The sequence below is a fragment of the Rhizobium sp. CFBP 13644 genome, from assembly GCF_014842165.1.
Classification (GTDB): domain Bacteria; phylum Pseudomonadota; class Alphaproteobacteria; order Rhizobiales; family Rhizobiaceae; genus Agrobacterium; species Agrobacterium tumefaciens_C.
Map to the genome: position 1 here is coordinate 1 of NZ_JACYVF010000004.1, position 230686 is coordinate 230686.

The following is a 230686-nucleotide window of genomic DNA, read 5'->3' on the forward strand; positions in this document are numbered from 1 at the left end:
CCGCCGCCCTCGTCAGTGAGCGGACTTATAGAGGACACACCCGAAACAAGTCAACAGCAGGTCAGACAGAAAATACAGAAAAGTGGTAGGTTATTGTTTCAAAAGGGGTATTTTCGGTTTTCGCCGGCGTGGATAGTTTTGGCCCCACAATTCCCTCTGATTTGCAGGCCATTGCGCTTGCTTCGCTTCACCCGGTCTCGTGAGATTGCTAAGGTTCCCTCTGTTCATCAGACCGGAGCTGTCCCATGCTTGTTCTCAACACCGAAGAAACCCGCAACGCCCTGCAATGGCCAGCTCTTATAGATGCCATCGAAACGATGTTTCGCGGTGGCTGCGTCATGCCGGTGCGGCATCACCATGAGGTTGAGGTTCCCGGTGAGAGCGACGCGACACTTTTGATGATGCCTGCCTGGGTGCCGGGCTCTTATATGGGCGTGAAGATCCTCTCGGTCTTTCCAGACAACAGCCAGCGTTCACTGCCCGCCATATTCGGCACCTATCTCCTCTCCTCCGGTAAGACCGGGGAAATGCTGGCGGCTATAGAAGGGGGGGAGCTGACGGCACGGCGAACGGCTGCCACCTCCGCACTGGCTGCGAAGTATCTGGCACGCAAAGATGCGACGTCGATGCTGATGGTCGGGACCGGTCGTCTGTCGCTTAATCTGATTGAGGCGCATGCGACCATCCGCCCGCTCGATACCATCCATATATGGGGGCGCAATATCGCGTCTGCTGAGAAGGCCGCAGAAGAAGCGCGTCAGCTGGGCTTCAATGCCAAGGCCTGTAGCAATCTTGAGGAAGCGGCGCGCTCGGCCGATATCATCTCCTGCGCCACATTGTCGAATGAACCGCTTATCAAGGGTGAATGGCTGAAGCCCGGTGCGCATCTCGATCTGGTTGGGGCGTTCAAACCGACCATGCGAGAGAGTGATGATGCGGCGGTGCAGCGGGCGTCTGTCTTTGTCGATACATTTGCCGGTGCGCTGAAGGAAGGTGGCGATATTGTCCAGCCTCTTGAGGCCGGCATCATCCAGCGCAGCGATATCCGCGCCGAGTTAGCGGATCTGGTGTCCGGACACCATGCGGGACGCAGCAACGCGGACGAGATCACCCTGTTCAAATCAGTGGGTGCCGCGCTGGAGGACCTTGCAGGCGCGATTCTGGCCTATGAGAGCGTGAAGTCAATTCGTGAGTAGCATGACCAATATGAGAGAACAAAACCTGCCAACCCTGCCGGTAACCGAAGTGCTGGGAGAGATAGGCGCGGCTTTGACCGCTGGCGTACAGGCCGTGCTTTGCGCGCCTCCGGGCGCTGGCAAGACGACGCTGGTGCCACTTTACCTGCTTGATCAGCCGTGGCGCGGCGATGGCAAGATCATTCTGCTGGAGCCGCGTAGGCTGGCAGCACGGGCAGCCGCCAGCCGCATGGCATCTTTGCTTGGCGAAAGCGTCGGTGAAACCGTGGGCTACCGGATGCGGCTGGATAACCGCATTTCCGGCAAGACCCGGATCGAGGTGGTGACCGAGGGTGTGTTTGCGCGGATGGTTCTGGATGACCCCGAGCTTGCAGGCATCTCTGCGGTTATTTTCGATGAGTTCCACGAACGCTCCCTCGATGGCGATTTCGGCCTTGCGCTGGCTCTCGATGTGCAGGCCGGGCTTCGCAATGATCTGCGCATCCTCGTCATGTCTGCGACGTTGGATGTCGAGCGGATCAGCGCCATGCTGAAAGATGCGCCTGTGATCAAGAGCCTTGGGCGCAGCTTTCCCATCGACATCCGCCATGATGACAGGCCGGGACAGGAGCGGATTGAAGACAAGGTGGCGCGGGCCATCATCGACGCCCATAACAGCGAAACAGGGTCCATTCTCGCCTTTCTGCCGGGACAGGGCGAAATTCTGCGCACTGTCGAGCGGCTGGAAGGCCGGTTTGGGCCGGACACGAGTGTCACGCCGCTTTTCGGCAATCTCTCCCAGAAGGAACAGGATGCGGCGATCAAGCCGACAGAGCCCGGCAAGCGCAAGATTGTGCTGGCAACATCGATTGCCGAGACCTCCATCACCATCGACGGCGTGCGGGTGGTGATCGATAGCGGATTGCAGCGTTTGCCGGTGTTTGAACCCTCCACCGGCATGACAAGGCTTGAAACCGTGAAAGTCTCCCGTGCCTCTGCCGATCAGCGGGCGGGGCGTGCAGGGCGAACCGAGCCGGGCATCGCCATCCGGCTGTGGCATGCGGGCCAGACAGCTGCCCTGCCTGCCTTTACCCCGCCACAGATATTGGCGAGCGATCTCTCAGGCCTTGCCCTCGATCTGGCCCATTGGGGCGTCAGCGACCCCGCATCCCTCGCCTTTCTGGATCAGCCGCCGCAGACGGCGCTTGGCGAAGCCCGCGCCCTTCTGACCAGCCTTGGCGCGCTGGATGCCGTTGGTGCCATCACGCCGCGTGGCCGGAAGATGCGTGAGCTGGCCATGCCCCCTCGCCTGTCCGCCATGGTCATTGCTGCCGGAGATATTGGACATGGCACAGAGGCGGCCATACTGGCGGTGCTGTTGACTGAACAGGGGCTGGGCGGCAATGATATCGATCTTGAGGAAAGACTGCGGCGTTTCAAACATGAGAAAGGCGAACGCGCCGTGGCTGCGAAGGGTCTGGCCAAACGCATAGCGACATCTCTTGGTAATGCTGCCCGATCTGACGAGCCTATCACATCAGGGGAGCTGTTGCTGCATGCCTATCCCGATCGCATCGCCTTCCAGCGCGGCGGGCGGGGACGTTATGTGATGGCGAATGGCCGGGGTGCCGAGCTGGCCGAGACAGAACGGCTGGCGACAGAGAAAATGCTTGTGGTGGCTGACGTGACCGGGCGTGCCGCACAGCCGCGCATTCTGGCCGCAGCCTCCATCCGCCGCATGGATGTGGAAGAGCATCTGCCTGACGCAATCACCAAAGAGGATCAGCTGTTTTTCGACAAGGCGAGCGGCCAGGTCCGCGCCCGCCGCGTGACCCGCATCGGTGCCATCATTTTAGAAGAAACCCCGCTTGGAAAACCGACGGGTGAAAAAGCCGCGTCTGCTCTGGCAAACGGCATTCGGGAGCATGGGCTGGCCATTTTGGCCTTTTCCAAAGAGGCGCAACAGTTGCGGCAGCGGCTCGGCTTTCTGCACCGCACGATTGGCGACCCATGGCCGGATACATCCGCAGAGGCGCTTGTTGCGCGTCTGGACGAGTGGTTCGTGCCGTTTCAGCATGATGCAAAGAGCATTCAGGACGTAAAGTCGGGCGGTATCATGGATGGACTTCTGTCGCTTGTGCCCCATGCGGCGCAGCGCGAAATGGGCAAATTGCTGCCGACGCATTTCGAGGCACCCACCGGGCAGAAGCACCCGATCAGCTATGACGGCGAAGAACCGACGCTGACCATTCGCGTGCAGGAGCTTTTCGGCCTGAAGCAGCACCCAGCGGTCGCGGGCGGCAAATTGCCACTGCTTCTGGAATTGACGTCACCCGCGCACAGGCCGATACAGACCACACGGGATCTGCCCGGTTTCTGGGCGGGATCGTGGAAGGATGTGCGCGCGGACATGCGCGGACGTTACCCGCGCCACCCGTGGCCGGAAGATCCCGCTTCGGCGCAACCGACCAACCGCGTGAAGCCGCGCGGCACATAGAGATATCATTTTCGCATGTCCCACTCGCAAACGTGCTGAACGCTTTGCGAGACATGCCTGAGAGGAGACGGGTTGATGGCAGCCCAGGCAGAAGAAAACACGCGGCTTGGCCGGGCCAGCCGCCACATTCGCCTGCAAACGATTGTCTGGCTGCGCTGGGTGGCCGTTGTGGGACAAAGTGCGACGATCCTGATCGTGGCCTTCGGGTTGAATTTTCCGTTGCCTCTGCTGACCTGTGCCGTGTTGATCGGCGCGCTTGCAATGGCCAATATCTTCCTGTCCGCACGCTTTCCCTCGACCTACCGGCTTGAGCCGTGGGAAGCGACGATGCTTCTGGCGTTCGACCTGCTGCAACTGACGGCGCTCATCTATATTACCGGCGGGCTTTCCAACCCCTTTGCGCCGCTGATCTGCGTGCAGGTCATCATCGCCTTTGCCTCGCAGCCCATGAAGCATTCGCTGATGCTGCTGGTATTCGCAATTGTCTGCGTTACCGCCATCGCCTTCTCGCCCTTTCCGGTTCCCTGGTACCCGGATGAAACATTGCCGATCCAGATCATCATCCATATCGGCATCTGGTGCTCCATTGTGGCCATGATGCTGTTTGCCGCTTTCTATGCCTATCGCGTGTCGCATGAGGCAAACCAGCTGGCGGATGCGCTGGCGGCAACGGAGCTGGTGCTGGAACGGGAAAAGCATCTTTCGCAGCTGGATGGCCTTGCAGCCGCTGCTGCCCACGAACTGGGCACACCACTTGCCACCATCAGCGTCGTGGCCAAGGAGATGGAACGGGAACTGGGCGAGGATGATCGTTTTCGCGAAGACGTGGCCTTGCTGCGCAGCCAGAGCCAAAGATGCCGCGATATTCTGCGCAGGTTGACCTCGCTTTCGGCTGAGGGTGAGGAGCATCTGCGCAAGCTGCCGCTGTCTTCATTGATCGAGGAGGTGATGGCACCGCACAGAGAATTCGGCATCAAGCTTCGGCTGGTTGAGAAAAGCGGGCGAAGCGGCGAGCCGGTGGGCGCGCGCAATGCCGGGATCATCTACGGCCTTGGCAATCTGCTGGAAAATGCGGTCGATTACGCAAAGGAGGCGGTGACTGTAACCGTCGAGCACGATTCACAGCAGGTCAAGGTGACGGTCGAGGATGATGGACAGGGCTATGCGCCTGACATTCTGGCGCGGATCGGCGAGCCTTATGTGACGAGACGGCAGGATATGACGCGCGCGGGAGGCTTGGGCCTCGGGCTTTTCATCGCCAAGACGCTGCTGGAGCGTTCAGGCGCCACACTGACCTTTGCAAACCGCGGACCGGAAGCCGCGGGTGCGCGGGTGACCGTTGTCTGGCCCCGCGACATTATGGACGATAGCAGGGCTAAGTAACTTTGTGAGGTGTGGCTGGCGGCAAGACGGCCACAGCCCTATATAAGACGAAATGGCCGCGAGATCAGGCCGGGAGATCAGGCATGAGTGACGAGCAGCAGAACAATCAGGCAGCTGAAGCAACCGTGGACACGGCAAACCCGATAGGGCCAGACGCATCCCTTTTGATCGTGGATGATGACGGTCCGTTCCTGCGCCGCCTGGCACGCGCCATGGAAACACGTGGCTTTACCGTCGACACTGCCGAATCAGTCAGCGAGGGCATTGCCAAATCAAGGCTTGCGCCACCGAAATATGCTGTCGTGGATTTGCGGTTGGGCGATGGCAACGGTCTTGAGGTGATCGAGGCCATTCGCCAGCACCGGGACGACACGCAGATCGTGGTTCTGACCGGTTACGGCAACATCGCCACAGCCGTGACGGCGGTGAAGCTCGGCGCACTCGATTATCTGGCCAAACCTGCGGACGCAGATGATGTGTTCAACGCGCTGACCCAGCGCGAAGGCGACAAGGTGGACCTGCCGGAAAACCCGATGTCTGCAGACCGGGTGCGGTGGGAGCATATTCAGCGCGTCTATGAAATGTGCGAGCGGAATGTGTCTGAAACGGCGCGGCGGCTCAACATGCACCGGCGCACCTTGCAGCGCATTCTGGCCAAGCGCGCACCGAAGTAAGGTTTAGTCGGCGTAATCCTTGCCGGTAGACCACTCAGCCATCATCAGGCGGCGGGCAGCGGTGCGGGCAAAGTCCAGCATCAGCGACTTGCGGGCGGCGGGCGGCATCTTGTGTTCCGGCGCTTCACGAACCATATGCGCGCCATAGCCATCGGACACGAACAGACCGCAGTCTTCCGGAAAGATATCCAGCGGCACGCCGCTATGGGTGGCGAAGAAGAGCCGGTCGCAATGCTGGCGATAATCAGGCCATTTGCGATCCACCTTAAAGTCCTCGATGGAGGATTTGATCTCGATGATCCATATCTCCCCCTTTACCGACAGGCTGATGAGATCTGCCCGACGCCCGCTGGAAAGCGACAATTCCGGTAGCACCGAGTGCCTCATCTCGTTCAGCAACACCTGCACGCCGCGCCGAACCAGCATCGCATTGGGCGATTGCCGTCCGTCGATTAACGGGTTGGTATTGATGATGGAAAGAATAGTCATGGATTAATCCGGGCCAGAAGCCCCTCTGATGTTGCAAAAAGGCCATCCGGCCAGAATTTCGAGCGTCATATTCTTCTGCTGCGAGGCCACGGCTTGCCAACACAAGATTAATCGAAAATAACCCCTTTATTCAATAGAGCTTCCTCCATCGCCTGATGATGGCGATATTTTCCCGCGAGATCACAATGCGCCTCCGCAATTTTTTGACTGCCCTCGGCCTGTCGTCGGCTTTTGCTCTGGGCGGTTGCGCCTCGACATCGACGTCGACGCAGACCGCAACTGCAAGCGCCCCGGCACCGGCCTATGTTGAAACGACACAGATTTTCGGCGACGAAGTCTATGGCGCAACGACCGATGCCGGTTATGCCCTGCCAGCCATTCCTATCAACCGCGTGGACAAGCGTTTCCACCGTCAGATCGTGGAATATTCGACGCAGGAAAAAGCAGGCACCGTGATCGTCAACACCCGCGAGCGTTTCCTCTATTACATCCTGCCAGGCGGCAAGGCTGTGCGCTACGGTATCGGCGTTGGCAAGCAGGGCTTTGCATGGGCTGGCGAAGCCTATGTTGCGTGGAAGCAGGAATGGCCAATGTGGCATCCGCCTAAGGAAATGGCAGAGCGGAAGCCTGAAGTTGCCCGCTACGTCGAAGGTGGCATGGGCCCAGGCCTGACCAACCCGCTCGGCGCACGCGCCATGTATCTCTTCAACGAAAAGGGCCAGGATACGCTGTTCCGCATCCACGGTTCGCCGGAATGGGCATCCATCGGCACCGCTGCTTCCTCCGGCTGCATCCGCATGATCAACCAGGACGTGATAGACCTTTACAGCCGTGTCCGTCCGGGCCGCAGCTCCAAGGTTGTCGTGATCCAGTAAGATCATCCGCAATCGAACACGAAAAAGCCGCCGGAAACATCATTTCCGGCGGCTTTTTTGTTGCTTCAGTTATTACGCTGTCTGCTTGGCCTTCAGCTCCAGACGGCGGCGGTGCAGGACCGGTTCGGTGTAACCGTTGGGCTGTTCCCGACCTTTAAGAACCAGTTCGAGCGCCGCCTGAAAGGCAATCGAGCTTTCGTAATTCTCGGCCATCGGACGATAGGCGGCATCACCTGCGTTTTGTCCATCGACCACCTTGGCCATGCGCTTCATGGTCTCGACGATCTGCTCTTGCGAGACCACGCCGTGGCGCAGCCAGTTGGCCATGTGCTGGGCGGAGATGCGCAAGGTGGCGCGGTCTTCCATCAGGCCGATATTGTTGATGTCTGGCACCTTCGAGCAACCGACGCCCTGATCGACCCAGCGCACGACATAGCCCAAGATCCCTTGCGCATTGTTGTCCAGCTCCAGCTGGATTTCCTGCGCACTCCAGTTGGGACGAACCGCGACCGGGACGGAGAGGATATCGGCGAGCTTGGCGCGGTCGCGATCCTTCAAGGTCTCCTGAACTTCAGCCACATCCACACTGTGGTAATGGGTGGCGTGAAGCGTGGCGGCAGTTGGCGAAGGCACCCAGGCCGTGTTGGCACCGGCTTTGGGATGGGCGATCTTTTGCTCCAGCATGGCGGCCATCAGATCAGGCATGGCCCACATGCCCTTGCCGATCTGGGCATGGCCGGAAAGACCGCAGGCGAGGCCAATATCGACATTCCAGTTTTCATAAGCCGCGATCCATGCCGCCTGCTTCATGTCGCCCTTGCGGATCATCGGGCCAGCTTCCATAGAGGTGTGGATTTCATCGCCGGTGCGATCCAGGAAGCCCGTATTGATGAACACGACGCGATCCTTGGCGGCGCGAATGCACTCCTTGAGGTTGACGGTGGTGCGGCGCTCCTCATCCATAATGCCCATTTTGATGGTATTGGGTGCCATGCCGATCAGCGCCTCAACGCGACCGAAAATCTCAGACGCAAAGGCCACCTCTTCCGGGCCGTGCATCTTCGGCTTGACCACATACATGGAGCCTGCACGGGAATTCTGATGGCGACCACCGGGGCCGACATCGTAAAGCGCGATAAGGCCGGTCACGATGGCATCCATGATGCCTTCGGGAATTTCTCTTCCATCACGATCCAGCACGGCGGGGTTGGTCATGAGGTGGCCGACATTGCGCACCAGCATCAGCGAGCGGCCCGGCACCGTCAGCGCCGAACCGTTGGGTGCGGTATAGTGGCGGTCCGGGTCGAGGCGGCGGGTGAATGTCTTGTCGCCCTTGGCCACTTCCTCGGTCAGATCGCCGCGCATCAGGCCAAGCCAGTTGCGATAGGCGACAACCTTGTCCTCTGCATCCACAGCGGCAACCGAATCCTCGCAATCCATGATCGTCGTCAGCGCCGATTCGAGGATGACATCGGACATGCCGGCGGCATCGCTTTTGCCGATATCGGTCGATGGGTCGATGACGATTTCGACGTGAAGACCGTTCTTGGTCAGAAGGATGGATGACAGCGCGGATGCTTCACCATTGTAGCCTGCAAATTGTGCGGGATCGCCAAGGCCGACCCATTCCGCGCCAAGGCCGATTTCCAGAACGCCGTCAGCAATCCTGAAACCGGTAATGTCGCTCCAGCTGCCGCTTGCCAGCGGGGCGGAGCGATCCAGAAAATTCCGTGCCCAGGCGATGACCTTTGCGCCACGCTTGGGGTTATAGCCCCTGCCCTTTTCGGCACCATCGTCATCGGAAATTGCATCCGTGCCGTAGAGCGCATCGTAAAGCGAACCCCAACGAGCATTGGCAGCATTCAGTGCATAGCGCGCATTCATAACCGGCACGACGAGCTGCGGACCGGCAAGGCCGGCGATCTCGGGATCGACATTTCGCGTGTTCACCTGGAAGGCAGCGCCTTCCGGCAGCAGATAGCCGATATCGCGCAGAAAGGTCTCATAGGCGGCAAGATCAACCGGCGCGCCATTTTCGCGGTACCACGCATCCAGCTTTTCCTGAAAACCATCGCGCTTTTGCAGCAGCTCACGGTTTTTCGGCGAGAGATCATCAACGATCTGCGCAAAGCCCGCAAAGAATGCTTGTCGCTCCAGACCGGTTTCCGGAAGCACCTCGTCTGTCAGAAAACGATAGAGTGTTTCGTCAAAGGAAAGACCATGCTGTTCAATGCGGCTCACCGTTATATCTCCCATGTCCGTTGTCTTTAGGCTGAGAGTGGACGCTGAACGCCCGTCTCGTCAATCGCAGCCGCGTGCCGAATGATTTTTTCTTTCGGCAAATCGTTCTGATCCACCCTGAAACTAGAGAAGACCTTCAAGTTCCGGCAGTTTCTCGTTTACCAGCCAGCCGTAATAATTTTCCTCGGGCATCAGGGGCCCCTGTCCGCTGCCGGCGCGCTCGCGGTTCTTTCGGGCGAGCACGGCTGCGCGCTGCTGACTGCCACCGAGATTATAGAGTGTGGACGTGACGCCGGGGTTCTTTGAAATATCCAGATCGGCAATCGATTTATAGTCATCGATGGATTTGCGGATGGCGGCGGCCATATAGGCCAGCGAGCGATCCGGGTCCATGATGGCGGTGTAGACGGCTGCCGCATCGTTCTCGTCCAGTTTTTCATAGCCTGATATGCGCGCCACCATATCCGACAGCATCAGCGCCGTCAGCGGGTTGATCTGGCCAAGGCCGAATGTCTGGCCGGCATAGAAGGGCTGGAAGAAAACCGCGCTGAAGCGGTTGTCGGGATAGCTGACGCCATCCACCGTCTTGCCGCGAAAACTGTCATCCCAGACGTCTTCCCGGCAGGTCCAGAGGCTGACGGAATCACGCTTGGCGTCGCATTTTGCAAATTGCGAATGCGCCAGAAACTGCGCGATGCTCTCATCCTTGTACCCGAAGCGGAAGCTGTTGCCTGCATAGGCCGCAGCCTTGACGTAATAGGATTGCAGCCGGTCATAGGCATCGACATTATAGGTATGCTCGCCAACGATGGCGCCGACCATGTGGATGGGATCGATGCCATAACGGCTGGCTGTGGATTTGATCTTGGAGATGAGTTGCTTGTCGGTGGACAAAAGCTCGACAACCTTTTGATACTTGCGATCAAAGGTCGAGTTGGAGCCCTTGGTGCGCCGCGCCGAGGCGCCGGGGACGCCGGGTTGTTCGGCATTGCGGTTGCCGGGCGGGACCGTTGTTGCCGCCTGCGCATAGGACTGCGAGAGCGAACCGAAAGCCACGACAGCAGCCAATGCCAGAAGAGTTTTACGCACGAGCAGACGCCTTTTTCTCGACCGGTGCGATGACCGGACCATTTCATTCCAGAGCCGTTAACGCTTTCATTAGCGAAATCCGTGGCCTGATGTCGAGAGAAGTCCAGTAAAATAAGAGTGCGGCAGGGTCTGCCGCACTCTTATGGTTTAAAGGATATAGCGCGAAAGGTCGGTATCCGCAGCGATATCGCCCACATGTTCCTTCACATAGGCCTGATCGATCTTCACCGCAGAGCCGCCTCTGTCAGGTGCGTTGAAGGAAATTTCATCCAGCACCCGCTCCATGACCGTCTGCAAACGACGCGCACCGATATTTTCGACCGAGGCATTGAGGTGAACTGCAACATCGGCCAAAGCGTCGATAGCGTCATCGGTAAATTCGAGGCTCAACTCTTCCGTCGCCATCAGCGCGATATATTGGCGGATGAGGCTTGCCTCCGTTTCCGTCAGGATGCGGCGGAAATCTTCCTTGGTCAGCGGCTTCAGTTCCACGCGAATGGGCAAACGGCCCTGAAGTTCCGGCAGAAGATCCGATGGTTTCGACACATGGAATGCGCCGGATGCGATGAAGAGAATATGGTCTGTCTTCACAGGTCCATATTTCGTGGAGACCGTCGTGCCTTCCACCAGCGGCAGCAGATCGCGCTGCACGCCTTCGCGTGACACACCGGCACCCATGCCGCCATCGCGGGCAGCAATCTTGTCGATTTCATCGAGGAAGACGATGCCGTCATTTTCCACGGACTTCACCGCTTCGCGCTGGATGAGGTCATTATCCAGCAATTTGTCGGATTCATCCTGAATGAGATCGGCGTAGGATTTTTCCACCGATGTGCGCACCTTCTTGGTGCGTCCACCCATGGCCTTGCCGAACATGTCGGAAAGATTGAGAACGCCGATATTGGCACCCGGCATGCCGGGAATATCGAAGCCGGGCATGCCAGAGCTTGTATCGGCAATCTCGATATCGATCTCCTTCTTGTCCAGCTCGCCATCGCGCAGCTTCTTGCGGAAACTGTCGCGGGTGGCTGGCGATGCGGTCGAACCGACCAGCGCGTCCAGCACGCGCTCCTCAGCACTTGCATGGGCCTTCGCCTGTACTTCGACCCGCTTCTTTTCGCGGATTAGCCCGATGCCGATTTCCACCAGATCACGGATGATCTGTTCGACATCACGACCGACATAGCCGACCTCGGTGAATTTGGTGGCCTCGACCTTGATGAAGGGCGCACCGGCGAGCTTTGCCAGACGGCGGGAAATCTCGGTCTTGCCGACACCGGTCGGTCCGATCATCAGAATGTTCTTCGGCATCACCTCATCGCGCAGATCGTCAGCCAGTTGCTGGCGGCGCCAGCGGTTGCGCAGCGCAATGGCCACGGCGCGCTTGGCATCATTCTGGCCGATAATGTGGCGGTCGAGTTCAGAGACAATCTCGCGGGGAGAAAAAGTCGTCATCTTGTTCCTTTCGGCGTCCCATTGCGGCCAGCCGTTGCGGCCCGGCCCACAAGACCCATGAGTTCTAGAAGGCGCAGTCTACTCTGCGTCGAGCGTTTCAATCACGAGATTATGGTTGGTATAGACGCAGATATCGGCAGCGATATCGAGCGACTGACGCGCAACCTCTTCCGCCGACTTGTCCGAATCCATCAAGGCGCGGGCAGCGGCATAGGCGTAGTTTCCGCCAGACCCGATGGCGATTGTGCCATGTTCCGGCTCCAGCACATCGCCATTACCGGTAATGGCCAGCGTGATCGACTTGTCGGCCACCAGCATCATGGCTTCAAGGTTGCGCAGATACTTGTCCGTCCGCCAGTCCTTGGCGAGCTCCACGGCTGCCCGCATCAACTGCCCCTGATATTGCTCCAGCTTCTTTTCGAGACGGTCGAGCAGCGTAAACGCATCGGCTGTTGCACCGGCGAAACCTGCAATCACATCACCGTCCTTGCCGATGCGGCGCACCTTGCGGGCATTGCCCTTCATCACCGTCTGGCCGAGGCTGACCTGGCCGTCACCGGCCATCACAACCTTGCCGGCTTTTCTCACCGTAATAATTGTTGTCATCAAACACCTGTTTGCCCTTGAGCGGGCGTTACACGGGATCCGTCGTCGATCCGTTTCAAAACCTATGTAAGTCCCGTTTTTGCGATTGCAAATGACGTGACCGCAGCTGACCTGTTTGCGATGCGGCAAGACAATGTAATGGCTGGATATTTACTGCCTGTGCTGATAAGGAACGCCGATATTGATACGGAGAAGCCCAATGGCAGAGCGTAGAGCCGAGATTTCCCGCAAGACGAACGAAACAAGTGTTTCCGTGCGCGTGAATATTGACGGGACAGGCACATCGAAAATTTCCACCGGCGTGGGCTTTTTCGATCATATGCTCGACCAGCTCAGCCGCCATTCCCTCATCGACATGGAAATCAATGTTGCAGGCGACCTGCACATCGATGACCATCACACCGTTGAAGACACCGGCATTGCAATCGGTCAGGCCATCTCCAAGGCGCTCGGCGACCGTCGCGGCATTGCCCGCTATGCCTCGCTTGATCTGGCCATGGATGAAACCATGACCAAGGCCGCCGTCGATATTTCAGGTCGTCCGTTTCTGGTCTGGAATGTTGCGTTTTCTGCGCCGAAGATCGGCACATTCGACACGGAACTGGTGCGCGAATTCTTCCAGGCACTGGCCCAGAATGCAGGCATCACCCTGCATATTCTCAACCATTACGGTGCCAACAACCACCATATTGCCGAGACATGCTTCAAGGCGGTTGCCCGTGTTCTGCGTGTGGCAACCGAGATCGACCCACGCCAGGCAGACCGCGTTCCCTCGACAAAGGGCATGCTGGCCTGAACCGGATGAAACAGCCAGTGCGGCTCAAGGGCATTCGCGCTTTTAGCCGTTGCTGTGAACGTTGTCAGGAAAGCCGATGACATCTTATTTCGTTCTGGAAGCACCTGGTGGCGCAGACCGCGATCACCGTTCCACGCGGTTCATAGCCGATCGCTTTTCCTGGCTGGCACTGCTGTTTCCCTGGGCGTGGTTTGCCATCCACCGTCTCTGGTGGTTGTCCATCGCCATCATCGTGCTTCAGGTGGCAGCCAGCCAGATGTCAGGGCTTGGAGGTTTTGGCATCATCGGTTCGCTGTTTGCCCTATCGGTAGGTTTGATAGCCGGCTTGGAAGGACGCAACATCGTGGCACGACATCTGGTTCTGAAGGGCTGGACGCTAAAGGCCGTCATTCCCGCCCGTGATCTCTCGACCGCCGAAGAAACCTATTTTTCCAACCTGGCGGAAGATGACGCAGCTGAGGTCTCCGCCATTCCGCAGCCAGAGTGGAAACGGGACCGCACCAACGGCAATGGATTCATGAACGATCCGGCAGGCTCGTTTCAGTTCGATTTGAATGGAAGGCGCTGACATGCGTGTGGCAATTATTGATTATGGCTCCGGCAATCTGCGCTCGGCAACGAAAGCCTTCGAGCGTGCGGCCCGTGAAGCCGGTATCGATGCGACCATCGATCTCACCGACAGCCCCGAGGCTGTTGCCTCCGCAGACCGCATCGTGCTGCCGGGCGTGGGTGCCTATGCCGATTGCCGCGCAGGTCTGGATGCCGTCACCGGCATGCATGAGGCGCTGGTTGAAGCCGTCGAGACGAAGGGCCGCCCCTTCATCGGTGTCTGCGTTGGCATGCAGCTCATGTCCTCGCGCGGTCTGGAAAAGACTATAAGCCAGGGATTGGGCTGGATCGAAGGCGATGTGGTGGAGATGACGCCGTCCGATCCCGCCTTGAAAATCCCGCAGATCGGCTGGAACACGCTGGACCTGCACCGCCCTCACCCGCTGTTTGATGGCATCAAAACCGGCCCCGACGGGTTGCACGCCTATTTCGTGCATTCCTACCACCTTGCCGCCAAGCACGCAGACGATGTCATTGCCACCACCAATTACGGTGGCGCGATGACGGCCTTCGTCGGTCGTGACAACAAGGTCGGGGCGCAATTCCACCCGGAAAAGAGCCAGACGCTCGGCCTCGCCCTCATTTCGAATTTCCTGCGCTGGAAGCCGTAATCCACTTTCATGCAATCTAGGTTAGACTATATATCGGTATTGAACCGGCTTCAGATGGAGAGTGACATGAAAAAGGGTACAAACGGCAGGGTGTCTTACACGATAAAGCCGTCCAAGCCAGGTAAGGCAACCTTCTCCAATGTTGTCCTGCCAAACGGGCAGATCATACGTCATGTCGATGAGCAGGTTCACAAACGAGCCCTTTCCAATGCTTCCAGAATTTATAAGGAAAAGGCATGAGTCCTTCTGATGGGGTTGCAGAAGAAGTGACTTTTGAGGAAGCCAAGAAGAGCGACTATAACAAAGTTCTTGAATACTACGTGGAAGACTTGGGTTCTGACGAACTCGATCTTGTAGGTATCCTCGCCTATGGTCTCTACAAAAGACAGAAGCGCGACTGGATTGTCCAATATAAAACCCGAAACACGGGTCACAAGCCTTCGTCTCAAGAGGTCGCCGCCGTAACAAGTAGCTATCTGACCGAAGACTTGAAAAATACGCTTCGTAATCGAGCTTCGGACATATTGAGTGGTTATGCGGACACATATGTTCAGGCGATAGATCCCCAGATTAGAATCGATGCCCTAAACTCTGAATCGCTTAGGCAAGCGAGAGACATAGAAGCTTCCATCAAGAACCAATCCACATTCTGGTCACAGGTTTGGGTTGGTATCGTGTCTACAGCGATATGGACGCTCTTCATTACTGCCATTGCCCTAACGGTTGCGTTCTTAGGTTCGGACATTCTGGATGCCATTAAATCCATTCGCGATACCGCAAGTTCAAGCCCATAAAGCAGTACTGACATGATCCTATTTCCTGCAATCGACCTTAAAGACGGCCAGTGCGTTCGCCTCAAGCTTGGCGATATGGACCAGGCGACCGTTTACAACGAAGACCCCGGCGCACAGGCCAAGGCGTTTGAAGACCAGGGTTTCGAGTGGCTGCATGTGGTGGATCTGAACGGCGCATTTGCCGGACAAAGCGTCAATGGCGATGCCGTCGACGCCATCCTGAAAGCGACCAAGAACCCGGTGCAACTGGGTGGCGGCATCAGAACGCTTGATCATATCGAGGCATGGCTTTCCCGCGGTCTTGCCCGCGTCATTCTCGGCACCGTTGCCGTGCGCGATCCGGTTCTGGTCATTGAAGCCTGCAAGCGTTTTCCCGGACAAATCGCCGTCGGCATTGATGCCAAGGGTGGCAAGGTGGCGGTGGAAGGCTGGGCGGAGGCCTCCGAGCTTGGCGTGATCGAACTTGCCCAGCGTTTCGAGGGTGCGGGCGTTGCCGCCATCATCTACACCGATATTGATCGCGACGGCATTCTGGCTGGTATCAACTGGGCGTCCACGCTGGAACTGGCCAATGCCGTTTCCATTCCCGTGATCGCCTCTGGCGGCCTTGCCTCCATCGAAGACATAAAGCGGATGCTGGAGCCGGATGCTGCCAAGCTGGAAGGTGCGATCTCCGGTCGCGCGCTCTATGATGGCCGCATCGACCCGGCAAACGCTCTGGCGTTGATCAAGGAGGCACGCGCATGACGCTGAAAGCCCGCATTATTCCCTGCCTTGACGTCAAAGACGGTCGCGTCGTCAAAGGCGTCAACTTCGTTGACCTCATCGATGCGGGTGATCCGGTGGAAGCGGCGAAAGCCTATGACGCTGCCGGTGCCGATGAGCTTTGCTTTCTCGATATCACCGCCTCTTCCGACAATCGTGATACGATTTTCGACGTCGTGTCCCGCACGGCAGACCATTGCTTCATGCCGGTCACGGTCGGCGGTGGCGTTCGTGCCGTTTCAGATATTCGCAAGCTTTTGCTGTGTGGTGCCGACAAGGTCTCGATCAATTCCGCTGCCGTGAAAGACCCTGACTTCGTGGCGCAGGCGGCAGATAAATTCGGCAATCAGTGCATCGTCGTTTCCATCGATGCCAAGAAGGTTTCTGGCATTGGCGAAATGGACCGCTGGGAAATCTTCACCCATGGCGGCCGCCAGCCAACCGGTATCGACGCCGTTGAATTCGCTATCAAGATGGTGGAGCGCGGTGCGGGCGAATTGCTCATCACCTCCATGGACCGCGATGGCACCAAAAGCGGTTACGACATTGCGCTGACCCGCACCATTGCCGATCAGGTCCGCGTGCCCGTTGTCGCATCCGGCGGTGTCGGCACGCTGGACGATCTCGTTGCAGGCGTGAGAGATGGCCACGCAACGGCTGTTCTTGCCGCATCCATCTTCCATTTCGGCACCTATTCCATCGGTGAAGCCAAGGCCTATATGGCCGAGCACGGCATCGCCATGCGTCTCGATTAAGCCAAGGTAGCGAGAGATGACCAGCTTTTCCCTTTCCGATCTGGAGCGCATCGTCGCTGAACGCGCCAGCGCCTCGCCCGAGCAATCCTGGACGGCCAAGCTTGTGGCGGCGGGCCAGCCCCGCGCTGCCAAGAAGCTGGGCGAAGAGGCGGTGGAAGCCGTCATCGCCGCCATATCCAATGATCGCAAGAACCTGACAGATGAGGCAGCCGATCTGCTCTACCACCTGCTGGTGGTGCTGAAGATCGCAGATATTCCGTTGTCCGATGTGCTGACTGAGCTGGAGCGCCGCACGGGCCAATCCGGCTTGCAGGAAAAGGAATCGAGACCAAACACATGACGACCGTGGCACGCATGGGAGGACAAGGCATGCCAAACACGCTCGATCATTTCCGCCCCGACGAATATTCACCCTATAATTTCTTCAGCTCGGAAGAGTGGTCGAAATTTCGCGCCGATACCCCGATGACGCTTTCAGCCGACGAGCTGAAGCGGCTGCGCTCGCTGAACGACCCTATCGACATGGATGAGGTCAAGCGCATCTATCTGTCGCTGTCGCGCCTTCTCTCCACCCATGTCGAGGCTTCGCAGGTGCTGTTTGATCAGCGCAACCGGTTTCTCAATATGGAAGGTGTCAACAAGACGCCTTTCGTCATCGGCATTGCCGGATCGGTCGCGGTCGGCAAATCGACGACGGCGCGTATTCTGAAAGAACTTCTGGCGCGCTGGCCTTCCAGCCCGAAAGTCGATCTGATCACGACGGACGGTTTTCTTTACCCCAACGAGGTGTTGCGGCGGGAAAAGCTAATGGAGCGCAAGGGCTTTCCCGAAAGCTACGATATCGGCTCGCTCCTGCGGTTCCTCTCTGCCATCAAGGCCGGGCAGCCGGATGTGCAGGCACCAAGCTATTCTCACCTGATCTATGATGTCCTGCCCAACGAGTTCACCACCATCGACCGGCCCGATATTCTCATTTTCGAGGGAATCAACGTCCTGCAATCGCGGGACTTGCCTGAGGGCGGGCGGATCGTGCCGATCGTTTCGGATTTCTTCGACTTCTCGATCTATATCGATGCGGACGAGGACCTGATCCACCAGTGGTATGTGAACCGCTTCATGAACCTGCGCCAGACGGCGTTTCGTGATCCATCATCCTATTTCAACCGCTATGCTTCGATCTCGGAAGAAGCCGCGCTGGCGATTGCCGAAGGTCTTTGGGAAAACATCAACCTGAAAAACCTGCGCCGCAACATCGTTCCGACGCGCCCGCGCGCCGACCTGATCCTGCGCAAAGGAAAGAATCACCTGATCGACACGGTGGCGCTGCGCAAGCTCTAGCCCTAGCTGGAGGTGCTCTGTCCGCTAATCATTGTCGGGTCTGCCGCGCATCTTCTTGACGTCCGATCGCCCGGACTTGGCCTTCAGGCGGCGTTCCACCGAACCCTTGGTGGGCTTTGTGGCCCGCCGTACCGGCGGCGGTGGCTCTGCGGCTTTCAGAACCAGTTCCTTCAACCGCTCGCGTGCATCTTCGCGGTTGCGCTCCTGCGTGCGAAACCGGTTGGCCTCGATCATCAGGACGCCATCCTTGGAGACCCGCCTGCCGCCTAGATGAAGTAGGTTGGTCTTGACGCGATCCGAGAGGGACGGCGAATTAGCGACATCGAAGAAGAGTTGGACGGCGGTAGAGACCTTGTTGACGTTCTGCCCGCCCGGCCCGCCAGCCAGCACGAATTGCTCCGTCAGTTCCCATCCGGCAATCGTTATTCTGTTGCTGATAAATAATGCGGCGCTGGCCATATTCGTTCTCCGGCGGCGGTGATGCCACAGATCGATGCGAATGAAAACTATTCACAAGCGCCGACCCCGCATTTGACGTCATCCTAGGGCTTGTCCCTAGGATCTAACGAACCCCAACGTCAAACGTGGTTAGATCCTAGGGACAAGCCCTAGGATGACGTTTGGCGAGTGTGGAAACGCGTCCCCACCACGAAAAAACCCGGCGCGAGGCCGGGTTTCACGTGAATCCTTTGCGGATATTTACTCGGCAGCGGCGCGAAGGCCGGGGGCTGCGTCGCGAACCTTGCCGTCGACATGGTCTTCGAACTTGGTGAAGTTCGTGACGAACATGGAAACCAGCTTCTTGGCCTGCGCATCGTAAGCTGCGCCGTCTGCCCATGTGGAGCGCGGGTCGAGAATGCCGCTATCGATGCCTTCAAGGGCCGTCGGTACCGCAAAGCCGAAATTCGCATCGGTGCGGAACTGCGCGTTTTTCAGCTCGCCGGTCAGGGCTGCGCTGAGAAGGGCGCGGGTTGCCTTGATGGGCATACGCTTGCCGATGCCATAGGCACCACCGGTCCAGCCGGTGTTGACCAGCCAGCAATCCACGCCGTGCTTGCCAATCAGATCGCGCAGCAGGTTGCCGTATTCTGCCGGGTGGCGCGGCATGAAGGGTGCGCCAAAGCAGGTGGAGAAGGTGGCTTCCGGCTCCGTCACGCCCTTTTCCGTGCCGGCAACCTTTGCGGTGTAGCCGGAGAGGAAGTGGTACATGGCCTGTTCCGGCGTCAACCGGGCAATAGGCGGCAGAACGCCGAAGGCATCTGCCGTCAGCATGATGATGGTCTTGGGGTGACCGGCTAGGCCCGTTTCCGACGCATTCGGAATGAAGTGCAGCGGATAGGCACTGCGGGTGTTTTCCGTCAGCGACGTATCGTTGAAGTCAGGCACGCGGTTCTCATCGAGAACAACGTTTTCCAGCACGGTGCCAAAGCGGCGGGTCGCGGCGTAGATTTCAGGCTCGGCTTCTGCCGAAAGCTTGATGGCCTTGGCATAGCAACCACCTTCGAAGTTGAAGATGCCGTCTTCGCCCCAGCCATGCTCGTCATCGCCGATGAGTGTGCGGGATGGATCGGCAGAAAGCGTGGTCTTGCCCGTGCCGGACAGACCGAAGAACACAGCCGCATCTCCATCAGGACCGACATTGGCCGAGCAGTGCATGGGCATGACACCCTTGGCAGGCAGCAGATAGTTGAGAACCGTGAAGACGGATTTCTTGTTTTCACCGGCGTAGGATGTGCCGCCAATCAGAACGATGCCCTTCGTCAGGTCGCAGGCGATAACGGTTTCGGTGCGTACACCGTGGCGCTCAGGATCAGCCTTGAAGCTTGGCAGGTTGATGATCGTCAGCGTCTGCTTGAAAGACGACAGCGTCTCACGCGCCGGGCGGATCAACAGGTTGCGAATGAACAGGCCGTGCCAGGCGAACTCGGTCACGACGCGGGTCGCAAGCGCGTTGTCCTCGTCTGCGCCACCGATCAGGTCCTGCACATAAAGCGTCTTGCCAGCGGCATGGGCCAGCATGTCCTTATGGAGGATTTCGAAATGCTCAGGCGAAAGAGGCTTGTTGTTATCCCACCAGATATTGTCTTCCGTGGAGGCATCGCGAACGACGAATTTGTCCTTGGGCGAACGGCCCGTGTGCTGGCCGGTAACCGCGCGCAACGCGCCGTCAGCGGTTATATCTGCTTCGCCATTGCGCATGGCATGCTCATACAATTCGCTCTCGATGAGGTTGTAATGCACGGTTGCGGCAGCTGACAGGCCAAGCGCCGACACGCCATTCTCAGGATTATATACTCCAAGTTCCTTCACGGGCGCATTCCTTTTTCAAAAGACGAGAGCGTTAAAACGTGCTTGGAAATTAATCCGCTCAATTTAAAAAGACAAGGCGTGAATTTAAATAATTGAATAAATTCAATATATTAATCGATTTAAAAGATTTTATTTCAGTTTAAATCGGTTTAGCTCGAAGGCCGAACCGTCAAATTTCCGATTGACGAAAATTACTGCTCACAATTCGGTAAAAGAAACGGCCGATTTTCTTTGCCACAATTTGTTCCACCTTTATACTCATGAGAAATGCTCGCGGCGCACAACCTTGGCTGGGATGGGATGTCGGGAGTTAAAAATATTATGACGATGGAGACCAATTTTATGCAGACAATTGCGCTTGTGGACGATGACCGGAATATTCTGACATCCGTTTCGATTGCACTCGAAGCAGAAGGGTACAAGGTCGAAACCTACACCGATGGCGCGTCCGCTCTGGATGGATTGATTGCTCGCCCACCGCAGCTCGCGATCTTCGACATCAAGATGCCGCGCATGGATGGCATGGAGCTTCTTCGACGCCTGCGTCAGAAATCGGATCTTCCGGTCATCTTCCTCACCTCCAAGGATGAGGAAATCGATGAGTTGTTCGGCCTGAAAATGGGTGCGGATGATTTCATCACCAAGCCCTTCTCCCAGCGTCTTCTGGTCGAGCGCGTCAAGGCGATCCTTCGCCGTGCCAGCAGCCGCGATGCAGCCGTTCCCGGTGCCAGCCCGCTGAAGCCCACGGCAGACCAGCAGGCCCGCACATTGGAGCGCGGCCAGTTGGCCATGGACCAGGAGCGCCACACCTGCACATGGAAGGGCGAGCCTGTAACGCTAACGGTCACCGAATTCCTCATCCTGCATTCGCTGGCCCAGCGCCCCGGCGTCGTCAAAAGCCGCGATGCGCTGATGGATGCTGCCTATGACGAGCAGGTCTATGTGGATGACCGCACCATAGACAGCCACATCAAGCGCCTGCGCAAGAAGTTCAAACTCGTCGATAACGACTTCGACATGATTGAAACGCTCTACGGCGTAGGATATCGCTTCCGCGAAGCAGCCTGAGACAGGCAAAGACGATATAACGCCGCAACATCCGGCGCTGAGGGACGACGTTGCTGAACAAGATGCAGGACAACGTATCGGATCAAGCCGATGCCGAAGACCGTGAGAGCGGTCGGCGGCATCGTATTCATCCGCTGACGATTGTCCGGCGCATTTTCGGCAATGCAGTCTTTTCCAGCCTCACGCGGCGCATCCTGTTTTTCAACGTGGCCGCCACCGTGGTGCTTGTGGGCGGCATCCTCTACCTCAACCAGTTCCGCGAGGGGCTGATCGATGCGCGCGTGGAAAGCCTGCTGACGCAGGGTGAAATCATCGCAGGCGCGATTTCGGCATCCGCCTCGGTCGATACCAATTCCATCACCATCAATCCCGAAAAGCTTCTGGAATTGCAGGCGGGCCAGAGCATTACGCCGGTGCCGAATGATGAAGACCTGTCCTTTCCGATCAATCCCGAGCGCGTTGCGCCGGTGCTGCGCCGCCTGATTTCGCCCACCAGAACGCGCGCGCGCCTGTTCGATGCGGATGCGAATATTTTGCTGGATTCGCGCCACCTTTATTCGCGTGGTCAGGTGCTGCGCTATGATCTGCCGCAGATCACGCCTGAAACGCAGACCTGGGGCGATTGGGTGGCGAGCGTCTTCAACCGGATGCTGCAGCCCAGCAGCCTGCCGCTTTACAAGGAAACGCCTGGTGGTGACGGCTCGATTTACCCTGAAGTGATGAATGCCTTGACCGGCGTTCGCGGCGCTGTCGTGCGTGTGACGGAAAAGGGTGAGCTGATCGTTTCCGTCGCCGTCCCGGTACAGCGTTTCCGTGCGGTGCTGGGCGTTCTGCTCCTGTCCACTCAGGCGGGTGATATCGACAAGATCGTCCATGCTGAACGGCTTGCCATCATGCGCGTCTTCGGCATCGCGACGCTGGTCAACATCGTCCTGTCGCTGCTCTTGTCTTCCACCATCGCCACGCCGCTGCGCCGTCTCTCGGCTGCCGCCATTCGCGTGCGGCGCGGCGCCAAGGCGCGTGAGGAAATTCCGGATTTCTCGGCGCGTCAGGACGAAATCGGTAACCTTTCCATAGCGCTGCGTGAAATGACCAATGCGCTTTACGACCGCATCGACGCGATCGAAAGTTTCGCAGCCGATGTAAGCCATGAGCTGAAGAACCCACTGACATCGCTACGTAGCGCGGTGGAGACCCTTCCCCGTGCCAAGACGGAAGAATCCAAGCAGCGTCTGACGGAGATCATCTTCCACGATGTGCGCCGCCTGGACCGGCTGATCAGCGATATTTCCGATGCCTCGCGGCTGGATGCGGAGCTTGCCCGCGTTGATGCCTCGCCTGTCGATCTGGAAGTGGTGCTGGGCAATCTGGTCGAGATTTCGCGCCAGATCAGCGCGAAGAAGAAGAGCGTCACTATCGATTTCGTGGTGGATCGGAAGCCGGGTGCCAAGGTCAGCTATGTCGTTAACGGCCATGATCTGCGCATCGGTCAGATCATCACGAACCTCATCGAGAACGCACGCTCCTTCGTGTCTCAGGATGGCGGGCGGATCGTCGTGCATCTCGTGCGTCAGAAAGACCGCTGCATCGTGCGCGTCGAGGACAATGGTCCCGGGATTCAGGCCGAAGATATCGACCGCATCTTCGAACGTTTCTACACCGATCGCCCGGCCAGTGAAGGCTTTGGCCAGAATTCCGGTCTTGGGCTTTCCATCAGCCGGCAGATTGCCGAGGCACATGGCGGCACACTGAAAGCGGACAATATTCTCGATAAATACGGCGTCATATCAGGCGCGCGTTTCAGCCTGTCGCTTCCCGCCGCCCATCATGAGCGCTGAGCGTTTCAATCTCCACGCAACGGCCATCGTCATCGGCAAGACCGGCCTGCTGTTTGTCGGACCATCCGGCAGCGGAAAAAGCGAAATGGCTTTCAGCTTCATGACAGAAGCCGAGCGTTGCGGGCTGGACGCCTTTCTCGTGGGCGATGATCAGGTCTTCATCACAGGCCATGACGGGGGGGTTATGGCCGAGCGGCCGGAGGCCATCGCCGGACTTCTGGAGCTGCGCGGCAGCGGCATCATATCGGTCAAAAGCGTGGCATCAGCCCCGATGCACTACGCCATCACCTCGGTTACATCGCCGGTCAGCCCCCGGCTCCCGCCTGAGGATGAGCGGCTTGATCTTGGGGGCAACCTGTCTCTGCCGCTTCTGCGGATCCCGCGTGACAGCATCATGCCCTATGGAAAATTTGCTGCACTTGCTCAGAATCTTTTCGTTACCAAGGGAATGTGAACACAAAACCAGCAATTTGGGGCTTGCGCTTCGTCTTTTCCTCATCAAGATGTGGCCCCACCGATAGACATGATTGCGGCATTGCGATAGTGCGCAATCAGAATACGTGTGCAAGGGAGCGTTTCATGATCGGACTGGTGCTTGTCACTCATGGCAAGCTGGCTGAGGAGTTTCGCCACGCTGTAGAGCATGTGGTCGGCCCTCAGAAATTGATCGAGACAGTGTGTATCGGTCCCGAAGATGACATGGACCAGCGCCGTCAGGATATTATCGACGCCGTAACGCGTGCCAATGACGGCAATGGCGTCATCATACTCACCGATATGTTTGGCGGAACGCCATCCAATCTTGCGATCTCCGTGATGAACAGCGGCAATGTCGAGGTTATCGCCGGCGTCAATCTTCCCATGCTCATCAAACTGGCGAGTATTCGCGTCGAAGATAACATGGAGAAGGCCTTGCAGGAGGCCTCCGATGCTGGCAGAAAATACATCAACGTTGCCAGCCGCGTCCTCAGCGGCAAATAAGAAGAAGATTACCGGATGTCGTCTCTCTCGCGGGAATTGCTGATCGTCAACAAACGTGGCCTTCACGCCCGCGCCTCCGCCAAGTTCGTTCAGATGGTCGATAGCTTCGATGCGGATATCAAAGTATCCAAGGACGGCATGACCGTTGGCGGCACATCCATCATGGGCCTGATGATGCTGGCCGCAAGCCCCGGCTGCACCGTTCTGGTTGAAGCCAGTGGTAACCAGGCGCAGGAAGCGCTCACCGCACTCGAAAATCTAGTCGCGGATCGCTTCGGCGAAGAAGTTTGATAACCACGTCATATAAAGACATAAAGACTTCTTTATATCGTTATTGCCAGAAACGTCTCAGCCTGTTAAACCGCAATCTGGATTTTCAGGCAGCGGCTGGCCCCTGCCATCTTTGAAGCAGGAGACACATATGAGTGCCGACCAAGATTATATCGTCGCCGACATTACCCTTGCCGATTACGGTCGCAAGGAACTGGATATTGCCGAAACCGAAATGCCGGGCCTCATGTCCTGCCGCGAAGAGTTTGGTACATCCAAGCCGCTGAAGGGCGCGCGGATTTCCGGCTCGCTGCACATGACCATTCAGACCGCTGTTCTCATCGAGACGCTGAAGGAACTGGGCGCAGACATTCGCTGGGCATCCTGCAACATTTTCTCCACACAGGACCACGCTGCAGCAGCCATCGCTGCCAGCGGTATTCCGGTTTTCGCCGTCAAGGGTGAAAGCCTGACGCAGTACTGGGAATACACGGACAAGATCTTCCAGTGGGCCGATGGCGGCGTTTCCAACATGATTTTGGATGATGGCGGCGATGCCACCATGTACATCCTGCTCGGCGCACGCGCAGAAGCTGGTGAAGACGTTCTTTCCAAGCCAGAATCCGAGGAAGAAGAAATCCTCATCGCCCAGATCAAGAAGCGCCTTGCTGCTTCTCCGGGCTGGTTCACCAAGCAGCGCGATGCCATCAAGGGCGTGACCGAAGAAACCACCACAGGCGTTCACCGCCTTTATGAACTGGCCAAGAAGGGCCTTCTCCCCTTCCCTGCTATCAACGTCAATGACAGCGTGACCAAGTCGAAGTTCGACAACAAGTACGGCTGCAAGGAATCGCTGGTTGACGGTATTCGCCGTGCAACGGACGTGATGATGGCCGGCAAGGTTGCCGTCGTCTGCGGTTACGGCGATGTGGGCAAGGGTTCTGCCGCTTCGCTGCAGGGCGCTGGCGCACGCGTCAAGGTCACCGAAGTTGACCCGATCTGCGCGCTTCAGGCAGCCATGGACGGTTTTGAAGTTGTTCTGCTCGAAGACGTTGTTTCCTCGGCTGATATCTTCATCACCACAACAGGCAACAAGGACGTTATCCGCATCGAGCACATGCGCGAGATGAAGGATATGGCCATCGTCGGCAATATCGGCCATTTCGACAACGAAATTCAGGTTGTTGCGCTCAAGAACCTCAAGTGGACCAATATTAAGCCACAGGTCGACATGATCGAGTTCGCCAAGGGCAACCGCATGATCCTTCTCTCGGAAGGTCGTCTGCTCAACCTCGGCAATGCCACTGGTCACCCATCCTTCGTGATGTCTGCCTCGTTCACCAACCAGGTTCTTGGCCAGATCGAGCTGTTCACGAAGCAGGGCGAGTACAAGAACGACGTCTACGTACTGCCAAAGCACCTCGACGAGAAGGTTGCGCGCCTGCATCTCGCCAAGCTCGGCGTAAAGCTGACAGAACTTTCTGACGTTCAGGCAGATTATATCGGCGTGTCCAAGACCGGCCCGTTCAAGGCTGAACACTACAGATATTGATTTTATAGTTAATATCCACAATTAACGCACTAGATATGGATATGGCGAGCTTGACAAAGCCCGCCATATCTTTTTGGCGCCACCCTTCACGGAGGTTTCCGAAGACGGTAATGTCTTATCTCTTGATTCGTGCGCGGGCATAGCGCGCGGAAATGGGATGTCTTGTCGAGAATGCGGCACATAGGACGGAGACAGACCGGGGATGACGGTAAAAATTTCAGTCTCGCGAAAGCGGGAACACAATGATGTTGAGCCAGACAATGGCGATGCACCTGCGCCCAGACGCTGGCTGGCTTCTCTGAGCGGAGCGGCAACGCGCGTCCGCGGCAAGGTCGTGGCGCTGATGTCCGGCACGGCTTTGAGCAGTTTTGCGCTGGCAGCACAGGCCCAGCAGAACGAGGTTCTGGAGCGCGGCGAGCGCCTATTCTCCTCGTCGGAAACGATCACCTATTCGCTGTTCATCGGCGTGGTCTCGGCCACCCTGTTTTCCATTGTCTGGCTCGTCCGGCAGCGGGGAAACATCGAGGCGGAAACCAGCGAGTACCGCACGGCTCTGGCTGAGGCCAATGCCAAGATTTCCAAATATGAGGCCCTGATTTCCGACAAGTCCAGACGCATCGTCATCTGGGAAAATGCCGGTGAGCGCCCCGAATTTATCGGCCAGTTGCCTGCCGATACCGGCGTTCCCTTTGCGGATCAGGACTTTCTGGCCTTCGGCCGTTGGCTTCGCCCGGCCTCTGCGGGTCCGCTTGAAAACGCGCTTGAGAAACTGCGCAGCCATGCCCAGAGCTTTGATCTGACCATCGAGACGCACCGCGGCGAGGTGATCGAAGTTCAGGGTCGCGTTTCCGGCGGCAAGGCATTCGCTCAGTTCGTCGCATTGAACAATCTGCGCGCCGAACTTGCCGAGCTGAAAATCGAGCGTGAGCGTCTGGTGTCGTCGATTTCGACATTCCAGGACCTGTTCGACAGCATCGACCAGCCGGTCTGGCGCCGAAATTCCGAGGGCGCGCTAACATGGGTCAACCACAGCTATGCGCTAAGTGTGGATGCGCGCACGCCGGAACAGGCCGTGACCGAGCAGCGCGAGTTGCTGAACACCGTGACCCGCCAGAAAATTCGCGCCAGCTCCACACCCGAATCGCCGTTCCATGACCGTATTTCGACCGTCGTTTCCGGCAACAGAACCTTCTTTGACGTGGTTGACCTGAAGACGACAGGTGGATCCGTTGGCATGGCGGTCGATACGACCGAGGCCGAGACCGTTCGTGAAGAGTTGAAGCGCACGCTGAAAAGCCACGCCGAGACGCTGGATCATCTGGGAACGCCGGTTGCGATCTTCGACGGCCAGCAGCGCCTGCAATTTTACAATCAGGCCTTTGTCAGCCTCTGGGGTCTGGATCTGGTTCTGCTGGAATCCAAGCCTGACAACTCCGAAGTGTTTGACCGACTGCGCTCCGATGGCAAGCTGCCGGAGCAGCTGAGCTGGAAGAGTTGGAAGGAAACAGCGCTTTCGGTCTACCGCTCGCTGGATACCAAGACTGACCTCTGGCACCTGCCCAATGGACAGACGCTGCGCGTTATCGCGACCGCGCATCCGCAGGGCGGCGCGACATGGGTGTTTGAAAACCTGACCGAACAGGTCGATCTACAAATGCGTTACAACACGCTCGTCAAGGTTCAGGGCGAGACCATCGACCACCTTGCCGAAGGTGTGGCTGTGTTCGGTGCCGATGGACGCATGCGCCTGTCCAACCCCGCTTTCCGCGCATTGTGGGCGATCACCGCTGATGAGGCGGAAGCTGGCAAGCATATTCGCTCGATTGAAGAGGTTTGCGCGCAGTCCTACGACAAGCCGGATGGATGGCGCGCATTCAGCCAGTTCATCACCAGTTTCGATGATGAGCGCCTGTCCAAACAGGGAACGCTTGAGCTTCTGTCCGGCCTGGTGCTGGACTATGCCATCATTCCTTTGCCGGATTCGCAGACCATGCTGACCTTCGTCAACATGACCGATAGCGTGCGTGCAGAACGGGCCTTGAAGGAAAAGAACGAGGCGCTGCGCAAGGCAGACGAGCTGAAAAACGACTTCGTCCAGCACGTGTCCTATGAATTGCGTTCGCCGCTGACCAACATCATCGGCTTTACCGATCTTCTGAAAACGCCAGGTATTGGCGAACTGAGCGAGCGGCAGGCCGAATATCTCGACCACATCTCCACATCCTCCTCGGTGCTCCTGACCATCGTCAACGACATTCTCGATCTGGCAACTGTCGATGCTGGCATCATGCATCTGAACTACACCGAAAACGACCTGTCGGAGCTTCTGGATGATGTTTCGGTGCTGATCACCGACCGTCTGCAGGAAAGCGGCGTGTCTCTTGAGATTGTCGCGCCTGCGCATCTCGGCGCCATCGTGGCCGATCATCAGCGTCTGAAGCAGATCCTAATCAAGCTGTTGACCAATGCGGCCAATTTCGCGCCCGAGGGATCGGCGATCACGCTCACCTGCCAGCGCAGCGAAGGCGATTTTGTCTTCTCGGTGGCCGATCAGGGACCAGGTATTCCCCAGGACATGTTGAAATCCGTGTTCGACCGCTTCTCGACGCGTGGCAATGGTGGCCGTCGCACGGGCGCCGGACTGGGCCTTTCGATTGTCGAAAGCTTCGTCAGCCTCCACCACGGCAATGTCACCATCGACAGCCGTCCGGGTGAAGGCACCGTCGTCAGCTGCCGCATTCCATCCGGCGCGCATCCGCATTCCATCGCTGCCGAATGAACGGGACGGTCTTGCCTCTTTCCATCGTCCTTGCCGATGAAGCCGAAATGATCCGGCTCGGCGAGGAACTGGCACTCACCGTAAAACCCGGCGATTGTATCGCCCTAATCGGTGATCTCGGTGCCGGTAAATCCACACTGGCGCGCGCCTTGATCCGCGCGATCGCGGGCGACCCTGACCACGAGGTTCCAAGCCCGACCTTCACCATCGTGCAATCCTATGGCTTGCGTTTTCCTGTCCACCATCTGGATCTCTACCGACTGTCGGATGTGTCTGAGATGGATGAGCTCGGCATCGACGAGATGCTGTGTGACGGTGTGTGCCTCATCGAGTGGCCGGAACTGGCCGCAAGCGAAATGCCTGCCGACAGCACCATCACGCTGCGCCTCACCCATCAGGGCGAAGGCCGTGTGGCGACCATCGATGCACCGCCTCGGCAGCGGGCGCGGCTGGAGCGGGTGCTGGCCATCCGCGATTTTCTTGAGGCAAACGGCAGGACAAACGCATCTCGCCAATATTTCAGCGGCGACGCGGCCTACCGCACCTATGAGCAGGTGAACGACACCGCTGGGCCATGCCTGCTGATGGACTGGCAGCCCCCGCCCAGAGGCCCTGTTATCAAGGATGGCAAGACCTACGCCGAGATCGTGCATCTTGCACAGGATGTGGCACCCTTTGTCGCCATCGATCATTACCTTCTCGAGAACGGCTTTTCCGCGCCTCAAATCCTCGCGCAGGATCTGCAAGGCGGATTGCTGCTTCTGGAAGACATGGGACGAGAAGGCGTGCTGGATAACGATGGTGCGCCCATCGAGGAGCGATATCTGGAAAGCGTCGCCTGCCTTGCCACGCTTCACAGAGCCCCTGCCATCAAAGACATCGCACTTGGGAATGGCATGACCTATCGTGTGCCGCCCTTCGACGCGGATGCGATGAAGATCGAAACATCGCTGCTGTTGGACTGGTATCTACCGCATGTGAGAGGCAAGGAAACCGACGAGAGCGACAGGCAGAGCTTCTTTGATGTCTGGGATCAGCTAATCGCAAAGCTTGATGATGCTGAGAAAGGCCTCTTGCTGCGCGATTTTCACTCGCCCAACATCATCTGGCAGGCTGAGAAATCCGGCATTCAGCGCGTCGGCATCATTGATTTTCAGGATGCGATGATCGGCCCCACGGCTTACGATCTGGCCTCCATCATTCAGGATGCACGGGTTACGATGTCTCCTGAGCTGCAAACGCGGTTGATGTCGCATTATCTCGATATCAGGCGCACGGACGCCGTTTTCGATGAAGCGTCATTCCTGAAAGCCTTCGCCATCATGGCGGCCCAGCGAAATTGCAAGCTGGTGGGCATATGGGTGCGGCTGATGAAGCGCGATGGCAAGCCGCATTACATGAACCACATGCCGCGCACCTTCTCCTATCTGCGCTCAGCGCTGAGCCATCCTGATCTTGAGCCCTTGCGCGACTGGCTGATAGATGCGGGCGTTCCCATCCACGAAGAGTGAAGTGTTCCATGACGATCAGACAGGCGATGGTGCTGGCGGCGGGTCTTGGCACCCGAATGCGACCGATAACGGACACGATCCCCAAGCCTTTGGTGCGGATCGCCGGACGGCCGATGATCGATTATATCATCGATATGCTCGTGGCTGCCGGTGTCGAGACGATTGCCGTCAATGTTCACCACCATGCCGACCAGATGGTTGCCCATCTCAACGCCCGCAAAGACGTGCGGATTTTGATTTCGGACGAGCGCGAGCAATTGATGAATTCCGGCGGCGGTCTTGCCAAGGGTTTGAAACTGCTGGAAGCCGGGCCGGTTCTGGTGATGAATGCCGACCTGTTCTGGGTTGGTGAAACGCCCGGTGAGCCCACCAACCTGCAAAAGCTGGCGCAGTTCTTCGACCCTGAGACCATGGATATGGCGTTGCTGTGCGTGGATATGGACCGCACGACCGGCCATAATGGCAAGAAGGATTTCAGCCTCGCAACCGATGGCGCTTTGACGCGCTACAGCGAAGGCGAGCCGCGCCCTGTCGTCTATGCTGGTGCGATTGCCATGAACAAGGCGCTTCTGGACGACGCCCCTGACGATGCCTTCAATCTCAATATCTATTTCGACCGCGCCATTGCCCAAAACCGGCTTTTTGGTCTGTCACTTGATGGACAATGGATTACCGTCGGCACACCGGATGCTATAGAAGATGCGGAACGTACCATCGCAGCAACCGACAAGTGAGATGAGCCATTGGCGCATGCCAAGCGTATTCTAACCATCGCCCCCGGCACGCCCTTTCTGAAGACGCTGGCGGAAAGTCTTTGCGATGGCAGGCTGGCACCCGGCTTCCGTTACGATCCCGCCGACCCGCTATCACTGGCCAAGGTCACCATCTATGTCCCGACCCGCCGTTCCGCCCGCGTCCTGCGCTCGGAATTCGTGGATTTGCTCGGCGGACAATCGGCTATTCTGCCCATCATCAGGCCCCTTGGCGAAACCGATGACGATAGCGGTTTTTTCGACGTTGAAACGCCCGCGACCATCGATCTCGCACCACCCATTTCCAGCACGGCCCGGCTGGTGGAGCTTGCCCGCCTCATTCTGGCTTGGCGCAACAGTCTGCCGGATGCCATCCGCGCCGTGCATTCGGACTCGCCCCTCGTCGCCCCCGCAAGTCCTGCCGATGCCATCTGGCTTGCGCGCTCGCTGGCCGAGGTTATCGATGCCATGGACACGGAAGACCGGGAATGGGACGCGCTTTCCAAGCTCGACACCGCCGACCATGCGCAATGGTGGCAGCTGACCGCCGATTTCTTGAAGATCGCCAGTGTGTTCTGGCCAGCCCGGCTGGATGAACTGAACAAATCCTCGTCCGGGCGGCATCGCAATGCGATTCTGCGGGCCGAGGCCGAACGCATTGCCCGGATCGGGTCCGATGACCCCATCATCGTGGCGGGTTCCACCGGCTCCATTCCGGCAGCGGCAGACCTGATCGCAGCGGTCGCCTCCCTGCGCCAAGGCACCATCGTCCTTCCGGGCCTCGATATGGATATGCCGGAAGAGCAATGGCAATCCATCAATGAGAACCCTGACGACCCCTCAAGCCGCACCCATTCGCAATATGGTCTCTATATCCTGCTGCAAAAGCTCGGCGTTTCCCGAAACGATGCAGAGCAGATCGGGGTTCTGGATGGCGACCTCAAAGACCGTGCAGCCATCTTTTCCACAGCCCTTGCGCCAGCCAAGGCCACCAGCGAATGGAACGAGTGGCGCGAAGACAAGAGCGAAGCGTTTTTTGAACAGGCCTTTGCATCCGCTGCCATCATCGAAGCCGCCAATGAGCGCGAAGAGGCAACGGCCATCGCCATTGCCCTGCGCTTAGCACTGGAAAACGGGGCCACCGGTGGCCAATCCCAAGCGGCGCTGATCACGCCCGACCGTGGGCTCGCGCGCCGGGTGGCAACCGAGCTTGCCCGCTTCGGCATTGAGGCGGACGATTCCGCCGGTACGCCGCTATCGGCCACGCCGCAGGCGGGTCTGTTGATGCTGGCGCTCGAAGCCATCTTGAGGCCCGGCGATCCCGTGGCCGTCATGTCGCTTCTCAAGCACCCGCTATCGCGCTTCGGTCTTGGGCGGGCAGAGGTCGGTCATGCCGTGGCGGGGCTGGAGCTGCTGGCGCTTCGGGGTGGGCGAACCGAAACCACACTTGATACGCTAGAGGCGCTGCTGCACCGCCAGCTTGCACTCCATGCACTTGATCGCCATTCGCCACAGTGGCGCAAGTCTCTGGCTGAGGGCACCGACCTTGCCGCTGCCGATCTGGCACGGCGCATCAGCGCTGCCATTGAACCGCTGGATGCGGCCTTCATCCGCAAGGACGCTGTTACCGGGCGATTGACGGCGCGGCTGACGCTTGCCGACTGGGCGGAGCGCACAGGCCGGGTCATCGAAGCCATGTGTATCGATGAGAAGGTTGATCTGGCCAATCTCTGGTCGCATGAGGCGGGCGAAAAACTCTCCGGCCTTCTGTCTGAACTGATGGATTGCGGCAGCGTGCTGGAAGCCGATGGACCGCAATGGATCGATATCATGACGGCGCTGATTGCGGGCGAATCGATCAAGCCCCGGGCCATGCGCCATCCGCGCGTGTTTATTTTCGGTGCGCTGGAAGCCCGCCTGCAAAGTGTCGATACTGTCATCATTGGCGGGTTGAACGAGGGCATATGGCCGGGCCAGACGGCCAACAACCCGTTCCTGTCCCGCAACATGAAGACCGGCATCGGCCTTGAGCCGCCGGAACGGCGCATCGGCCAGCTTGCCCATGATTTCGAGATGGCGAATGGCACACGGCAGATTTTCTATACGCGCTCGCTTCGTCAGGGATCGACTCCTGCCGTCGCCTCCCGCTGGCTGCAAAGGCTTCTGGCGCTGGGGGGCGAAGGCTTTACCGAAACATTGAAAGCGCGCGGCACCGCCTATCGCCACTGGGCCAACATGCTGGATGACGGCGAAAACCAGCAGCCCGCCAAGCGCCCGGCACCGACACCGCCTGCGGAGTTGCAGCCGAAATCCTATTCCTTCAGCGAAGTGGGGCGGCTTCGACGCGACCCCTATTCCATCTATGCGCGGCGCATTCTCAAACTGGATCCGCTGGATGAGTTCAACCGCGATCCGGGCGCGGCCGATCGAGGCACGCTCTATCACCGCATCATGGAAACCTATTCCCGCGAGGGCCATGTGGCAGGCACGCCTGCCGCCGAAGAAGCGATGTTTCGGGTGCTGCATGCCTGTTTCGATGCTGAAAACCTGCCGCCGCATATCGATGTGGTCTGGCGCCCTCGTTTCGAGGCAGTTGCCCGCGAATTTCTCAAATGGGAAAAAGAGCGCCGGGCGCTGGTCAAGCGCAGCCATATCGAGGTGCGGGCCGGACAGGAAATACCCGAAGCAGGCATTCGCCTGACCGGCGTTGCCGACCGCATCGACATCAAGACGACAGGCATGGCCGATATTATCGACTATAAAACCGGCCTGTCGCCCTCAGTCAAACAGGCCCGCTCGCTGCTTGATCCGCAATTGGCACTGGAGGCAGCCGCCCTCATGCGCGGTGCCTTCAAGGATGCGGGATCTCCGACACCGGAAGATCTCATCTATGTGCGCCTGCGGCCCGGCCAACGATTCGGTACCGATACGATCAACAATGAACATGCCAAGGCAAGCGCCAAGACCGTGCCGAAATCATCAGCTGAACTCGCCACCGATTCCATCGATCAGCTGGCAAAATTCGTGATTTCGCTGCGGCAAGGCCAGAACGGCTTCGTTTCGCGGCTGATTCCCGAGGAACAGCAAGCCTATGGTGGCGAATATGACCACCTTGCCCGCGTATCCGAATGGTCCACGGCAGAACCGGGAGATGGCGATGCTGAATGACATGATAGACCACGGCCCCGTACAGGACGATCCGAAAAGCTGGATTGACTGGACAAGCGCGCAGCAGACCCGCGCCTCCGACCCCGCCAGTTCCGCATGGGTTTCGGCCAATGCCGGGTCCGGAAAGACCCATGTCTTGACGCAGCGCGTGATCCGCCTGCTTCTGGCCGGTTGCCGCCCATCCGCCATTCTGTGCCTGACCTATACCAAGGCTGCGGCGTCTGAAATGTCGAGCCGCGTATTCGACCGACTGGCCGGCTGGGCGACACTTTCCAATGCCGATCTCAGCCATCGCATCACGGCCATTGAGGGCCGGGTGCCGGATCTCATCAAGCTGAAGGAAGCGCGACGTCTCTTCGCAAAGGCGCTGGAAACGCCGGGTGGCCTGAAAATCCAGACCATTCACGCATTTTGCGAGGCTTTGCTGCATCAGTTTCCGCTGGAAGCCAATGTCGCCGGGCACTTCTCGGTTCTGGATGACCGGGCAGCAGCCACGCTTCTGGCCGAAGCGCGCCGCACACTTTTAACCGCCGTCTCCATGGAGGCGGATCAACCGTTGGCCCACGCGCTGGCCTATGTCCTCGATATATCAGATGAGACAGGGCTTGAGTCCCTTCTCAGCGCCATCGTTTCCAACCGCAACGCCATCAGCGCGTTTCTGGACAGGGCGCGCCAGTCCGGCGGCATCGATGCCACCCTTCGCGCCCATGCGGGCATTGATGCGCAGGAGACGGAAGAAACGGCGGCGGCAGCCTATTGGCCCCTGCCCGGCCTTTCCGGCCTGTCGATGGATACCTATCTGACGCTGGCCGACGAAATTGGCGGCTCGCGGGTCATCGACGTTGCCTATGCGCTGCGCGAAGCTGCCCGCACCACGGATGTTTTCAAGCGTGTCGAGTTCATCGAGGCCGCTCTGCTCACTTCGCAAGGTGCGCCGAAATCCGACGCCTATGTCATCAACAAGGCGATGCAGAAATCGGCACCGTCCCTGCTGGATGACCTCATATTGGCCCGCGCCCATGTGGTGGCCTGCCGGGATCGCTACCGCACCATCCGCATGCTGGAAGCCACCAGACATGCGCTGACGCTGGCGCAGCGGCTGATCGGTGATTTCGAGGATCTGAAAAAGCAGCGCAGCCAGCTGGATTTCGAGGATCTGATCGAACGCGCCGCAACCCTTCTCAACCGCGATACGGCGGGTGCATGGGTTCACTACAAGCTGGATCAGGGCATCGATCACATTCTGGTGGATGAGGCGCAGGATACCAGCCCGGTGCAATGGACCATCATCCAGTCGCTGGCCGCCGATTTCTTCCATGGAGAAACCGCGCGCGAAGGACGGCGCACCGTCTTTGCCGTGGGTGACGAGAAGCAGTCGATCTATTCCTTTCAGGGCGCAAGGCCGGAGCGGTTTTCGCAGGAAAGCCGCGAAACGCAAAAGCGCGTGACCGCTGTTGAGCAGACATTTCATTCCGTTCGCCTGCCGCTGTCATTCCGCTCCACGGCAGATGTTCTTGCCGCCGTCGATCAGGTTTTTTCGCTTCCCGAACATGCCGAGGGTCTGAGCGCCGAGAAAGAACCCGTCGAGCATCGCTCCAACCGCCACGGACAGGCGGGCACCGTCGAGCTATGGGACATGGTTGCCGCCGAGCCCGTTGAAAATGAAGAGGACTGGACAGCACCCTTCGATGCGCTGCGCGAAAGCGCGCCACCCGCCATCGTCGCACGCCGCATTGCCGCCCGCATCGCCGAGATGATCGGCAAGGAAACCGTGGTCGAAAAGGGCGTGGAGCGCACGATCGAGGCGGGCGATATCCTGGTTCTCGTGCGAAAACGCCACGCCTTCGTCAACGCGCTGACCCGTGAGCTGAAGCAGCGGAAAAACATTCCCGTTGCTGGTGCCGACCGCCTGCGCCTCACAGACCATATCGCCATTCAGGACCTGCTGGCGCTGGGCCGTTTCGTGCTCTTGCCGCAAGATGATCTGTCGCTTTCGGCCCTTCTCAAGAGCCCGCTGTTCAATCATTCAGAAGACGATATTTTCGATATCGCTGCAAATCGCCCCGAAAATACTAGCGTCTGGCACCATCTGCAGGCGCTCTCGAAAGCGAATGAGGGTCGGGCGTTCGCGGCATCGGTCGAAAAGCTCACCCATTTCATCGAATTGTCGAAGACGCAGACCATCCACGATTTCTTCGCCGCCGTGCTGACGCTGCATGAAGGACGTGCGAAGTTTCTGGGGCGGCTCGGCAACGAAGCCAGCGACGTGCTGGACGAATTCCTCTCCTTTGCGCTGGACCACGAAAAAACCGGCCTTCCCGGCCTGCAATCCTTCATTTCCGTGATGGAAACCGATGCGCCTGAAATCAAGCGCGAGCAGGACAAGGAGCGCGGCGAAGTCCGCATCATGACCGTCCACGCCTCAAAGGGTCTCGAAGCACCGGTTGTGTTTCTGGTCGATGGCGGCTCCAAGGCCTTCATTCACAGCCACCTGCCAAAACTGCGCTTCATCGAAAATGGCCCCGCCAAGCTGCCGATCTGGTTGCCCGGCAAGGGCTTTGATAACGCGATTGTGTCAAGGGATGAGGACCGTCTCAAGCTATCCGCCGAGCAGGAATATCGCCGCCTCCTCTATGTGGCGATGACACGCGCTGCCGATCATCTGATCGTCTGCGGCTATCGCGGCCCACGGGAAAATCCCGATTGCTGGCATGCCATGATTGCCCGTTCGCTGGGCGCGGATGAGGTGAGGTGCAAGCGGCAGGCATTTTCCGCTGGTGGCGAAGAGTGGGATGGTCTTTTGTGGCAGTCAACCAGCCGCGATGCCAAGGCCGTTGCCGCGACTGAGCCGCCGCCTGCCCCGGTTCTGGATGCCTTGCCTGCATCTCTGATGCAACCCTTGCCGCCACCGCCAGCTCTGCCACGTCCGCTCAGCCCGTCCGGTGCCGGAACCATCATCGATGATGGCTCGGAGGATTTGCTGGTCACCTCGCCGCTATTTTCCAGCAACGAGGTATCATCCGGTCTAGCGCTGCAACGCGGCAGGCTTGTCCACCGCATGTTGCAGACCCTGCCGGAATATCCGAGCGAGGAGCAGCCGGATGCTGCCCGCCGTTATGCGGAGCGCGCCGCGCGGTTCTGGCCTGAAAAGGAGCGGGAAAAACTGATCCATTCCACGCTATCGGTGTTGCGAGAACCGGCCCTTCAATCGGCATTCTCAGCCAACAGCCGTGCGGAAATCTCGATTATGGGCACCTTGCGGCTCGGCAAAAGGGATTATGCCGTCTCCGGCCGCATCGACCGGCTGGCCGTAGATGGCGACCGCGTCATTCTGGTGGACTACAAGACCAACCGCGTGCCGCCCGTCCGTGATGCCGAGATACCGCTGGCGCATAAAGCACAGCTTGCGATTTATAAAAGTATTCTCGCCCCGCTTTATCCCGGCAAGACCTTCACCTGCGCGCTGGTCTATACCGAAAACGCTTCATTTGTGACGCTGAGCGACCAGTCGCTGGCTGATGCGCTTGCTGCAATCGAGACAAAGTGAGATATGGGACATTGAAATAACCTGCCAGCAGCATCACATGCTCATCAACCAACACCACTGACAATCTTGTCATTGAAAGGAGAGCCACCCATGGCTACCGTGAAAGTCGATACATCCAATTTCCAGGCCGAAGTGCTTGATTCCGCTGAACCCGTCGTCGTCGATTTCTGGGCTGAATGGTGCGGCCCTTGCAAGATGATCGCCCCGAGCCTCGAAGAAATCTCCAACGAGCTGGCCGGCAAGGTCAAGGTCGTGAAGCTCAACATTGATGAAAACCCGGAGCTTGCAGCGCAGTTCGGCGTTCGCTCCATCCCCACCCTTGCCATGTTCAAGGGCGGCAAAGTGGCAGACATCAAGGTTGGTGCAGCACCAAAGACAGCTCTTTCGGCCTGGATTTCCAGCGCTGCCTGATTAGGTGTTTGGATAGAATGAGAAAAGCCCGGTCATCGCCGGGCTTTTTTTGTTGAGGCATTTTAAACAAACCGCCGTCATCCTCGGGCTTGACCCGAGGATCTGACGAACCCCTACATCGAACGTGGTTAGATCCTCGGGACAAGCCCTGATATGACGGTGGGGATGGAATGGCTTAACCTTCAAAGCCGATGCAGCGAATTTTACTGCGGAACGGTCCCGTTCAAAGCCAGCGCATTGCCAGCGAGATAAAGCGAACCGCCGATCAATATGCGTGGTGCAGGCTGACCCGGCAAAATCCGCTTTTTCAACTCTTCCAAGGCTTCTTCAATGGAAGATGTCGGTGCTGCGACGAGGCCCGCGTCAAACACGGCATGCGCCAGAACAACCGGATCGATGGCCGCATCCGTGCCATTGATCGGAACGGTGAAGACATATTGGGCGATATCGGCGAAGGCCTTGAAATACCCCACCTGATCCTTGGTGTTGATCATGCCGGCAATTAGAAACAGTGGGCGGGCATTGGCTTCCTCGAAACCGGCCATGGCTTCGGCAATCACCTCACCTGCGCCGGGATTATGGCCACCATCGATCCAGATTTCCGAACCCGGCGGTGCCAGATCGACAATACGGCCTGATGTGATGCGTTGCAGGCGGCCCGGCCATTCCACCGATGTCATCGCCGTCTCAACCATCTTGTCCGTCACTTCGAAACCGGCAGCCTTGACGGCGCGGATGGCGGCCGCGGCATTGGCCAGTTGGTGGCGGCCGGGAAGACGTGGCAGGGGTGCATCAATGAGACTGGTTTCATCCTGATAGACCAGACGCCCGAATTCCTCATGCGCCGAAAAATCCTGCGCATAGACAGCCGTCGGGCATCTCAGGCGTTCAGCGGTCTGGACCAGAACATCCAGTGCCGCATCGTATTGCTGATGACCAATGACGACGGGCGATCCGGCTTTCATGATCCCGGCCTTCTCAGCCGCGATCAGTTCAACGCTATCTCCGAGATAGGCCTGATGATCCAGGGAAATCGGCATGATGATCGACACGGCAGGGTCGGTGATGACATTGGTCGCATCAAAACGCCCGCCAAGGCCCACCTCGAGGATCACCGCATCGGCTGGATGTTCGGCAAAGAGAACGAAGGTGACGGCCGTCAGAATTTCAAAAACGGTGATCATCTGCCCGTCATTGGCAGCAGCCACACGTTCCAGCGCATCGGCCAGAACGGCATCCTCGACATAACGCCCCTTCTCGCCACGCAGGCCCAAGCGATAGCGTTCGTACCAGTTGACGAGATGGGGAGATGTGTGGACGTGAACAGCAAGGCCGCCAGCTTCCAGCAGCGCGCGGCTGAAGGCCGTGACAGAGCCTTTGCCATTGGTGCCAGCCACGTGCAAAACTGGCGGCAGACGCTTGTGCGGATTGCCGAGCTTTTCGAGAAGAGCGGTTATTCTATCCAGCGAAAGATCAAAGCCTTTGGGGTGAAGCCCCAAAAGCTTTTCGATGATCCGTTCCGCTGCGCTCTGGGCAGGTGTCGTCATATCCGTCATTGGCGTCTCCGCTGCCCAGTGGCGATAGACGTCAGGCGGATACTGCCATTGGCAGGTCTTCCGAAGACGGATCGGCTGGGGCCTTTGTCATGATCTTCAGCAGGCTTGCCAGCGTCTTTGGAATTTCACGCCGATCCACGACCATGTCGACCATGCCGTGTTCCAGCAGATATTCCGAAGTCTGGAAGCCTTCAGGCAGCTTTTCGCGGATCGTCTGTTCAATCACGCGCTTGCCCGCAAAGCAGATTTCCGCACCCGGCTCTGCGATGTGCACATCACCCAACATGGCGTAAGAGGCCGTGACACCGCCCGTCGTCGGGTTGGTCAGCACTACGATGTAGGGCATGCCCGCTTCCTTGAGCATGTTCACGACCACGGTTGTGCGCGGCAGCTGCATCAGCGAGAGGATGCCCTCCTGCATGCGTGCGCCACCCGAGGCCGGGAACATCACGACAGGGCAACGCTCTGAAATGGCGCGCTCGAATGCCTTGACGATGGCTTCACCGGCAGCAATGCCGAGCGAGCCACCCATGAACTGGAATTCGTGAACGATAGCGACGATCTTCAAGCCCTTGAGCTTGCCGACGCCAGCCAGGATCGTGTCTTCCTGCTCCGTCTTCACGCGGCTGTCGCGCAGACGGTCCGAATATTTCTTCGAATCGCGAAACTTCAGTGGGTCCTGCGCCACCTTTGGCTGGACCAGGGCTTCGTAAACGCCGCCATCGAACAGGTCTTCAAGGCGCGCCTTCGCAGGCATCTTCATGTGGAAACCAGAAGCGGGAATGACCCACTTGTTTTCCTCAAGATCCTTGTGAAAAACCATCTCGCCCGTTTCGGGGCACTTGATCCAGAGGTTTTCCGGCGTCTCGCGGCGGCCAAGCATGGAGTTGATCCGAGGCCGTACGTAGTTGGTGATCCAGTTCACGTCTAATACTCCTGACTATCTCGCTGACCTGACTTTACTCGGCAGCGGCAAGGCGCGATGCACGCACGCCCGTTGAAAGTCCCTTTACCAGTGTTGTCACTGATGGAACAGTGTCGTTGGTGGCCTTACCGTCCTTGGTCAGGCTTCCGGCGATCTGGTTGACGATGGCCGAACCCACCACAACTCCATCGGCAACAGCGCCGATTGCGCGGGCATGATCCGCCGTCTTGACGCCGAAGCCGACACAGATGGGAAGGTCGGTATGCGCTTTGATCCGCTGGACAGCGCCAGAGATCGTGGATGGATCCGGCAGAGCTGACCCGGTAATGCCATTCATCGAAACGTAATAGACAAAGCCAGACGTGTTCTTGAGAACGGTCGGCAGACGCTTCTCATCCGTCGTTGGCGTTGCAAGACGAATAAAGTTGATACCGCGCGCCAACGCTGGAACGCAAAGCTCATCATCCATTTCAGGTGGAAGGTCGACAACGATCAAGCCATCGATACCCGCTGCCAATGCATCATCCAGAAACGTTGCGACGCCATAGATATAGATGGGGTTATAATAGCCCATCAGCACGATCGGCGTGTTGTCATCCTGCTTGCGAAACTCGCGGGCGAGTTCAAGCGTCGTCCTCAATGTCTGCCCGCCCTTCAGCGCGCGCTGGGCGGCAAGCTGAATGGCTGGACCATCGGCCATGGGATCGGAAAAGGGCATGCCGAGTTCGATGACATCGGCACCGGCTTCAGGCAGCGATTTCATGATGCCGAGCGAGGTATCGAAATCCGGATCGCCACCCATGAAATAGGTGATGAGGGCCGGGCGGTTTTCAGCGCGCAGATCAGCAAAGCGCTTGTCCATACGAGCAGTCATGATTACGCACCCATTTCCAGAAGTTTCGCCACGGTAAAGATGTCCTTGTCGCCACGACCGCACAGGTTCATGACGATGATCTGATCCTTGTCCATCTTGGGCGCACGCTTGATGACTTCCGCCAGCGCATGGGCAGGTTCAAGCGCTGGAATGATGCCCTCGGTGCGCGTCAGCAACTGGAATGCATCCAGCGCTTCGGTGTCCTTGATCGGCACATATTCAACGCGGCCAGTATCTTTCAGCCATGAATGCTCTGGGCCAATGCCGGGGTAATCCAGACCAGCGGAGATCGAGTGTCCCTCTTTGATCTGGCCGTCACCGTCCTGCAGCAAATAGGTGCGGTTGCCATGCAGCACGCCCGGCGAACCGGCTGTGAGCGATGCGCAATGTTCTTCGCCCTCAAGACCCTTGCCGCCCGCTTCGACGCCAACGATCCTGACGCTGGAATCATCGAGGAACGGGTGGAACAGACCGATGGCATTGGAGCCGCCGCCAACCGCTGCGATCAGCATATCCGGCAAACGTCCCTCGGCCTTCAGCATCTGCTCGCGCGTTTCACGACCGATGACCGACTGGAAGTCACGAACCATTTCCGGGTATGGATGCGGACCGGCGGCTGTACCGATCATGTAATAGGTGTCGTCGACATTGGTGACCCAATCCCGCAGCGCTTCGTTCATAGCGTCTTTCAGCGTGCCGTGACCAGCCGTGACCGGAACGACTTCTGCGCCGAGAAGCTTCATGCGGAAAACGTTCGGCGCCTGGCGCTCCACGTCGGTTGCGCCCATATAAACGACGCAAGGGATGCCGAAACGGGCAGCGACAGTTGCCGAGGCAACACCGTGCTGGCCAGCGCCGGTTTCCGCGATGATGCGGGTCTTGCCCATGCGCTTGGCGAGCAGGATCTGGCCCAGGCAATTGTTGATCTTGTGCGAACCGGTGTGGTTCAGCTCATCGCGCTTGAAATAGATCTTCGCGCCGCCAAGCTCCTGTGTCAGGCGCTCGGCAAAATAGAGCGGGCTTGGACGACCGGTATAGTGGGTGTTCAGATGCGCAAGTTCCGCCTGAAACTCGGAGTCTGTCTTTGCCTTGTTCCACTCGGCCTGAAGGTCAAGGATCAACGGCATCAACGTTTCAGCCACAAAGCGGCCTCCGTAAATACCAAAACGGCCGTCCTCATCGGGACCGGCGCGGAAAGAGTTGGGTTTCGGCGTCTCGTTCACTCTCAAACTCCCTGCGGTCTTGCCGATCGTATCGCATCGAAAAATGCGTCGATCATGGCCAGATCCTTGACACCCGGTGCGCTCTCGACACCGGAAGATGCATCTATTCCCTTAGCTCCGGTTTCCGCCAGAGCATGCGCTATGTTGTCTTTGTTCAACCCCCCGGAAAGCATGTAATCCACGCCTTCGTCAAGAGAGTGCAGCAAGGTCCAGTCAAAGGAAACGCCGTTGCCGCCGGGAAGATCGGAACCCGCAGGCGGTTTGGCATCGAACAGGAACTTGTCGGCTATTCCTATATAGGGATCAATCTTGGCAAGATCATCGACATCGCGGATGGAAAAAGCCTTGATGATGGGCAAACCGTAGAGAGCCTTGACGTTCAGCACACGCTCCGGGCTTTCATGCCCATGCAGCTGCAGCATATCCGGCTTCAACAGATGGATGATCTCATCCAGCTCGTCATTGTCGGCATCAACAGTCACGGCTACGATCTTGACGCTGCCGCGCACGGCATCGGCCAGCTTGCCAGCAATATCAGGCTCGATGTTGCGCGGGCTTTTTTCAAAGAAAATAAAGCCGAGATGGCTCGCACCGCGACGAACGGCGCGCTCGATGGCATCGGCGGACTTCAATCCGCAAATCTTGATTTCCGGTGTCATGGCTTGGGAGGTGCCATGAAATAGGCTGTGAGTCGAGCCAAATCTAATCGTCCTCTCAGAAGCGTAAATGTTTCACGTGAATCCAAAACGGTTTGGACAGGATTTATTCGAAATCGATGGCGTGCAACTGCGAGCCGTTGCGCTTCAACCAGGATTTCGAGGCCTCCATGGTGGGGGAAAGCTTTTCGCAGAGCGCCCAGAATTTCGGTCCATGGTTCATCTCTTTGAGATGCGCGACCTCATGGGCGGCCAGATAATCGATGACACTTTCTGGCGCCATAACGATGCGCCAGGAAAAGCTCAAGTTCCCATCATGCGAACATGAGCCCCAGCGGCTGCGCGTATCCTTCATGGAAATGGAATTGGCGGGCCTGCCGACTTTTGCCGTGTGATGCGCCACCAGCCGCTCCAGGTCAGCCCGCGCTTCCTTTTTCAGAAAGGTCGCAATGCGTCGGCCCAGATGTTCCGGCAATCCGCTGACGCGCAGAACCGCCTCACCATCTGCATTTTTTGCAATATGCGTCACACCACGCAACGTGCCAGTATGTTCGATGCGATGGGCCACCCCACGAATGGAGATACTGCCGCCATCGACCACACTTCCCTCGGTGGAGAACTTCGAAAGCCTGCTTTTCAGCCAGCCATTGTGGCGATCCAGAAAGTCATCCACTTCCCGGTGATGGAGACCGTAGGGGATCGTCATTTTCAGCGCTTTGCCGCCGGGCTCGATGCGAAGCGTAATGCGCGTCGCGCGCTGATTTTCCTTGATGGTAATGGGCAGGTTGCGACCGCCCACATCCACCATGCGCTGCGATGGCGCAGGCTTGGACGGCGAAACGGATCTCAGGGTCTTTCGGAGAAGCGGAAACATCGCCTTTCATAGCGATTCGCTCCGTAAAAAGCTATCTGCTTGGTGTCACACCGCCGGGTCATGCTTGCGCATGAAATCCAGCATGCGCGGCACGATATCTCGCCGGAAGCGGGAGCCGTTGAACACGCCGTAATGCCCGACATCCGGCTGCGTGTAATGCTCGCGCTTATCAGCTGGAATATTCAGACACAGATCATGCGCCGCCTTCGTCTGCCCTGCCCCGGAAATATCGTCATTCTCGCCCTCGACCGTGAACAGCGCCGTGCGTTTCACGTGTGTAGGGTCAACCGCCCTGCCCCGGTGCAGCATCCTGCCCTTGGGGAGCGCGTGATCGATGAACACGGTTTCAACGGTCTGGAGGTAGAATTCGGCTGTGAGGTCCATCACCGCTAGATACTCGTCGTAAAACTCGCGGTGCTTTTCGGTGGAATCGCCGTCGTTCTTCACAAGGTTCATGTAGAAATCCTTGTGCGCCGTCATGTGCTTGTCGAGGTTCATGGACATGAAGCCGGTCAGCTGCAGAAAGCCCGGATAGACGGAACGACCAAAACCCGGCTGCGGCCATGGCACAGGCATAACGACATTATCTCTGAACCACTCGATCGGCTTGCCCATGGCCATCTCGTTGACAGCCGTCGGGTTGATCCGCGTGTCGATTGGCCCACCCATCAGCGTCATCGAAGCCGGGGCGCGTGGATCATTGTCCGCTTCCATCAGCGAGACTGCCGCAAGCACGGGCACCGAGGGCTGACAGACCGCCACGACATGCACGCCCTCACCCAGTTGATGAATGATTTCGATCAGGTAATCGATATAGTCATCAAGATCAAAGCGCCCTTCCGTGAGCGAAACCGTGCGCGCATCGATCCAGTCGGTGATGTAAAGATCGGCGGATGGCAGCAGCGCCTCGACCGTGCCGCGCAGCAAGGTTGCGTAATGGCCCGACATGGGGGCGACGAGCAGCACTTTTGGGCCGGTCGTTTCGCCTGATGCCATATCACGCTTGAAATGGAGCAGATTGCAGAAGGGCTTTGCCCAGACAATCTCTTCTGCGACAGCAACGGATTTCCCGCCGACCAAGGTCTCGGACAGCCCGAACCCTGGTTTGCCGTAGCGCCGGGTCAGCCGCTCGAAAACCTCAAAGCCCGCATCGAGGCTTCTGCCGAATGCCGTGTTGGACAGCGGGTTCAGGGGATTGTTGCAAGCCTGACGCATCAGTTCAGCGCTTGCCCGCAGCGGCATCATGGCAGCGTGGTTCATTTCGTAGAACTGATAGAACATGGATGAACGCCTCCCGTCGTTTATCGTCGTCTTTTCGTTAATATAGCATCATTTCGCACATGCACAAAATGTGAAAAGCGCCAGCGGTTGCCCGCCAGCGCTTCTGATATGTATTGATCGAAAGTTCTTCTCAGATGTCAGCGACGAATGTCTGCTTCTGAGTGCCGAGACCCTCAATGCCAAGCTCAACCACATCGCCAGCCTTCAGGAAGCGTGGCGGCTTCATGCCGAGGCCAACGCCCGGAGGTGTGCCGGTGGAAATGATGTCCCCGGGATGCAGGGACATGAACTGGCTGAGGTACGAAACGACATGGGCAACGCCATAAACCATGGTCTTGCTGGAGCCGTTCTGCATCGTCTCGCCATTGACCTTCAGCCACATGCCGAGGTTTTGCGGATCGGTGACTTCGTCCTTGGTTACCAGCCATGGGCCGACGGGGCCGAATGTGTCGCAGGATTTGCCCTTCGTCCACTGGCCCTGACGCTCGGTCTGGAACGCGCGCTCGGATACGTCATGCGAAACGCAATAGCCGGCAACATAATCCATCGCATCGGCTTCAGACACGTATTTGGCGGTCTTGCCGATGACGACGCCCAACTCGACTTCCCAGTCTGTCTTCTCAGAGCCGCGTGGGATGATGACATCATCATGGGGGCCAACTATGGCCGATGTTGCCTTCATGAAAATGACAGGCTCGGATGGCACTTGCGCACCGGTTTCCGCCGCGTGGTCGGAAAAGTTCAGGCCGATGCAGATGAATTTGCCCGTGCCGGAAACGCAGGCGCCAATGCGATCATCTGCAAGAAGCGGGAGCGTGGAAAGATCGAGAGCGGCAATCGCCTTCAGACCCTCAGGGGAAATGGCCTCGCCGCCGATATCTTTCACATGCGCCGAAAGATCACGAGCTTTTCCATCCTGATCCAGAATGGCTGGCTTTTCCTGGCCCGGCTGGCCGACGCGCAATAATTTCATGGTCAATCTCCCGTTGTCAGACAAGTGCCTGCATATATGAACGAACTATTTATCCGTGTCACCCCTCATGCGGTGGCAAATCGATCTGCCTCGCATTGAAGGAAGCATTTTTCGAAACACGGGTGTATGACACTATTAGGGCGCTCTAAAACGGCGCCGATGGCACCATGATGTCGAACCGTGTCGAGGAGATGATATGACCTATAGCAATTCGCGCCAATCCGAGTTTCCGATTGATCCCATATTCCTGGATCGCTGGTCGCCGCGCGCCTTTGGTGACGCTGGAATGCCGAGAGAACATCTGCTGACAATTCTCGACGCCGCCCACTGGGCTCCATCCTCCTCCAACCAGCAACCCACCCGGTTCATCTATGCCCATAAGGGCAGCCCGCAGTGGGACACATTTGTCAGCCTGCTGATGGAAGGCAATCAAAGCTGGGCTAAAAATGCCGCGGTCCTGCTGATCGTGCTGTCCCGCACATATAATGTTTCACGCGAGGGCGACAAGAAGCCTGCGACAACGAACTCTTTTGATGCGGGTGCTGCCTGGTTGTCTATGGCCATGCAGGCGCAGTATCTCGGCTACCATGCTCATGCCATGGCTGGCATTTTCAAAGACAAGATCATTGAAACGCTGGAAGTGCCGGAAGGTTATGCCGTGGAAGCAGCTGTCGCCATCGGCTCCATCGCCGACAAGAGCACCCTGCCCGAGGAACTGGCGAAACGCGAAGTGCCGAGTGACCGGCTGCCTCTGTCGGAGGTCGCGTTCGAAGGACGCTTCACCGGTAAGGCTGACTGAAGGTTTACGCTTCACGACTGAAATAAAAATGGCCCGGTGGAGCATCTCCCCCGGGCCATTTGTTAAGATTGTGTTTCACGTGAATCGTCACATAAGACGATTCACTGAAAAACATCAGATATCGAGATTGGCGACGTTCAGCGCATTTTCCTGGATGAAGTCGCGGCGCGGTTCCACCTCATCACCCATAAGGCGGGCGAACAGGCTGTCGGCATCGGTCGCGTCAGGAATTTTGACCTGAAGCAATGAGCGCACATTGGCGTCCAGCGTGGTTTCCCAAAGCTGCTCGGCATTCATTTCGCCAAGGCCCTTATAGCGCTGCATCGACAGGCCCTTGCGACCGGCGGCAAAGATGGCATCGAGAAGCGGGCGTGGGCCAGCGATGACCTGCGTGCCATCCTTGCGCTGCAGCACAGGTGGCGTCTTGTAGATGTCACCCATACGGGTTGCGAGCTGGTCAATGTGGCGCGCATCTGCGGAACCCATCAGGCCCATATCCAGCGTGGAAACTTCCTTGACGCCGCGAACCATGCGCCAGAAACGAAGACCGCCATCATCAAGAACTTCACCGGTCCAGCCGCGCTCGGTTTCCTCAGCAATCATGTCAAGACGACGCGCGACCTCGGCAACCGTCGCTTCGGCCTTGCTTGGATCTGCTGACAGTTCCGGGTTCATCGCACCAGCAATCGCTGCCTGCTCAACAATCGAGCGGCTGTAGCGCGAATGCAGGTTGTCAATCAGCGTGCGCATGCGCACTGCATCGAGAATGACTTCGCGCAGATCCTGGCCAACACGGACTTCGCCGGAACCCATCGTCAGCGATGCTTCCTCGATACCCATGGTGATCAGGTATTCTTCGAGCGCCTTCTCGTCCTTCAGATATTGCACGGACTTGCCGCGCGTCACCTTATAAAGCGGTGGCTGCGCGATATAGAGATGACCGCGCTCGATCAATTCCGGCATCTGACGGAAGAAGAAGGTCAGAAGCAACGTGCGAATATGCGCGCCGTCCACGTCAGCATCGGTCATGATGATGATCTTGTGGTAGCGCAGCTTGTCGGCGTTGAACTCGTCCTTGCCGATCGAGGTGCCGAGCGCCGTAATCAGCGTACCGATTTCCTGGCTGGACAGCATCTTGTCGAAGCGGGCGCGCTCCACGTTCAGAATTTTACCGCGCAATGGCAAAATCGCCTGCGTTTCACGCGAACGACCCTGCTTTGCAGAACCGCCAGCCGAGTCACCCTCGACGAGGAAGACTTCGGATTTGGCCGGATCACGCTCGGAGCAATCTGCCAGCTTGCCGGGCAGAGACGCGATATCGAGCGCGCCCTTACGGCGGGTCAGTTCACGCGCCTTGCGGGCAGCTTCGCGAGCAATAGCCGCTTCCACGACCTTGCCGACGAGGATCTTGGCTTCGGTCGGATGTTCCTCAAACCAGGTGCTCAGCGCTTCATTGACGAGGTTTTCGACAACGGGGCGAACCTCCGAGGAAACCAGCTTGTCCTTGGTCTGCGACGAGAACTTCGGATCGGGGACCTTGACCGAGAGAACGGCCGTCAGGCCTTCGCGGCAGTCTTCACCCTGAAGAGAAACCTTCTCACGCTTGGTGATGCCGGAGCTATCGGCATAGGACGTGACCTGGCGGGTCAGCGCACCACGGAAACCGGCCATATGCGTGCCGCCATCGCGCTGGGGAATGTTGTTGGTGAAGCACAGCATGTTTTCGTGATAAGTGTCGTTCCACCACATCGCGACTTCAACGGTGATGCCGTCCTTCTCGCCGATGATGTAAACCGGCTTGTCCACCAGCGGCTTCTTGGCCCTGTCGAGATACTTCACGAAGGCGGCAAGACCGCCATCATAAAGCATTTCTTCCTGCTTGATGTCGGAGTGGCGCTTGTCCGTCAAAAGAATGCGCACGCCGGAGTTCAGGAAGGCCAGTTCGCGCAGCCGGTGTTCCAGCGTTGCGTAGGTATATTCCGTCATGGTGAAGGTTTCGCTGCTGGCGAGGAAGGTCACTTCCGTGCCGGAGCGACCTTCATAATCGCCAACGATCTTCAATGGGCCATCGGCCACACCATGGGTAAACGAAATCTCGTGGATTTTTCCGTTGCGGCGAATGCGCAGTTTCAGCCAGACCGACAGCGCGTTGACAACCGAGACGCCCACGCCGTGCAGACCGCCGGACACCTTGTAGGAGTTCTGGTCGAACTTACCGCCCGCGTGAAGCTGCGTCATGATGACTTCAGCTGCGGAGACGCCTTCACCGGTGTGAATATCGGTCGGGATACCACGACCATTGTCCGTCACCGATACCGAACCATCGGCATTCAGCGTGACGGTGACGAGATCGGCGTGACCGGCCAGCGCTTCATCGATGGCGTTATCGACGACTTCGTAGACCATGTGGTGCAGACCGGAACCATCGTCGGTATCGCCGATATACATGCCGGGACGTTTGCGAACCGCATCAAGCCCCTTGAGGACTTTGATCGAATCGGCTCCATAGGCTGCACTGGCGGCGTTTTCGCTCGACATAGGTTCAGTCATAAGCACTCTTTCCGAATGTATCTGTCGCAGCGCCACCTCATATCGAGACAGCGCGGCAGCGAATCACTTTAAATCTGACGTGTGACTATAGAAATTCCGTCCCGATATCCAAAGTCCACAAGCGCCAAAACCCTGCACAAAGCAGGGGATAGCGCGGGTTTCACTCGCAAGGACGGCTTTTTTGTAGCACCTCTGACAATTCGTCTATCACACTTGGCGGCAGCTTGCGAATATTCCGCGCCAATCCGTTCGCCAGCATCGTGTATTGCGGTGGCAAACCTGCGGTATCGATGACAACCCGAGGGTCTGACGTGCCAGCCAGCGAGAAAAGCTCTTCTGCCTCGTCCCAGATGATGTTGAAATATCCGGCAATGCGCTGGAGCAGATCAAAGCTCGGCTTGCCGCGTTTTCCATGTTCCAGCGCCGAGAGATAGGCGGGCGACACACCAATCGCTGCAGCCATCTGCTTCTGCGTCACGCCCTTTTTCTCGCGCAGAACCCGAACCGCCTCTGCAAACGGCGTCATGACGTGTCTCCGCGCCGACGTGCCAGCCGCACGTAGAGAGCGCCATCGCCACCGTGGTTCATGGAAGCGTCTTCGTACGATGAGATGAGATGGCGGTATTCCGGTTTGGAAAACCACATCGGCACGGCACGCTTCAACGCGCCCTCACTGCCCATGGAGCGCCCCTTGCCGGTGATGACGAGAACGTGCCGCAGTCCGCGCTCATGGGCGCGAACGAGAAAATCGAGCAGCACCGCATGGGCCTCGCTCTGAAACATGCCGTGCAGATCGATCCGCGCTTCGAGCGGCAGGCGACCACGGGTCAGCTTGCGTTTGACCGGTCTTTCGAGAGGGCTGTGAATGCGCTTGCGATCCGGGTCCGCCACGACGGATTGCGGTTGCGGCTCGATAATCATCTTGGGGAAAGGCGGGATGGGTTTCTTCGCAGTTTTTGACTGCGGTTGCGGCTCTGGATCGATCTCGGCTTCCAGCGCTTCAAATTCCATCAGGGCTTCCACGCGCCCGGAAATCAGCCGCGTCGTCTTGGCAACTTTGCCCCACAGAATGCGCTCATCCCTGCCCAGTTTGCGGCCACCCTTCATGACCGATACCTCTCAGCCGCCCCACGGGGAATGAGGATATAAAAATCTGCCGGGTTGCGCACCGTGCCGGCCAGCTCTCCCGCCTCATCGCCAGAGCCGGTGAAAATATCGCCACGCGCCGGCCCAACGATGGCCGAGCCGGTATCCAGCGCCAGCATGAGACGGCCGAAGGGCTTTCCCTCATCCAGATGCGTCAGGCTTGGTGAACTGATGAAAAAGGGAAAGCCGAATGTGTGGATCAGGCGATCCACCGCAAGCGCCCTGCCCGCGACAAGCGGAACTTTGGCAGCCGCAATAGGCCCAAGCTCCAGCCCTTCCACATCGGCCTCACGGAAGAAGATGTAAGAGCGATTGTGCCAGAGAACCTCGTCCACCTTGTCAGGATTGTGCGCCAGCCACTGCCGGATGGTCTGCATCGAAATGGTCTGAGGATCAAGTTCACCCCTGTCCAGCAGCAGACGGCCAATGGCGGAGAATGGATGGCCAGCCTTCGCGGAATAGGTAATGCGCCGGATGGTGCCATCGCTGTAGCGAAGCCTTGCCGCACCCTGCACATGCACGAAAAACAGATCGACCCGCGATTTTGCCCAAGCGATTTCCAGCCCTCGACCATCCAGATAGCCGCGGTCGATTTCGCCCCTGTCTGGATAGGGAGAGATCACGCCATCCCGCTGCAAACCAAAAGCGTAATAGGGATCCATCTCCGCTGGCCGGTTGGTCTCATCTAGGTCGATCAGATCAGGCGGGCGGCGATAGATCGGATATTTGAATGTCTCGTCAGGCGTGGCCGAAACCATAAGCTCCGGTTCGTAAAAGGCAGTGACGAAACCGCTTTTTGCCGATGACGGCGTTATTTTAAAGGGAACGCAATGGGTCTCGAAAAATAGCCGGGCGGCGCGGGCGTCTTTGAAGCCGCTCACATCCACGGCCTCCAGCAACCCCACAAGCTCCTCAGCGCTCAATCCCAGTGAGCCGGTGCGGTAAGGTTTTGCCTGGCGCAGGTGGGCCAGAATGGATTGCATGGCCGGGAATAGCGGCGAAGGGTCGTCTGCCTGCCAAGCTGGCAGTTCAGCAAACGATACCTCTTCGAGGGCAAAATCCCGGCCAGCGCTGCTCATTGTTCAGATTCGGTCGCAATCAGCTTCCAGTTCGGATCGCGTGAGCGAATGTCGCGCGCAAACGTCCAGATGTCATCGACCTCGGAAACAGCTTCCGGGTCGCCATCGATCAGCGCACCGTCCTTGTCGTAGGTTGCCGAAATCAGCTGGCTAATGATGCGAAGGGTGATCTGCTCTTCGGAATCGCGAATGCTGGCGTGGGTGATGTCGATCTTTTCAGTGCCAACAAAGGTCGATTTCACCACCTCGCCGCGCTTTTCGCGCTCGGCGATCGCAGCAACAAAACCGTCATAGACTTCCTTGGAGAGGAGGTTCTTGAGCGACTTTCTGTCACCATCAGCAAAGGCGGTCACGATCATCTCGTAAGCCATCCGCGCACCGTTGAGGAACTCCTTCGGACGGAATGTCGGATCGGTCTTGTTCAACTCACGCAGCGAATCATTCAGCGCAGATCCAACTGGGGCGATGGCATCGATTTCCGCGAAGCGATTTTCCTCTTCGCCTTCGCCGCGTTTCGGCAAGGTCACGACCTTGTTATCGTCTGCAGGCGATTTTGCCATGTCACGCGGGCTGTAAGGGTCGACAGGTGGCTTTTCGTTGCCAGTTCGACGACCAAGGACGCTGCGCAACTGAAGGAAAATCAGCACCGCAGCCACGAGGAAAAACAATGTAATAAAGTCGCTTGAGCCCATCTTTTACCGAAACCGCCATTTAAATCTAATTTTCTACACATCATATAGTCTGCATCTGCCCATCATTCAAACGGACAGATGCAATCGCCGGTTTCCAGAGGTGGTCGAATGGGCGATATGGTTTGTTTTTACACGTCGGATCTGCCTGAAAGAGCATTGATGTTTGCGGCCGATCCCTGAACTCCGTCAGTGAATGCGTTCTGATAAAGGTCAAGAGAACGCGTCGCGCTCTCATCGTTTGCAAGGCTTCAATATGCGTTTCTCATTTCTGCCCGTCATCGTTCTTGCGATGCCCATTCTGGAAATTGCCGGTTTCATCGTGGTTGGAAAGGCGCTCGGTCTGTGGTTGACGCTCGGCCTTGTGCTATTCACCTCATTCCTCGGTTTGATGATCCTGCGCTCCGGCGGGCTTGGCATGGTTCGCGATCTGCAGAATGCGGGCAAGACGGGTGAACAACCGGCACAGGCCATGATCAGCGGCGGCCTGCGGGTCATCGCCGGTATTCTGCTTTTCCTGCCCGGCTTCATCACAGATATCATCGGTCTTCTCCTGCTCGTGCCAGCCGTTCGCGCTCTCATGTGGAAGGCGCTGGGATCGCGTATTGTCGTGGCGGGCGCATTCAGAGGTGCAGGCGCTCGCACATCCAGCGGTCCATCTGGCCATCCCGGCTTTCGCCCCGGTCAGCAGCCGGATGGTGCTTCCAAGGTGGTCGATCTGGATGAGGATGACTTCCACCGTGATGGCCCGAACCAGTCTCCCTGGTCGCCTGACCGGGACAACCGGGACCTGCCAAAACCCTGATCCCCTAAAGTCGGAGGGTTGTAAGGCATTTGTCGAGATGATAGACGGGCTTGCAAGAATTCCATGCTCGAGGACATGATATGACCACTGAAAACGGTGCGCAGGACGGTGCAAACCCTTCCCTCAACATTTTGACCCAGTACACCAAGGATTTGTCGTTCGAAAATCCCGGTGCACCGCGTTCGCTTCAGGCTCGTGATGGCGCACCTGCCATCAACATCAATGTCAACGTCAATGCCAACCCCATTTCCGGGTCGGATTTCGACGTTGTGTTGACGCTGAATGCCGAAGCCAAGGATGGTGACAAGGTTCTTTTCGTTGCTGAGCTGACCTATGGCGGCGTTTTCCGCATCACCGGTTTCCCGCAGGAACACATGCTGCCGGTCCTCTTTATCGAGTGCCCGCGCCTTTTGTTCCCGTTCGCACGCCAGATCATTGCCGACGTAACCCGCAACGGTGGCTTCCCGCCGCTGATGATCGACCCGATCGATTTCTCGCAGATGTTTGCGCAGCGTGTTGCCGAAGAACAGGCCCGCGCCAAGGTTCAGGCCGTACCAAACTAATCCTTCGTCATTGACGAGAGACGACAGAAACCCGGGTCAACGCCCGGGTTTTTTAATGCCTGTATTTGTTCCAGATGGCCTTATCACCCATGGCGAGAACCAGCTTGCCATGGGCGGCAGCTGTTTCCGGGTCCAGTCTCGATGGCAAGGCCCGTGGCCGGACGGGAATATCGATGGGGCCATCATCGACGACATCATTGGTCCGGGCTTTGGTCGCACCGCCGAAACCAAGCGCAGTCTGGCGACCGCCAATCATCTCGATATAGACTTCCGCCAGAAGTTCGGAGTCGAGCAAAGCTCCGTGTCTGGTGCGGTGCGCATTGTCGATACCATACCGGCGGCAGAGCGCATCCAGCGAGTTCGGGCCCATCGGGTGCTTGCGCCGCGCCATGGACAGGGTGTCTGTCACAAGTTCCGGCGACACCGGCTCTATGCCGAGCCTCGCAAACTCCGCATTGATGAAGCCCATATCGAAGGTCGCATTGTGCGCTACCCATCGCGCACCTTCGAAAAAGTCGCGGATCTCCTGCACGACATCTGCGAATTTCGGCTTGTCGCGCAGAAACTCATCGGTAATTCCGTGAACCGCCAGCGCATCGGGGTGCACCTTGCGATCTTCCGGGTTGATATAAAGATGCAGCGTTTTACCCGTCGGGAAATGATTGAAAAGCTCAATCCCGCCGATTTCGATGATGCGGTCAGCCTTGGATTCCAGACCGGTGGTTTCCGTATCGAAAATGATCTCACGCATCGTTGTCTCTTTCCTCTCGCCCTGACCGTAGCGTCTCAAGCACTGAACGCACTTGGTCGCGGGCGTCATCGACGCTGGTGTTGCTGTCGATCACAAAATCAGCGCGTGATCTCTTTTCCTCATCCGGCATCTGCCGTGCAAGGATCAATTCAAATTTCTCTTCCGTCATGCCGGGTCGGGCAAGAACACGCTGGCGCTGTTTCTCCGGCGAACAACTGACCACGACGACTGTATCGACGCGGCTTTCGGCACCGGTCTCGAAGAGCAGCGGTATATCAAGAAGCGCAAATTCGGCATTGGCATGGCGTGCCTGCTCCAGAAATTCATCCTGCTTCTGGCGAACAAGAGGATGGACGATTTTTTCTAGGATTTTAAAATTAGCCGGATTCTGTCGCAGGAAATCTCCGAGTTTCTGCCGGTCAACCTTTCCGTCCTGCGTGGTACCGGGAAAGGCGTTTTCCACCAGTGATACGGCCTCACCCTCATAGAGTTGGTGCACAACGGCATCGGAATCACAGACCGCGACACCCTCTTGTGCAAACAGCTTGGCGGTTGTTGATTTGCCAGTGCCAATCGATCCTGTGAGCCCGATGGTGATCATCAATGACTCGCAATATCGGCGATAATCATTTCTCGCAATTCTTCATCCACCTCAGGCATTGGCCCGAACCATTTCTGAAAGCCGGGTTTTGCCTGATGAAGCAGCATGCCCAATCCGTCCACCGTCGCAAAACCCTGACGCTCAGCCATCGCAAGAATGGGTGTTTGCAGCGGCACATAGACAATATCAGTCACGACGGCACCAGCAGACAATGTCGAGAAATCAATCTCTGGCGCACCATGACCATCCATGCCGAGAGAGGTCGTGTTGACGAAGAGACCGCACCCCGACATCACCTCCTGCAATGCATCGAAGGCATGGGCGTGGACAGTCTTTCCAAACCGATCTTTCAATTCCCTGGCACGATCCACGGTCCGGTTGACCACATGGATGTCTTGATAGCCGCGGTTGCGCAGCGCCTGAATGACCGCACGGCTTGCCCCGCCAGCGCCGAGCACGACAGCCTTGCCGACCTTATCCCAACCCGCATGGCATGCATCGAGATTGGAAACAAAGCCGTAGCCATCTGTGTTGGTGGCATGAATGAGCCCATCTTCCAGCCAAACCGTGTTGGCTGCACCCATTTCCTGCGCAATCTCATCTGGACGATCAGCCAATCGGTAGGCGGATTCCTTATGGGGTATCGTCACGTTGCCGCCGACAAATCCACCATTCGCGCCAGTCTTCAAATCGGACATGAAGGTCGCGAAATTGTCTGGTGCAATCTCAACCGCCTCATAGGTTCCCGCAATGCCGAACCGCTTCAACCAATGCCCATGAATGAGCGGCGAGCGAGAATGCTTCACTGGGTAGCCGGTGACGAAGGCCTTGATGGTTAATGTTTCACGTGAATCAACCATCGATCAAGCCCAATGTGTGAAGTTTCGTTAATAATGGCAGCAGTGGCAGACCTAGGATCGTAAAATAGTCCCCCTCGATAGCGCTGAACAACTGAATGCCCTCGCCTTCAAGCTGATAGGCGCCGACGCTGGACAGCACTTTTTCCCCGACCCGCTCCAGGTGGCGGTGAACAAATGCTGGGTCGAGATCGCGCATCGTCATATCGGCAAATGTCACGATCTCCCAAAGGATCTCGCCATTGCGGGCGATGGCCGCGCCGCAGTTCAAACGATGGGTCTTTCCTGACAATGACATGAGATTGGCATGCGCTTGCGCCATATCTTTAGGCTTGTGATAAATCCTGCTCCCAAGCGACATCGTCTGATCGCAACCCACCACGATGGCGTCCGGCTTCACCGCGCTGACCGCAAGCGCTTTCGCCTTGGCAAGCTCTACGGCAATCCTGTCCGGCGTCGCTCCATCCTTTTCTAACGCCGCATCGATGGCGCGCTCATCAATATCGGCAGGCTCGGCGGAAAATGTCAGTCCAGCATTGCGCATCAACATTTGTCGTGATGCGCTGGAGGAGGCGAGTATCAGCTCTGGTTTCATCAACCGGGGTCTCCAAACAAGGGTGCGAAGGGGATTACCGTGTCCGTGGGCGCAGGGCAAGAATGGCGGCCGCCGTCTCTTCAATCGAGCGCCTCGTCACATCGATCAAGGGCCAGTTGTTGCGGGCGCACAGGGCACGGGCATATTTCAGTTCCTCCATGATGGTGGCGCGGTCAATATATTGTCCCCGATCAAACCCACCCGTCGTGCCAAGCTCACGGTTTTCACGCACCTGCGATATGCGGTCCGACGTTGCGACGAGACCGACGATCAGCGGCTTGGTTGCCTTGTAAAGACTGTCAGGCAAAGGCACGTCCGGCACCACAGGAATATTAGCAGTCTTGATGCCACGATTGGCCAGATAGATGCTGGTTGGCGTTTTCGACGTTCGGCTGATGCCGATGATGACGACATCCGCCTCGTCATAATGTTCCGGCATCTGACCATCATCGTGGTCCATGGCGTAGTTCAGCGCTTCGATGCGGGCAAAATAATCCGCGTTGAGGGCATGCTGCGCACCGACCCTTCGCCGCGAGACCGCACCCAGATAGGTCTGGAAGATGCCGATGACCGGTTCCAGAACATTGACGCAGGGCACGCCGATCACATGACATTGAAGGTCGAGGAACTCGGCCAGCTGCTCATCCACAATGGTATAGAGCACGATGCCCGGTTCTTTATCGATGCTGTCTATGACCTTTTGCAGCTGCTTCTGGTTTCGGATCATCGGATAAACATGCTCAAGCGGCATGGCCGAGTGAAACTGCGCAGAAACCGCCCTGCCCGCGGACATCAGAGTCTCGCCGGTTGAGTCAGAAATCAGGTGCAGATGGAAGAAACTTTTTGGGTTCTCCACGTTGTTTTTCTCTCCCTGTTGATAGAGGTGCACAACATGAGGGCTGGAAGCCATCGCCGGGTCACCGAGCGTATAACTTCCGTTTTATCCACAATTGGCTTTCCGGTGTAGCCAGCAAATCGGTGATTGTGGATTATGGGGAGAGATAATGACGATTAAATTTCATCCAGAGCTTATCCACAGGTCTGGCTATCACGCGCTCTCTCCCAAATCATTGAATCTGCGAATAAATTTCCATTGATCCGCACAGTTTTACCATTTGCCCAGTCCGCTATCCGATTGGATCAGCCTTTCCCACAGATGCGGCATTTAGACTGGATGAATTTTAATCCTTGCTACTCACAGACTCTAAGAAATAGAAAATCATTTAGATCTATTAGATTTTATTTTTAGAGAAGATGTGTGCATGGCTGAGCGAAGCGTAATCCGGGTTCTCAACGGTGAGACACTCACTCCACCTCCGATCTGGCTTATGAGACAGGCAGGACGATATCTGCCGGAGTACCGCGAGACGCGGAAGACGGCAGGGAGTTTTCTCGATCTCTGTTATAATCCAGAGCTTGCGACAGAAGTGACGCTGCAGCCCATCCGTCGTTTCGATCTCGACGCTGCAATTCTGTTTTCAGATATACTCGTGATCCCGGATGCACTGAACCGGAATGTCACCTTCACGGAAGGCCGGGGTCCGGCCATGGACCCGATCAATCCGGAAGAGATCTCTGCCCTGAAGGGTGATGGCGTTCTGTCGCATCTGGCTCCAGTCTTCGAGACGGTCAAGCGCCTGAGACATGAGCTCCCGGAAAAGACCACCCTTCTCGGTTTTTGCGGTGCACCTTGGACTGTCGCGACCTACATGATTGCGGGCCACGGAACACCGGATCAGGCGCCAGCGCGCCTCTTTGGCTATCAGCACCCCGAAGCGATGGAAAAGCTGCTGGCGTTTCTGGCTGAGATGTCTGCCGATTATCTCGTTTCACAGATTGATGCCGGTGCTGATGCCGTTCAGATTTTCGATTCCTGGGCAGGCGTGCTTGGTGAGAAGGAATTTGAAGAATACGCTGTGAAGCCTGTTGCGCGCATCATCGCATCCGTTCGGGCCCGCCGTCCCGGTGCCAAGATCATCGCATTCGCCAAGGGTGCGGGTATTCTCTTGAAGGATTATCGCCAGAAGACGGGAGCGGATGCCATTGGTCTGGATTGGAGCGTTCCCCTGTCCTTCGCTCTGGAGCTTCAGAAAGATGGACCGGTTCAGGGCAACCTCGATCCGATGCGGATGGTTTCCGGCGGCAAGTCTCTCGATGAGGGTATCGACGCCATCCTTCAGGTCCTAGGTAACGGCCCGCTGATCTTCAATCTCGGTCATGGAATCACGCCGCAAGCGGATCCTGAGAATGTCGCCAGACTTGTATCGCATGTTCGCTCCTATGGAGCCAGATGATGAGCGACAACGCACAGACATCGGCCACAGCTGGGCGAAAGACCCGGTTGCGGGCAGGAGCAGCACTGGCTGTCTTCGTTGGCATGGTGGCCGTGGTGCTGCATGTCGATCCGGCTGATGCCTATCTGTGGATCAAGGCGCTTCACATCATCGCTGTCATCTCATGGATGGCGGGTCTGTTCTATTTGCCCCGGCTTTTCATCTATCACACGGATGCAGCCCCGGGCTCCGATAAGTCCGAGACCTTCAAGATCATGGAACAGAGGTTGATGAAGGTCATCATGAACCCTGCCATGATGATTTCCTGGGTGCTCGGGCTCTATCTCGCCTGGTCGGTATATGGCTTTTCGGGTGGGTGGCTTCATGCCAAAATCGCGCTCGTCATTGCCATGACGGTGACGCATGTGTATTTCAGCCGCAGTGTTCGCCGCTTTGCAAGGGATGAAAACACCCGCAATGCCCGTCACTGGCGGTTGATGAATGAAGTTCCAACCCTTCTAATGATCGCAATCGTCATACTTGTGGTTGTGAAACCCTTCGCATAATGGCTCATCACGATAATTTTCTCGGAATTGGTGCTTTCCTCTTGCGGGTTTCGGGTTGAGCCGCTATTTTCCGCACACTCATCTCAATGGCATGTGAATTATTCAGCCGTCTGCGGGACACCCTCAGTACCTGATTCGCGATCAAGCCTTCCCCCACACACATATTTAAAACGGTCTTTCTCTTCATGGCTGAAATGAAGCTTCAGGAACTTAAGAGCAAATCTCCGACTGATTTGCTGACTTTTGCCGAATCCCTGGAAGTCGAAAACGCGAGCACGATGCGCAAGCAGGAGCTCATGTTTGCTATCCTCAAGGTACTGGCGAGCCAGGACGTCGAGATCATTGGTGAAGGTGTCGTTGAAGTTCTTCAGGACGGTTTCGGCTTCTTGCGTTCCGCGAATGCCAACTACCTCCCCGGCCCCGACGATATCTATATTTCGCCATCGCAGATCCGCCGTTTCTCGCTGAAAACAGGCGATACGGTGGAAGGCCCGATCCGTGGACCCAAGGAAGGTGAGCGTTATTTCGCCCTCCTGAAAGTCAACACGATCAATTTCGATGACCCGGAGAAGATCCGTCACAAGGTCCACTTCGACAATTTGACGCCTCTTTACCCGAATGAGCGGTTCAAGCTGGAACTTGAAATTCCGACATCCAAGGACCTCTCTGCCCGCGTGATGGATCTCGTTACGCCGCTCGGCAAGGGCCAGCGTGGATTGATCGTCGCGCCACCGCGCACCGGTAAGACCGTTCTGTTGCAGAATATCGCGCATTCGATCACCGCAAATCATCCAGAATGCTATCTGATCGTGCTTCTCATCGATGAGCGGCCGGAAGAAGTGACGGACATGCAGCGCTCCGTTAAGGGCGAAGTCGTTTCCTCCACCTTCGATGAGCCAGCCGTGCGCCACGTTCAGGTCGCGGAAATGGTCATTGAAAAGGCCAAGCGCCTTGTCGAACATGGCCGTGACGTCGTTATCCTCCTGGATTCGATCACACGTCTCGGACGCGCTTACAACACCGTTGTTCCCTCTTCCGGCAAGGTCTTGACCGGTGGTGTGGATGCGAACGCCCTTCAGAGGCCTAAGCGTTTCTTCGGTGCGGCTCGTAACATCGAAGAAGGCGGCTCGCTGACCATCATCGCGACGGCCCTGATCGATACTGGCAGCCGTATGGATGAAGTCATCTTTGAAGAGTTCAAGGGTACTGGTAACTCGGAAATCGTTCTGGATCGCAAGGTGGCCGACAAGCGCATCTTCCCGTCCATGGATATTCTCAAATCCGGTACGCGTAAGGAAGACCTGCTTGTGCCGCGCCAGGATCTCCAGAAGATCTTTGTCCTTCGCCGGATTCTTGCGCCAATGGGAACGACAGATGCCATCGAGTTCCTGATCGACAAGCTGAAGCAGACAAAGACAAATGGCGATTTCTTCGAATCGATGAACACCTGATTCATCGGCCTGTCTTGTAGCAATGAGTGATAAGGCCGCGTCTGGAAAACGGACGCGGCCAATTCTTTGAGAGGTAGGGAGAACCAGATGGCGCATCGGGAAAGTACAATATATGCGCTTTCAAGTGGGCGGCTGCCAGCGGGTGTCGCCGTGCTGCGCATTAGCGGGTCGGAAGCGTTTAATGCGCTGGCAGCGCTGATCGGCCCTCGACTACCCTCTCCTCGGAATGCGTCCCTTAAAACGATTCGAAACCGAAACAATGAAGTCCTGGATCAGGCTCTTGTCCTTGTGTTTCCCGGTCCTAATTCTTTTACCGGCGAAGATTGCGTGGAAATCCAGCTTCACGGAAGCCTTGCGGTTGTTGACGCGGTGTTTGCCGAGTTGGACGCCATTCCCGGGCTTCGACCTGCCGAAGCCGGAGAGTTTTCTAAGCGCGCCTTTGATAATGGCAAGATGGACCTGCTGGAAGTCGAGGGTCTGGCAGATCTTCTGAAAGCGGAAACGGAAATGCAAAGGCGGCTCGCCGTCGAGCAGACTTCTGGGAGACTGTCAGCGGTTTATGATGGCTGGGCAAACAAGCTCACCCGCTGCCGTGCGTTGATCGAGGCGGAGCTCGATTTCTCGGATGAGGAAGACGTGCCTGACTCCGTAGCGGCGCAGGTTTGGGATGAAGTCGGCAAACTGCACCTGGAGATTTCGCAGCATCTGAGCGGAAGCGCATCGTCGGAAATCATCAGAGACGGCTTTAAGGTGGCTCTCGTAGGCGCGCCCAATGTCGGTAAATCAAGCCTTTTGAATGCACTCAGCGGGCGTGACGTCGCTATCGTAACGGATATCGCTGGGACCACACGCGATGTGATCGACGTCGACCTCAATATCGACGGCTATCTTGTGCGGATCTATGATACTGCTGGTCTGCGGGATACGATCGATCCGGTCGAGGTGGAAGGAATTGCCAGAGCGCGCAGGACTGCTGCCCAGGCTGATCTCGTTCTGCTTCTGACAGATATCGATTCGGTACCGCAACAAATCGAAACGACTGAGGACACGGCTGTCTTGCGACTGGCAACCAAGGCTGATCTGCGCGGTGGAGATGATCTGGCTCACTGCGATCTCGCCATCTCCGCCAAGACAGGCACTGGTCTCGATGTATTGAGATCGGTGATTACCGCTGAAATTCAGAAGCGTGTTGGCTCGAGCCACGCACTGGCGCCCGTTCGCGCTCGCCACAAGAAACGCCTTGAAGAGACGGTGAACTATGTTAGTGATGCGCTGAATTCCGAGGGAATGGACCTTGCGATCAGGTCGGAGTATCTCAGATTGGCGGCGATGTCGCTGGGGCGTATAACCGGACGCGTCGATGTTGAGGATTTGCTCGGTGTGATTTTCTCCGAGTTCTGTATCGGAAAATGATTCACGTGAAACATTGAGCCGGACGCGGCTTCAAGAAACAAGGATTTATTATAATGACATATGATGTCGTTGTAATTGGCGGAGGTCATGCCGGTAGCGAAGCGGCAGCAGCTGCAGCACGTCACGGTGCAAAGACAGCGCTGCTCACCCATAATGCGCAAACAATTGGTATCATGTCCTGCAACCCTGCCATTGGTGGTTTGGGTAAGGGTCATTTGGTCCGCGAAATCGATGCGCTTGATGGATTGATGGGTCGCGTTGCCGATGCGGCTGGCATTCAGTTTCGTATGCTCAACAGAAAAAAGGGTCCTGCCGTCCGGGGACCCCGCACCCAGGCAGATCGCAAGCTCTATAAGCAAGCAATGCAGCGCGAGATCGCTGAGATCGGCAATCTGAGCGTTGTCGAAGGCGATGCCTATGATATCGAGTTCAAGGACGGAGTCATTTCTGCGGTCGTTCTGGCCAGTGGAGAGAAGATCGCTTGCCGTGCAGTTGTCCTAACAAGCGGCACATTCCTTCGAGGCTTGATCCATATCGGTTCCGAAAAGATTCCGGCTGGACGAGTGGGCGAGAAACCTTCCGTTGGTCTGTCGGACACACTGGCGCGTGCTGGCCTTAAAATGGGCCGGCTGAAAACCGGAACGCCGGCGAGGCTTGACGGGAAGACGATCGATTGGGACGCAGTTGAGCGCCAAGGCGCGGACGAGGATCCAATTCCTTTCTCCTTCATGACGGATACGATCTCAAACCGGCAGATCGAATGCGGTGTTACCCGCACCACGCCTGCGGGTCATAAAATTATTCAGGATAATATCCACCTTTCAGCCATGTATTCTGGTCAGATCGAAGGCGTCGGCCCGCGCTATTGCCCGTCGATCGAAGACAAAATCGTTCGCTTCGGCGAGCGTGATGGCCACCAGATATTCCTCGAGCCAGAAGGGCTTGATGACGACACGATATATCCCAACGGTATTTCGACGTCTCTTCCTCTGTCCGTGCAAGAGATGTTCATTCATACGATCCCGGGTCTGGAGAAGGTCAAAATTCTTCAGGCGGGCTATGCGATCGAATATGATTACGTCGATCCCAGAGAATTGCGCCCGTCGCTCGAATGCCGGAAAATTCCCGGTCTGTTTCTGGCTGGGCAAATCAACGGTACAACCGGCTATGAAGAGGCGGCGGCGCAGGGGCTTGTGGCTGGGCTTAACGCTTCGCTACTGGCTAGCAATAGTGCTCCCCTGCATTTCAGCCGGACCGAATCCTATATCGGCGTCATGATTGATGATCTGACGTCCAAAGGTGTATCCGAGCCATACCGCATGTTTACGTCTCGTGCCGAGTACCGCTTATCGCTTCGCGTCGATAATGCAGACCTTCGGTTGACGCCGGTTGGTCTGGCGGCTGGCATTGTCGACGCATCGCGTGCGAAGCGATACGGTGAATTTGTAGATGACCTTGACCAGGCGCGTACCCGTCTGCAGGATTTTTCCATTACGCCATCGCAAGCTGGCGTCCACGGGTTGAAGCTCAACCGCGATGGGCAGAGGCGAACAGCTTATGAACTCCTTGCCTATCCTGATACAACCGTTGACAGCCTTAAGCAGGTCTGGCCTGAGCTTTCCGCTTTGTCTCCGAAAATCGCTGAGGTTCTGGAAATCGAAGCGAGCTACGCGGTCTATATGAAGCGTCAGCATGCTGACATCGTCGATATCAAGCGTGATGAAGACCGAGCCATACCGGATGACTTCGATTTTACACAGCTGTCCGGCCTTTCGAGCGAGTTGAAGCAGAAGCTTCAGGCCGCCCGCCCTACCAGCATTGCGCAGGCAGCGAGAGTGGATGGAATGACACCCGCTGCGATTTCGCTTATCCTTGCCTTGGTGAGAAAAGGCTCGGCTTCCACCAATGAAAAGCGCACAGCACAGCTATAACGAGTCCTAGCATGATGATAAACGGCCAGAGTGTTTCACGTGAAACACAAGAACGACTCGAGCATTTTGTCGAGCTTTTCAAGAAATGGAATGCCACGACAAATCTGGTGGCTCCCTCCACTCTTCCAGAGCTATGGTCGCGCCACATTGCCGATAGTGCCCAGATATTCCATCTGTCCCCCCAGTCCCGAACTTGGGTAGACCTGGGTAGTGGTGGGGGTTTTCCGGGCATTATCACGGCCATTCTGCTGGCCGAGCAGCAGGATGGATGGGTTCATCTCGTTGAAAGCAATAATAAGAAAGCCGGATTCCTGCGAGTTGCGCTGAAAGAAACCGGCGCACGCGGCTCGGTCCATCCGGTTCGAATCGAAACTGCGCCTTCGCTTGTAGGTCCCTGTGATGCTGTCTCTGCACGCGCACTGGCAGAGCTTGATGCATTGTTTGATTACATCCATCCGTGGGTCGTTTTGAACGGTGAATTGCGTTCCTATCTCAACAAAGGCAGGGATTACGAAGCCGAGGTGCAGAAAGCCCGTATTCGTTGGGATTTCGATCTGATAAGACATCAAAGCAGTATAGAAGCGAGCTCTGTAGTGCTCGAAATCAGTGATCTACGTCGAAAAGCTGATTGACCAGGTCAGGTACGGCATCATGTTTGAAAAAAATCGCATCATTACGATCGCCAATCAAAAGGGTGGTGTGGGAAAGACGACCACGGCCATCAATCTGGCAACCGCTTTGGCGGCAATTGGTGAGCGTGTTTTGCTGGTTGATCTGGATCCACAGGGCAATGCGAGCACGGGACTTGGCATAGACCGTCGCGAACGCAAGCTGTCATCCTACGATCTGTTGATCGGGGCCAATTCGATCAGCGAAGTGGTCGTGCCCACAGCCGTTCCCAATCTCGACATTGTCGCATCGACAATGGATTTGCTGGGCTTCGAGATGGAAGTGGCGAACGCGTCCAACCGCGTCTTTCTGTTGCGGAGCGCTTTGCATTCGGCGGAGGCGCTGGCCTATTCCTACATCCTGGTTGACTGCCCGCCTTCGTTCAATTTGCTGACGATGAATGCCATGGCAGCAGCGCATTCCGTTCTGGTCCCTCTTCAGTGCGAATTCTTTGCACTGGAAGGTCTCAGCCAGTTGCTGGATACGGTCAATCAGATACGCGGCACGGTCAATCCGGCCCTCGATATCCAAGGCATCGTTCTGACGATGTTCGATTCTCGCAACAATCTCGCGCAACAGGTTGTGAACGATGTTCGCACGCATCTTGGGGAAAAGGTCTACCACACTCTCATCCCTCGGAATGTCCGGGTTTCTGAAGCGCCTTCCTATGGTAAGCCAGCGATCCTGTATGATCTGAAATGTGCGGGCAGCCAGGCCTATTTGCAGCTTGCGTCCGAAGTCATTCAGCGTGAACGCTTGCGGAAGGCGGCGTAGCAAGGCTTGCTGTCTGGATTGTTGACGGCTAACGCCTCTGATATCCTGACGTAAGCGGTTAAGCCAGTTTGGGCTGGCAGGTTATTTTGGAGTATTTTTCATGAGCGACGATCTATCCAAACGCCGGTTGGGGCGCGGCCTTGCCGCATTGATTGGCGAGATGGACCAGCCTCTGCCTGTTGGCGGAGAGCAGCGTCCCGTGAGCCCGGACCGGATGATCCCAATTGAGTTCATCGCTCGTAGTCCGCGCAATCCACGTCGTCATTTTGACGAGAATGAGCTTCAGGATCTGGCGTCATCAATCCGGCAGCATGGCATTGTTCAACCTGTCGTTGTGAGGACGGTTGAACCAAACCGCTACGAGATTATCGCTGGCGAGCGCCGCTGGCGCGCCGCGCAGCTGGCAGGGTTCACCGAAGTGCCTGTTATCGTGCGTGACGTGGATGATCGCACGGCGCTGGAGCTTGCGATCGTTGAAAACGTTCAGCGCTCGGACCTGAACCCGCTTGAAGAAGCGCTTGGTTATGACCAGCTGATTGCCGAGCATGGTTATACGCAGAATGATCTCGGTGAAATCATTGGCAAGAGCCGCAGCCATGTTGCCAACAGTCTGCGCCTTTTGAAGCTGCCGGATGCTGTTCGTGACATGCTGGCTGAAGGTACGCTTTCGGCAGGCCATGCGCGTGCGCTCGTGCCAACATCTGATCCGACCTATCTGGCGCGCAATATCGTTTCGCGCGGCCTATCGGTTCGAGATGCTGAGCGCCTGGCCCAGGCGGACATCAGAGCGCAGCTTGATCCCATGCATTCCCGCAAGCCGGAACATGAAAAGGATTCCGACACGATTGCGTTGGAGCGTACGCTGGCCGACGCTCTAGGCCTGGATGTGAAGATCAATCACAAGGGCACGGGCGGGCATATCCGCATCAACTACCGCACGTTGGAGCAGTTGGAAGCCGTTTGCCGCCTGCTCGAACAGAATTAAGCTCTATTGCGCTTAGCTAGTGATCAGGATCGTCGGGGGCGGTGCCCTCGTCGATCAAAAATCTATTGCGCGCCCTTTGATTTCCCAATCCCCGAAGCGCACCGGCTCGGCGCCACCACGTCCACCCGTTTCCGGGGGCAGTTCCATCTCTTTCGCCTGCCTGCGGCGTTGCTCTGCTTCCGCCAGCGCGCGCTCGGCGGCGGGTGACAGAACTTTTACGACATCATTGTTATTGTCGTGTTCGGGCGTATCCATATCTCAGACCTCATGACGCGATATTGAAAAGCGTTTCTTCGTCACCCAGATTATAGAAGTCGTGGGCTTGATAAGCAATTTCACTTTTTGCGGAGATTTTTGATGAACATGATGCGTACTGCCATGTTGTTGGCGTTCATGACAGCCTTGTTCATGGGTCTCGGTTTCCTCATCGGTGGGCGGGGCGGCATGATGATCGCGCTGCTGTTTGCGGCGGGCATGAACCTGTTTTCCTACTGGAATTCAGACAAGATGGTGCTGAAGGCCTATCACGCGCAGGAGATTGACGAGCATAATGCGCCCGAATTCTTCTCGATGATCCGTGATCTCTCTCACAATGCCAATCTGCCGATGCCGAAAGTCTATGTCTATGACAGCCCGCAGCCGAACGCCTTCGCAACCGGCCGCAATCCTGAGAACGCGGCGGTCGCAGCATCCACAGGCCTGATGGAGCAATTGACGCCGAATGAGGTGGCGGCAGTTATGGCGCATGAGCTTGCGCATATTCAGAACCGTGACACATTGATCATGACCATAACCGCGACGCTCGCGGGTGCTATTTCGATGCTTGGCAATCTCGCCTTCTTCATGGGCGGCAATCGCGAGAACAACAATCCGCTCGGCTTTATCGGTGTGATCGTCGGTATGATCGTTGCGCCCTTTGCTGCCATGCTGGTGCAAATGGCCATCAGCCGCACACGGGAATATTCTGCCGACCGTCGCGGTGCGGAAATATGCGGTAACCCATTGTGGCTGGCTTCGGCGCTGCAGAAGATTTCAGGCGCTGCGCAACGCATTCACAATGAGGATGCCGAGCGCAATCCCGCCACAGCGCATATGTTTATCATCAATCCGCTCTCCGGCCAGAAGATGGACAACCTGTTTTCGACCCATCCGAATGCCGAAAACCGGATTGCGGCTTTGCAAGCCATGTCACAGGAATTTTCTCGACCATCGACCTATCAGCCTACAAGTGCTAAGCCGGTCCGCAAATCACGCTCCGTCCCGAATATTGGTGGCGGAAAAGAAGACAATAATGAGCGTAAAGGTCCCTGGTCTTGACATCCGATTCCTCTGCCAAACCGGCAAAACAGTTTAAACGTCGCCCGTCTGGTAGAAATGTCGACTCATCCGAATTCGAGGGTGAGTGGAAGCCCGGCCTTGGGTCGCGCGTTGCTGCGGTTAAAATCCTGTCGGCGGTTCTCGACAAGCAGACCTCCCTTGACGGGATGATGGATGCTGAAAACGGCAATCCGGTCTATCGGGCGCTGAGTGTGGCGGACCGTGCTCTGGTGCGCGCTATCGTCAACACTGCACTTCGCCATCTGCCGCGCATCGAGCATGCGCTTGGCATGCTGCTGGACGGCCCCCTGCCCCAGGGTGCGCGCTCCTTGCACCATGTTCTCGTGGTTGGTGCGGCGCAGATGCTTTATCTCGATGTGCCTGACCATTCGGCGGTCGATCTCGCCGTTGAGCAGGCCCATCGCGACCCGCGCAACAAACGTTTCGTGAAACTCGTCAATGCTGTCTTGCGCCGTCTGGGCCGTGAAAAAGACGCGGTGCTCGAGGCCGTCAGCACCATTCCGGTTTTGCCGAAGTGGTTCTATAGCAGGCTTGCCAAGGTTTACGGAGAGGACGCTGCGGCGCGCATGGCGCAAGCCCAGCTCATTCCGTCGGTCATCGATATTACCGTCAAATCTGAGCCTGAACTCTGGGCCGAAAAGCTGAACGGCCAGGTGATGCCGAATGGCACTGTCCGCCTAGGTTCTTTCGAGGGCTCTGTCTCGGCGCTTGAAGGTTTCGATCAGGGCGAATGGTGGGTGCAGGACTTTTCAGCCAGCATGCCGGTGCGCCTGATGGGCGATCTCAAGGGTAAGCGCGTGGCTGACCTGTGTGCTGCCCCCGGAGGCAAGACCGCGCAGCTTATTCTGAGCGGTGCAGCGGTCACGGCGCTGGACCAATCTGGCAACCGGCTGAAGCGGCTTCGTGAAAACCTGGGCCGCCTCCAAATGCAGGCGGAACTGGTTGAAACCAACATGCTCAAGTTTCAGCCGACGGAGCTTTTCGATGCCGTTCTGCTAGATGCACCCTGCTCTTCCACGGGAACTCTGCGCAAGCATCCTGATGTTTGCTGGACCAAGGATGAGAAGGATATCGCCAAGCTTGCCGGTTTGCAGGAGCAGATGTTGCGCCACGCCATAACGCTGGTCAAGCCGGGCGGCATCGTCGTCTTTTCCAATTGCTCCCTCGACCCATCCGAGGGTGAAGAGATGGTCGCCAAGGTTCTGGCCAGTGAAACATCGCTTGAACGGGTGCCTGTGACGGTCGACGCTTTCCCCGGAATGGAGATTGCGGTCAACCCCGATGGCGACCTTCGCACGACACCTGACATGTTCGGTGGTGTCGATGGCTTCTACGCCACGGTCCTGCGCCAGGTTTGAAAGCCTAATTCTCCCGACAGCCCACACAAGACGCTCCCTTTGAGGCCCTTGCCATATCGCCCTTAGCGATCTGGCCGGGGTTGGAGCCTTGTCGTGACTGCGTATATTTTGTTAACGGAATATGAAGTTTTCCGTGAAAGATTAAATGATTGTTTCAATGCTGGACAGAACCCCTTGGTCTTCGTGCCAACATAAATCTTTGCGCGGAGGGGAAACACACGTTTGGTAAAATCCCTGAACAGTCGCTTCGGTACCGCAGGCTTGTTTCTACGCACCCTCAGAACTCATGTGATGACCGAGGTTGCGGTTCTGCGTCTGAAGGTCCTGAAGCTCGCAGATCGCGCGCCTCGCGGCCTTGTCGCAGCGCCCACAGATTTGCGTGCTGCCGATCCCTACGTCGCGCAGGAACTTGTCCATGGGCGCATCGCTCTGGGCGGGCGTATTCTCGACACTGGCGGGGCATCGCCCTTTTCCATGGAAATGCCGTCTCTGGCATTTGAAGAAAGGCTGCATGCTTTCAGCTGGTTGAGGCATGTTCGGGTGGCGAAGTCCGAGGAAGCCTGCATTCGTGCCCGCATGTTGGTTTCCGACTGGATGTCCCAGCACGGGCGCAAGATCAAGGGCGTTGCGTGGGCACCTGAAACAACGGCGCAGCGGTTGATTGCGTGGCTGTCGCACTCCCCTGTCATTCTTCAGAATGCCGATGCGGGCTTCTATCGCCGCTTCCTTCGAAATCTCGGCTATCATGTCGCCTATCTCAACTTCATCGCAAAATATGCGCCGGATGGTGAAATCAGGCTGAAGATCCGCATTGCGCTTGCTATTGCGTCTATCGCGCTGCCCAACCGGCCAGCGCGGATGGCGCATATTGGCATGAAGCTTGATCGCGAGCTGGAGCGACAGGTGCGGCCAGACGGTGGGCATGTCTCTCGTAACCCTCGTATCATGCTGGAATTGCTGCTCGATCTGCTGCCGCTTCGGCAAAGCTACATCAATCTGGGCCATGACGTGCCGCCTGGGCTTGTGCCGGCCATAGACCGCATGTTTCCTGCACTTCGCTTCTTCCGCCATCAGGATGGCGATCTGGCTCTTTTCAACGGGTCTACGGCGACGCTTGCGAATGAGCTTGCCTCTGTTCTGCGCTATGATGAAACCTCGGGGCGTCCCTCCCGGGCCTTGCCTGATATTGCCTATCAACGTCTCTCGGCGGAAGACACCGTCATCATCGTTGATACGGGTACGCCGCTGTCCATGGCGCTGTCGCGGGGAGCCCATTGTGGCTGCCTGTCTTTCGAGATGTCTTCGGTCCGCAACCGGTTCATCATCAATTCCGGCTTTCCTTCCTATGCCACAATGGATTTCCGGCGGGCCAGCCGTTCGACTGCTGCCCATTCTACATTGACGATTGAGGATACGTCCTCGTCGCGTCTGTCCCGCTCTCGGCTTCTTGGGCCTATCATGGTGGCAGGCATCAGCGGGGTTAAGGTTCAGCGTGAGACGGACCCGAACGGAGCGGATACGCTGACAGCGTCTCATGATGGGTATCTGAGGGAGTTCGGCTACATTCATGAGCGTGAGCTTTCCCTGGCGGCTCTTGGCAACAAGATCAAAGGCCGCGATCTGGTTCGGTTGGCAGATGAGGACCAGAAACAAGTGCCTGCTTTGGTCGAGGCTGTTTCACGTTTCCATATTCATCCGGCCATCGAGCTTGAGCGGCTGGATGATGACACGGTGATGATGCGTGCTGCAGACGGAACAAGCTGGGTGTTTTCAGCACCCGGCCAACCTGTGACCATCTCTGACGATGTCTTTATGGCAGATGCCTCCGGCATACGCCCCTCGCAACAGTTGGAAATCCGGTTTGAGGTTTCGGGCACGCGAGACATCCGTTGGCTTATTGAAAGAAAGCTCTAGGCATCCAAGCATCGCTTATCGGTGAAAAATCTGCGTTGATGTTCCGCTTATGCCTGCGTTCTGTTTATTAATGGGCGAAGCTGTGCTAACGCGGGGCAACCGCCGGAACGAGAGATTTCCGGCCTTTCCTCCACCATGTACGGAGTTGCCCGATGGCCGTCGTTTCCAAGAAGATTCCCGCACCCGATAAGGTCAAGATCCGCACCGCCTTGCTGTCGGTCTCTGACAAGACAGATATTGTCGAACTTGCTGGTGCTCTCGTCAAACTTGGCGTCAAGCTTCTGTCGACGGGCGGAACATCCAAGGCGATTGCCGATGCGGGACTGCCGGTGACGGATGTGTCCGATATCACGAAATTTCCGGAAATCATGGATGGTCGCGTCAAGACGCTGCACCCCAACGTCCATGGCGGCCTTTTGGCGATCCGGGATGATGCGGACCATGTCGACGCGATGAAGCTGCATGGTATCGAAGCCATCGATCTCTCGATCATCAATCTCTATCCGTTTGAAGAGGTCCGCGCCAAGGGCGGCGATTATCCGACGACGGTTGAGAATATCGACATTGGTGGCCCGGCCATGATCCGTGCATCGGCCAAGAACCATGCCTATGTGACTGTCATTACCGACCCAAGCGATTATCCAGAGCTGCTAGAAGCATTGCAGGCCGATGATGGCCAGACGAGCTACGCGCTTCGCCAGCGCTTTGCCGCCAAGGCCTATGCCCGCACCGCTGCCTATGATGCCGTAATTTCCAACTGGTTTGCCGAAGCGCTGTCTATCGAAGCGCCGCATTACCGCGCAATTGGCGGCGTGCTGAAAGAAAAGATGCGTTATGGTGAAAACCCGCACCAGAGCGCCGGTTTCTACCTGACAGGCGACAAGCGTCCGGGCGTTGCCACGGCGAAGCTTTTGCAGGGCAAGCAGCTTTCCTACAACAACATCAATGACACCGACGCAGCTTATGAGCTTGTGGCGGAATTCCTTCCCGAATCTGCTCCTGCCGTTGCCATCATCAAGCATGCCAACCCTTGCGGCGTGGCAACGGGTGCGACCCTGCTGGATGCCTATAAGCGGGCGCTGGCTTGTGATCCTGTCTCGGCCTTTGGCGGTGTCATCGCGCTCAACCGCACGCTCGATGCGGAAACGGCTGAGGAGATCATTCAGCTTTTCACCGAAGTCATCATCGCGCCTGACGTGACCGAAGAGGCCCGCCTGATTGTTGCCCGCAAGCCGAATTTGCGGCTTCTGTCTGCCGGTGGTCTGCCGGATGCCCGCGCGCCGGGCATCACCGCAAAGACGGTTTCCGGCGGTCTTCTGGTTCAGAGCCGTGACAACGGCATGGTTGAAGATCTCGACCTCAAGGTCGTGACCAACCGCGCACCGACACCGCAGGAGCTTGAGGACATGAAGTTTGCCTTCAAGATTGCCAAGCACGTGAAATCCAATGCGGTCATTTATGCCAAGGACGGGCAGACTGCAGGTATTGGTGCTGGCCAGATGAGCCGTATCGATTCAGCCCGTATTGCGGCGCAGAAGGCCGAAGATGCGGCCAAGGCCATGGGCCTTGCCGAGCCGCTGACCAAGGGTTCAGCAGTTGCATCCGAAGCGTTCTATCCCTTTGCGGATGGTCTTCTGGCAGCGATTGCGGCTGGTGCGACGGCGGTTATCCAGCCGGGTGGATCGATGCGCGATCAGGACGTGATCGATGCCGCCAATGCCCATGGCGTGACCATGGTGTTTACGGGAATGCGTCACTTCAAGCATTGATGAGAATGGTTTTGGCGGGTGCTTTAAGAGGACCCGCCAACCTTCACGTAGACGAATGTTTCACGTGAGACACTGTTTTAGGTGACGGACCCGACCTGCCAAGGCACGAATTCATTGTCGCCATAGTCGTAGATCTCGCTAACCGTCTTATCGCCTGATGCCACCGCAATGATGTGCTCGAAGATTCGTTTGCCGGATTCTTCGATGGTCTCTGCGCCGGTGACGATCTCTCCGCAGTTGATATCCATATCCTCTTTCATGTGCTCATACATTTCGGAGTTTGTGGCGATCTTGATGCAGGGAGACGGCTTGAAGCCGGACACGGACCCGCGGCCCGTGGTGAAACAGATGACATTGCAGCCGCCAGCCACCTGACCCGTCACGGCCACGGGATCATAGCCGGGTGTGTCCATGAAGACGAAGCCCTGTTCGGTCACGGTTTCCGCAAATTCATAGACGGCCTTCAGCGGCATCGAGCCGCCTTTTGCCACGGCGCCTAAGGATTTCTCAAGGATCGTTGTCAGCCCGCCCAGCTTGTTGCCGTGGGAGGGGTTGTTGTTTAGTTCGTCGCCGTTGCGGGCGGTATATTCGCGCCACCATTCGATGCGCTGCATCAGCTTTTCGGCCACGGCAGGCGTCACGGCGCGGCGGGTGAGCAGGTGTTCGGCGCCGTAGATCTCAGGCGTTTCGGCAAGAACGGTCGTGCCACCATTGCGCACGATGAGGTCTGAGGCATAGCCCAGCGCCGGATTGGCCGAAATGCCGGAATAGCCATCCGAGCCACCGCATTCCAGCGCCACTTTCAAGGCAGAGAGAGGCTGTTCTGTGCGCTTTGCAGCATTGACCATCGGCAACATGTCCTTGATCTGCGCTATGGCTGCTTCGATGGTTTTGCGTGTGCCGCCATGTTGCTGGATGGTCATGGTGCGAAGGCGCTCGCCCTCTTCCATCTTGTAATGTTCGAGGATGGGCGCGATCTGGTTGGTCTCACAGCCAAGGCCAATCAAAAGGATGCCGCCGAAATTGGGATGGCGGGCATAGCCTTGGATCGTACGGATCAGCAGCCGGTAACCTTCAGACTTGGTGTTGATGGCGCAGCCGGTGCTGTGGGTGAGTGCCACGACACCATCGATATTGTCGAAGCCGTCAAGCCCGCCATCGCGGTTGAAATAGTCGGCTATGTAGCGGGACACGGTGGCGGAACAGTTTACTGACGCGATGACACCGATGTAGTTGCGTGTGCCGACGCCGCCTGCCCCACGGTCAAAACCCATGAAAGTGCGACGCTCATCCAGCGGCAACATACCCTTTTCCTCGATATCGACGCTGAACTGGTGGGTGTGTTCAGAGACGACGACAGCGAGATTGTGCAGATGGACGAGACGGCCTGGCTCGATGTCCTGCGTGGCGACGCCAATGACCTGCCCATATTTGAGAACCTCTTCCCCGGCCTTGATTGTCCTTAGCGCCACCTTGTGGCCGCGCCCGATCAGTTCAAGCGCGGTGAGATCGCCGCGACCTGTGACGCCTCCCGGCTGGATGGAGCGACGGGCGACCGCGACATTGTCACGGGCGTTGAGCAAAATGGTGGCTTCTGACGTGTCTGTCACGGGTTCTCCTCCTCGAGAATACCTGCTTTAGTTTTTAATTCTCAACCCATCGGCGTCTGGAGCTATCCAGATGGCTGTGCATGGCCGATTGCGCCAAGAGTGGATCTTTTGCTTCAAGGGCTGCCAGAATGGCCTCGTGCTCCTGCAACGCGAAGGTCCAGGTGTCCTTGTCTTCAAACTTGACCCGGAATTGCGCCGACATGGGGCTGTGGCGCTCATCAAACAGGTCTGCGATGAGGCGGGCGAGGACACTGTTACCCGACTGCTCGGCAATCAGCACATGAAACTGACGGTCCTGATCCAGCGGCTTGCGGCCTGCCTCTATTTCGGCGCGCATGGCCTGAAGGGTGGAGCGCAGGGTTTCCAGAGACGCATCATCCACCCGGCTGGCTGCCAGAACGATGGTCGTTCCTTCGATGGCGGCGCGGGCCTGCATCAGCTCGGTCGGGCTCTCGCCTAGGGATTTGGTTCTGGTCACCGGTTGCGCGGGTTCGGCCGACACATAGACACCGGAGCCCATGCGGATCTCGACGCTGCCATCGATTTCAAGCGCAATCAGCCCCTCACGCAATGATGGGCGGGAAACACCAAGGCGCTGCGCCAGTTCGCGCTCCGGCGGCAGGCGTGAGCCCGGCTGGAACTCGCCGCTGTCGATCAATTCGCGGATCTGATCTGCTATCTGCTGATAAAGCCTGCGCGGCTCCATGATTTTGGCCTGACCAATATAATGTTTCTGAGCAATTGGCACATTTCTGCCGATTTGGCCTTACCGTAATGCCTCCGCCTCCTGGTGGCAAGGAAATGTTTATTGTGCTGAAAAATATGAATTAATTCTGATTTTTCAGCGGCGATACATGATCGATGTACGTCTTCTAACAAGCAATCTCCATAATTGGCTTGACCAAAAATAAAATGCGGCCTAACCATTTCGCCAGATTGCAGCGCCCTGGGTGGAGTTAGGGTGCTAAGGGAGGACCATGATGGCGCAGGGCGCATCGCCTGTTCAGGGAGACGATCTGGCTGGTCACGCTGCGCGTGGACAGGGCCAGATATTGCTTCGTCTGGACAATATCAGCAAGGAATTTCCCGGCGTCAAAGCGCTGAGCGATGTGCGTTTCGACCTGCGCTCTGGCGAAGTGCATGCCGTGTGCGGCGAAAACGGCGCGGGAAAATCAACGCTGATGAAAATCGTCAGCGGCGTCTATCAGCCCACCAGCGGCACGATTTTGCATCGCGGTCAAAAGGTTCAGTATTCCTCGCCTCTGGAATCCGAAGCGGCGGGCATTGCCATCATTCACCAGGAGCTGAACCTCGTTCCGCATCTGAGCATCGCTGAAAACATCTATCTGGCCCGCGAGCCGAAAAAAGCATTTCTGGTCGACCGCAAGAAGTTGCGCGCCGATGCAAAACGTTGCCTCGACCGGCTGGGTGTGGATCTGAACCCGGATCAGCTGGTGCGCGGGCTTTCCGTTGCGCAGTGTCAGATGGTGGAAATTGCCAAGGCGCTGTCGCTGGATGCTGAAGTCCTGATCATGGACGAGCCGACATCGTCGCTGACCGAGCAGGAAACGCGGTTGCTGTTCAAGGTTATCCGCGACCTGAAAGCGTCTGGCGTGGGGATCGTCTATATTTCCCACCGTCTGGATGAGATGGCTGAAATCGTTGATCGCGTGACGGTGCTGCGCGACGGACGGCATATTTCGACGGATGATTTCAACGCCGTGACCGTTGATGACATCGTCACGCGCATGGTGGGCCGTTCGCTGGAAGAGAAGTTTCCGGAGAGAACGTCCAAGCCTACGGATGAGGTGATTTTCTCCGTCAAAGGCCTGACGCGAACCGGCGTGTTTCACGATATCAGTTTCGACCTTCGGCGCGGCGAAATCCTTGGCTTTGCGGGCCTGATGGGAGCCGGCCGCACCGAAGTTGCCCGCGCCATTTTTGGTGCCGACGCCTATGACGCAGGCACGATCAGTTTTGAAGGAAAGACGCTGTCGATCAAGTCTCCGCAGGATGCGATTGCCAACGGCATCGCCTATCTCTCGGAAGACCGCAAGACCGATGGTCTGGCGATCAAGATGTCGGTGGCGGCCAATACGTCGCTGGCGAATATGGAGGCGGTGTCCAACCGGCTTGGCCTCATCGATTTCAAAGCCCATGACGATGTCGCCAGGCGCTATGTCGATCTCCTCAACATTCGCACGCCCTCCATCAAGCAGACGGTGCGGCTTTTGTCTGGTGGCAACCAGCAGAAAATCATTATCGGCAAATGGCTGTTTCGTGAATCACGGGTTCTGTTCTTCGACGAGCCGACACGCGGGATCGATGTCGGTGCCAAATTCGCGATCTACACCATCATGGATGAGCTGGCGGCACGCGGTATCGGCGTCATTCTCATCAGTTCGGAATTGCCGGAAGTTTTGGGGCTGACGGACCGGATTGCCGTGTTCCACGAAGGCAGGATTACCGGGATTCTGGACACTGCCAAGACCAATCAGGAAGAAATCATGCGCTATGCCTCTGGCTATCGCAGCGGAGACAAACATGTCGGTTAGTCCAGAAACACCCAAGCGTTTTTCCTTCAGCGACCGGCAGAAGGACATCATCCAGAAGTTTGCCGCTCTGGGAAGTCTGGTGCTGCTGACTATCGTGTTTTCCGCGACCAGCAATGCGTTCTTCACCGTCAACAATGCCATGACGATTGCCTTGCAGGTCACGTCCATCGCGCTTCTCGGCATCGGGGCCACCTGCGTCATCATCACTGGTGGTATCGACCTTTCCGTGGGTTCGGTGCTGGCGCTGGCGGGGGTTGTGGCGGCTCTTGCCGTTAAGGAACTGGGCATGCCGGTGCCGATTGGCATGCTGATCGGCATTCTGACGGGTTCGCTCTGTGGGTTCATCAACGGGATTCTGGTCACCCGCTTCAAGCTTCCGCCCTTTATCGCGACACTCGGCACCATGCTGATTGCGCGTGGTGTGGCGTTGCAGATCACCGGTGCGCGCGCCGTCTCCGGCCTTGGCGAATCCTTCGGCGAGCTGGGCAATGGCGCACTGTTTCGTATCGTCACCATTGGCGATGATGGTTTTCCGAATGTCGTCTTTCCGGGCATCCCCTACCCCGTCATCCTGATGATCGTTATCGCCATCGCCGTTTCTTTCATGCTCAACCGCTCGGTTCTCGGGCGTCATATCTATGCGGTTGGATCCAATGCCGAGGCGGCGCGCCTGTCTGGCGTCAATGTTTCACGTGTGACCAACTTCACCTACGTTCTATCTGGCACATTGGCTGGCCTGACGGGCTGCGTGCTAATGTCTCGCCTTGTGACGGCGCAGCCGAATGAGGGCGTGATGTATGAGCTGGATGCCATCGCCAGTGCGGTCATCGGCGGCACATCGCTGATTGGCGGCGTAGGCACCATTTCCGGCACGGCCATCGGTGCCTTCGTCATCGGCATCTTGCGAAACGGCCTCAACATGAACGGCGTTTCGGCCTTCACACAGCAGATTATCATCGGCCTTGTTATTCTGGGTACGGTCTGGATCGACCAGCTTCGCAACCGCCGATGATCGATAAGGGTGCGGACCTTTTTCCGCGGGAAAGCCTGACGGTGGCGAGGAGATATCACCTGTCTGGCATATGGAGGAATACATGAAGAAGCTGACACTTACGCTTTTGACATCCGCGATTGCTCTGTGGAGCGTTTCCACGGTTCAGGCCGGCGAAATCGCCGTCATCGTCAAGACCGTGAACTCGACCTTCTGGCAGAATGTTCAGAAGGGTGCCGATGCGGCGATCAAGCAATCCACCGGCAACACGATGACCTTCCAGGGCCCTGCCTCTGAGTCCGCCATCGCGGATCAGGTCAACATGGTGGAAAACGCCGTCAACCGTAAGGTTTCCGGCATTGTTCTGGCCCCTTCCGATCCGGACGCGCTGGTTCCAGCGGTCAAGAAAGCATGGGAAGCCCGTATTCCCGTCGTGATCGTTGACTCGCAGCTGGCAAAGGGTGCCGAGCAATATTACCAGTCGTTCCTCGCAACAGATAACAAGAAGGCCGGCGAGTTGGCCGCACAGGCGCTGATCGAGAAGGTTGGCAAGGAAGGCAAGGTTGCTGTCATGTCCTACGTGGCCGGTGCCGGTTCTGAAATTGGTCGCGTGGGTGGCTTTACCGAATATCTGAAGGCCAATTCCAAGCTGGAGATCGTTGGTCCCTATTATTCGCAGTCGCAGATGGCGACCGCGCTGAACCAGACGACCGACGTTCTGGCCGCCAATTCCGACCTTAAGGGCATTTTTGGCGCCAATGAGCCAACCGCCATTGGTGTTGGCCGTGCGCTTGCGCAATCCGGCAAAGCTGGCAAAGTTGTAGCCATCGGCTTCGACGGCAATCAGGACCTTCAGGGCTTTGTGAAGGATGGCACGCTGGCTGGCATCGTCGTTCAGGGCTCCTACCAGATGGGTGAACTGGGTGTTCAGACCGTGTCCAAGCTGATTGCCAAGGAAAAGGTCGAGAAGTTCGTCGATACTGGCGTCGTTGTGGTGACGAAGGACAATATCGACAAGCCAGAAGCCAAGAACGTTCTCTATTGATCCTGCCAGAGACAATCGGATGGTCGCGGCGTGCTGCGACCATTCACACCCAAGCTGACGATCGAAAGTGTCCGAGATGAAAGTTTCCGATAAACGCAAGTTGCCGCAGCGCCCGGTGGAGGTCACTCTGATGGGGCTTGGATGCGCCCAGATGGGTAATCTTTATCGCGTCACGCCCTATGAGGAATCCAAGGGTGCTTTCGATACGGCCTGGGAACACGGTATCCGCTATTTCGATACGGCACCGTTTTACGGCTACACCCGATCCGAGCGTCGGCTGGGCACGATGGTGACCGAGCATGAGCGCGCCGAGTACACGCTGAGCACCAAGGTTGGCCGTGTGATGGTGCCGGATGAGACCGTGGGAGCGGAAGAAGACGCCTATATCGCGCCTTTGCCCTTCCGCCCGGTCTATGATTATTCCCATGACGGCATCCTGCGCTCGTTTGAGGCCAGCCAGCAGCGGTTGGGTATTCTGAAGCCGGATATTCTCTATATTCACGATATCGGACCCTTCACCCATGGTGAGAAGCACCAGCATTATTGGGACCAACTGACGACGGGCGGCGGCTTCAAGGCGCTGGCCAAGCTGCGTGACGAGGGATCGACCGGTGCTGTTGGCCTTGGCGTCAATGAATGGGAAGTTGTGAAAAGCGCGATGGAGGTGTTCGACATCGATGTTGCCATGTTGGCCGGGCGCTACACCCTGCTGGAGCAAAGCAGTCTCGATTTCATGAACCTGTGCGCGTCTCGCGGCGTGGGCATTGTTGTGGCTGGCGCTTTCAATTCCGGCATTCTCGCGGGTAACCGCAAATTCAACTATGCGGACGCCCCTGCCGATATCCTGGCCAAGGTGGATGCCCTGCACGACGTGTGTGAAGAGCTTGGCGTGTCCTTGCAGGCTGCGGCACTGCAATTTCCGTTGGCGCATGCCGCTTCTGTGACGGTGGTTTCCGGTGCGCGTAATGCGCAGCAATTGGCGTCCAATATCGAGTGGTTCGAGCAGGATATTCCCGCCGAATTCTGGGCTGAACTGCACAGGCGCGGCTTGCTTGCGGAAGGCGCACCAGTTCCAGGAATTGCGAGCTGACCATGTTGATCGACGCCCACCAGCATTTCTGGCTGTTGAAGGATCGCGAAGGTCAGTGGCCGCCTGCGTCACTTAAAGCGATCTACCGGGATTTCATGCCCGACGACCTCATTCCCCTCATGCAGCAAGCGGGCGTTGATGGCACCGTTCTGGTGCAGACCATGGAAACGGTAGATGAGACCGATTTCATGCTGGCATTGGCGGATGCGCATTCCTTTATCAAGGGTGTGGTCGGTTGGGTGGATATGAAGGCAGCGGATGTTTCGGGTGAGATTGCCCTCCGTGCCGCCCATCCTGCTTTCAAGGGTGTGCGGCCCATGTTGCAGGATATCGAAGACGTAAGCTGGATCGATGATCCCGCACTTAGGCCCGCCGTCCAAGCCTTGATCGACAATGGTCTCGTTTTCGATGCCCTGGTGCTACCCAGACATCTGCCGCATCTTTTGAGTTTTGCAACGCGCTATCCCGCACTTCCGATTGTCATCGACCATGGTGCAAAGCCGCTGATTGCCAGTGGGCATTATGTGGATTGGCGCAGGGATATGGCGGCGCTGGCTGCTTTGTCCAACGTGCATTGCAAGCTTTCCGGCCTTCTGACCGAACGTGGTGAGCAGAGCCGTGAGGCCGTGCGCCCCTATGCTGAAACCATTCTTGAGCTGTTTGGCGCTGCGCGGGTGATGTTTGGCAGCGACTGGCCGGTTGTGCGGCTGGCGGGTGATTATCAGGGCTGGCTGGATTTCAGCCGCGATATCGTGCCCGCTGCCGACCATGAGGCGGTGTTTGGTTTTAATGCAATGCGTTTTTATTCTCTTTCCGACAGGTGACCCATGCTGGCGATATTTTGCGATAAACCTGGACTTCTCTCGCCGAAGGAAATGCCGAAGCCCCACCGTGGCGAGGGTGAGGTGCTGATCCGTATCCGTCGCATCGGCGTGTGTGGAACGGACCTGCATATCTTCACCGGCAACCAGCCCTATCTTTCCTATCCCCGCATCATGGGCCACGAACTCTCCGGTACAGTCGAGGAAGCGCCTGAAGGCAGCAACCTTCAGGCTGGCGATGTGGTGACTGTCATTCCCTATATCTCTTGTGGGCATTGCAGCGCTTGCCTGAAGGGCAAGAGCAATTGCTGCCGCAACATCGGCGTGCTGGGCGTGCACCGCGATGGCGGAATGGTGGAATATCTCTCAGTGCCCTCGCAATTCGTGCTGAAAGCCGAGGGGCTGACGCTTGATCAGGCTGCGATGACGGAATTTCTGGCCATCGGTGCCCATGCGGTGCGCCGTGGTGCCGTTGCGCAGGGCCAGCAGGTGTTGATCGTTGGGGCCGGACCCATCGGCATGGCCGTTGCGGTTTTCGCTGTCTCCAATGGCGGTGTGGTGACGATGATCGACAGCCGGGAAGACCGGTTGAATTTCTGCAAGGACCAGCTCGGCATTGCCCATCGTGTCACGCTCGGAGACGGCGACAAGGATCAGTTGTCACAGATCACGGGCGGCGATTTCTTCGATGTGGTGTTTGATGCGACGGGCAACCCCAAAGCCATGGAGCGCGGCTTTTCCTTTGTCGGGCATGGTGGCACCTATGTGCTGGTTTCCATCGTAGCCAGCGACATCAGCTTCAACGATCCCGAATTTCACAAGCGTGAAACAACGCTGCTCGGCAGCCGAAACGCGACGCGTGAGGATTTCGATGTCGTTCTGGAAGCCCAGCGTGCGGGCAAGGTGCCTGATGCATTGATTACCCACCGAATGACCTTGAGCGAGGTGCCCGCCCGCTTTGCGGACCTGACCAACCCCAAGGCGGGCGTCATCAAAGGCATGGTGGAGGTGGCGTGAGCCACCATCTGCAAACAAACGAATTTCATCAAACCCGACCGCGAGTGTGGCCATGACCAAGATTACTGATCTGCGCGTTTTCGATCTGCGCTTTCCGACCTCACAGAGCCTCGATGGTTCGGATGCGATGAACCCGGACCCGGATTATTCGGCTGCCTATGTTATCCTCGACACCGATGACGAGAGCCTCAAGGGGCACGGCCTGACCTTTACCATCGGGCGCGGCAACGACATTTGCTGCATGGCCATCAACGCAATGCGGCATCTGGTAGTGGGAACGGATCTTTCCACCGTTCTCGACAATCCCGGCCAATACTGGCGGCATCTGACCAGCGACAGCCAGCTTCGCTGGATCGGGCCGGATAAGGGTGCCATGCACTTAGCGACCGGTGCCGTGGTCAATGCTATCTGGGATTTGCTGGCCAAGCAGGCAGGCAAGCCGGTGTGGCAGCTGGTGGCGGATATGAGCCCGGAGCAGATTGCCGATATTGTCGACTACCGTTACCTGACGGATGTGCTGAGCCGCGAGGATGCGCTTGCGATCCTGCGGAAAGCTGAGACGGGTAAGGCCGAGCGGGCTGCCATTCTCAAAGCGGACGGATATGCCTGCTATACCACCTCGGCAGGCTGGTTGGGCTATGGCGATGAAAAACTGCGCCGCCTTTGCCAGGAGGCCATCGATGCCGGATTCAACCATGTGAAGATGAAGGTTGGCCGCGATCTCGAAGACGATATCCGCCGCCTCACTATCGCCCGTGAGGTGATCGGCCCCGATCGTTATTTGATGATCGATGCCAATCAGGTCTGGGAGGTGGATCAGGCGATTGAGTGGGTTAACAGATTGGCCTTTGCCAAGCCCTTCTTCATCGAAGAGCCGACCAGCCCCGACGACATTGCGGGCCACCGCAAGATCCGTCAGGCCATTGGCTCGGTGAAGGTTGCGACCGGCGAAATGTGCCAGAACCGCATCATGTTCAAGCAATTCATTGCCGAAGGTGCGATCGACGTTGTCCAGATCGACAGTTGCCGCATGGGTGGCGTGAACGAAGTGCTGGCCGTGCTGCTGATTGCCGCGAAATATGATCTGCCCGTGTGGCCGCATGCCGGTGGCGTCGGGCTGTGCGAATATGTGCAGCATCTGTCGATGATCGACTATCTCGTGATATCAGGCACCAAAGAGGGCCGGGTGATCGAATATGTCGACCATCTGCACGAGCATTTCATCGAGCCCTGCAATATCCAGGACGCAGCCTATATGCCGCCAACAATGCCGGGCTTCTCGATTGAAATGAAGCCGGATTCCATCGCAGCCTATACGTTCAAGGCTTGAAGGCGACCAGGGCCGCTTCCAGTCTTGCCCAATCCGCATCATTGGCGGGAAGGCCGAGCCGCAGATCGGCAGGCCTTTCCTCGAAGATGCGCGTGAGGATGCCGTGTTGCATGAGGTGATTGTGCAAGGCGGGAACGGTCTCGTCACGGATGAGCGTGAACAGGGACGTTCCGCCTGCAATGGTCAGGCCCTTGTGTGTCACAAGATCGTTGAGACGTTCCGACTCGGTTTTTAGCCTCGTTCGCATTGCCTCTGCCCATGGCCTGTCGCCCATGGCTTGCGTTGCGATATGAAGGGCTGGACCTGAAACGGCCCATGGGCCGAGACGCGCTTCCAGCTCTGCTGCCATATCGGGATGGCTGATGGCGAAGCCGAGGCGGACACCGGCCATGCCGTAAAACTTGCCGAAGGACCTCAAGACAATGAGGCTGTCCGATGTGGCGGCATCGACGATGCTTTCGCCAGATCCTGTTTCGATGAAGGCTTCATCGACAACCAGCAGCCCACCCTTTTTCTGCATAGTCTCAGCAAGCGCGAGAAGTGCGCTGCGCTCGATCACCCTTCCATCCGGGTTGTTCGGATTGACCACGACAGCGTAATCGCACGCCGAGAGATCGGCAAAATCCGCGACTTCGGTGACCGGTAGACCAGCCATGCGGGCGGTTCTGGCGTGTTCGGCATAGGCGGGTGCCAGCACAGCAGCGCGTCTTGCGCCGCGATCCAGCGCGAGTCCGGCCAGAAGCGGCATCAGCATCTGCGTGCCCGGTGCGGCCACCAGATGCGCTGGCGAGGGTGCGCTGAAGGCTGTTGCAGCAACCTGTTTCAGTGTCTCCAAGGCATGGGGTTCCGGCAGCCGCGCAAAGGCGCTGGCGGGAATGGGGGAATGGGGGTAGGAGTGCGGATTGATCCCGGTGGAAAGATCGATCCACGGTTCGGGCGCCTGCGGAAAAAGCTGGCGCGCCCGTCCCAGATTGCCACCGTGGCGGATCGCCGGTTGCACTTTTTCTGGTAGCTTGTCGCCCATGTTTTTCGCTCTCGCTTTCCTGTCCCTGCTGATCGAACGCCTTGTCGGTTATCCCGACTGGCTGTTCAAACGCATCGGCCACCCCGTGACGTGGATTGGTTCGCTTATCGCGCTCCTCGACCTAAAATGGAACCGGGAGGGTGACACATTTTCGCGCCGCAAGCTGATGGGCGTTGCGGCGCTTATCGTGTTTCTCGGGCTGACGGTGCTGCTATCAGGGGCAATGCAGTCGCTTTTCCTCCAATTGCCGCTCGGGCTTCTGGTCGTGGCGATCCTCGGTGCATCGCTTCCGGCGCAAAAAAGTCTGGAGCAGCATGTCGAGGCGGTGGCTGTGGCGCTGGAGCGGGATGGGCTTGCGGGCGGTCGCAAGGCGGTGTCGATGATTGTCGGGCGCGATCCTGAAACGCTGGATGAGGCGGCGGTTTGCCGTGCTGCCATTGAGAGCCTTGCCGAGAATTTTTCCGATGGCGTCGTTGCGCCCTCGCTGTGGCTTGGGCTTCTGGGGCTTGGCGGCGGTGCGGGTTACAAGGCCATCAATACGGCTGACAGTATGATCGGCCATCGCTCGCCGCGCCATGAGGCATTCGGCTGGGCGTCTGCGCGGCTGGATGATCTGGTCAACCTGCCCGCCTCGCGGCTGACAGGGTTCCTGTTCGTCGGTGCTGCTTTTTTTGTGAAGGGGGCTTCGCCGCAACAGGCTTTCCGCGCAATTATCAGGGATGCGCATCACCACCGCTCGCCCAATGCCGGATGGCCTGAAGCCGCGATGGCGGGCGCGCTGGGCTTTGCGCTGGCCGGACCGCGCTCCTATGGCGGACAGATGATCGAGGCGCGGTTCATGGGCGAAGGCGGGCGGCGGGATCTGACCTCTGCCGATATTCGCAAAGCGTTGAAACTGGCGCGCATCGCGGATGCCATGCTGCTTGGCCTCTTCGGGGTTTTGGCCTTGGTTATCGCGCTATAGCGATCAGCGCATCGAGATCCAGATGGCGTTCCAGATGTTCCGCCAGCCGGTCGAGAACGGCATCCACCTGTTCCTCATAATCAAGCGTTGAGCTTTGCCCGCCGAGGCGCTCCAGCCATGCGCTGCGCTGGTCATCATCGGCAAACAGGCCATGGACATAGGTGCCCATGACACGGCCACTGGCAGAAATCGCGCCATCGGTATGGTTGCCGATGGTGGCGAAGGCGCGGGCGGTGTCTTTGCCTTCGCTGACGCCGACATGCATTTCATAGCCGGAGAAGGAAATGCCATCAAAGCTTTGGCCAGTGACGGAGACGAGGCGCTTGTCGTCGGTCAGGACGGTCTCGATATCCAGCAGGCCAAGTCCCTCAGCGGTATGAGGCGCGCCTTCGATGCCGTGCGGGTCGGCGACCGTCTTTCCCAGCATCTGGTAGCCGCCGCACAGGCCCAGAACATATCCGCCACGGCGCAGATGCGCCTTGATATCGATATCCAGGCCAGATTTTTTCAGCGTGGCCAGATCGGCAATGGTGGATTTGGAGCCGCAGAGCAGCACCAGCGCGCAATCGCCGGGAATGGCATCGCCCGGTCTGATGCGCAGAAGTTCAACGTCTGGCTCGGCCTCCAGCGGATCAAGGTCATCGAAGTTTGAAATATGCGGCAGGACCGGAACGGCAATGCGGATCTTTGCGCCGGGCTTGCGCTGTCCGGGTCCTGTCAGGCCTAGCGCATCTTCGGCGGGCAAGCGGCTGGCATCGGCAAAATGCGGCAGCAGGCCAATGGGCCGCCAACCGGTCTGATCTTCGATGATGCGCATGCCCTCATCAAACAGCGAGGGATCGCCGCGAAAACGGTTGACGATGAAACCCTCGATCATGGCCGCGTCTTGCGTATCCAGAACGGTCTGGGTGCCGACGATGCTGGCGATGACGCCACCGCGATCAATATCTCCGATGAGAATGACTGGCGCATTGGCGGCGCGTGCAAAGCCCATATTGGCGATGTCGTTGGCGCGCAGATTGACCTCGGACGCGCTGCCCGCACCCTCCACCAGCACAAGGTCGCATTTCGCCTTCAGGTGATCGAAACTATCCAGCACTCGGGCCATCAGGCCAGCCTTCATGTGCTGGTAATCGGCGGCCTTGGCGTTGCCGATGACTTTGCCCTGCACCACGACCTGAGCGCCGGTTTCGCTTTGCGGCTTCAACAGCACCGGGTTCATATGAACGGACAGGGCAACCCCTGCGGCGCGCGCCTGCAAAGCCTGCGCCCGGCCAATCTCGCCGCCATCATCGGTAACAGCGGCGTTGTTGGACATGTTCTGCGGCTTGAACGGCATGACTGAAAGACCGCGCTTTGTGAGGGCACGCGCCAGCCCCGCCACCATCAAGGATTTGCCAACATCCGAGCCTGTGCCCTGAAACATCAAAACGCGTGCCGCCATGTCTTAAAACTCGATGCCTGACTGGGCTTTCACGCCTGCCTTGAAGTGGTGCTTTACCAGCGTCATTTCCGTCACCATATCGGCAGCATCGATCAAGGGCTGCTTGGCGTTGCGGCCGGTGACCATGACGTGAAGGCCCGGGCGGCGATTGCTAAGTGTTTCCACCACCTCGTCCAGCGGCAGATAATCATAGCGCAGCGCGATGTTGAGCTCATCCAGCACCACGAGAGCGATGGTTTCATCGGCCATCATGACTTTCGCTTCTTCCCAGGCTTTTGTCGCGGCTGCGACGTCGCGCTTCAGATCCTGCGTGTCCCACGTGAAACCTTCGCCCATGGTGCGCCATTCCACGCGGTCACCAAACAGGGCAAGCGCCTGCTGCTCGCCGGTGGACCAAGCGCCCTTGATGAATTGCACGATGCCGACACGCCCGCCGGTGCCGAGCATGCGCAGCGCCAGACCGAAGGCTGCGGTGGATTTGCCCTTAGCAGGGCCGGTATTGACCATCAGCAGGCCTTTTTCGACCGTCTTCTCAGACACTTCGGCATCCTGCACGGCTTTGCGGTTGACCATCTTGGCGCGGTGACGCTCGGCTTCGCTTTCGCTGATATCGCGGTTCATGGCGTCTCATTCCTCTTGGCGCATGCGTGTCAAAGCGGCGACTATAGCCAAAACGGTTTCCACGGCAATGATGCCGCGGCATTGACACAAAAGCCGTGCAGGGCATAAGGGTTAACCACTGACGGTCTTTTTCCGGCAACGGGAAAAGCTAAGAGGGAACACGGTTCCGTTCGCAATGCGGACCAATCCGTGGCTGCCCCCGCAACTGTATGCGGTGAGCCTGCGCCATAAGCCACTGGACATTATGTTCGGGAAGGCGGTGTCGGGCGTCTCACGCCGCAAGCCAGGAGACCTGCCGTTTCAGAAAAATGCGTCTGCCGGGCGGGGTGCTCCGGTTAGCCGGTCATATCAAGCGAAACGTGCTTTGGCGCGTGGCGTCGATATCCGCACCCCTAGAGAATTTGCAGGCGCGGAAAGTTGACACCTTGGATCTGACATCGACCCCACCAGATAAGACCGCGAAAGCAGACGGAGCCGCAGGCGTCGTTGTTTTCGTCTGCCGCAGCTGCCGCGATGAGGTTGACCCGAATGCCGAGCCGCGCCCGGGTGCCACCCTTTCGCATGCTGCTGTTGAGCTGGGCCGTGCCGAGGGCGTCGATGTGCGCAGCGTCAATTGCCTTGCCAATTGCAAGCGCGGCCTGAGTGCGGCCATGCGCAGCGCCAATGGCTGGTCTTATATGTTCGGTTCCCTAACCCAAGACGACGCTGGCGACCTTCTGGTCGGTGCACGTCTTCTGGCCTCTGCGCCGGATGGCCTGATGCCGTGGCGCGGACGGCCTGACAGTTTGAAACGCGGCCTTGTGGCTCGCATTCCCCCTTTGCATTTTACCGAGGAGACACCATGACCACGCTAGACCGCGTTCCCTGCACCATCATCACCGGCTTTCTGGGCGCTGGCAAAACCACCTTGCTGCGTGGATTGCTGGAAAAACTGGATGGAAAGCGGCTGGCCATCATCGTCAACGAGTTCGGCGATGTCGGTATCGATGGCGAGATCCTCAAGGGTTGCGGCATTGAAAGCTGCCCGGAAGAAAACATCGTGGAGCTGGCCAATGGCTGCATTTGCTGCACGGTGGCGGATGATTTCCAGCCGGCTATCGAGCAGATTTTGAGCCGCGAGCCCCGCGTCGAGCATATTCTGATCGAAACATCGGGCCTTGCGCTGCCAAAGCCTCTGGTGCAGGCTTTCCAGTGGCCAGCCATCAAAAGCCGCGTGACGGTGGATGCCGTTGTGGCTGTTGCCGATGGTGCAGCCCTTGCCGAAGGCATGGTTTCGCATGATCTGGAAGCGCTAGCCGCCCAGCGCCAGAATGACGAGGCGCTTGATCATGACGACCCGGTCGAAGAAGTCTTCGAAGACCAGATTGCCTGCGCCGATCTCATCGTGCTGACCAAGGGTGACCTGCTGGATGCCGAGGGTCTGGAGCGCGCCAAGGCGCATATCAATGCCCATCTGCCGAAGGCCTCGAAGATCATCGTCGCATCCAATGGCGTGATCGACCCGGCTGTGCTGATTGGCCTGGGACTGGCCGTTGAAGAGGATATCGACAACCGCCACACGCACCACGATGACGAGGAAGACCACGACCACGACGAGTTCGACAGCTTTGTCGTAGAACTGGATGCCGTGACGGATGCGGACGCGCTGGCCGCAAGGATTGCTGAAACGGCTGCCTCTGAAAACGTGCTGCGGATCAAGGGCTTTGTCGAGGTTTCGTCAAAGCCGATGCGTTTGCAGGTTCAGGCCGTGGGTTCGCGGGTCAACCACTATTTCGACCGTCCCTGGGGTGCGGGTGAAGAGCGTCGCAGCCGTCTGGTCGTGATCGGTGAGAAGGGTCTCGACCGCGCGAAGATCGAGCGGATGCTGGCAGCCTGATCCATGCACATTCTCGCCACCACATCCTCGTCTCTGGACGACCTGATCGAGCCGGTTGATCTCAACCAGCCGAGGGCGGATGTGGTGGTGATGTCCTTTTCGGCGAGCGATCTGGCCGGGCTGGAGCGTGGATGGGCTGTTGATGGCGACAGCGTCTCGATGGTCAGCGCCAACCTGTCCGAGCTTCGCCACCCCATGTCCGTCGACCTGTGGATGGAGAAGACGGCAGAACACGCCAAGCTGATCCTTATCCGGATTCTCGGCGGTGCGGATCGCTGGCGCTATGGCGTGGATCAGCTTTCCAGAATGGCACGGCAACGGGGCATAAAGCTGGTGCTTCTGCCCGGTGAATGCAGCGAGCGTGACGAGAAGCTTGAGGCTGCTTCCACTGTTGATCTTGAGACGCTGAAAGCCATCCTCGCCTTTTTCCGCGCAGGCGGGGCTGACAACATGGCGCGTGTTGCGGCGGGGCTTTCAGCCTTTGCAAAGGGAGATGCCTGGCCTGATATGGTGGCGGAACCGCTGCCCAAATCCGGTTTTTATCGCCCGGGCGAAGGCCTTGTGACGCTTGAAGAGGCGCTTTCCGGCTTCCCTGATAATGCCCCTCTGCTGCCCATCCTGTTTTATCGTTCCATGCTGCTGGCCGCCGATGTCGCGCCTATTGATGCGCTGTTTGAGGCGTTGCGCGAACGCGGCTTTGCGCCGCTACCGATCTTCGTCAGCGGGTTGAAGGATCACGATGCCATTCATTTTCTGGAACAGACGCTTCGGGATTTGAAACCTGATGCCATCATTGCCGCCACGGCCTTTGCCAGCCAGACGGATGAAAACGGCACGGCCTTGTTCGCGCGGCTGGGTGTTGCTGCATTTCAGGTCATCATGGCCACCACGCGGCGTGATGGCTGGGTGGACAATCTGCGTGGGCTCAACCCATCCGACCTTGCCATGCATGTGGTGCTGCCGGAACTGGACGGGCGGATGCTAGCCGGGGTCATCTCGTTCAAGCAACCTGACCCGAATGGCGGGCAGGGCCTCATCAACACGCCGGAGCCTGATCGAATCGAGCAGGTTGCCAACCGCGTATCGGCCTTTCTGCGACTGAAACATGCAGCACCCTCAAAAAGGCGTATCGTTATTTTGATGCCGGATTATCCCGGCGCGGCACCGGGGCGCACCGGCTATGCCGTGGGTCTTGATGTGCCGCAGAGCGTGCTGGAAATGCTGCGGGATTTGCGGGATGCCGGATATTCGGTGGATGATATTCCGCAGACCGCGCGTGAACTGCTGGACCGCATCGAAGCTGGCACCGCGTCGTTTGGAGCCGACCGTTACGGCGCGTTTCGCGCATCCATGCCCGCAGATGCCAGTCAGGCGCTTGATGACACATGGGGTGATGTGGCGGAAGATGACGCTTTCGAAGGTGGAGCATTCCATTTCCGCGCTGCGCAGTTTGGAGCCGTGACCGTGGCGCTTGCGCCGGATCGTGGCCGCAATGAAGACCGGCGTGTTGATTATCACGACCCAACCTTGCCGCCACGCCATGCCCTTGTGGCCTTTGGCGCGTGGATGCAGCAGGGGCTTGGAGCCCATGCCATCATCCATGTCGGTGCCCATGGCACGCTGGAATGGTTGCCGGGAAAGACCGTCGCGCTATCGCAGGCCTGTTTCCCCGAAATCGTCACCGGGCCGCTGCCGGTCATCTATCCCTTCATCGTCTCCAATCCCGGTGAGGCAGCGGTGGCCAAGCGGCGCATTGCGGCTGTTACCATCGGTCATATCCCGCCTGTTCTCATCGAGGCGGGACTATCGCCGGATCAGATGGCGCTGGAGCAGCTTGTCGATGAATATGCGCAGGCAGACGGGCTGGACCGTCGCCGCCGTGATCGGCTGGCCAAGCTTATTGTCGAGAAGGCGCAGGAGACCGGGCTGGCGGCAGATGCGGGCATCGATATGGGCGATGATGCCGATACGGCGCTTTCCCGAATCGATGCGTTTCTCTGTGATCTCAAGGACTTCGCCATCAAGGACGGCCAGCATGTGTTTGGCCGATGCGCGGATGATGAGCCGGATTCTCTCAGACGTCAGAGTGCGCTGGCGGAAAAGGCGGCGCTTTTGTCGGCGCTAGATGGGCTGCATATTGTGCCGGGACCATCGGGTGCGCCTGCACGCAGGCGGCTGGATGTGTTGCCCACAGGGCGAAATCTCTACGCTGCCGATCCGCGCACCATGCCGACCCGGACCGCCTTCGAGCTTGGCCGCATGGCGGGCGAGGAAGTGCTGCGGCACCATCTGCAAAGCCATGGCGACTGGCCGAAACATATCGTCTTCGATCTCTGGGGCTCTGCCTCGTTGCGCAATGGTGGCGAGGATGTGGGGCAGGCGCTGCATCTCATGGGTGCGAGACCCATCCACGATATGGCGACGGGCCGCGTGACCGGCATCGAGGTGCTGCCGCCCGCCGTGCTGGGGCGGCCGCGTGTGGATGTGACTTTCCGCATTTCCGGCCTGTTTCGGGATATGTTCCCGGCATTGATTGCGCTGCTGGACGCTGCCGCCAAGGCGATTGCGCGCCGCGAGGAAGCGTCTGGCGATAACCCGCTGGGCGAAGAAGCCGCACAGCTTGGCCATATACCGGCACGGATTTTCGGCTCGGCTCCGGGTACCTATGGTGCGGGCATTGAGGAAAAGCTGTCGCGTGGTCGCTGGGATGAGCGTGAAGATTTGGGTCAAGCCTATCTCGACGCGGCAAGCCATGCCTATGGCGGTGCAGATGGTCTCAGCGTTGCTGCCGATGGCAGTTTTGCAGGTCAGGTGGAAAAAGCCGAATTGCTGGTTCATACCGGCGATGATCCCGGGCGGGATATTCTGGATGGGTCTTCCGATGTGGCCTTTATCGGCGGGTTTGCGGCAGCGAAAGCGACACTTGGCCAATCGGCAGATGTGGTGGCTCTGGATACGACTGATCCGGCCCGGCCCCGTGCGCGCTCCATTGCGCAGGCGATTACTCGTGTGGTGCGCGCCCGTGCCATCAATCCACGTTTCATCGCCGGGCAGATGCGCCACGGACCACGCGGTGCGTCGGAATTTGCCGAGACGGTGGATCGCTTGATAGGATTTGCCGAAACGACCCACGCGGTGCCATCGTCCCTGATCGACGCGCTTTACGACGCCTATTTCGGCGATGACGAGGTGCGTGAGTTCATTCTGCGAGAAAACCCACAGGCAGCAGAAGCCATGGCGCGGCGTTTTCTGTCTGCCCGCTATCGCAGCCTCTGGCACAGCCGCCGCAATGCGGTGGATGCGGAGCTGGAAATGCTGATTGCGCCTGATGCGGCAATGGCCAGCGCATGAACGACGCGCAGCTTGATATCAAGCCTTTTTCGCGCAGGGGCGTCTGCCCCGCATTATCTGCACCCATGCAGACCGGTGACGGGCTTCTGTCTCGCGTGGCTTTTACAGACGCGATTTCACCAAAGGATCTGGAAAGGCTGTGCGCGCTTGCAAGGCGACACGGCAACGGGTTGCTGGATGTGACCGCACGTGGCGGCGTGCAGTTTCGCGGATTGACGGCTGACAGTGCCGCTGTGCTGGAGCGCGATGTTTCAGAGCTTGGCTTGCCTGTGCGGCAGGGTCTTGCCGTGGAAACCTCGCCTTTGGCCGGGCTTGACGAAACGGCGATTGCCGATCCGCGTGGGATTATGGACCGGGTATGTCAGCATGCCGCCGCGCAGGACTTGCACAAGCGGCTGGCGGCTAAAATGTCTGTGATCATCGATGGGGGCGGGCATGTGCGGATGGGTGGCCTGTTGGCCGATATTCGTTTGAAGGCCGTCAACTCTGGAAGCGATGTGCGCTGGCTGTTGATGCTGGGTGGCACGCAAGACAAGGCGCTGCGGGCCGGTGCTTTGGGCGAAAAAGATGCAGCCGATGTCGTGATCGATCTCCTCTCCTGTCTGGCTGACCGGGGACCGGATGCACGCGGGCGCGATCTGGATATTGGAACGGTGCAGGCGATTTGCGCAGGTAGGATGATCGAGGATGTGAGCTTTCCTGACGCTTTCGAGGCGTTGGACAACCAGCACTATGGCATGTTGCGTCTGTCAGACGGCGTCTTTGCGCTTTCTGCTGCTCCAGCCTTCGGGCAGATTTCGGCTGTTGCACTGACCAGTCTCTGCGCCCACGCCACCATGCTGGGGATCAGGACGGTTCGGCCCGGCCCGGCCCATGCCCTGTTTTTTGTGGGGGATGAAGCCGCATGTTCCGGGCTTCTCGACCATGCGCGTCAGGCGGGTTTCGTGACGGATGCGAAGGACCCGCGTTCTTCGATTGCTGTGTGCTCTGGAAAACCCGCTTGCGCATCGGCTTACATCGCAACCCACGAGCTCGGCGACTATGCGGCGCGGCACATGCCCGATCTGCTGGATGGGTCTCTGTCGCTTCATCTGTCCGGTTGCGGCAAGGGCTGCGCGCATCCGGCATCCGCGCCGCTCACCTTTTCAGGCTCTGCCGATGGGCTTGCCTTTCGCTATAGCGGGCGTGCCGGAGACCCTGCGGATGTGATTTTGCCCTTTCCTGAGCAGCGTGCAGCACTTTCGCGGCTTGCCGGATTATACGAAAAAGAACATAAGCCCGGAGAAAATGCCCGCGCCCTGCTTGCCCGTCTTGGCAAGGACCGGATTGTCGCGGCGCTCCGACAGGAAGATCGATGATAGAATACGACTATATCCGTGATGGTAACGCGATCTATGAACGCTCTTTTGCGATGGTGCGCGAAGAGGCGGACTTATCTGCGTTCACGCCGGATCAGGCTGAAATTGCCATCCGCATGATCCATGCCTGCGGGCTGGTGGAATCGGTGCAGCATTTTCGGTTCTCCCCTGATTTCGTCGATGCGGCACGCGGTGCCCTGATCGCTGGAAAGCCTGTTTTGTGTGACGCCGAAATGGTGGCGCATGGCGTGACCCGCGCGCGTTTGCCAGCCAGCAATGAAGTGATCTGCACCTTGCGCGATCCGCGCACGCCTGGACTTGCAAAGACCATCGGCAATACCCGCTCAGCGGCTGCAATCGACCTGTGGGGCGACAAGCTCGACGGCGCTGTCGTTGCCATCGGTAATGCGCCAACTGCGCTGTTTTATCTGCTGGAATTGCTGGAGCGCGGTGGCCCCCGCCCCGCCGCCATTATCGGCATGCCGGTTGGTTTCGTCGGCGCGATGGAATCCAAGGATGCGCTGGAGGAAAGCCCGCTTGGCATTCCCTATGCCATCGTCAAGGGACGGTTGGGCGGTTCTGCCATGACGGCGGCGGCGGTCAATGCCGTGGCGAGGCCTGGCCTATGAGTGCTGCGATGTTTGAGCCAGAGCCCGTCAAGACCTTGAAAGGCAAGCTGATTGGTGTCGGTACCGGCCCGGGAGATCCTGAGCTTTTGACGTTGAAGGCCGTGCGGGCCATCGAGACTGCCGATGTTCTGGCCTTTTTCTGCAAAAGGGGCAGTACGGGCAACGGGCGCGGCATTGTCGAGGCCTTCATCCGCCCCGGCACGGTGGAAATGCCGCTGGTCTATCCTGTAACCGTGGAAAGCGACAAGAACGGCGATGATTATCGTGGTGCTATCGCGGGGTTCTTCGATCAGTCCGCGAAGGATATCGCGGTCCATCTGGATGCCGGGCGCAGTGTGGCTGTGCTTTCGGAAGGCGATCCGCTGTTTTACGGCTCCTACATGCACCTGCATTTGCGGCTTGCACCGACCTATCCGGCCGAAGTGGTGGCCGGTATCACGGCCATGTCCGGCTGCTGGTCCATGGCGGGGCTGCCACTGGTGCAGGGCGACGACATCTTGAGCGTTCTTCCCGGCACGCTGGGTGAGGAAGTGCTGACAGAGCGGCTGTCGGGTACGGACGGCGCTGTGATCATGAAGGTTGGTCGCAATCTGCCAAAAATTCGCCGGGCTTTAGAGCGCGCGGGTAAGCTGCAGGGCGCGCTTTATGTGGAGCGCGGCACGATGGCCAATGGCCACGCCATGCGGCTTGCCGAGCATGATGGCTCCCCTGCTCCCTATTTCTCGCTGGTGCTGGTACCGGGCTGGAAAGACCGGCCTGTTCATGGAGACACGCCGTGAGCGGGCAACTGACCGTTGTTGGCCTTGGCCCCGGCAATCTGGGGCAGATCACGCCGGAAGCGCTGGATGCGGTGCGCGAGGCGGATGATTTTTTCGGCTATATTCCCTATCTCGACCGCCTGTCATTACAACCGCACCAGCGTCGCCATGCCTCTGACAATCGTGAGGAATTGAGCCGTGCGCAAGCGGCGCTGACGATGGCTGCTGCGGGCGGAAAGGTTTGTGTTGTCTCAGGCGGAGATCCCGGTGTGTTTGCCATGGCGGCTGCCGTCTGCGAGGCCATCGAAAACGGTCCTGCCGATTGGCGAAGCATTGATTTTCGCGTTGTGCCGGGTGTCACGGCGATGCTGGCCGTGGCAGCGAAGGCCGGTGCGCCGCTGGGGCATGATTTCTGTGCCATTTCCCTGTCGGATAATCTGAAACCCTGGTCGCTGATTGAGAAGCGTCTGGTTCTGGCGGCTGAGGCCGGTTTCGTGATGGCCTTCTACAATCCGGTCAGCAAGGCGCGCCCGCACCAGCTGGCAACGGCGTTCGATGTTTTGCGGGCGAACCTGCCGGGAACGGTGCCGGTCATTTTCGGTCGGGCTGCCGGGCGGGCGGATGAGCGTATGCGGGTTGTGCCCTTGGCCGATGCGCGCAGCGACATGGCGGATATGGCAACCTGCATCATCGTCGGTTCGGTGGAAACGCGGCTGATCGACAGACCCGGCGCAGAGCCGCTGGTCTATTCGCCGCGCTCATCCAAAAGGGAGAGCTGATGGCGGATTGCGGCCAGCGCAGCGTTGATCGTGGGAACCGTCATTCCGGTCGGGCGCGGCGGGCGCGCAATCATCAGCACGGAAATGCCGAGCTTTCGCGCCGCTTCGATCTTGGCATAGGCAGCCGTGCCGCCCGAGTTTTTGGACACGATGAAGCGGATGCGGTTTTCCCGCAGGAGCTCAATTTCGTCTTCCACCGCAAACGGCCCTCGCGCTGTGATGTAGCTGGCATGGGGCACGCGCAAAGGCGGCTCGACGGGATCGACACTGCGAATGAGGTAATGGTGGTGGGGCGCGGCTTCAAAGGGCAGCAGTTCCTGACGGCCAAGGGCCAGGAAGGCGTGTTCGCTGTCCGTGCCCAGAGCGTTCACCGCTGCCTGGACATCGGCCACGTCCTGCCAGTCATCGCCGTCGCGTCTTCCCCAGGCGGGTCTTTCCAGAGCAATCAGCGGCACGTTTGCGATTTCAGCGGCTTTCGCGGCATTGGCGGATATGCGCGCCGCATAGGGATGGGTGGCATCGACAAGAAGATCAAAGCCGTTCTCGGTGATGAAGGTGGCAAGGCCATTCGCTCCACCAAAGCCGCCGCTGCGCATCGGAACCGGTTGCGGCACGGGATCGCGGGTGCGGCCCGCCATGGACAGCAACAACCGGTAGCCGGATTCGTCCGCCAGCTTGCCAGCCATGATGCGGGCATCCGCTGTGCCACCGAGAATGAGTATGGAGCGTATCATGGTCTCTGAATATGCCGGAATGGATGCCGCATCCACTGAAAAGAAGGCGGTGCGCTGGCTTTCCATCGTCGGGATTGGCGAGGATGGTGTTGCCGGGCTGAGTGCCCATGCGCGGCTTGCCATTGAGAGTGCTGAATTCGTTTTCGGTGGCGTCAGGCATCTGGCGCTGGCGGCAGAGGCCATCAAAGGTCAGGCGCGGCCATGGCCGGTGCCGTTTGATGTGGAGATGGCGGATATTGTGGCGCTGCGTGGCCGAAAGGTCTGCGTTCTGGCATCCGGTGACCCGTTTCTCTATGGCGTCGCCGTGACCCTGCTCAAGCATGTGGCTGTGGCAGAAACCATCGCCTACCCTGCCCCATCAGCCTTTTCGCTGGCGGCATCACGGCTGGGCTGGGCGTTGCAGGCCACCGACTGCGTTTCCCTACATGGTCGCCCGATTGATTTGATCCGCCCGCATCTGCATGCAGGAGCGAAGCTCCTCGTGCTGACATCGGATGAAAAGACCCCTGCCCTTTTGGCCACTCTTTTGACGCAAGCCGGTTTCGGGCGCTCAAAGCTCATCCTGCTGGAAGCCTTGGGTGGTCCGAGGGAGAGGAGCAGGCAGGCCACAGCGGCTGATTTTTCTTTTGCTGATATAGACCCGCTGAACCTCGTCGCCATCGAGGTGGTTGCGGATGAAAAGCCTCGCATTTTGCCATTTGCGCAGGGGCTGGATGATGCGCTGTTTGAGCATAATGGGCAGATGACCAAGCGGGAAATCCGTGCGGTGACACTGTCATCGCTTGCTCCGCGCTTCGGGGAATTATTGTGGGATATTGGAGCGGGTTCCGGTTCCATCGGTATTGAATGGATGTTGGCGCATCCGTCCCTGCGGGCCATTGGCATCGAGCAGCATGCGGAGCGGGCCGAGCGCGCCGAACGCAATGCGCAGGCCTTCGGAGTGCCGGGACTTCAGATTATCAGGGGTGCTGCGCCTTCTGCATTGGCGGGCTTGCCCACGCCGGATGCGATTTTTATCGGCGGCGGTGGCAGTGAAGACGGTGTTCTGGAGGCGGCGATTTCGGGATTGCGGCCCGGCGGGCGGCTGGTTGCCAATGCGGTGACGCTGGAAATGGATGCGGTTTTGCTGGCAGCACAGGCCCGTCTGGGCGGTTCGCTGATCCGGCTTGAGGTGACACGCGCCTCGCCTGTCGGGTCCATGCAGGGCTGGCGTCCTTCTATGCCGGTCACGCAATGGGCGTGGGTCAAGCCGTGATTGTCGCGGGCGTCGGGTGCCGGCAGGGTGTCACCGTTGATGCGGTTATGGCTGCATTGGAAGAGGCGGCGCGAACGCACCACGTTAAAATCGATTTCATGGCGACAGCACCGATGAAATCGGACGAACCGGCTCTGCTGGAGGCCGCAACACGGCTCGGCATGGCATTTGTCGTGGTGGCGCAGGCGGATTTCGAACTTGCAGGTGCCAGAACGATGACGCAATCGGCAACAAGCCTTAAACATTCGGGCTCCCCCAGCCTCAGCGAAGCGGCGGCGCTTGCGGCACTGGGGCCGGGATCACGGTTGATGGCACCGCGCATGGTAACAGGCGATATGACGGTGGCGCTTGCCACTTTAGGAGAGAACGAATGACGGTTCATTTTATCGGTGCCGGTCCGGGTGCCGCTGATCTTATCACAGTGCGCGGGCGCGATCTGATCGCCAAGTCCCCCGTTTGCCTCTATGCGGGATCGCTGGTTCCCAAGGCGTTGCTGGAACATTGCCCTGAAGGTGCGCATATCGTGGATACGGCGGCACTTTCGCTTGACGAGATCGAAGCGGAATTCGTCGCGGCTGCCCGTGATGGCAAGGATGTGGCGCGGCTGCATTCAGGGGATCTGTCCATCTGGAGCGCCATGGGCGAGCAGATCCGCCGTCTGGAGCGTCTGGGGCTGGATTATACCGTCACACCCGGCGTTCCCTCCTTTGCTGCCGCTGCCGCGACGTTGCAGCGCGAGCTGACGGTGCCGGAAGTGGCGCAGAGCCTTGTGCTGACGCGGGTGTCGGGTCGTGCGTCGAAGATGCCGGAAACGGAGACGTTGAAGGCCTTTGGTGCGACGGGGGCAACACTGGCCATTCATCTTGCCATTCACGCCATTGCCAAGGTGGTCGAGGATTTGACGCCGCTTTATGGTGCTGATTGCCCTGTGGCCATCATTGTCAGGGCATCGTGGCCGGAAGAGCGGATTATTGCCGGTACACTTGGCGATATCGAATCAAAGCTGGCGCAGGAGCCGGTGGAACGCACGGCGCTGATCTTCGTCGGCAAGGGTTTAGGCTCTCAGGATTTTCGTGAAAGCGCGCTTTACAGCACTGACTATGTGCGCCGGTTCCGCAACCCTCAAGGCAATGCGGATGGTTGATCTGACGGTGTGAAGGGAGCGCGTCCCTTCAGCGTTCCACTGCGGTCGAAGACGAGGATTTCGAGTTCCGTCTCCGGTCTTTTCAGCGCGCCAGCTGCCGTTTTCCAGGCATTGCGCGCGACTGCCTGACCAAGATCGATACCGACGGCCCCTGCCAGCGTGAAGGCGTGAGCCACCATATTTGCCTGCCGGATGGCTTCCGCCAAAGCGTCGTCGCCACCCGCCTCGGTCGCAAGGTTGGCCAGCGCTTCGAGGTCGGCAAGGCCGCGCTTAGAATGCACATCCAGCATGCCTTGCGCGAGTTTGGTCATCTTGGCGACGCCGCCCGCGATGGTGATTTTTTCTACCGGGTGGGTGCGTAGATATTTTAGCATGCCGCCGATGAAATCGCCCATGTCGATCAGGGCCGTATCTGGCAATCCATGCAGCGCCTGACCGGCTTTTTCCGAGGTGTCGCCGGTGGCGCCGAGAATATGGGGAAGTTTTTCGGCACGCGCCACATCGATGCCGCGCCAGATGGAATGTATCCAAGCGGAGCAGGAGAAGGGAATGACGATGCCGGTGGTGCCGAGAATGGAGAGGCCGCCGACAATGCCCAGTCGTCCATTCAGCGTCTTCTCAGCGAGTATCTCGCCGTTTTCCACGGCGATCTCGACTTCAAAATCGGCATCGTCGCCTGCAACTTCGTGGATGGCAGCGGCAATCATCTTGCGGGGTACGGGGTTGATAGCGGGTTCGCCGATGGCGAGCGGCAGACCGGGACGGGTGACTGTGCCCACACCCCTGCCCGCCTTGAAGGTGATGCCGGTGCCGGACTGCCCGCGCCGTATCGTGGTTTCGATCAGTGCGCCATGGGTCACGTCAGGGTCGTCGCCTGCATCCTTGATGACGCCAGCACGGGCAAATCCCTCGCCAATTGTTGAGCTTGCGATGGAAAAGCCGACATGCTTGCCGCTTGGAAGTTCGATCTCGACAAGGTATGGAACATCACCGGTCAGCAACGCGGTGCATGCGGCTTTTGCCGCCGCCGTGGCGCAGGCGCCGGTCGTCCAGCCGCGACGCAGGTTTTTTCCATCCGTTTCCATGCTGTTTCTATAGCGGTTACGGCTATGGCCGTCATCGGTAAACAACAGGCAGTGTGAATGTCGAGACCACTTATCGTGAAAAAGGGCAGGCCATGACGGCGCGGGCGATCATTATCGGCGCGCCACGGTCCGGTTCGGGCAAGACCAGCGTCACCATCGGCCTTTTGCGCGCCTTTGCCAGACGCGGTGTGAAGGTGCGGGGCATCAAGACAGGGCCTGACTATATCGATCCCGGTTTCCATGCCTTTGCCGCGGGCACGCCGGGCCTTAATCTCGACAGCTGGGCCATGCAGCCGGATTTGCTGCGGCATCTGTTCGCCCAGCAGGCTGAGGATGCGGAACTGGTGCTGATTGAAAGCGCGATGGGCCTGTTTGACGGCATCGTGGTGCCGGAAAACCGGACCGGATCGGCTGCCGATCTGGCGCGGCTGTTCGGCATACCGGTTTTGTTGGTGCTGGATATATCGGGCCAATCCCAGACGGCTGCGGCGGTTGCCCACGGATTTGCCCATTATGATCCTGAGGTCAAAATGTCTGCTGTTGTGCTCAACCGTGCTGGCAGCGAGAGACACCGGACCTTGTGTTCGCAAGCCATTGAAAAAATCGGTTTGGCCGTAGCGGGCTGTGTGATGCGTGATCCATCGCTGGTGTTGCCGGAGCGACATCTGGGGCTGGTGCAGGCCAGCGAGCATCCTGAGATCGACGCCCATATCGAACGGCTTGCCGATGCGATGGAGCAGGCGATTGATCTTGATGCGCTTCTATCGCTGGCGCGCCCCGTGGAGATGCCGCAGGGCTCGGTGGAAGCCGCAATCACGCCACCCGGTCAGCGCATCGCGCTGGCGCAGGATGCCGCCTTTACGTTTCTCTACCCGCATCTTCAGCGCCATTGGCGTCAGGCCGGCGCTGAGATCATCCCGTTTTCGCCGCTTGCCGACGAAGCGCCTGATGCTTCCTGCGATGTGTGCTGGCTGCCGGGTGGATATCCTGAGCTTCACGCGGGAACGCTTGCGGCGGCAAGCAATTTCAAGGCGGGTCTCTCGCGATTTTCGCAGGCAAAGCCCGTTCATGGGGAATGCGGTGGCTATATGGTGCTGGGTGAGGGGCTGGAAGATGCAGATGGCGTGAGCCATGCCATGACGGGGCTTTTGTCCCATGCCACCAGCTTTGCCAAGCGCAAGATGAACCTTGGCTACCGACAGGCGACCATTGCTGTCGATGGACTGCTGGGGCGGGCAGGCGAGGTGTTGCGCGGCCATGAGTTTCATTATGCCCGTGTGATCGATGCCGGGCATGATGATGCCTTCGCGCAGATTGCCGACGGGCAGGGAAAGCCACTTGGGCCTTCCGGCGGCAGGCGTGGGCTGGTGACGGGCACGTTTTTTCACGCCATCGCCAAAGGTTAAGTTTTTCTCATCGATCGTGTGGTGGAGGAATGTCGCCGCCTCCCTATATTGTGGTGATGCGCTGCGTACTGGCGCTTGATCCATTCAACAAGGATAGATTTTCATGACCGAGAAATCCCCCGAAAACAACTTTCCTGCCGGTTACGAACCCGCTGACGTGTGGGAATGGGAAAAGGGCAATGGTGGTCAGTTCGCCAATATCAACCGCCCCATCGCCGGTCCGACCCATGACAAGGAACTGCCTGTCGGCAAACATCCGCTGCAGCTCTATTCGCTTGCGACGCCCAATGGCCAGAAAGTCGGCATCATGCTGGAAGAGCTTTTGGCCGCTGGACATTCCGGTGCGGAACATGATGCGTGGCTGATCAAAATCGGTGAAGGCGATCAGTTCGGCTCGGATTTCGTCAAGGCAAACCCCAATTCGAAAATTCCGGCATTGGTGGACCATTCCACGCCAGAGCCGACGCGCGTTTTCGAAAGCGGCTCCATCCTGCTCTATCTGGCTGAAAAATTCGGCGCGTTTCTGCCTGAAGATCACAAGGGACGCACGGAAGCGATCAACTGGCTGTTCTGGCAGATGGCGTCCGGCCCCTATCTGGGCGGCGGTTTCGGCCATTTTTATGCCTATGCGCCTATCCACATCAAATATGCCATCGACCGTTTTGCCATGGAAGCGAAGCGACAGCTTGACGTGCTGGACCGCCATCTGGCAGAAAACCGCTATCTCGCGGGTTCGCAGTATTCGATTGCTGATATTGCGGTTTGGCCGTGGTATGGCAATCTGGTGCGCGGGCAGTCCTATCCAAAGGCCGATGTGTTTCTGGATGTGAGAAGCTACAAGCACCTGACGCGCTGGGCAGACGAGATTGCGGAACGTCCAGCCGTCAAGCGTGGTCGTATGGTCAACAAGATGAACGGCGACCCTTCGGAACAATTGCACGAACGCCATGATGCGTCCGACTTCGATACGAAGACCCAGGACAAAATCGGCAAAGCATAAGGAAAAAACGATGGCAAAGCTGCCTGAAATGACGAAACACCGCGGCTTTCCATCCGGCATGCCGAGCACGGGCATTCAATTCACCATACGCCGCGCAAACCCGCGCGGCGTGACGCCCATCAAGCATATTCCGCGCCGCGCCCGTAATGATTCGCCCGAACATAAGGTCGATGCGGCGTTCCTGCATGCGCTCTGGCATCAGTTCGGCAACGAACCGTTTGAGCGCGGCAATCTGGATGCGGCTCGGCTCAGCCTGTTGTTCGGGCGCGAAGTGCTGCCTGCTGACAAGAATTTCGATCCCTTGTCCTACGAAGCCATGCTCATCATCGACGAGCGCGTGGCACGGCAGAATTTCCCGGAATCCTTCGAGAATTATTTCCAGATCGACTGAAAAAATCTGCTGCGGCAAAGTGGAGCGGGCACGGAAAGTTTCTGTGCTTCGCTTTATTGAGGTGCTATAGAGCACGCAGTTCCACGACAACCGGCCTCAGCCATGATGAAGTATAAGAATTCCATTGTTGCTGTGTGCATTCTGGCCCTCGGTATGGGGACCATTGGGCACGCCTATGCCGAAGACACGGCAGCGCTGCAAAAGCTGGGCGCGGCGCTGTTTGTTGATCCCAACCTGTCCAAGAACCGCACCATGTCCTGCTCCACCTGTCACATGGAGGCGTTGGGCTTTACCGATGGGCGCGAGACCGACAAGGTCGGGCACGATGTTTCGCTGGGTGATGACGGGACGTCCTTGGGCGACCGCAACGTGCCAACGGCAGCCTACGCGAAATTCTCGCCACCCTTCGGCAAGAATGACGCCGGTGAATACGTGGGCGGGCAGTTCTGGGATGGGCGTGCCTCCACGCTGGAAGACCAGGCCGGTGGCCCGCCATTGAACCCGGTTGAAATGGGCATGCCGGACAAGGGCACGCTTATAAAGCGGCTGAAGGAAAATCCCGATTACGTGACGGCTTTCGGCACCCAGTTCGGTAGCGATGTGTTCCAAAGCGATGATGCTGCCTTTGCGGCCATGGGCAGGGCGCTGGCCGCCTTTGAGCGTTCCGATACGTTCTCAACCTTCGATTCCAAATATGACCGCTTTCTGCGCGGTGAGGAAAAGCTGACCGATCAGGAAGAGCTTGGCCGGGTGTTGATGTCTTCCTCGCAATTTACCAATTGTAACACTTGCCACGAAATCCGGGGCAGCAACGGGCTTTCCGACGGTGTTTTCACCAACCACAAATATTTCAATATCGGCGTTCCCGCCAACAAGGCTGTGCGGGCGGCCAATGGCTCAAAGCCTGATGCGGTGGATCTTGGTCTCGCGCAGAACCCTGCTGTTGCGGGTGATCCGGCACAGCGCGGCAAGTTCAAGGTGCCAACGCTCCGCAATGTCGCGGTGACGGGCCCTTATATGCACAATGGCGTCTTCAAGGATCTGCGCACGGTCGTGCTGTTTTACGTGAAATACAAAAGCAAGAAGCCCAGCCGTCAGATCAACCCGGAAACGGGTGAGACGTGGGACGTGCCTGAAGTGCCTGAGAATATTGCCATGACCGAGCTGACACAGGCTCCGGCGCTTGATGACAAGCGGGTGGACGCGATTGTCGCGTTTCTGAAAACGCTGACAGACAAGAGATATGAGCCTCTCTTGTCTAAAGATAATGCCGGGCAGGGCGCGACGCCCCCTGCCCATGCAGCATCATTTACGCCGACAGCGCCTTGAACTCTTCAAGAACAGCATCGCCCATTTCAGATGTCGAGACCTGACGGCTGCCGTCGGATACGATATCTGCGGTGCGAATGCCCTTGTCCAGAACGTTGGCAATGGCTGTTTCAAGCTTCGTTGCCTCATCCACCATGTTGAAGGAATAACGCAGGCACATTGCAAAGGAAGCGATCATGGCGATCGGGTTGGCGATGCCCTTGCCGGCGATGTCAGGGGCCGAGCCGTGGACGGGCTCATACATGGCCTTGCGCTTGCCGGTCTTGGCATCTGGCGCACCGAGCGACGCGGATGGCAGCATGCCGAGCGAGCCTGTGAGCATCGCCGCAACATCCGAGAGCATATCGCCGAACAGGTTGTCGGTGACGATGACGTCGAACTGCTTGGGCTTGCGCACCAGCTGCATGCCGCCAGCATCCGCCAGCATATGTTCCAGTTCCACATCCTTGAACTTGGCCGCGTGGGTTTCCGTCACGACCTGGTTCCACAGCACGCCTGATTTCATGACGTTGCGCTTTTCCATGGAGCAAACGCGGTTACCACGGGTGCGGGCCAGCTCAAACGCCACGCTGGCAATGCGCTCGATTTCGAATGTGTCGTAAATCTGGGTATCGATGCCGCGCTTCTGGCCGTTGCCCAGATCGATGATCTGCTTCGGCTCACCGAAATAGACGCCGCCCGTCAATTCGCGGACGATGAGGATATCGAGGCCTTCGACCAGTTCCTGCTTCAGCGATGATGCTGCGGCGAGGGCAGGGTAGCAGATGGCGGGACGCAGATTGGCGAACAGCTCCAGATCCTTGCGCAGACGCAGCAGACCCGCCTCAGGGCGCACATCATAGGGCACGCCGTCCCATTTCGGGCCGCCGACCGCGCCGAACAGAATGGCGTCTGCAGCAAGCGCCTTTTCCATATCTGCGTCAGAAATGGCGACACCATGCGCATCGTAAGCGCAGCCGCCGACCAGGCCTTCCTGCGTCGTAAAGCCCGCTGCCTTCTCGGCATTCAGATAATCGATCAGCTTGCGGACTTCCGCCATGGCTTCGGGGCCGATGCCGTCACCGGGCAGCAGGAAAAGCGTGCGCATAGTCATGAAAACCCTCCTTGGCCACGACGCAAAACCATGGGGTGGTTTCAAAACGGCGGGCGCATTCAAAAATCCTACGTCACACAACAGACGTTGCATGACGAGGCTTCTTAGCCTTGCAGATGGCCTATTTCAAGGAAGGTCCAAGGTGATTTGGTACGGGTGGCAGATCAAATTGGGCGCGAAATCTCACGCCCAGGGACGGGCAGTGGCGTTGGACTTTTCAAATCCTTCGATGGCACCAGCATGTTCCAGCGTCAGGCCGATGTCATCAAGACCGTTCAGCATGCAGTGGCGCTTGAACTCATCGAGTTCGAAGGTGATCGTGCCGCCATCCGGGCCGCTGATTTCCAGCTTCTCCAGATCGACAGTCACGACGGCGTTGGAGCCGCGCGAGGCATCGTCCATCAGCTTTTCCAGATTTTCCGGGCTGACGACGATGGGCAGAATGCCGTTCTTGAAACAGTTGCTGTAGAAAATATCCGCAAAGCTGGTGGAGATGACGCAGCGAATGCCGAAATCCAGCAGCGCCCAAGGCGCATGTTCACGCGAAGAGCCGCAGCCGAAATTATCGCCAGCAACGAGGATCTGCGCGTTCTGGTAGGCAGGCTTGTTCAACACAAAATCAGGATTGGGCGTGCCATCTTCCAGATAGCGGGATTCGGCAAACAGGCCGGTGCCGAGGCCGGTGCGCTTGATCGTCTTTAGATAATCCTTCGGAATGATCATGTCCGTATCGATGTTGACGACCGGCATGGGGGCGGCAACACCCGTCAGCTTGGTAAACTTTTCCATCTCTCACTCCGAAAATAGGACGAATGGCCGAGCCAATCGTTATCGCTTTTGCTGCAATAGCGCAAAAGTGGTTCTATTTGAAGGCCAAACCGTGCAAAGGCGGTACGCCGCTTGCGTTCATGATGGGCGCATTCAGCGCCACGCAAAGCCCAGCTTGCGCAACTGCGTGCCGGCGAAGTCTTCCATGCCCTCAGCCACGTCTCTGCCGCCATGGGAGCGGAAGAAGCGGTTGGCGACATCGCTGTCTTCCAAGCACCAGACCACAACGCCGTTGCAGCCGAGAGACTTCAGGAGGCGACGGGCTTCGAGGAAAAGCGATGAGCCAAGCCCCATGCCCTGATATTCCGGGCGCAGGTAAAGCTCATAGACCTCGCCATCATAGGGCAGGCCCCGGGCGCGGCTGAGGCCGAGTGTGGTGTAGCCAGCGACGACGCCAGCAACTTCTATGACCAGCATTGTTGCGGAGCCGCGCGCGGCCTTGCGCCACCACGTCTCGTTGCGCCGATCCACCATCTGCCGGAGCGGCTTATGGGGAATCAGTCCCTCATAGGCCTGCTGCCAGGCCGATCGGTGCGCATCGGAAATGGCGCGCGCATCGTCCGGCTCTGCTCGGCGAATCTCTATGGATAACGTTTTCATAACGCGATTCTGACCCCGCCACAGGAAACTTTCCAGCCATAAAGGTTAACGGCTTCAAGCTTACCCACAGCCTATTCATGTGGATGAGGCTTAAAAATTAACGCTATATTTACCATTGACGCAAGTGTCGTGCGACTCAATCCCGCAAATTAAGTGCGGCCGTCTGACGGGACAAATTCCAGACAATAAAAAACCCGGCGCGAGGGCCGGGTTCTTCAAACTTTATTGTAACGCTCTCAATCAGACAGCAAGCTTTGCCTTGTCGAAACGCTTGCGGTCGTTGGCGTCCAGGAACATCTTGCGCAGACGGATGGACTTTGGCGTCACTTCCATCAGCTCATCGTCCTGGATCCAGGAGAGCGCACGGTCGAGTGTCATGCGGATCGGCGGTGTCAGCTTCACCGCTTCATCCTTGCCGGCGGCGCGGATGTTGGTGAGCTGCTTGCCCTTGAGAACGTTGACTTCAAGGTCGTTGTCACGGGTGTGAATGCCGATGATCATGCCAGCGTAAACCTTTTCGCCGGGCTCGATCATCATCGGGCCGCGATCTTCCAGGTTGAACATGGCGTATGCAACAGCTTCACCGGAACCATTCGACAGCAGAACGCCCTGAACGCGACCAGCGATAGCGCCCTTGAACGGCTGGTAGGAGTGGAACAGGCGGTTCATGATGGCCGTGCCGCGTGTGTCCGTCAGCAGTTCAGACTGGTAGCCGATGAGGCCACGGGTCGGTGCCAGGAACTTCAGGCGAACGCGGTTGCCGCCGGATGGGCGAAGCTCGGTCATCTCTGCCTTGCGCTCGGACATCTTCTGAACAACGATACCGGAATGCTCTTCATCAACGTCGACGACGACTTCTTCGATCGGCTCGATGGTCTGGCCGTTCTCGTCCTTCTGCATGACAACGCGAGGACGCGAAACGGCAAGTTCGAAGCCTTCGCGACGCATGGTTTCGATAAGAACTGCAAGCTGCAATTCGCCACGGCCGGATACGAAGAACGAATCCTTGCCTTCGGCTTCTTCGATCTTCAGCGCAACGTTGCCTTCGGCTTCCTTGTACAGACGATCGCGGATAACGCGCGATGTGACCTTGTCGCCTTCGGTGCCAGCCAGAGGGCTGTCGTTAACGATGAAGGACATGGTAACCGTTGGCGGATCGATTGGCTGCGCTGTCATCGCTTCGGTAACCGAAGGATCGCAGAACGTGTCAGCAACAGTACCCTTGGAAAGACCAGCGATAGCGACGATGTCGCCTGCATGGGCTTCTTCAATGGCTGTGCGCTCGATGCCGCGGAATGCAAGGATCTTGGAAATACGACCGGTTTCGATGGTCTTGCCATCCTGGCCCAGAACCTTGACGGCCTGGTTCGGCTTGATCGAGCCGGAAGCGATGCGTCCGGTGATGATGCGGCCGAGGAAAGGGTTGGCTTCAAGGATCGTACCGATCAAACGGAACGGGCCTTCTTCAACCGTTGGCTCAGGAACGTGCTTCAGAACGAGATCGAGCAGCGGTGCAAGACCTTCATCCTTCGGACCTTCAGGGTTGACGTTCATCCAGCCATCGCGACCGGAACCGTACAGGATCGGGAAGTCGAGCTGCTCGTCTGTGGCATCAAGGTTCGCGAAAAGGTCGAACACTTCGTTGATGACTTCTTCATGACGGCCATCGGGACGGTCGATCTTGTTGATGGCGACGATTGGGCGAAGACCAACCTTGAGCGCCTTGGACACGACGAACTTGGTCTGTGGCATTGGGCCTTCAGACGAGTCGACGAGAACGATAGCGCCGTCCACCATCGACAGAATACGTTCGACTTCACCACCGAAGTCGGCGTGGCCGGGGGTGTCGACGATGTTGATGCGAACGCCCTTCCACTCCACAGACGTCGCCTTGGCGAGAATGGTAATGCCGCGTTCTTTTTCGAGGTCATTGCTGTCCATGACGCGCTCTGCAACGCGCTGGTTTTCGCGGAACGAACCGGACTGCTTCAGAAGCTCGTCAACGAGCGTCGTTTTGCCATGGTCAACGTGCGCGATAATCGCGATGTTGCGAATTGCCATTGTTCAATATCTCTGAGGTTGGGGCGTCAAATCTTGAAATGCGCCAATTTAGTCTGGCGGGCCTATAACCTTTTTTTTGCAAAAATGAAAGGGGGGCTGCCACATAAGCCCCTTGCAGAAACGCCATAGCAGAGAAATATGACAGTTTTCATGTGTCAGGCCCCGACTCTCAAGGAGACTCAGGCCGAAACCAGCCCCCGCTTTTTCAGCATGGCATCGGGGCTTGGCATCTTGCCGCGAAACAGCTTGTAGGTTTCTTCTGCGTCCACAGAGCCGCCAACGGAATAAATATTGTCCTTCAGCTTGCGCGCCATGTCCGCGTCGAAGGGGTTTCCCGTTTCCTCAAAGGCTGCGAAGGCATCCGCATCCAGAACTTCCGACCACATGTAGGAATAGTAGCCGGCCGAATAGCCATCGCCTGAAAACACGTGCTGGAAATGCGGGGTCGCGTGGCGCATGACGATGGATTTCGGCATATTGAGCGACGCCAGAACCTCTGCCTGCACAGCCATCGGGTCTGTGACGGTGCCGCGTGTGTGGAAAGCCATATCAACGAGTGCCGATGAGGTGAATTCGATGGTGTTGAAACCGGCATTGAAGGTTTGGGCTGAGAGCACCTTGTCCAGCAAAGGCTTCGGCATCGGTTCTCCTGTCTCGTAATGCAGTGCATAGGTTTCGAGGATCTCAGGCACGGTCAGCCAGTGTTCGTAGAGCTGCGACGGCAATTCCACAAAATCGCGCGAGACGCCTGTTCCAGAGACGGAAGGGTAGGTGACGTTGGACAGCATGCCGTGCAGCCCATGGCCAAATTCATGGAACAGGGTGCGGGCATCATCCAGCGACAGCAGCGCTGGCTTGCCCTGCGAAGGCTTTGCGAAATTGCAGACATTGTAGATGATCGGCAATTCGCCGGTTGCGCCGTTCTTCAGGGGCAGTTTGTGCTGCGACTGGAAGGAACTCATCCAGGCACCGGAGCGCTTCGATGACCGGGCGAAGAAGTCCCCTAAGAACATAGCGACGAGATCGCCTTTTTCGTTGCGGATTTCGAAGGTGCGGACATCTGGATGATAGGCGGTCACGTCCTTCAGCTCGACAGCGCGAATGCCGAACAGGCGGTGCGCCACATCGAAACAGGCCTCGAGAATTTTTTCCAGTTGCAGGTAGGGCTTGAGTTCGGCTTCCGAAAAGTTGAATTTTTGAGCCCGCAGTTTTTCAGCGTAATGGCGCCAGTCCCACGGCATCACATCGTGGTTCTTGCCTTCCTCGCGGATGACGGCGGCGAGTTCTGCCTCTTCCTCTCCAGCGCGGGCGACGGCTTTTTCCCAGACCTGCATCAACAGGCTGTTCACCGCATCCGGTGTTTTTGCCATGGTGTTATCCAGCTTGTAGGCCGCGAAATTGGCATAGCCCAGAAGCGTCGCTTTCTCATTGCGCAGGGAAAGCGTGCGCTTCACCGTCTCGCGATTGTCGGTTTCACCGTCATTTTCGCCGCGTGCGACCCAAGCCTTGAAGGCCTGCTCGCGCAGGTCACGGCGCTCGGAGAAGGTGAGGAAGGGTTCGATGATGGAGCGGGACAGGGTCACGGCGAACTTGCCGTCTTCGCCATGTTCGCGGGCCGCACTTTCCATGGAATCACGCAGGAAGCCGGGAAGGCCCGCAAGCTCTTCTTCCGAGGAGAGAAACAGCTTCCAGCCTTTCTCATCGGCCAGAACGTTCTGGCCAAATTTAGCGCCAAGGCCAGCCAGTTCTTCATTGATGGCGGCAAGCCGCTCCTGCTCGGGCCGCTCAAGCTTGGCACCGGAGCGGACGAAACCCTTCCAGTGGCGTTCCAGCACGCGCAGCTCTTCGCCCGTCAGTCCCAGCGTATCGCGTTTTTCCCAGAGCGCATCGACGCGGGCAAAGAGCGCCGCATTCATGCTGATCTTGGAATAGTGGCGCGACATTTTCGGCGCGATTTCCCGCTCCAGTGCCTGGATATCAGGGTTGGTGTGGGCACCCGCCTTGTTCCAGAACAGGGCCGAAACACGTGACAGTGAGTCGCCTGCTGTTTCCAGTGCGATGATGGTGTTGGCAAAGCTTGGCTCGTCTGCGTTGCCGGCAATCTCATCGATTTCAGCATCATGGGAGGCGAGTGCTGCATCGAAAGCACCTGCGAAATCCTCATCTTTCACAGCCTCGAACCGTGGCAGTCCGTTTGGTCCGTTCCATTCGGTCAGGGCGGGATAGTGCGCGGCTGTGGAAGTCATCGGTTCGTCCTCATGCAGATGCTGTTTGTGTGCATATGGGCATGGCTGCGGCGGTGTTTCAATATGCCTGATGGGGATCAGATGGCTTGCGGGCGAAACTATTTTCATGCCGCCTTGCCAGCGGGTGGCGAAGTTTTTTATAAGGGAGGCTTATGAAACAGGCGCGCCATGAACACCTCCCTTGAAAAAGAAACACTGGCATTTCTGCTTAATAGCAGCGCACGTTTTCTCAACACCGCTTTTGAGAAACTGATCAGCAATGCTGGCCTTGGCCTCACACCGGGCGAGGCGAGGGCGCTTTTGACAGTTTCCGCCATCGAAGGCAGCAAGCAGGCCGATATTGCCAGCCGCATCGGTCTCGAACCCATGACGGTCTGCACTTATCTCGACAGGCTCGAATCGCTCGGGCTGGTGGAGCGTCGGCCCAACCCGGATGACCGGCGGTCCAAGTGCATCTATCTGACGCAGAGTTCGGCGGACATGCTGGTCGCGGTTCGCCATGAGGTCGATAGCGTCATCGGCCAGGCGACGGAAGGGTTCAGCGAGAGCGATCTATCGACGTTTCATGCATTGCTGGCACTGGTGCAGAAGAACCTGCAGGCTGCGGTGAGCGACAAGAGCAGTCGGGAACCCGAATGAGCGCATCCACAACGCCCATGACGGTGCGGCGCACTGCGATGCTCGGTGCCATGCTGACCTCGATCGGGCCGGTGTCAATGGCGATCTACACGCCTGCCATGCCGGAGCTTGTGAGGGCCTTTGCCACGACGGACTCCGCCATCAAGATGAGCCTGACGCTCTATTTCGGCGGCTTTGCCATTGCCCAGCTGATTGCCGGTGCCATGTCGGATGCGTTTGGGCGGCGCAAGGCGACGATCCTGTTTTTGCTGATCTATCTTGCGGGCGGAGCCCTTGCGGCCTTTGCACCCAATGTCGAGATGCTGCTGGCTGCCCGTCTCATTCAGGGCATCGGCGCTTCTGTCGGTGTCACCGTTGCCCGCGCAGTCGTTCGAGACCAGTTCAGCGGACATCAGGCCACCGGCATTCTCAACCTCATCGGCATCATGCTGGCCGTGGGGCCTGCGGCGGGGCCAACCATTGGCGGCCTGTCTCTGCTGGCATTCGGCTGGCAATCGGTGTTTGCTCTGATGCTCGCCTTCGGCGTGATCTCACTCACGGCGGTCATCTGGTTGCTGCGCGAAACGACGGTGCCGGATCGGAGCCGACTGCGCCCGTCCCGCTTGCTGAGTGCCTATGGCGAGCTTCTGGCGTCGCCACGCTTCCTGCTGTCGGCCTTAGTGCTGGGCGGCACTGTCGGGGCGCTCTATGCCCAGGCGACGATGTTGCCCTTCGTGCTGATCAACGATGTCGGCTTGTCGCCGACGGCCTTTGGCGTGGGAATGCTGATGCAGTCAGGCGCGTATTTTCTGGGTTCGATTGCCCTGCGGTTCATGTCACGCAGAATGGGCGACCGGCGCTGTGCGGTGGCGGGTCTTTGCCTGTCGGCAACGGGTGGCGTGCTGATATTTCTGTCGGTGCAGTTCATCCAGCCTTCGTTCATTTCCATCATGGGGCCTGTCGCCGTGGCGACATTTGGGCTTGCGTTGCTGACGCCTTACGTCATCACCATGGGCATGGCGCCTTTTCCGCATATTGCCGGGTCCGCCTCGGCCATGATGGGGTTCATTCAGATGAGTGCCGGTTTTGCAGCAGGTGTCGCCGCAGCTCTGCTTGGCTCGCCGCTGACGAGTTTCGGTATCATCATTCCGTTGATGGAATTGAGCGCAGTCGCCAGTTACCTGGCCTTTGCCTTGCTGTCGCGCAGGCAGGCATGAAAAAGCCCCGGCGATGACCGGGGCTTTCAAAATCATTCGCTTAAATCTTACTTGCCGAGATTGCGCTTGGCGAGCGTGCGCAGGCGAAGGGCGTTGAGCTTGATGAAGCCTGCTGCATCCTTCTGATCGTAAGCGCCCTGGTCGTCTTCAAATGTGACGAGCGTGTCTGAGTAGAGCGACTTGTCGCTCTCACGGCCTGTGACCATGACATTGCCCTTGTAGAGCTTCAGCGTCACTTCACCGTCGACATGTTCCTGGCTCTTGTCGATCAGGGCCTGCAACATTTCGCGCTCTGGCGAGAACCAGAAGCCGTAATAGATCAGCTCCGCGTAACGCGGCATGATCTCATCCTTTAGGTGGGCAGCGCCGCGATCGAGCGTGATGGATTCGATGGCGCGGTGGGCCGTCAGCAGAATGGTGCCGCCGGGTGTTTCGTAAACGCCGCGGGACTTCATGCCGACATAGCGGTTTTCGACCAGATCGAGACGACCGATGCCGTTATCGCGACCGTAATCATTGAGGGCTGCCAGAAGCGTTGCTGGCGACATTTCAACGCCATTGATGGAGACGGCGTCACCCTTGCGGAAACCGACCTTGATGATGGTGGCCTTGTCGGGTGCGGCTTCCGGGGAAATGGTGCGCATGTGCACGTATTCCGGAGCTTCGACAGCCGGATCTTCCAGAACCTTGCCTTCGGAAGAGGAGTGCAGAAGGTTGGCATCGACGGAGAACGGAGCCTCGCCCTTCTTGTCCTTGGCAACAGGGATCTGGTGCTGTTCGGCAAAGTTCAAAAGGTCCGTACGGCTTTTGAACGTCCAGTCCCGCCATGGGGCAATGATCTTGATGTCGGGGTTCAGCGCATAGGCAGACAGTTCGAAACGAACCTGGTCGTTGCCCTTGCCGGTCGCGCCATGGGCGATGGCGTCAGCGCCGGTCTTCTTGGCGATATCGATCAGATGCTTTGAAATCAGCGGGCGGGCAATCGAGGTGCCGAGCAGGTAGACGCCTTCATAAACGGCATTGGCGCGGAACATCGGGAACACGAAATCGCGCACGAATTCTTCGCGCACGTCTTCCACGAAGATTTCCTTGATGCCCATCATCTCGGCTTTTTTGCGTGCCGGTGCCAGCTCTTCGCCCTGGCCGAGGTCAGCGGTGAAAGTGACCACCTCTGCGCCAAGTTCGGTCTGGAGCCATTTGAGAATGATTGAGGTGTCAAGTCCGCCGGAATAGGCGAGAACGACTTTCTTTACGTCTTTTGGAAGGGCCATCAATGAATCCATTTGCGTACCGGCGACACAGGATATCGCCATTTTCCTTGGGATTTCGGCACTTTTAGCGAGTTTATCGGCGCGTGCAACAAAAATGCAAAAGGCGGCGCGGATGGAACAGTTTCATCTTCATGTGACTTACAGGCCCGGCACGTCTAGACTGCACATCGCGTCAGTAGAACGCATGGTTCCATGGGACGTCGCTGCCGGATGTTTGAAACGGCAGCGAAAAGGAGAAACCAATGACGATCCTTCATAACGCATTTCACAAAAACAATGTTGCCGTCGTGACCGGTGCCGCCTCCGGCATCGGCCTTGCTGCCGCGCGAAAATTTGCGAGTTTCGGCATGAGCGTGGTGCTTGTTGACCTCGATGGCGAAAAGCTGGCCGCTGCACAAAGCGAAACCGCGCTCCTTGCGGAAAATGGCAATGAGCAGGTTGTCGCCATTCTAACCGATGTGTCGAAACTCGATGAGTTGCAGGCATTGGAGCGTGCCGTTATCCAGCGTTTCGGGCGCGTGCATGTGCTGATGAACAATGCGGGCATTCAGCCCGGCAGCGCCATCTTCGGGCCGCAGGCAAGCTGGGAGACTGTGCTGGGCGTCAATCTGATGGGCGTCGTCAATGGCAGCCGGGTGTTTGGCCCTGCCATGCTGTCCCATGGCGAGGCGGGCCTCATCATCAATACGGGCTCGAAGCAGGGCATCACCACACCGCCGGGCGATCCCGCCTATAATGTCTCAAAGGCAGGCGTGAAAGCCTTTACCGAGGCTTTGCAGCACGAATTGCGCAACACACCGGATGGAAATCTGTCGGCGCATCTTCTGATACCCGGTTTTGTGTTTACCGGACTGACCGCCAACGGGCGCACCGAAAAGCCATCGGGTGCGTGGACGCCGGAACAGACGGTCGATTTCATGATAGATGCCATCGGCAACGGCGATTTCTACATTCTGTGCCCCGATGGTGAGGTGAACCGCAAGACCGATGAGAAACGCATTCTCTGGGCAGCGGGTGACATTGTGGAAAACCGGCCGCCCTTGTCGCGCTGGCATGAGGCCCATGGCGACGCCTTCAAGTCGTTTCTGAACAGCTGATCCGCATGCCGCGCTCTAGGGCGCGGCATTCTTGTTCGTGGCTGTTGGCAGGCTGGGGAAACGGCGATATGCATTTGCATCAGACCCTTCAAGAGCATGGTGACGCCCGTGGAATTCCTACCCAGCCTGCCAACCCTCATTGCCTTTACCCTCGCCATTCTGTTGCTCGCCGTGACGCCCGGGCCGGATATGACGCTGTGGATCAGCCGCTCTTTGCGTGAGGGGCGCGCCGCCGGGTTCATGACGCTGGTGGGAACCAATCTTGGCATTACAGTGCATACGATGCTGGTTGCCTTTGGCGTCGCCGCACTCATCGTTGCTTCGCCAACGGCCTTCCTTATTCTAAAAACCGGCGGTGCCGCCTATCTCGTATGGCTTGCCATTCAGGCCATACGCAAAGGCTCCAATTTCGTGATGGAGCGCCCGAAAGAGCAGGTTGCGAAGGCGTCGAAGAGTGCTGCTCTTTTCAATGGTTTGTGGGTCAATCTGCTGAACCCGAAGATCATCATTTTCTTCATGACCTTCCTGCCGCAATTTGTCAGCGCATCCGACCCGCATGTTACGGGCAAGCTGATCTTCCTTGGCCTCTGGTCGATTATCGTGGCCCTGCCGATTGGTATCGGCATTGTCGTGGCGGCAGACAGTCTGTCTGGCTGGCTGCAAAGCAATCGCAAGGTGCTGCGCGGTCTGGATTATACGATCGCCGGTGTCTTCTCGGCCTTTGCCGTGAAGATTTTCTTCGCTCAGGCCAAATAGGGCGGGGCGCTGCAACGGCAGCGTTGCCGATCTTCATATTATCTGCACATAGCAAAAAGGCCGCATCGTTTCCAATGCGGCCTTTCTCAATCTGTAACCTAACCCTAAGGGGATAAGCTTATTCAGCTGCGCCTTCTGCAGGCTTTGCAGCTTCTTCAGCTGCCTTAGCTGCTGCGGCTTCTTCTGCTGCCTTGGCTTCAGCAGCTTCTGCTGCGGCCTTTTCAGCGGCCAGAGCCTGTGCAGCTGCAACCTTTTCAGCTTCGATGCGTGCCTTTTCTTCAGCAGCAGCCTGACGCTCAGCGTCGTTGAGCTTGCGAGCGCGAACGCCCGTGTCTTCAACGATACGAGCAGACTTGCCGCGACGGTCGCGCAGGTAGTAGAGCTTGGCGCGACGGACCTTACCGCGGCGAACGATTTCTACGCCTTCAACCAGCGGAGAGTAAACCGGGAATACGCGCTCGACGCCTTCGCCGTAGGAGATCTTGCGAACGGTGAAGCTCTCGTTGATGCCGCCGCCGGAACGGGCGATAACGACGCCTTCGTAAGCCTGTACACGTGTACGTGTACCTTCCGTTACGCGCACGTTAACGCGAACGGTGTCACCTGGGGAAAATTCTGGAAGCGTACGCTTTGCTTCAATCTTGGCAGCCTGTTCGGCTTCCAACTGTTCGATAATGTTGACCATATTAACCTCTGAGTTCTTCTGAAACAGCCAGAGCGCTCAACGATCATCCCTTGAAACCAAGTCTCGGGACCATGCCTTACGGCAGGAGCGAATTCACCATTCTTTGCTTGCGGTTAAAGGAGTAAACCCCAGTACCACGCGGGCCATTACAGCAAGACGGTGCATTTGTCATCCCTTTTACACAATTATTTTGTCGGCGGCTGCAAGATTGCGATGAATCTTTTGAGCGGATATGGGTGAAAAGCTTCGGGAGGGCACCATGTCGATTTTCATCATCACGCTGCTATTTGCCAGTGGTTTTTTGTCTGGTGCGGTCAACGCCATCGCGGGCGGCGGCACATTTCTGACCTTCGGGGCCATGACGATTGCGGGCATTGCCCCGATTTCCGCGAATGCGACCTCCTCCATCGTTCAGTTTCCCGGTTATGTGACGTCTGTCATCGCCTATTGGCCGGAAATTCGCACCCATTGGAAAAGCGCCGTCTTTCTGGCCCTGCTCTCCATTGCCGGGTCGGTCGCTGGTGCGCTGATGCTGCTATCCCTTGATAATCCGGAATTTCGCCAGCTTGTGCCCTGGCTTCTTCTGGCCGCGACGCTTTTGTTTGCGGCAGGCCCATGGCTGCGCCCACGCACGGAGCGTGAACGCTCTGCTGGCAATCCGCTAAGTCTTGCCGGACAGTTCTTCACCTCGATCTATGGCGGGTTTTTCGGCGCTGGCATGGGCATCATGATGCTGGCGGTGCTGGGACTGACGGTTGGTGGAGCCTATCACCATCTGAACGCGCTCAAAAACCTGCTCGCGGTCGTTATTGCAGCCGTTGCCATCGTTGTTTTCGTCAGTGGTGGCGTGGTGACATGGCCTGCGGCGCTGATCATGATCCCGGCGTCAGCGCTCGGCGGTTATAGCGGTGTCTATATTGCGCGCCGGGTGCCGCAATGGATCATCCGCATGCTGGTCATCGCGGTTGGGCTGGTCTTGTCGATCTATTACTTCGTTCAGACCTGAGGCGGCTTTGCCAGAAGATCGGGGCGGCGCTGTTTCGTCAGCGCCAGCGCCTGCTCATGGCGCCATTTTTCGATGGCCTTGTGGTTGCCGGAGGTGAGGACGGCGGGAATATCACGCTCTTCCCACACTTGCGGGCGCGTATAATGCGGATGCTCCAGCAACCCGCCCTCAAAGCTCTCATGCACGCCCGAGAGGTCGTTGCCCATCACGCCGGGCAGAATGCGCACCACGGCATCCAGCAGCGTCAGTGCGGCCGGTTCGCCGCCGGACAGAATATAGTCGCCTATGCAAACTTCTTCCAACGCACGGGCATCGATCACCCGCTGGTCGACACCTTCGAAACGGCCGCAAATGATGATGACGCCATCACCGGCGGCGATTTCGCGCACCCTTTGTTGCGTTAACGGTTTGCCGCGGGGGCTCATCAACAGGCGAGGGCGGTTGTCGTCAGTCGAAACAGCATCGATCGCGGCTGCAAGCACGTCCGGTTTCAGCACCATTCCAGCGCCACCGCCCGCTGGAGTGTCGTCCACGCTGCGGTGCTTATCGGTCGCAAAATCGCGGATCTGCACCGGCTCGATCTGCCATTGGCCGCGTTCCAGCGCCTTGCCTGCCAGCGAATGGCCCAGATGTCCCGGAAACATGTCCGGGTAGAGCGTCAGCACCGTTGCCTTGAAGGTCATGGATTTATTTCTTGCCGAAAATCGGATGGTCAGGATCGTCCTTGCCATCTTCGGGATTGTCGATCAGGCCTGCAGCAAGCGGATCGATCAGGATCTTTCCGCCTTCAAGGTCAATCTCCAGAACGGCGGCCTCGGTAAAGGGGATGAGCGTGGGACGGCGGCCAGCGCCTTTGAGCTCCAGCAGATCGCCGGCACCGAAATCATGGACGGCGGCGATGGAGCCGTAGCTCTTGCCTTCAGCGTCGACGGCTTCCAGCCCTTCCAGATCGGTATAATAAAATTCGTCTTCATCCAGATCGTCGTCTGGAAGATTATCGCGCTCGATAAACAGCTCCAGCCCATTCAGGCTTTCCGCCGCGTTGCGATCATTGATGCCGCGAAAGCGCACGATGACAACCGTCTTGGCTTGGCGAATCTCGAGGATTTCGAACACACGTCCATCGTTAGCGATCAAATTGCCGTAGTCACCGAGTGCGGTGGGGTCATCGGTAAACGAATTGACGCGCACTTCGCCGCGCAGCCCCTGCGCCGCGCCGATCTTGGCCATGAGAATAGGATTTTCCAGCTTTGCCATCGGTGGTCCGTTTCGGTGTTCGTCTTAGAGCGTTTGTTTTACGCAATTCCGGACGCAAAACCGGTTCCCACTTTTGCTGGAATTGCTCTAGAAATCTACTACGGCATGTTGCCGCCAAAATAAACAGCAACGGGTGGCGCGGAAAACCACACCACCCGTTGCTGTCTTAAAAACCGGACTTATTCAGCAGCAGAAGCTTCTGCGGCTGCTGCAGCGGCGTCATCAGCCTTCTGCTTCTTCTCGGCCATGCGTTCAACAGCCTTCTTGCCTGGCTTTGCCTTTTCAGGGTTGCTGCGTGTGTCGCGGGTCGCGATGCCAGCTTCTGCGAGGAAGCGCAGAACGCGGTCTGTTGGCTGCGCGCCCTTGGCAATCCATTCCTTGACGAGGTCAGCATCGATCTGGATGCGATCAGCGTTGTCCTTGGCAAGCATTGGGTTCCAGGAACCTACCTTTTCCAGAAAGCGGCCGTCGCGTGGCGAACGGGCGTCAGCAACAACGATCTGGTAGTACGGGCGCTTCTTGGAACCACCGCGTGCGAGACGAATTTTCAGTGCCATGTTATTTCTCCTTAAGAATGGCTAGTCCGCCGATCAGGCGGTCTTTTCGATGCCGTTATGTTCAGCGGCAATGGCTTCATGGTGCCGGATGACTTCCTTGATGATGAAGTTCAGGAACTTCTCGGCGAAATCCGGGTCCAGATCTGCATCCTTTGCCAGGCGGCGCAGGCGTTCGATCTGGTATTCTTCGCGCGCCGGGTCTGCCGGCGGCAATTCGTAGGTTGCTTTCAAAACGCCAACCGCCTTGGTGCGTTGGAACCGTTCTGCCAGCATATGCACCAGCGCTGCATCGATGTTGTCGATGGACTGGCGGTATTGCGAAAGTTGAGCTTTTACGTCTGTGTCGATCATCGCTGCTCTCACTTCTTCTTGCCGAAACCGGGAAGACCCGGAAGACCGCCGAGGCCCGGCAGCTTGGGTCCACCCAGACCGGGAAGACCAGGCATTCCGCCCATGCCGCCAAGACCCGGTGGCATGCCACCCGGCTTGCCGAGACCTGCGGCCTCTGCCTGTTTCTGAAGCGCTTCGAGCTGCTTGGGATCCATATTGGCCAGATCAGGCATGCCGCCCATTCCGCCGCCCAGACCCATCTTGCCCGCAAGGCCGCCCATCATCTGCTTCATGATGCCGTCCTTGCCCTTGCCGCCCATGGCTTTCATCATGTCGGCCATGCCGCGATGCATCTTGAGCAGCTTGTTGATTTCAGCAGCGTCGGTGCCGGAACCGGCAGCAATGCGCTTCTTGCGGCTGTGCTTGAGCAGATCAGGGTTGGCGCGCTCGGCCTTGGTCATGGATGAGATGATGGCGATCTGGCGGTCGAACATCTTGTCGTTGAGACCCGACGCCGCCATCTTGTCCTTCATGCCGGCCATGCCGGGCATCAGACCCATGATGCCGCCCATGCCGCCCATTTTCTTCATCTGGCCAAGCTGGTCTGCCAGATCGTTCAGATCGAACTTGCCCGACTGCATCTTCTTGGCCATCGCTGCGGCTTTTTCCGCATCGATGTTTTCGGCAGCCTTTTCAACCAGCGAAACGATGTCGCCCATGCCGAGAATACGGTCGGCGATACGGCGTGGATGAAACTCTTCCAGCTCGCCCATGCGCTCGCCGGTACCGATTAGCTTGATCGGCTTGCCGGTAACGGCACGCATCGAGAGGGCCGCACCACCGCGACCATCGCCATCCATACGGGTCAGCACGAGGCCGGTGATGCCGACGCGCTCATCGAAATTACGCGCAAGATTGACAGCGTCCTGACCGGTCAAGCTATCGGCCACCAGCAGGATTTCGTGCGGCTTGGCCTTCTTCTTGATGTCGGCCATTTCCATCATCAACGGCTCGTCGATGTGGGTACGACCGGCAGTATCGAGGATCACGACATCATGGCCGCCGAGCTTGGCAGCCTGTACGGCGCGCGAAGCAATATCGGTCGGCGATTGTCCAGCAATGATCGGCAGTGTATCGACGCCGGTCTGAACGCCGAGCTGGCGCAACTGTTCCTGAGCTGCCGGACGACGCGTGTCGAGAGATGCCATCAGCACCTTCTTCTTGTCACGGTCCGTCAGGCGCTTTGCAATCTTGCCTGTCGTGGTCGTCTTACCAGAGCCCTGAAGACCCACCATCATGATGACGACAGGGGCGGCTGCATGGAGATCGATCGCCACGCCTTCGGAGCCCAGCATTTCGACAAGCTCGTCATGGACGATCTTGACGACCATCTGGCCCGGCTTAATGGCTTTGAGAACCGAGGCGCCGACGGCCTTTTCGCGTACCTTGTCGGTGAAGGAGCGTACGACTTCGAGCGCGACGTCCGCTTCCAGAAGCGCACGGCGAACCTCGCGCAGGGCAGCCGTTACATCGGCTTCCGAAAGCGCGCCACGGCCGGTCAGTCCATTCAGAATGGAGCCAAGGCGGTCCTGGAGGTTTTCAAACATCGCGTCATCCTTCTTCGTTTCGGAGTAACCGAAACGTCGGTGCTTTTGCTGTCAAAAACAAGATGCATAGCCAAAAAGCACCCGAGGGCGCATCGCGCTGTCGGATGTTTGCCTCCGGGATCTTCTATACCTTGCGGGTCCCGGTCGGCGGCTGCGGTCATGAAACTGCCAGCTGATTGGCGCGGGTTAACAGGAAAAGGCTTACAGAGTCAAGGCGGCCTGGGATTTTTGGCGCAGAGGTGGGCGTCGCGCCATCTCAAATTACCGTAACCGGGCATCTGCCTGCTTGAAGAGGTCTCGGGCTGCACCTATAGATTTATCATGAACAGACGCAAATTTTTCAAACTCTCTTTGCTCGGAGCGCTTCTGGCGGGTGGTGGCCTTTATGCGCGCCAATCCAGCGCAAGCGCCTATTATAAAGGCCCGCTTTCGGACCATTTCGATGGCGCACGGTTTTTCAATCCCGGTGGGGAGACGCCGAACGGATTTGTCGATCTGATGAAATGGCGCTTCGACGGGCAAAAGGCGACGTGGCCAGAGGCCTATCCGAGCCCGTTTCCCTTCGTGAAGCCCGATGAGCGGGTGAATGGCAAAGACATACGCGTCACCTTCATCGGCCACGCATCCTTTCTCATCCAGACAGCGGGGCTCAATATTCTGATCGATCCGGTCTGGTCGGAGCGGACCAGCCCCTTCAGCTTTGTCGGGCCGAAGCGCGTCAATCCGCCCGGCGTGCAATTTGCCGATCTGCCGCCGATCGATCTCGTGCTGATCACCCATAATCACTATGATCATCTGGATCTGGAAACGCTGCAGCAGCTTCACATTCACCACAAACCCCACTTCATCACGCCGCTCGGCAATGACATTGTCATCCGCACCCGCGTTGAGGCCGCGAAGATTTCGACGGGCGATTGGGGCGATGTGCTGGCGGTTGCCCCCGACGTCAAAATCCATTTCGAGCCGTGCCACCACTGGTCGGCGCGTGGGTTAAATGATCGGCGCATGGCGCTGTGGGCGGCTTTCGTTCTGGAAACGCCCGGTGGCAAGATCTACCATATTGGCGATACCGGATTTCACCGGGGCCTCAACTACCATGCCGCCGCCAAGAAACACGGCAGCTTCCGTCTGGCCAATCTGCCTTTCGGCGCCTATGAGCCGCGCTGGTTCATGAAGGGCCAGCACCAGAACCCGGCAGAAGCCGTGGAGGGCATGAAGATCTGTGGTGCCGCTTACGCCTGCGGCCACCATTGGGGCACGGTTCAACTGACCGATGAAGCCATCGATGCGCCGCTGATTGCCTTGAAGGCGGCGCTTGCCCAGCAGAATGTTCCCGAGGCGCGCTTCCGCCCCATGCGCCCCAGCGAAGTCTTCGACGTTCCCACGGTCTGATGGCGCGGCGTTAGGCGACCTGACACTGGTAATGCGCAGGCATTTCCGCCATATAGAGAAAAACGGGGCGATAGCCCCCCGCGCTTATCTCAAACGGGTCAGGAACATGTCGAACAGGGTCGAATTTGCGAAAATGAATGGGCTTGGCAACAAGATCCTCGTCATTGATATGCGCGGCCGTAAGGATATGGTCACGCCCGATGCCGCGATTGCGCTGAATGGCGATGCCGACACGGCCTTCGATCAGATCATGGCGATCCACGATCCGCGGCTCAGTGGAACCGATGCCTATATCGATATTCTCAATTGCGATGGCACCAAGGCGCAGGCCTGCGGCAATGGCACGCGCTGCGTCGTGCAGGCGCTGGCGTCCGAGACGGGCAAGAAAAGCTTCACCTTCCAGACTGTTGCGGGAATTCTGAACGCGTCCGAACATGATGACGGCATGATCTCCGTCGATATGGGGCTGCCTCGCTTTGGCTGGAACGAAATCCCGCTTTCTGAAGAGTTCCACGATACCAGCCGCATCGAGCTTCAGATCGGGCCCATTGATAATCCCATGCTGCATTCGCCTGCGGTTATGTCCATGGGCAATCCCCATGCGATCTTCTGGGTGGACCGCGATCCGATGGAGTTCGATCTGGAACGCTTCGGGCCGCTTCTGGAAAGCCACCCCATGTTCCCGGAGAAGGCCAATATCACGCTGGCGCAGGTCATTTCCGACAGTGCCCTGCGCACGCGCACTTTCGAGCGTGGTGCGGGTCTGACGCTGGCCTGCGGCTCTGCCGCCTGCGCCGCTGCCGTGTCTGCTGCCCGCACGGGCCGCACCGGTCGCCTTGTCGAGATCGATGTTGCCTCAAGCCCGGTTCGTATTCCCTTGAAAATCGAGTGGCGGGCCGACAACCATGTCATCATGACTGGCCCTGCCGAATGGGAGTGGGCGGGACAGGTCGATCCCGTGACCGGTGTCTGGCAGCGTGAGGTAGCGCAGGAAACTGCTGTTATATGAGTGGCGTCGAGGTCATAACCTTTGGCTGTCGCCTCAATACCTACGAGTCCGAGGTCATGCGGGCTGAGGCGGAAAAGGCGGGGCTGAACAATGCCGTGCTGGTCAACACCTGCGCCGTTACGGGCGAAGCGGTGCGTCAGGCCAGATCGGCCATCCGCCGCGCGCGCCGGGAAAATCCCCATGCACGCATCATCGTTACTGGCTGTGCGGCGCAGACGGAAAAGCAGACCTTTGCCGACATGCCGGAAGTGGACGCGGTTCTCGGCAACGAGGAGAAGCTGAAAAGCGCGTCCTACCGCGCTTTGCCGGATTTCGGCGTTTCGGCGGAAGAAAAGCTGCGTGTCAACGATATCATGAGCATCAAGGCCACCGCGCCTCAGATGATCAAGCATATTGACGGGCATGTGCGCGCCTTCATTCAGGTCCAAAATGGCTGCGACCACCGCTGCACCTTCTGCATCATTCCCTATGGTCGCGGCAATTCCCGCTCTGTGCCGATGGGTGCCGTGGTGGAGCAGGCCCGCAAGCTGACCGAAAACGGCTATTGCGAAATCGTGCTGACCGGCGTGGATGCCACCAGCTACGGTGCCGATCTACCGGGAGAACCAACGCTCGGTTATCTGGCAAAGACGCTGCTGAAGCAGGTGCCGGAGATTTTGCGCCTGCGGCTCTCCTCCATCGACAGTATCGAGGCGGACAGGCATCTGCTGGATCTGATTGCGGATGAACCGCGCTTCATGCCGCATCTGCATCTTTCGCTTCAGCATGGCGACGACATGATTTTGAAGCGCATGAAGCGTCGGCATATGCGCGCCGATGCCATTCGCTTCTGTGAGGATGTCCGGGCGCTCAGGCCCGACATCGCGTTTGGCGCAGACATGATTGCGGGTTTTCCGACCGAAACCGAAGAGATGTTTGAGAACGCGGCGACCCTTGCGGAAGAATGCGGAATTTCCAACCTGCATGTTTTTCCCTATAGCCCGCGTCCCGGCACACCTGCCGCGCGCATGCCGCAACTGGACCGTGGCTTGATCAAGCAGCGGGCCGCAAGGCTTCGCGAACGCGGCGAGCAGTTGCGCCATGCGCATCTGGAGCGCATGGTGGGAACGCAGCAAACCATTCTTGTTGAAAACAACGGCTTTGCCCATACGGACAATTTCACGCTCGTTGCCGCACCCGGACTTGAGCCCCGCACACTTGCGCAGGTGCTGATTACCGGTCACAACGGAAAACACCTGGATATGCAATGTCTGGCCGCACAGGCCGCCTGACGTAAAGATACGGAACACATATGGCCCTAGGCTTCATCAAAAAAGTCTTCTCCTTTGGCAAGGACAAGGCCGACACGGACAGGCAGGACGCCGATGTCGCGGTTGAAAAGGCCAATGAGAATGCGTCGTTCGAAGATGTCCTGATCGAAGCAGAGGCGCATGCGCCCGTGGCCGACGATCCGGTTTCCTCCCTTGAGATGGAGACAGCTGGCGGGCCTGCCTCTGATGATGTGAGCGCCGACGGGAAAGCCGAACAAGACGAAGAAGAAGATGCACCGCTTTTGCCGGGCCCTGAACAGGTTGGCGATATGGGCATGGTGCCCCTGTCTCTCCTGCAGGCCGAAGCCGAGGCTGAAGCGCTGCCCGTAACGGAAATGCAGGAGCTGGCTGATCCTGACGCGCCACTCGACACTTTGGCCATGGATGCCCTGCTGGACGAAGCAGAAGCGGTAACGGCCACAGAGACTACTGAAACCGCCGCTTCGCCTGTTCTGCCCAAAGGCTTCGCCTTGCCGAGCGCGCGCGTTGAGCCTGTTGAAGCTGAGCCGGAGCAGAAGCTGTCCTGGTTCCAGCGCCTGCGCGCTGGCCTGTCGCGCACGTCCATGCAACTCACCAGCCAGATTTCGGCTCTTTTCACCAAGCGCAAGCTGGATGAAGACACGCTGGATGAGCTGGAAGACCTGTTGATCCAGTCCGATCTTGGTCTGGAAACGGCCATGCGCATCACCGGTGCCTTGTCATCTGAACGTTATGGCAAGGATGTCAGCGGCGAAGATGTGGCCCGTATCATGGCGGGCGAAATTACCAAGGTTCTGACACCGGTCGCCAAGCCGCTGGAGCTTGATCTTTCGCACAAGCCGCATGTCATCCTCGTGGTTGGCGTGAATGGTACTGGCAAGACAACAACCATCGGCAAGCTGGCGGCCAAGCTGTCGGGCTCCGGCCTGAAGGTCATGCTGGCGGCGGGTGACACGTTCCGCGCAGCGGCCATCGAGCAGCTGAAGATCTGGGCGGATCGGACAGGTTCGGAGTTCATCGGCACCAAGCTGGGCGCGGATGCGGCCGGTCTTGCCTATGACGCTTTTGAGCAGGCGCGGGCAAAGAAATGCGATGTGCTGATCATCGATACGGCTGGGCGCTTGCAGAACAAGACCGAGCTGATGGATGAGCTGGAAAAGATCGTGCGCGTTCTGGGCAAGCTCGATCCCGACGCGCCGCACACGGTTTTGCAGACGCTGGACGCGACGACCGGACAGAATGCGTTGAACCAGGTCGAGATTTTCCGCAATGTCGCGGGTGTGTCCGGCCTGATTATGACAAAATTGGATGGCACGGCGCGCGGCGGTATCCTCGTCGCCATCGCAGCCAAGCACAAATTGCCGGTCTATTTCATCGGCGTTGGCGAAGGCGTTGATGATCTGGAGCCATTCGAGGCAGAAGATTTCGCCAAGGCGATTGCGGGAGTGTGACGATGGACGTGGAAAGCAATCAGCGCGAAAGCGAAAAAATGGTCCGTGAGATCAGCCCGCTTTTGAAGTTCGTTCTGGAGCTTGGGCCACTGGTCGTGTTCTTCTTTGCCAATTCCCGTGGCGAATGGCTGGCAAAGACATTTCCCGTGCTGACGGAATTCGGTGGCCCTATTTTCATCGCAACCGGTCTTTTCATGATCGCCACGGCGGTTGCGCTGACCGCTTCATGGATATTGACCCGCACCTTGCCGATGATGCCGCTGATCTCTGGCATTGTCGTGCTCGTTTTCGGTGCGCTGACGCTCTATCTGCAAAACGACACGTTCATCAAGATGAAGCCGACCATCGTCAACGCGCTGTTTGGGATTATCCTGCTTGGCGGTCTGCTGTTTGGCCAGTCGTTGCTGGGCTATGTCTTTAATTCGGCCTTCAAGCTGAATGACGAGGGCTGGCGCAAGCTGACATTCCGCTGGGGCTTCTTCTTTCTCTTCCTCGCGGTTCTGAATGAAGTCGTGTGGCGCGGATTTTCTACCGATACATGGGTGGCTTTCAAAGTGTGGGGCACGATGCCGATCACCATTCTCTTCACCATGGCACAGATGCCGCTCATCATGCGTCACTCGCTTGAGCCTTTGATGAAAGACAAGAAATGACATCTGCGCCGATGCATGGGGGCCGATCCTCCTCCCAAATCTGGTTTGGGGTTGCTGCCGCTATTCTGGTTCTGCAGATCGTCATTCTCTACGCGATGGGGCGTTTGCCCATCTGCGAATGCGGCTATGTGAAGCTGTTTGAGCCGGGTGTGAACACGCCCGGCAATTCCCAGCATCTGGCAGACTGGTACACGCCGTCACACATCATCCACGGCTTCCTGTTTTATGGTCTGGCGTGGCTTTTGTTTCGCAAGCAGGCGATATCCATGCGGCTTTCCTTCGCGGTGCTGATCGAGGCTGCCTGGGAGCTTCTGGAAAATTCACCCATCATCATTGATCGCTACCGCACGGCGACGATGGCGCTGGGTTATAGCGGCGACAGCATCTTGAACTCGGCCATGGATACCGTCTTCATGGTGCTCGGCTTCTTCTTTGCGATGCGCGTTCCGGTGTGGCTGACCATCCTCGTTGCCATCGTCTTTGAGATTTTCACCGGCTGGCTCATCCGCGATAATCTGACCTTGAATGTGCTGATGCTGGTCACGCCCATCGATGCCATCAAGGAATGGCAGAACGCCCTGCCAGCTGGCTGATCGCTCAGTTTCCAGCGGCAGCCTTTTCGATGGCTGGAATGATCTCGCGCTCATAGGTCGCGACATCGATGGGGCCGACTTTCTTGTAGACGATGGTGCCTGCCTGATCGACCAGATAGGTCTCGGGAATGCCGTAGACACCCCAGTCTATGGCTGCCTTCCCGTTCGGATCGATGCCGATGGCGGCATAGGGGTTTCCGAGTTCGCCCAGAAACCGGATGGCATTGTCTGATTTGTCCTTGTAGTTGATGCCAACCACGTTGAGGCGCTCGTCCTTGGCCAGTTCTTTCAGCATCGGGTGTTCCTGCCTGCAGGGCACGCACCAGGAGGCAAAGACGTTGACGAGGGTGAGCTTGCCCTTGATGGCAGCATCGGTGAGCGCCGGGACATTGGCACCTTCCAGCGGCGGCAAGGACAAGGACGGCGCTTTCGTGTTGATCAGTGCCGAGGGAATGGCACTAACATCGAGACCGTTCACATCCTGCTCATAGAGCATCTTGGCGGCAATGGCCGCAAAGCCTGCAAAGGCTAAGAGGGGCAGCAGCGCCAGAATATAGCGCGCCTTCTTGCCCGAAGATGCTGGAGCGGCTGGCGTTTCCTTCGTCATGGTGCTGGTTGCTCCACCTTGGCCGGGCGCGCCCGGCGGCGGATGCCGGAGGCTTCAAGCTGCGCCATTTCGCGTTTGCGGGCGCGGCCATCCAGGAAAATCCAGCCGATCAGGACGGTGACGATGAGCCCGGTCAAACCATAGGACATGCCGATATAAAATGCGTGGCTCATGGCTTGGCTTTCTCTCGGCTGGCGAGACGCGCCGCTATTCGCCGCTGTGCGGAGACGCGCCTGCGCCAGATTTCATTGCGCATGGCGGCAAGATGCAGCGTGAAAAAGAGCAGGGTGAAACCAATGGCCATGGTCAACAGCGGCCACAGAAATTCCGGTGCGATGGCCGGGCCGTTGAGGCGCAGGACACTCGCTGGCTGGTGCAGCGTGTTCCACCATTCCACCGAAAACTTGATGATGGGGATGTTGACGAAGCCAACGAGGATGAGAATCGCACTGACGCGCGCAGCTTTGGATGGATCATCCATGGCCTTGTTGAAGGCGATGAGGCCGAGATACATCAGAAACAGGATGAAAACCGAGGTCAGCCGCGCATCCCACACCCACCACGTCCCCCACATGGGTTTTCCCCACAGCGAGCCGGTGATGAGCGCAATCAGCGTGAAGGCAGCACCTATCGGGGTTGCCGATTTATGGGCGACATCTGCCAACGGGTGCCGCCAGACCAGCGTGCCGATGGCAGACAAGGCCATGACGGTATAGCACATCATGGAAAGCCAGGCGGCTGGCACGTGGACATACATGATGCGCACGGTGTTGCCCTGCTGGTAATCGCTGTCGGTTGTGAAGGCCATATAGAGGCCAGCGGCCAGACAGAGGGCGGAAAGCCCTGCCAGCCATGGTAAAATGCGGGCGGCCAATGCCAGAAACCGCGTCGGGTTGGCAAGGTCGCTAAACTTGGTAATGGCAAGGCTCGTATCGCTCATGGCGTCTTTCTACAATGAGACCGGGATTGCGGCAATTGATCCTTATCAATCCATGGAGCTGCGCAGTGCCAAAGCGGCGAAGAACGGCCCCACGACCGATGAAAAAAGCGTGATTGCAATGAGAATGAGGAAGGGTGGCATGAAAGGCGAGGGGTCCTGAACCGCTGCATAGGATGCGCTGACGCCAAAGATCAGCACGGGAACAGCTAAGGGTAGCACGAGGATCGACACCAGAAGGCCACCTCTCGGAAGCGCAACAGCCACCGCCGCGCCGACGGCGCCGATAAATGTGAGCGCGGGTGAGCCCACCAAAAGGGTCAGCATGACAGCGCCGATGGCAACCTCGCTCATATTCATGAACAGGCCCAGCAGCGGCGATGCGAGCACCAGCGGCAGGCTGGTTGCCGTCCAGTGGGCCAGGCACTTGACCAGAACCGTCAGCACCAGCGGCGTTTCCTGCATGAGGATGAGGTCGAGCGATCCATCGTCGCGCTCTGCCTGAAACAGCCTGTCGAGGCCGAGCAGGGCGGCCAGCAGTGCGCCGATCCACACGATGGCCGGACCGATCCGCGAGAGCAGATTAAGGTCAGGGCCGACCCCGAATGGGATGACGGCAACGATGGTCATGAAGAACAGCACGCCGATGAGCGCGCCGCCACCAGCCCGGATGGAAAGTTTCAGGTCGCGCAGGAAAAGGGCGATCATGCTGTGCCGCTTTCGGAAGGGTCAACCGTCCGTTCGGTTATGAGATATGGGAGCAGCGCAATCACCATGCCTCCTCCACCCCGGCAAAGCCGGTCATCCGCAATTCCTGAGCATTTTCCAGCCCCAGCGGCTGGTGGGTGGCGGCCACGGCCATGCCGCCTTTTTCCAGATGCGTCTTCACCAACCCGGTGAACATGAGATCGGCGCTTGCATCCAGTGCGGCGGTCGGCTCATCGAGGATCCAGATCGGCCGCCATGCGACAAGCAGTTTGGCCATGGCGAATCGGCGCTGCTGACCGGCGGACAGATATCCGAAAGGCAGATGGGTAATGCTGGCGAGGCCAACCGCTTCTGCCGCCTCTTCGATACCCAAAGAGCTGCCGCCATCAAAATCGCCGAGAAATTTCTTCCAGAAATTGAGATTTTCGAAAACACTCAGATCCTGCTTCATCGCGTTGCGGTGCCCCAGATAGTGGCTCGCCTCGGAGGCGCGAACGTCTGTTTCAAGTCCTTCGCCGGCTAAGGTCACGTGCCCTTCTTCGGGCCGTAAAAGGCCCGCTATCACGCGCAAAAGCGTCGATTTTCCAGATCCGTTCGGTCCCGTCAGCAGCATAGCCTGACCAGAGCTTAACTTGAAGGAAACATTCATGAATATTAGATCTTCGCCACGACGGACGGCCAGATTTTCTGCTGTTAGCAGCATGGTGTCATCTCGTTTAAGATTTTAATCATCTCGTTGGCAAAAAAATCGATTTAGGTGTTTTTCCGGTCTGGCACGTTTCTCATAAATTATCTATATGGGTGTCAACCACGCCAGCGGTCGGCGTGATCATCATATAGCGCCGGACCAGAAGGTTGCGAAAGCAGCTTCTCGTGCGGACAGCGGAAATGACCGTACCCGCATCCTGATGTGCTTAAGTGCATTGGTGTCCGCACGCGCGTGTTGGCTATCAGAGGAAGCGGGGCATTATCCGTGGCTAAATCTCTAGACAGTTTCAATTGTCGTTCTGTGCTTACCGTCAATGGTAAGGACTATGTTTATTTCAGCCTTCCAAAAGCAGAAGCGAATGGCCTGACAGGCGTTTCCAAGCTGCCCTACTCCATGAAGGTTCTGCTTGAGAACCTGCTGCGCTTTGAAGACGGTCAGACCGTTACCAAGGAACACATCACGGCTGTTGCAGACTGGCTGAACAACAAGGGCCTCGTTGAAAACGAAATCGCCTATCGCCCCGCTCGCGTTCTGATGCAGGACTTCACCGGCGTTCCAGCCGTGGTCGACCTTGCAGCCATGCGCGACGCGATGGTGGCGCTGGGTGGCGATCCCGAGAAGATCAACCCGCTGGTTCCTGTCGATCTCGTCATCGACCACTCCGTTATCGTTGATGAATTCGGCACGCCGACAGCATTTGCGCGCAACGTTGAGCTGGAATATGAGCGCAATGGCGAGCGTTACCGCTTCCTGAAGTGGGGCCAGCAGGCGTTCAAGAACTTCCGCGTCGTTCCACCAGGCACAGGAATCTGTCACCAGGTTAACCTCGAATATCTTGGCCAGACCGTTTGGACCAAGGAAGAAGACGGCGAAACCATCGCTTACCCGGACACATGCGTTGGCACCGACAGCCACACGACCATGATCAATGGTCTTGGCGTTCTGGGCTGGGGCGTTGGCGGTATCGAAGCCGAAGCGGCCATGCTTGGCCAGCCGGTTTCCATGCTTCTGCCTGAAGTTATCGGCTTCAAGCTGACAGGCAAGGTCAGGGAAGGCGTAACCGCCACCGACCTCGTGCTGACTGTCGTTCAGATGCTGCGCAAGAAGGGCGTTGTCTCCAAATTCGTTGAATTCTTCGGCCCCGGCCTGGATTCGATGACACTGGCCGACCGTGCGACCATCGGCAACATGGGTCCAGAATACGGCGCAACATGCGGCTTCTTCCCGGTTGACGGCGAAACCATCAACTACCTCACCATGTCTGGCCGTACCAAGGACCGCATCGCGCTCGTTGAAGCCTATTCCAAGGCGCAGGACATGTGGCGTACCGGCGACGGTGCCGATCTCGTCTTCACCGATACGCTGGAACTCGATCTCGGCGAAGTTGTGCCATCCATGGCTGGTCCAAAGCGTCCCGAAGGTCGCGTTGCGCTTGAAGGCATCGCTTCCGGCTTTGCGGCAGCTCTGGAAGCCGACTACAAGAAGCCAGGCCAGCTCGACAATCGTTACCCTGTCGAAGGCACGGATTTCGATCTCGGCCATGGTGACGTCGCCATCGCCGCCATCACCTCCTGTACCAACACGTCTAACCCATCCGTTCTGATTGCTGCCGGTCTTCTGGCCCGCAACGCCGTCGCCAAGGGTCTGACATCCAAGCCTTGGGTCAAGACATCGCTGGCACCTGGATCCCAGGTTGTTGGTGAATATCTCGAAAAGTCCGGTCTTCAGAAGGATCTGGATGCGATCGGCTTTAACCTCGTTGGTTTCGGCTGCACGACCTGCATCGGCAACTCCGGTCCGCTGCCTGCACCGATCTCCAAGACCATCAACGACAAGGGTCTGATCACCGCTGGCGTTCTCTCCGGCAACCGTAACTTTGAAGGCCGCATCTCGCCGGACGTTCAGGCGAACTATCTTGCCTCTCCGCCGCTGGTTGTTGCTTACGCGCTGGCCGGTACGGTCCAGAAGGATCTGACCACAGAGCCGCTCGGCATGGGTTCAGACGGAGAGCCTGTATTCCTCAAGGATATCTGGCCGACATCTGCCGAAATCCAGGAATTCATCCTGAAATACGTGACGCGTGAACTCTACGAGTCCAAATATGCTGACGTGTTCAAGGGTGATGAAAACTGGCAGGCCGTTCAGGTTCCTCCTGGCCAGACCTATGCCTGGGACGACAAGTCGACCTACGTTCAGAACCCGCCTTACTTCGTGGGCATGGGCAAGACCGGCACAGGCTTGAAGAACATCAAGGGCGCACGCGTTCTCGGTCTCTTCGGCGACAAGATCACCACCGACCACATTTCTCCGGCCGGTTCGATCAAGGCTGCTTCGCCTGCCGGTGCATACCTCACCGACAATGGCGTGGGCGTTGCCGACTTCAACCAGTACGGCACACGCCGTGGCAACCATGAAGTGATGATGCGCGGCACGTTTGCCAACATCCGTATTCGCAACCACATGCTTGGGCCAAACGGCAAGGAAGGTGGCTACACCATCCACTATCCGTCCAAGGAAGAGATGTCGATTTACGATGCAGCCATGCAGTACAAGGCTGAAGGCACGCCGCTCGTCATCTTTGCGGGCGTTGAATATGGTAACGGTTCTTCCCGTGACTGGGCTGCCAAGGGTACCAACCTGCTCGGCGTGAAAGCCGTGATTGCGCAGTCGTTCGAGCGTATTCACCGCTCCAACCTCGTTGGCATGGGCGTCGTTCCCTTCGTCTTCGAAGAAGGCACGACATGGGCAAGCCTCAACCTCAAGGGCGATGAAACCGTTGAGATCGATGGTCTCGAAGGCGACATCAAGCCGCGCGAGAAGAAGATTGCCAAGATCACCTACAGCGATGGTACAGTGAAGGAAGTTCCGCTTCTTTGCCGCATCGATACGCTGGATGAAGTGATCTACATGAACAATGGCGGCATTCTGCAGACGGTTCTTCGCGACCTGGCTGCATAATTCTTGCCACATCATGAAAAGAGCGCCGGGAGAAATCCCGGCGTTTTGCGTATTATGATGGGGTATTCCGGTGAAGCTTGCTTCGTGATCGGCACTCACCCCATCGTTACTTTCTATTGAAGGGCCACTCGCGTTATTTTCGCCGGGCGTCCCGACAGGAATTGATAGCATCAATGGTCTGGAGACACGTCCAGACAAGGGTTCTTGCAATGTCGCTGAAATACGGGCCTGTCAGAGTTAGTCTTACGATGTGCGCCTTCGCAGCGATTGCAACGGTGCCCGCAATGGCGCAGCAGCAGGAGCAGCTGAAGGGCGTTGTCGAGCTGTTCACCTCGCAAGGCTGCGCGTCCTGCCCACCGGCAGATGAGGCGTTGCGCAAGCTCATCCAGAAGGGCGATGTGGTCGGCCTGTCCTATCACGTCGATTACTGGAACTATCTGGGCTGGGCGGATTCGCTGGCGTCCAAGGAAAACACAGAGCGGCAATATGGTTATGCCCGGGCTCTGGGTCGCAACAATGTCTATACGCCACAGGCTGTCATCAATGGTCGCGACCACGTCAAGGGCGCAGACATGAAGGCAATCGATACGCGGCTGGATGCATTCAAAAAGGCCGGAGAAGGCCTCAGCGTGCCCGTCAAGGCGCGCCGGGTGGATGATGAGATTGCGATCGAGATTGGTCCGGGCCAGGGCAAGGCCGACGTCGTGGTGGCCTATTTCAACCGCGAGCAGGTCGTCGACGTGCAAAAGGGCGATAATCAGGGTAAAACCATATCCTACTGGCACAGTGTCTATGACGTGCAGACGGTGGGCATGTGGGATGGAACGTCCATGACGGTCAAGCTGCCATCGAGCATCATGAGCAAGGCGAAGGACGGCGGCTGCGCCGTGCTTTTGCAGACGAGCGATGCAAGCGGGAATCCCGCTGCGATCATCGGGGCCAGTGTTCTCATGACGTCGGGGAAATAGGTATCCGCTGAAAAGCGGGAAGATCCGATCCGGGCATTGGGGGCTGGGGGTAAAGGGTCAATGCACCGGACCGGGTCATGTTGGTGCCGAGGCATCAATTGACATTAGTCATATCCCACTCAAATCGGGCCATGATTTGACGGAAATAGGGCAATTTAAGATGTTCATCATGCCCTAATTATTACCGGCGCGCGCATCTTTCCCGCTGCCATGCAAGGCTTGCATTTCCGCTTTCACGGCGTCAGACTGTCGTGAAATTGTCATTTGCTGTTGAGCGAGGTTGCCCAATGACAGATCAGCCGGATTTGGAGCGTAAAGGCCTGTTTCACAGAGATGGCGCGTCCGTGGTCGATATCAGAGAGTACAGGCAGAGCAAGGATGTCTTGCCCATTACCTTCCACCGCCGTGAACTGGATGCGATATTGCGCATCTATGGACGGATGGTCGGCGAGGGGGAATGGCGGGACTATGCCATTGACCATTTGAAAGACAAGGCGGTCTTTTCCGTCTTCAAGCGCTCCGGCGAGATGCCGCTTTTCCGTATAGAGAAAAATCCCAAGCTTGCCTCCAAGCAGGGTGCCTATAGCGTCGTGAATGTGGATGGACGTATCTTGAAGCGCGGCCATGAACTGCCGCAGGTGCTGAAAGTCTTCGACAAGGTCTTGAAGCTCATCGAGTGATTGTAGGGTTTGTGCATCCCACAAAAAAAGGCGGCCCAGAGGCCGCCTTTTCTATGTGTTCAACCAGACTTACTTGTCGCGATTTCCGAGGAACTGCAACAGGAACATGAACAGGTTGATGAAGTCGAGGTAGAGGGTCAGGGCGCCCATGATGGCCTTGCGGCCAGCCGTGGCGACATCATCACCGTCAAAGTACATTTCCTTGATCTTCTGCGTGTCGTAGGCGGTCAGGCCTGCGAAGATCAGCACGCCGATGGCGGAGATTGCAAAGCCCATGGCAGACGACTGCAGGAAGATGTTGACGATGGACGCGATGATCAGGCCAAACAGACCCATGATCAGGAACGAGCCCATGCCGGACAGGTCTTTCTTCGTGGTGTAGCCATAGAGCGACAGCGCGCCGAATGAAGCAGCCGTGATGAAGAACGTCTGGACGATGCTCTGGCCGGTATAGACCAGGAAGATCGACGACAGGGAAAGACCCATCAGCGCTGCGTAGCCCCAGAAGGTTGCCTGTGCGGCAGGAACGCTCATCTTCTGAATGCGGAAGCTCAGGAAGAACACGAGACCCAGCGGAGCCAGCATGACGACCCAGCGCAGAGGCGAGCCGTACAGGGCTGCACCAAGGCTGGTCAGCATCGTGCCGTTACCCATCGTGGCAACAGCTGCCGCAGGATCATTTGTGGTCGCCAGCATCGATGTGAAAAACGCTGCGAAACCTGTAATCGCAAGACCAACGGCCATCAGGTTATAAACCTTGACCATATAGGTGCGCAGACCTTCATCGATCATCGCGCCAGACTGTGCATGGCCCTGGGCCATACGGTTCTGGTAGTTGTTGAAGTCAGACATTGTTACCTCTTTTGAGCTCCGAAATTGCTACGGTGTCGGCATATCGTCGCTTTGAGACCATATCCCAGGCGCCGCTGCGGAGCTACAGCAAGCCTAACAAAGAATATGAGGATATCGCCGCGCGGATACAAGAGCTTTCAGATCCGAAAAAACACCATATGCGCGAAATGCGATAACGTTTTGGCGATCAGAAACCTGATTTACCCGTTAAAGTTATGTGGCGCACAACTTTTCGGATCACTCCCCTGCCTGGCGCAGAACCGGGGCGGCTTTCTGGCCCAATATGCGCCACGTTCCGATAAGCCCGATACCAACCGTCATGATGAGGGCGATGACGATGGTGGCTATGGCGACATCCGGCAGGAAGCTCGACGGAAGCTTCATGATGCGGGCGATGACGAACCAGGCGGCGGCACCGCCAGCGGCAAGCGCGAAGATCGCCGTTGCCAATCCCAGGATCATATATTCATAGGAAAAGGCGCGGATGAGCATGGCGCGGGTTCCGCCCAGTGTTTTCAATATGACGGCATCATGGGTTCGCGCCCGGTTTCCGGCAGCCAGCGCGCCGGCTAGCACCAGAACCGAAGCAATGAGAGCCACGGCCGCCGCCGCACGGATGGCGGTCGCCAGTTGGCCGACCAGACGGTTCACGACATCAAGAGCATCCTTGACCCGCACACTGGTAATGGTCGGGTAGGCATTGGTGATGGTGCGAAGGATTTCGCCTTCCTGCGCGGGTGTTGCTGAGGGGTCTGCAAGTGTTGCCAGCCATGAGTGCGGTGCGCCCCGGAATGTGTTGGGTGAAAACACCATGACGAAGTTGAGAGACAGGGATTCCCACTGCACATCGCGCAGATTGGCGATTTTTGCCGTGATGTTTCGGCCCAGCACATTGACGGTGACGGTATCGCCGACCTTCAGGCCAAGCTCGCCGGCCTCTTCCGCTGCAAAGGAAATAAGCGGTTCGCCGCTATAATCCTGTTCCCACCATGTTCCAGCCGTCAGCTTTGCGTTCTCAGGGAGATCTGCAGAGTAGGTAATGCCGCGATCACCCCTCAGCACCCAGCGGCCAGAAGCGGGCACTTCCATTTTCGTCACATCCTGACCGTTGAAGGCGAGAATACGACCGCGCAGCATCGGCACTTCGGTCAATAGGCCGTCCGGTGCCTCGCGTTTGACGAGGTCGCGAAAACCATCGCGATCGGCGCTTTGAATATCGACGAAAAAGAAGTTCGGCGCACGTTCGGGCAGGCTGCCGGTCAGTTCGCGCCGCAGATTGCCGTCGATCAGCGTCAAGGTGACAAGCAGCGTCAGCCCGAGACCGAGCGAGAGAACGACGGATGGAGTCAGCGCGCCGGGGCGGTGAATATTGCCGATGGCAAGCCGCAACGCTGCGGAATGAACACGCGGGCTTCGCTTGGCCAGCGCCTTGATGCCCCAGGCCACGAGCCGCAGAACAATGAAAGCAAAGGCAACAGCACCCAGAAAGACCGACGCGATGAAACGCTCTTGCGAGGTGTAGATCGCAAGTCCGGCCAGTGCTGCCAGAAGAAGACCGGTGGCAAGAAGATAGGGCCATGTCGGCAGCTTGTTTTCATCAAAGCCCTGCTCACGAAACAGCGCCGTGGCAGGCACTTCGCGGGCCTGACCCAGAGGCAGAATGGCAAAGGCAAGCGTCGTCAAAAGCCCAAAGACGGCAGCCAGAAACAGCGGACCGGGATAGATCGCCAGCTCATTTGGCACGGGCAACACGCCTTCCAGAAAACGCATGGCAATGAGCGGGGTGATGGCCCCCAGCACCAGACCGATGGCGATGCCGATAATGGCGATGAAGGCGATCTGGAAGAGATAGGTCATCGTCACCACGCTGGCCGGTGCGCCGAGGCACTTCAGCGCGGCGATGGTCGAGCGTTTGGAATCGAGAAAGGCACGCACGGCATTGGCAACACCAACGCCGCCGACGATCAAGGCAGTGAGGCCGACAAGTGTGAGAAACTGTGAGAAACGGTTGACGTTTTCCGTCAGAGACGGGGCAGCCCTGTCGCTGGTGCGGATAGACCAGCCGGCGCTTGGAAACTCCCTGTTGGTGTCGTTGGTGATCGTTGCGCGCTCGGACGGATCGTTCAGGCGGATCTTGTAGGCATGCTCGACAAGGCTGCCGCTCTGGATCAGGCCGGAGGCGGTCAGCGCTTCGCGGCTGATGAGAAGGCGCGGGGCAAAGCCAAAGCCATCCGATAGCGCATCCGGCTCTGTCACGACCGTGCCTGATAGTTTTAGCCTAACATTGCCGACCAGCAGCTCATCGCCGAGCTTGATGCCAAGCCGTTCCAGAAGAAGGGGTGCCGCGACCGCGCCATAGGTCTCGCCCTGTTTTGCCAGAAGCTGTGCAAGGGGTGCCGCCGGTTGGGCCTCGAATGTGCCGTAGAGCGGGTAGGCACCATCCACCGCCTTGACCTCTGTCAGGGTCTGCTGCGAACCATCGGCAAGCCGCGCCATCGAGCGAAGGCCGGTCGATACGGCGACCTCGCCCAGCGCGTCGAGATAGGCGCGCTCCTGTTCAGAGGCTTCACGGTTGCGAAGCTCGAAGCGCACGTCGCCAGCCAGAATCGACTGGCCTTGCGTTGCAATCGAACTGGTGACGGCGCGTGAAACGGAGTTAACCGCTGCAATGGCGCCGGTGCCAAGCGCGATACAGGCGAGGAAAATGTAAAAGCCGCGCAGGCCCCCGCGAATTTCACGGCTGGCAAGCCTCAATGCGTTGCGGATATTGAACAGAGACGGAAGAGCACCCATCATTGTGAAACCGCCAGACTGGCGATCGTGGCGGCGCTATCGCTTTCAATCTGACCCGAGCGAACCTTGATCTGGCGCGAGCAGCGGGCGGCGAGCGAAATGTCATGGGTGACGAGGATCATCGTCATGCCGCGCTCTGCCTGCTTGGAAAACAGCAGATCGGCGATCTGCCTGCCGGTATCGGTGTCCAGATTGCCGGTTGGCTCGTCGGCAATCAGCACGGCGGGCGAGGGGGCAAGTGCGCGAGCGATGGCCACGCGCTGCTGTTCACCGCCCGAAAGTTGGCCGGGATAATGGTTCAGCCGCTCCCCAAGTCCCACGGCTGTCAGCTCTTTCTTTGCAATCTCGAAGGGGTTGGCGACATTTGCCAGTTCCAGCGGCACAGCCACATTCTCAAGCGCCGTCATATTGGCAATGAGGTGGAAGGACTGGAAGACGATGCCGATATTGCGGCCGCGAAACTCGGCAAGAGCGTCTTCACCCAGCTTGTGCAGCTCCGTTCCCGCAATTGTGATCGCGCCGCTATCCAGACGCTCCAGCCCGGCCAGAACCATCAGAAGCGTCGATTTTCCAGAACCCGATGGCCCAACGATGCCAACGGCTTCGCCTTCATTGATGCTGAGATCGATGCTTTTGAGAACGTGAACGGAGGCGGCGGCGTTGCCGAGCGTGAGATCGGCCTTATCAAGATCAATGATGCTTTTCGTCACAATTCGCGTTCCTATATAAAGCTGAAGGCAATCCGGGAGAGCAGTCCGATTTTCGGGCAGTGCCAGACAAATTAGGAAGACCGCCATGGGTTTTAAAGCCGCTACCGCTCAATTCATCGTCATCAGCTGCGCTTTGTTGGCTGCCCCCTTTGCGCAGGCGCAGGACAAGCCGGTCCAATTGGTCGGATTCGGAGATAGTCTGATGGCAGGGTATCAGCTACCGCCCACCGATAGCTACACCGCCCAGCTAGAGGCCGCGCTGAAAGCCAAGAACGTCAATGTCACGATTACCAATGCCGGTGTCTCCGGCGATACGACATCCGGCGGTTTGGCGCGTGCCGAATGGTCTGTTCCAGATGGTACCGACGGTGTGATTCTTGAGCTGGGGGCAAACGATGCGTTGCGGGGCGTATCCCCGGACGACACTGAAAAGAACCTTGATGCGATCATCGCCGGGCTTCAGAAGCGCAATATTCCTGTTCTGCTGATCGGCATTCTGGCGCCACCGAATATGGGCGGTGACTTTGGGAAGCGTTTCAACGAGATTTACCCGCGCCTCGCGAAGAAGCATAATCTGCCACTCTACCCGTTTTTCCTGGACGGCGTCGTGATGGATCAGAGCCTTCAGCTTGAGGACAGGATGCATCCCAACACCAAAGGCATAGCCGTGATGGTCGAGAAAACGCTCCCCACGGTCGAGGATTTCATAAAGGCTGTCAGCGCGCAAAAAAAATAAGCGCTTGCACCGGGCAGCTTTGCATGATTCGCTAGGGTTGTTCTGCCAAGAGATTCGGGGAGCTCGCCATGCCGAGACTGTTTACCGCCCTCGAAATTCCGCGCAATGCGGCCATGAGCCTTTCATTGTTGCGCGGTGGTCTGCCGGGTGCCCGGTGGATCGATGTGGAGAATTATCACATCACGCTCCGCTTTATCGGAGATATTGACGGTCGCACCGCTGACGAAGTCGTCAACCGGCTCGACAGGATCGACAGGCCGGAATTTCAGGTCAATCTGACCGGTATCGGCTCTTTCGGCTCCAAGAAGCCTCACTCCATCTGGGCCGGCGTTTCTCCCTCAGCCGAGATGAATGCGTTGCAAAGCGAGATTGAGCGCATGTGCCAGCGGCTGGGTCTTCCGCCCGATCCGCGCAAGTTTACCCCGCATGTCACGCTGGCGCGGCTTCGGCACTCAAGGCTTGACGATGTGGTGCATTACCTCTCCGGGCGTGGAGATTTCCGCACCTCCTCCTTCAACATCGGACGCTTTGTGCTGATGTCGTCGAAGGAATCAGTCGGCGGTGGTCCCTATATCGTTGAAGAGGTTTTTCCGCTTCAGGAGGCGTGGCCGGTTTCCAACCTGCCGATCAAGGACATGCAGCCGGAAAAAAGCATGGTGTAGACGGTCTGGAATCCGTCCTCTCCACCATAATAGGGGTCCGGTACATTGGATCGCTCGCCGGTGGCATAGTCGCTGAACAGGTGCAGCTTTTGCTCATATTCCACGGGGCAGATTGCTGAAAGTCTGGCGAGATTGTCCTCGTCCATCGCCAGGATGAGGTCGAACGCTTCGAAATCGGATGGTTTTACCTGTCGTGCCTTCTGTCTGGTGATGTCGATACCATGACGCTTCGCGATTGCTATGGATCGAGGATCCGGCGCATTACCAACGTGCCAGGCGTCTGTGCCAGCTGAATCGATCACGATCCGGTGTGCAATCTGCTGTTTTTCGACAATATGTGCGAGGATACCCTGCGCAAGAGGTGATCGGCAGATATTTCCCATACAGACAAAAAGGATGGCTGTCGGTTTCATCCTGTGTACTCCATATATGAGGGGTGGCTTCACGGCAAAAGCGATACCGAGAGCAATGTTGGATCGAAACAGGCGATACGGTGTTTCCTCCTTAATGATGAAAGGCAGCCCCATGCAATATCCTAAACTTGCCAAAGACGTGATCGAGACTGAGCTCGCCAAGCTGCAAGGCTGGTCGCTGCGCGAGGATGGTCTGGCCATCGTCAGGGCTTACAAATTCGCCAATTTTGCGGAGGCCTTCGGGTTCATGGCGCAATGCGCATTGGCGGCTGAAAAGCTCAATCACCACCCGGAATGGTCGAACGTCTATTCGCGCGTCAAGGTGTGCCTGACGACCCATGATTCTCAAGGGATTACCGAGCGGGACTTCCTTTTGGCGGGTGCCATGGAGAAGGCCGCACGCGGGCGCAGCGATTGAACCACAAAAGCAATGTCTTATATGATCCTTCATGACCACAGGACACATGACCATGGATGATGTGAAGATTGGCGAGATCCTGCTGCCGGGTGACCCGGACCAGCAGGAGCAGACCGAGCGTCAGGTGCGCTCCAAATTCTGGCCAAAGATGAAGCGCGTGGCCAGCAAGGTGCCATTTGCGCGCGATGCCGCTGCCGCTTATTATTGCGCAACGGATCGCGAAACGCCATTTCGTGCCAAGGGCATTCTTCTGGCTGCCTTGGGCTACTTCATCCTGCCCATCGATGTCGTGCCGGACATTTTTGCTGTTGTCGGCTTTACCGATGACATCGCGGTTTTGACCGCAGCGCTGGCCATGATCCGTGCCCATATCAAGATGGAGCATTACGATGCAGCTGATGCCGCCATCGCGCGGATAAGCGAGGAGTAACGCCTCTGTGAACCGGTGTTTTCTGCCCTTGAAGACGCCGACAAATTCTTGCCTGAATTCTTGTGTCTGTGCTCAGGACGCGTGCACGTCAGTGCGCCGTGGCCTGGCGCTGGGACCTGCCGACCTGTTACATCCCGATGCAAATATCGACTTTTAGCATCGGTGTTGACGGTTTGGTAACCGATCTTTAGCCAATATGAAGATGACGGACTTACCTAGCATCGGCCCGGCACAGCCGTTCGGCCAACTGGAAGACAATAACCCGGCAGGAAATTCAATGTTTGTAAGAAGTGTAGCAACCGCAGTCGCCATTTTGCTGACCAGTGTCAGCATAGCCTCTGCACAGTCGCCCACGCGCATCCAGCAGTTCAATGCATGGGGTGCCTATTCGTACAAGTCGGGTAACAGCACCGTTTGCTATGTTCTTTCGATCCCCACGACCAAGGAACCCGCGAGCGTTGATCACGGCGATATCTTCTTTATCGTTTCACAGCGCCCGGGCCAGAATATTTCCTATGAGCCTCAGGCCATGGTCGGCTACAGCCTGCGCGAAGGCTCCAAGGTCAATGTGACCATCGATAACAAGAACTTCGTGATGTTCACCAAGGACAAGGCCGCCTGGGTTGAGAACGCTGCTGAAGAGCCGGCACTGGTTGCAGCCATGAAGACTGGCAAGTCCATGACGGTCAAGGCAACATCTGCCCGTGGCACTGCCACCAACTATGCCTATTCGCTTTCGGGCATCTCGGCGGCGCTGAAGCAGGTTGAAAGCTGCAAGTAAGCCTTTCTGGTTTTAGAATTTGCGGTGGCCGGTCCTTGACCGGCCATTTGCGTTTTGACTGTTTTGGTGCTAAAGGCGCGTCAACACAAACAGGTGGGTGCGCAAGACGTGCCTTGCCTTTGAATTTTCTCCACATGCAGACGACCATCCGCCGCTTGTTTCGCGCGGTTTCGCACTGCAATGGCTGATGGGATAAGACAATGTCCGTACTGGAAGCGACCGCCGGTCTGGCAATCAAGAGCCCGATTGTTGCCAATGCCGATCTCATGGACGGCAAGCCGTCATTGATTGGCATTACGCGGGAAGAGATGGCAGAGGCGCTGATGGAAATCGGTGTGCCGCAGAAGCAGACCAAGATGCGCGTGAGCCAGCTCTGGAACTGGCTCTATGTCCGCGGCGTCTCCGATTTCGACCACATGACCAATGTGGCCAAGGATCTGCGCGAAAAGCTGAAGGCACACTTTACCATTGCGCGCCCTGAGATCGTGGAAGAACAGGTTTCCAACGATGGCACCCGCAAATGGCTGATGCGTTTTCCGCCACGGGGCGCGGGCCGCCCGGTTGAAATCGAAACGGTCTATATTCCCGAGGAAGGACGCGGCACGCTGTGCATTTCCAGCCAGGTTGGCTGTTCGCTGACCTGTTCCTTCTGTCACACCGGAACGCAGCGTCTGGTGCGCAATCTGACGGCAGAAGAAATTCTGGCGCAGCTTCTGGTCGCGCGCGACCGTCTGGGTGACTTTCCTGACCGCGAAGCACCGCAGGGTACGATCATGCCAGCCGAAGGCCGCAAGGTTTCCAACATCGTGATGATGGGAATGGGCGAGCCGCTCTATAATTTCGAACACGTGAAAACGGCACTGCTGATCGCCACCGATGGCGATGGCCTGTCTCTTTCCAAGCGTCGCGTGACACTGTCGACATCGGGCGTCGTCCCGGAAATTTTCCGTACTGGCGATGAAATTGGTGTGATGCTGGCCATCTCGCTGCATGCGGTGCGCGATGAGCTGCGCGACATGCTGGTGCCGATCAACAAGAAGTATCCGCTGAAAGAGCTGATTGAAGCCTGCCGCAACTATCCCGGCGTGTCGAACGCCCGCCGCATCACCTTTGAATATGTGATGCTGAAGGACGTCAATGACAGTCTGGAAGATGCCAAGATGCTGACGCAGCTTTTGAAGGGCGTTCCGGCAAAGATCAATCTCATTCCGTTCAACCCATGGCCCGGCACGAACTACCAGTGCTCGGATTGGGAGCAGATCGAGAAGTTTGCCGATTTCATCAATCAGGCGGGCTATGCTTCGCCGATCCGCACACCGCGCGGGCGTGACATTCTTGCGGCCTGTGGTCAGTTGAAGTCGGAATCGGAACGCATGCGCAAGACTGAGCGCATGGTATTTGAGGCGATGATGATCGCCAATCACGGCGCAGACGACGAATAGAACAAGAATTGATGGGTGCGCCCCGGTCTGCATGATTGATTTCGCATAAACCCTTTCTTAAAGAGGGCGGTAAAAGCGAAACATCAGGAGGAATACACCATGCGCGCACTCATTCTGGCACTTGCGACGGCGACAGCCCTTGCAGCCCCTGCCAAGGCAGAGGATGTCACCGTTGCGGTCACTGCCATCGTTGAGCATCCTGCACTGGATGCCGCGCGTGATGGCGTCAAGGCAGCACTTGCCGAGGCCGGTTACAAGGAAGGCGAAAACCTGAAATTCGTCTACCAGTCCGCGCAGGGCAATCCCGGTACCGCTTCGCAGATCGCACGCCAGTTCGTAGGCGATGCCCCCAATGTCATCGTTCCGATTTCCACGCCGTCAGCCCAAGCCGTTGTTGCAGCCACCCGTGATATTCCCGTTGTCTTCACCGCCGTGTCTGACCCTGTCGGTGCGCAGCTGATCAAGTCCATGGACAAGCCCGGCCGCAACGTCACCGGCCTTTCCGACATGCTGCCGGTTGCCGAGCATCTGGCGCTGATCAAGGAAATCACCCCCAACGCCAAGTCCATCGGCTTCATCTACAATTCGGCGGAAGCCAATTCGGTATCAACGCTTGAACTGTTGAAGAGCGAAGCGGTGAAGGTGGGTCTGACGGTTGTTGAATCTGTCGCCACGAAATCTGCCGAAGTGCAGGGTGCGACCCGCGCATTGGTGGGCAAGGCTGACGTGATCTACGTGCCGACCGACAACACCATCGTTTCGGCTTTTGAAGCCGCAGCCGGTGTCGCAAGCGAAGCCAAGATCCCGCTTTTTGCAGCCGATACGGATTCCGTGGCTCGTGGCGCAGTGGCCGCTCTCGGCTTCAACTATTTTGACGTGGGCAAGCAGACGGGTGCCGTGGTTGTTCGCATTCTCAAAGGTGAAAAGCCCGGCGATATTCCTGCAACGCTCGCCGTCGGCACCGACCTCGTTCTCAACAAGAAGGCCGCTGCCATGGCAGGAGTGACTTTCCCTGAGAGCGTGACGAAGCGCGCAACAAAGATCATCGAGTAAAAGACCGCCTACTGTCACCGTTGTCATGCTAGGGACAAGTCTGGGCATGACGACGGAGCGTTTGGCGACAACCCAAGGAATTCTACCGTGAGTCAAATCGCCTTCTGGGGTGCTGTCGAGCTGGGGCTGGTTTTCGCCTTTGTCGCTATCGGCGTTTACTTGGCCTTCCGCGTCCTCGATTTCCCCGATCTGACGGTTGACGGGTCGTTTCCGCTGGGTGCAGCCGTTGCTGCGGTGCTGATTGTCGCGGGGTTTAACCCTTGGGTCGCAACCGGCGTGGCCATGGTTGCGGGCGCAGCAGCCGGAATGGTGACGGCGGTGCTGAATGTCCGCTTCAAGATCCTCAACCTCCTGGCCTCGATCCTGACCATGATTGCGCTGTTTTCCGTCAATCTGCGGGTGATGGGCAAACCGAATGTGGCGCTTCTTAATCAGGAGACCGTTATCGAGCCGTTCTATGGTCTGGGTATCTCAGACTATCTGCTCCGCCCGCTCTTTGTCGGCGTGCTGGTGGTGGTCGCTGTTCTCATCGTTTGGCGCTTTCTGGAAAGCGATGCAGGCCTTGCCATGCGCGCCACGGGTGCCAATGCCAGAATGGCGCGGGCGCAGGGGGTGAAGACGGGCAACCAGATCTATCTCGGCATGGCGCTGTCCAACGCGCTTGTCGCCCTTGGTGGCGCCTTGTTTGCGCAGACCAACGGTTTTGCCGATGTGACAGCCGGTGTCGGCACCATCGTTGTCGGGCTTGCCGCTGTTATCATTGGTGAGACGCTGTTTGGCTCACGCGGAATTTTGATTGCTCTCATCGGCTGCGTCTTCGGCTCCATTGCTTACCGTCTGGCCATTCAGCTGGCATTGTCGAGCGATTCGCTTGGCTTGAAGGCCTCCGACCTCAATTTCGTGACTGCGGTGCTGGTCGCCGTCGCGCTGATCTTGCCGCGCCTGCGCCGTGGAGGAGCATCGTCATGATTTCGCTTTCCGATATTCAAGTCGTCTTTGGACGCGGCACGCCGTTGCAGAAGCAGGCCCTGGCGAAGATCGATCTGACGATTGAAAGCGGCTCCTTCGTGACTGTCATCGGTTCCAACGGAGCAGGAAAGTCGACCTTGCTGGGCGTGCTGGCGGGTGATGTTTTGCCAACCGCCGGTAAAGTCACGATTGGCGGGGTGGACGTTACGCGCAAGCCAACGGCCAATCGTGCCGGACAGGTCGCCCGCGTGTTTCAGGACCCGCTTGCTGGTAGCTGCGGTGCCCTGACCATCGAAGAGAACCTCGCCCTTGCTGCCGCCCGCGGCAAGACACGCAGCCTTTTGCCGGCGCTGGGCGGTGGCAGACGTGCGTTCTTCCAGGAGCGCATTGCATCCCTTAACCTTGGTCTCGAAAACCGCCTCAAGGACCGCATGGACCTCTTGTCCGGTGGACAGCGTCAGGCTGTATCGCTGGTCATGGCAACGCTTGCCGGGTCAGACGTTCTGCTGCTGGACGAGCACACCGCAGCACTGGATCCCGGCATGGCCGAATTCGTGATGCAGCTGACGCAGAAAGTCGTGGAAGAGCGCAAGTTGACGACATTGATGGTGACCCACTCCATGCGTCAGGCGCTGGATTATGGCGACCGCACCATCATGCTGCATGCCGGTGAAATCGTCCTCGATGTTTCAGGTGAAAGCCGCAAGGGTCTGCAAGTGGAAGACCTGATCGAGATGTTCCGCAACATACGCGGCCAGACGCTTGATGATGATGAGCTGTTGATCGGGTGATCCTGACGTCAGCCACGCCTGCGTGACGCCTTGCCTCCTGCTGCAAAACCGTGCCAATTTCGCCGGGTATTCCAGCAGGAGATATTCCCTTGTTCAGACGCTCGTTCCTAACAGCCTTTTCAGCCGCGCTTTTTATGCCAGTGTTGGCATTTTCTGCCGAGCTACCGGACCTGAAAGGTCGGGAGATCGTGGTCGTGACCGAGAACGCCTATCCACCGCTGCAATTTGTCGATCCAAAATCTGGCGATGCGATTGGCTGGGAATATGATGCGATGAACGAGATTGCAAAACGGCTGAACGCCAAGGTTTCGTACCAGAACGCGTCCTGGGATGCGATGATTCCCGCTGTTTCATCAGGGCAATACGATATCGGCATGACCGGCATCAGCATCAAGGAAGACCGCAAGCAACAGGTCAATTTCTCCGATCCCTATATGCGGTCTGAAATGTTTATGCTGGTGCGCGCCGACGAGACGCGTTTTACCGATGCCAAGAGCTTTGGCGCGATAGATAAGGCTTTGGCAGGCGCGCAGGCGGGGACGACGCCGTTTTACACCATCATCTATGATGTGCTTGACGGTAATGAGCAGAACCCGCGTGTGAAGCTCATGGAAACCTTCGGGGCGACGGTGCAGGCGCTGAAAACCGGCGATGTCGATCTTGTTCTGACCGATGGTGTGGCGGGCAAGGGCTATGTCGATGCCTCCGGTGGCACGCTGAAGCTGATTGGTGGCCCGCTGGGTGGCGATGATTTTGGCTTCATCTTCAAGAAAGGGTCTGACTTGTCTGCGCCGATCAACGCAGCGATTGCCGCCTTGAAGGCGGATGGGACCTTTGCCGCGCTCGATAAAAAGTGGTTTCTGGACTACAAGCTTGGCGAATAATTCATGCGTTCAAGCCGCAAAGGCAGTGGCGTGAGCGCCCGGCCATCGTCCGCCGCCGAGGGTGATTTTCCCTGGTGGCTGGTGGCGATGATCGGCATCGGATCGGTGCTGGCCATTCTGATCGCGATCAACGGTATCTACGCGCAGGTCTTTTCCACCGTCATCAAAGGTGTGGGCATTACGGTGTTCGTGACGCTGGTGGCCTTTGCGCTGGCGTCCCTGTGGGGGCTGGCAATTGCAATGCTGGGCATGGCTGACAGCATCATTCTGCGTCAGATATCCCGTTTCTATATCGAAACGATTCGCGGTATTCCTGTTCTCGTCGTGCTGTTCTACGTGGCTTTCGTGGGTGCGCCCGCGATTGTCAGCCTGATCAACTGGCTGATGACGCCGTTGATTGAGGCGGGGTGGCTGGAGCCTATGCTGGTTCGGGATTTTTCCCTGACATGGCGGGCCATTCTGGCGCTGACAATTTGCTATGCAGCCTTTATCGCGGAAATTTTTCGTGCCGGGATCGAGGCGGTGGATCAGGGGCAGATCGAGGCTGCCAAGGCGCTGGGACTGGGCCGGGCGCAACGTTTCCGTCTTGTCATTTTCCCGCAGGCGATCCGCACGATCTTCCCGCCGCTTTCCAACGACTTCGTGTCGATGGTGAAAGACAGTTCGCTCGTCTCGGTTCTGGGCGTCATGGATGTGACGCAACTCGGGAAGGTCTATGCGGCAGGCTCGTTCCGGTTTTTCGAGACCTATTCGATTGTCGCTTACATTTATCTCATTCTGACCGTCGGTCTTTCGCTTGTGCTGCGGCGGGTGGAGAAATCCATGCGCCGCAGCCCACAGGGGTAGGCGTCAGAAGACGGAGATGCCGTCGCTGGCCACAGTGGAACCAGCGACGGCAAATGGTTGATCAGGCGCGTGCGTCCTGAGCTTTTGCCTGCTTGGCAATCATTCTGCCAGCAATAATGACCAGCACACCGGCGACCGCAAGGCATGCCGACAGGAAGAACATGGGCGCGATTGTGCTTCCGGTTTCATCCTTGATCCACGGCACGACGTTCTGCGCAACGAAGCCGCCGAGATTGCCGACCGAGTTGATGGCGGCAAGACCTGCTGCGGCACCGGCACCTTTGAGGAAACGACCCGGCAGGCTCCAGAACACCGGCTGTCCGGCAAAGATACCGGCGGCGGCGATGCAGAGGAACGTGAACTGCACGACAGGCGTGGTGACAAGCGCCGACATCAACAGACAAAAAGCGCCGATGAAGGCCGGGCCGACGATGAAGGGGATCTTGCTTTGCGAACGGTCCGCTGCCGAAGGCACCACATAGAGCGCAATCGCCACACCAATCCATGGGATGATGTTGATGAAGCCGTTGGTGGTGTTGGAGACGCCGAAGCTCTTGACGATGGTGGGCAGCCAGTAGCTGAGGCCATAAGCCGCGAGAGGAAAGCCCACGAAGCAGAGCGACATGAACAGCACCTGCGGATTGATGAGCGCCTTGAAGCCGTTCTCGGCGCTTTCTTCCATGTGCGAATTTTCGAACGCGATGCGGTCTTTCAGCCAGTTCTTCTCGTCCTGGGTCAGAAACTTGGCCTTTTCCGGCGTGTCGTCGAGATAGAAGATCGTGAAGATACCGGCGATGACTGCCGGAACGCCTGTTGCAAGGAACACCCACTCCCAGCCAGCCAGACCCATGACGCCATCCAGATCGAGCAACATGCCACCCAGCGGTGCACCGATGGCGTTGGCAAGGGCGCTGAAGATCATGAAGAGGCCAACCATGCGTCCTCGATAATCCCGCGGGAACCAGATGGTGAGGAGGTAGAGAACGCCGGGGAAGAAGCCCGCTTCACAGGCACCGAGCAGGAAGCGCAGAATATAGAACATGGTCTGGCTGCTGGTGAATGCGAGCGCGATCGTGACGGCTCCCCACGAGATGATGATGCGGGCAAACCAGCGGCTGGCGCCAAAGCGCGTCAACAGCAGGTTGCTGGGCACTTCGAAGATGAAATAGCCGATGAAGAACAGCGATGCCCCGAGGCCATAGGCGTATTCGCTCAAGCCCAGATCGCCCACCATTTGCAGCTTGGCATAGCTGACATTCTGTCGGTCGATATAGGCGATGAGATAGAGCAGGCCTAGAAACGGCATCAGCCGCCAGGTGATTTTTGAAATTAGCGCCTTTTCAGATACCAAAACGTATCCTCCTTCTGGCTGCACCGAAGCGCAGCCTTGCGTGATCACGGCCCCCGCCTTCACGACCACGTTATGACATCGTGAACAGGTACTGACAGTCCTAACGAATGAGAAGGCTGTTTTATCCACCTCTAATGGACGGAGAGCGGCGTATTTCTGCTCTGATGACAATATTGCCGAGGATTATCCGATCTGGTATGATGGACGGATGGGATCAAAATTCGGATGCCTCGCTCAGAACGTTTTCGTGCTGCAAGACCATAAGCGTCTGCCGGCACGTTTCTTTGCGCGCATTTCCGGCACTCTTGGCGGTCGACTTACGATTGCCTGAAAGCTCTCTTGAGAGCTTGACCGTTTTGCTGCGACCCGAACTCATTTTTCAAAATCGATGGATACAGCCATGAGCGCACCCCGCACCCTCTACGATAAAATCTGGGATGATCACGTCGTCAATCGCGACCCGGATGGAACCTGTCTTCTCTATATCGACCGTCACCTCGTGCATGAGGTGACGAGCCCGCAGGCCTTTGAGGGCTTGCGCCTTGCCGGTCGCCCCGTTCATTCGCCATCCCGCACTTTGGCCGTTGTGGACCACAACGTGCCAACCACCGCCGACCGTCTTGAGGGTATCAAGAACGAGGAAAGCCGGGTGCAGGTTGAGGCGCTGGCGCAGAATGCTGCGGAATTCGGCGTTGAATATTATTCCGAGCGCGACAAGCGTCAGGGCATCGTCCACATCGTTGGGCCGGAGCAGGGTTTCACGCTGCCGGGCATGACCATTGTGTGCGGTGACAGCCATACATCCACCCACGGCGCGTTCGGCGCGCTGGCGCACGGTATCGGCACCTCTGAAGTTGAGCACGTTCTGGCAACGCAGACGCTGATCCAGAAGAAAGCCAAAAACATGCTGGTGCGTGTGGATGGCAAGGTGCCTGATGGTGTGACTGCAAAGGATATCATCCTCGCCATTATTGGCGAGATCGGCACTGCCGGTGGTACGGGTCACGTCATCGAATTTGCCGGTGAAGCCATCCGCTCACTGTCGATGGAAGGCCGCATGACGGTCTGCAACATGACCATTGAAGGCGGCGCCCGCGCTGGCCTTGTCGCGCCTGATGAGACGACATTCGAATACATCAAGGGCAAGCCACGCGCTCCGCAGGGTGAGGTTCTGGAACAGGCCATCGCCTATTGGAAGACGCTGAAATCCGATGAAGGTGCGCATTACGATAAGGTTGTCGTGCTGAACGCCGCCGACCTGCCGCCCATCGTATCCTGGGGTTCGTCGCCTGAGGATGTGGTTTCCGTGCAGGGTGAAGTGCCGGATCCAGCGGCCATCGAGGACGAGAACAAGCGCAATTCCAAGCAGCGCGCCTTGGAATATATGGGCCTGAAGCCCGGCACCAAGATGACCGACATCGCCATCGACCGCGTCTTCATCGGCTCCTGCACCAATGGTCGCATCGAAGATCTGCGGGCTGCGGCCAAAATCGTCGAGGGTCGCAAGGTCGCGTCCACCGTGTCTGCCATGATCGTTCCCGGCTCTGGTCTTGTGAAGGAACAGGCCGAGAAGGAAGGTCTGGACAAGATTTTCCTGGAAGCGGGCTTTGAATGGCGCGAACCGGGCTGCTCCATGTGCCTTGCCATGAATGACGACCGGCTTGCGCCCGGCGAACGCTGCGCCTCCACCTCCAACCGCAACTTCGAGGGACGTCAGGGCTATAAGAGCCGCACGCATCTTGTGTCGCCTGCAATGGCTGCGGCTGCGGCGGTTGCTGGGCATTTCGTGGATGTTCGCGACTGGCGTTGAATTGTGACGATGGCCGGAGGCAGGCAGTTGCCTCCGGTTTTTTTTTAGAAGACAGTGATTTTCGTGCCCTTGCGCAGATGCGGCAGAATGCGGCGCATGTCGAGTGGATGAAGCGCCACGCAGCCCGCTGTCGGTTCATAGCCCGGGCGGATCATGTGCATGAAAATGGCCGACCCCAGATTGCGGCGGCGTGATGTGACGTTCCAATCCAGCACGAGGCAGACATCGTAAAGACCATCCTGCCGGCGCATCTCTTCATGGCTTGCCTTGAAGGGTGCCGTGACGAGCCTGTTGTAATTGGGATCTGATGGCGCATCACACCACAACATGTTGGACCGCGTGCGATACATCGGCAGCGATGTGTTCAAGGCAGTCATCCTGTCACCTCTGTGGAAGCCGTAGAGCGCAGCCATTGTCGTGATCGGCGTCTTGCCATCGCCTTCGCGTTTAAGTGCCGTTCGCCCGTTGCGGCCGATAGCCGCCTGAAAAGTGAGGTAGCCCAGTTGGAGCAATGCTCTGCTTTTGTTGCGCGGCGCGGCGCGAACGCGCAATTCCAAAGTCTTCTTTGGCTGCTTTAATTTGCGTTTCGGCATGGTTCTCACGAGATTTTGCTTTGCAGGTGTGGCAACGTGACCTCCGGGCGCAGTGTTATAGAGTGACAAAGGGTTGACGTTGCGGCATCAAATCGCTGAATTGGCTCACGAATGTAGAACGCACGCGCACCATGACGATCGCAAGATACGCTTGTGCGATATGCTTTCAATGTAACAAGAAAGGCTGAGATATCCCATGACGGCCCGTACACTTCTTTTGGTCGACGACGATGACGATCTGCGCGAGACACTTGCCGAGCAATTGTCCCCTTATGAAGAATTCAATCTTCTGACGGGCGCGAACGCCAATGCCGCGATCCAGACGACAAAATCAACGCAAGTTGATCTCTTGATCATGGATGTCGGTTTGCCAGACATGGATGGGCGCGAAGCCGTCAAGATCATGCGCAAGAATGGCTTTAAGGCACCGATCATCATGTTGACCGGCCATGACACGGATTCCGATACGATCCTTGGTCTGGAAGCTGGCGCCAACGATTATGTCACGAAGCCATTTCGTTTTGCCGTTCTGCTGGCGCGGGTGCGTGCACAGCTTCGCCAGTATGAGCAGAGTGAAGACGCCGTCTTCACCGTTGGTCCATACCAGTTCAAGCCGAGCCAGAAGCTGCTGACATCGGATGACGGCAAGAAGATCCGCCTGACCGAAAAGGAAGCCGCGATCATCCGCTATCTCTACCGTGCGGGCAACGCGGTTGTGACGCGTGATGTGCTGCTGGAAGAGGTCTGGGGTTATAATTCCGGCGTCACCACGCACACGCTGGAAACCCATGTTTATCGCCTGCGCCAGAAGATCGAGCGCGACCCATCCAACGCAGAACTGCTGGTCACCGAGAATGGTGGCTACAAGATTGTGCCGTAACGATAAATCTGGTGGTGCGGCCCTTGTCTTGGCCGCGCCGTTGTTCGAAAACCAGAGCTGTGATCAGCTGTGGGGGCTTCGAACGTTATGGCATTGAATGACGATATCCAGCTTCTGTCGCAGGTGCCCCTGTTTCAGGGCTTCAGCGACGACCAGTTGCGTCTGATCGCTTTCGGTGCCGAGCGGCGCAGGATTGCCGAGGGGCAGGCCCTGTTCCGTGAGCATTCTCCAGCTGAATGCGGCTTCGTCATTGCGCGTGGTGGGTTTGATCTCTACAGCACTGGTCGTCAAGGAAAGCCTGAGCTTCAGGCGCGGCCTCAGGCGGGTTCGCTGTTGTCAGAGCTTGCGCTGTTCACACTCTGCGAGCGCAAATATACGGCGGTTGCACACGAAGATTCCGAGGTCATCCGCATCACCCGCATCCTCTTCCATCGAATGATCGAAGAGTTTCCTGACGTGGCCGACGTCGTTCTCACGCGCATTCGCGACAATATCGCGGCCTTGTCATCCGGTGCCGCAGCGCTTCAGGGCCGCTTTTCGTAAGTTTTCAGAACTTGAAATGCGCCGTTACGGGAACATGGTCCGATGGCCGGTTCCAACCGCGGGCTTCGCGCAGGATCTCGATGCGGTCGAGCGATGGTCCAAGGTCTTGCGACGACCATATGTGGTCGAGACGACGACCGCGATTGGCTGCTTCCCAATCCTTGGCGCGGTAGCTCCACCAGGTGTAGATTTTTTCGGTCTCTGGCACATTGAGGCGCATCAGATCGAGCCAGTTGCCCTTTTTCATGATCTCCAGCAGACCTTCGGTCTCAACCGGCGTGTGGCTGACGATCTTTAAGAGTTGCTTGTGCGACCAGACATCGTGTTCCAGAGGAGCGATGTTCAAGTCGCCAACGAGGATGGAGGAGGTGCCCGGTACGCTGTCGGCGCTCAAGGCCTTCATTTCCTCGATGAAATCGAGCTTGTGGCCAAATTTCGGGTTGATCGAACGATCCGGCTCATCGCCGCCTGCCGGGACATAGAAATTGTGCAGACGGATTTTGCGAGAACCGACCTGAACAATACCGGAGATATGGCGGGCATCGCCAATGCCGCAATAATCCTGCCGGTGATCTTCGGTCAGCGGCAGTTTCGAGGCGATTGCGACGCCGTGATAGCCCTTCTGGCCATGGATGATGACATGGTTGTAGCCGAGCGCCTTCAATGGCTTCAAAGGAAACTCGCCGTTGGGGCACTTGGTTTCCTGCAGGCAGAGCACATCAGGATTGTAACGCACCAGAAACTGCTCGACGATTGGCATGCGCAGGCGTACCGAGTTGATGTTCCATGTGGTTATCGAAAAGGTCATGCCTGCACTCCATTGATCCGTCTGAACGGTGGAGGCAGGCTTATAACATCAAGCGGAAAACGGGAATTCTTTTCTCAACCGCGACCGCGGACTTCCTCGTAATTGATCGCGAACACCTTATCGTCCAGCGCCATGCCGGTCTGGACGTTGAAGATCATCACTGTCGTGTCCTTGTTCTGCGCATCCGTGGTGGTCCATTGGCGCAGATCGAAGGTCTTCGGATCAAACATCAGTGTGATGGTCGAATCGCCGAATATGCTTTTGTCGCCTAGAACGATTGTCGTCAGGTCGGTTTCCTGTTTGACGTCGCGGACCTTCTGGTTGCCAAGATCGATCTTGTCCGACAGGAGAAGGCTGAGCGGCGTCTTGGAAAGGGGATAGAGATCCCAGGTTTTCAGCTTGTTGTTGCCGATCACCACGTTCTTGCCGTCGGAAATGACGCGCATCGGCGATGGGTCTTCATAGTTGAAGCGCAGCTTGCCCGGACGCGCAATATAGAACTTTCCGCCCGTCTGTTCGCCGCGTGGACCAAATTGCACGAACTCTCCCATCATGGTTTTGACGGAGGAGAAGTGGTTGGCAATTTTCTGGGCCGTCGCGTCCTGCGCAAAAGCCTGCAGCGGCTGCAGAGCCGCCATCGCTGCCGTTGCGGAAAACAGGGTCATCAGGCCGCGACGCGTCATGGTGCCATTAAGGCTGAAAGGCTGCGCGGAAGCGACCGGGACGTTGTTTTTCATTCTTTTCTCCTTCATCGCCATTTCTTGCCAAAAAAACGCGGCGGCTTCATGACAGTGTCATGGGGTATATCGCCACCGTGTATAATGCCGGAACGTCGTGTTGGTTGCTGACATCAGCGTGAACTGGCACGTCTAGGCTCGCGTATCAATCCTGCTCGGTCGGCACGAGAATCTCGCGTTTTCCGGCATGGTTTGCTGGGCCGATGATACCTTCCTGCTCCATGCGCTCGATGAGTGATGCAGCACGGTTATAGCCGATGCCCAGTCGACGCTGAACGTAAGATGTGGATGCCTTTCCGTCGCGGAGCACCACGGCGACAGCCTGATCATAGGGGTCGTCAGATTCGGCCATGTTGCCGGTGCCTGATGGGCCGCCGCCATCCTCGTCTTCATCTTCTTCGGTGATGGATTCAAGATATTCCGGCGAGCCTTGAGTCTTGAGGTAGGCGACGATGTCTTCGACCTCATTGTCGGCCACGAATGGACCGTGCACACGCTGAATGCGCCCGCCGCCCGCCATATAGAGCATATCACCCATGCCAAGCAGCTGCTCGGCACCCTGCTCACCGAGAATCGTGCGGCTGTCGATCTTGGAGGTGACCTGGAAGGAAATGCGGGTCGGGAAGTTGGCCTTGATCGTGCCAGTGATCACGTCGACGGATGGACGCTGTGTGGCCATGATGACGTGAATACCCGCAGCACGCGCCATCTGCGCCAGTCGCTGGACGGCGCCTTCAATGTCCTTGCCCGCCACCATCATCAGGTCGGCCATTTCATCGATGATAACAACGATGTAGGGCAGGGGCTTCAGGTCAAATTCTTCCGTTTCGTACATGGCTTCGCCGGTCTGGCGGTCGAAACCGGTCTGCACGGTGCGGGTCAGAACTTCGCCCTTGTCCAGCGCCTGCTGAACGCGGGTGTTGAAGCCATCGATGTTGCGCACACCGATCTTCGACATTTTCTTGTAGCGCTCTTCCATCTCGCGCACGGTCCATTTCAGCGCGACAACGGCCTTCTTAGGATCGGTAACGACGGGAGACAGCAGATGCGGAATGCCGTCATAAACGGAGAGTTCCAGCATTTTTGGATCGATCATGATCAGGCGGCACTGTTCCGGTGTCATGCGGTAGAGCAGCGACAGGATCATGGTGTTGATGGCAACGGATTTACCGGAACCGGTGGTACCGGCCACCAGCAGATGCGGCATCTTGGCCAGATCGGCAATCACCGCCTCACCGCCGATGGTCTTGCCGAGCGACATGGGCAGCTTGGCCTTGTTGTTCTCGAAATCGCGCGACGCAATCAATTCCCGCAGATAGACGGTTTCGCGGATCTTGTTGGGTAGTTCTATGCCGATGGCGTTGCGGCCAGGCACGACGGCGACACGGGCGGCAATGGCGCTCATCGAGCGGGCGATATCATCGGCAAGGCCGATGACACGCGAGGATTTGATGCCCGGTGCGGGCTCAAGCTCGTACATGGTGACCACGGGGCCAGGGCGAACGTGAATGATCTCGCCCTTGACGCCGAAGTCTTCCAGAACGCCTTCCAGCCTGCGGGCATTCTTTTCCAGAACATCCGCGTTCAGCGTGTTGTCACGAACGACGCTTTTCGGCTCGGCCAGAAGGTGGACGGAAGGAAGCTGGAAGCCATCTCTGGCAATGAAGGAGGGTTGCGCATCGCGGGCAAGGCGTTCGCTGGGCTTGGGCCGGGCGGATGGCGGCGTGATGCGGGTCTGGCCAGCGGCAGGGCGGGCGGCAAACTTGGCATCGCCGGACAGGACGCCATCGGGCAGGCTATCATCGTCTTCGTCGCTATTGTTGTCATCGTCCATTGAGATCGATGGCGGGGCAACGTCGCGCCGTGCGCGGGCCTCTGCGCGTTCTTCAAAGGATGGCTCTGCGCGCTCAAGCCTGTTCATGGCGGTTTTCAGGCGTGATGGCTCGTTCAGTGTTCCGAATTCATAATCATTGAAATCATAGGGCTGTTCGAATTCATTGCGCATCGACTTTGGCTTCAGGCCGAACAGACGGCGGAAGCGGGCCTGGGCGATGTACCAATAATGGGTGAGCGCGCCGAAGGCCAAAAGGCTGCCGAAGAAGCCATTGCCATCATCCTCGTCCTCTTCAACCGCTTCCTGCACCTTGTGGGCCTTGCTGGGCGTGGAAGCCTGGGCAACGATGAGTTCGTCCTCTTCATCCGGTGCGCCAAGAAGCCCCGAGGCAAACAACATCAGCCATGCGGCCGGGATTGCGAAGAGGCTGCCAAGGACTGTGGCGAAGGTGCCTGTGGGGTATGCGCCGATGAAGAGGGCTGGGAAACGCAGGATCATATCACCGATGACGCCGCCAATGCCGTTGGGCAGAGGCCATGTCAGGGGGGCGGGAAAGCAGCCGAGCGAGGCAGAGGCGATGAAAGCGCCGCTGACCCAGGCCACGAGGCGGGCAGGAATGCGGCTGAACTTTCGGCCGGAAATCAGAGCGAATGACCAGGCAAGGATCGGCAGCATGGCGATCAGCGCCGACAGGCCTAGAAACTGCATCATGATATCGGCAAAGATCGCGCCGCTGTGGCCGAGCAGATTGGTCGGCGCATTGCCCGTGGCATAGGACAGGCTGGGGTCTGCGACATTCCAGGTGGCCAATGCCGTGATGCCGAGCGCCAGCACGCCCAGCACGGCGAAACCACACAGGGCCAATATCTGGCGCACAACGAATGCCGTCAGCACGAAGCGGTTATCACGACCATCGAATGTCGGAGAAGTCACTCTGTCCATATTCTGAACCTGTCGTTCCTAGTTGCTTCCGGGGTCCGCGCCAGAGGTGGCGCAGACGGGATGACAGGCCAAAATAGCGGGTTGCTGGTTAACATGGCATTAACCATGCACATTCTGCTGATATTCAGGGCCCGGAAATGCAAAAAGCCCGGCAATGGCCGGGCTTTCGCGTGTCTTATAGTAAAGCGGGCTGGCCTTAAGAGTGGTAAGCCGCTTCGCCGTGGGTGGCGAGATCGAGACCTTCGCGTTCAGCTTCCACCGGAACACGCAGACCGACGACGAGGTCTACCACCTTGTAGAGGATGATCGAACCGATGCCAGACCATGCAACAGTGACGAGAACGCCCTTGAGCTGCGCCCAGACCTGCGTTGCCGTGCCTGCGTAGCTGGCAGCGAAGTCAGCTGTCGAATAATCGACGATGCCTGCGCCACCGAGTGCTGGGTTGACGAAAACACCTGTCAGCAGAGCGCCGATGATGCCGCCGACGCCGTGCACGCCGAACACGTCTGCCGTGTCATCGTAGCCGAACTTGTTCTTCACCGTCGAAACGAAGAAGTAGCACACTGGGGAAACAACCAGACCCATGATGATCGCGCCCATTGGACCGACGAAACCGGCAGCAGGGGTGACGACAACGAGGCCAGCGACAGCACCGGAAGCAGCGCCCAGCATGGAGGCTTTCCCGCGTGTGAAGTTTTCAACGAGTGCCCAGGAAACGATGGCCGCTGCCGTGGCAACGAAGGTGTTGATCATGGCGAGGCCAGCATAGGCGTTTGCTTCCAGGTTGGAACCGGCGTTGAAGCCGAACCAGCCCACCCACAGAAGGGCAGCGCCGACCATGGTGAGGGTCATGGAGTGCGGAGCCATCATGTCCTTGCCGAAGCCTGTGCGCTTGCCAATCATGATTGCGCCGACGAGACCTGCAACGCCTGCGTTGATGTGAACAACCGTGCCGCCGGCAAAGTCGATTGCGCCGAAGCTGAAGATCAGGCCAGTTGGGCCGTCATAGGCGCTTGGGCCGCCCCAGAACCAGACCATGTGAGCAATCGGGAAGTAGACGAAGGTCAGCCAGAGGATCGTGAACAGGATAACTGCGGAGAATTTGATACGTTCAGCAAACGCACCAACGATCAGAGCCGGGGTAATGGCTGCGAACGTCATCTGGAAGCAAACGAAGACGAGTTCCGGGATCGCTGCACCCTTGGTGAAGCTTTCCGACATTGTTGTCGTATCGACGCCCGCCAGGAACATCTTGGAAAAGCCGCCAACAAAGCTGTTGAGCGAGCCGCCATCGGTGAACGCCAGCGAATAGCCGTAGGTTACCCAGATGATCATGGCGACAGCCGCAATCATCATGACCTGCATCAGGACAGACAGCATGTTCTTGGTGCGAACGAGGCCGCCGTAGAAGAGTGCCAGACCGGGAACGATCATCAAGAGGACGAGGATGGTCGAAATCATCATCCAGGTCGTATCGCCCTTGTCGACTGTCATTGCTGGTGCCGCTGCGGCAACCGCCGGAGCGGCAGCATCCTGCGCAAAGGCGAAGGCGGGGGCAAGGAGCGCCGCCGCGCCGGCGCTGAGCCGACCAAGTGTGGAAATCCTGTTAAATTGCATGGTTTGAAAACTCCCCTGTCAGCCGAGCTTAAAGCGCTTCTGTGTTGGTTTCGCCGGTACGGATGCGCACGGCCTGTTCAATCGAGTAGACAAAGATCTTGCCATCGCCGATCTGCCCCGTCTTTGCAGATGCCGCGATTGCCTCGACGGCCTTCTCGACGAGATCGGACGCGACGGCGATTTCGATCTTCAACTTTGGAAGAAAGCTGACCGCATATTCGGTGCCGCGATAAATTTCGGTATGTCCCTTCTGGCGCCCGTAACCTTTGACCTCGGTTACAGTCAGGCCCTGAATACCAACAGCAGTCAGCGCTTCGCGCACCTCGTCCAGCTTGAACGGCTTGATAATGGCCATCACAATTTTCATCTGGTTTCCCATCCTTTGTTTGTCCTCGGCAGAGCCGATTCTCCTCGACGCTGGCTGATCGATAACAGCGACTGTAACAATACATTCAAGGCGCATGCCAGTTTCAGTGGCGCGTTCTTAAGTTATTGATTCAGAAGGGGAATAATAAAAAAGATTGGAAAATAGGCAGCGCTTTGCGCGTGGCCAGCGCAATTGATGGGCATTTTTTGAAAAACGCCTAAAAACTAATCATTTGCTATTTTGCGGATCAGGCCTTCCTGGGCCATCGATGCGACGAGCATGCCGTCGCGGGTAAACAGGCTGCCGCGTGTCAGACCGCGTGCACCTGAGGCGCTGGGGCTGTCCTGAACGTAGAGCAGCCAGTCATCGAGTTTGCAGGGGCGGTGAAACCAGATGGCGTGGTCAAGGCTGGCTGCCTGAATGGCTGGATCGAAGATCGTCGTGCCATGGGCGTAAAGCGATGTGTCCAGCAGGGTCATATCGGAAAGATAGGCCAAAACGGCGGCCTGATAATGCTGGTCATCCGGCACGGCACCCACGGCGCGAACCCATATATTCTGCTGGGGTTCGAGTTTTTCCCTGGAAATGTAATGCGTCAGCGAGACGGGCCTGATCTCGATGGGGCGCTTGTTTTCCCAATATTTGCGGATAGCAGGCGGGGCTTTTGCCAGAAACGCGTCGCGCATCTGGTCTTCGCTCATCAATTTCTCGGGCTGGGGAACCGTGGGTATCGATGCCTGATGGTCAAAGCCACCTTCATCGATCTGGAACGAGGCCGACATGGAAAAAATAGCCTTGCCGTGCTGGATGGCGACGATGCGGCGTGTGGCAAAGCTTGCGCCATCACGAATGCGGTCCACCTGATAGATAATGGGAACCAGCGGGTCTCCGGGGCGCATGAAATAGGCGTGGAGAGAGTGGACGAAACGCTCGGCGCTGACGGTTCTCTGGGCTGCCATCAGCGCTTGCGCGATGACCTGCCCACCGAAAACCCGTTGCCAGCCAACCTGCGGGCTTGTGCCACGAAAAAGGTTTTCTTCCAGTTTTTCGAGGTCCAGCGTGGAGATGAGATTTTCCAGCGGCGCAGAATTTTCAAAAGGGCGCGACATTTTCGACATGCTCCAGCTGTAGGAAGACCAGAATGCATGGTCTATAGTGCATGCGTGATATTCACAAGAATGCAGGAGATGACGTGATGCTTGATGTGGTGATTGCTGGCGGCGGATATGTCGGGCTTGGCGTTGCGGTCGCCATCAAGCAGGCTGCACCGCACATGGAAGTGCAGGTCATCGAAGCAGCGCCTGAGGATGTCTGGAAAAAGGACATGCGCGCATCGGCCATCATCGCTGCGGCATCCCGGATGCTTGATGTCTTCGGCATTTGGGACGAGTTGCTTCCGGAAGCGCAGGCGATCAACAAGATGATCGTCACTGATTCGAAAACCTCCGATCCCGTGCGGCCTGTGTTTCTGACATTCGATGGCGATGTCGCCGAAGGCCAGCCTTTTGCGCATATGGTGCCAAATGTTGCCATGGTTGGTGCCTTGCGTGGCCTGTGCGAGCGGATGGGTGTTACCATTCGCCATGGGTCAAGCGTTTCCGGCTTTGATGCCGGTCCCCGCTGCAATCTGGTGACATTGGCCGATGGCTCGACGCTTGAAACAAGGCTGCTGGTTGCCTGTGATGGCGTTCGCTCTGCCCTGCGCGACATGGCCGGTATCAAGACGATCCACTGGGCCTATGATCAATCCGGCATCGTCACGACTGTGGAACATGAGCGTCCGCACAATGGCTGCGCCGAAGAGCATTTCCTGCCCTCCGGCCCCTTCGCCATTCTGCCGTTGAAGGGCAATCGCTCCTCGCTGGTCTGGACGGAACGGACCGCCGATGCCGATCAGTTGGTGGCCGCGGATGATCTCGTGTTCGAAGAAGAGCTGGAGCGCCGTTTCGGCCACAAGCTCGGTGCCATAAGGCCCGTGGGTCCAAGGCGGGCATTTCCGCTCGGCCTCACACTTGCGCGGGCATTCGTGGCTCCGCGTCTGGCGCTGGCAGGCGATGCCGCCCATGGCATTCACCCGATTTCGGGCCAAGGCCTCAATCTCGGCTTCAAGGACGTGGCTGCCCTTGCCGAAACGATTGTCGAGGCAGATCGCCTCGGCCTCGATATCGGCTCGTTGAACGTGCTGGAGCGTTACCAGTCCTGGCGCAGGTTCGATACGGTGCGCATGGGCATCACCACCGATGTGCTGAACCGGCTGTTTTCCAACGATCTCGGCCCCATCCGCGTGGCGCGTGATTTCGGCCTGGGGATTGTTGACCGAATTCCGGGCCTCAAATCCTATTTCATCGGTCAGGCGGCAGGCACCCATGATAAGGGCGGGCCGAGATTGCTGGCCGGTCAGCCACTTTGACGCGGTGATTCGGCGCTGATACGTCCGCAACCTGGTCTAATCGGCAGAGTCTGGGTTAAAATCCCTGCAAATCCGCCTTTCATGAAAAGCCTCCTTGCCTTTGACCTCCACCATTGCCATGTGTGGAAGACAAGAGGCGGACGGAACGTTTCCGAATGGTTCTAAAATAGCAGTTCAGTCGAGCTTACGGATAATACGTTGAATTCTCGCCCCATGATCTTGAGCGGCCGCGGTGTTACGGCCGTTCTTGGACCGACAAATACCGGCAAGACGCATTACGCCATCGAGCGCATGGTCGCCTATGGAAGTGGCGTCATTGGCCTGCCGCTGCGGCTGCTTGCCCGAGAGGTCTATACACGGCTGGTGGAAAAGGTCGGTGCGCCCAATGTGGCGCTAATCACCGGCGAAGAAAAAATCACCCCGCCCAAAGCGGCCTATTCCGTCTGCACCGTTGAAGCCATGCCGCGTGAGACCACGGCGGCCTTCGTGGCCATCGATGAAGTGCAGCTTGCCGGCGATCTCGAGCGCGGACATATCTTTACCGACCGCATTCTGCACTTGCGTGGACGTGAGCAGACCCTTTTGCTGGGTGCTGGCACCATGCGGCCAATCCTTGAAAAGTTGCTGCCGGGCATTGTCATGGTGGAGCGACCCCGGCTTTCGCAGCTTTTCTATGCGGGCCAGAAGAAAATCACCCGCCTGCCGCAACGCACCGCCATCGTCGCGTTTTCCGCCGACGAGGTCTATGCGATTGCGGAACTTGTGCGCCGTCAGCGCGGTGGCGCAGCCGTTGTGCTCGGCGCATTGTCTCCACGCACACGAAACGCGCAAGTCGGGCTCTATCAATCCGGTGATGTCGAATATCTGGTTGCGACCGATGCGATCGGCATGGGCCTGAACCTCGATGTTGACCATGTTGCTTTCGCGCAGGATCGCAAATTCGATGGCTACCAGTTCCGCAATCTGAATGCGGGCGAGATGGGTCAGATTGCCGGACGCGCCGGTCGCCACCTTCGGGATGGCACATTCGGCGTGACGGGTCAGGTCGATCCGTTCGACGATGAATTGGTGCACCGGGTCGAATCACATCAGTTCGATGCCGTCAAAGTGCTGCAATGGCGCACGACAAATTTCGATTTTGCGTCCATTTCCAGGTTGCGGGCCAGCCTTGATGCAGCACCAACCGTGCAGGGTTTGACGCGGGCGCTACCTGCAATTGATCAACAAGCGCTGGAACACCTTGCGCGTTACCCAGAAATCGTTGACATAACGACGAACGCTGCGCGTGTGGAGAAGCTGTGGGAAGCCTGTGCTTTACCGGATTTCCGCCGCATCGCGCCAGCACAGCATGCCGACTTGATTTCGACACTCTATTTCGACCTCGTCAAACGCGGAACCGTTAACGAGGATTTCATGGCCGAACAGGTGCGGCGGGCGGACCGCACCGACGGAGAGATCGATACGCTATCTGCAAGGATTGCGCAGATCAGAACATGGACGTATGTATCAAACCGCCCAGGATGGCTTGCCGATCCGACACACTGGCAAGAAAAGACTCGGGAAATCGAAGATCGATTGTCCGATGCTTTACATGAAAGGTTGACGAAACGCTTTGTTGATCGCAGGACATCTGTGCTCATGAGGCGCCTAAGAGAGAATGCGATGCTTGAAGCTGAAATCAGTGTGAATGGTGATGTCTTTGTTGAAGGACATCATGTCGGCCAATTGGCGGGTTTCCGGTTTACACCGGTTGCCGGAGCTGAAGGGCCAGATGCCAAGGCTGTGCAAGGCGCAGCGCAGAAGGCGCTTGCGCTGGAATATGAGGCGCGTGCTGCGCGCCTGCATGCCAGCGGCAACAGCGACCTCGCGTTAAGCGCCGACGGCCTTGTCCGCTGGTTGGGTGAGCCTGTCGCTCGTCTGGCAGCTGGCGACAATATCATGAAGCCGCGTGTCATCATGCTGGCGGATGAGCAGCTGAGCGGCAATGCGCGTGACCACGCCGTTGCACGTATCGAGCGTTTCGTGAACCATCAGATCGCGACGGTGCTCAAGCCTCTCGATGATATCTCTCGCGCAGAAGATTTGCAGGGTCTTGCCAAGGGTCTGGCCTTCCAGCTCGTGGAAAACCTCGGCGTGCTTTTCCGTCGTGATGTGACGGAAGAAGTGAAGACGCTGGATCAGGATGCGCGCGCCTCCATGCGCCGCTACGGAATCCGTTTTGGCGCTTACCACGTGTTTTTGCCAGCATTGCTGAAGCCAGCACCTGCTGAGCTGGTGACGCTGCTCTGGGCTCTGAAGAATGACGGTCTTGGAAAGCCAGGTTACGGCGATCTTATTCCTGTTCTCGCCGCGGGCCGGACATCTGTCGTAACGGATCCAAGCTTCGAGCGCATGTTCTACAAGCTTGCAGGCTTCCGCTTCCTCGGAAAGCGCGCCGTTCGTATCGACATTCTGGAGCGTCTGGCGGATCTCATTCGTCCGCTGTTGCAGTGGAAGCCGGGTGCGCAGCCGCGCCCCGAAGGCGCTTATGATGGTCGTCGTTTTACAACGACTACCGCGATGCTTTCCATTCTCGGCGCGACGCTCGACGATATGGAAGAAATCTTGAAGGGCCTCGGCTACCGTGCCGATCAGGTCAGCGCTGAAGATGCTGCCGCTTTCCTTGGCGGACAGACAAACGACGCTGCAAAGACCGAGACACCTGCTGTGGCTGAAGAGCCTGCACAGCATGATGATGCCGATGCCGAGACATCTTCGCAAGAAGCACCTGTCGCTGAAGCCGTTGCAGAGGCGCATGCCGAAGTGACAACAGAAGAGACACCATCGGCTGCGGAAGCATCCGAGACGGCGGCAGCGACCGCACAGGAGCCAGCGACTGAAGTTGCTGAAGCTGTACCGGCCGAAGTTGCAGAGCCGAAGCCGGTTCTGCTGTGGCGTCCAGGCGGTCGCAACGACACCCAGCGCAGCGACAACCGTCGTCCAGGCAATCGTGGACAGGGTGAGCGCCGTGCAGAGGGCGGCGAAGACCGCAAGTCTCAGCCACGTGGCAATGCTGGTCGTGATGGTGCCCCCCGTGACAATGCAGCCCGCGAAGGCGACCGTAAGCGCGACGGTGGTCGTCCAGACCGCAATAACAACAACAATCGCTCTGATCGTCCAGATCGTGGCGAGCGCAAGGACCGGCCAGACCGCAACGACCGTGGTGGCAAGCCACAGGGTCAGCAGCGTTTCGAAGCCAAGCCACCGCGCAAGGAAAAGCCGCTTGATCCGGATTCACCTTTCGCAAAGCTGGCTGCTTTGAAGGACCAGTTGAAGAAGTAATAGGAAGCCCTCTGCTCTATCGAAAGCAGAGGGCTTTTACCGTCTTGTTTGAACGCATGTGCGGACGGAAAACCGGGCCGCATTTTTCCTGGAAATACGTGATGGGTGAGAAGCAGCAGCCACATGATGCAGGCCGTCAGCGCCTCGATAAATGGCTGTTCTTTGCCCGTATGATCAAATCCAGATCGCTCGCACAGAGCTATATTCAATCGGGCAATGTCCGCATCAATGGCAACCCCATTCGCCAGTCCAGCCATCTTTTAAAGACCGGCGACAGGCTCGAACTTTCTTTCGAACGGTCAACCCGCATTCTCGTGGTGCTGGCATCGGGTGAGCGGCGCGGACCGTACGAGGAGGCCAAGCTCCTCTATGATGACCAGACACCACCTCCAGAGCCCAGCGATCGCTTCACCCCTCTGGAACAGGCCATGCGCGAACCTGGCAGCGGACGGCCGACGAAGAAGGAGCGCCGTGCGCTCGACAAGTTCATTTCAGACAGCGGCGAAGGCTTCGAATAGCGGTGCCGATGGGCCGCGCAGAGGTGAGGCCACCAGCGCAGCTGGAATAAATGACCCAGATCAGCCCCTTTTTTGAAACCGTTTGTCCTTGCTATCTTGTCACAAAGGCATTACCTCACATGCCAAAATGCCCTGTCTGAAATCCGGGCAAAGGCTTGTTTCTCAAGCCCTGTGGCCCGGCCTGCATATCTGGAGTCCATCATGACGTATGTCGTGACCGATAACTGCATTCGCTGCAAGTATACCGACTGCGTCGAAGTCTGCCCCGTCGATTGCTTTTATGAGGGCGAGAATTTTCTGGCGATCAATCCCGACGAATGCATCGACTGTGGTGTGTGCGAACCTGAATGTCCCGCAGAGGCCATCAAGCCAGACACGGAGCCGGGTCTGGACAAGTGGCTGACGTTGAATGCCGAATATGCTGCCATCTGGCCCAACATTACCGTCAAGCGCGATCCTATGCCTGAAGCCAAGGAAATGGATGGCGTGACAGGAAAGCTCGACCTTTACTTCTCGGCAGAGCCGGGTAAGGGCGACTAAGCGCACCCTACGCTGTGATCCTCTGGATTAGTTCTAAAACAAAAAGCCTCCGAGCATCTGCTGCGGAGGCTTTTTGTTGCGCTTGTGGCTATTGTCCGCGCCCGGACTGAAGTGTGGTGGAGAGCAAGGTCAGCAATGCCACGCTTTCCTCCAGGCTTTGCCGCTGACGGCTTTGGAGGATGGCGGACTGTAATCGGTTCATCTCGCGGGCAATCGCTGCTGGCTGCCATGTGCGCAGCGCGCGTTCGATGACGGGCTTGCGGCGGAAGTGAATGCCGCGCCCGAGTGTCAGCATGACCTGACCCGCCTGCTGCTTCTTGTCATCCATTTCCGCCCGCATCTGGTCCAGCAGCTGGAACTGGCGCAGGCAGCCCTGCAGCACCAGAAAGATCGGCGTCTTGGATGCGATGATTTTCTGGGTGGCGTGGAAGAAGGCGTTGCGATCCCCCTTCAGGATGGCATCGACTGCGTCGTCTGCCGAAACCGTGCTGGCATCGCCGATGATGGCCAGCACGTCGTCTTCCTCAATCACATCATGTCCGCGGCAATACAGCGCCAGCTTGCGCACCTCGTTGCGCGAGGCAATGCGGTCTCCACCCAGCGATTCCGCCAGTCTTTGCCGGGCGGCTGGGGAAATGCGCAAGTGTTCGGTGGAAAGCTCCTGATCGATCAGGGCATTCAATGCGCGCGCATCGTCCGCATAGCAGGGAATGGCGGCGATAGAGCGGGAGGGTTCGGCAATCTTGCGAAGGCCTGTGCCCTTCTTGAGGTCACCAGCCTCGATAATCAGGAAGCTTGCTTCAGGTGGGTTGTCAGAGAGAACCTGCAAGGCATCGACAAGCGCCTTTTCATTGGCGGCACCCTTGACCCAGACCAGCTTTTCTCCGCCGAAAAGGCCGATGGCATTGACTTCATCCAGAAGCCGTCCGGGATCGCCATGGAGATCCGCCGCTGTCAGTTTCAAGGATGCAAAGGCATCGTTGGCGTCTATGCCGGTCTTGGATGCGATCAGCGACGCGCGCTCCGAGACAAGGCCCCGATCTGGCCCATAGAGAACGAAAACGCGAAAACGCTCCGCCGGTTTCTCGGCGAAGCGTTCGAATTCATGCGACTTGATTTCCGTCATGATCGCTCTCAGCGGCTGAGCGTGGCGGCAATATCCGTCTGGATAATTTCGGCAAGCTCTCTTGCTGCGCGGTTTTCACCATCGCGGATGGCGCGGATCTTGGCGAATTCCTGCTGTGGCAGATCAAGCATGGCGGTGACGGTGCGTGTCGCCGCGCGCAGAACCTGGCCATCGGACACGCGCGTCAGGACGTATTTGCCGGTCATGCTCACGCGGCCGGGGAAGGGACCGTCATAGTTGTTCTTGCTCACCGAAAGGCTGGTGTCGTCAGTGACTTCCGTGGAGGTCGCGCTTGATGTGACCGTAATCTTGACGTCGTATTCCTTGCTGGTCGGGGCACCGGCTCCGCCATAGGCCAGGAAGACGAGGTGATTGCGCACTTCCTGCGTGACGCGGTCACCCGCGTCGGAGAATTCGACGGTTTGCAGCTTCTGGCGCGTGCCAGAAGCTTCGCTGTAAAGCGGACGCACCTGACATCCAGCCAGAAGACCCGCGCACACAGTGATGGATATTGCGGCGGCTATGCGGCCCCATCGGGAATAGGCATCAAACAACAATGTTCACAATCCTTTGTGGAACCACAATGATCTTCTTGGGCGCAGCACCTGAAAGAGCTGCCTTCACGGCATCCAGTTCAAGCACGGCTGCGCGCACAGCATCTTGATCCGCATCGCGCGCGATTGTCAATTCGCCACGCTTCTTCCCATTGATCTGGATGGGCATCACCACCTCATTTTCTTCAATGAGAGCGGGGACGAAGACCGGCCACGGGCTTTGCGCGACAAGGCCTTCATTGCCCAGTGCCGTCCAGCATTCTTCGGCCAGATGCGGTGTCATTGGCGCAATCAGACGCACGAGAATCTCTGCCGCATCGCGGGCAGCGGCCTTCATATCCTCGGATTTTCCGCCAGCAGCGACCTCTGCGAATGGACCGGCCAGCGTGTTGACCAGTTCGTAGATGCGGGCAATCGCCTTGTTGAAGGCAAGCTTGTCCAGATCGTCCTGCACGGCTTTGAGCGTCTTGTGGGCAGCCTTGGATACGCTGAGGCCTTCGCCCTGCGTGGCGGGTGCTGGCTTGACGGATTTCAATTCTCCCGCCGCCTCGCCGATGATGCGCCAGACGCGCTGGACGAAACGATGCGCACCTTCAACACCGGCTTCAGACCAGATCACGTCACGGTCCGGCGGGCTATCGGAAAGAACGAAGAAGCGGGCGGTATCAGCGCCGTAAGAGGCAATGATGTCGTCAGGATCGACAACGTTCTTCTTCGACTTCGACATTTTTTCAATCGAGCCGATCTGAACCTCTTCACCGCCGGACAGCAGGAAGGCGCGGCGTTTGCCATCGGTTTCCTCGATCCGGATATCGGCAGGCACGACCCATTGTCCGTTCTGGCCTTCGCCAAGACGGTATGTTTCATGCACGACCATGCCTTGCGTAAACAGCCCCTTAAAGGGCTCCTTCACGTCCACATGGCCGGTTGCCTTCATGGCGCGGGTGAAGAAGCGCGAGTAAAGCAGATGCAGGATCGCATGCTCGATGCCGCCAATATACTGATCGACCGGCAGCCAGTGACTGGCGACCTTTGGATCGGTCGGGTTTTCTTCCCAAGGTGCCGTGAAGCGGGTGAAATACCAGCTGGAATCGACGAATGTATCCATCGTGTCGGTTTCCCGGCGCGCGGCATGACCGCATTGCGGGCAGGAAACGTGGCGCCAGGTGGGGTGGCGATCCAGCGGGTTGCCCGGCACATCGAACGTTACGTCGTCGGGCAGCTTGACCGGCAGGTCCTTCTTGGGAACCGGAACGACGCCGCAGACTTCGCAATGGATGACCGGAATTGGGCAACCCCAATAGCGCTGGCGGGAAATGCCCCAGTCGCGCAGGCGGAAGTTGACCTTGCGTTCAGCCTGAGGCGCATCGCCCAGCAGGTGTGCCGAAAGCTTCGCAACAACAGCCTCAAATGCGTCCGTCGTCGTCATTCCGTTCAGGAACTGCGAATTGATCATGACGCCGTCATCAACGAACGCGGTGTCGCCAATGGCAAAGGTTTCTGCGTTCTCGCCTTCCGGCATCACGACAGGAACGACAGGCAGATCATATTTGCGTGCGAAATCCAGATCGCGCTGGTCGCCGGAGGGGCAGCCGAAGATGGCGCCTGTGCCGTAATCCATCAGCACGAAATTGGCGATGTAAACCGGCAACTCCATGGTCGGATCAAGCGGGTGAACGACCTTGACGCCAGTGTTGAGCCCACGCTTCTCGGCTGTTTCCAACGCAGCCAGCGAGGTGCCCTGACGGCGGCACTCATCGCAGAACTCGGCAATCTCGGTGCTGGTCTCAGACAGCGTTCTGGCCAGCGGATGGTCTGCTGCAATGGCCAAGAACGACGCACCGAACAATGTGTCGGGGCGCGTGGTGTAAACGGTGATATCGTCAAAACCGGCAGGGCCGGTGGAGGCAACGGTCTGCCAGCGCAAGGACAGGCCTTCCGACTTCCCAATCCAGTTCTTCTGCATCAGACGGACTTTTTCCGGCCACTGATCCAGCTGGTCCAACTCGTCCAGCAAATCCTGGCTGAAATCTGTGATACGGAAGAACCACTGTGTCAGTTCGCGCTGTTCGACCAGTGCGCCGGAGCGCCAGCCACGGCCATCGATGACCTGCTCATTGGCCAGAACGGTGTGATCGACCGGGTCCCAGTTGACCTTGGACTGCTTGCGGTAAACAAGGCCCTTTTCCATGAAATCGATGAACAGCGCCTGCTGCTTGCTGTAATATTCCACGTCGCAGGTGGCGAATTCACGGGTCCAGTCCAGAGACAGGCCCATGGATTTCAGCTGGCCGCGCATAGTGGCAATGTTCTGGTAGGTCCAGTCCTTGGGGTGGACCTTGTTCTGCATGGCGGCGTTTTCCGCAGGCATGCCGAATGCGTCCCAGCCCATGGGGTGCAGTACGTTGTAACCACGCGCGCGCTTGTAGCGTGCAACGACATCGCCCATCGCATAGTTGCGAACATGGCCCATGTGGATACGGCCCGATGGATATGGAAACATCTCGAGGACGTAATATTTCTCGCGGGTGTCGCTGTTGTCTGTCACGAAGACATTGTCTTCGTTCCATTTTTGCTGCCAGCGCGGCTCGGCGTCGCGAGGATTATAACGTTCGATGGCCATACTTCTGAAATCCGGGTATCAAGGGGAAAATTTGCGCTGACCTTCACCATGAAATAGCCTAGGCGTCAAGTTTGGCAGGGCTTTGGATGGGCGCAATGTTGGTTTACAGCGTTCAAATGGTGACAATGGTGCTTGGCATCAAGGCTTGCGGTCGCTACTGAAACCCTATCCCTGTATTGAAACGAAGGTCTGATATGGAAATCGAAGCGCGTCTTGAAGACATCACGCAGCGGATTGCGACAGTTGCCGAGAAAGCTGACCGTGAGGCTGGCAGCGTGGCGCTTGTGGCCGTTTCGAAAACCTTCGAGGCGGATACAATCCAGCTGGTGATCGATTGTGGCCAGCGCATATTCGGCGAAAACCGGGTTCAGGAAGCGCAAGGCAAGTGGCCGGGTCTCAAAGAAAAGACCAGCGGTATCGAACTGCATCTCATCGGTCCTCTGCAATCCAACAAGGCCGCCGATGCGGTTGCGCTGTTTGATGTCATCGAAACCGTGGATCGCGAGAAAATTGCTCGGGTTCTTGCGGATGAGTGCAACAAGCAGGGCAAGGCGCTTCGTTTTTACGTGCAGGTCAATACCGGCATGGAGCCACAAAAGGCGGGCATCGATCCACGTGAGACGGCTGCTTTCGTTGCCATGTGCCGGGATGAGCTGAAGCTTGATGTGGAAGGCCTGATGTGCATTCCGCCTGCGGAGGAATATCCCGGACCGCATTTCGCGCTGTTGGCAAAGCTGGCGAAGGAGTGCGGCCTGGAAAAATTGTCCATGGGCATGTCGGGTGATTTCGAGACGGCCATTGAATTCGGCGCGACAAGCGTGCGGGTCGGATCGGCGATTTTCGGCACGCGCTGAGATATTCTAACTCCTTAACGTAAAAAGCCACGGCATCGATGAGATGCCGTGGCTTTTTGTTGGGTGGCCGGGGCGCAAGCCCCTGCTATCAATCGAAGGCGATCAGCTTGTCCGTTGATGTGACGGGCTTGCCATCCACCGAAACCTCGACATTCGAGGAACCTTCGGCGCGCTTGATGGTGACTTCCCGTACCTTGCCGTCCAGCGTGATCTTTGCCGAGAAGCCATTCCAGCTCTGTGGCAGAGATGGCGTGATGTGCAGTTTGCCATCGATGCGGGTGATGCCGAGAATGCCCTCGACAGCCGCACGATAGAGCCAGCCGGCAGAACCGGTGTACCAGCTCCAGCCACCACGGCCCGCATAGGCACCTGCGCCATAGACGTCAGCCGTGACCACGTAAGGCTCGACACGGTATGTCTCGGACGATGAGCGGTCCAGTGCGTGGTTGACCGGGTTGAGCATGGAGAAGCACTTCCATGCATCTTCGCTGCGACCAAGCTTTGCCAGCGCCATCACCACCCAGGTGGCAGCATGGGTATATTGACCGCCATTTTCACGCACACCCGGCGGATAGGCCTTGATATAGCCCGGGTCCTGCGGCGAGCGGGAGAAGGGTGGGGTGAAGAGGCGGATGATGCCCGTTTCTTCATCGACAAGCTCCCGCATCACGGCATCCATGGCCTGCGTCGAGCGCTGCTCTTCACCTTCGCCAGACAGAACACTCCAGCTCTGGCCAAGCGAATCAATGCGGCATTCCTCGCTGGTGATGGATCCCAGCGGGGTGCCATCATCAAAGTAGCCACGACGATAGTACTCGCCATCCCAGCCTGCGGTTTCGAGCGCTGCACGCAGCTTGTCGCGGTGTGTCTTCCAGGCCTCGACACGGTCGAGATCACGACGTTCCTCAGCGATGTCGATGAAGTCGCGCAAGGTTCCGGCGAGGAACCAGCCGAGCCATACGCTGGTGCCCTTGCCCGCAACGCCCACGCGGTTCATGCCGTCGTTCCAGTCTCCGCCGAGGATCAGCGGCAGGCCGTTCTCGCCTGTGCGCTGAATGGCCAGGTCGAGTGCCAGTGCGGCATGCTCATAGAGGCTTGCCGATGTCTCGCTCGTTTCGGGCTGGAAGAACGCATCATGCTGTCCGGGTGTCAGAGCGGGGCCCTTGAGGAACGGAATGTTGTGCTCAAGAATGGCCTTGTCGCCCGTCGCCACGATGTACTGGTGGGTGGCATAGGCAAGCCAGACCACGTCATCGGAGATGGTCGTGCGAACGCCCGCTCCCGTCAGTGGCAGCCACCAGTGTTGCACGTCACCTTCCGCAAACTGGCGACCGGCTGCCCGCAGGATCTGTTCGCGGGCAAGTGATGGCTGGTAGAGCAGGAAGGCCAGCGTATCTTGCAGCTGATCTCGGAAACCGAACGCACCACTGGACTGATAGAAGGCCGTACGCGCCGTGATACGGCATGCAAGTGCCTGGTAAGGCAGCCAGCTGTTGACCATGTGGTTGAAGCCAGCATCGGGTGTCTCGACCTGCAACTGGCCTGTAAGGCCATTCCAGAACGCCTTGTTTTCCGCCAGAACAGCATCGAAATCAGCCGTGCGGATGTCCTTGACCAGAGCACGTGCTTCTTCAGACGTATCCGTATCACCCAGATAGAACAGGATATGACGTTCTTCGCCGGGTTTCAGGTGGATTTCCTGCATGACAGCGGCACAAGGTGCGCCATCAAGCTCGACGGTGCCGGAGAGGGCTGCGCCGGATAGGATGGCCTGCGGGGCATGGACAGATCCATAGCGACCGATGAACTCCCGCTTGCTGGTTGTGAAGCTGGTTGCCTGTTCCTGAAGTGCAAGGAACGAGGTCCGTGCGCTGTAGTCGATGCTGTACGGGTTTGATGCGAACAGTGCGCCCGTTTCCTCATCATGCGTGCTCAGAATGAACGGCGCTGATTTCTGCGTGTTGTTGCCCAAGACCCATTCAACATAGCCGTAGGTCTTGAGGCGACGGTTCTGCGTGCCGACGTTGCGGATGGTCAGGCGGGAAAGCTTGACTGGCCGTTCACGATCCACAGTCTGCGTGACTTCGATATCGAGCCCATCATCCACGCTGCGCATAACCGAGTAGCCAAGCCCGTGGCGGGTTTCGAAGACCGCATCGGGATTGCGCGACAGTGCCGCGAATGGCGAGTGGATCTTCCCGCTTTCGACATCAGCAACGTAGATCGCCTCACCGGGCCGGTTCACGACAGGATCGTTGCTCCATGGCGTGAGCTGATAGTCGCGAGAGTTGCGGCTCCAGGTAAAGCCTGCGCCTTCGGCCGAGATATGGAAGCCGAAACGCTCATTCGAGATGACGTTGATCCATGGCTGTGGTGTGGCCTGACCACCATGCAGACGCACGACATATTCATCGCCAGCCTTCGTGAAACCGCCAAAGCCGTTCCAGAAGTCCAGATCATTGGCATCTTCGACCGGCTCGCCTTGCTGGAAGGCCGGTGCGGGCAGGCGAGCCTGCGCCGATTCGCTGCCTTCTGGGCCGCGAGTGGCCGCAAAAAGAGAGACGGCGCGGTTGACCTGATCAACGATCTTGCCGTTGCGAACGTGAAGAACGACACGCGATGCGGCAAGCAGGGCGGACCATGTTTCCTCATCGATGAGGTCACGACGAACGGAGAAGACGTGCGGACGTCCGCCATCTGCCGGATTGATGCGGCGCTGCGCTTCGGAGATAAAGTCCAGCGCATGCTGCATATCCTGAGCATAGGAGGCTGCACGCTCATTGACGATAACGAGATCGAAAATGACGCCGCGTGTGCGCAGATATTCATGCGCACTCAAGGCTTCGCGGGCGATATCCATGTCCATATCGTCGTTGATGCGCAGACTGAAGATCGGGAAGTCGCCCGAGATCGCCAGCGGCCACAGCGAACGCTGCGAGGCAAGACCGGTCTTTAGCGTATCTGCATCAGCACGGAGGTGCATGTCTGGATAGACAAGATAGCGGGCCAGATGCTGGAAGGCAGCGGCTTGCTGCGATGTTACGCCAACATGGCGCATCTGCACCTGCGTGCGGGTCCAGGCGTGGACCAGCTCATGCGCAAAGGCATCCGGGTGGCGGTAGCGATCAATCGCCTTGTCGACATCTTCGCGACTTGGTGCGGCGATGGTCCAGAAGATGACGCTGACTTTCTTGCCAGCCGGAACGCGCACGACGCGGCGCAGCGACAGGATTGGATCGAGCGTAAACCCGTCCATTCCCGAAAGCGTTGCGCCCGGATCGAACGCGGCGGCTTCGCCGAGCGAACGGCCACGTCCCAAGAACTTGGCACGGTCTGTTTCGAACTCCGTCGGGCGTGCTGGGCCAGCATTGTCTGCTGCCAGATGCGCGATCACAGTGCCGGGTTCGCTCGGGCTGCGCTTGTTGCGCCATGCACGGATGACGTCACCACGCTTGCCGATTTCTGTCTGCACGAACATGCGCGAGAACAGCGGGTGCGCGTTGTCATCGTCATCATTGGCGATGACAGGTTCCAGGTAGGAGGTGACTTCAATGTAGCGATCTTCCGAACCGACATTGAGAAGTGTCACGCGACGGCCTTCAGCATCATGTTCTGTCGCAACGATGCATTCGACCACACTCTGCAGATCGCCAACCGTCTTGTGGAATTCTGCCTTGTCGTCGGTAAAGACGGTCTTGGTTTTTTCGCCCGCTGCGACGCGTGGTTCTGCTGTGGCACTCCACCAGTCGCCAGAGACCGTATCGCGCAGGAACAGGAACGTGCCCCAGCGATCTTCGGTCGGGTCTGCCTTCCAACGCGAGATCGACACGCCATTCCATCTCGAATAGCCAGCGCCCGTGGCGGTCAGCATGGTTGAGTAGTGACCGTTGGAGAGGAACACGACTTCGCGGTCGCGCAGCGCAGGATCGGCGATGGTGCGGACTTCCGCACGCAACAGATCCGCCTGTTCCTTGCCGGGCGTTTCCGGCTCGTATTTCGCGCTCATGACGGGCACTTCGCGCGGCGCTTTTTCCTGAAGCAGCAATTCTGCGGCTTCGATCACAGGATCGGCGTGGAAGAGTTCGCGCAGGATGCCGTCCATCACCACGTTGGCAACGGCTGCAATCGACATGCCGTGGTGGTGGGCGTAATAGTTGTAAACGACGGCGCAGACCTTGCCATCCGGAACGCGGGTGGGGGTAAAGTCTACGGCATCATGGAAACCGTATTTGCCGAGCGCACCCAGCGCACGCAGCTTGTCGAGGTTTTCAAGGGCGCCCTCAGGATCGTACTGCGACGCCAGGATCGACGCGTAAGGGGCGATAACAGCGTTCTGACCAAGACCACGCTTCAGGCCCAAAGTGGGCACGCCGAAGTTGGTATATTGGTAGTTCATGTTGTGGTCGCGGGCGTTGAAGGCAGCCTCGGAGATGCCCCATGGCGTACCGAGACGGCGGCCATGGTTGATCTGTTCCTTGACGATCAGATTGTTCGTCTGGTTCAGAATGCCGCCATGACGCTCCTGCATCACGAGCGGTGGCATCAGATATTCGAACATCGAGCCGGACCAGGATACCAATGCGCCCTGTGCGCCGATTGGCACGACCTGACGGCCCAGACGGTACCAATGCTCCGTTGGCAGATCGCCCTTGGCGATGGCAAACAGGCTGGTCAGGCGGCATTCGGATGCCAGTAGGTCGTAGCAGGCTTCGTCGAGTTCCTGGCTGTCCACGCGGTAGCCGATGGACAGCAGGCGGCGATCCTTGCGGTAGAGGAAGGCAAAATCCATCGAGAAGGCAAGATTACGGCTGCGTTCGCATAGCGAATTCAGGCGCTCACGCAATGGATCGATGGTGGAGAGATCAAACGCGCTGTCGGAAATATGCGCTTCGCAGCAATCCACCAGCGACTGTGCCCAGCGGGTAACTTCCGCACTCTGCCCGGATTTGACTTCGAGATCGAGATTGGACGCCAGCTTCTGGATATCACGGGCCAGCACGGCGAGATTGATGACGCGGATCGAGGCAAACTCGTGCTCGCGCTTGACAGAGGCAAGTGCGGCGGAGAAGCCGATGATGCGCTCTTCCAGACGGCGGTGCAGCGGACGAAGATTCTTGCGATCGTCCGGCAGCTCCTTCAGCGTTTCGCGCAGGATGCCCGCAACGTCGCCGATGCCGTCGAGATTGCCCTGAAGATGGGCCGATGGCGCTTCCGCCCACTGGCGGCAGGCAGAGGAGATGGCGATCAAGTGACCGGCGAGGTTACCGCTGTCGACAGCGGAAACGTAGCGTGGTCCAAGCGTCTGCAAGGTATCATTATGATACCAGTTGAACAGATGGCCGCGATATTTGTCCATCTTCTCAACCGTCTCGATGGTTTTTTCCATCCGCTCGACGGTTTCCGAGAAGCTGATCCAGCCGAACTGGCGCGCCGAAATCACAGACAGCAGATAGACGCCGATATTGGTCGGCGAGGTGCGGCTGGCAACCAGAGGCTCAGGTGTTTCCTGATAGTTATCAGGCGGCAGATAGTTCTCAGAGGATGTTACAAAGGCTTCGTAGTAGCGCCATGTCCGGCGTGCAATCTTGCGCAGCTCGCTGGAAACATGTTCCGAAACGAACAGGCGATCTTCGGTTTCCGCAGACTGGCTGACATACCAGGCAACCACCGGCGAGAAGATCCACAGCAGGGCAAAGGGTAGGCCGACCAGAAACGCGTTGTCGCCGGGGAGGCCTGCAAAGATCAGACCGAGCAGCGCGACCACGGGGGCGTGCCACATCTGGCGATAATAATCGAAGATGCTGCCCTGCGCGCTGGATTGAATGCTGGCGGCGGTGCGCCATTCCAGCATCAGCTTGCCGCTGACCAACAGGCGGTAGAGGGAACGGACGATAGCATCTGCCATCAGGCAGGCACTGTCAGCAATGAAGACGATCCGCAATGCGACCTGTGCATTGGTTGCCCGCACTTCCGACCAGAGCGTGTGGAAATGGGCCTGAGGCACAATGTCGGTGGAGCGCGGAACAAGGCCCGAAATCAGCGACAGGGTCGGGGCGACGAAAAGCGAGAAGATCAGCAGAATTTGCCAGATCAGCGCACCCAGCGGGCCCATGAAGTACCAGCCGAGAACGGATGCGACGAACCATGCAACCGGTGTCAGCGAGCGACGCAGGTTGTCGATCATCTTCCAGCGACCAATGGCGGTTACGCCGCGCTTGGGGTCCATGATGTAAGGCAGGAGCTGCCAGTCGCCACGCGCCCAGCGGTGCTGACGCGAGACTTCGACCTCATAACGCGTTGGAAAGTCTTCGACGAGTTCAACGTCTGTGACCAGTGCGCAGCGCGCGAACGAGCCTTCCAGAAGGTCATGGGACAAGACGGCGTTTTCTTCGATACGGCCCTTGAGCGCCGTTTCGAACGCGTCAACGTCATAAAGGCCCTTGCCTGTGAAAGTGCCTTCGGAGGTCAGGTCCTGGTAAACGTCCGATACGGTGAAGACGTAAGGGTCGATACCGCGATTGATGGAGAAGACGCGCTGGAAGACGGATGCGTCCTTGCCGGTGGTGAGCGACGGTGTAACGCGCGGCTGGAGCAGACCGTAACCGTGGATCACGCGGCCGGTAACAGGGTCGTGGACCGGACGGTTGATCGGGTGGTGCATCTTGCCGACGAGCTTGGTGACGGCGTCGCGCATCAGGCGGGTATCGGCATCCAGCGTCATGACGTATTTGACGTTGTCAGGCACCATGTTGGCACCGTTGAGGAAGGTCGTATCCTTGTCGCCACGCAGCAGCATGTTCAGTTCATGCAGCTTGCCGCGCTTGCGCTCCCAACCCATCCAGCAATCTTCCGCCGGATTGTAGAGGCGGCGGCGGTGGAGGAGGAAAAACCGCTTCTTGCCGTCAAATGCGTAGCGGGCGCTCAGTGCTTCGACTTCGCGCTTGGCATATTCTAGAATTTCGATGTCTTCAGGCGTCTGTTCGAACTTGGCATCGCGCCAGTCGCTGATCAGCGCGAAATAGATTTCGCCATGCGGGTTGGCGAGATAATGCACCTCGATGTTGCGGACCATTTCGTCCACGCTGTCGCGGCTGGTCAGCATGCAGGGAACGGCCAGCAGGGTGCGGGCGTCCTGCGGGATGCCTTCCTTGAACTCGTATCCAACCAGACGGAATGGTTTGACGAAGAAGGTCACGACCGTGTTGAACAGGCCGGTTGCGCCTTCGGAGGCTGGCAATGCGAACATCAGAAGGAATGCGCTCACGACATACCACGGCATGCCGGCATCAGCGAGGAACCAGCCAACCGCAGCCATGGCAAGAGCTGTCAGCACCATCACGGGCACGGCAACCGAAAGCCAGTTGAACTTGCGCATGAAACGCACAATGCGCTGCGAAACCAGCGGGTTGTAACCAATCCGGTCTTCCAGCTCCTGCCGGCGCTGGCCGATCAGGAAGCTGCCGACATTGGGGGCATGTGGGTGGACCTGATCGGACGCGGTGGTTTCCGTCACCATGTCGATGGCGGACTGCGCCACCTCGATTTCCGACTGGGGCGAACGGCGCGCCAGAAGTTCGATCGTGTTGCGGTAGGTGTTGCGCGATCCGAAATCCAGAGTGTTATAGTCGGTCTGCTCACGCAGAACCTTGTCGATATGGCTGACTTCCTCGAACCAGACCGACCATTCCGTATCATCGATTTCACGCAGGCTTCGGACGATATTGCCCATCGTCACATTGCCGGAGGCGAGGCGGTTATGCTCCGCCATCATGATGTTTTCGGCATCGGTTCCGGCGCTGCGAAGACGCTCCTCCAGCCAGTTCAGCGCAGAACCCGAGGTCTGTGAGCCGTTGCGCAGGCGATAGAGGAACTGGGTCGAGAATGTCGGATCGTCTACGAGGCCGTCAATCTGCTTGAGAAGCGCTTCGGAGGCGTCGGCATCGTTGAGGCGGATGATCTCGTCGACGACCTCATTGGCGCGCTGGCGCATGCGGCGCGAGCGCTCGACGCGGATCGAAATGCGGCGCAGGTTTTCAATCAGCACAAAGCGCAGGATGGATGGCAGCGCCCAGAGTTCGCCGATCTGGAGTGTCTTTGACGTCTGGTAGCCCTCAACCAGTGCCGTCATGCTCTCGCGTGAGATCGTGCTGTGCGTATGGGCGACATAGAGCCATGCCAGCGCCATAACCCGGGGTATCTCGACATTGCCAATTCTGACCGTCGGCAGCTGGCGGTAGAACTTGCGCGGGAAGTCGCGACGGACCTCCTGAATGGCCTCTTCAATCACATAGTGATTGTCCAGAAGCCATTCGGCAGCAGGCGTAATCGTCGCGCCATTTTCGGCGTCAACAGCCGTCGTGCGATAGACGCGCAGAATTTCCTTTTCGTTTTCACGATGGCGCGCGAAGAAATCGAACTCCATGAAGCCGGGAAGGCTATCCGCCCCGGATCTGGAGAGTTCGGCTCCAATATCCCTTAACTCTTCGATTGTGAAGTAAACGGAGCGTATCGAATCATTGTGATCGATCTGCTTTGCTTCTGAATCACGGGCGGCGGCGGTCGGGGTAATATGAAATGACATCGGGCTCGTATTCTGCACTCTGTGAGGGGCTGGTCGATCTAACCGGACTTGTTTCAGATTGCTCTTGAAGATTGAAACAGTTTGGACGCTTTATTTCTCGCTGATCCTGAACCTATGCTGAACCATCGCGAACCAGCGGCGATGTTTGCGTGACGTATTGCGACACATTATCATGGCAATTTTGGGCATGGGTGTGCACCAGGTTGAAGCAAATCAATTGCTTGGGAGGCGCAAACGGGTTTTGCGCGAGACCGCGCACCCTCTTCAAGATTCAATTTCGCATACTCCCCCAAGCGAAAAACACCTCATGCCGATCGTGTTCTATCTCGCCATGAAAAACCCCTGATGTCTACGTCTTTCTGCACGGCAGAAGGGTCGACGTTTAATGGAATGATTTCATGCACGATCTGTTCCATGCCACCGGTTTCACTTCTGTGCAAGAGGCCAGATCAGCGGCGCATGGTGGATTGTGTTTGCCCTGCCCAGCCTTACCTCGCATCGGATTTCGTGCTAGGCAACCGCATGGGCGAAACGCCTGTCACCCCATTGCCGGACTTCGAAATGACCCAGTTTAAAAATGCCGATACCGTTGCCAACCACATGCCGGATGTCATGGCAATCCGCCATCATCTGCATCGCAATCCTGAAATTGGCCTGTCGGAATTCCAGACCTCGGATTTCGTTGCGCAGAAGCTCTCGGATATGGGCTATGAGGTCACACGCGGTCTTGCGGGCACCGGCGTCGTGGCCAGCCTGCGCAATGGCACGAGCGGACGCTCGGTTGGCATTCGCGCTGATTTCGATGCACTGCCGATTGTTGAAGAGACGGGGGCGGACTATGCCAGCCTCAATCCGGGCGTGATGCACGCCTGTGGCCATGACGGGCACACGGCCATGCTGTTGGGTGCGGCGAAGATCATTGCCGAGCGCCGTAATTTCGATGGCACGTTGCATCTCATTTTCCAGCCTGCGGAGGAAAATTTCGGCGGGGCGCGGATGATGATCGAGGACGGGCTTTTCGAGCGTTTCCCCTGCGATGCGGTGTTTGCGCTTCACAATGAGCCCGGCTTGCCATTCGGGCAATTCGTGCTTCGGGATGGGCCGATCATGGCTGCGGTGGATGAGTGCAAGATCACGGTCAATGGTTTTGGCGGCCATGGCGCGGAGCCGCAAAGTGCTCTCGACCCGATCGTTGCCGGTGCCAGCATCATTATGGCGTTGCAAACAATTTCGTCTCGCAACATTCACCCCATGACACCAACCGTGGTGACGGTGGGTGCGTTTCACGCCGGTGTCGCCAGCAATGTTATTCCAGAGACAGCCGAAATGTTGTTGACGATCCGCTCATTCGACCCGTCTGCCCGCGACGAGTTGGAAAGACGGATCAGGCTGATTGCTGAAGGACAGGCAGCGAGCTATGGCATGAGCGTGACGCTGGACTATCAGCGGGGTTATAACCCCACCGTCAACCACACAGCTGAGACGGCTTATATCGCGGATCTCGCAACCCGCTTTGCAGGTGCGCCGAATGTTGCGGAGATGCAGCGTCCCAGCATGGGTGCAGAAGACTTTGGCTATATGCTTGAAGAGAGGCCGGGGGCTTATTTCTTCCTCGGCACGAAGCGCACCGAGAACGACCCTCCGCTGCATCATCCAAAGTACGATTTCAATGATGACATATTGCCCATCGGCACTGCGTTCTGGGTTGAACTGGCTGAAGATTATTTGAAAAGCCGGTAATGGCGGGAGTGGAGATCAGCCAATGACCCCGCAAATAACCGCAGCGACGAAAGCGAAGCACAGGCCAGCGATGACGGCGTGAACGGCGGACTTCCAGCTCCATACGGATGCAGGCGACGGCGTGAAATCTTTGATTTTTCCGGCTTTGGAATAAGACATCGAACCCTCCCTTGGATGACATTTGGCCGAAGCGGCAAGTGTTCAGGCTATGACTTAGTCTATCTTTGTTCCGGGCAGTCTTTGCAGAGACAGATTTTCGTATGTCGAGGCAATTGTAAAAAATACCTATCGTCACAAGCCTCCAAACTCGTGACGAACTGCCAATTGCCAGGACATAACGTGCAACAGGGCGTCCGGTTCAATGGATGCCCTGATGGACGTAATGTTGCCGGAGGGGCGTTGTTTGGTCAGTCCGCAAAGCGCGCGAGTGCTGCAGCCATGACGGCTGGATCTACATTGCCGCCGGATGCGACGGCGATGACCGTGTCCGCGTCGATTTCATCGCCTCGAAAAAGGGCCGCAGCCAGTGCAACGGCACCGCCGGGTTCGATCACGACCTTCAATCGCAGAAAGGCGAGCACCATGGCTCTGAGTGCTTCGTCTTCGGTCACGGCCATTCCCTTGCCGCAACGCCCGGTCATGATTGGAAAGGTTATGTTGCCCGGTTGGGGTGTGATGATGGCGTCGCAGATCGAGCCCGAAAGGGCTTCGTTGCGCTCGATCTTTCCTGAAGCCAGAGAGCGGGCCACATCGTCGAATTTCTCAGGCTCGCAGGTTCTGACGGTGTAGTGCGGCGCCTTTGCTTCCAGCGCCAGCGCGATGCCGGATGTCAGGCCGCCACCGCCGCAGGGAACAAGCACGTCGGCTGTCTCGATGCCATGTTCGCGCCCCTGCTCGGCAATTTCCAGTCCCACGGTTCCCTGACCTGCAATGACCAGAGGCTCGTCAAAAGGCTTGATCAGGGTCAGGCCGCGTTCTTCAGCGAGTTTTGCGCCGATGGCGTCGCGGTCGTCCTTGGCGCGGTCGAACAGAACGACTTCGGCTCCGTAAGCTCGCGTATTGTCAATTTTGATCTTCGGCGCATCCTGCGGCATGATGATGACGGAGGGCACGCCGTGCAATGCAGCCGCGAGTGCGACCCCTTGCGCATGATTGCCGGATGAAAAGGCGATCACGCCCCGCTTGCGCACATCTGGCGTGAGGGCCGATACCGCCGACCAGCCACCACGAAATTTGAAAGAGCCTGTCCGTTGCAAGCATTCGGCCTTCACGAAAATCTTTCGACCGGCGATGTCATCCAGAAAGGGCGATGATAAAAAGGGTGTGCGGCTTGCTTCATCGCCAATGCGCTGGCGGGCCGCTTCAATCATCGCAATGTCTGTCACGCTATCCTCATCGGCATGTCATTCGGCCCCGCTCAAGCGGTATCGTCTTGGCCGAGAAAGTCCCCGGCGACGCCGAGGACTTGTGGCAAAATTTCGTTTCAAGCCAGCGTATAAGCTGTCTTCACCGTTGTGAAGAACTCGCTGGCATATTTTCCCTGCTCGCGTGGGCCGAAGGACGATGCCTTGCGACCACCAAACGGAACGTGGAAATCAACGCCCGCAGTTGGCAGGTTGACCATGACCATGCCAGCCTCTGCATTGCGCTTGAAGTGCGTTGCGTGCTTGAGGCTTGTCGTGGCAATGCCGGATGACAGGCCGAATGGCGTGTCGTTGGCGGCAGCAAGCGCCTCGTCATAGTTCTTGACGCGGATGACAGCGACGACAGGTCCGAAGATTTCTTCCTGGGAAATGCGCATGCTGTTTGTCGCTTCGGTAAATAGCGCGGGCTGAAGGAAGAAGCCGGGTGTTTCGCACTTGACGAGTTCGCCGCCGAAGGCAAGCTTTGCGCCTTCCTGCTTGCCGATTTCGATGTAATCGGTGTCCTGCTTCAGCTGCTTTTCGTCAACGACGGGACCAACATGGGTGTTCTTGTCCAGCGCGTTGCCGACATTGATTTTCTTCAGACGCTCCGTGAGGGCTGCGACGAACTTGTCATGAATGCCTTCTGTAACAATGAGGCGCGAAGACGCGGTGCAGCGCTGTCCGGTGGAGTAGAAGCCGGAATTCGCAGCGGCTTCGACAGCGACATCCAGATCCGCGTCATCAAGAACGACGAAGGGGTTCTTGCCGCCCATTTCTAGCTGGAATTTGCGGTTGAAGGGCAGGGAAGATGCCGCAACGCGCTGGCCTGTGCCAGTGGAGCCGGTAAAGGTGATGCCAGCCAGATGCGGGCTGTCGAGCATGGCCTGACCAACGACCGAGCCACGACCCATGACGAGGTTCAAGACGCCCTTTGGCAGGCCCGCACGGTGCAGAATATCGACGATGGCCCACGCGCAGCCCGGTACCAGATCTGCAGGCTTGAAGACGATGGTGTTGCCATAGCAAAGGGCGGGAGCGATTTTCCAGGCGGGAATGGCAATCGGGAAGTTCCACGGCGTGATGATGCCGATAACGCCGAGCGGCTCGCGGGTGACTTCGACGCCGATATTGGGGCGGGCAGACGGAATGACTTCGCCCGCAAGGCGCAGGGCCTCGCCTGCAAAAAAGTCGAAAATCTGGGCGGCGCGGATGGTTTCACCGATGCCCTCAGCAAGAACCTTGCCCTCTTCGCGAGCCAGCAATGCGCCGAGTTCTTCCTTGCGCGCGAGGATTTCGTCGGCGGTCTTTTTCAGGATTGCGTGACGTTCCAGAATGCCGGAACGCGACCATGCGGGAAACGCGGCCTTGGCCGCGGCGATGGCCTGCTTTGCTTCTTCTGCACCGGCTTGCGCGTAAACACCGACGACTTCGTTGGTGTCAGATGGATTGATGTTTTTAGATCCGTCGGATCCGACCCATTCGCCATTGATAAGGTTCTGATGGATTGTCATGAACATGCTCCTTTGCAAACAGGGGCCGCACCCATTTGCGCCGCCTGCTTTGTGATTGACCTTTGACACCATGGAAGATGCCGCCGCACCTTGCGATGCTGCTAAAAATCTCGGTTACCTTACGTCATAATATGACTGGATAAAAGTCACCATATGACTGGCCGCCGGTTAATTCTGTTCGGATCGCTAGTGTTGTCGATTGTTCAGCTTCTCCAGGTGAAGAAGAATTCCGCTATGGTCGATATCGGCGCCGCCATCATTCACGAAGTCATCGAAAGCCTGCGTCACCTGCTGCGTCAAAGGCAATTCCAGCGACAGATCTTTCGCCGTGGCCAGTACGCCGTTGAGATCTTTCAGCTGAAACTTGGATGGTCCTCCCGGCACGAAATCGCGTTTGACCATGCGCTCGCCATGGAGTTCGAGAATCCGGCTTTCCGCAAAACCGCCGCGAATGGCGTTGCGAAATCCCTCACGCGAGGCTCCGCCCGCTTCCACCAGCATCATGGCTTCCGCGACGGCACCAATGGTAATGGCGACGATCTGCTGGTTGGCCAGTTTGCAGAGCTGCCCGGCACCGGACGGGCCGACATAGGTCAATCTGCCCATGGCGGCAAAGACGTGCGAGAGCCCTGAAATTACGGCCTCATCGCCGCCGGCCATGATCGCAAGTGTCCCGGCTTTTGCCCCGACCACACCACCCGATACGGGCGCATCGATATGGTGGATGCCGAGCGCTTCAAGCTGCTTTGAGTGGTCGCGCGCGATGGGTGGAGCAATCGAGCTGCTGTCAATCACGACTGCATTCTTTTCAAGGGCTGCGGCAATGCCCGCGTTAAACAGCATGTCGCCGACCGCGTTGCCATCGCTCAACATGGTGATGACGATATCAGCACCTTTTGCGGCGTCTGCTGGTGAAGATGCTAGAACTGCGCCATAGGCGACCAGCGCCTGCGCTTTCTCGATGCTTCGGTTCCAGACCCTGATGCTGAAGCCGGCCTTGAGCAAATTGTGGGCCATCGGGCCACCCATCAGTCCGGTGCCGATGAAGGCGATGATGGGGTTAGTTTTATGATCCATGTCGGTTTTCCTCCGGGCCGCCAGTGTGCACATTTTGGCTGCCGCCGAAAGGGCGGATCATGCCCCGAACAGACCTCTCCGACCGTCGGCAAGCTTTGCTTTTCATACCCAATGCGATGGAAAAATCATGCCGAAACAGAAGACGCCCGGGAGGCCGTTCGCTCCCCGGGCGTCGTTTGTCACAATATTTCCAATGTTTTAAGCGGCAGGCGCCTTGTTCTGCCTGTTTTCGATCAGGTCATCCACGACGGCAGGATCAGCCAGCGTGGATGTGTCGCCCAATGCTGAGAAATCATCCTCGGCGATCTTGCGAAGAATGCGGCGCATGATCTTGCCCGAGCGTGTCTTCGGCAGGCCCGGCGAGAACTGGATCTTGTCGGGGGTTGCCACGGGACCAATCTCGTTACGCACATGCTTGATCAGCTCTTCGCGAAGCGCATCGTCGCCCGTCTTACCAGCCATCAAGGTGACATAGCAGTAGATGCCCTGACCCTTGATCGTGTGGGGATATCCAACAACCGCAGCCTCCGAGACGAGGTTGTGGGACACAAGTGCCGATTCGACCTCGGCTGTGCCCAGCCGGTGGCCGGAAACGTTCAGCACGTCATCCACGCGGCCTGTGATCCAGTAATAGCCGTCTTCATCGCGTCGGCAGCCGTCGCCCGTGAAATATTTCCCCTTATAGGTGGAGAAATAGGTTTCGATAAAGCGCTGATGGTCGCCATAGACCGTGCGCGATTGCCCCGGCCAGCTGTCGATGATGCAAAGATTGCCGTCTGCGGCACCTTCCAGCACTTTTCCCTCGGCATCGACCAGTTGCGGCTGCACACCGAAGAAGGGCCGCGTGGCCGAGCCTGGCTTGAGATCAGTGGCGCCGGGCAGCGGCGTGATCAGAATGCCCCCGGTCTCTGTCTGCCACCATGTATCGACAATCGGGCTCTTGTCTTCGCCCACCACATGGTAATACCATTCCCAGGCTTCCGGATTGATGGGTTCACCCACCGTGCCGAGCAACCGCAGGCTGGAGCGCGACGAGCGTTTGACGAAGTCGTCGCCCGCACCCATCAAAGAGCGCAGCGCTGTTGGGGCCGTATAGAAAATATTGACCTGATGCTTATCGATGACCTCCCAGAAGCGTCCCTGATCCGGGAAGTTCGGCACGCCTTCGAACATCAGGGTGGTGGCGCCATTGGCCAGTGGTCCGTAGACGATGTAGGAGTGACCCGTGACCCAGCCGACATCGGCCGTGCACCAATAGACCTCGCCGTCCTGATAGTCGAAAACATATTCATGCGTCATGGACACATAGACGAGATAGCCGCCCGTTGTGTGCAGCACGCCCTTGGGTTTGCCGGTTGAGCCTGAGGTGTAGAGAATGAAAAGCGGGTCTTCCGCCTTCATCTTTGCCGGTTCGCAATGGGGTTTTACGCTGGCGACTTCCTGGTGGTACCAAAGGTCGCGGCCCGGTGCCCAGTTCGTCTTGCCGCCGGTGCGGCGCACAACCAGAACCTTGTTGACGATGATGTGCTGCTTGGCGGCAATGTGAATTGCCTTGTCGGTGTTTTCCTTCAGCGGAATGGGCTTGCCGCCGCGCACGCCCTCATCGCAGGTAATGACGAAGGTTGATTCGCAGTCGACGATTCGACCGGCAAGCGCATCCGGCGAAAAGCCGCCGAAGACCACGGAATGGACAGCGCCGATACGGGCACAGGCCAGCATGGCATAGGTCGCTTCGGGGATCATCGGCATGTAGATGGTCACGCGGTCGCCCTTCTTCACGCCATGCTTTTTCAGCACGTTTGCCATTCGGCAGACCGCATCATAGAGCTGATTATAGGTGATTTTCTTGTCGATATACGGGTTGTCGCCTTCCCAGATGATCGCGGTGCGCTCGCCATGGGTCTTGAGGTGGCGGTCAATGCAATTGTAGGAGACGTTGGTCAGGCCGTCCTCGTACCATTTGATCGGGATTTTGCCTTTGAAAGACGTATTCTTGACCTTTGTGTAGGGCTTGAACCAGTCTATCCGCTTGCCGTGCTTTCCCCAGAAGGCATCAGGATCTTCCACGCTATGCTCGTACCATTTCAGATAACGGTCATTATCGACAAGCGTGCGTGTTTTTGCAGATTTCAGAACCGGATAGATTTTAGCAGACATGAATTCCTCCCAGGCTGCTCGCGTCTTTACAGGCACCGGAGACTCCGTTCTCCAGTCATGTGCCAGATTCATAGCAGTTCGCTGACATCCGGCAATTAGACAAAGGTCATTTGTCGCGCAAAGAATTGCATTTCTGATGCAATCCAGTTATAGACCGCTGATATCCCGGAAATTAGTGGTTAATCTCCACGGCCCGCGCCACCGGAGCGGACGGACAGAAGGACTGTATCTATGGCTCAAACATTGCTTATGCCGAAAGCGACGGCCGTCTGGCTGGTGGACAACACAGCGCTGTCATTTGAACAGATCGCTACGTTCTGCAAGCTGCATCCGCTTGAGGTCAAGGCAATCGCCGATGGCGAAGCCGCGCAGGGCATCAAGGGTCTCGACCCTATTTCCACCGGCCAGCTTTCTCGCGATGAAATCGCGAAGGCGGAATCCAACCCGAATCACAAGATCAAGCTTTCCGAGCCGAAGGTTCGCGTGCCTGAATCCAAGCGCCGCGGACCGCGTTACACGCCCGTTTCCAAGCGTCAGGATCGCCCCAACGCCATTCTCTGGCTGGTGCGCAACCACGCGGAACTGAAGGATGCGCAGATCTCGCGCCTCGTCGGCACCACCAAGTCCACAATCGAACAGATCCGTGACCGCAGCCACTGGAACTCGGCCAACCTGACACCGATGGATCCAGTCACGCTTGGCCTTTGCAGCCAGATCGATCTCGACCTTGAGGTTGAGCGCGCATCTCGCGGACGTCCTCTGCCAACGCAGGAAGAGCTTGACGCGACATTGCAGCCAGCCGCTGCAACGGAAGGTCTTGGCTACAAATACGAGCGTGAGGAAGAAAAAGAAATCGACCACAACGCCGTCTTTGCCAAGCTTAACTCTCTCAAATCGACCCGCAAGGACGATGAGGAAGACGAGACCTACTGATCGATTGATCGCCAAACCATACGAAAAAGCCCCGGCATTGACCGGGGCTTTTTTATTGGGTGCGCATTCGTTTCAGATTGATCTGAGTGATATCAGGCAGACTTGGCGGGCAGCGAAAGCACAGGCGCGCCTGTCTTTTCGTCATCGTTCAACAGGCCGCTGGCGCGCAGCAGCGATGAGAAGCGACCGCCGCGCATGCTGAGCTCGTCAAATGTGCCCTTCTCGACAATGCGGCCATTATCCATGAACAGAACCTGATCTGCGTCTCGCACCGTGGAAAGACGGTGAGCGATGATGAAGGTCGTTCTGTTCTTGCGCAGAGCATCCACCGCGTCTTTCACGCGGGCTTCGGTTTCCACGTCAAGGGCGCTGGTGGCCTCGTCAAGCACCAGAATAGGCGCGTTCTTCAACACGGCACGGGCGATGGCGATGCGCTGACGCTCGCCGCCCGACAGGCGGTTACCGCGTTCACCAACCTGCGTCATATAGCCGTTCAGACGGCTGTCGATGAAATCTGTGGCAGCGGCGGCAGCAGCAGCCTGGGCCACTTCATCATCCGTTGCTGCTTCACGGCCAAGACGGATGTTGTCGCGGATGGACCGGTTGAGAAGGCCCGCATCCTGGAACACCGTTGCGATGGAGTGACGCAGCGACTGGCGCGTAACCGTCGATATATCGACGCCATCGACAAAGATCTGGCCGCCATTGGGATCGTAAACCCGTTGCAGCAGATTGATGAGCGTCGTCTTGCCAGCGCCTGTTGGGCCGACGATGGCAACGGTTTCGCCAGCATTTGCTGTGAAGGAGACGTCATGGACGCCCTGCTTCGTGTTTGCAAAGCCAAAGTTGACGTTGCGGAATTCGATCTTGCCGGAGACCTGGCCCAGCTCAATAGCACCACTTGGCTCTTCACGTTCCTGCACGGAATCTTCCAGCTTGAAGAAATCGACAAGCTTAGCGCGGGCTTCGAAGATCTGCGTCGCGAATGCACGCATCTGGTCGAGACGGCCAATCAGAAGGTTGGCAAAGCCGATAAAGGCAATTACGTCGCCCACGCGCAGTTCACCGTTCTTAACCAGCACCGTGCCGATGATGAGGATGATCATCATGGAGAGCGTCGATGCAGTGCGGTTCAACGCACTGGCAAAGGCCCACCAGTCCAGAACCGGATACTGTGCACTGAGCAGACGCTCGGTGAAGGATTTAAGGGCTTTTGTTTCCGCTTCGATGCGGTTGTAGCTGTGCAGGACAGATACGTTGCTGATCGAATCACTCACATGGGCGAAAACGGAGTGATAATGTTCTTCGACAGAGGCCTGACCTTCCTTTGTCCGCTCCATGACCCATTTGCCGATGAACCAGTAGACGGTTCCAAGCCCCATCAGAACGAAGCTGAGACGCAGGTCCATCGAGATGGCTGTGGGGATGAGAAGCAGCAGCGCCACGAATGTCGCCAGATGCGTGCGCATGAATTCAAGCCAGAGACCGAACAGGGTTTCGCTTGCACGCAGAAGCGTGTGCAGCGCGTTGGATGTGCCACGCTGGTGATGCCATGAAAGCGGCATGGAAATAATGCGACCGAAAGCTTCCGTCAGCAAGGATGCGCGCCGACCATGGGCAAGACGATCAGCCTCGCGGGCCACGGCAACATAGGCAATCGTGTTGAACACGCCGAAAGCCGCCCAGAGAATCAAGATGTTGGTGGCATCCGAGCCGGAAGAAATCGCATCGATGATTCGTCCGAACAGGACCGGCTCCGCAATCGTAATTGCGGCCAGAATGACGTTTGCGATAACGACGATGGTGACACGCCATTTGTTATTGGCGAGGTAGCGCAGGGCGCGACTATAAACCTGAAACAGTGTCAATTCCCGTATCCCGTCTTCATATCCGTCGAGCAGCGCTGGTCACGGCGCCAATGGTCTGCTTGAGCTCAAAAAAATTTCGACCCTTGCAAGCCGTTGTTTTATCGCTCTTTCCACATGAATGCGCGCTTAACGGGGGCCGAGCGGGGAGCGGGAATGCGAAAAAAATGCGAAGTTGTGAATACAACCCGATGCGCCATGCAAAATTTCGCGGCATGGTTTAATTATTGATTATCCATTAGGGGACGATTTGATGTAGGCAATGCATCTTGGCAAAGGGGGGGCCCTTGTTCAGGAATTCTATCGACCAAAATTGACAAGTGTTCCATATTTTTCAAGGTATTAGCTTTAATGCACAATGTTTTTCAGTTTTTGACTGTGTGTTACGAGTCAAAGACCCAGGACAGGTTTCTCTCCACATTTCATGAACTGTTGCGTCGTCTCGGATTTAATTACTACCGCATCGTGCAACGGGATGTCGAAGATCTGACATTCACCGGAACGGTTCTCGCCGAGCATCTGCCCGTTGGTTGGAAAGAATTCTATCACGCCAAGAAATATGGTGAAGCCGACCCCGTGAAGCGAACGCTCGGTCTGTTGCATCAGCCATTTCGTTGCCGCGAAGTCATGTCCTTCCTGCCGCAGTCGACACAGCGCAAAAGAGCCGCAAGGCTTTTTCAGGATGCTGCGCGCTTCGGTCTGCGCGAAGGCTATGCCTTTCCCATTCACGGTCGAAGCGGACTGCTGGGTGGGGTTTATATTTTTGGCGATGGTCGGCTGTTGACGACATCGGAACTGTTCATCCTCGATACGGCCATGCGTGTTGCGTTTTGGCGGCTTCTTGAATTTTCAGGTCAGTCCGAAAGCGTTCTGGCCATGCCGGATCTGGCTGGGACCCAGTTCACACGGCGTGAGTTCGATGTGCTGACGCTTCTTGCCCAGGGGCGGACTTCACCGGAAATCGGCAAGAGCCTCTCGATCTCGAGCCACACGGTGGATTGGTATATCAACGGCATCCAGCGAAAACTCGATGCCAGAAATCGTCAGCATGTGGTGGCGCTTGCACTTCGTCTCGGTTTAATCTCCTGAAACGTTGCTGTCTCCCGCCCGGGAACTGACAATATCAAAATCGGCCTTTCCAACGAACACGTTTACTGCTTAATTTCGCGGTGCAGCATAAACATGCTGCTGTTGTGGTTCGGGAGGCCGTCTTGAAAATATCGAAAATCCTTGTCGCCAATCGCTCAGAGATCGCGATCCGTGTGTTCCGTGCTGCCAATGAACTCGGCATTAAAACGGTTGCCATATGGGCAGAGGAGGACAAGCTTTCCCTGCACCGGTTCAAGGCGGATGAGAGTTATCAGGTCGGTCGCGGCCCGCACCTTGCCAAGGATATGGGCCCCATCGAGAGCTATCTTTCGATCGAAGAGGTCATCCGCGTCGCCAAGCTTTCGGGCGCAGACGCGATCCATCCCGGCTATGGCCTGCTTTCCGAAAGCCCGGAATTTGTGGAAGCCTGCAACGAGGCAGGCATCATTTTCATCGGGCCAACCGCAGATACGATGCGCAGGCTTGGCAACAAGGTTGCCGCACGCAATCTGGCGATTTCTGTTGGCGTACCGGTCGTACCGGCCACCGATCCACTGCCTGACGATATGGCAGAGGTTGAGCGCATGGCTGAGGAGATCGGCTATCCCGTCATGCTCAAGGCCTCATGGGGCGGCGGTGGCCGTGGCATGCGTGCCATCCGGAAAAAGGAAGATCTCGCCCGCGAGGTGACAGAAGCCAAGCGTGAAGCAAAGGCTGCTTTCGGCAAGGATGAAGTCTATCTTGAGAAGTTGGTCGAGCGCGCCCGCCACGTGGAAAGCCAGATTTTGGGCGATACTCACGGCAATGTCGTGCATCTGTTCGAACGTGACTGCTCCATCCAGCGCCGCAACCAGAAGGTTGTCGAGCGTGCACCTGCGCCTTACCTCTCGGAGGAGCGCCGTCAGGAGCTTGCGAATTATTCGCTGAAGATCGCAGGCGCGACCAACTATGTCGGCGCGGGCACTGTCGAATATCTGATGGATGCCGATACCGGCAAATTCTACTTCATCGAGGTCAATCCGCGTATTCAGGTCGAACATACGGTAACGGAAGTCGTCACGGGCATCGATATCGTCAAGGCGCAGATCCATATTCTGGAAGGCGAGACGATTGGTACGCTCCAATCCGGCGTTCCGGCGCAGAAGGACATCCGCCTCAATGGTCATGCGCTTCAGTGCCGCATCACCACGGAAGACCCCGAACACAATTTCATCCCGGATTATGGCCGCATCACTGCCTATCGCTCTGCATCGGGCTTCGGCATTCGGCTTGATGGCGGTACGTCCTATTCGGGCGCCATCATCACGCGCTATTATGATCCGCTTCTGGTCAAGGTCACCGCCTGGGCTCCGCAGCCCGAGGAAGCCATTGCGCGCATGGATCGTGCCCTGCGCGAATTTCGTATTCGCGGCGTGGCGACCAACCTCACATTTCTGGAAGCCATCATCAGCCATCCGAGCTTTGTCGGAAACACCTATACAACGCGCTTTATCGATTCGACGCCTGAGTTGTTCGAGCAGGTCAAGCGGCAGGATCGCGCCACCAAGCTTCTGACCTATCTGGCGGACGTCACCGTCAACGGGCATCCTGAAACGAAGGGGCGAGCCAAGCCTCACGCAAATGCCCCAGTTCCCATCGTTCCCTATATCGACCAGCCAACGCCTGATGGCACCAAGCAGCTTCTGGATAGACTGGGGCCGAAAGACTTTGCCGAGTGGATGCGCAATGAAAAGCGCGTGTTGGTGACAGACACCACGATGCGCGATGGCCACCAGTCCCTGCTGGCAACCCGTGTTCGCACCCATGATATCGCCCGCGTTTCCAGCGTCTATGCCAAGGCTCTGCCGCAGCTTCTGTCGCTGGAATGCTGGGGCGGCGCGACCTTCGACGTTTCCATGCGCTTCCTGACGGAAGATCCGTGGGAGCGTCTGGCGCAGGTGCGCGAAGGCGCCCCAAACCTGTTGCTGCAGATGCTTTTGCGCGGCGCCAATGGCGTCGGCTACAAGAATTATCCTGACAATGTCGTCAAATATTTCGTGCGTCAGGCGGCCAAAGGCGGCGTCGATCTGTTCCGCGTGTTCGATTGCCTCAACTGGGTCGAGAATATGCGCGTCTCGATGGACGCAATTGCCGAAGAGAACAAGCTCTGCGAAGCAACGATCTGCTACACGGGCGATCTTCTGAACTCGGCCCGCCCGAAATACGACCTGAAATACTACACCAACCTGGCCGCTGAACTGGAAAAAGCAGGCGCTCATATCATCGCTGTGAAGGATATGGCAGGGCTGTTGAAGCCTGCTGCCGCGCGGGTGCTGTTCAAGGCTCTGCGCGAGGCCACCAGCCTGCCGATCCATTTCCACACCCATGATACCTCAGGCATTTCTGCGGCCACCGTTCTGGCGGCGGTGGAAGCGGGTGTTGACGCGGTCGATGCGGCCATGGACGCGCTTTCTGGCAATACATCGCAGCCATGCCTGGGCTCCATCGTCGAAGCCCTCAAGGGAACAGAGCGCGATACCGGGCTCGATACGGAATGGATCCGCCGCATTTCCTTCTATTGGGAAGCGGTGCGCGGACAATATGCTGCCTTTGAAAGCGACCTCAAGGGCCCCGCATCAGAAGTGTATCTCCACGAAATGCCGGGTGGCCAGTTCACCAATCTCAAAGAACAGGCCCGTTCGCTGGGTCTGGAAAGCCGCTGGCACGAGGTGGCGCAGACCTATGCGGACGTCAACCAGATGTTCGGCGATATCGTGAAGGTCACGCCATCGTCCAAGGTTGTCGGCGATATGGCGCTGATGATGGTGAGCCAGGATTTGACGGTGGCTGATGTTGAAAGCCCGGAAAAGGAAGTGTCCTTCCCGGATTCCGTCGTTTCCATGCTGAAGGGTGATCTTGGCCAGTCGCCGGGCGGTTGGCCTCAGGCGCTTCAGAAGAAGGCGCTCAAGGGCGAGGAGCCCTACACCGCACGTCCCGGCTCTCTTCTTGAAGATGCTGATCTGGATGCGGAGCGCAAGGACATCGAAACCAAGCTTGAGCGTCCGGTGGATGACTTCGAGTTTGCGTCCTACCTGATGTATCCCAAGGTCTTCACGGATTTTGCTCTGGCCTCTGATACGTACGGACCTGTGTCGGTCTTGCCGACCCACGCTTATTTCTACGGCATGGAAGATGGCGAAGAGCTGTTTGCCGATATTGAGCGCGGCAAGACCCTCGTCATCGTCAATCAGGCTTCATCGGGCATTGATGATAAGGGCATGGTCACGGTGTTCTTCGAAATCAACGGCCAGCCGCGCCGCATCAAGGTGCCTGATCGTGCCCATGGGGCCACGGGTTCTGCCGTTCGCCGCAAATCTGAACCGGGCAATGCCGCGCATGTCGGCGCACCGATGCCGGGCGTCATTTCCCGCGTCTTTGTCAATCAGGGGCAGGATGTGAAGGCAGGCGACGTGCTGGTGTCTATCGAAGCCATGAAAATGGAAACCGCGCTTCACGCCGAACGTGACGGCAAGGTAGTCGAGGTCCTGGTCAAGCCCGGCGATCAGATCGATGCCAAGGATTTGCTGATCGCTTACGGTGAATAAGCTCTGACTGACCGCTACAAACAAAAAGCCCACCAAATGGTGGGCTTTTTTTTGGAGATATCAGTCGATTGAGACGCTGCGAGAGATCAGTTTTGTGTCAGCGGCGAGATCAGGACTTCGACGCGGCGGTTCTGGGCGCGTCCGTCTGCCGTTGCGTTGGAAGCAACCGGCTGCGATGGGCCAAAGCCCATTGTTGAAATACGGCGCTGATCGACACCGCCACGATCGCCGAGATAGTTTGCAACGGAGGCCGCGCGACGTTCGGACAATTGCTGGTTATGCGCCAGGCTGCCGGTCGAATCGGTATGGCCGTTAATGTCGATATAGGTCTTGCCGAACTTGTTCAGAACGATCGCCACCGAGTTGAGCGTCGGGAAGAATGGCGGGATAACCTGATCCTGATCTGTCGCGAAGGTGACGTTGGACGGCATGTTGAGAACGATGCTATCGCCGCGACGGGTTACCGAAACGCCGGTTCCCTGAAGCTGCTGGCGCAACTCGGATTCCTGATTGTCCATGTAACCGCCGATGGCACCACCGGCCAGCGCGCCAATGCCCGCGCCGATCAAGGCGTTGCGGCCCTTGTTGCCGCCACCGATGGCCAGACCGCCGACTGCACCGGCCAGAGCGCCGATACCGGCACCACCTGCCATGTTGGAAACCTTCTGCTCACCTGTGTAAGGGTCGGTGGTGGTGCAGGCGGAAAGATAGGTTGCGGCAAGCGCAAGAACGACAAACTTCTTGATCATGAATTCCAGTGCTCCGTGAGTTCACGTAAGGTAAGACAGGTAAATTCCGGCATTTTCGCGGTCGAAACCTACTCGGCTGCGTCCTTTTGGCCAAAACGTTTTTCGATATAGTCGATGACAAGCGCCTCGAAATCCTTGGCGATATCAGGTCCGCGCAGGGTCAAGGCTTTTTCGCCATCGATAAAGACGGGAGCGGCGGGGTTTTCGCCGGTGCCGGGCAGCGAAATGCCGATATCGGCATGCTTGCTTTCGCCCGGACCGTTAACGATGCAGCCCATGACAGCGACGTTCAGCGCCTCGACGCCCGGATATTTATCACGCCAGACCGGCATATTCTTGCGCAGATCGTTCTGGATGTTCTGCGCCAGTTCCTGAAACACGGTGGAGGTGGTGCGCCCACAGCCCGGACAGGCCGCAACGACGGGAACGAACTGGCGAAAGCCCATGACCTGCAGAATTTCCTGCGCGACCTGCACTTCGCGGGTGCGGTCTCCGTTTGGCTCCGGCGTCAAGGACACGCGGATCGTATCGCCAATGCCGTGTTGCAGCACGTATCCCATGGCAGCGGAGGAGGCGACGATGCCCTTGGAGCCCATGCCCGCTTCGGTCAGGCCCAGATGCAGCGCGTGGTTGGAGCGTTCCGACAGCATCGAGTAGACGGCGATCAGATCCTGAACCTGGCTGACTTTAGCCGACAGGATGATGCGATTGCGTGGCAAGCCGATTTCTTCGGCAAGCTCTGCGGAAATCAGGGCCGACTGGACGATGGCTTCGCGCGTGACCTGACGGGCCGATAGCGGAAAGCCTTCATCCTTGTTCTTGTCCATCAGCGTGGTCAGGAGTTCCTGATCCAGCGATCCCCAGTTCACGCCGATGCGCACCGGCTTGTCATAGCGGATCGCCATTTCGACGATATCGCCGAACTGCTTGTCCTTCTTGTCCTTGAAGCCGACATTGCCCGGATTGATCCGGTATTTTGCCAATGCTTCGGCGCAAGCCGGGTGATCTGCCAGAAGCTTGTGGCCAATATAATGGAAGTCACCTACCAGCGGCACATCAAGGCCAAGGCGCAAGAGGCGGTCGCGAATTTTTGGAACGGCGGCGGCACTTTCGTCGCGGTCGACGGTGATGCGCACGATTTCGGAACCCGCACGGTAGAGGGCGGCCACCTGCTGCACGGTGGCGTCGATGTCAGCCGTATCCGTATTGGTCATGGATTGCACGACGACTGGCGCGCCGCCACCCACGATCACGCCACCGACATCGACAGCGACCGAGGACCGGCGCGGCTTGGGATCATAATCGGCGTGTGACGTCATGGTTTTCTCGAGCAATTGTGGTTGGTCTGATCATTCAGGTGTAACACGGCGCGAGCCTTGTCAATATCGAAGCGATCAACTCCTCTTTCACCGCAATCATGGCAAAATTGGAGACCAGCCGTCATGAGGGGCAAAGTGCTGTGTCAGTGGTGGTTGCTTGTACCATCGGCGTGGCGGGCTAAGCGGGAGAGAAGCAGAACCACGACATGCAAAACCGGCAGGCCGAGGAAGACGACCGCCAGTCCCGTATGCTCCGCGATGAAGCCGATGGCTGACGGTGCAACGAGAATGCCGGAATATCCCATGGTTGTGACCACCGACAGTGCAATGCCCGGCGCCATTCCCGGCATGTTGCCCGCTGCCGAGAAAGCAATGGGCACCATGTTGGAAATGCCGATGCCAGCAATGGCAAAGCCTGCAATCGCGACGAAGGCATTGGGTGCGAAACCGGCAATCAGCAGGCCCACGATCGATATGGACGAGCAGAATTGCAGGGTGCGCACAGCGCCGAATCGGTCTCGCACCAGATCACCCGCAAAGCGCATGACGGCCATCGTCAGGGAAAAGGCCGCAAAGCCGAAGCCCGACAACGTGACGGATGCGCTGAGTTCGTTGCGCAGGTAGAGCGCGCCCCAGTCCAGAATCGCACCTTCCGGGATCATCGAAAACAGTGCCATGATGCCGATGATCCAGGGGAGTGGGGTCAGCGGCAGGCCACCCTTTGGACGCTCTTCTTCCGGGTGCGGGCGATCCACCAGTACCCGTGGCCATGCGACGGCAAGCATGATGGCTGCAATGATCGTCAGTGCGACGGCGTGGCCGTAAATGCCGGTCATGTTGATCAGCAGGCCGCCCAGACCCGCGCCGAGGAGACCGCCAAGGCTCCAGAAGGCATGGCAGGACGACATGATGGCGCGGCGCATGCTGCGTTCCACCACAACGGCATTGGCATTCATGGCAACATCCATTGCCCCCGTCAGTCCGCCGAACAGAAAGACGGCGATGACACCAGCCCACAAGGCGTTCGCCATTGTGATCAAAAGCAGCGTCGGCACCATGACGAGCGCCACGGCAAGCGTAACGGTTCGCGAACCGAGACGGCCGATCTGGGAGCCTGCGATGGGCATGAAGGACAGGGAGCCAAGGCCGTAGACAAGGATGACGAGGCCGAGTTCGCTTTCGCTGAGCGCAAAGCGCGTGGCGAACTCCGGTATCATCGGTGCCCATGAGCCCATCATGAAGCCATTCATGAGAAACAACAGGGAAACGCCAAGGCGTGTCCTCGTCATATATGGCGTGCGGGTTGTGGGGGATGGATGCGTGGTAGAGCCGGTCATCGGGACTGGTCCTTTGGTGTTTGGATAAATGAAGATACTGGGGAAGACGCGCTGGCCTGGACAGTTTCGACGCCGGTTTTCCTGAGCGTTTCGACCGTTGCCGCGTCAGCATCCGCCTCAAGCACAAGCGTCAGCTTGGATGTCAGCGGGTGCACATGGAATGCCGTGGGGGCTTCGATCTTTTCAGAGGTGATGGCGCAGAGAATTCTCGTGCTGGTTTGACAGGCAAGTCGTTTGAAGACCGCATCCTCGTAAATCTGGGCGGACAATCCTTGGATGAGCGATAGTCCGCAGACGCCGACGATACACAGATCTGGTCTGATGTCTTCCAGCTGCTTGATAGCCGTTGTGTCAATGGCAGCGCCGACAGCCGGATCAACCCTGCCGCCAATGAGAATGAGCTCGACCCCGTTGCGGCCGGTGAGTTCGGCCGCGATGTCAGGTGTGTTGGTGATGATGGTCAATCGCGCATCCGCACTCAGATGCTGCGCAATCGCCAGATTGGTTGAGCCAGCATCGAGAAAGACGGTCATGCCATCCTGCAACAGCGCGGCGGCGGCCTGTCCCATGGCAGCCTTGCGTTCCGTCATCATGGTCATGCGCGTTTTCAGCGGTATCGTGGTGCCTGATATCAGCAGCGCACCGCCATAAACCCGCTCACATTCGCCCCGCGCAGACATTTCGCGCAAATCACGGCGGACAGTGTCCTCGGATACCGCAAATTTCTGCGCCAGTTCCTGCGCAGAAACCCGGCCATGGCGCAGCAATTCCGCGTGAATAAGAGCCTGACGCTCGCCAACAAAGTGATCGGATCTAGACATAGGAAAGCCAACCGGAAGAATCGTGCATAAACACGCATAACCCGGCATTTGCGATTTCTCAAGCGAAATGATGGAGCGCATCTTCCCACCGCGCTGAGCCGATCAGTGGGCGTGTTCAAGATGGCCGGAAAACCGGCCAGGAGTGTATGGGATGTTATGGAGCAGGTGGGCTAAGCGACCACGCGCGTCTCAGCTCTTTCGTTCGGCCACGAACTTTGCGGTTTCGATCAGGGTCTCTCCCGCTTCGCCATAGGGTGCGAGCAGTTCGGCAGCTTCTTCCACCAGTTCCCGCAGCCTCGTTGTGGCCCAGTCGGCGCCGTGCAGGGCCACCAGTGTTCCCTTGCCGCGTGCTGCGTCCTTGCCTGTTGCCTTGCCCATGGTCACGGCATTGGAGGTCAGGTCCAGCAGGTCGTCTGCCAGCTGAAAAGCGAGGCCGATTTTTTCGCCGTAGTGGCGCAGCCTTTCGCGCTCGGCTGTGTCACTGCCCGCGATAATGGCGCCAGCTTCGCAGGCAAAGCGGATCAGCGCGCCGGTTTTCATCGTCTGCAATGTCACGATGCCCGCTTCATCCGGCGGATGCGTCTCGGCATAGAGATCGAGCGCCTGTCCGCCTGCCATGCCGCCAATGCCGGCGGCTCTTGCCAGGGCCAGAACCAGCTGGGCCTTTCGGTCATCCCGCAGTTCCGTCTCGGGCGCGGCGATAATGTCGAAGGCCAGCGTCAGCAGACTATCGCCAGCCAGGATCGCGGTTGCTTCATCGAACTTCTTGTGAACGGTCGGCTGACCCCGTCGCAGGTCATCATCATCCATGGCGGGAAGATCATCATGCACCAGCGAGTAACAATGCAGGCATTCCAGCGCTGCACCCACGCGCAATGCGGCGTGCATGTTTCCGCCGAGAAGCCGGGCTGTCTCGATGACGAGAAAAGGTCGCAGCCGCTTTCCGCCGTTCAACACGCCGTGCCGCATCGCGTCCAGAAGGTTTGCCGGTCGCGTCGTCTCGTCGGTGCGGCTGTCGCCTGACAGCAGTTCGCCCAGCAGGGTTTCGGTTCGTGCCGCATTGTCGCGCAGGCGTGTCTCGAATGTCATTTTGGCCGTTTCCTCAACATATCGGCTGTTTGGCATGGGGGAAAAAGGCTGGCAATCATTTTTGTGGGGCACCGGGGAACTTCGTTATCGTGACTCGCCTTGATGGTGTATGCGGAATATGAAAGGCTCCAAGCGGCAGCCAAATGGGGGACGCCAAGTGGGGGCAGTTTTTTGAGTAGCACGCCGGATATCGAGACGGACGATGAAACGCTTGATGAAAGCGGGAGTAAACCGAAGGTGGATATTCGAAACCTGGTGAGACGCGTCCTTCTTGTTATCCTCGCCTTGCTTGTTTTGCCCTATCTTCTCATTCCGCTTTATGCGCTGCCGTTTGTGCGTCCCGTTTCCACACTCATGCTGGCTGAACTTGTCACGTTTCAGGGCTATGATCGCCGCTGGGTGCCGCTCGAGAAGATCTCGCCACGCCTCGTGCAATCCGTGATGATGTCGGAAGATGGGCAGTTCTGTTCCCATGGCGGCGTGGACTGGAATCAGATGCAGACGGTGGTGAGCAGCGCGCTTGAGGGCGAATCCACACGCGGCGCCAGCACCATACCCATGCAGACCGCAAAGAACCTGTTTTTATGGAACGGTCGTTCCTTTTTGCGCAAGGGGCTGGAATTGCCGCTGGCCGTGGTGTCGGACTTCATCTGGTCAAAAAGGCGGATGATGGAGATTTATCTCAATGTCGCGGAGTGGGGGCCGGGCATTTACGGCATCGAGGCGGCTTCCCAGCACCACTTCAAGGTCTCCGCGTCGAAACTGAGCGCGAGACAGGCAGCGCTTCTTGCGGTCTCGCTGCCCAATCCGATTGATCGCGTTGCCAGCAAACCCGGCCGGGGCATGCAAAGGCTGGCCGGGCTGATCGAAAGGCGCGCCCGCGGTTCGGGCGCTTATGTCGGCTGCGTGCTGGACTGAACTAAACCGCTCAGCCTTTCTTGAAAATATAGTCGGTTTCCTGCACCAGCGTCTCGCCGGGGCGCAGAATGCCGTTTGGAAAACCGTCATGGTTGACGGCATCCGGCCATATCTGGGTTTCCAGGCAAAAACCGGCAAAGGGTCCGTAGTGACGACCATCCAGCCCCGGCACAGCCGCATTCAGCTTGAAGCCTGAATAGAGTTGCACACCGGGTTCCGTCGTTGCCACGTCCAGCGTGATATTGGAGGCGGGCGCGTAAACCCGTGCGACATGTCGCTTGGCGACACGTTCCGGCGACAGGCAGAAATTGTGGTCGTAAAGAACCTGCTCGCCATCCTTCATATGCTTCATGGGCAAGGATGAGCGAAGGTCGAATTCGGTGCCATCAACGGCGCGGATTTCGCCCGTCGGTATCTGGCGCTCATCCGTCGGCAAATAGTGGTCGGCGGCGATCGCTATTTCATGCCCCAATGCGGTTTCAGCGCCATCCAGATTGAAATAGGTGTGCTGGCAGACATTGGCGATGGTCGGATGGTCGGTTGTTGTTTCGTAGACAACCGATAGCACGCCGCCATCGCGGATGGTGTAGGTGGCGCGCACGGTGCAATTGCCGGAATAGCCCGCGCGGCCATCGGGATCGACAATCTGCAGCACGACATGGTTCTGCCCATGCTCCATGATCATCCAGTTGCGCTTGCCGATATTGTCGCTGCCGCCGTGGAGGTGCGTGACGCCCTTTTCATTGAGTTCCAGCTGATAGGCCGTTCCATCGATCTTGAATTTGCCATCGCCGATGCGGTTGGCATTGCGGCCCGGCGTTGCACCAAAATAGGAAGAGTATTTCGGGTAGTCGTCGAAATTGTCGAAACCCAGCACCAGTGCGGGCTGGTGCCCATCAAGACGCAGGTCCTGAATGACTGCGCCCCAGGTCATGACCTTCGCCGTCAGGCCGCCTGCGGAAATCGTGACACGCTCGACCTTCTCACCCTTGGCGGTGAAACCAAAATCTTCCCGTGCGCCAGCTTCGCTCATCGTGTCACTCTCCCGATCCATCAACAGGGCCGGACGTTGCTTTATTTTCAACGCCCGCGCAATTGCAGAATTATGGTTTGTCACTACCGATATCTGCCAGATCATATGGCGTCGTCTGATAGATCTCGTTGATCCAGTTGCCGAAAAACAGATGGGCATGGCTGCGCCAGCGGTTCAGCGGCGTCAGATCAGGATCATTATGCGGGAAGTAATTATGCGGCACCTTGATGGGCACCCCCGCATTCACATCACGGAAATATTCTTCCGACAGTGATGTGGAATCATATTCGACATGGTTGAACATATAGAGACGCTTGCCCTTGCGCTCATGCACAAGGCAGACGCCCATTTCCTCTGACTCCATCAGGATTTCCAGATCGGGGTGCTTTTCGATGTCTGCACGGCGAACCTCCGTCCAGCGGGAGACGGGCACCTGAAAATCATCGGAGAAGCCGCTGAGATAGATGGATGAAGGGCACAGGTTGCGGTGGCGGAACACCCCGAATGCCTTTTCCTTCAGCTCATGCTTGGGAATGCCGTGGAAGTGGTAGATGGCCGCCATCGCGCCCCAGCACACATTGAGCGTGGAGTGAACATTGGTCTGCGTCCAATCCAGGATTTGACGCATCTCGTTCCAATAGGTCACGTCCTCGTAGTTCAGCGTTTCCACTGGCGCGCCGGTGATGATGAAGCCATCGAACTTGCGGTGACGGACCTCCTCCCATGTTTCGTAAAAGGAGAGGAGATGTTCTTCCGGCGTGTTCTTGGCGCGGTGTCCGCCAATGCGCACGAGCGACAGCTGCACCTGAAGCGGGGATGCACCCACCAACCGCGCCATCTGAATTTCGGTCTTGATCTTGTTCGGCATGAGATTGAGGAGGCCGATCTGAAGCGGGCGGATATCCTGACGGATCGCCGCCGTTTCCGTCATCACCCTCACGCCCTCTTGCACGAGGGTTTCGAAGGCGGGAAGCGTATCGGGTATCTTGATCGGCATCTCGAACTCTCACTTTCCTGGCAGCGCAGGCCTAGAAAACAAAAAAACCGGCAACGAAATCGCAGCCGGTCCTCGGAAATTGCCTATTTCCTCGACCATTTAGCAACTTCTTTAAAGTGGCCGCAAGCCGGTCGGCAAATCACCACTGGCAGGTGTCATAATCCTGTCTGGCTTAAAAATCAATATCGCAGCCCTGTCCGCGTTTGTGCCTTTCCTTATAGGCCCGTTCCGGGCTATGGCAGGGCATGAGTTCGGCACCCTTCACCATTCTGCTTGGCGGAAACATCACCGTCACGGATCGCTTGCAAAAGGCGGTGGCCGGTACGCGTGCGATTGCGGCAGATAGCGGTATGCGCCACGCCGCCCCGCTGGGGCTGACGCCGGAGCTATGGGTCGGCGATTTCGATTCGTCCGATGCCGATCTGATGTCCCAATGGCAAAATGTCCCGCAACAGCCGTTTCCGGCTGCAAAGGGCGTGACGGATGGCGAGATTGCTGTTTCTGAGGCCCTGTCTCGTGGCGCAAACCGGCTGGTTCTGGTCGGTGCTCTGGCTGGCGAAAGATCCGATCATGCGCTGTTTCACCTGCTTTACGCCGTGTCACTGGCAGAGCGCGGTTTTGACGTCATCCTGACATCGGGGACGGAGGAAGCCTATCCTCTGCTTAGCGGTGACCTCTCCATCGATCTGCCTGCCCGTTCCCTGTTCTCCATTGCAGGTTTTACCGCGCTGGAGGGGCTGGATATCGACAATGCACGCTATCCTCTTGAAGACTTTGCGCTTGCCTTCGGCTCGTCGCGCACTATTTCCAATGTGGCGGAGGGCGCTTTGCGGCTTCGCCTTGAAAGCGGCAAAGCCATTGTGCTTGCCCGTCCCTATGACTTGACCGGAGCCTGAAACGTGGCACCCCCTATTTTAAAACTCGATGATATCAAGCTGACCTTTGGCGTTAATCCGCTGCTGGATGGTGCAAACCTGCAAGTTGAGCCCGGAGATCGCATCTGCCTCGTCGGCCGCAACGGCTCTGGCAAATCCACGCTTATGAAAATTGCAGCCGGTCTGGTCGAGGCGCAGTCCGGGGAGGTGTTCCGGCACCCGTCCGCCACCATCCGCTATCTGGAACAGGCACCGGATTTTGAAGGTTTTGAGACGGTGCAGGCCTATGCCGAAGCCGGGTTGGGGCCGGGCGATGACGCCTACCGCGTGACCTATCTTCTGGAACATTTGGGGCTGACGGGGCTTGAGCGTCCATCCAGCCTGTCCGGCGGCGAAGCGCGACGCGCCGCACTGGTGCGCGTCATGGCGCCGGAGCCCGACATTTTGATGCTCGATGAGCCGACCAACCATCTCGACCTGCCAACCATCGAATGGTTGGAAGGCGAGTTGCAGCAGACGCGCAGCGCGCTCGTTCTGATTTCCCATGACCGTCGCTTTCTCGAAAAGGTCTCCACAGCCACCGTCTGGCTGGATCGCGGCCAGTCGCGCCGTCTCAGCCGGGGCTTCGCCCATTTCGAGGAATGGCGTGACAAGGTGCTGGAAGAAGAAGAGCTGGAACAGCACAAGCTCGGCAAAGCCATCGAGCGCGAAGAACACTGGATGCGCTACGGCGTGACCGCCCGGCGCAAGCGCAATATGCGCCGCGTGGGAGAGTTGCGCGATATGCGCGCCGCCTATCGCGGTCACAACGGCCCGCAGGGTACCGTGCAGGCAACTGCCGCTGAAGGGCGCGAGTCCGGCAAGCTGGTGGTCGAGGCTGACGCGATTACAAAATCCTATGGCGATCGCACCATCGTTGCACCATTTTCCCTGCGCGTCCATCGTGGCGATTGCATTGGCTTCGTGGGACCGAACGGTGCGGGCAAGACGACGCTTTTGAAGATGTTGACGGGTCAGCTGGAGCCGGATAGCGGCACCGTCAAGCTTGGCACCAAGCTGGAAATTGCCACGCTCGACCAGAAGCGCGAGGACCTCAACCTCGAGGACACGCTCGCTCACTACCTGACCGATGGGCGGGGCGAGAACCTGCTGGTCAATGGTGAGGTGAAGCACGTCACCGGCTATATGAAGGATTTTCTGTTCCAGCCTGAACAGGCCCGCACGCCCATCCGCAGGCTTTCGGGTGGCGAGCGCGCGCGTCTGATGCTAGCGCGCATTCTGGCAAAGCCGACTAACCTTCTGATCCTCGACGAGCCGACCAACGATCTCGATATTGAAACGCTGGATCTGCTGCAGGAAATCGTTGCCGGCTTTTCCGGAACGGTCATCCTTGTCAGCCATGACCGCGACTTTCTCGATCGCACCGTTACATCGACGATTGCGCCTGCCAATCCCGAAGCGCCAGATGGCCGGTGGATTGAATATGCCGGTGGCTACTCGGATATGATGGCGCAGCGCAAGGGCGCGTCTGACGAGAAGAAGAAGGCGGAGAAGCAGGAAAAGAGCAAAGCATCCGCCTCATCATCCGGTGACACCGGCAAGGCGAAATTGAAGCTCTCCTTCAAGCAGAAGTTCGCGCTGGAAAATCTGCCCAAGGAAATGGAAAAGGCGCAGGCCGAAATTGCCAAGCGCGAAGAGCGCATGGCCGATCCGCAGCTATTTGCCAAGAACCCCACAGCCTTCAACACGCTGGCCGACGAAATGTCGAAGCTTCGTGAAAAGCTTGAGGCCATGGAAGAAGAGTGGTTGGAGCTTGAAATGCTGCGCGAGGAAATGGAAGGGTAATCGACGCGATCCGCACCCGCAGACGCGGGTGTCGCACCTGCATCTTGCCAATACCACAGCAACCAATTACATCTTTGCCCAGATCTAACGGGGTGCTTTGTCTGATCAGACAGGGCTGAGAGGCATTTGCCAACCCGAAGAACCTGATCCGGTTAACACCGGCGGAGGGATTAGACGGCTTCCATCCAGACGCCACTTTCCCGTTCGTCCATTCGAGGAGGTTGTCTGATGCGTCGTCTGTTCATTCATAGTCTTGTTGCCGCGTCTTTTGCATTGCCCGGTTTCGCCCATGCGCAAGACAAGAAGGTGCTGACGGTCTACACCTATGAGAGCTTTGTTTCCGAGTGGGGCCCCGGTCCCAAGGTCAAGGCGTCCTTCGAAGAGACGTGCAATTGCACAATCAACTTCGTCGGCGTGGCCGATGGTGTGGCTTTGCTCAACCGGCTGAAGCTTGAAGGCGCAGGCTCCAGTGCAGATGTGGTGTTGGGTCTGGATACCAATCTCGTGGCGGAAGCCCGCCAGACGGGATTGTTCGAGGCTTCAGGTGTCGATACGTCTGAGGCCAAGGTGCCGGGTGGGTTTAAGGACGACGTCTTCGTGCCCTATGATTACGGTCATTTCGCTGTCGTCTACGATACGCAGACACTGAAGAACCCGCCGAAAAGCCTTGAGGAATTGGTAGAGGGCGATCCCTCGCAGAAGATCGCAATCCAGGATCCGCGGACATCCACTCCCGGTCTCGGGCTGCTTCTCTGGGTCAAGTCTGTTTATGGAGACAAGGCGCCGGAGGCTTGGGCGAAGCTCAAAAACCGCGTACTGACGGTGACGCCGGGCTGGTCTGAATCCTATGGCCTGTTTACCAAGGGAGAGGTGCCGATGGTGCTTTCCTACACCACGTCTCCCGCCTATCACATGGTTTCGGAAAAGACGGATCGCTATCAGGCTGCCAGTTTCGAAGAGGGTCACTATATCCAGATCGAAGTTGCGGGCATGTTGAAGAATGCGCCGGAAAAGGCGCTGGCCAAGCAGTTTTTCGCTTTCATGCTGAAGCCGGGCTTTCAGGACGCCATTCCGGAAAACAACTGGATGATGCCGGTTGCGGCCACATCCGCCCCCTTGCCGGAGGCATTTTTTAAGCTCGTTCAGCCTGCCAAAACGTTTTTGATGTCCCCCGAAGAGGTTGCTAAAAACCGCAAGGCCTGGATCGATGAATGGCTGGCTGCGATGAGCGTCAAGTAAGACGGATCGCTCTTCATCATGATCGAGCGCGTTGAACGTCGAAGGTTTATTGTCAGTGGAACGGTGGCATTTGTTGCCGTTCTTTTGTTCATGGGCCTTGCCGTCGCGGCGCTCCTCTCGTTTGATGCCGACACAGCGTCCGCTGAGGTGCTGGATGTCTATACGCTGCGCATATTGCGCTTCACTCTCTGGCAAGCAACGCTTTCCACCGTCTTGTCGATAGCTCTCGGCCTGCCAGTGGCGCTGGCGCTGGCGCGACAGCGGGATTTTCCCGGCCGCATCTGGATCATCCGGCTCATGGCGGTGCCGATGGGACTTCCGGTGATTGTCGGTGCGCTGGGGATTATCGCCATCTGGGGCAGGCAAGGGATATTCAACACGGTCTTCATGGCGGCTGGCGCAGAGCAGCCTTTCAGCATCTATGGTCTGTCCGGTATTCTGATTGCCCATGTGTTTTTCAATTTGCCGCTGGCGGTACGGTTCTTTCTGGCCGGGCTTGAGCGGGTTCCGGGGGAATATTGGCGCATCGCTGCCAGCCTGAGTTTTGGTCCACTCTCGACGTTTCGCTTCGTGGAATGGCCGGCCATTGCGCGTCTCATCCCGGGCGTGGCCGGTCTGATCTTCATGCTCTGCGCCACGAGCTTCACACTCGTTTTGTTGCTGGGGGGTGGGCCTGCGGCAACCACGATCGAGGTCGCCATCTATCAGGCGCTGCGTTTTGATTTCGATCCACCCCGCGCCATTTCGCTTTCCCTGATGCAGATCATCATGACCAGCGTGCTGCTTGCGCTGCTGGCGCGTTTACCCTCTGCCGATGCGGAAGCCTTGACGCAGGCGAAAGCCGTGCGACGCTTCGATAGCGACAGGTGGACGGCGCGTCTGTGGGATGGATCGATGATCATGCTTGCCATGGTTTTGGTCGCATTGCCTCTCTGCGCGGTCGCAGCATCTGGACTGACCGCGGATCTTTCGCGGCTGCTGCTTGCAAGCGCATTCCTCAAGGCTGCGATCACCAGCCTGCTGATCGCGCTCCAGTCCGCGTCTCTTGCCATTCTCATTTCGGTCGCACTTGTGCGCGCCCGTCAGGCTATCGCTGGGCAAAGACGACCGGCTGGACCGCTTCGGGTCTTGTTTACAGCCATGGGTGCCGGATCGGCCCTGGTGCTGCTCGTGCCTCCGGTCGTTCTGGGGAGTGGCTGGTTTCTGCTGTTGCGACCGCTGGGCGATGTCTCGACATTTGCGCCTATCCTTGTCTCCATCATCAACATGCTGATGGCGCTGCCATTCGTGATGCGGGTGCTGGAACCTGCATACATCGCCCATCAGACCCGCAGTGGGCGATTGGCTGCCAGTCTCGGGATATCAGGTCTGTCCCGGCTTCGCCTTGTTGAATGGCCGGTTCTATGGAGACCGGTTGCGACGGCATTTTCATTCGCCATGGCGCTTTCGCTCGGCGATCTCGGTGCTGTTGCCCTGTTCGGCTCGGAAAACTTCACGACATTGCCCTGGCTGGTCTATAGCAATATGGGCAGTTACCGGACCAATGATGCGGCGGGTTACGCCTTCATCTTGGGCGTCATCTGCCTCGTCCTCGCCGCCGGGGGCGTTTCCCGTCAGCCAGCGAAAGCCATCGCATGACCCTGCACGATATTGCTGTCAGCCTTGAGAAGATCGAGCTTACGCTCGGCCAGCAGAATTTTGCGCTGGATTGCCGCTTTGCGCGCGGCGAGGTGACAGCCATTGTCGGTCCGTCTGGATCGGGGAAGTCCACGCTCCTCAATCTCGTTGCGGGCTTTGAAGCGCCGGATCGCGGGAAGTTGCTGATCGAGGGACAGGATATGCGCGGGCTTGATCCCTCGCAACGGCCAGTCTCCGTGGTTTTTCAGGACAACAATCTCTTTGCCCATCTGGATATCTTCACAAATGTTGGATTGGGCATCAATTCATCCCTGAAGCTGGGTGCCGCTGACAAGGTCGTGATCAGCAAGGCGCTTGAGCGCGTCGGGCTTGCCGGTTTTGAAAGACGCCTGCCTTCGACCATGTCTGGCGGCGAGCGGCAAAGGGCGGCGCTGGCCAGAGCCCTGGTGCGCCGTCGCAGCATCATGGCTCTGGATGAGCCGTTTGCGGCACTCGATCCCGGCCTTCGCGCCGGCATGGGAAGCCTGCTGCGGGCGCTGCATAAGGAACTGGGCAACACCGTTCTTCTGGTGACGCACAACCCTGATGATATAAGCAAACTGGCAGATGCGGTTGTGTTTCTTCATCACGGTCAGGTGCTGTTTGAAGGCAGTGTTGACGCGTTTTTTGCCGCAACCCATCTTGAGCCAATCAGGATATTTCTGGCGGCGTGAGATTGTCGCTCAGCATTCGCGGTTATGCCGCGTCACAATTTCGACGCGGGTCACTGTCAAGCCTTGCAAAATAACACGGTCGATGCGCAAATTTTGCAGTTGCGATTCATTCACAACTGCTTGAGAAGTGATGCAAACAAGCGATCTGATAATATATTTGCAAATGGCGGATCATTTCGATTGTTTGCGCATTCACATGCCCCTAGGGCTAATATGGCATACTGGTCTGCACTTTAACGGATGATCAGGAACGTTTGGAGCAGACAGGCAGGATGATGACGTGTGTGAAGGCTCTGCGGGGCCACACCTCCAGTCAGAAGATGCGGAAGACAGGCAGGCTGGTCAAGCGCACGCTGGCATTGGCGGCCGCCGGCTTCGTGCTGTCGGCGTGCCAGTCTCTCTTCAGCTCGTCCTACCAGTCAACGCTCAAGCCATCTGACAATCCGCAGACCGTGGAGCAGGTTCAAAAGGACGATCCGCGTGCCCAGATGGGTGCGCGTGAGCATCCGCGCATCGTGGCAAGCTATGGCGGCGAATATCACGACGATAAGACTGAACGCCTCGTGGCCCGCATTGCGGGTGCGCTGACGGCAGTCTCGGAAAATCCGCAGCAGTCCTATCGCATCACCATTCTGAACTCTCCCGCCATCAACGCATTTGCGCTGCCGGGTGGCTATCTCTATGTGACGCGCGGGCTTCTGGCACTTGCCAATGATGCTTCGGAAGTCGCAGCCGTGCTGTCGCACGAGATGGGCCATGTGACTGCCAATCATGGCATTGAGCGCCAGCGCCGCGAAGAGGCCGAGGTCATTGCCAGCCGTGTGGTTGCGGAAGTCTTGTCCAGCGATCTGGCCGGAAAACAGGCACTTGCGCGTGGCAAGTTGCGCCTCGCAGCCTTTTCCCGCCAGCAGGAATTGCAAGCCGATGTTATAGGCGTACGCATGCTGGGCGAGGCCGGTTACGATCCCTATGCGTCGCCTCGCTTCCTCGATTCCATGGCGGCCTATGCGCGCTTCTCATCGGCAGATCCCGACAGCGATCAGAGCCTCGACTTCCTGTCGAGCCACCCTAACACTCCGCAGCGCATCGAGCTGGCCAAGCGCCATGCTCGCGCCTTCGGGCAGGAAGGACAGGTTGGCGATAAGGGTCGTGACTGGTTCCTCAATGGCATAGACGGGCTTCTTTACGGCGATAGTCCCCAGGAAGGATATGTGCGTGGCAACACGTTCCTGCATGGCACTCTCGGAATTCGCTTCGATGTTCCCGAAGGCTTCCAGATCGACAACAAGGTCGAGGCGGTGCTTGCCACCGGTCCCGGCGAAATGGCGATCCGTTTCGATGGTGTGGCCGATCCCAAGCAGACGAGCCTTGCCAATTATCTGACCAGCGGCTGGGTCGCGGGTCTGGTGCCTGAAACCGTGCGTGAAACGGAAATCAACGGATTGCCAGCAGCAACGGCGCGCGCCACCGCAGATAAATGGGATTTCGATGTCACCGTGATCCGGGTCGGACAGCAGATTTTCCGCTTCCTGACCGCAGTGCCTAAGGGCAGCGCGCAGCTCGATAGCGTGGCCAATGTGTTGCGCACGACGTTTCGCAAGATGACACCGGCTGAAATTTCTGCCCTTAAACCTCTGCGCGTGCGCGTTATCACCACCAAGCCGGGCGACACGATTGCGTCCATCGCTGGGCGCATGATGGGCACCGACAGGAAGGTGGAACTCTTCCGGGTGCTGAACGCCATGAGCGCAACAGCGGCGATCCAGCCCGGCGAGCGAGTGAAGATCATCGCCGAATAAAAAACCCGGCCTTTGAATTGAACCTGTTTCCAATGCGGAGCAGGTCTAATTCAAAGGCCGGGTCTGTAGAATGGAAGATAAACGCTTAAGCGGCTTCTTCTTCCTGAGCGTCTTCTTCGTCAATCGCCTTGCCGCGCTTTGGTCCCTTGTTGAGATTGACCTCAACCAGACGAACGGCTTCCGTTTCAGACATCTTGTTCACAGCAGCAATTTCGCGGGCCATGCGATCAAGAGCAGCTTCATAAAGCTGGCGCTCGGAATATGACTGCTCCGGCTGATTTTCCGCACGGTAAAGGTCACGAACCACTTCTGCGATGGCGATCAGGTCGCCGGAATTGATCTTTGCATCATATTCCTGCGCACGGCGCGACCACATGGTACGCTTGACGCGAGCCTTGCCCTGAACAACTTTCAACGCGCGCTCGACAAAGTCTTCTTCGGACAGCTTGCGCATGCCGATGCTGACAGCCTTGGCCACGGGAACTTTCAGGCGCATCTTGTCTTTTTCGAAATCAATGACGAACAGTTCGAGCTTCATACCCGCAACTTCCTGTTCCTCAATGGACGAAATGGTACCGACACCATGAGCGGGATAAACGATCGCTTCGCCGGTCTTGAAACCGTGACGCGCTGGAGATTTTTTTGGCTGGGTCGTCATTCGTTCTAAAAACTCCCTGTTACATACACCCGGGATTTCCGGGGGTCGGGTCGGTCAGGCCCGGATGAGACGGGGGAACCGTCAAGTGACTTGATACTGGTACAGACGTGCGCTCAAAGACAGGCCACCCGCAACCCGCAGGTTGACACAAACAATCGGTATGTCACGGAAACCGCGTGCAAGTGATGAGTTGCTTTCGTGGTGTTTTTGGGCACGCAAATGCCACGCTGTGGATCAGTTTCTAAGGTCTATCACAAAAATACGAGGAAATCAATAATTTGCTTCGACCGTGACTATCGAGTCACAATAGGGTCACTTTGCCACCGACGAAAAATGCGAATCGGTGCCTTTTGATTCGGCGCAGGACGCGCCCGGCAGATTTCAATCGAATAAAATTCGGGCGCGGCGCTTAAAGTAAAGATTGCCACTTAAACTCTTCATAATTCCGCGCCAATATCCGATTCGAATTTGTGAAAATGACGATTTTTTCTGTTTTCATTGATAAAACTTCACCCTTTGGGAGGAAAAAGACAAAATGGGCTACCGGAACAATCCAAAACGCGACAAAAAACTCGAAAAGACCAGAATTTTGGCGGAGATGTCCGGTAAGCCATTTCTAGACCCAGAGGCAGTTTTTGGCCGCGCAAGTTCAGATGATATACAATATTATTCGCCTGAAATGCTGGCATCAGCAGCCCAGCACACGCGGGATGAATTGTCCCGCTGGACGAAAGACAAGCCCTATATTGGCATTTCCGAAGTAGAGGGTGTTTCTCCGCGCGACAATCCTGTCTCTATTCTGACCATTATCGGTCGCAACATGCCTTTCCTCTATGACAGTGTCATGGGTGAGGTAACGAGCAGCTACCGTAGCCTTTTTCTCGCCGTCCACCCTATTCTGGTTGCCGATGCCGCCGCAGCCGGCGGTTATCGTCTCGCCGATTCCGAACTTGACGCGCCCCATGACAATATCAGCCTCATCCAGATCCATATCGCGCCGATCGCCTCGCAGGCAGCCGAGGCGCTGACGGAGCGTCTGCTGTTTGTGCTGTCTCAGGTTCAGTCGGCCTTCACCGACTGGAAACCGATGATTGCCAAGCTGGACGAGGCGCTGACGGAGCTGCAGGAGCGTGGTCCCAGCCGTCGTAAAACCGGGCGCAACGAAGCCGTCGCGTTTCTGGAGTGGTTGCGCAACGATAACTTCACGTTCCTTGGCATGCGCGACTACAGCTATTCCGGCACGGGCAACGATGCCAAGGTCGAGCGCGGCGAGGGCAGTGGTCTTGGTACGCTGACGGACCCGAATGTCCGGGTGTTGCGTCTTGGCAAGGATGCTGTCACCACGACGCCAGAAATTCTCGCCTTCCTTGATGGCCCCGATTTCCTGATCGTGACCAAAGCCAATGTCAAATCCATCGTCCACCGTCGCGCCTATATGGATTATATCGGCATCAAGCGTTTCGATGAGGATGGCAATGTCGTCGGCGAATTACGCATCGTCGGCCTTTTCACCGCCACCGCCTATACGCATTCCGTCAAGCAGATCCCGCTTCTGCGTGCGAAAGTGGCCGAAGTTGAGGATCATTTCGATTTTGATCCCAACAGCCACTCGGGCCGGATTTTGCACAACACGCTGGAATCCTATCCGCGTGACGATCTTTTCCAGATCGATGCCGATCTTCTGATCCGCTTCATCGAGCAGATCATGGAGCTGAGTGACAGACCCCGCGTCCGGGTGCTGCCACGCATCGACCGCTTTGACCGGTTCGTGTCGGTCATCATTTTCGTGCCACGCGAAGAGTATAATTCCTACGTGCGCGAAAAAATGGGCGAGTATCTCTCGCAGATTTATGATGGCCATATCTCGGCCTATTACCCGGCATTTCCCGAGGGTGCTGTGGCGCGGGTCCACTTCATCGTCGGGCGCACCAATGGCAAGACGCCGCGTGTGGCGCAGGATAAACTCGAAGACGCCGTCAGCGATATCGCAGCACGGTGGACCGACCATTTCGTGGCCCTTTCTCCCGTCGGTTCGCCCGTTCTGGATGTCGATCAGGCCTATCAGGAAGCCTTTACGCCTGATGAGGCGATCATCGATCTGCCGGATATTGCCGCAACCGCTGGCGGTGAGCCGGTGCGTATCGAGTTCTACCGGCGCGACACCCAGGCTGAAGGTGTGCTTTCGCTGAAGATTTTTCACCGAGATGGCCATCTGCCGCTTTCACGACGTGTGCCTTTGCTTGAGAATCTGGGTTTCAGCGTTATTAGCGAACGTACGTTCGATATTGGTGTCATATCTCCAGATGAGACCAGATCCATTGTGCTGCATGATATGGAATTGCAGGTGCAGCCGGGGGTCAAGCTTGATCTTTCGGTTTACGGGCCACGGCTTGAAGAAGCATTTCTGGCCGCCTTCGATGGCACTGTCGACAATGACAATTTCAACCGGCTGATCGTCGCCGCTGGCCTCAGCGTGCGCGAAGTGTCGGTCCTGCGCGCCTATGCTCGCTATTTGCGCCAGACGGGTATTGTCTACTCGCAGGAGCATATTTCAGAAACGCTGTTCAAATATCCAGCGATTGCCGTGAAGATTTTCGAGCTGTTTTCTTTCGGCTTCGACCCCAAAGTCGGCGACAAGCCAAGGCTTCGCAAGCTGTCTGATCTGCACAAGTCGATTGAGGCCGCACTTTCAGGCGTTCCTAATCTGGATGAGGACCGGACACTTCGCCGCTACGTCAATGCCGTGGATGCGACGCTGCGCACCAATTATTTCCAGCGCAATGAGGATGGTTCGCCAAAGGCGATGCTGGCCTTCAAGTTCGATCCGAAACTTCTGGATGGTTTGCCGGATCCACGGCCCTTCCGTGAAATCTTCGTTTACGGCACGGAGGTCGAAGGTGTCCATCTGCGGTTTGGCAAGGTAGCCCGCGGCGGGCTTCGCTGGTCGGATCGCGGACAGGATTATCGCACCGAGGTGCTTGGTCTGGTCAAGGCGCAGCAGGTCAAGAATGCGGTGATCGTGCCTGTGGGTGCCAAGGGTGGATTCTATCCGAAAACCTTGCCGGTTGGCGGTAACCGCGATGAGGTCTTTAACGCGGGCAAGGAAGCCTACAAGACCTATATTCGCACGCTGCTGTCCATTACCGACAATATTGTCGGCGATGATATCGTCGCCCCTGCCGACACGTTGCGGCTGGATGGTGACGATCCCTATTTCGTCGTCGCAGCCGACAAGGGAACGGCAACCTTCTCCGATACCGCAAATGGCTTGGCTCGCGAGGCCGGCTTCTGGCTGGATGATGCCTTTGCCTCAGGCGGCTCTGCCGGCTACGACCACAAGAAAATGGGCATTACCGCCCGCGGCGCCTGGGAAACCGTGAAGCGGCATTTCCGCGAAATGGATACCGACATCCAGACAACGCCATTCAAGGTGGTTGGCGTGGGTGACATGTCTGGCGACGTGTTCGGCAACGGCATGTTGCTATCGGAAAAGATCGAGCTGATCGCGGCTTTCGATCACCGCGATATCGTCATCGATCCAACGCCCGATACGGACAAGTCCTTTGCCGAGCGTAAACGCCTGTTCGACCTGCCGCGCTCCAGCTGGCAGGATTATGATCGGTCGGCTTTGTCTGAAGGTGCGATGATTATTTCCCGCTCGGAAAAATCGGTGACACTGACGCCGGAGGCGGTTGCCGCCATCGGCATCGACAAATCCGTGGCGACGCCATTTGAAATCATGACGGCGATCCTGAAGGCACCCGTCGATCTTCTCTGGTTTGGAGGCATCGGCACCTATGTGAAAGCTGCAGTGGAAACCAATGCAGAGGTGGGTGACCGCGCAAATGATCCGATCCGCGTCAACGCGACCGAGGTTCGCGCCAAGGTGATCGGTGAAGGCGCCAATCTCGGCATCACGCAGAAAGCCCGTATTGCCTATGCGCTTTCAGGTGGCCGATGCAATTCCGACGCCATCGACAACTCGGCTGGTGTGAATTCCTCCGACGTCGAGGTCAATATCAAGATCGCTTTGTCATCTCCGGTCAATGACGGGCGTCTGACCTTGCCCAAGCGCAATCAGCTGCTGTCTTCCATGACGACGGATGTCGGGCATCTGGTGTTGCGCAACAACTATCTTCAATCGCTTGCCATATCGCTGACCGAACGTCGCGGCACGGAAAATGGTGAGGAACTTGGCCGCCTGATGGGCGCGTTGGAAACGGCGGGTCTGTTGAACCGGCGGGTCGAAACCCTGCCGAATGATGCGGAATTCACTGAGCGTTACGCAACCGGCAAGCCGCTGACCCGGCCTGAAATCGGTGTTCTTCTTTCCTACGCCAAGCTGACCCTGTTCGATACGCTGGTGGCGAGCACCTTGCCGGATGAGCCCTATCTCCAGCATCTCTTAAGGGATTATTTCCCCAGCAAGATGCAGAAGACTTATGCGGGCGATATTACCAACCATCGTCTGCACCGCGAAATTGTTGCGACATCGCTCGCCAACCAGGTTGTCAATCGCGGCGGTCCGGGCTTTGTCCAGAAACTGGTCGATGCCAGCGGACTGTTGGCACCCACGGTCGTCAAGGCTGCTATGATCGTCGAAGACGGCTTTGGCCTGAAGCGTCTGTGGAGCGAGATCGACAAGCTCGACGGCAAAATTTCCGGCGCGGTGCAGAACAGTCTTTACGCGGATGTCGCCCGAATATTCACCGATGCGACACGGCTCTACCTCCAGACGACATCGGCTGCAGGTTCTATGGCCGATGAAATCGAGCGGTTGAAAGCAGCAATCCATACGCTTGTTCCAGGTGCGGCCAAGTATAAGGAGGAGCTTGGTTTCAGCGAGATCGAGGGCGTCGAGCCCGCTTTGATCCGCGATCTGGAAACGCTGTCGCTCTTGGTCTATGTGCCGGAAATCATGCTGATTGCCGAGCGGGCAGACACAAGCCTTGCCCGTGCAGCCGAAAGCTATGCTGCCGTATCTGCCACGTTCCGTGTGGCGAAGCTTCTGGATGCTGGGCAGCGGGTTACGCCTGCGGACCATTATGAAAGCCTTGCTCTGCTGCGCAGCCAGGATCAGATCGCATCGTCGCGCCTTCGCATCGTCATTTCCGCGATGACCGAATACGCGAAGGAAAAGAACCCGGTACAGGCGTGGTATGCCGCCGACCGCGTTCGGGTCAACCGCATCGTCTCGGAGTTGAGCGCTCTCAGCGACAGCGGCGAGACCAACCTTGCCCGTCTGACAGTTGCTGCCGGATTGCTTTCAGATATAGTCCAGGCTCGTAGCGTCTGACATCAGGTGCAGAACTGCCCGGCTTCGTGGCCGGGCAGACCAGACCATTCCATGGCCGAAAGGGTGACGTATGGCCTCATCTTCCCTTGCGACCGGCCAAACCGTGACAAAGCGTGGCATATGGGGCTGGATGCTGTTCGACTGGGCAGCCCAACCCTTTTTCACCGTCGTCACCACCTTCATTTTCGGCCCCTATTTCGTTGCCCGGCTGACAGATGACCCGATCTCTGCGCAGACGACCTGGAGCAATATGGCGACGATCTCGTCGATCATCATCGCCATTTTCTCGCCTATCCTCGGTTCCATCGCCGACCAATCCGGCTCTCGAAAACCATGGATCGCTTTCTTTGCGACGCTGAAGATCGCGAGCCTTGCTATGTTGTGGTTTGCCGCACCCGGATCAGCCGTAATCTGGCCTGTCACCTTCATGATCGTGGCGTCCATCGCTGCCGAATTTTCCATCGTCTTCAACGATTCCATGATGCCGCGTCTGACCACGCCCGAAAACGTCGGGCGCATTTCCAATACGGCCTGGGGTCTTGGATATCTGGGCGGCATGGTGGTTCTGATCTTCGTCGTGTTGTTTCTGGCGGCTGCACCCAACAGTAATGTCACGATCCTCGGCATTCCGCCCCTGTTCGGGCTTGATCCGGCGGCTGGCGAAGATGCGCGCATCACGGGCCCCATTTCGGCGCTCTGGTATCTCGTGTTCATTTTGCCGATGTTTTTGTTCACGCCTGACGTCAAGAAGGGCCTGCCGCTCGGTAGAGCGGTTCACTCTGGACTCACGGAACTGAAAGCGACGCTCAGGGAGTTGAAAGGTCGTCCTGCCATCACGCGGTTTCTGATCGCGCGGATGCTCTATCAGGATGGCGTCAATGGCGTGCTGATCCTTGGCGGCGCCTTCGCTGCGGGCCTGTTCGGCTGGGGTACGCTCGAGATCGGAATTTACGGGATCATTCTCAACATCGTGGCGATTGGCAGTTGCATTGCCGCAGGGCTTGTCGATCAGCGTCTGGGTTCGCGCAACACGGTGCTTATCAGCCTTGCGCTGTTGCTGGTGGCAACCTTTGGCATCGTCTCGACCTATACGGATTCGACCCTGTTCGGTCTGCTGGCTCTTCCGGTGTCCAGCACGGAAGGGCTGTTTTCGAGTTCTGCTGAAAAGGCCTATCTCTTTTATGGCATCCTCATCGGCATTGCGTTTGGTCCGGTTCAGGCCTCGTCACGGTCATATCTCTCGCGCAATGTGACGGTTGCCGAGGCTGGCCGTTATTTCGGGATTTATGCGCTGTCCGGTCGCGCCACGAGCTTCATGGCGACGCTGTCTTTTTCTATCGTCACCTATGTCAGCGGTTCGGCCCATTTGGGCATGGCGACGCTCACGATTTTTCTGGGCGCGGGCTTCCTGTTGCTGCTGCGTGTTCCCGAAAGATCAGAAGTCGCTCAAAGCTGATCGAGCTTGGTCTGAAGCGAGCGCAATTGTGCCTTCAGCTCATTGATTTCTGAGGCGTCCGGTTTCTTGTTTTCTGCAGGGGCCGCAGGCATGGGAAATGGCGTAAACACCTGCATGGCCTGACGGAAAAGCTCGGTGTTGCGCTTGATCTGTTCTTCCATGAAGCCGAATGGCGTGGCGAAATTTTTCGACGATGTATCACCGAAGGCTTTTCCCATATGCTCCTGCATCTGGGTTTGCTGTTCGGAAAACGTCTTCATGGAGTGCTCGAGAAAGGTTGGCACCACCATCTGCATCTGGTCGCCATAATAGGAAATGAGCTGGCGTAGAAACGCCGTTGGCAACAGCGTGTTGCCGGTCTTGCCTTCCTGCTCCATGATGATCTGCGTCAGGACGGCGTGGGTAATGTCTTCCGAGGTCTTGGCATCCTGAACCTTGAACTCTTCGCCGCGCTTGACCATCTTGGCCAGGTCTTCAAGTGTCACATAGGTGCTGGTTCCGGTATTGTAGAGCCGCCGGTTGGCATATTTCTTGATAACGGTCTCGCCGCTGTGCTTGGCCATGCTCGCCTCCTCGCGATCCTGGTATTTTCTTCTTATAATGCTTTTTTGCTCTTCCCGCTTTTAAGTTATGCTCAATTCAACCGGACTGACAAACGTTTTGTGCGTTGCAGCAGTCACTTTTTTTGCGCAGCATTTGCGCTCTCTCACGGTGAGGGATTGGCTGGAAGGTTGCAATGCCGAGATGGTTTGACTTGACCTCCAAGCTTTGACTATCTTGCGCCGCAAATGGGAGATCTACGACATGACTTCGACTTCAATCGTCATCGTTGCTGCAGCACGCACGGCAGTGGGCTCGTTCAATGGCAGCTTCGCGAACACACCGGCTCATGAGCTGGGTGCTGCGGTGATCAAGGCCGCGCTGGAGCGGGCGGGGGTAGCGCCAAGCGAGGTGGATGAAGTCATTCTCGGGCAAGTGCTTGCCGCGGGCGAAGGACAGAACCCGGCCCGCCAGGCCGCGATGAAGGCTGGTATTCCGCAGGAAGCCACGGCATTCGGCATCAACCAGCTGTGCGGTTCTGGCCTGCGTGCAGTGGCGCTGGGGATGCAGCAGATCGCCACGGGCGACGCATCCATCATTGTGGCGGGTGGGCAGGAATCCATGTCCATGGCACCGCATTGTGCACATCTGCGTGGCGGCGTGAAAATGGGTGATTTCAAGATGGTGGACACCATGTTGAAAGATGGCCTGACGGATGCCTTCTACGGCTATCACATGGGAATAACCGCAGAAAACATTGCCCGTCAGTGGCAGCTTTCGCGTGATGAACAGGACGAATTTGCCGTGACCTCTCAAAACCGTGCGGAGGCTGCGCAGTCTGCCGGGCGTTTTGCAGATGAGATCGTTCCGTTCATCATCAAGGGCCGCAAGGCTGATGTGACGGTTGATGCCGACGAATATATCCGCGCTGGTGCCACAGTCGACACCATGGCGAAACTTCGCCCTGCCTTCGACAAGGAAGGTACGGTTACTGCTGGCAACGCTTCTGGCTTGAACGACGGGGCAGCTGCCGTTTTGCTTATGAGTGAGGCGGAAGCAACGCGGCGCGGCCTGCAACCCCTGGCGCGCATCGCCTCTTGGGCCACAGCCGGTGTCGATCCGCAGATCATGGGCACAGGCCCCATTCCGGCATCGCGCAAAGCGCTGTCAAAGGCCGGTTGGTCTGTCTCAGATCTTGATCTTGTCGAGGCGAATGAAGCGTTTGCGGCGCAATCCTGTGCGGTGGTGCGGGATCTGGGGCTTAATCCAGAGATCGTCAACGTCAATGGCGGTGCGATTGCCATCGGCCACCCGATCGGTGCATCCGGCGCACGCGTGCTCAACACGCTTCTTTTCGAGATGAAGCGCCGCAGTGCAAAAAAAGGTTTGGTGACACTGTGCATCGGTGGCGGCATGGGTATCGCCATGTGCCTCGAAGGTCTCTGATCCCTTCGATCATCGAAATGCCATCTTGGCATATCTAAAGGCTGACGCAATGAAATAGGGGAGGCCTTGAGATGAGCCGGGTTGCTTTGATAACAGGCGGGACAAGCGGAATTGGTGCGGCGATTGCCAAGGCGTTTCATGCCGAAGGCTATAAGGTCGCGGTGAATTACGCTTTCACGGAGGCGCGCGCCGCACAGTTTCGCAGCGAGACCGGCATTCCTGCCTATTGCTGGGATATCCGCGATTACGATGCCTGTGTTGCCGGCATCGCGCAGGTTGAAAGCGATCTCGGTCCGATAGAGGTGCTTGTCAACAATGCGGGCATCACCCGCGACGCGATGTTTCACAAGATGACACCGCAGCAGTGGCGCGAGGTGCTCGATACCAATCTGACCGGCGTGTTTAACATGACGCATCCTATATGGCCCGGTATGCGCGAGCGCGGTTTTGGCCGCATCGTCAATATTTCATCGATCAACGGGCAGAAAGGTCAGGCTGGACAGGCCAATTACTCGGCCGCCAAGGCCGGTGATCTTGGACTGACCAAGGCGCTGGCGCAGGAAGGCGCGGCGCGAAACATCACCGTGAACGCGATCTGCCCTGGCTATATCGGAACGGAGATGGTGCGGGCGATCCCTGAGAACGTGTTGAACGAGCGCATCCTGCCGCAGATACCCGTCGGTCGGCTTGGTGAGCCGGAAGAGATTGCTCGCTGCGCGCTGTTTCTGGCGGCTGACAGTTCTGGTTTCATCACAGGTTCGACGTTGACGGCGAATGGCGGTCAGTATTTCACGTAAGGTGCATGTTCAGTAAACTTTTCGTGATCGCGTGCGCGGTGCAATGGGTCGGTTGACAAAAAATTGAGTGTGGAAATTTGTTCTGTAGAGAACGCTAACCTAATGAAAACACGATAATTTTCGTTTAGTTTGGAATAGTTCTAATATATCGCGGGCGACGCATCGCATCTTTTTCTTGACACTCACTATCCTGTTTTGGTTTAAGAATGAAAACAACGTGTTGCGTCATACAGGCAAAGAACCATGCTCGTTTGCAGCTGTAACTACATCACCGACAACGACATTCGCGATGTCATCAACGAGATGCTCGATGAAGACTGTTGGCAGCTTATCGTGCCGTCCAAAGTGTATCACGCTATGGCCAAACGTGGTCGTTGCTGTGGCTGCTTCCCGACCGTTGTTGAACTGATTATCAGGACCACGGAAGAATATCATGCACGTCGCCACTCGACGGAAGCCGATGTTTTTGATTTTATGTCCCGCCTGAGACAATTGCATGAAGACAACAGGAGAGCGGACATTGAAAGGCGACAAAAGAGTCATCGAGCAGCTTAACGAGGCACTTTTCCTCGAGCTCGGCGCAGTCAACCAGTACTGGCTGCATTACCGCTTGCTGAACGATTGGGGCTATACAAAGCTCGCCAAGAAAGAGCGTGCCGAGTCCATCGAAGAGATGCAGCACGCTGACAAGATCATCGATCGCATCATCTTCCTCGAAGGCCACCCGAACCTTCAGACGGTTGCGCCTTTGCGCATCGGTCAGAACGTTAAGGAAGTTCTGGAAGCGGATCTCGCCGGTGAATATGATGCCCGCGCCGCATACAAGAAGTCCCGTGAGATCTGTCACGAGGCTGGCGACTATGTTTCGATGAAGCTGTTCGAAACCCTGCTGATCGACGAAGAAGGTCACATTGACTTCCTCGAAACCCAGCTTGAGCTTCTGAACAAGATCGGCGAAGCCAAGTACGGCCAGCTGAATGCCGACTCCGCAGACGCTGCAGAGTCCGAGTAAGCGAAACAGACTGGAATTGAAAAAGGCGGCATTCGTGCCGCCTTTTTGCTTTGTTTATTTCGGTGCCAGATGCCTGAACTGAGCAACGACCTGTTCGTAGACACCGCGCTTGAAGGGCACGATGAGATCCGGCAAGCTTTCCATTGGCTTCCATTCCCAGGCATCGAATTCCGGCTCATGGCCTGTCGGTGGTGGATTGATCTGAATTTCGCTTTCGTCGCCCTCGAAACGGAACGCAAACCAGCGCTGTGCCTGGCCGCGATACTTTCCTCTAAGCCCGATGCCGATCAGTTGCGGCGGTAAATCATAGTGAATCCAGTCGCTTGCCTCTGCCAGCAGCGACACGGTTTTCATGCCGGTCTCTTCGTAGAGTTCGCGGATGGCCGCCAGAAGCGGCTTCTCGCCGTCATCTATGCCGCCTTGCGGCATCTGCCAGAGCTGCGGCGAACCATCGAATTCGGAATTGCCTTCGGAGGTGCGCCGTCCGGCCCAGACAAGCCCTTCAGCATTCAGAACCATGATGCCCGCGCAGGGGCGGTAGGGAAGATCTTCCGCTTTGACCGTCATTTTAGACCTTTGATGAACAGAGTGCTGTTGGCCTCAAGAACTAAGGGGCTGTCTTGTCCATGACAAGAGCTGAAACGCCGACGATTTCGATGCCGCGCCCGGACGCTTCGACGGACCATTTGGCAATGGCTGCAACGCTTTCATCAAAGGCCGAGGCCACTCCGATGGCAGAACCATTTCTCCGTGCGATGCGTTCCAGATCATCAAGCTTTCGCAAAATCGCGGCTTCGTTGACCTGGTCATCCAGTTGCAGATCCGCAAAGCCTGCCGCGACGGACTGGGCCTTGGCAAGTGGCGTGCTTTTCGACTGGGCGGAGGAGCCATCATCCAGGAACAGCAGGCCCCGCTTGCCGATATCGGACATGACAGGCTCTAGCGCTTTTTCGTCTGCCATGAAGCGTCCGCCGAGATAGTTCATGATGCCGGTGTAATTGGTGATCTTCGCCATCGAGCGGTGCAATCGCTCCAGATTGAGCTTGGCAGGCCCAGCAACCAGCAATGTGTCCGGCCCCGGATTGGTGCCGGAATAGCCGAAGGGCTCGAAGGGGATCTGAAGCAGGATCTCGTGGCCTTTGCGGCGGCCTTCCTGCATCCATCGTTGCAGGCTGTTTCCGCTTGTCGCAAATCCGAGCGTAATGTCCGCAGGCAAGTCCCTGATAGCCTTCTGCGTGCCGGTCTGGCTCAGCCCCAGTCCGCCAACGACAATCGCGATGCGTGTGCCTCTGGCGCCCGACCATGGCCGCGCATATTGCTCTAGGGGGCGCAGGCCATCAGGGCCGACCTTCGGAAGTCTGCCGAATGCGGAATCCTCCAGCAGTTCCTCATTGGGCTGGGCCGCCATGCGAGGGTCCTGCCCATAGGTCTGGCCCGTCATCAGCACCGGCCCGTCGGTACCGCGGTCGCGTGGTGAGTAGACCGAGACGACGTTGCCGTCGTCCATTTCGTTTCGCTGGATATTCGCACCGGACCGGCCGCTCTGCGTCAGAAGCGTACCGTCCACGTCTGTTTGCGGGGCGGTTGGCTCTGTTGTCTGAAGTGGCGGTGCAGCGTCGCTCAGTTCCACATTGGGCGCAGTCGAGTTGCTCTTCATATTACCGGGAGAGAGAGCCGTGTAGACGGACAGGCCGCCTATGCCGCCAACGCCGAGCAGGACCATGGCCGCAAGCGCAGAAAAGCGCCGGAACGACCCAGCGCTTTTCTTTTTACGTTGACCCATAAGCGGTTTGCGCAGGTCTGAAGGCAATGATCTATCCGTGATTGACTGCGTGCAGCCGGGAAGGCATCAACGATTGCGATGCCTCAAGGCCTTACTGCTTGTTGACGACCGCCTTTTCAGGATTTGGCGGGTATGAAGGGTCGGTCTTGGTGCCGTGGAAGAGATCCAGCGCATAGTTCAGCTGAATATCGTCCTTGGCTTCCGGTGGCACATAGGCAACCGAGCCAGAACCTTCTTCCGTTTCGCTCTGGCCCTGAATGTGGCCCCGCAGGCTGGATTCGCCTTCCGCTCGCACACGACCCTGCAATTCCGGCGGCAGAGGTTGATCCACCTTGATATCAGGTGTAATGCCCGTACCCTGAATGGACTTGCCCGATGGCGTGTAATAAAGCGCGGTCGTCAGGCGAAGCGCGCCTGTATCACCCAGCGGGATGATGGTCTGGACCGAACCCTTGCCGAAGGAACGGGTTCCCAGAACGGTTGCACGTCGCAGATCCTGAAGGGCACCGGCCACGATTTCAGAAGCAGAAGCAGAACCACCGTTGACGAGAACGATGACCGGCTTGCCATCGGTCAGATCGCCAGCCGTTGCGTTGAAGCGGCGCGTTTCTTCAGGGTTACGACCGCGTGTGGACACGACTTCTCCACGCTCAAGGAAGGCGTCGGAGACGTTGATCGCCTGGTCCAGCAATCCGCCCGGGTTGAGGCGCAGGTCAAGCACGTAGCCCTTCAGCTTGTCAGCCGGCACATCCTGCTTGATCTTCTTGATCGCCTTTTCGAGGTCGTCATAGGTCTTTTCGGTGAAGGAGATGACACGTAGATAACCAACATCGCCACCCTCGACACGGGATTTCACGGCGCGAACGGCAATGATTTCACGCATCACGGTGATATCGAGCGGCTTGTCTGCGCCCTGGCGGATAATGGTCAGCTTGATGGGCGTCTTGACCGCGCCGCGCATCTTTTCGACAGCTTCTTCGAGTTTCAGACCGCGCACGGGCTGACCATCAATCTCGGAGATGAAGTCACCGGCCAAAATGCCTGCCTTGGCAGCAGGGGTGTCATCCATTGGCGAGATGACCTTGACCAACTCGTTTTCCATGGTGACTTCGATGCCGAGACCGCCAAACTCACCCTTGGTCTGGGAGCGCATGTCGGTTGCGTCCTGCGCATTCAGAAAGCTGGAATGCGGATCAAGCGAGCTCAACATGCCGTTGATGGCATTCTCAACCAGTTTCTTGTCATCGGGAGGCGTCACATATTGCGCGCGCACGCGCTCAAACACGTCACCAAAAATCGACAGCTCCTTGTAAGTAGAAGGACCGGCAGCCTGTGCCGGCATGCTTGCCGAATAGATGACGCTCATCGCTGTGGCACCCATAAGTCCACCGATGAGGAGAAGTGAAGCCTTACGAATCATTGCGCGCCCTTCCGGTATTTTTTGCGGTCCACCATGGTTGAGAATCAACCGGCACACCGTCTTTCCTGAATTCAATGTAAAGCGTCGGCTTGTCAGTTTCCAGCGCCAATGCGGTAGCACTTGCCACTCTTTTTGCACCCATGGAGGCAATGGGTTCGCCAGAGAACACAAACATGCCCTGCCTCGTCCTCACATTGTCCATGCCTGTCAGCACCAGATGGTAACCGTCACCGGCGTTCAGAATAATCATGCGGCCATAACTGCGGAACTCACCGGCAAAAACGACAAAGCCATCTGCCGGTGCTGTCACCAGTGCTTCCGGGCCAGTCGCAACGACAATTCCCTTCGAGAAATGCCCCGTACCGTCAGCATCGCCGAACCGTCGCAGCACGTCACCGGAAACCGGCATGGCCAGCTTGCCCTTCAAACTTGAAAACGGATATGCGGGCGCAATGCGGTTTTTATCAGGCGTTCCAGCCTCGGTATCGGCCTGCACCTTGTCACGTTCAGCTTGCGAAAGTGCGGCCAGGCGCTCTTCTTCCAGCCGCTGTTTTTCCTTGGTTTCACGCACCGAGGAAATCTCGTTTTCGAGCGACGATACCAGGCCTTCCAGGCTCGTTGCCCGGCTCGCAAGTTCTTCAGAACGTTTGCGTTCTGCTTCCAGATCGCTCGCGGTCTGGGTGTTGCGCTTTTCGTTTTCGAGCCGCAGCAGATCGAGCCGCTTTTCTTCCTCAAGGCTCGCCGTCATCGTGTCGGTCAGCTGCTGTTTTTCGCTGGCGATGGCGAGGCGCAGGTCAGTCAACTCTTTGAGAGCAGACACGAGCTTCTCCGTTTCGGAGCGAATGCCGGGAACGACGGCCCCCAACAGAATAGCGCTGCGAACGGATGCCAGCGCATCTTCAGGCGAAACGAGGAGGGCAGGGGGTGGGTTGCGGCCCATGCGCTGAAGGGCGGCCAGCACTTCGGCGAGAACACCGCGCCGCTCTCGGAGCGATGCCTTGGCCGCATCTTCACGCACGCCAAGCTTGGCAAGCCTGTCCTCACCATCCCTGATCTTGTCTTCTAGGTCCTTGCGGCGGGCCGCCGAGGCGATCAGCTCGGCCTTGATCCGCGCCGTGTCCTGGTTGAGAGCCGCAATACTGTCCTGAAGCTGGCGGGATTTGTCTTCGGAAAGGCCGATATTATCAACGAGTTCTTGCAGATCCTGACGATTCTGGTCGCGGCGTTGCTCGAGCTTGTCCAGTTCTTCCTGCGGAGTGGGGGTCTGCGCAAGGGTGGGTGGAGCGGTTTCCGGAACCGCTGCGTCCTGCGCCAATGCAGGCGTGAGCGCGTGGGAAGCGACCATGCAGGCAGCAAGAAGCGCGCCCGAAAGGGTCGTCCATCTGGTGTTGCTGCCGCTCTTGATCATGAAATATGTGAACCGTCGAAAGATGGATGACCATACGCTGCTTCGCGGCGTTTCGCCAATCAACACGTATGGGAGGGCGAGAAGATGACCGGAACGGATGCGTGCGCTTTTATGTGATGGGCAAGACAAGGGATTATACGCGGTGATAGGGGTGGCCTGACAGAATTGTCACTGCGCGGTAAAGCTGTTCTGCGATGAGGATGCGCACCAACTGGTGCGGCCAGGTGAGTTTGCCAAGGCACAGAGTGGCTGTTGCTCTCTCATACAGGGAGGGATCCAGACCATCGGCACCACCGATCGCGATCACCAGATCGCGCTTGCCGCTATCCCTAAGGTTTCCGAACATCTCCGCAAAAGCCGGACTGTCCAAGGCCTTTCCCCGTTCGTCGAGCAGAACAAGCACGGCCCCATCGGCCAGATGCTTTTCGAGCATGGCCGCTTCTTCGCGTTTACGGGTATCGGCATTCGATGAGCGGCTTTCGGCCACCTCGATCATCCGCGAGAATTCCAGCCCGATGGCCGGGCCGGTCTTTGCAAAACGGTCGAGATATCGGGACGCAAGATCCTTTTCAGGGCCGGATTTAAGCCGTCCCACCGCAAAAATCGAGATTCGCATTGTCCACATCCATCCTTGTCGCAAACCTTGTGGTTTGCGCTCATATCAGGATGATCAGCGAATTCCTATGCAGTGATGCGTCGGCACCAGATGCAAGGTCGCATCAATGCAGCGTTTCTTCCTCGATATCGGGAGCGGCCCACATCTTTTCGATGTTGTAGAACGCCCGGACTTCGGGACGAAACACGTGAATGATGACGTCGCCGGCGTCGATCACAACCCAGTCGCCGTTTTCCAGACCCTCGACGCGCGAGTGACCGAAGCCCTCATCCTTCAGATCGGACATGAGGTGATCACAAATCGCCGAGACATGCCTGTTCGATCGCCCGGAAACCACAACCATGTAGTCCGCAAGCGCCGATT

At 57.8% G+C, this 230686-nt stretch carries 200 protein-coding genes and 3 riboswitches (1 of these 203 cut by a window edge); of the genes, 113 read left to right on the plus strand and 87 right to left on the minus strand.

Annotated elements, in window-relative coordinates:
* Positions 1 to 245: 245 nt before the first annotated feature.
* From IFT53_RS12530 to IFT53_RS12545, 4 genes are all read left to right on the plus strand, one after another.
* Positions 246 to 1196: an ornithine cyclodeaminase family protein gene (locus IFT53_RS12530; protein ID WP_192065044.1), complete on the plus strand. Its 951-nt coding sequence runs from the start codon at positions 246 to 248 to the stop codon at positions 1194 to 1196.
* 10 nt (positions 1197 to 1206) lie between these two features.
* Positions 1207 to 3672, plus strand: coding sequence for an ATP-dependent helicase HrpB (gene hrpB, locus IFT53_RS12535; RefSeq protein ID WP_192065477.1), 2466 nt, complete (start codon positions 1207 to 1209; stop codon positions 3670 to 3672).
* A gap of 75 nt (positions 3673 to 3747) precedes the next feature.
* Positions 3748 to 5055, plus strand: coding sequence for an ActS/PrrB/RegB family redox-sensitive histidine kinase (locus IFT53_RS12540; protein ID WP_192065046.1), 1308 nt, complete (start codon positions 3748 to 3750; stop codon positions 5053 to 5055).
* Positions 5056 to 5138: 83 nt separating this feature from the next.
* On the plus strand, positions 5139 to 5729 hold the full coding sequence (locus tag IFT53_RS12545) for an ActR/PrrA/RegA family redox response regulator transcription factor (RefSeq protein ID WP_192065048.1): 591 nt from the start codon (positions 5139 to 5141) through the stop codon (positions 5727 to 5729).
* 3 nt (positions 5730 to 5732) lie between these two features.
* Here the strand turns inward: IFT53_RS12545 and IFT53_RS12550 are convergent, their stop codons facing one another.
* Entirely contained in the window at positions 5733 to 6218 is a 486-nt protein-coding gene (locus tag IFT53_RS12550; protein WP_042619227.1) for an MmcB family DNA repair protein, read from the minus strand.
* A 185-nt stretch (positions 6219 to 6403) separates the two neighbouring features.
* Between IFT53_RS12550 and IFT53_RS12555 the strand changes: the two genes are divergently transcribed.
* The gene (locus IFT53_RS12555) at positions 6404 to 7093 is read left to right on the plus strand and encodes a L,D-transpeptidase (protein WP_042619237.1); all 690 of its coding nucleotides are present in this window, start codon (positions 6404 to 6406) and stop codon (positions 7091 to 7093) included.
* A gap of 72 nt (positions 7094 to 7165) precedes the next feature.
* Here IFT53_RS12555 and IFT53_RS12560 read toward each other — a convergent pair whose 3' ends face one another.
* The 4 genes from IFT53_RS12560 to hslV all read right to left on the minus strand — a co-directional run bounded on the left by IFT53_RS12560 (position 7166) and on the right by hslV (position 12484).
* On the minus strand, positions 7166 to 9334 hold the full coding sequence (locus IFT53_RS12560; protein ID WP_192065050.1) for a malate synthase G: 2169 nt from the start codon (positions 9332 to 9334) through the stop codon (positions 7166 to 7168).
* A gap of 123 nt (positions 9335 to 9457) precedes the next feature.
* Positions 9458 to 10423, minus strand: coding sequence for a DUF1402 family protein (locus IFT53_RS12565; RefSeq protein ID WP_192065052.1), 966 nt, complete (start codon positions 10421 to 10423; stop codon positions 9458 to 9460).
* Between the two features lie 147 nt (positions 10424 to 10570).
* Complete coding sequence (gene hslU, locus IFT53_RS12570) at positions 10571 to 11878, minus strand: ATP-dependent protease ATPase subunit HslU (RefSeq protein WP_192065055.1); 1308 nt, start codon at positions 11876 to 11878, stop codon at positions 10571 to 10573.
* Positions 11879 to 11956: 78 nt separating this feature from the next.
* Positions 11957 to 12484 (minus strand): ATP-dependent protease subunit HslV, encoded by a 528-nt coding sequence (hslV, locus tag IFT53_RS12575; RefSeq protein ID WP_042619225.1) that lies wholly within the window; start codon positions 12482 to 12484, stop codon positions 11957 to 11959.
* Positions 12485 to 12683: 199 nt separating this feature from the next.
* On the opposite strand from hslV, the gene hisB reads away from it, so the two are divergent.
* The 9 genes from hisB (at position 12684) to coaA (ending at position 18152) form a co-directional block, all read left to right on the plus strand.
* Positions 12684 to 13280 (plus strand): imidazoleglycerol-phosphate dehydratase HisB, encoded by a 597-nt coding sequence (gene hisB, locus IFT53_RS12580; RefSeq protein WP_192065056.1) that lies wholly within the window; start codon positions 12684 to 12686, stop codon positions 13278 to 13280.
* A 76-nt stretch (positions 13281 to 13356) separates the two neighbouring features.
* On the plus strand, positions 13357 to 13848 hold the full coding sequence (locus tag IFT53_RS12585) for a DUF2628 domain-containing protein (RefSeq protein ID WP_192065058.1): 492 nt from the start codon (positions 13357 to 13359) through the stop codon (positions 13846 to 13848).
* Position 13849: 1 nt separating this feature from the next.
* The gene (hisH, locus tag IFT53_RS12590; RefSeq protein ID WP_192065060.1) at positions 13850 to 14500 is read left to right on the plus strand and encodes an imidazole glycerol phosphate synthase subunit HisH; all 651 of its coding nucleotides are present in this window, start codon (positions 13850 to 13852) and stop codon (positions 14498 to 14500) included.
* A gap of 66 nt (positions 14501 to 14566) precedes the next feature.
* Entirely contained in the window at positions 14567 to 14740 is a 174-nt protein-coding gene (locus IFT53_RS12595) for a hypothetical protein (protein WP_192065062.1), read from the plus strand.
* Entirely contained in the window at positions 14737 to 15294 is a 558-nt protein-coding gene (locus IFT53_RS12600; protein WP_192065064.1) for a hypothetical protein, read from the plus strand. Before IFT53_RS12595 ends, IFT53_RS12600 begins: the two co-directional genes overlap by 4 nt.
* A 12-nt stretch (positions 15295 to 15306) precedes the next feature.
* Positions 15307 to 16041, plus strand: coding sequence for a 1-(5-phosphoribosyl)-5-[(5-phosphoribosylamino)methylideneamino]imidazole-4-carboxamide isomerase (gene hisA / locus IFT53_RS12605; RefSeq protein WP_192065065.1), 735 nt, complete (start codon positions 15307 to 15309; stop codon positions 16039 to 16041).
* Positions 16038 to 16814, plus strand: a complete 777-nt coding sequence (gene hisF, locus IFT53_RS12610; protein ID WP_192065067.1) for an imidazole glycerol phosphate synthase subunit HisF — start codon at positions 16038 to 16040, stop codon at positions 16812 to 16814. The genes hisA and hisF overlap by 4 nt, the downstream gene beginning before the upstream one ends.
* Positions 16815 to 16830: 16 nt before the next feature.
* Positions 16831 to 17154: a phosphoribosyl-ATP diphosphatase gene (locus IFT53_RS12615; protein ID WP_192065069.1), complete on the plus strand. Its 324-nt coding sequence runs from the start codon at positions 16831 to 16833 to the stop codon at positions 17152 to 17154.
* A gap of 14 nt (positions 17155 to 17168) precedes the next feature.
* Positions 17169 to 18152 (plus strand): type I pantothenate kinase, encoded by a 984-nt coding sequence (coaA, locus tag IFT53_RS12620; RefSeq protein WP_192065479.1) that lies wholly within the window; start codon positions 17169 to 17171, stop codon positions 18150 to 18152.
* Positions 18153 to 18176: 24 nt separating this feature from the next.
* Here the strand turns inward: coaA and arfB are convergent, their stop codons facing one another.
* Together arfB and IFT53_RS12630 are read right to left on the minus strand one after the other, a co-directional pair.
* Positions 18177 to 18611 carry an alternative ribosome rescue aminoacyl-tRNA hydrolase ArfB gene (arfB, locus tag IFT53_RS12625; RefSeq protein WP_192065071.1) on the minus strand — a complete coding sequence of 145 codons (435 nt, stop codon included), beginning with the start codon at positions 18609 to 18611 and terminating at the stop codon, positions 18177 to 18179.
* A 240-nt stretch (positions 18612 to 18851) separates the two neighbouring features.
* Entirely contained in the window at positions 18852 to 20462 is a 1611-nt protein-coding gene (locus IFT53_RS12630; protein WP_192065073.1) for a phosphoenolpyruvate carboxykinase, read from the minus strand.
* A gap of 342 nt (positions 20463 to 20804) precedes the next feature.
* Between IFT53_RS12630 and chvI the strand changes: the two genes are divergently transcribed.
* From chvI to trxA, 12 genes are all read left to right on the plus strand, one after another.
* The gene (gene chvI, locus IFT53_RS12635; RefSeq protein WP_108722659.1) at positions 20805 to 21530 is read left to right on the plus strand and encodes a two-component system response regulator ChvI; all 726 of its coding nucleotides are present in this window, start codon (positions 20805 to 20807) and stop codon (positions 21528 to 21530) included.
* A gap of 62 nt (positions 21531 to 21592) precedes the next feature.
* Positions 21593 to 23368 carry a sensor histidine kinase gene (locus IFT53_RS12640; RefSeq protein WP_192065480.1) on the plus strand — a complete coding sequence of 592 codons (1776 nt, stop codon included), beginning with the start codon at positions 21593 to 21595 and terminating at the stop codon, positions 23366 to 23368.
* Positions 23358 to 23822, plus strand: a complete 465-nt coding sequence (locus IFT53_RS12645; protein ID WP_192065075.1) for an HPr kinase/phosphorylase — start codon at positions 23358 to 23360, stop codon at positions 23820 to 23822. The genes IFT53_RS12640 and IFT53_RS12645 overlap by 11 nt, the downstream gene beginning before the upstream one ends.
* A 125-nt stretch (positions 23823 to 23947) precedes the next feature.
* The gene (locus tag IFT53_RS12650) at positions 23948 to 24349 is read left to right on the plus strand and encodes a PTS sugar transporter subunit IIA (RefSeq protein ID WP_042619214.1); all 402 of its coding nucleotides are present in this window, start codon (positions 23948 to 23950) and stop codon (positions 24347 to 24349) included.
* Positions 24350 to 24364: 15 nt separating this feature from the next.
* Positions 24365 to 24640 carry an HPr family phosphocarrier protein gene (locus tag IFT53_RS12655; RefSeq protein WP_042619213.1) on the plus strand — a complete coding sequence of 92 codons (276 nt, stop codon included), beginning with the start codon at positions 24365 to 24367 and terminating at the stop codon, positions 24638 to 24640.
* A gap of 130 nt (positions 24641 to 24770) precedes the next feature.
* Positions 24771 to 26171: an adenosylhomocysteinase gene (gene ahcY / locus IFT53_RS12660; RefSeq protein WP_192065077.1), complete on the plus strand. Its 1401-nt coding sequence runs from the start codon at positions 24771 to 24773 to the stop codon at positions 26169 to 26171.
* 343 nt (positions 26172 to 26514) lie between these two features.
* A complete protein-coding gene (locus IFT53_RS12665) occupies positions 26515 to 28950 on the plus strand; it encodes a sensor histidine kinase (protein WP_244656324.1) in 2436 nt (811 codons plus the stop codon).
* The gene (gene tsaE, locus IFT53_RS12670; RefSeq protein ID WP_192065080.1) at positions 28947 to 30461 is read left to right on the plus strand and encodes a tRNA (adenosine(37)-N6)-threonylcarbamoyltransferase complex ATPase subunit type 1 TsaE; all 1515 of its coding nucleotides are present in this window, start codon (positions 28947 to 28949) and stop codon (positions 30459 to 30461) included. Before IFT53_RS12665 ends, tsaE begins: the two co-directional genes overlap by 4 nt.
* A gap of 8 nt (positions 30462 to 30469) precedes the next feature.
* On the plus strand, positions 30470 to 31195 hold the full coding sequence (locus IFT53_RS12675) for a nucleotidyltransferase family protein (protein ID WP_192065082.1): 726 nt from the start codon (positions 30470 to 30472) through the stop codon (positions 31193 to 31195).
* A gap of 9 nt (positions 31196 to 31204) precedes the next feature.
* Positions 31205 to 34381, plus strand: a complete 3177-nt coding sequence (gene addB, locus IFT53_RS12680; RefSeq protein ID WP_192065084.1) for a double-strand break repair protein AddB — start codon at positions 31205 to 31207, stop codon at positions 34379 to 34381.
* Positions 34371 to 37928 carry a double-strand break repair helicase AddA gene (gene addA, locus IFT53_RS12685; RefSeq protein ID WP_192065086.1) on the plus strand — a complete coding sequence of 1186 codons (3558 nt, stop codon included), beginning with the start codon at positions 34371 to 34373 and terminating at the stop codon, positions 37926 to 37928. Before addB ends, addA begins: the two co-directional genes overlap by 11 nt.
* 90 nt (positions 37929 to 38018) lie before the next feature.
* Positions 38019 to 38339, plus strand: coding sequence for a thioredoxin (gene trxA / locus IFT53_RS12690; RefSeq protein WP_192065087.1), 321 nt, complete (start codon positions 38019 to 38021; stop codon positions 38337 to 38339).
* Between the two features lie 203 nt (positions 38340 to 38542).
* On the opposite strand, the gene IFT53_RS12695 is transcribed toward trxA, so the two are convergent.
* The 8 genes from IFT53_RS12695 to IFT53_RS12730 form a co-directional block, all read right to left on the minus strand.
* Entirely contained in the window at positions 38543 to 39886 is a 1344-nt protein-coding gene (locus IFT53_RS12695) for a bifunctional folylpolyglutamate synthase/dihydrofolate synthase (RefSeq protein WP_192065482.1), read from the minus strand.
* 40 nt (positions 39887 to 39926) lie between these two features.
* Positions 39927 to 40820, minus strand: coding sequence for an acetyl-CoA carboxylase, carboxyltransferase subunit beta (accD, locus tag IFT53_RS12700; protein WP_192065089.1), 894 nt, complete (start codon positions 40818 to 40820; stop codon positions 39927 to 39929).
* A 34-nt stretch (positions 40821 to 40854) separates the two neighbouring features.
* Positions 40855 to 41694, minus strand: coding sequence for a tryptophan synthase subunit alpha (gene trpA / locus IFT53_RS12705; protein WP_192065091.1), 840 nt, complete (start codon positions 41692 to 41694; stop codon positions 40855 to 40857).
* 2 nt (positions 41695 to 41696) lie between these two features.
* Positions 41697 to 42917: a tryptophan synthase subunit beta gene (gene trpB / locus IFT53_RS12710; protein WP_192065093.1), complete on the minus strand. Its 1221-nt coding sequence runs from the start codon at positions 42915 to 42917 to the stop codon at positions 41697 to 41699.
* 2 nt (positions 42918 to 42919) lie between these two features.
* Positions 42920 to 43576, minus strand: a complete 657-nt coding sequence (locus tag IFT53_RS12715) for a phosphoribosylanthranilate isomerase (RefSeq protein WP_192065095.1) — start codon at positions 43574 to 43576, stop codon at positions 42920 to 42922.
* Positions 43577 to 43679: 103 nt separating this feature from the next.
* Positions 43680 to 44447 carry a M48 family metallopeptidase gene (locus IFT53_RS12720; RefSeq protein WP_192065096.1) on the minus strand — a complete coding sequence of 256 codons (768 nt, stop codon included), beginning with the start codon at positions 44445 to 44447 and terminating at the stop codon, positions 43680 to 43682.
* 45 nt (positions 44448 to 44492) lie between these two features.
* Positions 44493 to 45728, minus strand: a complete 1236-nt coding sequence (locus IFT53_RS12725) for a polyhydroxyalkanoate depolymerase (RefSeq protein ID WP_192065098.1) — start codon at positions 45726 to 45728, stop codon at positions 44493 to 44495.
* 130 nt (positions 45729 to 45858) lie between these two features.
* Positions 45859 to 46701 carry a fumarylacetoacetate hydrolase family protein gene (locus IFT53_RS12730; RefSeq protein WP_192065100.1) on the minus strand — a complete coding sequence of 281 codons (843 nt, stop codon included), beginning with the start codon at positions 46699 to 46701 and terminating at the stop codon, positions 45859 to 45861.
* Between the two features lie 196 nt (positions 46702 to 46897).
* Here IFT53_RS12730 and IFT53_RS12735 point away from each other — a divergent pair, with 196 nt between their 5' ends.
* Complete coding sequence (locus tag IFT53_RS12735; protein ID WP_192065102.1) at positions 46898 to 47500, plus strand: nitroreductase family protein; 603 nt, start codon at positions 46898 to 46900, stop codon at positions 47498 to 47500.
* 114 nt (positions 47501 to 47614) lie between these two features.
* Here IFT53_RS12735 and gyrB read toward each other — a convergent pair whose 3' ends face one another.
* The 5 genes from gyrB to IFT53_RS12760 all read right to left on the minus strand — a co-directional run bounded on the left by gyrB (position 47615) and on the right by IFT53_RS12760 (position 52967).
* Complete coding sequence (gene gyrB / locus IFT53_RS12740; RefSeq protein WP_192065104.1) at positions 47615 to 50050, minus strand: DNA topoisomerase (ATP-hydrolyzing) subunit B; 2436 nt, start codon at positions 50048 to 50050, stop codon at positions 47615 to 47617.
* A 160-nt stretch (positions 50051 to 50210) separates the two neighbouring features.
* Positions 50211 to 50576, minus strand: a complete 366-nt coding sequence (locus tag IFT53_RS12745; protein WP_192065106.1) for a helix-turn-helix domain-containing protein — start codon at positions 50574 to 50576, stop codon at positions 50211 to 50213.
* Positions 50573 to 51157, minus strand: a complete 585-nt coding sequence (locus tag IFT53_RS12750; protein WP_192065108.1) for a Smr/MutS family protein — start codon at positions 51155 to 51157, stop codon at positions 50573 to 50575. The genes IFT53_RS12745 and IFT53_RS12750 overlap by 4 nt, the downstream gene beginning before the upstream one ends.
* Positions 51154 to 52275 carry a murein transglycosylase A gene (mltA, locus tag IFT53_RS12755; protein WP_192065109.1) on the minus strand — a complete coding sequence of 374 codons (1122 nt, stop codon included), beginning with the start codon at positions 52273 to 52275 and terminating at the stop codon, positions 51154 to 51156. Before mltA ends, IFT53_RS12750 begins: the two co-directional genes overlap by 4 nt.
* Positions 52272 to 52967: a Tim44/TimA family putative adaptor protein gene (locus IFT53_RS12760; RefSeq protein ID WP_192065111.1), complete on the minus strand. Its 696-nt coding sequence runs from the start codon at positions 52965 to 52967 to the stop codon at positions 52272 to 52274. The genes mltA and IFT53_RS12760 overlap by 4 nt, the downstream gene beginning before the upstream one ends.
* Before the next feature lie 253 nt (positions 52968 to 53220).
* On the opposite strand from IFT53_RS12760, the gene IFT53_RS12765 reads away from it, so the two are divergent.
* Both IFT53_RS12765 and secB read left to right on the plus strand, forming a co-directional pair.
* Positions 53221 to 53769 carry an FxsA family protein gene (locus tag IFT53_RS12765; protein WP_192065113.1) on the plus strand — a complete coding sequence of 183 codons (549 nt, stop codon included), beginning with the start codon at positions 53221 to 53223 and terminating at the stop codon, positions 53767 to 53769.
* 80 nt (positions 53770 to 53849) lie between these two features.
* Entirely contained in the window at positions 53850 to 54332 is a 483-nt protein-coding gene (gene secB / locus IFT53_RS12770) for a protein-export chaperone SecB (protein WP_042615668.1), read from the plus strand.
* A gap of 52 nt (positions 54333 to 54384) precedes the next feature.
* Here secB and dnaQ read toward each other — a convergent pair whose 3' ends face one another.
* The 5 genes from dnaQ to IFT53_RS12795 are packed head-to-tail and all read right to left on the minus strand — an operon-like array spanning position 54385 to position 57992.
* Positions 54385 to 55083 carry a DNA polymerase III subunit epsilon gene (dnaQ, locus tag IFT53_RS12775; RefSeq protein WP_192065115.1) on the minus strand — a complete coding sequence of 233 codons (699 nt, stop codon included), beginning with the start codon at positions 55081 to 55083 and terminating at the stop codon, positions 54385 to 54387.
* On the minus strand, positions 55076 to 55684 hold the full coding sequence (gene coaE, locus IFT53_RS12780) for a dephospho-CoA kinase (protein ID WP_192065117.1): 609 nt from the start codon (positions 55682 to 55684) through the stop codon (positions 55076 to 55078). Before coaE ends, dnaQ begins: the two co-directional genes overlap by 8 nt.
* Positions 55684 to 56544 carry a shikimate dehydrogenase gene (locus IFT53_RS12785; protein WP_192065119.1) on the minus strand — a complete coding sequence of 287 codons (861 nt, stop codon included), beginning with the start codon at positions 56542 to 56544 and terminating at the stop codon, positions 55684 to 55686. The genes coaE and IFT53_RS12785 overlap by 1 nt, the downstream gene beginning before the upstream one ends.
* Positions 56537 to 57136 (minus strand): Maf-like protein, encoded by a 600-nt coding sequence (locus IFT53_RS12790; protein ID WP_192065121.1) that lies wholly within the window; start codon positions 57134 to 57136, stop codon positions 56537 to 56539. The genes IFT53_RS12785 and IFT53_RS12790 overlap by 8 nt, the downstream gene beginning before the upstream one ends.
* Before the next feature lie 34 nt (positions 57137 to 57170).
* On the minus strand, positions 57171 to 57992 hold the full coding sequence (locus tag IFT53_RS12795) for a pyruvate, phosphate dikinase/phosphoenolpyruvate synthase regulator (protein WP_192065123.1): 822 nt from the start codon (positions 57990 to 57992) through the stop codon (positions 57171 to 57173).
* 406 nt (positions 57993 to 58398) lie between these two features.
* Between IFT53_RS12795 and hemE the strand changes: the two genes are divergently transcribed.
* From hemE to IFT53_RS12835, 8 genes are all read left to right on the plus strand, one after another.
* Positions 58399 to 59430 carry a uroporphyrinogen decarboxylase gene (hemE, locus tag IFT53_RS12800; RefSeq protein WP_192065125.1) on the plus strand — a complete coding sequence of 344 codons (1032 nt, stop codon included), beginning with the start codon at positions 58399 to 58401 and terminating at the stop codon, positions 59428 to 59430.
* The gene (gene hemJ / locus IFT53_RS12805) at positions 59430 to 59975 is read left to right on the plus strand and encodes a protoporphyrinogen oxidase HemJ (protein WP_192065127.1); all 546 of its coding nucleotides are present in this window, start codon (positions 59430 to 59432) and stop codon (positions 59973 to 59975) included. The genes hemE and hemJ overlap by 1 nt, the downstream gene beginning before the upstream one ends.
* A 185-nt stretch (positions 59976 to 60160) precedes the next feature.
* Positions 60161 to 61426: a transcription termination factor Rho gene (gene rho, locus IFT53_RS12810; protein ID WP_155398682.1), complete on the plus strand. Its 1266-nt coding sequence runs from the start codon at positions 60161 to 60163 to the stop codon at positions 61424 to 61426.
* An 87-nt stretch (positions 61427 to 61513) separates the two neighbouring features.
* On the plus strand, positions 61514 to 62839 hold the full coding sequence (gene mnmE, locus IFT53_RS12815; protein ID WP_192065129.1) for a tRNA uridine-5-carboxymethylaminomethyl(34) synthesis GTPase MnmE: 1326 nt from the start codon (positions 61514 to 61516) through the stop codon (positions 62837 to 62839).
* A 53-nt stretch (positions 62840 to 62892) separates the two neighbouring features.
* The gene (gene mnmG / locus IFT53_RS12820) at positions 62893 to 64770 is read left to right on the plus strand and encodes a tRNA uridine-5-carboxymethylaminomethyl(34) synthesis enzyme MnmG (protein WP_197980243.1); all 1878 of its coding nucleotides are present in this window, start codon (positions 62893 to 62895) and stop codon (positions 64768 to 64770) included.
* Positions 64771 to 64781: 11 nt separating this feature from the next.
* Positions 64782 to 65402 carry a 16S rRNA (guanine(527)-N(7))-methyltransferase RsmG gene (rsmG, locus tag IFT53_RS12825; RefSeq protein WP_192065131.1) on the plus strand — a complete coding sequence of 207 codons (621 nt, stop codon included), beginning with the start codon at positions 64782 to 64784 and terminating at the stop codon, positions 65400 to 65402.
* A gap of 16 nt (positions 65403 to 65418) precedes the next feature.
* Entirely contained in the window at positions 65419 to 66213 is a 795-nt protein-coding gene (locus IFT53_RS12830) for a ParA family protein (protein WP_342365811.1), read from the plus strand.
* 100 nt (positions 66214 to 66313) lie between these two features.
* Positions 66314 to 67198: a ParB/RepB/Spo0J family partition protein gene (locus tag IFT53_RS12835; RefSeq protein ID WP_192065134.1), complete on the plus strand. Its 885-nt coding sequence runs from the start codon at positions 66314 to 66316 to the stop codon at positions 67196 to 67198.
* 54 nt (positions 67199 to 67252) lie between these two features.
* On the opposite strand, the gene IFT53_RS12840 is transcribed toward IFT53_RS12835, so the two are convergent.
* Positions 67253 to 67453 carry a DUF1674 domain-containing protein gene (locus tag IFT53_RS12840; RefSeq protein WP_192065136.1) on the minus strand — a complete coding sequence of 67 codons (201 nt, stop codon included), beginning with the start codon at positions 67451 to 67453 and terminating at the stop codon, positions 67253 to 67255.
* 102 nt (positions 67454 to 67555) lie between these two features.
* Here IFT53_RS12840 and htpX point away from each other — a divergent pair, with 102 nt between their 5' ends.
* From htpX to purH, 4 genes are all read left to right on the plus strand, one after another.
* Positions 67556 to 68515, plus strand: a complete 960-nt coding sequence (htpX, locus tag IFT53_RS12845; protein ID WP_192065138.1) for a zinc metalloprotease HtpX — start codon at positions 67556 to 67558, stop codon at positions 68513 to 68515.
* Positions 68506 to 69894 (plus strand): RsmB/NOP family class I SAM-dependent RNA methyltransferase, encoded by a 1389-nt coding sequence (locus IFT53_RS12850; RefSeq protein ID WP_446737674.1) that lies wholly within the window; start codon positions 68506 to 68508, stop codon positions 69892 to 69894. The genes htpX and IFT53_RS12850 overlap by 10 nt, the downstream gene beginning before the upstream one ends.
* A 291-nt stretch (positions 69895 to 70185) precedes the next feature.
* Positions 70186 to 71808, plus strand: a complete 1623-nt coding sequence (locus tag IFT53_RS12855; RefSeq protein ID WP_192065142.1) for a heparinase II/III family protein — start codon at positions 70186 to 70188, stop codon at positions 71806 to 71808.
* A 152-nt stretch (positions 71809 to 71960) separates the two neighbouring features.
* The gene (gene purH / locus IFT53_RS12860; RefSeq protein ID WP_042615653.1) at positions 71961 to 73577 is read left to right on the plus strand and encodes a bifunctional phosphoribosylaminoimidazolecarboxamide formyltransferase/IMP cyclohydrolase; all 1617 of its coding nucleotides are present in this window, start codon (positions 71961 to 71963) and stop codon (positions 73575 to 73577) included.
* Positions 73578 to 73654: 77 nt separating this feature from the next.
* On the opposite strand, the gene IFT53_RS12865 is transcribed toward purH, so the two are convergent.
* Together IFT53_RS12865 and IFT53_RS12870 are read right to left on the minus strand one after the other, a co-directional pair.
* On the minus strand, positions 73655 to 75187 hold the full coding sequence (locus IFT53_RS12865; protein ID WP_192065144.1) for a UxaA family hydrolase: 1533 nt from the start codon (positions 75185 to 75187) through the stop codon (positions 73655 to 73657).
* Between the two features lie 34 nt (positions 75188 to 75221).
* A complete protein-coding gene (locus IFT53_RS12870; protein ID WP_192065146.1) occupies positions 75222 to 75893 on the minus strand; it encodes a FadR/GntR family transcriptional regulator in 672 nt (223 codons plus the stop codon).
* A gap of 274 nt (positions 75894 to 76167) precedes the next feature.
* Between IFT53_RS12870 and IFT53_RS12875 the strand changes: the two genes are divergently transcribed.
* The 7 genes from IFT53_RS12875 (at position 76168) to IFT53_RS12905 (ending at position 84036) form a co-directional block, all read left to right on the plus strand.
* Positions 76168 to 77742, plus strand: a complete 1575-nt coding sequence (locus IFT53_RS12875; RefSeq protein ID WP_192065485.1) for a sugar ABC transporter ATP-binding protein — start codon at positions 76168 to 76170, stop codon at positions 77740 to 77742.
* Positions 77732 to 78754, plus strand: a complete 1023-nt coding sequence (locus IFT53_RS12880) for an ABC transporter permease (RefSeq protein WP_042615650.1) — start codon at positions 77732 to 77734, stop codon at positions 78752 to 78754. The genes IFT53_RS12875 and IFT53_RS12880 overlap by 11 nt, the downstream gene beginning before the upstream one ends.
* 82 nt (positions 78755 to 78836) lie before the next feature.
* Entirely contained in the window at positions 78837 to 79778 is a 942-nt protein-coding gene (locus IFT53_RS12885) for an ABC transporter substrate-binding protein (protein ID WP_042615649.1), read from the plus strand.
* Positions 79779 to 79854: 76 nt separating this feature from the next.
* Positions 79855 to 80868 (plus strand): aldo/keto reductase, encoded by a 1014-nt coding sequence (locus IFT53_RS12890; protein WP_192065148.1) that lies wholly within the window; start codon positions 79855 to 79857, stop codon positions 80866 to 80868.
* Positions 80869 to 80870: 2 nt separating this feature from the next.
* Complete coding sequence (locus IFT53_RS12895; protein ID WP_192065149.1) at positions 80871 to 81692, plus strand: amidohydrolase family protein; 822 nt, start codon at positions 80871 to 80873, stop codon at positions 81690 to 81692.
* 3 nt (positions 81693 to 81695) lie between these two features.
* Positions 81696 to 82706: a zinc-binding alcohol dehydrogenase family protein gene (locus tag IFT53_RS12900; RefSeq protein ID WP_192065151.1), complete on the plus strand. Its 1011-nt coding sequence runs from the start codon at positions 81696 to 81698 to the stop codon at positions 82704 to 82706.
* A gap of 52 nt (positions 82707 to 82758) precedes the next feature.
* Positions 82759 to 84036 carry an L-fuconate dehydratase gene (locus tag IFT53_RS12905; RefSeq protein WP_192065153.1) on the plus strand — a complete coding sequence of 426 codons (1278 nt, stop codon included), beginning with the start codon at positions 82759 to 82761 and terminating at the stop codon, positions 84034 to 84036.
* On the opposite strand, the gene cobD is transcribed toward IFT53_RS12905, so the two are convergent.
* Complete coding sequence (cobD, locus tag IFT53_RS12910; protein WP_192065155.1) at positions 84026 to 85060, minus strand: threonine-phosphate decarboxylase CobD; 1035 nt, start codon at positions 85058 to 85060, stop codon at positions 84026 to 84028. The two genes, IFT53_RS12905 and cobD, sit on opposite strands and share 11 nt — an antisense overlap.
* Here cobD and cbiB point away from each other — a divergent pair.
* On the plus strand, positions 85059 to 86024 hold the full coding sequence (gene cbiB / locus IFT53_RS12915) for an adenosylcobinamide-phosphate synthase CbiB (RefSeq protein WP_192065157.1): 966 nt from the start codon (positions 85059 to 85061) through the stop codon (positions 86022 to 86024). The genes cobD and cbiB overlap by 2 nt on opposite strands.
* Here the strand turns inward: cbiB and IFT53_RS12920 are convergent.
* Both IFT53_RS12920 and cobO read right to left on the minus strand, forming a co-directional pair.
* Positions 86011 to 87468: a cobyric acid synthase gene (locus tag IFT53_RS12920; RefSeq protein ID WP_192065159.1), complete on the minus strand. Its 1458-nt coding sequence runs from the start codon at positions 87466 to 87468 to the stop codon at positions 86011 to 86013. The two genes, cbiB and IFT53_RS12920, sit on opposite strands and share 14 nt — an antisense overlap.
* A gap of 3 nt (positions 87469 to 87471) precedes the next feature.
* On the minus strand, positions 87472 to 88089 hold the full coding sequence (gene cobO, locus IFT53_RS12925) for a cob(I)yrinic acid a,c-diamide adenosyltransferase (RefSeq protein ID WP_192065161.1): 618 nt from the start codon (positions 88087 to 88089) through the stop codon (positions 87472 to 87474).
* 105 nt (positions 88090 to 88194) lie between these two features.
* A riboswitch (cobalamin riboswitch) is annotated at positions 88195 to 88403 on the plus strand.
* A 111-nt stretch (positions 88404 to 88514) separates the two neighbouring features.
* Between cobO and IFT53_RS12930 the strand changes: the two genes are divergently transcribed.
* From IFT53_RS12930 to IFT53_RS12960, 7 genes are read left to right on the plus strand one after another with little or no spacing between them, the layout of a single operon-like run.
* A complete protein-coding gene (locus tag IFT53_RS12930; protein WP_244656319.1) occupies positions 88515 to 88934 on the plus strand; it encodes a DUF1636 family protein in 420 nt (139 codons plus the stop codon).
* The gene (gene cobW, locus IFT53_RS12935; protein ID WP_192065165.1) at positions 88931 to 89965 is read left to right on the plus strand and encodes a cobalamin biosynthesis protein CobW; all 1035 of its coding nucleotides are present in this window, start codon (positions 88931 to 88933) and stop codon (positions 89963 to 89965) included. The genes IFT53_RS12930 and cobW overlap by 4 nt, the downstream gene beginning before the upstream one ends.
* A gap of 3 nt (positions 89966 to 89968) precedes the next feature.
* Positions 89969 to 93316 (plus strand): cobaltochelatase subunit CobN, encoded by a 3348-nt coding sequence (gene cobN / locus IFT53_RS12940; RefSeq protein ID WP_192065166.1) that lies wholly within the window; start codon positions 89969 to 89971, stop codon positions 93314 to 93316.
* Positions 93313 to 94674 (plus strand): precorrin-3B synthase, encoded by a 1362-nt coding sequence (cobG, locus tag IFT53_RS12945; RefSeq protein ID WP_192065168.1) that lies wholly within the window; start codon positions 93313 to 93315, stop codon positions 94672 to 94674. The genes cobN and cobG overlap by 4 nt, the downstream gene beginning before the upstream one ends.
* A complete protein-coding gene (locus IFT53_RS12950) occupies positions 94671 to 95303 on the plus strand; it encodes a precorrin-8X methylmutase (protein ID WP_192065170.1) in 633 nt (210 codons plus the stop codon). The genes cobG and IFT53_RS12950 overlap by 4 nt, the downstream gene beginning before the upstream one ends.
* A complete protein-coding gene (locus tag IFT53_RS12955) occupies positions 95300 to 96082 on the plus strand; it encodes a precorrin-2 C(20)-methyltransferase (protein ID WP_192065172.1) in 783 nt (260 codons plus the stop codon). Before IFT53_RS12950 ends, IFT53_RS12955 begins: the two co-directional genes overlap by 4 nt.
* Positions 96079 to 96840: a precorrin-3B C(17)-methyltransferase gene (locus tag IFT53_RS12960; RefSeq protein WP_192065174.1), complete on the plus strand. Its 762-nt coding sequence runs from the start codon at positions 96079 to 96081 to the stop codon at positions 96838 to 96840. The genes IFT53_RS12955 and IFT53_RS12960 overlap by 4 nt, the downstream gene beginning before the upstream one ends.
* On the opposite strand, the gene IFT53_RS12965 is transcribed toward IFT53_RS12960, so the two are convergent.
* Positions 96807 to 97574, minus strand: coding sequence for a cobalt-precorrin-6A reductase (locus tag IFT53_RS12965; RefSeq protein WP_192065176.1), 768 nt, complete (start codon positions 97572 to 97574; stop codon positions 96807 to 96809). The genes IFT53_RS12960 and IFT53_RS12965 overlap by 34 nt on opposite strands.
* Between IFT53_RS12965 and cbiE the strand changes: the two genes are divergently transcribed.
* From cbiE to cobM, 3 genes are read left to right on the plus strand one after another with little or no spacing between them, the layout of a single operon-like run.
* Positions 97573 to 98829 (plus strand): precorrin-6y C5,15-methyltransferase (decarboxylating) subunit CbiE, encoded by a 1257-nt coding sequence (cbiE, locus tag IFT53_RS12970; protein ID WP_192065178.1) that lies wholly within the window; start codon positions 97573 to 97575, stop codon positions 98827 to 98829. The two genes, IFT53_RS12965 and cbiE, sit on opposite strands and share 2 nt — an antisense overlap.
* A complete protein-coding gene (locus IFT53_RS12975; protein WP_192065180.1) occupies positions 98808 to 99203 on the plus strand; it encodes a cobalamin biosynthesis protein in 396 nt (131 codons plus the stop codon). Before cbiE ends, IFT53_RS12975 begins: the two co-directional genes overlap by 22 nt.
* A complete protein-coding gene (cobM, locus tag IFT53_RS12980) occupies positions 99200 to 99973 on the plus strand; it encodes a precorrin-4 C(11)-methyltransferase (RefSeq protein WP_192065182.1) in 774 nt (257 codons plus the stop codon). The genes IFT53_RS12975 and cobM overlap by 4 nt, the downstream gene beginning before the upstream one ends.
* Here the strand turns inward: cobM and IFT53_RS12985 are convergent.
* Positions 99952 to 101058, minus strand: a complete 1107-nt coding sequence (locus IFT53_RS12985) for a cobalt-precorrin-5B (C(1))-methyltransferase (RefSeq protein ID WP_192065184.1) — start codon at positions 101056 to 101058, stop codon at positions 99952 to 99954. The genes cobM and IFT53_RS12985 overlap by 22 nt on opposite strands.
* Positions 101059 to 101150: 92 nt before the next feature.
* Between IFT53_RS12985 and IFT53_RS12990 the strand changes: the two genes are divergently transcribed.
* The 4 genes from IFT53_RS12990 to IFT53_RS13005 all read left to right on the plus strand — a co-directional run bounded on the left by IFT53_RS12990 (position 101151) and on the right by IFT53_RS13005 (position 105184).
* Complete coding sequence (locus IFT53_RS12990) at positions 101151 to 102464, plus strand: cobyrinate a,c-diamide synthase (RefSeq protein WP_192065487.1); 1314 nt, start codon at positions 101151 to 101153, stop codon at positions 102462 to 102464.
* Positions 102465 to 102567: 103 nt separating this feature from the next.
* Positions 102568 to 103464, plus strand: a complete 897-nt coding sequence (gene yghU, locus IFT53_RS12995; RefSeq protein WP_192065185.1) for a glutathione-dependent disulfide-bond oxidoreductase — start codon at positions 102568 to 102570, stop codon at positions 103462 to 103464.
* A 10-nt stretch (positions 103465 to 103474) separates the two neighbouring features.
* Complete coding sequence (locus IFT53_RS13000) at positions 103475 to 103855, plus strand: hypothetical protein (RefSeq protein WP_042615626.1); 381 nt, start codon at positions 103475 to 103477, stop codon at positions 103853 to 103855.
* Between the two features lie 153 nt (positions 103856 to 104008).
* Positions 104009 to 105184, plus strand: a complete 1176-nt coding sequence (locus IFT53_RS13005) for a cytochrome-c peroxidase (RefSeq protein WP_446737675.1) — start codon at positions 104009 to 104011, stop codon at positions 105182 to 105184.
* Here IFT53_RS13005 and leuB read toward each other — a convergent pair.
* From leuB to IFT53_RS13030, 5 genes are all read right to left on the minus strand, one after another.
* Entirely contained in the window at positions 105165 to 106277 is a 1113-nt protein-coding gene (gene leuB / locus IFT53_RS13010; RefSeq protein WP_192065189.1) for a 3-isopropylmalate dehydrogenase, read from the minus strand. The genes IFT53_RS13005 and leuB overlap by 20 nt on opposite strands.
* Before the next feature lie 183 nt (positions 106278 to 106460).
* Positions 106461 to 107066, minus strand: coding sequence for a 3-isopropylmalate dehydratase small subunit (leuD, locus tag IFT53_RS13015; protein WP_192065191.1), 606 nt, complete (start codon positions 107064 to 107066; stop codon positions 106461 to 106463).
* Positions 107067 to 107198: 132 nt separating this feature from the next.
* On the minus strand, positions 107199 to 107705 hold the full coding sequence (locus IFT53_RS13020) for a GNAT family N-acetyltransferase (protein ID WP_192065193.1): 507 nt from the start codon (positions 107703 to 107705) through the stop codon (positions 107199 to 107201).
* 240 nt (positions 107706 to 107945) lie between these two features.
* Entirely contained in the window at positions 107946 to 109766 is a 1821-nt protein-coding gene (typA, locus tag IFT53_RS13025) for a translational GTPase TypA (RefSeq protein WP_042615621.1), read from the minus strand.
* A 179-nt stretch (positions 109767 to 109945) separates the two neighbouring features.
* Positions 109946 to 112012: a M3 family metallopeptidase gene (locus IFT53_RS13030; protein ID WP_192065195.1), complete on the minus strand. Its 2067-nt coding sequence runs from the start codon at positions 112010 to 112012 to the stop codon at positions 109946 to 109948.
* Between the two features lie 168 nt (positions 112013 to 112180).
* Between IFT53_RS13030 and IFT53_RS13035 the strand changes: the two genes are divergently transcribed.
* Together IFT53_RS13035 and IFT53_RS13040 are read left to right on the plus strand one after the other, a co-directional pair.
* A complete protein-coding gene (locus IFT53_RS13035) occupies positions 112181 to 112651 on the plus strand; it encodes a MarR family winged helix-turn-helix transcriptional regulator (RefSeq protein ID WP_192065197.1) in 471 nt (156 codons plus the stop codon).
* A 17-nt stretch (positions 112652 to 112668) separates the two neighbouring features.
* Positions 112669 to 113847 carry a multidrug effflux MFS transporter gene (locus IFT53_RS13040; RefSeq protein ID WP_192065488.1) on the plus strand — a complete coding sequence of 393 codons (1179 nt, stop codon included), beginning with the start codon at positions 112669 to 112671 and terminating at the stop codon, positions 113845 to 113847.
* 47 nt (positions 113848 to 113894) lie between these two features.
* On the opposite strand, the gene IFT53_RS13045 is transcribed toward IFT53_RS13040, so the two are convergent.
* Positions 113895 to 115118, minus strand: coding sequence for an argininosuccinate synthase (locus tag IFT53_RS13045; RefSeq protein WP_192065199.1), 1224 nt, complete (start codon positions 115116 to 115118; stop codon positions 113895 to 113897).
* Positions 115119 to 115360: 242 nt separating this feature from the next.
* On the opposite strand from IFT53_RS13045, the gene IFT53_RS13050 reads away from it, so the two are divergent.
* Both IFT53_RS13050 and IFT53_RS13055 read left to right on the plus strand, forming a co-directional pair.
* Complete coding sequence (locus IFT53_RS13050; protein ID WP_192065201.1) at positions 115361 to 116215, plus strand: SDR family NAD(P)-dependent oxidoreductase; 855 nt, start codon at positions 115361 to 115363, stop codon at positions 116213 to 116215.
* A 108-nt stretch (positions 116216 to 116323) separates the two neighbouring features.
* On the plus strand, positions 116324 to 116971 hold the full coding sequence (locus tag IFT53_RS13055) for a LysE family transporter (RefSeq protein WP_192065203.1): 648 nt from the start codon (positions 116324 to 116326) through the stop codon (positions 116969 to 116971).
* 118 nt (positions 116972 to 117089) lie between these two features.
* Here the strand turns inward: IFT53_RS13055 and rplS are convergent, their stop codons facing one another.
* The gene (gene rplS, locus IFT53_RS13060) at positions 117090 to 117656 is read right to left on the minus strand and encodes a 50S ribosomal protein L19 (RefSeq protein WP_192065205.1); all 567 of its coding nucleotides are present in this window, start codon (positions 117654 to 117656) and stop codon (positions 117090 to 117092) included.
* A 259-nt stretch (positions 117657 to 117915) separates the two neighbouring features.
* Between rplS and IFT53_RS13065 the strand changes: the two genes are divergently transcribed.
* Positions 117916 to 118662 carry a sulfite exporter TauE/SafE family protein gene (locus IFT53_RS13065; RefSeq protein ID WP_192065207.1) on the plus strand — a complete coding sequence of 249 codons (747 nt, stop codon included), beginning with the start codon at positions 117916 to 117918 and terminating at the stop codon, positions 118660 to 118662.
* On the opposite strand, the gene trmD is transcribed toward IFT53_RS13065, so the two are convergent.
* The 5 genes from trmD to ffh all read right to left on the minus strand — a co-directional run bounded on the left by trmD (position 118653) and on the right by ffh (position 122413).
* A complete protein-coding gene (gene trmD / locus IFT53_RS13070) occupies positions 118653 to 119345 on the minus strand; it encodes a tRNA (guanosine(37)-N1)-methyltransferase TrmD (protein ID WP_192065209.1) in 693 nt (230 codons plus the stop codon). The genes IFT53_RS13065 and trmD overlap by 10 nt on opposite strands.
* Before the next feature lie 4 nt (positions 119346 to 119349).
* Entirely contained in the window at positions 119350 to 119919 is a 570-nt protein-coding gene (gene rimM, locus IFT53_RS13075) for a ribosome maturation factor RimM (RefSeq protein ID WP_192065211.1), read from the minus strand.
* Between the two features lie 179 nt (positions 119920 to 120098).
* Positions 120099 to 120476, minus strand: a complete 378-nt coding sequence (rpsP, locus tag IFT53_RS13080; RefSeq protein ID WP_042615612.1) for a 30S ribosomal protein S16 — start codon at positions 120474 to 120476, stop codon at positions 120099 to 120101.
* Positions 120477 to 120509: 33 nt separating this feature from the next.
* Positions 120510 to 120827: a chorismate mutase gene (locus IFT53_RS13085; protein WP_042615611.1), complete on the minus strand. Its 318-nt coding sequence runs from the start codon at positions 120825 to 120827 to the stop codon at positions 120510 to 120512.
* An 8-nt stretch (positions 120828 to 120835) separates the two neighbouring features.
* Complete coding sequence (gene ffh / locus IFT53_RS13090; protein WP_192065213.1) at positions 120836 to 122413, minus strand: signal recognition particle protein; 1578 nt, start codon at positions 122411 to 122413, stop codon at positions 120836 to 120838.
* 321 nt (positions 122414 to 122734) lie between these two features.
* Here ffh and IFT53_RS13095 point away from each other — a divergent pair, with 321 nt between their 5' ends.
* From IFT53_RS13095 to IFT53_RS13120, 6 genes are all read left to right on the plus strand, one after another.
* Positions 122735 to 123805: an MBL fold metallo-hydrolase gene (locus tag IFT53_RS13095; RefSeq protein WP_192065215.1), complete on the plus strand. Its 1071-nt coding sequence runs from the start codon at positions 122735 to 122737 to the stop codon at positions 123803 to 123805.
* 106 nt (positions 123806 to 123911) lie between these two features.
* Positions 123912 to 124814 (plus strand): diaminopimelate epimerase, encoded by a 903-nt coding sequence (dapF, locus tag IFT53_RS13100; protein WP_192065217.1) that lies wholly within the window; start codon positions 123912 to 123914, stop codon positions 124812 to 124814.
* Complete coding sequence (gene mtaB, locus IFT53_RS13105) at positions 124811 to 126085, plus strand: tRNA (N(6)-L-threonylcarbamoyladenosine(37)-C(2))-methylthiotransferase MtaB (RefSeq protein ID WP_192065219.1); 1275 nt, start codon at positions 124811 to 124813, stop codon at positions 126083 to 126085. The genes dapF and mtaB overlap by 4 nt, the downstream gene beginning before the upstream one ends.
* 20 nt (positions 126086 to 126105) lie before the next feature.
* The gene (gene ftsY / locus IFT53_RS13110) at positions 126106 to 127554 is read left to right on the plus strand and encodes a signal recognition particle-docking protein FtsY (protein WP_192065220.1); all 1449 of its coding nucleotides are present in this window, start codon (positions 126106 to 126108) and stop codon (positions 127552 to 127554) included.
* Between the two features lie 2 nt (positions 127555 to 127556).
* Positions 127557 to 128207 (plus strand): septation protein A, encoded by a 651-nt coding sequence (locus tag IFT53_RS13115; protein WP_192065222.1) that lies wholly within the window; start codon positions 127557 to 127559, stop codon positions 128205 to 128207.
* Complete coding sequence (locus tag IFT53_RS13120) at positions 128204 to 128800, plus strand: DUF2585 domain-containing protein (RefSeq protein WP_192065224.1); 597 nt, start codon at positions 128204 to 128206, stop codon at positions 128798 to 128800. The genes IFT53_RS13115 and IFT53_RS13120 overlap by 4 nt, the downstream gene beginning before the upstream one ends.
* 4 nt (positions 128801 to 128804) lie before the next feature.
* Here the strand turns inward: IFT53_RS13120 and IFT53_RS13125 are convergent, their stop codons facing one another.
* The 5 genes from IFT53_RS13125 to ccmA all read right to left on the minus strand — a co-directional run bounded on the left by IFT53_RS13125 (position 128805) and on the right by ccmA (position 131755).
* Positions 128805 to 129407, minus strand: a complete 603-nt coding sequence (locus IFT53_RS13125) for a DsbE family thiol:disulfide interchange protein (protein ID WP_192065226.1) — start codon at positions 129405 to 129407, stop codon at positions 128805 to 128807.
* Positions 129404 to 129580: a heme exporter protein CcmD gene (gene ccmD, locus IFT53_RS13130; protein ID WP_042615603.1), complete on the minus strand. Its 177-nt coding sequence runs from the start codon at positions 129578 to 129580 to the stop codon at positions 129404 to 129406. Before ccmD ends, IFT53_RS13125 begins: the two co-directional genes overlap by 4 nt.
* Positions 129577 to 130347 (minus strand): heme ABC transporter permease, encoded by a 771-nt coding sequence (locus IFT53_RS13135; protein WP_192065228.1) that lies wholly within the window; start codon positions 130345 to 130347, stop codon positions 129577 to 129579. The genes ccmD and IFT53_RS13135 overlap by 4 nt, the downstream gene beginning before the upstream one ends.
* A 45-nt stretch (positions 130348 to 130392) precedes the next feature.
* A complete protein-coding gene (gene ccmB, locus IFT53_RS13140) occupies positions 130393 to 131052 on the minus strand; it encodes a heme exporter protein CcmB (protein ID WP_192065230.1) in 660 nt (219 codons plus the stop codon).
* Positions 131053 to 131113: 61 nt separating this feature from the next.
* Positions 131114 to 131755, minus strand: coding sequence for a heme ABC exporter ATP-binding protein CcmA (gene ccmA / locus IFT53_RS13145; RefSeq protein ID WP_192065232.1), 642 nt, complete (start codon positions 131753 to 131755; stop codon positions 131114 to 131116).
* Positions 131756 to 132025: 270 nt separating this feature from the next.
* On the opposite strand from ccmA, the gene acnA reads away from it, so the two are divergent.
* The 3 genes from acnA (at position 132026) to IFT53_RS13160 (ending at position 136367) form a co-directional block, all read left to right on the plus strand.
* Positions 132026 to 134719 (plus strand): aconitate hydratase AcnA, encoded by a 2694-nt coding sequence (acnA, locus tag IFT53_RS13150; protein ID WP_192065234.1) that lies wholly within the window; start codon positions 132026 to 132028, stop codon positions 134717 to 134719.
* Between the two features lie 248 nt (positions 134720 to 134967).
* On the plus strand, positions 134968 to 135687 hold the full coding sequence (locus tag IFT53_RS13155) for a DUF1223 domain-containing protein (protein WP_192065490.1): 720 nt from the start codon (positions 134968 to 134970) through the stop codon (positions 135685 to 135687).
* Between the two features lie 287 nt (positions 135688 to 135974).
* Positions 135975 to 136367 (plus strand): DUF2794 domain-containing protein, encoded by a 393-nt coding sequence (locus tag IFT53_RS13160; protein ID WP_192065236.1) that lies wholly within the window; start codon positions 135975 to 135977, stop codon positions 136365 to 136367.
* Positions 136368 to 136436: 69 nt separating this feature from the next.
* Here the strand turns inward: IFT53_RS13160 and IFT53_RS13165 are convergent, their stop codons facing one another.
* From IFT53_RS13165 to IFT53_RS13175, 3 genes are all read right to left on the minus strand, one after another.
* Complete coding sequence (locus tag IFT53_RS13165) at positions 136437 to 137219, minus strand: Bax inhibitor-1/YccA family protein (RefSeq protein WP_192065237.1); 783 nt, start codon at positions 137217 to 137219, stop codon at positions 136437 to 136439.
* A gap of 237 nt (positions 137220 to 137456) precedes the next feature.
* On the minus strand, positions 137457 to 140015 hold the full coding sequence (locus tag IFT53_RS13170; RefSeq protein WP_192065239.1) for an ABC transporter permease: 2559 nt from the start codon (positions 140013 to 140015) through the stop codon (positions 137457 to 137459).
* Positions 140012 to 140722: an ATP-binding cassette domain-containing protein gene (locus tag IFT53_RS13175; protein WP_192065241.1), complete on the minus strand. Its 711-nt coding sequence runs from the start codon at positions 140720 to 140722 to the stop codon at positions 140012 to 140014. The genes IFT53_RS13170 and IFT53_RS13175 overlap by 4 nt, the downstream gene beginning before the upstream one ends.
* An 85-nt stretch (positions 140723 to 140807) precedes the next feature.
* On the opposite strand from IFT53_RS13175, the gene IFT53_RS13180 reads away from it, so the two are divergent.
* Both IFT53_RS13180 and thpR read left to right on the plus strand, forming a co-directional pair.
* Positions 140808 to 141458, plus strand: a complete 651-nt coding sequence (locus IFT53_RS13180) for an arylesterase (protein WP_192065243.1) — start codon at positions 140808 to 140810, stop codon at positions 141456 to 141458.
* Positions 141459 to 141526: 68 nt separating this feature from the next.
* Positions 141527 to 142120 (plus strand): RNA 2',3'-cyclic phosphodiesterase, encoded by a 594-nt coding sequence (gene thpR, locus IFT53_RS13185; protein WP_042615593.1) that lies wholly within the window; start codon positions 141527 to 141529, stop codon positions 142118 to 142120.
* Here the strand turns inward: thpR and IFT53_RS13190 are convergent.
* The gene (locus tag IFT53_RS13190) at positions 142054 to 142533 is read right to left on the minus strand and encodes a low molecular weight protein-tyrosine-phosphatase (protein ID WP_192065245.1); all 480 of its coding nucleotides are present in this window, start codon (positions 142531 to 142533) and stop codon (positions 142054 to 142056) included. The genes thpR and IFT53_RS13190 overlap by 67 nt on opposite strands.
* Before the next feature lie 112 nt (positions 142534 to 142645).
* Here IFT53_RS13190 and IFT53_RS13195 point away from each other — a divergent pair, with 112 nt between their 5' ends.
* The 9 genes from IFT53_RS13195 to IFT53_RS13235 all read left to right on the plus strand — a co-directional run bounded on the left by IFT53_RS13195 (position 142646) and on the right by IFT53_RS13235 (position 150147).
* Positions 142646 to 142951: a 4a-hydroxytetrahydrobiopterin dehydratase gene (locus tag IFT53_RS13195; RefSeq protein WP_192065247.1), complete on the plus strand. Its 306-nt coding sequence runs from the start codon at positions 142646 to 142648 to the stop codon at positions 142949 to 142951.
* A 52-nt stretch (positions 142952 to 143003) separates the two neighbouring features.
* A complete protein-coding gene (locus IFT53_RS13200) occupies positions 143004 to 143381 on the plus strand; it encodes a YkvA family protein (protein WP_192065491.1) in 378 nt (125 codons plus the stop codon).
* A 277-nt stretch (positions 143382 to 143658) separates the two neighbouring features.
* A complete protein-coding gene (locus tag IFT53_RS13205; RefSeq protein WP_042615591.1) occupies positions 143659 to 144162 on the plus strand; it encodes an invasion associated locus B family protein in 504 nt (167 codons plus the stop codon).
* 266 nt (positions 144163 to 144428) lie between these two features.
* Positions 144429 to 145604, plus strand: a complete 1176-nt coding sequence (gene rlmN, locus IFT53_RS13210) for a 23S rRNA (adenine(2503)-C(2))-methyltransferase RlmN (RefSeq protein WP_192065493.1) — start codon at positions 144429 to 144431, stop codon at positions 145602 to 145604.
* A gap of 99 nt (positions 145605 to 145703) precedes the next feature.
* Entirely contained in the window at positions 145704 to 146657 is a 954-nt protein-coding gene (locus IFT53_RS13215) for an ABC transporter substrate-binding protein (RefSeq protein ID WP_192065249.1), read from the plus strand.
* An 87-nt stretch (positions 146658 to 146744) separates the two neighbouring features.
* Positions 146745 to 147626: an ABC transporter permease gene (locus IFT53_RS13220; RefSeq protein ID WP_192065251.1), complete on the plus strand. Its 882-nt coding sequence runs from the start codon at positions 146745 to 146747 to the stop codon at positions 147624 to 147626.
* On the plus strand, positions 147623 to 148417 hold the full coding sequence (locus IFT53_RS13225) for an ABC transporter ATP-binding protein (RefSeq protein WP_192065253.1): 795 nt from the start codon (positions 147623 to 147625) through the stop codon (positions 148415 to 148417). Before IFT53_RS13220 ends, IFT53_RS13225 begins: the two co-directional genes overlap by 4 nt.
* Positions 148418 to 148551: 134 nt before the next feature.
* The gene (locus tag IFT53_RS13230; RefSeq protein WP_192065495.1) at positions 148552 to 149301 is read left to right on the plus strand and encodes a transporter substrate-binding domain-containing protein; all 750 of its coding nucleotides are present in this window, start codon (positions 148552 to 148554) and stop codon (positions 149299 to 149301) included.
* Between the two features lie 30 nt (positions 149302 to 149331).
* Positions 149332 to 150147, plus strand: coding sequence for an amino acid ABC transporter permease (locus tag IFT53_RS13235; protein ID WP_446737676.1), 816 nt, complete (start codon positions 149332 to 149334; stop codon positions 150145 to 150147).
* Positions 150148 to 150208: 61 nt separating this feature from the next.
* Here IFT53_RS13235 and IFT53_RS13240 read toward each other — a convergent pair whose 3' ends face one another.
* Positions 150209 to 151498 (minus strand): MFS transporter, encoded by a 1290-nt coding sequence (locus IFT53_RS13240; protein ID WP_192065256.1) that lies wholly within the window; start codon positions 151496 to 151498, stop codon positions 150209 to 150211.
* Positions 151499 to 151898: 400 nt separating this feature from the next.
* Here IFT53_RS13240 and leuC point away from each other — a divergent pair, with 400 nt between their 5' ends.
* A complete protein-coding gene (gene leuC / locus IFT53_RS13245) occupies positions 151899 to 153308 on the plus strand; it encodes a 3-isopropylmalate dehydratase large subunit (RefSeq protein WP_192065258.1) in 1410 nt (469 codons plus the stop codon).
* 44 nt (positions 153309 to 153352) lie between these two features.
* Here leuC and IFT53_RS13250 read toward each other — a convergent pair whose 3' ends face one another.
* Complete coding sequence (locus IFT53_RS13250; protein WP_192065260.1) at positions 153353 to 153901, minus strand: L,D-transpeptidase family protein; 549 nt, start codon at positions 153899 to 153901, stop codon at positions 153353 to 153355.
* Positions 153902 to 154097: 196 nt separating this feature from the next.
* Between IFT53_RS13250 and IFT53_RS13255 the strand changes: the two genes are divergently transcribed.
* Complete coding sequence (locus IFT53_RS13255) at positions 154098 to 154781, plus strand: response regulator transcription factor (RefSeq protein ID WP_042615582.1); 684 nt, start codon at positions 154098 to 154100, stop codon at positions 154779 to 154781.
* An 87-nt stretch (positions 154782 to 154868) separates the two neighbouring features.
* Positions 154869 to 155324 (plus strand): cyclic nucleotide-binding domain-containing protein, encoded by a 456-nt coding sequence (locus IFT53_RS13260; RefSeq protein WP_192065262.1) that lies wholly within the window; start codon positions 154869 to 154871, stop codon positions 155322 to 155324.
* Between the two features lie 4 nt (positions 155325 to 155328).
* On the opposite strand, the gene IFT53_RS13265 is transcribed toward IFT53_RS13260, so the two are convergent.
* The 6 genes from IFT53_RS13265 to tesB all read right to left on the minus strand — a co-directional run bounded on the left by IFT53_RS13265 (position 155329) and on the right by tesB (position 162739).
* Complete coding sequence (locus tag IFT53_RS13265) at positions 155329 to 156132, minus strand: exodeoxyribonuclease III (RefSeq protein ID WP_192065264.1); 804 nt, start codon at positions 156130 to 156132, stop codon at positions 155329 to 155331.
* Positions 156133 to 156206: 74 nt separating this feature from the next.
* Positions 156207 to 156869 carry an outer membrane lipoprotein carrier protein LolA gene (locus IFT53_RS13270; protein ID WP_192065265.1) on the minus strand — a complete coding sequence of 221 codons (663 nt, stop codon included), beginning with the start codon at positions 156867 to 156869 and terminating at the stop codon, positions 156207 to 156209.
* Between the two features lie 145 nt (positions 156870 to 157014).
* On the minus strand, positions 157015 to 159645 hold the full coding sequence (locus tag IFT53_RS13275; protein ID WP_192065267.1) for an FtsK/SpoIIIE family DNA translocase: 2631 nt from the start codon (positions 159643 to 159645) through the stop codon (positions 157015 to 157017).
* Positions 159646 to 159841: 196 nt separating this feature from the next.
* The gene (locus tag IFT53_RS13280; protein WP_042615578.1) at positions 159842 to 161263 is read right to left on the minus strand and encodes an ammonium transporter; all 1422 of its coding nucleotides are present in this window, start codon (positions 161261 to 161263) and stop codon (positions 159842 to 159844) included.
* Between the two features lie 28 nt (positions 161264 to 161291).
* Positions 161292 to 161642 (minus strand): P-II family nitrogen regulator, encoded by a 351-nt coding sequence (locus IFT53_RS13285; RefSeq protein ID WP_042615577.1) that lies wholly within the window; start codon positions 161640 to 161642, stop codon positions 161292 to 161294.
* Positions 161643 to 161854: 212 nt separating this feature from the next.
* Positions 161855 to 162739: an acyl-CoA thioesterase II gene (tesB, locus tag IFT53_RS13290; RefSeq protein ID WP_192065269.1), complete on the minus strand. Its 885-nt coding sequence runs from the start codon at positions 162737 to 162739 to the stop codon at positions 161855 to 161857.
* 86 nt (positions 162740 to 162825) lie between these two features.
* Between tesB and IFT53_RS13295 the strand changes: the two genes are divergently transcribed.
* The 4 genes from IFT53_RS13295 to fdxA all read left to right on the plus strand — a co-directional run bounded on the left by IFT53_RS13295 (position 162826) and on the right by fdxA (position 168419).
* Entirely contained in the window at positions 162826 to 164040 is a 1215-nt protein-coding gene (locus IFT53_RS13295) for a ubiquinone biosynthesis hydroxylase (RefSeq protein WP_192065496.1), read from the plus strand.
* 213 nt (positions 164041 to 164253) lie between these two features.
* Positions 164254 to 167361 carry a helicase-related protein gene (locus tag IFT53_RS13300; RefSeq protein WP_192065271.1) on the plus strand — a complete coding sequence of 1036 codons (3108 nt, stop codon included), beginning with the start codon at positions 164254 to 164256 and terminating at the stop codon, positions 167359 to 167361.
* A gap of 101 nt (positions 167362 to 167462) precedes the next feature.
* Positions 167463 to 167879, plus strand: a complete 417-nt coding sequence (locus tag IFT53_RS13305; protein ID WP_192065273.1) for an RNA-binding S4 domain-containing protein — start codon at positions 167463 to 167465, stop codon at positions 167877 to 167879.
* Between the two features lie 201 nt (positions 167880 to 168080).
* Positions 168081 to 168419, plus strand: coding sequence for a ferredoxin FdxA (gene fdxA, locus IFT53_RS13310; protein WP_192065274.1), 339 nt, complete (start codon positions 168081 to 168083; stop codon positions 168417 to 168419).
* An 88-nt stretch (positions 168420 to 168507) separates the two neighbouring features.
* On the opposite strand, the gene holA is transcribed toward fdxA, so the two are convergent.
* From holA to leuS, 3 genes are read right to left on the minus strand one after another with little or no spacing between them, the layout of a single operon-like run.
* Positions 168508 to 169545 carry a DNA polymerase III subunit delta gene (gene holA / locus IFT53_RS13315; RefSeq protein WP_192065276.1) on the minus strand — a complete coding sequence of 346 codons (1038 nt, stop codon included), beginning with the start codon at positions 169543 to 169545 and terminating at the stop codon, positions 168508 to 168510.
* Positions 169546 to 169553: 8 nt separating this feature from the next.
* Positions 169554 to 170102 carry a hypothetical protein gene (locus IFT53_RS13320; protein ID WP_244656320.1) on the minus strand — a complete coding sequence of 183 codons (549 nt, stop codon included), beginning with the start codon at positions 170100 to 170102 and terminating at the stop codon, positions 169554 to 169556.
* A complete protein-coding gene (gene leuS, locus IFT53_RS13325; RefSeq protein WP_192065278.1) occupies positions 170092 to 172722 on the minus strand; it encodes a leucine--tRNA ligase in 2631 nt (876 codons plus the stop codon). The genes IFT53_RS13320 and leuS overlap by 11 nt, the downstream gene beginning before the upstream one ends.
* A gap of 194 nt (positions 172723 to 172916) precedes the next feature.
* On the opposite strand from leuS, the gene IFT53_RS13330 reads away from it, so the two are divergent.
* A complete protein-coding gene (locus IFT53_RS13330; RefSeq protein WP_192065280.1) occupies positions 172917 to 173576 on the plus strand; it encodes a YggS family pyridoxal phosphate-dependent enzyme in 660 nt (219 codons plus the stop codon).
* An 88-nt stretch (positions 173577 to 173664) separates the two neighbouring features.
* On the opposite strand, the gene IFT53_RS13335 is transcribed toward IFT53_RS13330, so the two are convergent.
* Positions 173665 to 182157, minus strand: coding sequence for a GH36-type glycosyl hydrolase domain-containing protein (locus tag IFT53_RS13335; protein ID WP_192065281.1), 8493 nt, complete (start codon positions 182155 to 182157; stop codon positions 173665 to 173667).
* 561 nt (positions 182158 to 182718) lie between these two features.
* On the opposite strand from IFT53_RS13335, the gene IFT53_RS13340 reads away from it, so the two are divergent.
* A complete protein-coding gene (locus IFT53_RS13340) occupies positions 182719 to 183897 on the plus strand; it encodes a M20 aminoacylase family protein (RefSeq protein ID WP_446737677.1) in 1179 nt (392 codons plus the stop codon).
* Between the two features lie 15 nt (positions 183898 to 183912).
* On the opposite strand, the gene IFT53_RS13345 is transcribed toward IFT53_RS13340, so the two are convergent.
* From IFT53_RS13345 to acs, 5 genes are all read right to left on the minus strand, one after another.
* On the minus strand, positions 183913 to 184056 hold the full coding sequence (locus IFT53_RS13345; RefSeq protein WP_042615568.1) for a hypothetical protein: 144 nt from the start codon (positions 184054 to 184056) through the stop codon (positions 183913 to 183915).
* 248 nt (positions 184057 to 184304) lie between these two features.
* The gene (locus IFT53_RS13350) at positions 184305 to 185282 is read right to left on the minus strand and encodes a pyridoxal-phosphate dependent enzyme (RefSeq protein WP_192065283.1); all 978 of its coding nucleotides are present in this window, start codon (positions 185280 to 185282) and stop codon (positions 184305 to 184307) included.
* A gap of 98 nt (positions 185283 to 185380) precedes the next feature.
* Positions 185381 to 186814 (minus strand): aldehyde dehydrogenase family protein, encoded by a 1434-nt coding sequence (locus tag IFT53_RS13355; RefSeq protein ID WP_192065285.1) that lies wholly within the window; start codon positions 186812 to 186814, stop codon positions 185381 to 185383.
* Between the two features lie 186 nt (positions 186815 to 187000).
* Complete coding sequence (locus IFT53_RS13360; protein ID WP_192065287.1) at positions 187001 to 187891, minus strand: NAD(P)-dependent oxidoreductase; 891 nt, start codon at positions 187889 to 187891, stop codon at positions 187001 to 187003.
* 198 nt (positions 187892 to 188089) lie between these two features.
* Positions 188090 to 190048, minus strand: coding sequence for an acetate--CoA ligase (gene acs, locus IFT53_RS13365; protein ID WP_192065288.1), 1959 nt, complete (start codon positions 190046 to 190048; stop codon positions 188090 to 188092).
* A gap of 231 nt (positions 190049 to 190279) precedes the next feature.
* Between acs and IFT53_RS13370 the strand changes: the two genes are divergently transcribed.
* Complete coding sequence (locus IFT53_RS13370) at positions 190280 to 190981, plus strand: DUF1013 domain-containing protein (RefSeq protein WP_042615562.1); 702 nt, start codon at positions 190280 to 190282, stop codon at positions 190979 to 190981.
* 92 nt (positions 190982 to 191073) lie between these two features.
* Here the strand turns inward: IFT53_RS13370 and IFT53_RS13375 are convergent, their stop codons facing one another.
* The gene (locus IFT53_RS13375) at positions 191074 to 192849 is read right to left on the minus strand and encodes a glucan ABC transporter ATP-binding protein/ permease (RefSeq protein ID WP_042615561.1); all 1776 of its coding nucleotides are present in this window, start codon (positions 192847 to 192849) and stop codon (positions 191074 to 191076) included.
* 348 nt (positions 192850 to 193197) lie between these two features.
* On the opposite strand from IFT53_RS13375, the gene IFT53_RS13380 reads away from it, so the two are divergent.
* Positions 193198 to 193935, plus strand: a complete 738-nt coding sequence (locus IFT53_RS13380) for a helix-turn-helix transcriptional regulator (protein WP_042615560.1) — start codon at positions 193198 to 193200, stop codon at positions 193933 to 193935.
* A gap of 122 nt (positions 193936 to 194057) precedes the next feature.
* Complete coding sequence (gene pyc / locus IFT53_RS13385; protein WP_192065290.1) at positions 194058 to 197519, plus strand: pyruvate carboxylase; 3462 nt, start codon at positions 194058 to 194060, stop codon at positions 197517 to 197519.
* An 86-nt stretch (positions 197520 to 197605) separates the two neighbouring features.
* Here pyc and IFT53_RS13390 read toward each other — a convergent pair whose 3' ends face one another.
* The 5 genes from IFT53_RS13390 to IFT53_RS13410 form a co-directional block, all read right to left on the minus strand.
* Complete coding sequence (locus IFT53_RS13390) at positions 197606 to 198268, minus strand: OmpA family protein (protein WP_192065291.1); 663 nt, start codon at positions 198266 to 198268, stop codon at positions 197606 to 197608.
* A 68-nt stretch (positions 198269 to 198336) separates the two neighbouring features.
* Entirely contained in the window at positions 198337 to 199587 is a 1251-nt protein-coding gene (ispG, locus tag IFT53_RS13395; protein WP_042615691.1) for a flavodoxin-dependent (E)-4-hydroxy-3-methylbut-2-enyl-diphosphate synthase, read from the minus strand.
* Positions 199588 to 199730: 143 nt separating this feature from the next.
* The gene (locus IFT53_RS13400) at positions 199731 to 200924 is read right to left on the minus strand and encodes an MFS transporter (protein WP_192065293.1); all 1194 of its coding nucleotides are present in this window, start codon (positions 200922 to 200924) and stop codon (positions 199731 to 199733) included.
* Positions 200921 to 201745: a DeoR/GlpR family DNA-binding transcription regulator gene (locus IFT53_RS13405; RefSeq protein ID WP_192065295.1), complete on the minus strand. Its 825-nt coding sequence runs from the start codon at positions 201743 to 201745 to the stop codon at positions 200921 to 200923. The genes IFT53_RS13400 and IFT53_RS13405 overlap by 4 nt, the downstream gene beginning before the upstream one ends.
* 189 nt (positions 201746 to 201934) lie before the next feature.
* Positions 201935 to 202834 carry a polyprenyl synthetase family protein gene (locus IFT53_RS13410; protein ID WP_446737673.1) on the minus strand — a complete coding sequence of 300 codons (900 nt, stop codon included), beginning with the start codon at positions 202832 to 202834 and terminating at the stop codon, positions 201935 to 201937.
* Positions 202835 to 203005: 171 nt separating this feature from the next.
* On the opposite strand from IFT53_RS13410, the gene mtgA reads away from it, so the two are divergent.
* A complete protein-coding gene (gene mtgA, locus IFT53_RS13415; protein ID WP_244656321.1) occupies positions 203006 to 203752 on the plus strand; it encodes a monofunctional biosynthetic peptidoglycan transglycosylase in 747 nt (248 codons plus the stop codon).
* Between the two features lie 10 nt (positions 203753 to 203762).
* Here the strand turns inward: mtgA and IFT53_RS13420 are convergent, their stop codons facing one another.
* A complete protein-coding gene (locus IFT53_RS13420) occupies positions 203763 to 204785 on the minus strand; it encodes an aldose epimerase family protein (protein ID WP_192065299.1) in 1023 nt (340 codons plus the stop codon).
* A 70-nt stretch (positions 204786 to 204855) separates the two neighbouring features.
* Positions 204856 to 205782 carry a homoserine O-acetyltransferase MetA gene (gene metA, locus IFT53_RS13425; protein ID WP_192065301.1) on the minus strand — a complete coding sequence of 309 codons (927 nt, stop codon included), beginning with the start codon at positions 205780 to 205782 and terminating at the stop codon, positions 204856 to 204858.
* A gap of 79 nt (positions 205783 to 205861) precedes the next feature.
* A riboswitch (SAM riboswitch) is annotated at positions 205862 to 205938 on the minus strand.
* An 89-nt stretch (positions 205939 to 206027) separates the two neighbouring features.
* Here metA and IFT53_RS13430 point away from each other — a divergent pair.
* The 6 genes from IFT53_RS13430 (at position 206028) to IFT53_RS13455 (ending at position 213891) form a co-directional block, all read left to right on the plus strand.
* Entirely contained in the window at positions 206028 to 206678 is a 651-nt protein-coding gene (locus IFT53_RS13430; RefSeq protein ID WP_192065302.1) for a thiamine diphosphokinase, read from the plus strand.
* A gap of 3 nt (positions 206679 to 206681) precedes the next feature.
* Positions 206682 to 208502: an ATP-binding cassette domain-containing protein gene (locus tag IFT53_RS13435; RefSeq protein ID WP_192065304.1), complete on the plus strand. Its 1821-nt coding sequence runs from the start codon at positions 206682 to 206684 to the stop codon at positions 208500 to 208502.
* 78 nt (positions 208503 to 208580) lie between these two features.
* A riboswitch (TPP riboswitch) is annotated at positions 208581 to 208689 on the plus strand.
* A 38-nt stretch (positions 208690 to 208727) separates the two neighbouring features.
* Positions 208728 to 209741 carry a thiamine ABC transporter substrate binding subunit gene (gene thiB, locus IFT53_RS13440; RefSeq protein WP_244656325.1) on the plus strand — a complete coding sequence of 338 codons (1014 nt, stop codon included), beginning with the start codon at positions 208728 to 208730 and terminating at the stop codon, positions 209739 to 209741.
* A gap of 18 nt (positions 209742 to 209759) precedes the next feature.
* Positions 209760 to 211379 (plus strand): thiamine/thiamine pyrophosphate ABC transporter permease ThiP, encoded by a 1620-nt coding sequence (gene thiP, locus IFT53_RS13445; protein WP_192065308.1) that lies wholly within the window; start codon positions 209760 to 209762, stop codon positions 211377 to 211379.
* Entirely contained in the window at positions 211376 to 212092 is a 717-nt protein-coding gene (locus tag IFT53_RS13450) for a thiamine ABC transporter ATP-binding protein (protein ID WP_192065310.1), read from the plus strand. The genes thiP and IFT53_RS13450 overlap by 4 nt, the downstream gene beginning before the upstream one ends.
* A gap of 320 nt (positions 212093 to 212412) precedes the next feature.
* Positions 212413 to 213891, plus strand: coding sequence for a M48 family metalloprotease (locus IFT53_RS13455; protein WP_192065504.1), 1479 nt, complete (start codon positions 212413 to 212415; stop codon positions 213889 to 213891).
* 85 nt (positions 213892 to 213976) lie between these two features.
* Here the strand turns inward: IFT53_RS13455 and IFT53_RS13460 are convergent, their stop codons facing one another.
* Positions 213977 to 214549 (minus strand): CarD family transcriptional regulator, encoded by a 573-nt coding sequence (locus IFT53_RS13460; protein WP_042615545.1) that lies wholly within the window; start codon positions 214547 to 214549, stop codon positions 213977 to 213979.
* A gap of 535 nt (positions 214550 to 215084) precedes the next feature.
* Here IFT53_RS13460 and IFT53_RS13465 point away from each other — a divergent pair.
* Positions 215085 to 219845 (plus strand): NAD-glutamate dehydrogenase, encoded by a 4761-nt coding sequence (locus IFT53_RS13465; protein WP_192065311.1) that lies wholly within the window; start codon positions 215085 to 215087, stop codon positions 219843 to 219845.
* Between the two features lie 70 nt (positions 219846 to 219915).
* A complete protein-coding gene (locus IFT53_RS13470) occupies positions 219916 to 221301 on the plus strand; it encodes an MFS transporter (RefSeq protein ID WP_192065313.1) in 1386 nt (461 codons plus the stop codon).
* On the opposite strand, the gene phaR is transcribed toward IFT53_RS13470, so the two are convergent.
* Positions 221292 to 221864, minus strand: a complete 573-nt coding sequence (gene phaR, locus IFT53_RS13475) for a polyhydroxyalkanoate synthesis repressor PhaR (RefSeq protein WP_192065314.1) — start codon at positions 221862 to 221864, stop codon at positions 221292 to 221294. The genes IFT53_RS13470 and phaR overlap by 10 nt on opposite strands.
* A 241-nt stretch (positions 221865 to 222105) precedes the next feature.
* Between phaR and IFT53_RS13480 the strand changes: the two genes are divergently transcribed.
* From IFT53_RS13480 to bfr, 4 genes are all read left to right on the plus strand, one after another.
* Entirely contained in the window at positions 222106 to 223287 is a 1182-nt protein-coding gene (locus IFT53_RS13480) for an acetyl-CoA C-acetyltransferase (protein WP_192065316.1), read from the plus strand.
* A gap of 71 nt (positions 223288 to 223358) precedes the next feature.
* On the plus strand, positions 223359 to 224084 hold the full coding sequence (gene phbB, locus IFT53_RS13485; RefSeq protein WP_192065318.1) for an acetoacetyl-CoA reductase: 726 nt from the start codon (positions 223359 to 223361) through the stop codon (positions 224082 to 224084).
* Between the two features lie 243 nt (positions 224085 to 224327).
* Positions 224328 to 224639 carry a (2Fe-2S)-binding protein gene (locus IFT53_RS13490; RefSeq protein ID WP_082249749.1) on the plus strand — a complete coding sequence of 104 codons (312 nt, stop codon included), beginning with the start codon at positions 224328 to 224330 and terminating at the stop codon, positions 224637 to 224639.
* Positions 224605 to 225096 (plus strand): bacterioferritin, encoded by a 492-nt coding sequence (gene bfr / locus IFT53_RS13495; RefSeq protein ID WP_042615689.1) that lies wholly within the window; start codon positions 224605 to 224607, stop codon positions 225094 to 225096. Before IFT53_RS13490 ends, bfr begins: the two co-directional genes overlap by 35 nt.
* 54 nt (positions 225097 to 225150) lie before the next feature.
* Here bfr and IFT53_RS13500 read toward each other — a convergent pair whose 3' ends face one another.
* The 6 genes from IFT53_RS13500 to rsfS form a co-directional block, all read right to left on the minus strand.
* On the minus strand, positions 225151 to 225663 hold the full coding sequence (locus IFT53_RS13500) for an RNA pyrophosphohydrolase (protein ID WP_192065319.1): 513 nt from the start codon (positions 225661 to 225663) through the stop codon (positions 225151 to 225153).
* 40 nt (positions 225664 to 225703) lie between these two features.
* Entirely contained in the window at positions 225704 to 226906 is a 1203-nt protein-coding gene (locus tag IFT53_RS13505; RefSeq protein WP_192065321.1) for a divergent polysaccharide deacetylase family protein, read from the minus strand.
* Between the two features lie 64 nt (positions 226907 to 226970).
* Positions 226971 to 228299, minus strand: a complete 1329-nt coding sequence (locus IFT53_RS13510) for a S41 family peptidase (RefSeq protein WP_192065323.1) — start codon at positions 228297 to 228299, stop codon at positions 226971 to 226973.
* Positions 228289 to 229644 carry a murein hydrolase activator EnvC family protein gene (locus tag IFT53_RS13515; RefSeq protein ID WP_192065505.1) on the minus strand — a complete coding sequence of 452 codons (1356 nt, stop codon included), beginning with the start codon at positions 229642 to 229644 and terminating at the stop codon, positions 228289 to 228291. Before IFT53_RS13515 ends, IFT53_RS13510 begins: the two co-directional genes overlap by 11 nt.
* 196 nt (positions 229645 to 229840) lie before the next feature.
* The gene (gene rlmH / locus IFT53_RS13520) at positions 229841 to 230323 is read right to left on the minus strand and encodes a 23S rRNA (pseudouridine(1915)-N(3))-methyltransferase RlmH (RefSeq protein ID WP_192065325.1); all 483 of its coding nucleotides are present in this window, start codon (positions 230321 to 230323) and stop codon (positions 229841 to 229843) included.
* Positions 230324 to 230426: 103 nt separating this feature from the next.
* On the minus strand, positions 230427 to 230686 hold the 3' portion of the coding sequence (rsfS, locus tag IFT53_RS13525) for a ribosome silencing factor (RefSeq protein WP_409233739.1). 199 nt of this gene lie beyond the right edge of the window; the window shows 260 of its 459 coding nt (coding positions 200-459); the start codon falls outside the window, past its right edge; the stop codon is at positions 230427 to 230429.

Bases quoted from the DNA above. Each gene is read 5' to 3' on its own strand.
- IFT53_RS12530 (WP_192065044.1), top strand. From the start codon at position 246: ATGCTTGTTCTCAACACCGAAGAAACCCGCAACGCCCTGCAATGGCCA.
- hrpB (WP_192065477.1), top strand. From the start codon at position 1,207: ATGAGAGAACAAAACCTGCCAACCCTGCCGGTAACCGAAGTGCTGGGA.
- IFT53_RS12540 (WP_192065046.1), top strand. From the start codon at position 3,748: ATGGCAGCCCAGGCAGAAGAAAACACGCGGCTTGGCCGGGCCAGCCGC.
- IFT53_RS12545 (WP_192065048.1), top strand. From the start codon at position 5,139: ATGAGTGACGAGCAGCAGAACAATCAGGCAGCTGAAGCAACCGTGGAC.
- IFT53_RS12550 (WP_042619227.1), bottom strand. From the start codon at position 6,218: ATGACTATTCTTTCCATCATCAATACCAACCCGTTAATCGACGGACGG.
- IFT53_RS12555 (WP_042619237.1), top strand. From the start codon at position 6,404: ATGCGCCTCCGCAATTTTTTGACTGCCCTCGGCCTGTCGTCGGCTTTT.
- hslU (WP_192065055.1), bottom strand. From the start codon at position 11,878: ATGACGACTTTTTCTCCCCGCGAGATTGTCTCTGAACTCGACCGCCAC.
- hslV (WP_042619225.1), bottom strand. From the start codon at position 12,484: ATGACAACAATTATTACGGTGAGAAAAGCCGGCAAGGTTGTGATGGCC.
- hisB (WP_192065056.1), top strand. From the start codon at position 12,684: ATGGCAGAGCGTAGAGCCGAGATTTCCCGCAAGACGAACGAAACAAGT.
- IFT53_RS12585 (WP_192065058.1), top strand. From the start codon at position 13,357: ATGACATCTTATTTCGTTCTGGAAGCACCTGGTGGCGCAGACCGCGAT.
- hisH (WP_192065060.1), top strand. From the start codon at position 13,850: ATGCGTGTGGCAATTATTGATTATGGCTCCGGCAATCTGCGCTCGGCA.
- IFT53_RS12595 (WP_192065062.1), top strand. From the start codon at position 14,567: ATGAAAAAGGGTACAAACGGCAGGGTGTCTTACACGATAAAGCCGTCC.
- IFT53_RS12600 (WP_192065064.1), top strand. From the start codon at position 14,737: ATGAGTCCTTCTGATGGGGTTGCAGAAGAAGTGACTTTTGAGGAAGCC.
- hisA (WP_192065065.1), top strand. From the start codon at position 15,307: ATGATCCTATTTCCTGCAATCGACCTTAAAGACGGCCAGTGCGTTCGC.
- hisF (WP_192065067.1), top strand. From the start codon at position 16,038: ATGACGCTGAAAGCCCGCATTATTCCCTGCCTTGACGTCAAAGACGGT.
- IFT53_RS12615 (WP_192065069.1), top strand. From the start codon at position 16,831: ATGACCAGCTTTTCCCTTTCCGATCTGGAGCGCATCGTCGCTGAACGC.
- coaA (WP_192065479.1), top strand. From the start codon at position 17,169: ATGGGAGGACAAGGCATGCCAAACACGCTCGATCATTTCCGCCCCGAC.
- arfB (WP_192065071.1), bottom strand. From the start codon at position 18,611: ATGGCCAGCGCCGCATTATTTATCAGCAACAGAATAACGATTGCCGGA.
- chvI (WP_108722659.1), top strand. From the start codon at position 20,805: ATGCAGACAATTGCGCTTGTGGACGATGACCGGAATATTCTGACATCC.
- IFT53_RS12640 (WP_192065480.1), top strand. From the start codon at position 21,593: ATGCAGGACAACGTATCGGATCAAGCCGATGCCGAAGACCGTGAGAGC.
- IFT53_RS12645 (WP_192065075.1), top strand. From the start codon at position 23,358: ATGAGCGCTGAGCGTTTCAATCTCCACGCAACGGCCATCGTCATCGGC.
- IFT53_RS12650 (WP_042619214.1), top strand. From the start codon at position 23,948: ATGATCGGACTGGTGCTTGTCACTCATGGCAAGCTGGCTGAGGAGTTT.
- IFT53_RS12655 (WP_042619213.1), top strand. From the start codon at position 24,365: ATGTCGTCTCTCTCGCGGGAATTGCTGATCGTCAACAAACGTGGCCTT.
- ahcY (WP_192065077.1), top strand. From the start codon at position 24,771: ATGAGTGCCGACCAAGATTATATCGTCGCCGACATTACCCTTGCCGAT.
- IFT53_RS12665 (WP_244656324.1), top strand. From the start codon at position 26,515: ATGTCCGGCACGGCTTTGAGCAGTTTTGCGCTGGCAGCACAGGCCCAG.
- tsaE (WP_192065080.1), top strand. From the start codon at position 28,947: ATGAACGGGACGGTCTTGCCTCTTTCCATCGTCCTTGCCGATGAAGCC.
- IFT53_RS12675 (WP_192065082.1), top strand. From the start codon at position 30,470: ATGACGATCAGACAGGCGATGGTGCTGGCGGCGGGTCTTGGCACCCGA.
- addA (WP_192065086.1), top strand. From the start codon at position 34,371: ATGCTGAATGACATGATAGACCACGGCCCCGTACAGGACGATCCGAAA.
- trxA (WP_192065087.1), top strand. From the start codon at position 38,019: ATGGCTACCGTGAAAGTCGATACATCCAATTTCCAGGCCGAAGTGCTT.
- IFT53_RS12695 (WP_192065482.1), bottom strand. From the start codon at position 39,886: ATGACGACACCTGCCCAGAGCGCAGCGGAACGGATCATCGAAAAGCTT.
- trpA (WP_192065091.1), bottom strand. From the start codon at position 41,694: ATGACTGCTCGTATGGACAAGCGCTTTGCTGATCTGCGCGCTGAAAAC.
- IFT53_RS12715 (WP_192065095.1), bottom strand. From the start codon at position 43,576: ATGACACCGGAAATCAAGATTTGCGGATTGAAGTCCGCCGATGCCATC.
- IFT53_RS12720 (WP_192065096.1), bottom strand. From the start codon at position 44,447: ATGTTTCCGCTTCTCCGAAAGACCCTGAGATCCGTTTCGCCGTCCAAG.
- IFT53_RS12725 (WP_192065098.1), bottom strand. From the start codon at position 45,728: ATGTTCTATCAGTTCTACGAAATGAACCACGCTGCCATGATGCCGCTG.
- IFT53_RS12730 (WP_192065100.1), bottom strand. From the start codon at position 46,701: ATGAAATTATTGCGCGTCGGCCAGCCGGGCCAGGAAAAGCCAGCCATT.
- IFT53_RS12735 (WP_192065102.1), top strand. From the start codon at position 46,898: ATGACCTATAGCAATTCGCGCCAATCCGAGTTTCCGATTGATCCCATA.
- gyrB (WP_192065104.1), bottom strand. From the start codon at position 50,050: ATGACTGAACCTATGTCGAGCGAAAACGCCGCCAGTGCAGCCTATGGA.
- IFT53_RS12745 (WP_192065106.1), bottom strand. From the start codon at position 50,576: ATGACGCCGTTTGCAGAGGCGGTTCGGGTTCTGCGCGAGAAAAAGGGC.
- IFT53_RS12750 (WP_192065108.1), bottom strand. From the start codon at position 51,157: ATGAAGGGTGGCCGCAAACTGGGCAGGGATGAGCGCATTCTGTGGGGC.
- mltA (WP_192065109.1), bottom strand. From the start codon at position 52,275: ATGAGCAGCGCTGGCCGGGATTTTGCCCTCGAAGAGGTATCGTTTGCT.
- IFT53_RS12760 (WP_192065111.1), bottom strand. From the start codon at position 52,967: ATGGGCTCAAGCGACTTTATTACATTGTTTTTCCTCGTGGCTGCGGTG.
- IFT53_RS12765 (WP_192065113.1), top strand. From the start codon at position 53,221: ATGCGTTTCTCATTTCTGCCCGTCATCGTTCTTGCGATGCCCATTCTG.
- secB (WP_042615668.1), top strand. From the start codon at position 53,850: ATGACCACTGAAAACGGTGCGCAGGACGGTGCAAACCCTTCCCTCAAC.
- dnaQ (WP_192065115.1), bottom strand. From the start codon at position 55,083: ATGCGTGAGATCATTTTCGATACGGAAACCACCGGTCTGGAATCCAAG.
- coaE (WP_192065117.1), bottom strand. From the start codon at position 55,684: ATGATCACCATCGGGCTCACAGGATCGATTGGCACTGGCAAATCAACA.
- IFT53_RS12785 (WP_192065119.1), bottom strand. From the start codon at position 56,544: ATGGTTGATTCACGTGAAACATTAACCATCAAGGCCTTCGTCACCGGC.
- IFT53_RS12790 (WP_192065121.1), bottom strand. From the start codon at position 57,136: ATGAAACCAGAGCTGATACTCGCCTCCTCCAGCGCATCACGACAAATG.
- hemE (WP_192065125.1), top strand. From the start codon at position 58,399: ATGGCTGAGCGAAGCGTAATCCGGGTTCTCAACGGTGAGACACTCACT.
- hemJ (WP_192065127.1), top strand. From the start codon at position 59,430: ATGAGCGACAACGCACAGACATCGGCCACAGCTGGGCGAAAGACCCGG.
- rho (WP_155398682.1), top strand. From the start codon at position 60,161: ATGGCTGAAATGAAGCTTCAGGAACTTAAGAGCAAATCTCCGACTGAT.
- mnmE (WP_192065129.1), top strand. From the start codon at position 61,514: ATGGCGCATCGGGAAAGTACAATATATGCGCTTTCAAGTGGGCGGCTG.
- mnmG (WP_197980243.1), top strand. From the start codon at position 62,893: ATGACATATGATGTCGTTGTAATTGGCGGAGGTCATGCCGGTAGCGAA.
- rsmG (WP_192065131.1), top strand. From the start codon at position 64,782: ATGATGATAAACGGCCAGAGTGTTTCACGTGAAACACAAGAACGACTC.
- IFT53_RS12835 (WP_192065134.1), top strand. From the start codon at position 66,314: ATGAGCGACGATCTATCCAAACGCCGGTTGGGGCGCGGCCTTGCCGCA.
- IFT53_RS12840 (WP_192065136.1), bottom strand. From the start codon at position 67,453: ATGGATACGCCCGAACACGACAATAACAATGATGTCGTAAAAGTTCTG.
- htpX (WP_192065138.1), top strand. From the start codon at position 67,556: ATGAACATGATGCGTACTGCCATGTTGTTGGCGTTCATGACAGCCTTG.
- IFT53_RS12855 (WP_192065142.1), top strand. From the start codon at position 70,186: ATGACCGAGGTTGCGGTTCTGCGTCTGAAGGTCCTGAAGCTCGCAGAT.
- purH (WP_042615653.1), top strand. From the start codon at position 71,961: ATGGCCGTCGTTTCCAAGAAGATTCCCGCACCCGATAAGGTCAAGATC.
- IFT53_RS12870 (WP_192065146.1), bottom strand. From the start codon at position 75,893: ATGGAGCCGCGCAGGCTTTATCAGCAGATAGCAGATCAGATCCGCGAA.
- IFT53_RS12875 (WP_192065485.1), top strand. From the start codon at position 76,168: ATGGCGCAGGGCGCATCGCCTGTTCAGGGAGACGATCTGGCTGGTCAC.
- IFT53_RS12880 (WP_042615650.1), top strand. From the start codon at position 77,732: ATGTCGGTTAGTCCAGAAACACCCAAGCGTTTTTCCTTCAGCGACCGG.
- IFT53_RS12885 (WP_042615649.1), top strand. From the start codon at position 78,837: ATGAAGAAGCTGACACTTACGCTTTTGACATCCGCGATTGCTCTGTGG.
- IFT53_RS12890 (WP_192065148.1), top strand. From the start codon at position 79,855: ATGAAAGTTTCCGATAAACGCAAGTTGCCGCAGCGCCCGGTGGAGGTC.
- IFT53_RS12895 (WP_192065149.1), top strand. From the start codon at position 80,871: ATGTTGATCGACGCCCACCAGCATTTCTGGCTGTTGAAGGATCGCGAA.
- IFT53_RS12900 (WP_192065151.1), top strand. From the start codon at position 81,696: ATGCTGGCGATATTTTGCGATAAACCTGGACTTCTCTCGCCGAAGGAA.
- IFT53_RS12905 (WP_192065153.1), top strand. From the start codon at position 82,759: ATGACCAAGATTACTGATCTGCGCGTTTTCGATCTGCGCTTTCCGACC.
- cbiB (WP_192065157.1), top strand. From the start codon at position 85,059: ATGTTTTTCGCTCTCGCTTTCCTGTCCCTGCTGATCGAACGCCTTGTC.
- cobD (WP_192065155.1), bottom strand. From the start codon at position 85,060: ATGGGCGACAAGCTACCAGAAAAAGTGCAACCGGCGATCCGCCACGGT.
- IFT53_RS12920 (WP_192065159.1), bottom strand. From the start codon at position 87,468: ATGGCGGCACGCGTTTTGATGTTTCAGGGCACAGGCTCGGATGTTGGC.
- cobO (WP_192065161.1), bottom strand. From the start codon at position 88,089: ATGAACCGCGATATCAGCGAAAGCGAAGCCGAGCGTCACCGCGCCAAG.
- cobW (WP_192065165.1), top strand. From the start codon at position 88,931: ATGACCACGCTAGACCGCGTTCCCTGCACCATCATCACCGGCTTTCTG.
- cobN (WP_192065166.1), top strand. From the start codon at position 89,969: ATGCACATTCTCGCCACCACATCCTCGTCTCTGGACGACCTGATCGAG.
- cobG (WP_192065168.1), top strand. From the start codon at position 93,313: ATGAACGACGCGCAGCTTGATATCAAGCCTTTTTCGCGCAGGGGCGTC.
- IFT53_RS12950 (WP_192065170.1), top strand. From the start codon at position 94,671: ATGATAGAATACGACTATATCCGTGATGGTAACGCGATCTATGAACGC.
- IFT53_RS12955 (WP_192065172.1), top strand. From the start codon at position 95,300: ATGAGTGCTGCGATGTTTGAGCCAGAGCCCGTCAAGACCTTGAAAGGC.
- cbiE (WP_192065178.1), top strand. From the start codon at position 97,573: ATGGTCTCTGAATATGCCGGAATGGATGCCGCATCCACTGAAAAGAAG.
- IFT53_RS12965 (WP_192065176.1), bottom strand. From the start codon at position 97,574: ATGATACGCTCCATACTCATTCTCGGTGGCACAGCGGATGCCCGCATC.
- IFT53_RS12975 (WP_192065180.1), top strand. From the start codon at position 98,808: ATGGGCGTGGGTCAAGCCGTGATTGTCGCGGGCGTCGGGTGCCGGCAG.
- cobM (WP_192065182.1), top strand. From the start codon at position 99,200: ATGACGGTTCATTTTATCGGTGCCGGTCCGGGTGCCGCTGATCTTATC.
- IFT53_RS12985 (WP_192065184.1), bottom strand. From the start codon at position 101,058: ATGGAAACGGATGGAAAAAACCTGCGTCGCGGCTGGACGACCGGCGCC.
- IFT53_RS12990 (WP_192065487.1), top strand. From the start codon at position 101,151: ATGACGGCGCGGGCGATCATTATCGGCGCGCCACGGTCCGGTTCGGGC.
- yghU (WP_192065185.1), top strand. From the start codon at position 102,568: ATGACCGAGAAATCCCCCGAAAACAACTTTCCTGCCGGTTACGAACCC.
- IFT53_RS13000 (WP_042615626.1), top strand. From the start codon at position 103,475: ATGGCAAAGCTGCCTGAAATGACGAAACACCGCGGCTTTCCATCCGGC.
- IFT53_RS13005 (WP_446737675.1), top strand. From the start codon at position 104,009: ATGGGGACCATTGGGCACGCCTATGCCGAAGACACGGCAGCGCTGCAA.
- leuB (WP_192065189.1), bottom strand. From the start codon at position 106,277: ATGACTATGCGCACGCTTTTCCTGCTGCCCGGTGACGGCATCGGCCCC.
- leuD (WP_192065191.1), bottom strand. From the start codon at position 107,066: ATGGAAAAGTTTACCAAGCTGACGGGTGTTGCCGCCCCCATGCCGGTC.
- IFT53_RS13020 (WP_192065193.1), bottom strand. From the start codon at position 107,705: ATGAAAACGTTATCCATAGAGATTCGCCGAGCAGAGCCGGACGATGCG.
- typA (WP_042615621.1), bottom strand. From the start codon at position 109,766: ATGGCAATTCGCAACATCGCGATTATCGCGCACGTTGACCATGGCAAA.
- IFT53_RS13030 (WP_192065195.1), bottom strand. From the start codon at position 112,012: ATGACTTCCACAGCCGCGCACTATCCCGCCCTGACCGAATGGAACGGA.
- IFT53_RS13035 (WP_192065197.1), top strand. From the start codon at position 112,181: ATGAACACCTCCCTTGAAAAAGAAACACTGGCATTTCTGCTTAATAGC.
- IFT53_RS13040 (WP_192065488.1), top strand. From the start codon at position 112,669: ATGACGGTGCGGCGCACTGCGATGCTCGGTGCCATGCTGACCTCGATC.
- IFT53_RS13045 (WP_192065199.1), bottom strand. From the start codon at position 115,118: ATGGCCCTTCCAAAAGACGTAAAGAAAGTCGTTCTCGCCTATTCCGGC.
- IFT53_RS13050 (WP_192065201.1), top strand. From the start codon at position 115,361: ATGACGATCCTTCATAACGCATTTCACAAAAACAATGTTGCCGTCGTG.
- rplS (WP_192065205.1), bottom strand. From the start codon at position 117,656: ATGGTCAACATTATCGAACAGTTGGAAGCCGAACAGGCTGCCAAGATT.
- IFT53_RS13065 (WP_192065207.1), top strand. From the start codon at position 117,916: ATGTCGATTTTCATCATCACGCTGCTATTTGCCAGTGGTTTTTTGTCT.
- trmD (WP_192065209.1), bottom strand. From the start codon at position 119,345: ATGACCTTCAAGGCAACGGTGCTGACGCTCTACCCGGACATGTTTCCG.
- rimM (WP_192065211.1), bottom strand. From the start codon at position 119,919: ATGGCAAAGCTGGAAAATCCTATTCTCATGGCCAAGATCGGCGCGGCG.
- rpsP (WP_042615612.1), bottom strand. From the start codon at position 120,476: ATGGCACTGAAAATTCGTCTCGCACGCGGTGGTTCCAAGAAGCGCCCG.
- IFT53_RS13085 (WP_042615611.1), bottom strand. From the start codon at position 120,827: ATGATCGACACAGACGTAAAAGCTCAACTTTCGCAATACCGCCAGTCC.
- ffh (WP_192065213.1), bottom strand. From the start codon at position 122,413: ATGTTTGAAAACCTCCAGGACCGCCTTGGCTCCATTCTGAATGGACTG.
- IFT53_RS13095 (WP_192065215.1), top strand. From the start codon at position 122,735: ATGAACAGACGCAAATTTTTCAAACTCTCTTTGCTCGGAGCGCTTCTG.
- dapF (WP_192065217.1), top strand. From the start codon at position 123,912: ATGTCGAACAGGGTCGAATTTGCGAAAATGAATGGGCTTGGCAACAAG.
- mtaB (WP_192065219.1), top strand. From the start codon at position 124,811: ATGAGTGGCGTCGAGGTCATAACCTTTGGCTGTCGCCTCAATACCTAC.
- ftsY (WP_192065220.1), top strand. From the start codon at position 126,106: ATGGCCCTAGGCTTCATCAAAAAAGTCTTCTCCTTTGGCAAGGACAAG.
- IFT53_RS13115 (WP_192065222.1), top strand. From the start codon at position 127,557: ATGGACGTGGAAAGCAATCAGCGCGAAAGCGAAAAAATGGTCCGTGAG.
- IFT53_RS13120 (WP_192065224.1), top strand. From the start codon at position 128,204: ATGACATCTGCGCCGATGCATGGGGGCCGATCCTCCTCCCAAATCTGG.
- IFT53_RS13125 (WP_192065226.1), bottom strand. From the start codon at position 129,407: ATGACGAAGGAAACGCCAGCCGCTCCAGCATCTTCGGGCAAGAAGGCG.
- ccmD (WP_042615603.1), bottom strand. From the start codon at position 129,580: ATGAGCCACGCATTTTATATCGGCATGTCCTATGGTTTGACCGGGCTC.
- IFT53_RS13135 (WP_192065228.1), bottom strand. From the start codon at position 130,347: ATGAGCGATACGAGCCTTGCCATTACCAAGTTTAGCGACCTTGCCAAC.
- ccmB (WP_192065230.1), bottom strand. From the start codon at position 131,052: ATGATCGCCCTTTTCCTGCGCGACCTGAAACTTTCCATCCGGGCTGGT.
- ccmA (WP_192065232.1), bottom strand. From the start codon at position 131,755: ATGCTGCTAACAGCAGAAAATCTGGCCGTCCGTCGTGGCGAAGATCTA.
- IFT53_RS13155 (WP_192065490.1), top strand. From the start codon at position 134,968: ATGTGCGCCTTCGCAGCGATTGCAACGGTGCCCGCAATGGCGCAGCAG.
- IFT53_RS13160 (WP_192065236.1), top strand. From the start codon at position 135,975: ATGACAGATCAGCCGGATTTGGAGCGTAAAGGCCTGTTTCACAGAGAT.
- IFT53_RS13165 (WP_192065237.1), bottom strand. From the start codon at position 137,219: ATGTCTGACTTCAACAACTACCAGAACCGTATGGCCCAGGGCCATGCA.
- IFT53_RS13170 (WP_192065239.1), bottom strand. From the start codon at position 140,015: ATGATGGGTGCTCTTCCGTCTCTGTTCAATATCCGCAACGCATTGAGG.
- IFT53_RS13180 (WP_192065243.1), top strand. From the start codon at position 140,808: ATGGGTTTTAAAGCCGCTACCGCTCAATTCATCGTCATCAGCTGCGCT.
- thpR (WP_042615593.1), top strand. From the start codon at position 141,527: ATGCCGAGACTGTTTACCGCCCTCGAAATTCCGCGCAATGCGGCCATG.
- IFT53_RS13190 (WP_192065245.1), bottom strand. From the start codon at position 142,533: ATGAAACCGACAGCCATCCTTTTTGTCTGTATGGGAAATATCTGCCGA.
- IFT53_RS13195 (WP_192065247.1), top strand. From the start codon at position 142,646: ATGCAATATCCTAAACTTGCCAAAGACGTGATCGAGACTGAGCTCGCC.
- IFT53_RS13200 (WP_192065491.1), top strand. From the start codon at position 143,004: ATGGATGATGTGAAGATTGGCGAGATCCTGCTGCCGGGTGACCCGGAC.
- IFT53_RS13205 (WP_042615591.1), top strand. From the start codon at position 143,659: ATGTTTGTAAGAAGTGTAGCAACCGCAGTCGCCATTTTGCTGACCAGT.
- rlmN (WP_192065493.1), top strand. From the start codon at position 144,429: ATGGACGGCAAGCCGTCATTGATTGGCATTACGCGGGAAGAGATGGCA.
- IFT53_RS13215 (WP_192065249.1), top strand. From the start codon at position 145,704: ATGCGCGCACTCATTCTGGCACTTGCGACGGCGACAGCCCTTGCAGCC.
- IFT53_RS13225 (WP_192065253.1), top strand. From the start codon at position 147,623: ATGATTTCGCTTTCCGATATTCAAGTCGTCTTTGGACGCGGCACGCCG.
- IFT53_RS13230 (WP_192065495.1), top strand. From the start codon at position 148,552: ATGCCAGTGTTGGCATTTTCTGCCGAGCTACCGGACCTGAAAGGTCGG.
- leuC (WP_192065258.1), top strand. From the start codon at position 151,899: ATGAGCGCACCCCGCACCCTCTACGATAAAATCTGGGATGATCACGTC.
- IFT53_RS13250 (WP_192065260.1), bottom strand. From the start codon at position 153,901: ATGCCGAAACGCAAATTAAAGCAGCCAAAGAAGACTTTGGAATTGCGC.
- IFT53_RS13255 (WP_042615582.1), top strand. From the start codon at position 154,098: ATGACGGCCCGTACACTTCTTTTGGTCGACGACGATGACGATCTGCGC.
- IFT53_RS13260 (WP_192065262.1), top strand. From the start codon at position 154,869: ATGGCATTGAATGACGATATCCAGCTTCTGTCGCAGGTGCCCCTGTTT.
- IFT53_RS13265 (WP_192065264.1), bottom strand. From the start codon at position 156,132: ATGACCTTTTCGATAACCACATGGAACATCAACTCGGTACGCCTGCGC.
- IFT53_RS13270 (WP_192065265.1), bottom strand. From the start codon at position 156,869: ATGAAAAACAACGTCCCGGTCGCTTCCGCGCAGCCTTTCAGCCTTAAT.
- IFT53_RS13275 (WP_192065267.1), bottom strand. From the start codon at position 159,645: ATGGACAGAGTGACTTCTCCGACATTCGATGGTCGTGATAACCGCTTC.
- IFT53_RS13280 (WP_042615578.1), bottom strand. From the start codon at position 161,263: ATGCAATTTAACAGGATTTCCACACTTGGTCGGCTCAGCGCCGGCGCG.
- IFT53_RS13285 (WP_042615577.1), bottom strand. From the start codon at position 161,642: ATGGGAAACCAGATGAAAATTGTGATGGCCATTATCAAGCCGTTCAAG.
- tesB (WP_192065269.1), bottom strand. From the start codon at position 162,739: ATGTCGCGCCCTTTTGAAAATTCTGCGCCGCTGGAAAATCTCATCTCC.
- IFT53_RS13295 (WP_192065496.1), top strand. From the start codon at position 162,826: ATGCTTGATGTGGTGATTGCTGGCGGCGGATATGTCGGGCTTGGCGTT.
- IFT53_RS13300 (WP_192065271.1), top strand. From the start codon at position 164,254: ATGATCTTGAGCGGCCGCGGTGTTACGGCCGTTCTTGGACCGACAAAT.
- IFT53_RS13305 (WP_192065273.1), top strand. From the start codon at position 167,463: ATGGGTGAGAAGCAGCAGCCACATGATGCAGGCCGTCAGCGCCTCGAT.
- fdxA (WP_192065274.1), top strand. From the start codon at position 168,081: ATGACGTATGTCGTGACCGATAACTGCATTCGCTGCAAGTATACCGAC.
- holA (WP_192065276.1), bottom strand. From the start codon at position 169,545: ATGACGGAAATCAAGTCGCATGAATTCGAACGCTTCGCCGAGAAACCG.
- leuS (WP_192065278.1), bottom strand. From the start codon at position 172,722: ATGGCCATCGAACGTTATAATCCTCGCGACGCCGAGCCGCGCTGGCAG.
- IFT53_RS13330 (WP_192065280.1), top strand. From the start codon at position 172,917: ATGGAAATCGAAGCGCGTCTTGAAGACATCACGCAGCGGATTGCGACA.
- IFT53_RS13335 (WP_192065281.1), bottom strand. From the start codon at position 182,157: ATGTCATTTCATATTACCCCGACCGCCGCCGCCCGTGATTCAGAAGCA.
- IFT53_RS13340 (WP_446737677.1), top strand. From the start codon at position 182,719: ATGACCCAGTTTAAAAATGCCGATACCGTTGCCAACCACATGCCGGAT.
- IFT53_RS13345 (WP_042615568.1), bottom strand. From the start codon at position 184,056: ATGTCTTATTCCAAAGCCGGAAAAATCAAAGATTTCACGCCGTCGCCT.
- IFT53_RS13355 (WP_192065285.1), bottom strand. From the start codon at position 186,814: ATGACAATCCATCAGAACCTTATCAATGGCGAATGGGTCGGATCCGAC.
- IFT53_RS13360 (WP_192065287.1), bottom strand. From the start codon at position 187,891: ATGGATCATAAAACTAACCCCATCATCGCCTTCATCGGCACCGGACTG.
- acs (WP_192065288.1), bottom strand. From the start codon at position 190,048: ATGTCTGCTAAAATCTATCCGGTTCTGAAATCTGCAAAAACACGCACG.
- IFT53_RS13370 (WP_042615562.1), top strand. From the start codon at position 190,280: ATGGCTCAAACATTGCTTATGCCGAAAGCGACGGCCGTCTGGCTGGTG.
- IFT53_RS13380 (WP_042615560.1), top strand. From the start codon at position 193,198: ATGCACAATGTTTTTCAGTTTTTGACTGTGTGTTACGAGTCAAAGACC.
- IFT53_RS13390 (WP_192065291.1), bottom strand. From the start codon at position 198,268: ATGATCAAGAAGTTTGTCGTTCTTGCGCTTGCCGCAACCTATCTTTCC.
- ispG (WP_042615691.1), bottom strand. From the start codon at position 199,587: ATGACGTCACACGCCGATTATGATCCCAAGCCGCGCCGGTCCTCGGTC.
- IFT53_RS13400 (WP_192065293.1), bottom strand. From the start codon at position 200,924: ATGACCGGCTCTACCACGCATCCATCCCCCACAACCCGCACGCCATAT.
- IFT53_RS13405 (WP_192065295.1), bottom strand. From the start codon at position 201,745: ATGTCTAGATCCGATCACTTTGTTGGCGAGCGTCAGGCTCTTATTCAC.
- IFT53_RS13410 (WP_446737673.1), bottom strand. From the start codon at position 202,834: ATGACATTCGAGACACGCCTGCGCGACAATGCGGCACGAACCGAAACC.
- IFT53_RS13420 (WP_192065299.1), bottom strand. From the start codon at position 204,785: ATGAGCGAAGCTGGCGCACGGGAAGATTTTGGTTTCACCGCCAAGGGT.
- metA (WP_192065301.1), bottom strand. From the start codon at position 205,782: ATGCCGATCAAGATACCCGATACGCTTCCCGCCTTCGAAACCCTCGTG.
- IFT53_RS13430 (WP_192065302.1), top strand. From the start codon at position 206,028: ATGAGTTCGGCACCCTTCACCATTCTGCTTGGCGGAAACATCACCGTC.
- thiP (WP_192065308.1), top strand. From the start codon at position 209,760: ATGATCGAGCGCGTTGAACGTCGAAGGTTTATTGTCAGTGGAACGGTG.
- IFT53_RS13450 (WP_192065310.1), top strand. From the start codon at position 211,376: ATGACCCTGCACGATATTGCTGTCAGCCTTGAGAAGATCGAGCTTACG.
- IFT53_RS13455 (WP_192065504.1), top strand. From the start codon at position 212,413: ATGCGGAAGACAGGCAGGCTGGTCAAGCGCACGCTGGCATTGGCGGCC.
- IFT53_RS13460 (WP_042615545.1), bottom strand. From the start codon at position 214,549: ATGACGACCCAGCCAAAAAAATCTCCAGCGCGTCACGGTTTCAAGACC.
- IFT53_RS13465 (WP_192065311.1), top strand. From the start codon at position 215,085: ATGGGCTACCGGAACAATCCAAAACGCGACAAAAAACTCGAAAAGACC.
- IFT53_RS13470 (WP_192065313.1), top strand. From the start codon at position 219,916: ATGGCCTCATCTTCCCTTGCGACCGGCCAAACCGTGACAAAGCGTGGC.
- phaR (WP_192065314.1), bottom strand. From the start codon at position 221,864: ATGGCCAAGCACAGCGGCGAGACCGTTATCAAGAAATATGCCAACCGG.
- IFT53_RS13480 (WP_192065316.1), top strand. From the start codon at position 222,106: ATGACTTCGACTTCAATCGTCATCGTTGCTGCAGCACGCACGGCAGTG.
- phbB (WP_192065318.1), top strand. From the start codon at position 223,359: ATGAGCCGGGTTGCTTTGATAACAGGCGGGACAAGCGGAATTGGTGCG.
- IFT53_RS13490 (WP_082249749.1), top strand. From the start codon at position 224,328: ATGCTCGTTTGCAGCTGTAACTACATCACCGACAACGACATTCGCGAT.
- IFT53_RS13500 (WP_192065319.1), bottom strand. From the start codon at position 225,663: ATGACGGTCAAAGCGGAAGATCTTCCCTACCGCCCCTGCGCGGGCATC.
- IFT53_RS13510 (WP_192065323.1), bottom strand. From the start codon at position 228,299: ATGATTCGTAAGGCTTCACTTCTCCTCATCGGTGGACTTATGGGTGCC.
- IFT53_RS13515 (WP_192065505.1), bottom strand. From the start codon at position 229,644: ATGGTCGCTTCCCACGCGCTCACGCCTGCATTGGCGCAGGACGCAGCG.
- rlmH (WP_192065325.1), bottom strand. From the start codon at position 230,323: ATGCGAATCTCGATTTTTGCGGTGGGACGGCTTAAATCCGGCCCTGAA.